The organism is Phycisphaerae bacterium, from assembly GCA_035275405.1.
In the GTDB taxonomy this organism is placed as follows: domain Bacteria; phylum Planctomycetota; class Phycisphaerae; order UBA1845; family UTPLA1; genus DATEMU01.
In genome coordinates this window covers 115343-311380 of the sequence record DATEMU010000005.1, presented here as the reverse complement: position 1 = coordinate 311380, position 196038 = coordinate 115343, and the positions used below count along the sequence as shown (strand labels likewise).

Here is a 196038-nt window from a genome sequence, read left to right as displayed (position 1 = left end):
GCTACGGCTCAACCGAGTATAACCAATGGCGGCGAATAACGACAAGTCAGAATAGTGGATATACGAACGGCATGGCGGCGCTTCCGCCGACATAGACCAGTGCCCCGATGAGTGCGACAACTACCAGAATGGGCAGGAGCCACCATTTCTTGTTGTGCTTGAGAAAATCCCAGAACTCGGCGACCAGACCGACGCGCTCGGCGCCGGCTTCGCGGGTGAAGTCGTTGGGATCGCGGGTATCGTTGGCGCTCATGGGTTCCTCATTTTATCGACGGCGGGCCCGGCCCGCACTCCAGTCTCATTTCAGTTCAACGGCGGGTAGAACCCGCCCTACCTAAAACTGGCGGAAGTAGCGCTTCACGTCGGCGACCGGACGCCGCGGTATCCAATAGCTCGGCGCGGCGTCGTCGAACCGGCGGGTCATCGTGTCGCGCCCGATCAGTTTGAAGATTATCGCGACCGGCAAGAAGATCACAAAAAACATCACGGCCATGATGATCGGGCCGACGACGAGTCCGATGGGAAACGTCGCGACGAGCGCTATCGAATAGACCGGTCGGATCAGTTCGAACCCACCGGCCACTCCGATGACGAAAAAAGCGGCGAGGGCGACGAAGACCCACCGATGAGGACCGGCGACCTGCGCGTAAAAGAGGGCGGCCAGGGCCGCGAAGAGGAGGGCCCCGATTATCCCGTACTTCTTTTGTCGCTGGGGGACGCTCTTTAGCGTCGTGCCGATGACGCTCAGGACGGCGCCGGCGGCCAGGAGCTGCCAGGAGAGCAGGCGATCCGCAAACCGAACGATCGCGCCGACCTCGGCGATTTTTCCGACCGCCAGGATACCGAACACGATCGCGCCGATGGCGGCGAAGACCCGCAGGTCTTTCCTTTGGATGTCCCAATTGGTTTCGATGATTGCCATGGCCGTCTAATCCAGCTCGAATTCCTTCAGGTAATCGTCAAAGTCCACTTCCCGGGCTCCCGGCTGTTCTTCCTTGAGCAGCACGATGTTCTCCATCACCAGCACGTCCATGTTGGTGAACTTGAAGCAGCGGTAGGCATTCTCCGGATAGCACACGATCGGCTCGCTGCGGACATTGAAGCTGGTGTTGATAATTACGGGGCAGCCGGTCTTGTCCTTGAACCGCTTCATGATGTGGTAAAGCCGCCCGTGCCGCTCTTCGTCCACCGTCTGCACGCGGGCGGAATAGTCCACGTGGGTGATGGCCGGGACCACCGAACGAATCTGGTGGAGCTTGTCGATGCCGAAGAGACCGTTGTCCTTGTGCGGGGTGCGCTTGTCCTCGCGGACGGGGGCGACGAGGAGCATGTAGGGACTGTCCTCATTCGGTCGCATCTCAAAGTACTCGTGGACATCCTCACGGAGCACGCAGGGGGCGAAGGGGCGGAAGCTCTCGCGGAACTTGATCTTGAGGTTCATGATCGACTGCATCTTCGTCGAGCGGGCGTCGCCGACGATGCTGCGGCAGCCCAGCGCGCGCGGGCCGAATTCCATGCGCCCCTGGAAAAGGCCAATGACTTTTTCCTGCGCCATCAGTTCGGCCACTTTGTCGATCAACGCCTTCTCGTCGGTGTAGTGGTGATACTTGGCGCCGATGGAATCGAGGTACTTCTTGATCTCGCCGTCAGTGAATCGGGGGCCGAGCAGGCTGGCCGACTGTTTGTCGCGGCGGTTGTCGCTCTCGCGCTTGTTTCCGAGGAGCTGGTACCAGACGAAGAGGGCCGCACCGAGCGCTCCGCCCGCGTCACCGGCCGCCGGTTGAATGAAAATCTGGTCGAAATGCCCGTCGCGGAGGATCTCGCCGTTGCCCACGCAGTTGAGGGCGACGCCTCCGGCGAGGCAGAGATTTTTCATGCCCGTGACTTTTTGCACGTGCCGGGAGATCTTGAGCATGATCTCCTCGGTCACGACCTGCACGCTGCGGGCCAGGTCCATCTCGCGCTGGGTGATCTTGCCTTTTTCCGATTCCCGGGGGGGTCCGCCGAAGAGCTGCGCGAACTTGTCGTTCGTCATGGTCAGCCCTTCGCAGTAGTTGAAGTAGTCCATGTTCATCCGGAACGAACCGTCATCCTTGATGTGAACGAGGTGCTTGCGGATGAGGTCGACGTACTTCGGCTCTCCGTAGGGCGCGAGGCCCATGAGCTTGTATTCGCCGGAGTTGACCTTGAAGCCGGTGAAATAAGTGAAGGCCGAGTAGAGCATTCCCAGCGAGTGGGGAAAGTGCAGTTCGTGGGTCAGTTCGATCTTGTTGCCGCGGCCGGACCCGAAACTGGCCGTGGCCCATTCCCCGACGCCGTCGAGCGTAATGATCGCGGCCTCCTCGAAGGGCGAGGGGAAGAACGCGCTGGCCGCGTGGGACTCGTGATGCTCGGTGAAGATGTAACGGCCCTTGTAGGTCCCCTTGAGCGCTTTATCCATTTCGCGCGGCAGGTGCAGCTTCTGCTTGATCCACAGGGGCATGGCCTCGCGAAACGACGCGAATCCCCGCGGGGCATACGCCAGATAGGTCTCCAACAGCCGCTCGAACTTGAGCAGCGGTTTGTCATAAAAGGCGACATGGTCAAGCTGGTCGGGCGTGATCCCGCCTTCCTTCAGGCAGTACTCCACCGCGTTGACGGGAAACCGGTAGTCGTGCTTCTTTCGGGTGAACCGCTCCTCCTGCGCAGCGCCGACGATGCGGCCGTCCTGCACGAGACAGGCGGCGCTGTCGTGATAAAAGGCGGAGATCCCCAGGATGTTCATTCGGCAGCACCCACTCCGGAGCAGCTTGTGATATTAGGTCGGGCGACAGGTCGCCAGGGTGAACAAAATGATAGTATATCACAGGTCCCTCAAAAAGGGAGATACGGCCGGTAATGGAGGGCTGGAAAAGCCCTCCGTTTGAGAGGGGAACGAACCGGGAATGGTCCGTATTAGTGAATGGCGGCAGGGCCGTTATTCTTGCGGGTTTCGATTGATCTCGGCATGATGGCGGCAATGAACCTACCCACCGCTCGGAACGGGCCTGCCGAGTCATCCTATCGCAAATTGCACTTCCGCGTTCCCGGCAATTTGATCGTCCTATTGGGGCTGATGGGTGTCACGAACGCGGCGGCGGCCTATCCCCTGCAGGCGCCGCAAACGAGCCAGCGGCGTCTGCCCAACGGTTTCGTTTCTAAAACCTTGAAAATCAAGGATCAGCGGGACCGGAAGTATGCCGTATTTGTGCCACCGCAATACGGCGCGAGCCAAACGCATCGCTGGCCGCTCATCCTCTTCCTCCATGGAAGCGGCGAATGTGGGATGGACGGCATCAAACACACGACGCAGGGCCTTCCGGTCTACATCTCCAAACGCGCCACGCGCTTTCCCTTCCTGGTCGTCATGCCCCAGGCACAGCAGAATGCGTTTCGGGGTCCGGAGGCGGCGGCCGTCTGGGCCATCCTCGACGAAGTGGATCGGAGCTACCGCGTCGATCACGACCGCATCTTTCTGACCGGCCTGTCCATGGGCGGTATCGCCACGTGGGAGCTGGCGGTGCTGCGGCCGGACGTCTTCGCGGCGATCGTGCCGGTCTGCGGTTTTGCGCCGAACGAATACCTGTCCAACATCAAAGACCTTCCGGTCTGGGCATTTCATGGGGCGCTGGATCAAAACGTTTCGGTGTCGGGGTCGCGCGACGCGATCGGGGCGCTTCGGAAACTGGGCGCAACTCCGAAATATACGGAGTATCCGGATCTCGCGCATGTTTGCTGGGACCGCGCCTACGCGGAGCCGGAGCTTTACAAGTGGTTGCTGAAGCAACGTCGAGGGCCTCCGCCGAAGGTCATCGACTATTTGTTTCCGGGCGGAATGTCACGCGTATGGTGGCTGGCGGCGGAGGCGGAGCCCGGCGGAAAACGCCCGGCACGGATACATGCGGAGATCCGCGAAGGCGGGCATGTCGTATTAACGTCGGAAAACGTTGCGGGATGGGGGCTGGTGTCGAACGGCCCGCCGCTGCCGCCGGAATCCGACATCCGCGTCGAGTGGAACGGCAATGAGGTTTACCAGGGGAAGTTTGAGGGCTTGTTGAAGATGGAGCCGACGAAACCGACGACGCAGCCGTCCGCGAAGCCCGCCCAAGCGGCACCGTAAAAAACACACCGACGACCTTTGGGGCCGCCGGTGTGGGAGAGGAGGAGATGAAGTTGCCAGAGATTCGCCGGGCTACGGCCCCATCAGCAGACCGTCGGTGAACGGCTGCATGTCCATACCGTTGGCGTAGCCGTCGTTGTTCAGGTCGCCGACGAAGACATCGAAGAAACTCGACGTGCCCTCGCCGTTTTGGATCATCAACATCGTCTTGGGCCGCACCATGCCCATTCCGATGAACGTGACTTCATAATCGCCGTCGGGAAGTTCGGTCTCGATGTGACCCTGGCCTTCTTCGTCGAACTGCACGCACTCGACCATGAGCGGCGGGCTATTCGGCAGTCCGGGCGCCCGGAACTCGAGCAGACCGGTAATGGGGGGAAGAATGACCGGAGGAAGGAGAACGCCGTAGCACGATGTATAGAGCACGTACGAGAGGTCGGTCTCCACCGGCGGGCTGCAATCGTCGAATATCGTGCAGAAGATGGCGCCGCCGGCGTCGCGCTGTTGGGCGTCACAAAGACGGGTGTGATCGGCCTCCTGCGGGTCGCGATAGCCCGACCACCGGAAGTCCTCCACGCCCGAGCGGGGACTGTCGGTGTCAATTTCCGAAATTTGGAGCCAATATTTGAAGGCGGTGAGCGCCGCGAAGCCGCCGCCGGGCAGGCAGACGGTAAAGCGATAGACCTTGCGGCCCTGGCAGTCCAGGCCGGCGTAGGCATAGGAGGGTTTGAGGCACCAGAAGGCCTGGACCGTGGAAGGATTGCACCCCGCCGGGCAAGGCCCCGCCGTGTTGTTTCCCCAAATGGCGATGTAGAAAGTCCGCGTGAGCTGGTTCTGATTGGGATCCAGGACGACGCCCCACCAGCGGATCTTCTTGATGACCGTGGTAGCGGAGAACTGAAAATCGTCCATGGCGATCCTTTGCAACGGCTGAGGAGAAGTGCAGGTGATGACGGTCGATGAGAGCGCGCCGTTCGGCGCCCTCCACGGTTGATTCTGGGCCAATAGCGGCGACGTCAATAGGAGAAGGGCACTTGTCCAACCCCAACCGGTTGTGATTCGCATCATTGATATTGCCTCCTCGGGCATGTTGAGGTTCCGGTCGATCGGCACACGCCGGTTCGCCACGGAACGCGACCACTTTCCTGTTGGAGCCGCCCATCCCGAATCACCGATTGACTGACGATCCGGAAGGGGCGGCTCCAAAAATAGACGCGAAAACAGCGAGAGAACGGGCTCAAAAAAGATGGAAATGCCGACGAGGCAGTGCGAACGGGAGCGTCCGCGTCAGGCGGCGCTACAAATACGAATGCGCCGGCAGTCGTATGAAAACCGCCGGCGCGTTCGATGGACAGGAGGAGAAGTCAGCCAGGGACTCTACGGGGCCAAAAGGCCGCCCACAATGATGGGAATATCCGTGCCGTCGACGAGCTCGTCGTTATTGAGATCGCCAAACCGGTCGATGACAAAATCCGCGCCCATCGCCACGCCACCGCCGATCGCGATGGGGCGAGTCTGGGCGCCCATGCCCATGCCCCGCAGGGTCATCAAATAGCTTCCATCTTCCAGCCCCGGATCAATGGCGTACATCCCGTCATCCGCCGGTTCCACGAGGTCCGTGTAGAGGACCTCGCCTCCCGTCGTTGCTCGAAACTCGGCCAGGAAGACGGTCGGCGGAGGCAGCGGCAGGGTCGGCGCGAGGATCGCGCCCGCGACCAGCGTCGTTCCCAGCTTAAAGGCCAAGTCCGGCCCATTGGCGAAGCCTGCGGGATTGAGATGCGGCGCGCAGATGGCGCCCAGATCGCAACTCGCCACGGGAACGCCGGGATTGGGGGGTACCAGGAACATTGCCGGACACAGCGGATCGGCGTCGAACGCGCTGTCGAACGGGTGATAGGTGCTCCATCGGAAATCGACCAGACCGGGATTGATGCTTCCTGCCGACGGTGGCGCCGCCGTGGGCAGATCGATCTCGGAGATTTGCAGCCAGTAATGCGTTCCCGCCGTCTGGGTAAACGCCGGGCTCAACGGTGTCCAAAAGCCCCAGACGGTTTTCCCGTCACAGTTGATGCCGATCTTCTTGGAATGCGGGACGACACACCACGACATCAGCGGCATGCCCGGGTTTCCGCAAGGCGTGCAGGGGGTGTTAATGTGGTTCCAAATCCTGATGAAAAACGGCCGGAAGCGCTGCGCTGGGCCCTCGGGTAGATCACCCGACCAAGTCACCCACGTAATGGGCCCGGTCTGCGTACACATGAAGTCGTCCAGCGCGATCACGGTCACGATGTCCGGCGTCCCGCAGGTCTGCACCCGGGTATCGGGCACCGGCCCATCGGGATGGTGCCAAGGCTGGGCCCACTTGATCTGCCCCCAGGCCGGCGACACGACCATCAAAAGCGTACTCGCGACATACCATCTCAAGCGGTTTCGCGACATGAGAATTACCTCCGGGGGTACGGAACGATTCCGGTCGGTCGCCACCCCCTGGCGGCGTACGGAAGGAGAAGGCATTTCCTGTGTTAGCCGCCTCGCCGAATTGTGGCTCTCTCCGCATTTCGGAGGGGCGGCTCATCCATAAACGCGGGAAAGGGTCGGGTATCAGCTCAGGAGCGAGCTGAGTAAACGAGTAATGGGAGACCTGAGGTCGTAGGGATACTCAAGCCGCGGAACAAGTCGAGCGCCGCGCGCCCCTCGATTCTCAATAATCGAAATTCGCCCAGGTGTTTGCGACCGTGAACGGGCCTCCGCCGCCGAGGCTGATGATTGCCCCGAAATCGTTGCCCGCGACGATGTTGTAGCCCGTGCCGGGGCCGGCGGAGCTGTTCTTGACGATGAAATTCGCCGGCGAGGCGATGTCGAAGTTGAAGGTCGTGTTGAAGGCGGCATTGTTGGACTCCACGCGCGTTCCGCCCGTGGAAGAGCTGAACACGCGGATGCCCGTGGCGTTGGCCGTGGCGTTGTTCTCCAGCACGAGGCACTGACCCGCCGCCTCAATGCCGTGCGCGGTGTTGGACCGGACGTTGCAATTCGTGACGCTGCATCCGACCGCGGCGCTGATGCCGTTGGCGTCGTTGGACTGCGTGTCGCAGATCGTCACGATGCTTCCCGCTCCCGCGTTGATCCCGTTGCCGCCGTTGGACGACGCAACGCAGTCCTCGATCTTGCAGCCGCTGCCGGTGCGGATGCCGTCCTGTCCATTGCCGCAGCACTCCGCGTCCTTGCAGATGCACTTGTCGCCAATCGAGAGGCCGGGGCCCGTGTTGTTGTTGCAGCTCATGTACAGGACCGTCGTTCCGCCGTTGGTATTGACTCCCGATCCGCCGTTGCCCTGGGACATGAACATGATGACCTGCGTCTTGTCCGAGGTCAGTGTGTTGATCCCGTCGCCGCCCCAGCCGGTCGCGTTGCCGTTTTCGATTCTGATCCTGCTGCGGGCGCCGGAGACGTGGACGCCGTTGAGCGAACCGGGGATGCCGCGAATCGTGAAGCCGCGAAAGTCCAGACTGACATCGCTGGAGGCGATGATGATGCCGTGCGCGCCGGCGGTGCCCGTGAGGTCCCGGGTGAGGTAGTAGGAGCCGGGCCCGCTGATCGTAAGAGGAATGAAGGAGATGGGGGTGCGGGGCTCGACCGTTGCCAGATCCTTCATGGTTGGAGCGACGGGGCCGGCAGGCGGCGTCAAGCTGCCCGCGTTGACCCAGACGACCATGGCCAGTACCAGCGCGGACAGAAAGGCCGATTTGATTCGTACGTTCGCTCGCTTCATTTTCATACCCTCACTTTCCCGCCATGGCGGGGGCGGGTTCCAGCAGGGCCCGGTAGTCGCGGGCCTGTTCTGCCGAACCGCATTTTTCGTGATATTCAGCCAGCCGCAGGATGGCCTTTTGCGTGGCGGGGTGCGATGGCCCAACTTTGTTCGCAACCACCTTGTAGGACGCATCAAGATGGCCCTGTGCATCGCGACAATGCCCCAGCTTCGTGAGGCATTCGCCATAGTTGCCGCGGAAGAGCGCGACGTCGAAATCGTCCTTGGACAGGACGATGTCCGCCTGTCCGACGACGAAATCGAGAATCGTCTCTGCCTCCTGGAGGCGATCCAATTTGATCAGGCAATGGGCGAGATTGTTGCCCACCTTGAGCGTGAGCGGATCGTCGTTGTCCAGCGCGCGCTGACAGCCCTCGAACACCTCACGGAACAGGTCGGTCGCCTCTGCAAGTTTGTTCTCCCGGTAGTAGAGCCCCGCCAGGTTGTTGATGACTTCCAACGTCGCCTGATGATCCGCCCCGCGCTGGGGATAGTCCTTGCTGATCGCGATGGTCCGTTCGAGCATGGTCCGAGCCTCATCGAATGCGCCGCGATCCGCCAGCAGCTTGCCTAACAAGTTCATGACCCGCAGGGTAGGCTCGTTTTCTTCGCCGAACTGCGCGCGGTATTCTTCCAGGACTTTGCGGAAATGGGTCTCGGCCTTCCGGCCCTCGCCTAGATTGGACTCCGCAACGCCCAAGTTCATCATGGCGGCGAGCGTGTTTGTGTTCGTCGGTCCCCAAACCCGCCCGCCGACTTCGACGGCCTCGGTGAGGAGGGGCCGGGCCTCTTTCCAATTGTTCAACATCATCAGGGCGAAGCCGACATTGGCCATCGACTCCAAAGTCGTGGCGTCGTCGTTGCCCAGTTCCCTTTGGCGAATCTTCCACGCCTGCTCGTGCAGCGAACGAGCATCTTCGAAACGGTGCACGTCGGCACAGATGCTCGCCATCTGCTCGCGCATCTCGGCTTCGGTCAGCGGATCGTCCTTGATTTGTGGAATACTCTCGATTCCCGCGGTGATGAAACTGTCGAGCGTAGCACCTTTCATATCGCCACGTCGAGACCAGTTCACTCCGGCGTCCATCGCAAACTCGTCGCTCAAACGGTCCGGTCGAAAGAGATGTTTCCAATGGTCGATCGTCTTCCCCTTCACTCGCGCCTGTCGCCGCGCCTCCTCCGTCTGGTGTTGCGCGATCAGCGTCTGTCGCTGTGCCTCTCGCAATTGCCAAAAGGCGACGGCCAGACCGCCTGACAAGGAAAGAAGGACAAGGGCGGCTGCGATGACACCGGCTCGATGCCGGCGAACGAACTTTGTCGTGTGATAGGTCCAGGTTCCCGGCCGGGCCAGGATCGGCTCGCCGCGCAGGTGACGGCGGATGTCCTCGGCAAATTGCTCGACGGACGCGTACCGCCGGGCCGGTTCCTTGCGCAGCGCCTTGAGCACGATGGTGTCGATATCGCCCGCCAGGCGGCGGCGAAGGCGCTCGGGGCGGCCGTCGCGCGTCTGGCTGATTGATTCCGGCGTGACCGCGGGATGATGATCATCAGTTTTCTCGACGCGGGTCACCGCCTGACTGGGCCGGTCCGGCTCCTGCTCGCAAATCAGCCGCGCGAGATCGTGCATCGCCACCGTGGAGCCGCGATATGGCCGGTGGCCGGTGAGGAGTTCAAAGAGGATGACGCCGAGCGAATACACATCCGTAGAAGTCGTAACGGGTTCGCCGCGGATTTGCTCCGGGCTGGCGTAGGCGGGCGTCAGGGGTTGCAGTCCGGTGCGCGTCAACGTCGCTGCGAGGGCGGAGGAATCTGGATCGAGCAGCTTCGCCAGCCCGAAGTCCAGCAACTTGGGCTCTCCGTCAGCGGTCACGAGGATGTTGCTGGGTTTGAGATCGCGATGGATGACGAGACTGCGGTGCGCATAGCTCACGGCCTGGCATACTTTGCTGAATAGTTCCAGGCGGTCCGTGGTGGAAAGCCGCTGATCGTCGCAAAACTGATCGATCGATCGACCCTCAATGTATTCCATGACCAGAAAAGGAAGACCGTCGTCCGTGGCGCCGCCGTCCAAGAGCCGGGCGATATTGGAGTGGTCGAGATTAGCGAGCGTCTGGCGTTCCGTGCGAAAGCGCCGCTGAAGTTCGTCCCGATGTCGGGAATCTCCCAAGGAATCGGTGCGGATGACCTTGATGGCAACCTGTTTGCGATAGGCGTCGTCGGCCCGCACGGCGAGATAGACGGCGCCCATGCCGCCGCTGGCAATGGGCCGAACGACCTGGTACGCACCGAGCGCGCGGCCCGGCTCGATCGGCAATGGGGTCTTTCCACCCCGCGCGGCGATGGCCTTCCATAATCCTTCGGCCGAGTCCTCCAAAAAACTGGGGTCGTCATCGTGGGCGGCGACGAAAGACTCGGCCTCGGCGCGCAGCGTCGCGTCCTGGCCGCACGCCTCCAACAGGAACGCACCGCGGGCGGCGGGCTCCCGTTCAAGGGCCGATTCGATGACGTTCTTCAGGCGCTGCCAGCGTTCCGGCGTCATGCGTTATCCCCACCCTGTAAACGCGTCAGCCGTCGGTCCAACGGCTCATGCGTCTATTGCATTCGACGCTTCATCCACGCTTTTGCCGAGTTCCACTCACGCTTGACGGTCGCCGGGGAGATGTCCAATAGCCCGGCGGTCTCCTCGACGGACAGGCCGCCGAAGTAGCGCATTTCGACGATTCGCCCCTGCCGCTCGTCGAGGCGGGAGAGTTCGGCCAGGGCTTCGTCGAGGGCTTCCAAGTCGATGGACTTTGTCTCGCCGGCGGCGACGGCTTCATTCAGTTCAATGCGGGTCTGCCCGCCGCCGCGCTTTTGGGCGATATGCGCGCGGGCATGATCGACGAGGATGCGGCGCATCATCGTCGCCGCGACGGCGACAAAGTGCGACCGGCTCTGCCACTTTACGCCGGACTGATCCGCGAGGCGCAGATACGCCTCGTTTATAAGCGCGGTCGGCTGCAGCGTGTGATCGGGGCGTTCCCCGCGCAGGGCCCGCTCGGCGAGGGTATGCAATTCGTCGTAGACGAGGGGCAACACCTTCGCCAGGGCATCGTGGCTCCCTCCCTTGATGCTGGCCAACAGACGCGTGACATCGCCAGACGTGTCGGGGTCCATAATTTCGCCCGAACCGGGTGCGCCGTATCGCCCCCCCTCACAGGGCGCATCGATCATTATGGCTGTCGTTACCATCAATCGCAAGGCGTCCGGGGGTAACCAGGCATCAGCTTGCAGCGGCGGATCGGTGCTTGCGACCGGGCCGGGCCTTCGATGTGGCCTCGCGGTCGGGAGGCAAAAAGAGAAGCGGCTGATCGGGAATTGTCGGGGCGGAACGGCGGGTCCGCTTTGGGGATGTTGAGGAGGTTTGCGGGGCGCTGCGCAATGGGTCGGCGACGCCATCCAGCGGGGCGCCGGCGACCGCGGCATCGAGACGCTTCGTGGCCTGGTTGAAATATTGTTTTGACAGCTCGAACCCGATAGGGATGCGGCGGAGTTTTTTCGCCACGGCGAGGGTCGTGCCGCTGCCGGCGAAGGGGTCGAGGACGAGGTCGCCTTCGTTGGAGGAGGCGCGGATGATGCGGCCGAGGAGCTGCTCGGGCATCTGGCAACCGTGCCAGCCTTCGCGCTCCTTGAAGGTGCCGGCGACGCGGGAGAAATACCACGTGTCGGAGTCGGGGCGAAAGCCTTTGGGCAGGTCCTGCGGGCGCAAAGCGAAACCTCCGACCGTCGGCGCGCCAGCGGCCATCAGCCAGGTGTCGTCGGGCATGCGACCGTCGGGATTGGCCCGCGTGTCGGCATAGACCAATTGTCGGGCCGAGGGAACGCGGACGGATTTGACGTTGAACGTGAAGTTCTTTGGGTCCTTCACGAATTGGAACAGGTGCGCGTGGCTGCGGGTGAATTTTTTTTTGCAATGGACGCCGAACGTGTAATACCAGATGACCCAGCTTCGGCAGGCGAAGCCGCCGGTGGCCAGGGACTTGGATTTCGACTTGTGGCCGCGCTTCTTTGCTTTGGGAGAGGACGCGGTCTCTTCAGGGGCCGGTTCGTTTAACCACAGGCCGGGGTAGGCATTCTCGGCGATCAGTTTCAGTTCGGCCGCGTATTCATCGCCGATGGCCAACCAGAAGGTGCCGTTGGCCTTGAGGGCGCGATAGGCCGCGGCGATCCAACGGCGCGACCAGTCGAGGTAGGCGGCATGCTCCTGGCGGTCGTCGTAGGCGTCGTAATCGTAGCCAATGTTAAAAGGGGGATCGGCGAAGACGAGGTCGACGCTGCCGGCGTCCATTGCGGCCATGCCGGTAATGCAGTCCCCGTGGTTGACCTGGTTGAGTTGGGGTTTCATGGGCGACTCCGTTCGCGACGCGGGGTTCTTCGCAGGGCGTATCTTAGGGGAATCACGGTCATTTGTTCCACGGGCTGTGATTTGTGCGGCTTCATTTTCCGTCGGCCGTCGTTATCATGGAATTCCAAGCATTAGGAGGTATCGGGATGGCTACATTCCGCCGGGCCCTCATGGCACTCTTGGTGGTGACCGGGCCGTCCGCGGCGGTTGGCCAGAATCGCGGCGTTTCGCGGCCAACGAATTTGTTGAAGAAGCTGAGCCTTTCCGAGGCGAGCATCAGCGGAACCTGGACGCGTACGGCGGACGGCGGGATTCGCTGCGACTCGGAAGCACCGGCGCGATTGCGGTTGGCGAAGGCGCCGAAGGGCGAATACGACTTATCTGTCGTGGTCACTCGGCAGGAAGCCAAGGGCCGACTGGGCATTTTGTTCTCGTACGACGGGATCGATTTTGGCTGGTTCATGAGCGAAGGCGTGGACACGGCGGGCCGCGGATTTGCGATGGTGGACGAGTACGATCGCTCCGAATCGGTGGATCAGCCCCTTCAAACAATGCCCGTGGATGCGAAGAAGCGGACGGTGCGGTTTAAGGTGCGCCGGGAGGGTGTTTCGGCCTGGGTGGGCAAAAAGAAGATTGCCGACGTCACGGACTATTACGATCTGGCTCCGGTCGATGACAAAGACTCCGTCGGCGAGGGCTTTCTTGGCATCCTCTGCGACCGGCCGTCCGTTGTGATTCACTCGATCACGCTTACGCCCGTCGTCGAGTCGGCCGGTGATGACACCAAGCCGGCGTCTTTGCGAGAGTCAGCAGAGGAGCCGGGCGGCGACGAGTCGGGGTGGTCGAACGACGTCCTGCCGATCACCAGCACCTGGAATGGCGTCCGGAAAACGCTGAATCGCCACGGCGATATTCATTGCCACATGAAAGTGATCGAGCGGAGCGGCTCCCTCGTGGTGATGCGCCTGAGCGAGAGAGGCCTGGTCACGCGCTGGACGTTCGCCGTGAACCGGGGAAACCTGATCCTTCAGAAGTTTACGCAGGAGAGTGGATCGGGAAGCGTTTCAGAGATACAGGGCTCCGGGGCGGTCAGCGGGGGTCGGGTGCAGATCAACTATCAATGGGTCTATTCGGGGCCGCGGGCGGCGAGGGCCATTATCGTGGGGACCATTTACCTTGAAGAGGACTAGGAATCGGCGCGTGCTTCATTCGCCTGGTAGCGCGGGGAGACGGCGACGTATGGCCTGCCGAGGATTTTCTTGAGGAGGATCACTTCGCCCATGTCGTTGCCTTCGATCCTGTGACCGACCCATTGGAGGAGGTAGCCCCCGACGAGGAGGACGACCGGGCGCCACCACAGGTCCCAGCGGGAGTTGGCGAGCTGGACGAGGGCGAGGGGGATGGCGGCGATGGTGAGGGGGATCCCGATGATGTGGAGCCAGAAGGAGACCGGGTGTTGGTGGCGGAGGAGCCAGTTGGCGAGCCAGGGGGGCAAGGGGAATCTCCTGCGGCGCAAAGCCGGCGAGCGAACTTATCGTTCCCTTACCAACATCCGCCGATCCACGCCGAGTGATTGCACGTGCGGGGCGATGTCTTTTAGGAAGCGATGACCGTCGAGGTAATAGCCGGCGGTCGGCTTCACTGTTGGGGCGTGGCGGGACCAGTAGTCGTTGAAGGACTCCATGAACAGTTCGCGGAGGTATTTGCTTAACATGCTGGCGAGCGCGGTCGGGAGGTGCAGGGATTCGCCGCCTTCGTCGAAACGGACGCACCACTTTCCGCGGGCGTCGGTCATTTCGTAGGCGCTGTGACGCTCGTTCTCCTCCAGAATCCGAAGGCGGCGGGTGTCGAAGCCCTGGAGCAACATGCGACCGTAATGATCGCGGCCGCCCTGCTTGTCGATGCAGAAGCGGATTTCGTGGTCGGGGTAGGCGTCGGCGACGCGTTGCATGAGGCGGAGGATGAGACCGCCGGAGACGATGGCCTTGTTTTGGGTACTGTTGACGAGGCGGTTATAGTGGCCTTCGGGGAGGACCTCGGCGAAGCAGGCGGCGATGCTGACGCCGGCCTCGGCCAGGGTGCGGCGGAGCAGGCTTGTGGCGATGAGAAGTCCACCGGCGTCGGCTTTGCGCGGCAGTTCGGGGTTGGCCTCCCGATACCATGGATACTCGGCGAGCTTGGCGGGGAGTTCTGGACAGGTCATTCCCAAGAGGCCGCGGAGATGGGGCGGCATACCGCGCCAGACGGTGATGGCGGAGAGTACGGATTTCTCCAGCCGCGAGAGGCCTTCCTTAGGCTTGTAGAGGAGTTTGCTGTCGGCAATAGGGACCCGGCCCCGGCGGGGGTTGACCGTCTTGCCGACGCCATCCTTGAGCTGCGACCAGAGGCACTCGTCGGCCCGTTCGGCGGGGACTTCGAGGGCGGCGGCGCTGACTACGAGCGGCCCCAAGACCGGCCCATAGCCGGCCTCGTCAATCCCCACCATGATGATCTTTGACGGCATGATTGGGAGGGGATCATGGCACAAGGGGGAGGATGTTACCAGCGGCGGGAGGCCGGCTGTGCAAAAACCGGCAAGAAATGCAGGACTCGAGGTGGTGGTTATAGGGTTTTCCCTGATAGGTACACCGGGGCTTCGATCCCAAGGACTTCCAAGGATGACCCACCCACTGCTTCGAAAGTCAGGGGCATGGCTAGGCGAGCGGGGGATGGATTGACTACAATTCAGCCGCATGAAACCCGACGGAGCGATGTCCCCCAAGGCCGCCGATTGGCCACACTGGATACCGGTGTTCCCGCTGCCCAATGCGGTACTCATGCCGATGTCCGTTCTCCCGCTGAACGTTTTTGAGAAGCGCTATCGGATCATGACGCGGGACGCCCTGGCGAGTCATCGGATGATCGCCATCGCCCTGTTGGAGACTGGTTTTGAGTCGAAGTATGACACGTTAGAGGCGCCGATCCATCCGGTGGTGTGCGTCGGGCGAATTCTTCGAGAGGAGCGGCTGGAGGACGGGCGGTACAATTTTCTTTTGCAGGGCTTGAATCGGGCTCAAATCGTCGAGGAAAACAGGGAACTTTCCTATCGCCGGGCGCATTTGCGAGTGTTGCATCCCCAGCCGTTGCAGCCGGAGGTCGAGCGGACCTATCGCAGCGAACTGTTGCGGATGTTGAGCGAGGAGCCGCTGGTGCAGCTCGCGCGGCGTGGCGGGTGGATGGAATTATTCCGCTGCCACGATCTGGCGTTTTCGGATTTGGTCGATGTCCTCGCGGCGACGGTGCTGCGATGTTGCGAGGACAAGCAGCAGTTCCTTTCAGAGCCGCGGGTATTCGAGCGTGTACGCTGCCTTTGCGATTTGCTCGAAGAGCTGTCGATGGAGCTGCGGGAGTTGCGAGAAAGGCCGGCGCGGGTTCGAGCCTGGCCGCCGGTATTATCTGAGAATTAGACCTTTCTCTTCGATCGTGCTTCTACGCTACACCTATTCCACCCCGTTCGCTTTCGAGTCACCCATTCAAAATTTTGTAGCCGCCGCTGCTCTTGAGAGGGCCTCGCCTTCATCTATGTGGTGTCGCAGCATGACGTTATGCCGTCTATTGCGTTGACTTCGCGAAGGTCGTCCGATATTATTCAGGCGATCGACGACCGGCTCACCAAGAGGAATGCCAACGCGGCGCAGCAGTCGGGCCGATCAATTCATACAGGGCTGCTCCAGCCGGGCAGTCGGGACAACTCGCGACCCACGCAGCGACTCGGGAGGCGACCATGACCGTAAGCAAGAAGTCCATTGTGGAACTCGTCTCGAAACGCCAGGACCCCCAGGGCTTCCGCGACGAGCACTGGGAAGGGACGTTCGACGATTACCTCGACATCGTGACGCGAAACCCGAAGGTGGCGCGCAACGCCTTCCAGCGGATTTACGACATGATCCTGCATTTCGGAACGGAGCGTTACACGAAGATGCGGCAGGACTATGTCCGCCACAAGTTTTTTACCGATCCGATCGGCAACGGCGAGGACGCGATCTACGGCCTTGAACACTCGTTGATGCAGCTCGTGGATTTCTTCAAGTCCGCCGCCCAGGGCTACGGCACCGAGCGGCGCATCCTCCTTCTCCACGGCCCGGTCGGCTCGGCAAAGTCGACGATCTGCCGCCTCATCAAGAAGGGCCTGGAGTACTATTCGCGGCTGGAGCAAGGGGCGATGTACACCTTCGCCTGGCGGATTCCGCGGCCGAACGGGGAATTCGAGCTGGTCGATTGCCCCATGCACGAAGAGCCGCTGAAACTCATTCCCAAAGAATCGCGGCGCGAAGTGCTGGCGATGCTCAACGAGAGCCTGCCGTCCGAGCAACGGGTCAGCGTGGAGGGCGATTTGGACCCGTTCTGCCGGAAGACGTTTGCCGATTTTCTCAAGCAATACGATGGCGACTGGAAGAAGGTGATGGACCATGTCGTCGTGCGGCGGCTCATCCTCAGCGAAAAGGACCGCCGCGGCATCGGCACGTTCCAACCGAAGGATGAAAAAAACCAGGACTCGACGGAGCTGACGGGGGACATCAACTATCGCAAGATCGCTGAATACGGGACGGACTCCGACCCGCGGGCGTTCAATTTCGACGGCGAATTGAATATCGCCAATCGCGGGCTGATCGAGTTCATCGAAGTGCTCAAGCTGGACGTAGCGTTCCTCTATGACCTGCTGGGGGCCTCGCAGGAGCATGTCATCAAGCCGAAGAAGTTCGCCCAGACGAACATCGACGAAGTGATCATCGGACACACCAACGAACCCGAATACAAGAAGCTCCAGAACAATGAGCTGATGGAGGCGTTTCGCGATCGCACGATCAAGATCGACGTGCCGTACAACGTGATCCTCGATCAGGAGATCAAGATCTACGAGAAGGACTTCAACAAGGAGCGAATCCGGGGGATGCACATCGCGCCGCACACGGTCGAGACGGCGGCGATGTGGGCAGTCTTAACGCGGCTGGAGGACCCGAAGAAGGCGGGGCTGACGCGGTTGCAAAAGCTGAAGCTGTACAACGGCAAGTCGATTCCGGGTTATACGGAGGATTCGGTCAAGGAACTATTCGAGGAAGCCCGGCGCGAGGGCATGCAGGGCATCAGCCCGCGTTATATCCAGGACAAGATTTCGAACTCGCTGGTCAGCGACCAGGCGATTCAGGAGAAAGGGATCAACCCGTTCATGGTCATGAACGAGCTGGAATCAGGATTGTCGCACCACTCGCTGATCGCGGATGAGGAGCTGAAGAAGCAGTATCGGGAGCTGCTCAGCGTGGTTCGCGAGGAATACGAAGATATTCTCAAGGCCGAGGTCCAGCGGGCCATCAGCGCCGACGAGGATGCGATCAAGCGGCTGGCGACCAACTATATTGAGAACGTCCGGGCCTACACCCAGCGTGAAAAAGTGAGAAACAAATACACGGGCAAGGATGAGGAGCCGGACGAGCGGCTGATGCGGTCGATCGAAGAGAAGATCGACATCCCCGACAGCCGGAAGGACGATTTCCGCCAGGAGATCATGAACTACATCGGGGCGTTGTCCCTGGACGGCAAGAAGTTCGAGTACCACACCAACGCCCGGCTGCAAAAGGCGCTGGAGCTCAAGCTCTTCGAGGATCAGCGGGACACGATCAAACTCAAGAACGTCGTTTCCGGCGTGATCGACGACGAGACGCAGGCGAAGATCGACGTCGTCAAGCAGCGGCTCATCAAATACTTCGGGTACAACGAGCAGAGCGCGACGGACGTGCTGAACTACGTGGCGAGCATCTTTGCCCGTGGTGATGCGAAGAGCGAGGAATAGGTCTCTTTTTTCCATCGGCCGTACATGGACCCGCGCCAAACCGGCGTGATGGCCGTGCTTTTCCTGCGTTCTAGGGGATGAGCCGACGGGAGATTCCCTATGAAAGCAGGACGATTTGCAAGTACGGCATTGGCCGTCGCGGGCGGCGGATTGATTTGCCTTACGCTGGCGGGGCGCGCGCGGAGCGACGACCCGGTTAAGAAGGGAGAGCCGGCGGCAGAATTGACGCCGGCCAGGGCGGCGTTTGAGCGGATCAAGACGCTCTCCGGCGATTGGAACAGCAAGAGCACCAAGGGCTGGACGGAGAAGGAGAGTTACCAGGTCATCGCGGGCGGGTCGGTGGTCATGCACCTTTCGTACGGCGCGCACCCGGGCGAATGGATGGCGACCATGTTCCACATGGATGGCGAGCATCTGATGCTCACGCACTATTGCGTGGCCAGGAACCAACCCAGGCTGCGGGCGACGGATTTCTCCGATGAAGGATCGAAAATCACCTTTACGTTTCACGACGCGACGAACCTGCCCAGCCGCGATAAGGGCCACATGGACAAGCACGTCATGATGTTCGACGCGCCGGATCGGATGAAAACCCGCTGGACGTGGTACCAGGACGGCAAAGAGTCCTGGATGGAGGAAATTGAGCATCGGCGGGCCGAAGCCGGCCCCGGCGCCGCCTCCAAATAGGCCGCTGCGGCCCTACGTCCGGGGCCGGGTTCGTGTTACAATCAGTCCGTTGTTCAGGGATCTATACCGGTTCAAACAAACCCCGAGGAGATTCGCCATGCCTCCGTTTCGCACGATCGTCCTTTCTGCACTCATGGTCGGCACATTGGGCTCCGCCGTAGCGGCGGCCGATTCGGTTCGCCTCGCGCCGCGGATCGATGCGCCGACGGAATCGTACGTCGAAGTATCCAGCGACTCGGTCGTGAAAATGACCGGTCCCGACGGCAAGCCGATGGAGATGAGCTCGCGTTCGATCATCGGCCTGCTTCAAAAGGAGACCAAAAAGGGCGACGAGATAGCCATCGAAGCGACGATCGATCGGATGCTTGGCTTCATGGCCTTCACCAAGACCATGCAGACCCTCTACGACACTGATGATCCCGACTATGAGGAAGCGTCTCCCATGCATCGCGACGCATTCACGCCGATCATGAACATGCCGCTCAAGTTCAGCGTGGACTTGGGGCCTGCCGGGCCGAAGGGTCGGAATTTGAACGGCGCGGAGGCGATTCGCAAGAAATTGACCGATCTGGGCGAGCAGAACTTTGTCGCCAAGACCCTCGCGGAGGAGGCGTTTGGCGACCGGCAGGTTCTGTCGCTCTTCGCTGAGACGCCGATGGTTCTCTACCCGAATCGCGAGGTGAAGGTGGGAGAGTCGTGGAAGAAGACGCAAAGAGACGAGATTCCGAGCGTCGGCCAAGTCATCTTTACCTACGACTGCAAACTCGATCAGATCGAAAAGGCCAAGGGCCGCGAGGTCGCACTCGTCCGCTTCACCGGCGTCATCGAAAAGGACGCCGACGAGAAGCCTGCCAAGGACAAACGCCTGGGCAAGATCGACGGCACGTTCACCGGCACGGCCAAGTTTGACGTTGAACAGGGCCGGTTCGTTGAAATACAAAGCGATACCAAGTCCAAGATGGAAGTCCCGCCGTGGTGGGACAAGGAACCGACTGCTGCGCTGATGAAGCTCGACGCCGAATCCAAGCACTTTTACTCCGTTACCTCGCTCAGCGAACGCGAGCAACGCAAGACCGATATCGCCCGTCGCGCCGAGGAAGCCAAGGCCAAGCGCGAGGCCGAAGAGGCCGCGGCCATGGCGGGGCCGGTCGAACCAGTTTCGCCGGAGAACGAGCCGGTCGCCTGGTTGCAATGGGGCGGACCCAATCGCGACTTTAACAGCAATGCGACGGGCCTTGCTAATCGCTGGCCCAAGGACGGCCCGCCGAAGTTGTGGGAGCAATCTCTCGGCGACGGCTACTCGGCGCTGCTTTGCGACGGCGACACGGTTTATTCGACGTATTCCATTCGGGACAAGAATGACCCGCTCAAGGGCGACGAGTTCGTCGTGGCCTTCGATGCCCAGACCGGCAAGCGCCGTTGGGAGCACAAATACGACGCCCCGCGGCCCAAGGAGCTCAACAACGATTTCGGTCCCGGTCCGCACAGCACGCCGCTCATCGTCGGCGACAAGATCTACACGGTCAGTTGCACGGCGAAGTTCCTCTGTCTGGATACGAAGACCGGCAGCGAGATCTGGTCGAAGGATCTGCACAAGGAGCACAAGGCCGTCCTGCAAATGCATGGTTACGGTTCCAGCCCGGTGGCCTACAAAGGAAACATCCTCCTGCCCGTCAGCAAAGAAAAGGGAAGCGCCATCATGGCGTTCAACGAGTCCGATGGCTCAGTGGCCTGGAAGGGCGGCGACTTCGAGCCGGGCTATGCGACGCTGCTACCGCTAACCGCGCTCGGTATCGAGCAGCTCATTGCATTTTCCGGCAAGGCAGTTCTGGGCCTTGATGCCACCAATGGCAAGACGCTGTGGAGCGTCGACCATCCCACGCAATGGGGCGCGAACATCACGACGCCGGTATGGTGCGGAAAGAGCGACCTCCTCTTCATTTCCTCAGCCTATGGCATGGGCTCGCGCGGCGTGAAGCTCGAAAAGGCGGGCAGCCAGATTGCCGCCAAAGAGGCCTGGTTCAACCCGAAGATGAAGATCCAACATGCCGATGCGATCTGTTTGGATGACTGGGTCTTCGGCAGCAGCGGCGATTTCGGCCCGGCGTTCCTGGCATGTGTCAACGTGAAGACCGGTGAATTCGGCTGGCGCCAGCGCGGTATCGCCAAGGCCAACGTTGTCCATGCGGACGGCAAGCTCATCGTGCTCGACGAGGATGGGACCCTGTATCTGGTGAAGGCCGATCCTGAGAAGTACCGACTGCTCGGCAAGGCGACGGACGTGTGCAAGAAGACGGCCTGGACCGTGCCGACGCTGTGCGGTCGAACGCTGTACCTCCGGGATCGCGAGAAGATCGTCGCGCTGGACCTCGGCGCTCCGAAAGACAAGACCTGAAGGTTATCGAACCTGCGCAGGCTGGACAGGGCCCCCCTCGATTTGGTAGTCTGGTTGACCGGAGGGGAAGAGTGCAGCCCGCCTTGCCGACGAAAGGGTGGAGGGGCGCACGCAAGACGGGAACCCGTGCGAAAGCCGGGTTCCCGATTGCTTTTGGGGGCGGGGATCAAGGGACCAAAAGGACAAAAGGGACTGAAAGGACCTAAGGGGACTTCCTAGTATTGGCTCTGGTGGCGCGGCGCGCGCGGCTCATACGTTCGCGGAGACCGCCCTCAGCAAGGAAGACTTTTTCCAACTTACGGATTTGCTGGTCGAGCAAATAATTTGTCAGTTTGATCAGCCCGATCATAACATTGGCCGAGATCGCCGGATCAGGATTCTCAATGGCCTTCCTGAAAGTATCGTAATTTGCGTCGGCTTGACGATTAAGTTCTCGCAGCCGCCGAGTATGCCGGTCGTCCGGCGTCTACTCGTCGATCCTGCGCACGCGCGGATAATCTCGGTAGTCTTCCAGCAGTTCTTCGAGGCTGGCTCGCGCCACATTGGTGAGCTTGATTTCTGCTTCCTTGGAAGTCCCTGATGCCTGACTGCCCTCGACGATGTTCTGTTTTCCGGACCGCGCCGCCTGGGTCATCTGGTCGTACGTCCGGTCGCGCTTGTCCAGGAACTGTTTGCAAAACCAGACGGTGCCGTCATAGACGATCTGGGCCTTCTGATAAGAGAGCAGACTCTGGTAGCCGCCGTGCGGTGGAATGAACTTTTCGCTCACAGGCCAACCCTCGATCTCGTAGTTTACGTCCTTTCGGTCCCTTTTGTCCCTTATGTCCTTTTCTTCTCATTCGTGCCGCAGTGCGTCGATCGGGTGCAGGATCGCCGCTTTGAAGGCCGGGATGATGCCGAAGACGATGCCCACGCCCGCCGAGAAGGATAGGCCCAGGGCGACGGCCCAGAGGGGGACCGTTACTTTCACCATCGAGGGGTGCAGCGAGGCGACGTAGCAGATCGAGTAGCCGAGGGCGATGCCGATGGCGCCGCCGACGGTGGCGAGGACGACGGCCTCGGTGAGGAACTGCATGAGGATGTCGCGGCGGCGGCCGCCGACGCTTTTACGGAGGCCGATCTCGCGGGTGCGCTCGGTGACGGAGACGAGCATGACGTTCATGACGCCGATGCCGCCGACGATGAGGGAGATGCCGACGACGCCGGCGAGGCTGCTGGTGGCGATCATCTTGACGCGGTCGAAGTCGCGGAGGAATTCGTCCTGGCGGAGGACCTTGAAGTCGTTGGGATCGCCGGGCTGGATGCGGTGGCGCTCCCGGAGGACGCGGGTCACTTCGAGGCTGCACTCCTCAATGTCTTTTTCGCCGGTGGCTTCGATCATGAAGGGGAGGAAGTACTGCGCCATCGGGTTGAGCTTGATGGCTGTGGTGTAGGGAATGAGGATCAGCTTGTCCTGGTTCTCGCCCATCATGTTGCCCTTGGCCTCGAGCAGACCGATGACGCGGAAGCGCTGGGCGTTGAGGTAGATGTGATCGCCGACGATGCGCTCGTCGCATTGGAGGAGGCGGAGCATCTCCCGGCCGAGGACGCAGACGTAGGCGGCGTTATCCACTTCGATCGGTGAGAAGAAGCGGCCGCTGTCGACGAAAAAGCGACGGATGGGCTGGAACTCCTCGGTCGCGCCCTGCATCTCGATGTCGGTGAGCTTCTGCCGGCCGTATTCGACGGTGGCGCTGTTGAAGACGAGGGGGGAGATGCGGCGGATTTTCTCGCAACGGGCGCCGACCGTGCGGACGTCTTGCAAGTCGAGGACGACGCGGCCGAGCATCATGCCGTGCTCGTCGTTTGGGGAATAGGGGAAGACGAAGAGCATGTTGGTGCCGAAGCCGCGGAGCATGTCGGTCACGTAATTGCCGAAGCCCTGCACCATCGAGACGACGGTGATGGTGGAGGTGACGCCGATGATGATGCCGAGCGTGGTGAGCAAGGCGCGGCCCTTGTTGGCCCAGATCTGTACGAAGGCGGTGCCGATGTTCTGTGCTTGGCGACCGGTAAAACCGCTGAGCCAGTCGAGGGGGCGGACAAAGACACCGCCAAGCAGGGTTGGCAGGCGGCGGGCCGGAAGCGTTACGGCGGCGGTATTCATCTCGTCACTCGTGCCTCAAAGCGTCGATTGGGTGCAAGATCGCCGCTTTGAACGCGGGGATGATGCCGAAAAGAATGCCCGATCCGGCTGAAAAACCCAGGGCCAGGGCCACGGACCACAACGGTACTTCTATGGACACCATTGCGGGATGAAGCGAGGCGATGTGGGTGATTCCGTAGCCGAGGGCGACGCCGATCGCCCCGCCGGTCGTGCTGAGGACGACGGCTTCGGTGAGAAACTGGAGCAGGATATCGCGGCGCCGCCCGCCCACGCTCTTGCGCAGGCCGATCTCGCGTGTTCGCTCGCTGACGGAGACGAACATCACGTTCATGATGCCGATGCCGCCGACGATCAGGGATATGCTGACGATTCCGGCGAGGACACTGGTGGCGATCATCCGCACCTTGCCGAACTCGCGAAGCATCTGATCCTGCCGATCGATTTCGAAGTCGTCAGGCTGGCCGGCGGCGAGACCGTGGCGCTGGCGGAGGACGCGGCGAACCTGGCCGCAGGCGTCGTCGATCTTTTCTTCGCCGGCCGCCTCGGCGAGGAAGCGCATCTGTTCGCGGAACTGCGGGAACATCTGCAGCATCGTCGTCGACGGGATCATGATCGTCTGATCCTGATCGTCGCCCATGAAGCTGCCCTTGGGTTCGAGGATGCCGATCACTTTGAAGCGCTGATCGACGATGTTGAGATAGTCGCCGAGGATCGATTCGTCGCACTCCAGAGATTTGAGGGTGCTTCGGCCGACGACGCAGACGTTGGCCGAGCCCTGCACGTCGAGCGGGCCGAAGAAGCGGCCGCGGTCTACGTAGTAATTGCGGATCGTCTGATACTCGGCGGTGACGCCGCGGAGTGGAATATCCGTCGCGGTCGCGCGGCCGTAGGACACGGTCGTCATCTCCGAATAGACAAAAGGCGTCAGGCGGCGGATGTCGGGGCATTCGACGCGGACGGCCTCGATGTCAGCGGCGTCGAGCGTGATGGTGCCCAGGCCCAAGGCCTGGTCCTCCCAGCGGATGTCGGGGCGGACGATCATATATTGCGTGCCGTAGCCGCGAAGCATGTTGGTCATGTACTGGCCGAAGCCCTGTACGAAGGCGACGACGCTGATAATGGCGGTGACGGCGATGATGACCCCCAATGTGGTCAGCAGCGAACGGCCACGATTGGCCCAGATCTGACCGAAGGCGGTCGCGACATTCTGGCCCGTGCGGCCGAGCCAACCAGCCAGCCACGCCGACACGCGACGGAGGCGATCGATCGTTTTTCGAATCATGGCGCGGCCCCGACCGCGGCGGGCAACTGGACGGCGATGGCCGGGCTCTTCACGCCGAAGCCGGGCGCGGCCGGTTGGTGGCGGAAATCGGAGGAAACGAGACCGTCGCGCAGAACGACGACGCGATGACAGCGGGCGGCGATGTCGGGTTCGTGGGTGACGATGATGATCGTCTGGCCCTGGGCGTGGAGCATGTCGAAGATGCCCATGATCTCGTCACCGGTCGCCGAGTCGAGGTTTCCCGTGGGTTCGTCAGCGAGGATGATGTCGGGCTGCTGGGCGAGGGCGCGGGCGATGGCGACGCGCTGCTTCTGACCGCCGGAGAGCTGGTTGGGACGATGCTTGGCGCGATCGGTCAGTCCGACCATTTTGAGGGCGTCCATCGCACGGCGGCGGCGGTGTGGGACCTGAGCGTACATGAGGGGAAGCTGGACATTCTTCAGCGCGGTCGTGCGCGGGAGCAGCTCGAAGTTCTGAAAGACGAAGCCGATCTGCCGGCCGCGAATCCGGGCCAGACCCGATTGGGAGAGTTTGGACACATCCTTGTCGCGCAAGAGATAGCTGCCGCGGGTGGGGATGTCGAGGCAGCCGAGGATGTTCATGAGCGTGCTCTTGCCGGAGCCGGACGGACCCATGATGGCCAGGTATTCATTTTCGTGGATTTCGAGCGTGACGCCGCGGAGGGCGTGGACGAGTTCCGTGCCGACGCGGTAGATTTTTTCGAGATTGCGGAGTTCGATCAGAGATTGCGAGGGCGTAGTCATGGTCGTCGTGAAATCGGCGGGCAGAGCCCGCCCTACCTAGCCGGCCTTCTTGGCGACTAGTTCGTCTTCCTTCTTGTTCTCGGCGAGGTCCGGCGTCTCCTCCTTCAATTTGGGACGCGTCGCGAGCTTCTTTTTCTCGTCCTCGGAGAGCGAGACCTTGCGGCCGTCCTTGAGTTGATCGAGGCTGCGATAGGGCCCCACGATGACAACGTCGTCAATGCCGACGCCTGTCTTGGCCTCGACGCGGCGACTGTCGGCAATGCCGGGCTCGACGAGGCGGACCCGCGAGACTTCGTTGTCCAGCACGTACACGACCTTGATGTACTGCGCCGCCTTGGCGCGATCCGACAGATCGAGCCCCGACTGCCGCTCGTCAAATTGCTTGACGATCTCCTCGGGAAGCTCCTTACGCATCCGATGAACGATCGCCTCGACCGGCACCGTGATCACCCCGTCCTGCTGGGCGACTTCGATTTCGACGTTGGCGGTCATGCCGGGCCGGATGCGTTCGTCCGGCGACAAGACCTCGAGCAGCGTCTCGAAGTTCACCACGTCGCGGCCGACCTGCTTGGTGCTTTTGGAAGCGACGCGTACGACCCGCGCCGGGACCGGCGTCTGCTGATCGGCCTGGAGGTAGATGCGGGCCTTTTGCTCGGGTTTGACCAACGGGACATCGACCTCATCGACGCGGGCGCGGACCTGCATCCGCGAGAGGTCGCTGATGGTCATGATCGACGTGCCCGGATTGTTCATGGTTCCGGTGATGACGACTTCGCCGATCTTGGCGTCGAGCTTGGCGACGATGCCGTCGATGGGCGAGATGATTCGCGTGCGGCGGAGGTCCTCTTTGACCCGCCGGAGGAAGGCCTCGGCCTCGACGAGTTCCTGCTTGCGCATGTCGAGCACGGCCTTCGCCTTCTTCAGCCCGGTGATGTAGTCCAGGCGCTCCTGATCGCTCGTCGCATTCACCTCGGCGAGCCGAAGCTGGCGGCGATAGTCACGGTCGGCCTTTTCCAGATCCGCTTCGGCGTCGATCGTGCCCGATTTCAGGCGGGACACGCGGGCTTCGCCGGATTCCACGTCGGCCTGAATGTCCCGGTCGTTCAGGCGGCAAAGCAGGTCGCCCTTCTTGACGACGCTGCCCTCCTCCACGGGCATTTCATCAATCTTGGCGACGATCTCGGAACGAATCATCACTTCGAGCGTCGCCTCGACGTCGCCGGGCGCCTGGACGAGCCGGATGATCTCCTGCCGTTCGGGCCAGGCGATGTGGACCGTCAGAGGGACGTCCTCCGCCACGTGGAGAATCGGCTTATCGTCCGCGCCACGGCGCAGGCTGCCGATGGCGAAGAGACCGCCGGCGACGGCGAGGATGATGATGAGGGTGATGATACGCTTCATGAGTATTCCCTATGAGGGCGACTTCCTAGATATTTCCTGCGTAGGCCATCCCCACGCGCGCGGCCGAGGCGATCGCGAACATCAAGACACACCAGACAGCGGCGCCGCGGCGTCCGAGCTGCTGCGTGACGATGAGTCCGATCGCCACCAACAGCCAGAACCAAATGCGAAACGGGTCCACGGCCGTCAGCCAGGAAGCCTTTCCGATCGGCGCGAGCATTCCAAGGGATGTATCCACCATCGTGGTTCGATAACTGATCATCATGCCCAGGCGCAAGAGCGCTCCCGCCAAATCTACGAAGCTCGCGTAGACACAGATCGCCATCAACGTGTGGTATTCCGGTTTCCGACCGGTCAGGGCCACGGCGGCATAGAGAATCGACGAGATCAGCAAGCACGACGTCAGGAGGTAGATCGGCGAGACGACAATCGCCCCGAGCCGCTGCAGGAGTTTCATAAAATCGCCGGACTTGCGGACGGCGTCCATGGCGTCCTTGAGCTGCACGCGGTCGACCAGATTGCCCTGATTCTTCTCCAGCTCACCCAGTTGCCGCTCTGTCTGCTGATCGACGACGCGGTCAATCAAACCGGTCTGCACCTGGACATAGCCGGTGAGGGTGACGAGGGCGAGGAGCACGACGAGGGCCCAGCCGTAGGCCCCGGTGTCCTCCACGCGGCGAAAGAGCCCGGCCGGCGCAGTGAAGACCTGCCAGACATCGCTCAGGCCGGGCGCACCGGCCTCCACTTCTTTTGAAAGGCTCGCCACTACACGTTCCCAACTGAACCGCCGACCCCGGCGCGCCGGGGTCCCCTAGGACAACGGAATCCATCGGAGGGGGATTCGCCTGAGGAGGACTTTTATTCTCGCGTTTCTCCCCCCATCGCCGCGCTCAACCCCTCCGGGCGCCCATCGGCTCTTCGATCCCGCTGGATGGAAACACGAAGGGCCGCCCCTGCCGGCGATGGACGAGGTAGCATATCACGATCGCCAGGGCCACGGTCAGTACGAACAGAGGCGGGGCGATATTCCGGGGCTCGATGCTCTTTATCAGGACGACCGTTCCGACCGTATAGCCCCAGGGTATCACGAGCCACGCGATCCGGCGCCAATCCCGTCGGAAGATGACGATCGTCGCCAGGAGCGCGAGGGTCAGCAGGGCGGAAACGGCGCTCATGGCCAACTGGGGACCCATGTATCTTACCACTTTCCCGGGATACTTGCGGATGACACCCCAGCGTGTCAGGCCTTCTTCAACATGGTACTTCGTGAAGGAGAATTCGTCGCTGGTAGTTCGGTTAGAGGTGAGGTGCGGCGTGGCCAAGGCCAGCGGCAGCCGGTGAACGAGGATGCACCGCGCATAACGCCAGGGATACTGCCGGACATATTGCCAGCAGAGTTTTTTGTATTCCTGGTTGGCTTCATGGGAGATGTGCGATTCGAAACCGCGGTTGATGGCGTCCTGTGTGAGCCAGGGTTCGTTCATCACGATCCCCCACGGGTTTTGTGGATCCTCGCCGATCCCGACGTACATCCCGCTCCAGGCGCCGACGCCGCCGAATTGCGCGTGGCCGGACACTTTCTTCGTCCAGAGCGCCCAAGGCGCAAGCACGATGAGCATGACGGCGGCCATGCCCGCGGACCAGACCACGCTCGGCACGAAGCGCCGCCAATTCAAGAGGACGATCAGGAAGATGACCAGCGGCATCAACTGATATTCCGAACGGAAATGACAAGCCAGTCCCGCCGCGGCGCCGGCGGCGAGCAGCCAGGCGCCGCGCCGCGGCGTGGCAAAGCTGGCCAGGCACAAGATGGAGCCGGCGAAAAACCCATGGTACGCGTCCGGCAAAATCGCCTGGCAAAGGTAAATCATCGCCGGACAGAAGGCGTACAACCATGCGGCCAGTCGGCCGACCGACGCGCCAAAGACGTTGCGCGCGAACAGAAAGGCCAGGACGCAGACCAGCGAATCCGTGACGATCTGCAGCAGCCGCGCTGAGGCGATCATGCCGCTGAAGTTACCGAGGCGATAGAGCGGGTACAGGAGCCACGAGTATCCGGCGGGGTGGACGACGGCGGGAATCCAGCCGATCGGGCTCTTCGGATACGGATGTTCGCGGTCCACGCGGCCCCCCTCGGCCTCGCGTTGCCGCATGTAGTCGATGGACGTGAGCATCGTCGGAAAGCCGTGCTTGTTTTCCAGGGCCTTCGTCGTGCGCATCTGGTAGCCGTAGCCGGAGACCAGCGTGGCCGTGGAGGCGATGTAGCTTTCTTCGATCGTGACGATCGGCTGGTTTCGATTGGCGAAGAAGACGAGAAGTCGCAGCACCAGGGCAGTCAGTACAGCGTACCACACCCACCGTTCGTGACGGAGCGGTGCCGGTCTCGGTGGCATGGGATCGGAAAGGCCGCTCATCCAGGCGCGAGTGTAAGAACCCGCCGAACCGACGTCAATTCCGCATCCGTTCCGCCTTACAGGAGGAGCGGCTAGTCGGAGAGCAGTGCATTCACAAAACCCGTCCGGTCGTTGAGGCTCAGGACGCCGTCGCAGTTGAAATCGCCCTGCGCGTCCGGATCGACCGACGGAAATTGCGCCGCGTAGGCCGCGGGGTTCACCAGGGCGAGCGTAAACGCGCTGACATCGCGCCCGTCGAAGCTCCCGTTTCCGTTCATGTCACCGAGGGCAATACCCGCCGGGACGATCCTGAACACCTGACCGTTGGGATTACCGTCGCCGCGCGTGACGATGTAGATTTCGCCGTCCGCGTCTTCTCCGAAGGAGGTGATCGAACTGATGATAAAGTTCGGCGGATCGAGTTCCGCCGTCCGTTCCTGAAATTCCGTGACCGTGCCGCCGACATAACGGAACGACCAGATCTTATTCGTGCAATAATCAGCAAAGAAATAGGTGCCGCGAAGGTCGGGGATTTTGCAGCCTCGGTAGACATATCCGCCCGTGACGGAGCAACTGCCGTCGCTGTGATCGTAGTCGTAAATGGGCGGCGTGAGCGCGGGCGAAAAGCAGGTGCATCCCCCCAGACCGGAGCAGATGGAGCCCTCCATGCACCTCCAGCCATAGTTGAGCCCGCCGGGGCTGTTGCCCGGCTCGAAGTCGATCTCTTCCCGCGCCGCTTGTCCGACGTCGGCGAGGTACATGTCCGAGGTCAGTCGATCGAAGCTGAATCGCCAGGGATTGCGAAGCCCGAGCGCCCAGATTTCGTCGAGGACCATGGGGTCGCCGACAAACGGATTGTCCGGCGGGATGTCATAGAGGTTGCCGGGGCTGGAATTGCTGACGTCGAGCCGCAGCACTTTTCCGAACAACAGGCTGCCGTCCTGAGCGCGGTTGAACGGATCCTGTTGATTGCCCCCGTCGCCGAACGATGTGTACAGCATTCCGTCGTCGGGTCCGAAGGCGATCATGTTGTTGTCGTGGCTGGGTGTGGGCTGAGCCAGCGTCAGAAGCGTCAGTCCTGAGTTGGGATCGGCCACATCGGGGTTGCCGGTTACGGAGTAACGCTCCAAAACCGAGGTCAGCGTCGCGTTGATGACTCTCATGGCGTTGATATAAAAGTATCCGTTCGTGGCGTAGTTCGGATCAAAGGCGAAACCGAGCAGGCCCGAGTCGCCGCAGCATTGGACGTTGATGGTGATAAACGGTTGCGGCAAAAGGGCGCCGTTCTTGAATATCTTCACCTCGCCGGTCTGCTGAACGATAAACAAGCGGCTGCTGTCGCCGGGCGGGGCCGTCACAAAGAGCGGATACACCAGTCCGGTCGTTACGCGTTCGGTCGTCAGCGGCGTATCCGCCCGGATCCCGGGTTCGCCCACAAACGCGAAACTGAAGAGTGTCGCCAATCCCCAGACCACCGGTTTTGAAAATGAGTGTCGTTGTCGATGCATTGTCTTCCTCGCGCCAGGCGCAGGTCCATCCCGACGAATCGGGAAGTCGACGGGGGCCAGACTGCTATCTGATATATGCTCGCGAGGATGCCACCACGCCATGATTAGGTATTCATTCTAGCGCGCTCATCCGCAATTAGAGAGATAACGCGCGATTCAGGGCCTGGTGCGGGTGATCGAGGCGCGGTCCCAGTTCGCCTACCAGTTGGGCAGCGCTGCCGCTTCGACGGAGGTCTTGGCGGCGATTCCATCCGCATTGAACCAGTCAATAAAGCGTTGCAACCCTGTGCGGATATCCACAGCCGGGGAATATCCCAACAGACGCTTGGCCTTGGCAGTGTCCGCGAAGTGGCGCATGACGTCGCCGGGTCGCGGCTCGGCGTGCTTTATGCCGACGTGCTTAGTGCCCGTCAGTTCCATCAACATTTCCGCAATACGGAGGATCGAAACTTCGCGGCCGTAGGCGATATTGATCACGTCGCCGACGAGTTCGTCGCATTCCCCGGCAAGTTTCAGCCCCAGCACCGTCTCTTCGACATAGGTGAAATCCCGCGTCTGGCTGCCGTCGCCGTAGACGACCGGCTGCCGCTCGGCTTGAAGCTGAAGCATGAAGCGGGGAATGACCTCCGCGCGGGCGCCCTCATAGGGTTCGCGTGGGCCGTAGGAATTAAAGGGCCGCACAATGATGGCGGGCATGCCGTAGGTCCGCCAGTACGCGAGGGCGTACAGCTCCCCGGCGAGCTTGCTTGCGCCATAGACGGTGATGGGATTGCAGGGATGCGTCTCGGACATCGGCGCGGTCAGGGCGGTGCCGTAAACCTCGGACGAGGAACAATAGATGAAACGCTTCACGCCATGATGATGCGCCGCCATACAGACATTGAGCGTTCCGCCGGAGTTGATGTCGTGGCTCATTTCCGGCTTGTTGATCGACGTGCGCAGGCAGGAGATGGCGAGGTGGTAGACCACGTCGATGCCCCTGGCCAGCTCAAACATCCGGTCGCGATCGGTGATGTCGGCCTTGACGATGCGGACATTCGGCTTGTCCTTGACGTTGGCCAGATTTTCCATGCGCCCGATGGAGAAATCATCCACGACGAGGACGTCGTTATCCTTTGCGAGCAGATCGGCCAGATGGCTGCCGATGAAACCGGCCGCGCCGGTGATCATGATCTTTTGATTGCTGAACTTCATTTCACCCTCATGATTGCCGCCAATTACGCCAGGCGGTCTCCAACTTTGATGCCGGTCGTCAAATCTGAAAATGTCCTGGACGGCGATTGAGAATCGAGCAGGCCGCACAGTTGAATCACGCCACCGCCGACGGCCACGTCAAGGGATTGAGTCGTCAGCGCCATAACGCGTCCGGGCTCGGCTTGATTCGCCGGCTTTATCTCGCCGCCCATGCGCGTGATGGCGATCTCGCCTCCGTTCACTTCGATCAGCGGATACTGAAATGGAGGGAAGATCATGGAGCGAATCCAGCGGTGGAGTTCCATCGCCGGGCGATTCCAATTCACGCGCCGCGTGGAAAAGTCAAACTCGCCATTCTTGTGATAGGAGGCGACGGCGCGATCCTGAGGCAGGCGCACCGATAACTGCTTTTGCGAAAAGGGATACAGGCGTTTGAAGACGACGACGGCGGCGGCGGAGACGTTGTCGTACACCTGCCGGGCCGTGTCTTCCATGGAGATTGGCACGGCTTCCTGGTCGATCAAGTCGCCGGCGTCGATGTCCTCGATCATGTGGTGCATGGTCGCGCCGGTCTCGCGGTCGCCGTTGAGGACGGCCCAGGCAATGGGGGCCACGCCGCGGTTGCGGGGCAGGAGGGCGAAGTGCAGGTTGATGCAGGGACAGCCGATCGCGTTGAAGAGCGGATCTTTGAGGATCTGGTCGTACTGGATCGACACCAGAACCGCCGCACGATAATCCGTCAGTCGCTTGATGAAGGAGGGGTCGTTGATCTTCGGCGGCTGCTCGAAGGGAACTTTCAGTCGCAGCGCCGCACCTTTGAACGACTTCTGCCAGCCGTCCTTGCCATCGTCGCCTTTTGTACCGATGGCCCAAACCTCGTCGCCGCGAGCAACCAGGAACTCCAGACATTCCACAGCCGAATCGTTCTTTCCGCAGAGGATGATCTTCACGGGGCCGCCCTCCCCGCCGAACTCCGGCCGCCCATTACGCGGCCCAGGGCCGCTCCAATCTGCTCGATGACAAACATCTGGTCCTCATGCGACAGGTCGGTGTACATCGGCAGGACGACCGTCTGGTCCGTCGCCGCTTCCGTGTGTTGGAGCGATCCGCTGATTCGGCCGTTTGCGTGACACGGCTCCCGATGGATGGCCATCAGACCGCGCCGCGTGGCGATGCAGTGATGGTGCAGCTCGTCCAGAAAAGCATTTCGAGTCCGGGCATCCGCCCCGCGCAGCCGCACGATGTATGACTGATACGTCGTCGTGGCGTCCTTCGGCACGAAGGGAATCTCGATTTGCGGAAACTGGCTTAGCTCGCGGTCGTACACGCGGGCAATCGCCTGCCGCTTTTCGAGAAAGGCGTTGAGCTTGGCCATTTGCGCGATCCCCAGGCTGGCCTGGATGTCGCACATTCGGAAGTTGTAGCCGACTTCCGGATAGGTCTCGATGATGACCCGGTCGGCCGCGTGGCGCTCCAGGTCCGAAACGGACATGCCCTGATGCCGCAGGAGCCGCAGGTGATCGGCGAGTTTCTTGTCATTCGTCGTGATCATCCCGCCTTCGCCGGTGACGATCACTTTTCGCGGATGAAAGCTGAAACAAACCAGATCGCCGTCGCCACCGACCGGCCGGCCTTTGTAGCGCGAGCCGATCGCGCAGGCGGCGTCTTCGATGACGCGCAGCTTGCGTCGGCGGGCGATCTCGTTGATGCGATCCATGTCGGCGGGCATGCCCAATTGATCGACGGGCATGATTGCCCTGGTGCGGGGGGTGATCGCGGGTTCGATAAGATCCGGGTCGATGTTATAGGTCTTCGGATCGACGTCGACGAAGACGGGCGTCGCGCCCGCATGGACGACGCTGTTGGCCGTGGCGATAAAGGAGAGCGAAGGGACGATGACCTCGTCGCCGGGGCCGATGTCCAGGACGCGGAGGGCCAGGAACAGGGCGGTGGTCGCGGAGGTGACGGCCACGGCCTCCTTGGCGCCGACGAATTCGGCGACGAGGCGCTCGAACTCGGCGACGCGCGGGCCCTGCGTGACCCAGCCGGAGCGGAGGGACTCGATCACCAGGCGCTCTTCGGCGTCGTCAAACGACGGTTTGGCCACGGGGATGTTTCGTCGGGTCACTTCCATCACCATCCATGCCGCCAGGCGGCGAGGCGAAAGCGCAACATATCCTTCAGGGTCCACATGATATCATGCAGCTTGCCAAAATGGGCCTTTCCGCCGGTGCGTCTGCGGAATTCAATCGTTACTTCCCGGACGCGTCGTCCGGAGCGCTCCGCGCGGATGATGAGTTCCGGCGTCACGAAGGCGGGACTGGTGGAAACGAGCTGGACGGACTGCGCGTAGGAGCGACGGTAGAACTGTACGAAGTTCAGGTCCGCTGTCTTCGGGGCGAACAGAATCCGCAGGAGCATGTTGTTGGTCCAGGAGGTGACTTTACGCCAGGGCGAGTGGGCCGCCCGGTTGATCCGGCGCGCCACGAGCACATCCGACTCGTGAAAATATGGCGTAAATTGATCAATGTCCTCGGGAGCCAGCGGAAGGTCCATTCCGTCGTGCAGGATCCACTCGCATCGGGCCGCCTGTATCCCCCGGGCCAGGGAGATGCCGTAATTGACGTTTCGCTCGTTGTGTACGACGCGAATTCGGGCGTCCTTCCCGGCCATCTCGTCCGCAATCTGGGGCGTGCGGTCCGTGCTGCCGTCGTTGATGATGATGACCTCGAATTCGTCGGTGAAGCGCTCCAGCGACTGCACCATCCGGCCGACGGCGCGCTCGACGTTCATCTCCTCGTTGAGGCCGGCCATGATGACGGACAGACTGATCTGCCGTCGGGCGGTCGGGTCGGCGGAGGAGTCAGCCGGTGGGGTTTCGGTAGACGTAGGTCGTGTATTCATATAACCGATAATCGTGGCGAACGGTCACGTAGCGACTCAGTTCCCGGCGGCAGAACTCCAGCATCTCTCCGGGATTCGAGTAATAGAGCTTGTCATTCTTGAAATCGACCTGGTCGGTCATCAGATTGAACGCGATACCGACGCGGCAAAGGTCGTACATCTTGCGGATCATGTTTCGGACGAAGATTCCCCACTCGTTCTCGCTGTTGTTGACCCGCACATGAAACAGACCGGAGCAGACCAGGACGTCGTAGGTCGGGAGATTGGGCTCCGCCAGGAGGTCCCGGCGATCGAACCGGATTTTGGGATGACGCCCTCGCGCGGCGTTCACCATTTCGGCCGAAAGATCGCTTCCGCTGTACTCGGCGGTTCCTCCGCGTTCGCAGAGAAAGTCGCATAAATGGCCGGCCCCCGCGCCAACTTCATGGATGGACTTGCCGTTGAGGTCGCAGATTTCGCAGAGTAACTTGAAACGCAGCCGTTGCGACGCCTCATCCTTCCAGTCCATTCCCTGGGCGGTTGGCCCGTGAGTTTGCAGGGCGGCTTCGTAGTGGCTGACGACGGTTCGCTTGAGGTCCGCGAAATCTTCGGTGGGATTCTCCGGCGCGGCGGTTTTGGGTTTCATGATTCGGCCCCCGCCAACGCCTGCCACGCGCCTTCCCGCGAACTTTCCGCAGGGCCGCCGCCGGGCGCCACGCCGATCCTGTCGAACGGCATGACGTAGTGCCATCGATAGGCCTCGCGGACGAACGCAACCGTCGTTGAGGTGAAGGGGGAGATATCGCCGGTGACTTTCGTGCAGATGTAATAGGTCGCGTCGCGGCTGCCCCACTGTTTCTTGAAGCGGTAGACGCCGCTGCCGGGCGGCGAGGCCTGCCAGTTGTAGTAGCGCAGGCCGCGGGCCTTCGCCCAACGGATCGTGTGCGCGGCCATCAGGAAATTCGGCGAGAGTTTGGAAAACTCGGTGCGAATCGAGGGCATCAGGGCATCGATCACCTGGCCGTGGTAGACGTAAAACCCGCCCGCCACCATGGTGTGAGGGGCTTCCTTCAAACGAACGAAAAAAAACCGGGCCTTGTCGCGCGGGACCATCTCGCGGAGGGCGCCCATGAACATCTCGCGCGGCAGCGGCGTCGCGCCGATTTCCGTATGCCGCGCGGCGTGGATCTCGTACCACTCGGCGACGTTCGGTTCCGATTGCCCCTCGTCCATGACCAGTTCGCCGCCCTGGGCCTTTTTCAGGTTGCGCAAGACGTTGGTGTCGGCCTGGGGAAACTCGCCGGTCGCCGTCACGCCCGTTTCCAAGTCGAGCACCTGGCAACTATTCTGCAGCGAAAAATCCGCGGCGAAGAAGCGCTGGTAAAGTTCGTGGTCCGGCCAGAAGGGATTGGTGATGACCGTCGCCGTCGCGCAACCCTTTTCTTTTGCCAGTTCGACAAAGGCCCCGAGCAAGGCCTGATAGATCGCCGGCGCGTTTTCATTCGGGAGGCACGCCACGCCGCCCAACGCTCCGGCCTGCGGGCAGGTCGTCAGGATGCTGCCCAGCGGTCCGTCGTATTTGTAGGCCGGCAGCACGCCGAGCAACCTGTTATTCCGCCGACTGCCGAGAAAGAGCGGCACATCCGGTCCGATCGGCGCGATGACATTTCTCCAGCCGATCGTCTGTTGCGCAAAGCTCGCAGGGCACGCTTCGAAGAAAGCAGCGACTTCCTCGTCGGCGGCGGGCGAAATCAAAGAGACGTCGTTGGATGCTCCCATGGCCGCCTCACCGCGCGCCGACCCTGGACGTGGGGGCGCGCTCCCGCAGGAATTCGCAAACGTGGTCCGCCACGTAATCGACTTGTTCGTCGGTCAGTTCGGGATACATGGGAATGGATAGCAGCCCCCGACACGTCTGCTCGGTGACCGACATGTCGCCGAAGCGATGGGAATGGGTTTTGAGCGCGGGTTGCAGATGGCCGGGGATCTTGTAATGGATGCCGGTGCCGATGCCCCGGCCGTTCAAGTACTCGATCAAGCCGTCGCGATGTTCGGTCTGAATCGGGTACAGGTGATAGACCGGCTCGGAATCGCCCCTCGGCTTGAGCAGCTTCAGGCCGGTCTTGGCCAGTCGCTCGTCGTACTGGCGGGCGATCGCAACGCGGCGGCCGTTGTTGGCCTCCAGGAGTCGCAATTTCAATCGCAGGACCGCGGCCTGAAGTTCATCGAGCCGGAAATTGTACCCGACGTGGGCGTGCTCGAACTTACTGACGTGGCCGTGATGACGGTATTGCTTCATCAACTCCGCCAAGTCGTCGTGGGGCGTGGTGACGAACCCGGCCTCGCCGAAAGCGCCGAGATTCTTCGTGAAATAGAAGCTGAACCCCGCCGCATCGCCCATGCTTCCGCAGCGGCGGCCCTTATAACGGGCGCCGTGGGCCTGGGCGCAATCCTCAATCACCTTGAGCTTGTGTTCCCTGGCGATCGCCAGGATCGGGTCCATGTCCGCAGGGTGACCGTACAAATGGACCGGCATGATGGCCCTGGTCTTGGGGGACAACATGGGTCCGATTTTTTTCGGATCGATCGTCATCGTGCCGGGTTCGATGTCGACCATGACCGGCGTCGCGCCGGCGTGGACGATGGCCTCGATGCTGGCGAAAAAGGTGTGCGCGGGGACAATGACTTCGTCGCCAGCCCCGATGCCCAGGGCCTTGAGGGCGAGGATCAGCGCGTCGGTTCCGTTGGAGACGCCGAGACCGTGTTTGACCTCGCAGAACGCCGTGAAGTCTTTCTCGAAGGCCTGCACGTTGGGGCCGAGGAAGAGCTGCATCCCATCGAGGATCGCTTCAAATTCCTTGCGCAGGGCCTCGCGAATGGGCGTCAAAGAGGCCTTGAGATCGACCAGCGGTACGTTCATGGTTCGCGTCTTCCTTTCGAGCTAGTCCTCGTCCGCCACGGCGAGCCGTGTGGCGAACGGTCAAAACAGGAGTATGGTACTGCCCCCGACCGCGAGATGCCAAAGTGCGCTCCCTCGACTCCGGCATGGGCGTCGACGATGTCGCCGGCAGCGCAGTGCTACAAGTTGACCCGCTCCCCGCTTCGCTCAATCGACCGCTGCGCGGCCTCGAGTATCCGCACGACGCGCAGGCCGGACTCGCCGTCGGTGAGCGGCGTTGTCCCGTTCTGAATGCTCTCCACGAAATGCCGGCAGACGGCCTCCAGCGGTTCGGTCTTGTCGATCTTGGGGGCGAACATGTCGCCGGTTCGATAGTCGATCAGGACCTTGTCGCGCTCGGACTTGTCGCCGTTGATCGTTACGCCCTTGTCGTACACTTTGATCTTCTCGCTGGGGGCGAGATCGTCATAGACAATCATTCGCTTGGAGCCGCCGATGACGGTCGAACGAAGCTTGACCGGGGCGAGCCAGTTCACGTGGAAGTGGGCGATCAGGGAATCGTCGAACTTCATGCTCATGTAGGCGAGGTTTTCGAGCTTGCCGAAGTGCTTGCTGCCGATCGCAGAGACCCAGATGGGGGCGCGGCCGAGCAGATAATCCATGATCGACAAATCGTGGGGGGCGAGGTCCCAGATGACATTGATGTCGTGCTGAAACAAGCCGAGGTTGATGCGGACCGAATCGAAATAGAGGATGTCCCCGATCTCGCCGCTATCAATGATCGACTTGATCTTCTGGACGGCCCCGCTGTAGATGAAGGTGTGATCGACCATGATGGTCAGCCCGCGCTGCCTGGCCATGTTGACCAGCGTCTGGGCCGACTCGGAGCTGTGGGTCAGGGGTTTTTCCATCAGGACGTGCTTGCCGGCCTCGAGCGCGGCCTTGGCCAGCGGATAGTGCGTGTGGACCGGGGTGCAGATGGCGACGGCGTCGAGGTCGGGATCGGCGATCATGGCCGCAAAGTCGCCCTCGGTGCGGGCCGAGGGATAACGGCGTCCGAAGGGTTCCAGACGACCGGCGTTGGAATCGCAAATGACCCGCAAATCGCAGTCGCGCAGGGCGCTGAAGTTACGGATGATATTGGGGCCCCAATAACCACAACCCACGACGCCGACACGTACGACGGCCGGGGTTTTGGCGATTTTTTTCATCGACGGCTCCGCGAGCGTACCCGCTGCGGCTGGTGGCATTGACACGATCGTCCTCCCTCCCCGCGTCCTTGCGAGCGGCCGGCTTCCCTTCCTGAATGTAAAGCGCATTCATCGGCGAACCGTTGATTCGATGGTTCGCCGGCTTCTTAGTTCTTGCTCATGACCCTGGCGATCGCCTTTTCGAAGCCGTGGTCCCACTCCATATGCTGCCAATCCATGCAATGCTCGCACATGCCCATGTCGCGCCAGCGGCCGGTCATGTGCAGGTCGCGCATTTTTTCGTAGATTTCGCTCTTCCAGATTTCCTGGATGGTCTGGTCCCGCACGTTTCCGACGACGCCGTGATTCTGCCAGTCCTCCACGCAGAAGCGGACTTCGCCGTGCATGTTGATCGTCACGCGCTTCCAAAACTGCGGGCAGGGCCAGCGCTTGATGCCTTCGTCGAAGTACGTTTCCTCGACTTTGACCAGGCCCAGATCGTTGTTCAGGCCGCGGACGAGCACCTCGTCGACCATCGGACCCCAATAGTTCTTGAACAACTCGACTTCGTTCTTGGCCTGCTTTTGGTCGATGATGCTGACCATGATCTTGGTGGGCGATTTCAACTCGTTGCGCAGCTCGATCAGCCGTTTGGTGTTGGCGGTCACCAGGTCGAACTTGCCTTTAATGCGAATCTTCTCGTAGGTCTCTTTCGAATAGGCATCGGTGCTGACGTCAATCACGTCGATCGGCGCCAGGAGCAACCGCCGCATCTTTTCCTCGGTCAGGGCCATGGCGTTGGTGGTCAGATCGACCGGGCCGATGCCGGCGCGCTTCGTCTCCTCCACCATGTCGATGAAGTGGGGGTGGAGGATGGACTCGCCGTCGGCGGCGTAGCGGAAGACCCAGAGCTTGTCCTTGAACTGCCTGGTCTCCTCCACGATTTTGGTATGGATCGCCGGGTCCATGAACGCCGCCTTGTATTCGGGCAGCTTCTTAATGACCGGGTGCGCGCAATGGATGCACGCCATATCGCAGACGTTGGTGACCGCGATAACGATGATCGGCGGGAACTCTTCGTGATCCCGCTCGACGAAGCCGAAGCGGCCCTGCGCTACCGGCTCGGCCTCCTGGGCGGGCCCGAAGATGCCCGGGGAGACCACATTCAGTGGAACGGTCGCCATGATTGAATCGCCTTTCATCCCCCCCGACATCGACGCGATGGACCGAAAGGAGAATGCTTCCTTCGAAGACTCCAGACCGGAACACGCCAATGATATCACAGGAGGCGTGGGATTGGCAATGTCCGTGCCGTGCGAAAAACGCCGGGTTTCCGGTCCACAAAGCGGCCCAACGGGCGGTGCGATAAGGACTTAATCAGCGTACCGGCGATGTCGCGAATGATCTCGGTGGGGCTGATAGCCCATCTCGGCGAATGTCCCCTGGATTTGGGACGCATCGGCACGCGCTCATGATCGGCAGGGCCGCAGGCCGCAACCCTGGTTGGAGCACGATTACTGGGCGTTGCAGGACTCGAACCTGCGACCTCGCGGGTGTGATCCGCGCGCTCTAACCAACTGAGCTAAACGCCCGCTATTTCATCAGCGGCGGGACTATTGTAGCCCGGAGGCCGGGGTCAGCAAACTTCGAACGGCCCGGAGGCTCCAAGGATCCCGGCCATCCGTTCTTGGCCGCCCGGAGGCTCGCCTTCTTGCATCGCATCCCCTGAATCGAGACGATTCCGCCATGGATCCCGCCATTCAATCCGCCGTCGATCGCTGGCTTGCGGACCCCGCGATCGCGCCGATCGATCAACAAGAGGTGCGCGACCTGTTGGCGCGCGGCGATGCCGGGGAATTGGCGGATCGGTTTTACCGTGATCTGGAGTTCGGAACGGGCGGGTTGCGCGGGATTATGGGAGCGGGCTTGAACCGAATGAACCCGTACACCGTGGGGGCGGCCGCACAGGGGTTGGCAAACTACATCGCAAAGGGAGGGGAAGCGGCCAGGCGGGGCGGCGTGGCGATTGCGTACGACTGCCGGCGGATGAGCGACGCCTTTGCGCGGCGCGTGGCCGAGGTGATGGCGGGCAACGGGATTCGTGCGTACCTCTTCGAGGCGCTGCGACCGACGCCGGAGTTGTCGTTCGCCGTGCGACATCTGAAATGCACGTCGGGCGTGGTGGTGACGGCGAGCCACAACCCGCCGGCGTACAACGGGTTCAAGGCGTATTGGAGTGATGGGGGGCAGGTCGTCCCGCCGCACGATGCGGCGATCATTGAGGAAGTGCGGCGGGTCGGTGGATTCTCGAATGTCCGGGCGATGCCGCTGGCCGAGGCGAAGTCGCAAGGGCTCGTCAATCTGATTGGCCACGAGATCGACGAGGCGTTTCTGGAAAAGGTCCAGCAATCCACGCTGGCCCCCGACCTATGCCAGACGCAGGGCAAACAGCTCAAGATCGTCTTCAGCGCGCTGCACGGGACGGGCTCGACACTGGTCCCCGAGGCCCTCCGCAGACGCGGATTCGTCAATGTCAGCGAAGTCGCCGAGCAAGCCCGGCCCGATGGCGAGTTCCCCACGGTGAAATCGCCGAACCCGGAGGAGGGGGCGGCGCTGGCCATGGCGATCGATCTGGCGCGGCGGGAGTCGGCGGATCTGGTCATCGCGAGCGACCCAGACGCCGACCGCGTGGGGATCGCGGTGCGCGACGCGACGGGAAATTATCCGCTGGTGACCGGAAACCAGATTGCGGCGATTTTGACGTACTACCTGTGCGAGCAGCTCACGCGGAGCGGCCGGTTTCCCAATCGCGGTGTCGTGCTCAGCACTATCGTGAGCAGCGACTTGATGAAGACGATCGCGCGATCGTACGGGGCGGAAGTGGTCGAGACGCTGACGGGGTTCAAGTGGATCGCGGCGAAGATTGGCGAGTTTGAGCGTGACGGGTCGGGGCGACGGTTCATCTTCGGAGCGGAGGAGAGCTACGGGTACATGCCGTGCGACTACGTCCGCGACAAGGACGCGGTGACGAGCGCGGCATTTCTGGCGGAGGCGGCGGCGTTTGCGGCCAGCCAGGGGCAGACTCTGCTTACGCTATTGGATTCGCTCTTCGCGAAATTCGGCTTCCACCAGGAAGGGGCCAAGAGTTTCACGATGCCGGGCCAGGACGGCGCGACGCGGATCGCGGCGCTGATGGATGGTCTGCGCCGCTCGCCCCCGCGGACGATGGGCGGCCGGCCCGTCCAGACGTGGGCGGATATCCAGACGGGTGAGGTGCGCGAACTGGCGACCGGCATAGTCGTCGGACGATACGAGTTGCCGGCGAGCGATGTCATCATGCTGACGCTCGACGATAAGACGAAGGTGATCGCTCGGCCGAGCGGGACGGAGCCCAAGATCAAATTCTACATCTTGGCGAAAGAGCCGGGGGATGATCTGGCGACGGCTCGAATGGGGGCTTCGATAAAAATCGAGGCGATCTCCCACGAGTTGTCAATGATCGCGGGCGAGGCCTGAGCCGGCGCAGACTCGTCGCGCGATGGGCCCTGCAACGAGTTTTTCGCGCCTCGAAAGGTTCTTACCTTGACTTTTCGTGGAAGTAAGGCTATTGTTAGGTCGAAATAAAGGAAGCGTCGAATGGGTGGTCCGGTGCTATTTTGTGCTTGGCGAATGTAGAACGAAAGGCTGTCCCAGCTAATCTCTGCTAATCTCGCCACAAGAAAATAAAAAATAGCGGCAACGACGGAGGTGCGGATGCATCGACGTTTCAGGGAACCCGGATATAATCCAAGACTACGCCGAGGACGGAGTAGAAGTCCATGAGCCGTCTAATTCACCTCGAACTCGAACTCCCGTCGGACCTGGACCGGCTGCGTCTCCCTTTGGCCGTCGATGAGCGATTGCACGAGTTGCTAGATCGCCAGGACCGCGGGGAGAAGTTGTCCGTCCGCGAGCGTTCCGAGGCTGAAGGGCTGGTCAATTTGGCCGATCTTCTGTCACTGCTCCGGCTTCGCTCGGAACAGGGCAACGGTCACTAAGCGATGTCGCATGTTCCTGCGGACTTGCACAGGGCTGTGATAGAGCGATCCGCCGGTCGATGCGAGTATTGTCGACTCGCTCAGCTCGGACAAGAAGCTACGTTTCACGTCGACCATGTGATACCGATTTCCGCGGGGGGACGGACCCAACTTGATAATCTTGCCTGGGCGTGCGTTTCCTGTTCATTGCGGAAAGCTGCACGTCAAAGCGCGATGGACCCCCAAACCGGTGAAGCGGCGCCGCTCTTCAACCCTCGCGTTGACGAATGGTCGGATCACTTTCGCTGGGATGGGCCGCGAGCCATTGGCCTGACACCGATAGGGCGCGCGACGATCGTTGCCCTGCAAATGAATAGACCGTTGATCTTGGCGATTCGTGCTGAGGAAACGAAGCTCGGCCGCCATCCAACGGATTGACGTACCGTGTTGGGGCCGGGTCTGCCGATTTCGTCGGCCACAAGGATCGACGCTACAGCCCGCCGCGGAGCTTCCACCACCACACGAAGAGGCCCGCCGACACGATAAGTAGCGCGCCAAGTACGACCCACGTCACGATCGGCGACACGGGCTTGGCCAGCCGCGCGTGCGGCGGGGTGAGCATAAGCGTGGCATCCTTCTCGTCGGGCGACAACGCGCGTAGAAGATCTCCCGCGAGCATGTCGGCGGATTGGTAGCGGTCTTTGGGGTCGGCCTGCAGGCATTGCAAGACGATGTCCGCCAGGCGCGGCGGCCAGTTGGAGGGGAGCTGCTCGCGCTGGATGCTTCTGGCCTCTTGTTGCGCGCGGATCATGCCGCTTTTTGTCTTCGCCTGCACAAGCCGCGACCGCGTGATCGCGAAGTGCAGCGTCAGGCCAAGGCTGTAGATGTCGCTGGCGGGCGTTGGGCGGCTGCCGCGGGCGACCTCGGGCGAAATCCAACCCGGAGTCCCCAGCGTCCGCTCGGAGAGTTCCTTGATGCCCGCGATGCCCGTGACATCCGCGAGTCCGAAGTCCGTAACTTTCACGTGGCCGGCCGTGTCGATCATGATGTTGCCGGGTTTGACGTCGCGATGGATGACGCCGAGGGCGTGACCGGCGGCGAGGCCCTTGGCGGCCTGGGCGATGACGTAGCACGCCTGCTGGACCAGCATCGGGCCGTTTTGGTCGACGAGCGCGGCGAGGGTGATGCCGTCCACCCGCTCCATGGCGAAGTAATACATCCCTTCTTCCTGGCCGACCTCATAGACCGTGACGACGTTGGGATGCTGAATCTGCGCGGCGACGCGGGCCTCCTGCAGGAACATCTTGAGGCCGAGCGGCTGATGAGCGGGGTCGATCCGCCGCGGGAGCATTTTCAGTGCGACCGGTCGTTCCAGGTCCTTGTCGTAGGCTTCGAAGACATTGCCCATCGCGCCGAGGCCGAGGATCGCGCGGATTTCGTAGCGGCCCAGCGTACGGCCGACCCATTCGGCTGCGGCGGGCTGCGGCGGGCGGACGAACTTGGCGGCGAGATGGCCCATCGTCGAGCCGTGATCGGCCGAGGCGATCAGCGTCGAGCCCATCTGGGCCCACGCCGACGCGGCCGATCCAATCGCCCCTGCTATCTGACCGGCGGCGGTCGATTGGTCGCGCCAGACGTGGCCGCAGTGGCGGCAACGGACGCGCCGGCCGAGGGTGGGGCGCATGGGGACGTATTGGGAGCGGCATTGCGGGCAGACGAGCGGTGTGGGCTTGAATTCGGGTTGGTCCATGGGCTCGGGAGAGGCAGTATAGATGGCGGGGCGGGGAATTGATAACCTCCACGGAATAGCGAATAGCGAATGGCGAATAGCGAAAGTGAAGCGACGCCGTTGAATCCGACGACGCCGCCCGATCCGATGAATTTGAGTCCTTGGCGCGAATATGCGCTGGGCTACCTCCGCGCGCAGTTGCGCGAGGATGCGCCCGGGGAGTTGGGGGTGGCGCGGGTCTTCGAGCGATCACCGTTGGAGGGCGACGGTGCGGTTGTGGTGTTTGAGTTTCGCGCGCGGCGCGGGGCGGCGGAATCGGACCAGTATTACGTCGTCGTGGGTCAGACGGAGCCGAACTACTACCCCGCGTACGGGCTCGACGCGGATGAAGCGTACAGCCTGCACCTGGGGACGCGGTTCATGCTGGTGATGGGTGTAGCGCAGTGCGTTGCGCCCGAGGGAATCGATGTGATGGCCGCCGCGAGGGTGGTCGTCGATCGCGTGGCTCCGTCCGCGCCGATCGAGGGGCTGACGGTCGCGGCCTGCTTCGATGTCGAAGGGCAGCACCATGTGGTTTTGCGCGGTCGCGTAGCGGGGCAAGACGTTTACATCATGGCGGGCGAGGCTCCGGCGGGGTTCTCGCGGCGCGTTGAACTTCCTCCGCAGGTCGCGTACCGACTGCATGTGGGGGCGGTGCTGCGTGTTGAGGCCCATCGGGCCGAGTGACGAGTTTTGGGTCCGCGGACGCACCGAATTCGCCGGGATGCAACCGATACTAGAATTAAGCGTAATACTCAGATGGTCATCGCCGATTGGGGTCACCTGTGGTGAAGTCGATTCGTCCTATTCTCATCGGGGCCGCCGCACTGGTCGCGGCAGGCTATGGCATTTCCAGTTACTCCGGTCGCGAGGTCCGAGAATTGCAGGGCCGCGTGCAGGAATTGGAAAAGGAGCGGACTCAGCTCGTGGAGTTCGCCGAGCGGCTGACGGCCTCGCGGCGGGTGGCGCAGGTTGATGTGCTTGACCGGCGGACGGACGAGGCGGGCCGGTCTATGACGACGCTGCGCTGGCAGGAGATCGGCGCGGACGGGGCGCTGGCCGTGCCGCAGACGATCGAGGTGCTGGGCGAGTCGGCGTATTTCGAGGCGATGGTGATCAAATTCGAATTTCGACGCGTCCGCGAGGCCGAGGCGGGACGCGCGGCGAGCCTGGCGGTATTTCGGCGGATTTTTGGCGAGATGGAACCGCCGGAGGAGGGCGATCCGCTCCCGGCGCCCAGCGGCCTGAGCGCGGCGGATGCGGAGATGTGGCGGCGGTTTTGGGAGATCGTGAACGATCCGAAGCTCGCGGCGAAGTACGGCATCCGTACGGCGCAGTGCGAAGCGCCGAGCGTGCCGCTCGCACCGGGGCAGACGTGGGAAGTGTCGCTGGATGCGGCCGGGGGGTTGAACGTCAGGAAGATTGGCGGGCGGGCAATCGAGACCGTCCCATCTACTACCACGAACGATAGCCTTTGAGGCCGGAGCAGACGGCGTTATTCCCGCAGGTCAATGCAGACTACTTTTTCCAGGTTCCGCGCGTACATCCGGCCGTTCGCGATGACCGGCACCGTCCAGCAGCGACCATCGAGGATCTTCGCCTCTGCCGTCGGCTTGAAGCCGCTCGGATCGGGCGGGCCGACGCGCAGTTCGCCGCTCTCGGTCAGCAGGAAGAGCTTGCTGTCCGCCAGGACCAGTGTGCCATTCATCGTCCGCGGTTGCTTCCAGCGCTCGGAGCCGGTCATGAAGTCTACGCACTTCAATGCCTTCTCATCGCTGGAATAGAGGTTTCCGCCCGTCAGAATCGCCGACTGGAACTTGTTGAGCAGCACTTTGCTTTTCCAAACCTCCCTGGCGGTGATTTTTCCCTTTGCGGCGGAGAGTTTGAAAAGTCCGCAGCCGGTCTGGTAGCCGGAATTCAGGAATAAATGACCTTCGTGGTAGATCGGGGCGGCGGCGTTGACCTTCCAATCCGTCTTCCAGGGAATCTTACCGACTATCTTGCCGGCTTCGAGGTCGATGATCGACGCTCGATTGGCGGTAAAGGCGCAAATGAACTTCCTTCCGCCGAATTCGAAGGGCAGCGGCGTCGCATAGCCGGGGTCATCGTTGTCGCACTTCCAAACCTTCTTGCCGGTTTTCTTGTCCGCGGCGCGGAGGGCGCCATCCGATCCGCCCGCCTGAAAAATCGCAAGGTTACCCTCGATGAGGACCGAGCCGGAGTAGCCCCACTGCGGCACGTGCTTGTACCGCTGGCTCCAGATCTCGGAGCCGTTGTCCGCGTCGCAGCAGACGACGGTCCCATGGCCGCCGACGACGTAGACGCGGCCGTCGCTCACCGTCGGCGTCGCCCGCGTGCCGTCGCCGAACTGGTCGCGATACTCTTTTTCGAAGGGTCGCTTCCAGATTTCCTTGCCGGTGGCCGCGTCGAGGCAGATCAGCACCTGCTGTGCGTCCGTAGTGCCGCAGGTGTAGACGCGATCGCCGACACAGGCGAAGGAACTGAACGCCGAGCCGATCTGGCGCTCCCAGAGCACTTTCGGGTTGCCATCCCAATCCGTCTTGAGCCCCTTTTCGGGGCTGATGCCGTCGTGATTCGGCCCGCGGAAATTGGGCCAATCCCCAGCGGTCGCCGCGTTGGCTGATAGGACGATCGCGCCGACGAAGAATGGAAGATTCAATATCCGCATAGCACCACTCCGATGTAAGCGGCGACAAACGACCCTCGCCGCATTAATAAACGATCCCGCCTGCTTATCTTCACGACTCCGTCACGAGGACTTCCACCGCAGCGCCTTCCGCCAACGGCTTTGTCGGATCATCGCGGACCAGAAGCGCGTTGGCCAGAGCCAGTCCGAAGGGATCAGCGGACCCACTCCAAAGACAAGGCTCTGTCATGAGACCCCGGCCTGGGTCGTTCCACACCCGCGCCGGTACATATGCCGGACGCGCATCGCGATGCGGAGCGAGCGCGGTCGACAGAATCGCGCGAATGCGGGGTGGCGGTTCCGGCTTGAAGCCCTGCAGCCCGCGAATTGCCATGCGCGCGAACAACCACGAACAGACATACGCGCTGACCGGATTGCCGGGCAGGCCGAACACGTGCTGGCCGTTTGCGCCGCGGCCGTACGCAATGGGTTTTCCCGGTCGGACTTCGACGCCGTGGAACAACCAGCGTACGCCGAGCGATTCAAAGACCCTGGGGACCAGATCAAGCGTGCCCATCGACATGCCGCCGACCGTGAGTACGACGGGCTCGCACAGTGCCTCGCGTAGCCGCGCGGTGAGTTCGCCCTCGTCGTCGTGGACGATGCCCATGTATCGCGGCGTCGCGCCGAATTGTCGCACGAGCGCGGCGAGCATCGGCCCGTTGCTGTCGAAGATCTGACCGGCCTTTCGCGCCGAGCCCGGCGTCACCAGTTCATCGCCGGTCGAGACGATGGCGACGCCGACCTCGCGGGCGACTTCCAGCATCGCCGCTCCCGCCGTCGCCGCGGCGGCGATGTGCGCCGGGCCGATGGTCAGCGGCGGTGTCAGGATCGTCTGGCCCTTTTTACGGTCGCTTCCACGCAGCGCGACAGCCTGTTGCGGCTTGACGGTCGTTGCAATGGTGACTTCGCTTCCTGCAATGTTCGTGTCCTCGATCCTCACCACGGCATCCGCTCCCACGGGAACCGGCGCTCCGGTATTGATCTGCACTGCCTGACCGGCGCCGAGCGTCGCCGTCCATTCGCCGCCGGCGGGGACGAGTCCGACCACCTTGAGCCGCGCGCCTGCGGTCGCACAATCGGCCGCGCGGACCGCGAATCCGTCCATCATCGCCTTGTTAAATGCGGGGTAATCGTCCTGCGCGACGACCGGCGCGGCCAGGATTCGGCCCTTGGCCGCTTCCAGCGCGATGGGTTCGTGACCAATCGGCTCGATGCCCTCGGCGACGGCCGCCTGCGCCTCCTCCACGCTGACGAGCCGATGCTGATCTTTTCCCCAGGTTCGTGCCATGGGCGGGACTTTCTCGCAGGCCTTTCGCTATTCGCCAGCCGGCTACCCGCGGCGGCGGCCATTCGCTGTTATCCTACCGCAAAACTCCGTGAATCCCGACGCCACCAAACCGCCCTCGATGATCCTGCTTCTCGGCTGCACCGCTTCCGGGAAGTCCGCCGCCGCGCTGGAACTGGCCTCGCGCCTGGATGCCGAGATTCTCAGTATCGACTCCATGCAGGTCTATCGCCGCATGGACATCGGCACGGCCAAGCCGACGCCCGCGGAGCGCGCCGCCGTCCCGCATCATCTCATCGACGTGGCCGAGCCGGGCGAGTTGTTCAGTGTCTCGCGCTTTGTGGAACTGGCCGATGCCGCCATTGCCGATATCCACGCGCGGGGACGGCGGGTTCTGGCCGTCGCCGGGACGCCGCTGTACCTGATGGGCCTGATGTACGGTCTGTTCGACGGCCCATCGGCCGACGAGGCGTTTCGCGCGCACCTCCGCGCCCGCGCCAGTCGCGAAGGCACGCCCGCCCTGCACGCTGAGCTAAGCAAATTCGACTCCAAGGCCGCCGAGCGCATCCATCCCAACGACCTCAAGCGGATCGAGCGGGCGCTGGAGGTGTTTCACTTGACGGGGCGGCCGCTGTCGGAGCAGCAGGTGCAGTGGGAGGCCGGCGCGCTGCGTTATCCCGCCATCGTCGTCGGCATCCGCCGGTCGCGCGAGGACGTCTCGCGGCGAATCCGGCTGCGGGTCGAGGCGATGATCGCAGCCGGACTCGTCGAGGAGGTACGATCGCTCGCCAATGAACTGGGCGAACAATCGCGGCAGGCGGTCGGTTACGCCGAAATCCTCACGCACCTGCGCGGGGCGTGCTCACTGGGGGACGCCGTGGAGCGGATCAAGATCAATACCCGCCAGTTCGCCAAGCACCAGCGGACGTGGTTCCGGAAGTTCGCGATGACACGGTGGATTGACGTGGAACCCGATGAAACCACAGCGTCCATCACCGAGAGACTGTGGCAAGCAATCACGGAATGTCGAATAGCGAATAGCGAATAGCGAAACCAGACAGAGCCGCCATTCGCAATTCTCAGACCATCACGCGCTTGTTATAGACCCACCACTCCAGCATCAGGATCGCCAGCGCCGCGGCCACCGCCCACGGCCACAGCGGCTCGTTTACTTTGGTCTCCCCTGCCACGGCTGCGACTTTTTCCGAGCCGACTGTGAACTCCGGATTGGGTGTGATCCGCGACTCACCGGCGTCCAGCAGATTTACAGCATACATCTCCTTCGCCTCACCCGCGTCGAACGTTGCCTCATACACGCCGACCTCGCGGGTCTTAGCGTACGTGAGCCGCGACTGACCGCCGACATCGATCTCGTCGGTGTAGCCGTCGGGTCGGCGAATCCGTGCCTCCGTCGCGCCGGGCGGCACGGGGATCGTCAGTGTCTGGCCCGGCCGCACGAGCCGATGGGTATCGACCAGCCCGCCGGACGCGAGGTAGCCGAGCGCATTTTGTACGAAGATGGGAAACGCCTCCTTCAACGGGAAGTTCGACTCCAAGAGATCAAACGCCGCGATCACATAGCGATGTCCGGGATCGGTCAGCATCGCCATGACCGTCGAATCCTGCCCGTCGAGCAGGCTCGTGGCGTGGCGGGGCAGTATCAGCCGGCGCCACTTGGCGATGTACAGGTCGTCGTAGTTGACGTTGCGCAGCAGCGGATGATCCTGCCGGCCGTATACGACCAGCTGTCCCTCAATCTCCTCGTCGGAGCTGACGCCCTCGATTTTGGGCAGGCCGCCGAAAAAAAGGTAGTTGCCCGGCGGGAGCCGCTGCGTGTCGTGGAGATCCATTACGACGAGATCAAAGGCCGAGCGGCCCGCACTGGCGAGCTTGTCCTCGGCGGCCGATTCGTATTCCGCAGGCGTCATCATTTCGAATGCGCTGATCGACAATGCGTCGGCCAGCTTCTTGAACATGGCCCGGACCTGCCAGCGATCGGATACGGCGAGCACCCGCGTGGGCTTGGGCGGCTCGATCGGCGCGAAGACGGTGTTGTCCACCGCCAGCGCGTCCTTGTGGTGCAGCCGGACTTCGACCACGCCGCCGGCCTCATGTTGAATCTCGAATACCACGTTTTGCCCGCTGGACATTCCGGCGCCCCCAGCCGGTCCGGTCGTGGCCTGCGTCGTCGAGCTTCGCGCCGGCCCCAATACGACTTCGCGGATCGCGCCGGGGCCCGACAGCGTTTTTCCATCCAGCAGCAGCGAGATGTCCGTCTTGACCGGCGCGGCCCCGAAGTTCTCCACTTGCACGAAGATAGAGAGCATCCCCGGCCGCTCGAAGTCCCGCCGCACATCAAACGCCGTGATCCCGACGTTGTCCGTCGCCGCGCCGATGCGATAGTAGCGCATCTGCCCGCGCGTCACGTACTGGCGGTCGGCGTCGGCGATGCGACCGTCGCTGAAGAGTTCGATATCCGCCGCCCCTTCCAATGCGGCATCCGGCACTCCGGCCGCCCCTGCCACCTCGACCAGGTTGCTGGAGTAGGCGATCGCGAGCGGCAGGGCCTCGCCCAGCAGGCTCGGGCTGTCCGTCGGCTCGATTTCGCGGATCAGCCGCGCGAGCCGCCGCTTGTCGTCGGTGAAGGTGCAGACCACGCTGGGCGAGTCCGCGAAGCTCACCACCATCGCCCGCGAATTGTCGGGCAGGTCGGTGACGAATTGCGCCGCCACGTCCTGGGCATGCTCCAACCGTGTGCGGCCGTCGGCTTCGACGGTCCGCATCGATCCGCTGCGATCGACAAGGAGGATGATGTTCCGCTCCGGCCGGCGCATGAGGTTGGCGATGGGGTTGGCGATGCCGAAGAGGACCGCCGCAAGAATGAGCAGTTGCAGGAATAGGAGGAGGTTCCGTCGCAGTTTTTGGAAGGGGGCGTTGACCTGCAAGTCCTGGATCGCCTTTTTCCACAAGAGCGTGGAGGAGACCTTGCGCTCCTGCCGCCGAAGTTTGAGAAAGTAGAGAAGTAGCAGGAGCGGGATGGCGATGGCCGCAATGATCCCCGCCGTCCACAGCGAGAGAAGTTTCATCGGACCAGCCCCCGACCGCGCAGGTAGTTGAGGACGAGCCCCTCAAAGGGGTGCGTCGTTGGCGTCATCAGATAGGTGACGCCGCGCTGCATGCAGTAATCCCGCAGCGATCCGCAATAGGCCTCCAAGTTCGCCTTGTACCGGTCGAGGAGCATCTTGCTGACGGTGATCTCGGCGACATCCTCGTCCTCGCAATCGACGAGCTTCAGGTCGCCCGTCAGGTCCGGCGACAATTCCTGGGGGCTGAGGACCTGCAGCACGTAGATATCGAGCTGTCGACCGATGAGATAGCGCAGCCCCTCGGCATAGCCCCCCTTGTCGAGAAAATCCGACAGGACCAGCACGACGCCTTTCGACGTGTGCCGCAGGGCGATCGCCTTCGCCGCGACGGCCAGATGGCTGCGGCCCTCGACCGGCAGCTTTTCCAGAAAACTCAGGAGTTGCGGCAGCATGCGGCGGCCGCGTATGCCCAACTGCCGCCCGACGAGCCGGTCGTTGTACGCATAGACGCCCACGCGGTCATAGTTGCACAGCCCGATGTACGCCATCGCCGCGGCGACGCGCTTGGCGTAGAGCGCCTTAGCCGGGTCGCCGTACTCCATGGACTTCGACACGTCCAGCAGGATGCTGACGTTCAGTTCCTCCTCTTCGAGAAAGAGCTTCAGGAACAATCGGTCCAGCCGGGCGTAGATGTTCCAGTCGATGTGCCGCAGGTCGTCGCCGACGACGTAGTTGCGATAGTCGGCGAATTCGGCGGACTCGCCCTTGCGCCGGCTCCGCCGCTCGCCTTTCTGTCGCGAGGCGTGGATCTTCCGCGAGACGATTTCGAGCTGCTCCAGCCGCGTGATGAAATCCGCGTCGAGGAGCGGCGCGGTCGAGGCGGCGATCGGTGTGGCGGCGGGCGTGGCGGTCATGGAGGAGGCTCCCGAAGTCTATCAGTATAGATGCTTCGGCGGGTGTACGCACCGTCGCAACGGCCTTTTGCACGTTGGCTTGCATTGCTCGATCCCCATTGACTATACTGAAGTAACGCCGGATTTCAGGGAGGTTGTATAGAGCCATGTCATCGCAGGTTTCGAAGGAACAGGGGACCATGACCCAGGAGCAAACGTCCACGACGGTTCGACCCGGCAAAGCCAAACCGCGGTTGCTGCCGCCCTTCAAGGTGATCCTGCACAACGACGATCAGAACTCGATGGAAGACGTGGCGGCGGCGATCCTCGAACTCACCCCTCTCAAAAAAGAAGAGGCCATCCTGCGGATGCTCGAAGCGCATGAGACGGGCTGCGCGCTGCTCCTCGTGACGCACAAGGAGCGGGCCGAACTCTACGCCGAGCAGTTCCACTCCAAGAGCCTGACGGTCACGATCGAACCCGCCGAGTAGGGCGGGTTTCACCCGCCGCGAATACCCTGTGGCCGCTAGGCCGCGCGTCAACTCGGCGGGCAGAGCCCGCCCTACGAGTATCCCGCCGCGTCCGCCAGCGCCTTCCCCGCCACACACCCACTCGACCACGCCCATTGGAAATTGAATCCCCCGATCCGCCCATCCACGTCCAGGATTTCGCCGACGAGATATAGCCCCGGGCACTTCCGCGACTCCATGGTCGCCGGATCGATTTCCGTGAGCGGCACGCCGCCCGCCGTGACTTCGGCGACGCCGTAGCCGCGGCTGTCCACGACGGGCAGCGGCCATTCCAGCAGCGACCGCACCAGGCGGCGCCGGTCCTCGCGCGCGAGGTGGGCCATTGCGACTTGGTCGGCGATCTGGAGATGTTGCAGGACGACCTTCGCGACGCGATTGGGCAGTCTCTCGGACAGGACGCCGCGAAGTTGCGCCTTCGGATTCGACGTGGCCAGGTCCATGAACCGCTGTTCGAGCGATTCGAACGTGTCTCCGGGACAAAACGACGCGCTGACGGCGACGCGGTGTAATTCCAACCTCGCCCGTAGCCAATGCCGCGACGCGTCCAGCGCGACCGGCCCGCTCACGCCAAAGTGCGTCCACAGCATCGAGCCGGTCATGCGCACGGGCTTTTGGCCTTCGATGCGAATGGTGAGTTCGACGACATGGCTGATACCGGAGAGTGCCGGATGAAAATCGCCGTCGAGCACCAGCGGCGCCAGCCCCGGCGTCGTCGGCGTCAGGGCGTGCCCCAGAGATTCCGCCAGGTGATACCCGCCGCCATCGCTTCCGGTCTTGGGCAATGACAACCCGCCGGTTGCAAGGACGACGCTTCGCGCCGCAATGAGCCCACTGGTCGTCGCCAACTCAAAACACACTTCCTCGCGCCGGATGCCCGTCACACGATGATCCGTCAGCAAACGCACGTCGCGCCGCTGGGCCTCGGCGATCAACGCGCTGAGCACGGTCTTGGCGCTGTTGGAGTCCGGAAAGAGCTTGCCGTTCTCCTCCTCGTGCAGATGGACGCCGATCTCGTTGAAGAAGGCGATCGTCTCCTCGACGGACAGGCTGTTGAGAATCCGTTGAACGACATGCCGGCTCCCGCCCCAGAAATCGCCGACGGTCACGGTGCGATTGGTGACATTGCACCGCCCGCCGCCGCTGACCAGGATCTTCGCCCCCAGTTTCTTCGCCCCATCGAGGGCGACGATGGAAAGCCCCGGCCGCGCCCGCGCCGCGAAGATCGCGGCGGCCAACCCCGCCGCGCCGGCGCCGACCACGGCGACCTCCACCATCTTGGAATCGGATGGCATGTGCTCATCCTACGTCACTTTGGGGCCCGGGTGGTTCATGGCCATCCGGCTTATTTCACCCTCCATTCGATCGTTTGCGGACGCGGGGGGCAATGATCGCGTTCTCATGGTACGCCGGATTGAACCCGCGGACCTGGAAGCGAGGGACGACCCATGGAATTGCGACGTGTTGAAACCGTGGAGCAGATCGCGACCGATTTGGAAGCCATCAAAAGGCTGCAGGACACGTTCCTGAACGACCTGCGCCGCCAGGGATACGATGCGGACACCACGTCCGCCCTGGCCCTGGGCTTTTCCGAGGCCGTGGCGAACGCCTACCACCACGGGAATCGAGGCGACCCGTCGAAGCGAATTACCGTGTGTTATCGATTTGACCGCTGCCGCGCCGAACTGGAGGTCAGCGACCAGGGAGAGGGCTTCGATCCGAACGACCTTCCCGATGCGACGTCGGATGACGCCCTCGCGCGACCGAGCGGACGGGGCGTGCTGCTGATGCGCTCCCTGTTTGACGAGGTGCGCTACTTAAGGGGCGGTCGCGCGGTTTATCTTGCCAAGCAGGTACCAACCGTGCAGGCTTGTGCGGCCTGATCAATGGACGCCTGACTTTTGGATTTGCTCGGTACTTGAGATTCCACCGAGTTCACACAGGTGCTGGATTCGCCCTAACGAATTCTTCTAGCCTTTTCTGATCCCCTGGATTGATTAGCCGGTCATCATCGCGAATCGGAAGATTGGAAACATCCCAGCATTCACGAGCCTCGGATTTGTAATCGCTGTTCAGGTACAATTGGACGTTGCCATCTGGACGCAGTGACTTGATATCAATGCTGCCATGGTATCCTGGAATAAAGACATAAAAGTGTATTTCCTCATGCGGGTAAATCAGAAAGAAGGGTAGTGTTGGACGTAACCACAACCAGAGAGCTCCTAAAACGAGCCGTCCGGGTAACTGCGTTCTGCCCTGTTTGATTTCAACCAAGACAAATTCGGAAGGCGACGGACCAAGCGGCCCAGAAACCTTTCGTTCAACCAAGAGGAGTCCATCCTTTTTAATCAACGAGTCCGTCCAGTCCACAAATGCTAACTGTCGCTCGCTCGTCTTGGACGGGGCGGGAAAAAGGAAGAGCGGCATTGCGCATCCCGTGCATGATCCGCTGCAAGCGAGAAAAGCGATGATCTTTGCCAGCCTTCGCATGTTGAACAAACGTCGCCTCGTGTCCGAACTTGGTTCGTTACGCCTCCCTACCGAACTGCGCGATTAGCATCTTCTTGGCGACAGTAAACTCGCGCCAGTGTAAGCGGATGCGCTCGATTTCGTGAAGCGTCTCTGCCGTAAAGTAGCTTTCACCGCACGGCGAGCATGTCACGAGGGGAACGTTCTCGATAAAGAACGTGGACCGGCCGCGCCCGCAAGAGCGCGTTACCCGGTGAATACGAGCGCCCTTTTTTCCGCATATATCGCAGGTCAGCATCGACGATTGACCGCGCATCGTTTTGCGGTGCTCGGTGTTCTGCATCCGGCACGGGGGCCGGGCGCTACGGCGGGTGAAACCACCCGCCCTACTTCAGCTCCACCGACCAGTACGCGTTGTCGAGGAACGCCTTCCAACTGGCATAGCGGCCGTCGGCGAGCTTGACGGTGATGACGGGGTTGCGGCGCGGCTTCTTCGGGGCCGTGATCAGGTGCATGTGGGCCATTTCCGGTGTGCGGCCGCCCTTCTTGATGTTACACTTCAGACAGGCGCAGACAATATTCTCCCACGTCGTCTTCCCGCCCAGGCTGCGTGGGATGACGTGGTCCAGCGACAACTCGCTCGTTGAGTACTTCTTACCGCAGTACTGGCACTTGTTGCCGTCGCGGGCGTACAGGTTGCGCCGGTTGAACTTCACGGCCTGCTTGGGCAGCCGGTCGTAGAAGGCCAGGCGGATGATCCGCGGCACGGCGATGTCGAAGCGGACGGTGCGGATCCAGTCGTGGGCGTCCGGCTCGAACTCGCGGGCCAGCTCGGACAGCTCGCACCACTCCGAGAAGTCGTACGACGTGTACTGGCCCTGGTCGATGTGCACGACCTCGGCCAGTTCGCGGAACAGCAGGCTGAAGGCCCGCTTCACGTTCACGACGCGGATGGCCAGGTAGTTCTGGTTCAGCACCAGGACATTGCAGGCTAGACCGGGAGATGTGCTTGGCGCGATCATCGACGGCGTCCCAACTTCGGCGACCCGGATGACACCGTAAAGTGTATCGGGCAAGGGCGACCGCGATGTCGACAAATGAAGGGCCTTGATCCGCCCGGGTACCTATTCGCCCGGGCTCAGGGCCGCCATCCATCCCGCGCCCCTCGCGAGCAATTGTATCTGATTTATCTTAGGAAGCTGCCGGGGATTTCGCAAGGGCGCGGCGCTGCTGAAGCCCACGCTGCCAGGTCGGATGGTGTACCCCGTCGTCATTATCGGGTGCTCGGATTAGTCATTACGGCCTCGGCGGTCAGTTCGCCGTCGCGGATCGTCACCCGCACGCAGCCGTCGTCGGCCGTGCAAAAGTACGACCGGTCGCCGACGAGGGCTTCGATCCCACTGGTCGTGAGGCCGCGGCGCTGGCCGCTGGAGCGGACGGCGACCCGCGAATTGGCAGCGGCAATAAAGGCGGCCGTGTTGTGGACAACGGCGCCATGATGGGGAAGGGCCAGGACATCAGCCTTGAGCAACGCCGGATTCGCGAGGAGAGTTCCCATCGCCGCCTCGGCGATATCGCCGGTCAGGAGGATCGAACGTCCCTGATGGGTGACCCGCAGGACGGTGGATGTTTCGTTCGCGTCGACCAACGGGCGATCGTTCGCCGGCGGGGGCCAGATCGACATGATTTGAACCTCTCCGGTGTCGGCCAACGTCTGCGGGCCGCTCCAGGTCTCGATTGGCACGCCTGATTTCCTCAGCGCGTCGAGGAAATGACCGGGCCCGGAGTTCGCCCCGGCGAACCGCGCGAAGTGATCGTTCACGATGACGCGGCGAATCGGGATGTGCCGGGCGATCGTCGCGATGGCGCTGTAATGATCGAAGTCCGTGTGGGAGATGAAAGCGGCGTCGATTTGGTTGATGCCGCGGTGTTTTAGAAAGTTTACGGCGGGCGGTCCGGCGTCGAAGGACGAGCGCGTGCCGAAGTCGTAGAGCAGCGTCCCGCCGTTGGGCAGTTCAATGACGGTGCCGGTGCCGTCGCCGACCGCGAGCATCCAGACCTTGAGGGCGTCACGGTCAATCGTCGCCCAGCGCGGGGGAATCAGCCACCACAGGAAAAGTACCATCGCCGCCACTTTGAACGAATGCCGTCGGAGGAAAGAGAAACGCGTTGAGGTCTTGCGATCAGGAGACTCTGGCGATTCGGGCTCGGGTCGGCCGGTCATCCACTGCGGTTGATAAACGCGCAGCCCGAGCACCGCGTAGAAGGCCAGCAACCATCCGATGGAGGGCTGCCGGCCATCGACGGCCATGCCCGGCAGAGTAGCGAGCCATTCGACGAGGCCGAGCATGGCGTGCGCCGTGGCGGCCAGAACAGGACCGATGACGGGACCGGTGAAGGGAAAGAGCGCGCCGACCAGCGTCGCGATGTAGCCGATGCAGGTGACCGGCAGGGCGAGGAAGGAGACGAGGAACGTGCAAGGTGCGCCCCAGGGATTGAGGGTGTTGAAGATGTAGCAGGAGAGTGGGGCGGTGACGAACCATGCTGTGATCGACATGGCGAGGAGCATGAGAAGCCACACCGCGATCCACTCCATCAAGGAAGAAGTCGCGCTGGGCGGGGGGCCGATCGGCATCACCAGGTTCGCCGCATAGAGCCGGTGATCGACGGCGTGGGCCACGCGGGGAAGGCCAAGCCGAAGACAGACGGAGGCCATCGCACTGGCAACCAACGGTAGAAGGTAGAGCAGCCCCAGTACGGCGATGAAACTGAATTGGAAGCCGGGGCGGAAGACGTCCATCGGGTCGATCATGAGGATGACGACGGCCGAGCAAGCCAGCCAATTCAAGGCGTGGGTCCGGCCGCGGAGGAAAATGGAGACGCACCACAATAGGCCGACGATGCCGGCCCGGAGGATCGACGGTTCAGGTTCGGCGAGAAGGACGTAGGAGACGATCAGCGCCGCGACGACGATTGCGGCGATGCGATAGTGAGTGCCCATGACGCGCATCACGGTCCAGCCGACGGCGACCAACCAGGCGATGTTCATGCCGCTGGCAGCGAGGAAGTGCGCGTTTCCGGTGCGAATGAAGGCTTCGTTGATTTCGCGGGAGACGGCGCTCCTCTGCGCCAGGACCATCGCCGCGACCACGCCGGAAGCGGGGTCTTCATCTTCAAAGGCCGAATCGAGGAGGTAGCCGCGCATGCGAGCCCGGGCGCCGGCGATCCACGTCGGCCAACCCCGACCATCGCTTGGGGCGACGACTTGCACGGATTCGCCGTGATCGCAGACGAAGGCGGCGCGGATGCCGTTGCGCTTCTGGTGCAGCGCCCAATTGTATTCGCCGGGATTCCGCGGCCCGCGCGGTCGATAGAGCCAGCCCGTCATCTCGACCGTGTCGCCGAGTCGAGATGTCTCGATCGGGGCCTTGACCGTGACGGCGACGCGGCCGCTGACGCCGATCGGACCGCCCGCGCCATCGAGTGATTTCGCCTCGATGACTAATCGCGTCTTGGGGCCGATCTTATAGGCGAGAACCGCGTCCGGTTTGGGCTCGACGATTTCCGGCGGCGTCAGGACCTCGCCGCGGATATGCACGAGGATCGGCTCGTCCTGCGTGAATCGGACGATGTGATCTTCGGCGATCCAGCGATCGGCGACGGCGTGTCGAAGGGTCCCCAGCCCGGCCGCCGCAACGACGACGGCGGCGAACGCGATACGCTCGCTTCGCGGTCGTGCATAGTACAGGCCGCATCCGAGGGCGAAGAGTCCGAGCGATGCGAGTGTCGGTAGTTGAAAAAAGTTGTCTGCGGCGATTCCGCCGATGAGACCCACGGCGATGGGCAACAGCGGCGCGGCGGGCTTGGGAGACGACGGCGGGGGACTGGCCGCTTGAAGCTCGTCGAACCTCATCCGTTACTCGATCGATCGGGCCCCGCCGCGACAGGCGGCGTGCGCGTATCTTGCCCGTGATCGATCGCTACTGCAATTGTTGGCGTGTCCGACGGCTACCGCACCGCGCTTAGCGCTGTCGCCGGCTTGGTGGCCGGCGTGTCGGCCGGCTGCGACTTTATGGTGACATCGCCCACATCGGTGAAGATATCGATCGAGGGCGTCGCCGACTCGCCGAGTTGCGCTACGGCAAAATGGTCGCGATGGCGGAATTCCCGCATGGTCACGCCATCCAGGGCGACGCGCACCGATCCGACGTCCGTTGTGGCGGTCAGCTTGCCCTGCTGGCCGGGGTCCAGATAGAGGCACACGTCGCCGACGTCGCTCTCGATCCGCACGCGCTCGCTGGTCGCGGGCTTCAGGTGCAGTACGACATCGCCGACATCGCTGTCGAGCTGGATCGGGCCGCCGGCCGAGGCGTGAATGTCGCCTACATCGGTCTTGGCCGTGAGCCCGCGGGCATCCGACACGTGCACATCGCCCACGCCCGTGGAGATCGTGACGGCGCTCGATGCGGCCGGGTCGCAGGATACCCGCGCGTCGCCGATATCGGTCTTGATGGCGACATCCTTGTGAATGCCATTCACGGTCGCATCGCCGATGTCTGTCGTTACGCGGACCTCGGTGGTCGGAGGAGTCGTGATCGCCCAGACGACTTCGTGCTGGCGGAAGCTCGTCGCGCGGGGATGATCGACCGTGGCCCGCAGCGCCCCGGTGTCGTCCATCGCCAGGGTGACCTCCAATTCCGCGAGGGCCTTCTCCGCCTCCTTCAACGTTGCGCCGCGACCGATCTTGGTGATGACCGCGGAGACTTCCTTGGCCTGCGCGTCGGCCCGAATCGTCACGTCGCCGATGTTGTTCTCGACGATGAGCTTCTCCGCGCTGGCCGGGGCGGTGAGCGTGAGTTGCTCCTGGGTCTTGAACGGCGTCCCGCAACCGGTCGCGACGAGTGCGACCGATCCCAGGGCTAGTACGACCGCGATCGACCGGACTACCGGAGAACTTGCCCGACGAGAAATCGAAAACATGGCTTGGTTCCTTTTTTTACCTGCCTGGAAAACCGATCCCGGCGTGCCGGGACCGCCCGCTCACGGCTTGAACTACCACTCTACCCAATGTGTTGGCCCAATTCGACGTAATATTCCGTGCCCAGGCCGGTATCGGTCGGGCCGTGGCCGATTGGTGAGCGCCCCGGCATCGTGCTAAACTTCGGGATAGGCGGGCCTTGTGTCGGACGGAGAGATGCTGGAATTACCCCAAATCAAAACCCCTGAGCCGACTGAGGTCGGCAGCTACTTCGTCGCCAACTACCCGCCCTTTTCGGTCTGGCAGCCGGAGCACATCCCGTCGGCCCTCGCCGCCCTGGATGCCGCTTCGCACGGCGAGGCCGTGGGTCGGCCGGTCGGGCTGTACCTGCACATCCCCTTCTGCCGCAAGCGCTGCAAGTTCTGCTATTTTCGCGTCTATACCGACAAGAACGCCGACGAGGTGGACGTTTACACCGATGCGCTCGGCAAAGAGATCGGTTTGTACGCCGAGCGGCAGGCCCTCGCCGGTCGGCAATTCGAATTCGTCTATTTCGGCGGCGGCACTCCGTCGTTCCTGAGCAACGAGCAACTCCTCCGGTTGATTGACCGGATTCGCCAACATTGGAACTGGGACGCGGCCCGCGAGGTGACGTTTGAGTGCGAGCCGGGCACGCTCAAGGAGAGCAAGCTGGCGACGATCAAGGAGATCGGTGTCACGCGGCTGTCGCTGGGCATCGAGCACTTTGACGATGAGGTCCTCTCCATCAACGGCCGCGCCCACAAGTCGCCGGAGGTCTTTCGCTCTTACGAGTGGGCGCGAGCGGTTTGTTTCGACCAGATCAACATCGACCTCATCGCCGGGATGGTCGGCGACACGGAGGACAAATGGCGCGCGACCGTTGAAAAGGCCCTCATCCTGTCGCCAGACAGTCTGACCATTTATCAGATGGAGCTGCCGTTCAACGCGGTCTTCTCGCGCGAGGCGGTGGAGGCCGGGACCGCGCCGCCGGTCGCCGGCTGGGCGACCAAGCGGGCGTGGGTGAATTACGCGTTCGATCAATTTTTGGCGGCCGGATATGTCGTCTCCAGCGCCTACACGCTCATCAAGCCGTCCACCCACGCGGGCTTCGTCTATCGCGACTCTCTGTGGCACGGGGCGGACATGATCGGAACGGGGGTCGCTTCGTTTTCGCATTTTGGCGGCGTGCACTACCAGAACGCCGACCAGTGGCACGACTATATCGCGACGGTCGAGCGCAGCGAGCTGCCAATCGGCCGGGCGCTGGCGGTGCCGCCGCGCTCGCTGGCGATCCGCGAGATGATCCTGCAACTCAAGACGGGGCGAATCGACGCGGGCTATTTCCGCGACAAGTTCGATCTCGATATCCTCGAGGAGTTCGGCGGCGAGTGGGCCGCTATCGAACGAGAAGGCTACGCGACGCACGCCGGCGACGAGATCCGCCTGACCCGCGAGGGCCTGCTTCGCGCCGATGCCCTCCTGCCCCGCTTTTTTGAAAGACCCTACCGGAACATTCGTTACACGTAATATTGTGTCCATCCACTTGAACGGCCTCGATGATCCCCGGCAGGCACTGACGACGTTCTGTCGCGCGCTAATGGGGCGCGATGCGCTCGGCGGGTATTTCGAGCCGATCGCGCCGGACCGTCTCCCCGATGCTTACCGCCGCCTCCTCGCGCATGACCAGCACATGACGCTCCGCCTGCGCGAGCACTTCGGCCAGGATGTCGTTCTGCGCGTTCTCGCCAGCCAAGTCGACGGCGACCTGTACCAGCGGCGAATTGTGCTGAGCCTGGCCGAATCCGAGCGCATCGTGGAGGTCGGCCTCGTACGGATCGATCTGGGCTATACTTCGGGCGCGGTTCGCGCGGCGATACAGGAAAAGCGGACGCCGCTGGGCGATGTGCTGATTCAGGCGAATGTCCTTCGACGAATTGAGCCGAAATGGTACTATCGCTTTGACACTGGATGTCCGCTGCTCGCGGATTTTGGCGCGGCGCGGCCGCCGAAGGCGTATGGACGGCTGGGCGTGATTTACTGTGACGAGCAGCCGGCGATCGAACTGTTGGAGATCGTGTACGACGAGCGGGTGACGGACGAATGAAGGAGAGCTACGACTGCGTGATCATCGGCGGTGGGCCGTCCGGCTCGACCGCCGCGACGCTGCTCGCCGACCATGGGCACTCCGTGCTCGTGCTGGAGCGTTCGAAATTCCCCCGCCATCACATCGGCGAATCGCTGATGCCCAATACGTATTGGACCTTCAAGCGGCTCGGATTGCTGGAGCGCATGAAGTCCTCGGATTTCGTCGTGAAGGAGAGCGTCCAGTTTGTCACGGCCAGCGGCAGGGAGTCCGCCCCGTTTTTCTTTCCCGATCGCGATCCGGGCGAGTGGTCGTTTACGTGGCAGGTCGAGCGGTCGCGCTTTGACAAAATGCTAATGGAAAACGCCCGCGAACATGGAGCTGAAGTCGTCGAGCAGGCGACGGTCCGGGAGGTGCTTTTCGACGGAGATCGTGCGGCCGGCGTGCGGGCGGTCATCGGCGGTGAAACGCGAGACATCCGATCCAAGGTCGTCCTGGACGCTTCCGGTCAGGCCGGACTTATCTCCCGACAGCTCAAGCTGCGCTACGGCGATACGAAGCTCAAGAACGCGGTCATCTATTCGTACTATAAGGGGGCCCTGCGCGATCCCGGCCGCAACGCCGGTGCAACGCTGGTCATCGCCACACCGCAGGGCGGCGGGTGGTTCTGGTTCATCCCGTTGTCCAACGACATCACCAGCTTCGGTGTCGTGGCGCCGCCGGACTATCTCTACAACGGGCGCGGCGATGACCCTGGCGCGATTCTCGACGAGGAAATCGCCAACTGTCCCGGTGCCGCGCGGAGGATGGCGAATGCCACGCGCGTCGCGCAGATCTACACCACGGCGGATTTTTCGTATCGCTCGTCGCGCTTTGCCGGTCACGGTTGGGTGCTGATCGGCGATGCGTTCGGTTTTCTCGATCCGCTCTATTCCTCCGGCGTGATGCTGGCCTTTAAGAGCGCGGAGTACGCCGCCGACGCGGTCCACGATGCGCTCGTAGCGGGCGATGTCTCTGCCGACCGGCTGGGCCGCGAAGGCGAGCGGCTGGCCGAAGGAATGCAGCGAATCCGGATGCTGGTGTATGCGTATTACGATCCGAAATTCAGCATGGGCCGGTTTATTCGTGAATACCCACAGTTCAAGGACCACGTCACGCGCATCCTCATCGGCGACGTCTTCAAGGACGATCTCCACGAGGTCTTTGACGCGCTCGCCAAACAGGTTACGCTGCCCGATCCTATTCGCTTGGAGGAAGGCGCGGCCGCTCAATGAAACGACTTGTCATCGCCCTCGTGATACTGCTCATCATCCTGCACCAGGATTTCTGGTGGTGGGATACCGTCGATCCCCTGGTGTTCGGCTTCATGCCTATTGGCCTGGCGTGGCACGTCCTGATCTCGATCGCCGCCTCGTTCGTCTGGTTTCTGGCCGCGAAGTATTGCTGGCCACTGGGCGTGGATGTTGCCGACCATGAAGCCGCCGCCCCGCGGCAGCAGCGGGGGGAGCTATGATCGCCCTCTGGATCATCATCGGCTACCTCGTGGTGTTGCTGGCGCTGGGCTTCGCCAGCAATTACTTTTCGCGCGGAACGGCCGTCGATTACTTTCTCGCCTCGCGCGGCGTCGGCCCCTTCATGCTGCTGATGTCGCTCTTCGGCACGACGATGACGGCCTTCGCCATGGTCGGCAGCTCCGGCGAGGCGTCTCAGAAGGGGATCGGCGTGTATGGGCTGATGGCCTCCTCCTCCGCCATTATTCACGCCCTGTGCTTTTTCTTCGTCGGCGTCAAGCTCTGGTCCTACGGCAAACGCTTCGGGTACCTGACGCAGATCGAGTTCTTCCGGGATCGATTCGAATCCTCACAGATCGGTCTGGTGCTGTTTCCCATCCTGGTGGCGATGCTCTTTCCGTACTTGCTGACCGGCGTACTCGGCCTGGGCTCCTGCATTACGGGTGTGACCATCGGCGCGTTTCCGGAGACGTTTGCGTCCACTAAAGGCGCGGTACCGGCCTGGTTGTCCCAGGGAATCATCGTCGGCGTCGTGCTCGTTTATGTTTTCGTGGGCGGCGTCCGCAGCACGATGTGGGTCAATACGTTTCAGAACGTGCTCTTCATCACGCTGGGCATTGTGGCCATGTTTGTCATCTCCAACAAACTCGGTGGGCTGGACGGCGCCACGAAAATGGTCGCCGAGCAGAACCCGAGTCTGCTCAAGCGGACGTTCGACCCCAAAGACGTGCCGAAATACGAGGCCGCGGAGGCCCGCTTCAAGGCCAAAATGGCCGAGTGGAAGACGAACAAGATCGGACCGCCGCCCAAGCACCCTGTAGCGCCGGGCATTGGACAGCTCGAATTCCTCTCCTACATGCTCATCCCATTCTCCGTGGCGACGTTTCCACACCTGTTCCAATACTATCTCACGGCGAAGTCGGCAAAATCGTTCAAACTCTCCGTGGTCGGCCATCCGCTTTGCATTATGGTGACCTGGCTACCGTGCGTCCTGCTTGGAGTCTGGGCGACGTCGGCCATTGTCAATGGAAAACCGCTGCTTCCCCCTGATGTCGACCCCAATAAGGTCCTGGCGATGTCGGTTAAGAATCTGACCGGCCCGATTCTCGGCGGGTTCATGGCCGCCAGCGTCCTGGCGACCAACTCGCTCGACGCGCAATTCCTCGTTCTGGGCAACATGTTCACCAACGACGTCGTTCGCCATTACCTCGGCGAAAGGCGCTTTACCGATCGTCAACTGATCACGATGGGCCGGGCCTTTGTCGTCGGCACGGTCATCGTAACTTATGTGATCTCGCTCATGGAGCCGCGGGCCGTTTTCCGGCTCGGCGTGTGGTGTTTCGCGGGCTTTGCCAGCCTCGCGCCGCTGACCTTCGCCGCCCTATATTGGCGGAGAACGACGAAGTGGGGGGCCTACGCGTCCATTGTGGCCGCCGGGGTGAGTTGGTTTTATCTCTTCCGACTGTCCAATTACGGGCAGGCGGAGGACTTCCATATCTATGGGATGCTCCCGGTCGCCCCGATTACGCTGGCTTCGACGCTGGCCCTCGTACTGGTGTCGTTCGTGACGAAACCACCGTCGCGCACGACGATCGATAAGTTTTTTGGGGCCTCCTGACATGCCCGCGGAATTCAAGATGCTCCGCCTCGTCACCTTTGCCGAGACCGACATGGCCGGCGTCATGCACTTCTCCAACTACTTCCGCTGGATGGAGGAGATCGAACACGCTTTCTTCCGCTCCGTGGGAATGTCGGTCGTGCAGAATCATGCCGAAGACACAATCAGTTGGCCGCGTGTGCATGTGTCGTGCGAATACTTCGCCCCGGCGAGGTTTGAAGACGAGATCGAGATGAAGTTCGAGATCGTCAGCCTGAGCGACAAGTCGATGACCTACGAAGTGACGTTCTGGAACAAGGGACAGCGCATTGCCCGCGGTCGCACTAAAGCCGTGTGTTGCCGGATGAGCGCGGGCGGGGTGTTTGAGTCGACGATGATTCCCCCCAAAATTCGTGAAAAATTGGAAGTCAAAAAATGAAACAGTTTCTACCTTACCTGTTCGTCGTCATTGCGTTTCTTTCATGGGGCGCCTATGTCCCGACCATTCACCATGGGCAGCTTGGCTTCGGGGAGCCCAAAGGACCCCTCCGCGCGTTTCTCTTTGTCGGTTTGGCCTACTTTCTCGTCGCCGTGCTCGTCCCGGGGCTTTTGATCGCCGGAAAGGCGGAGCCGGCGGTCTTTCCGATGAAGGGCGTCTCGATGTCCACGTTTGCCGGCATTCTCGGCGCGCTCGGGGCTCTTGGCGTGATCTTCGCCCTGCGGACCGGCGGCAAGCCGATCTACGTCGCGCCGCTGGTCTTCGCCGGGGCGCCGATCGTCAACGTCATCGTGACGATGATCTGGGACAAACCGAAAAATCCGCCGTCCATCCCGTTCTATATTGGTATCGGCTTGGCCGCGGTCGGCGCGGCGATGGTGCTTCGCTTCAAACCGGCGTAACCGATGCTCCCCACGATCCTGGCCGCGGTTCTGCTCGTCCAGACCAGTGAGCCGGCGTCGCGCGCCGGCGACTGGCCCATCTTTCGCGGCAACGCGCGGCTGACAGGCGTTGCGACTTCCGATCTGCCCCCCAAGCCGGTCGTCCGTTGGCGCTTTGAGGCGGGCGATGTGATTGAATCGTCCGCGGCCATCGCCGACGGCGTCGCCTACGTCGGCTGCGACAACGGCATCCTCTTCGCCCTCGATCTCGCGAAGGGTAAACCGCGATGGAAATACGAGTCCAAAAGCGCGATCAAATCGGCGGTGTCGGTTTATGGCGATCTCATCTACTTTGGCGACGAGGATGGAGTCTTTCACGCCCTCGATCGCCGATCCGGCAGTGAAAAATGGAGCTTCAAAACCGGCGGCGAGATTGTTTCCGCGGCGAATTGCGTCGGCGACCGGCTCGTCTTCGGCTCCTATGACGGATCGCTTTACTGCCTCTCCACGAAAGACGGCCGCCAGCTCTGGAAGGCCGACACCGAAGACAAGCTGCACGGCACGCCCGCCATTGCCGACGACGTCGTCCTGGCGTCCGGCTGTGATGCCCGGATGCACATCGTCCGTCTCTCCGACGGAACGAACGTTAAGTCGGTCCCGCTGGCGTCACCGTGCGCCGCGTCCGCCGCCACGCTCGGCGAGCGTGTCTTTGTCGGTACGATGGGCAACCAGGTCCTGGGCTTGGACTGGAAGTCCGGCAAACGACTCTGGTTGTATGAGAACCCCGACCGCCAGTTTCCGTTTTTTTCCTCCGCCGCCGTAACTGAGAAATTCGTCGTCATCGGCGGGCGTGACAAATCCGTCCATGCCCTGGACCCCTCGACGGGCAAGGCCCTCTGGACCTTTCCTACGCAAGGCAAGGTCGATGCCTCGCCGGTCATCGTCGGGGATCGGGTTTTCGTCGCTTCGACCGACGGGCGGCTTTACGCCGTGAGCCTGGAGAGCGGTAAGGAACGCTGGCGCTTCGACGCCGGTTCGGGGTTCTATGCCACGCCCGCCATAGGGGAAAGCTGCCTGGTCGTGGGGACCGAGGACGGCGCGATCTATTGTCTCGGGGAGGCCGCCGGGAATTGACCCTTTCGTGAGGCGTGAAATCCGGCCGCGCGCCCCGTTTGCAAACGATAGGAAGTTCCCTGTTCGGGAGGAAATCCGACCTTTTGCACCGAGATGCCGAGGCGCCCTCTGGCGTTTCCGGCCCCTCCCCTTTATGCTTTCGCCACTGTGAGGGCGATGTGGGTGAGCCAAGTTCCTTTTTTGTGAGGAGAATGTCAACATGACCCTGGCACGACGGTTAGCGATCTTCGGCGCGGTAGCGGTTTGTGGAATCATCGGGGCGGCCCCGTTGGCGAGCGCGGCGACGACAACGCTCAGTGCGTACGAAGACGTGGAAGCCGAGAATCACTTTACCCTGACGTTCTTCGGCGACACGCCTGCGGACAATCTCGTCACGTCGTCAAATGTCGTGGCCACGCGGTTGAGCCTCGAAGTCGACGAAGCGCTCGGCACCGCCCGCTTCTCGGAATACTACCAAATCGTCGAACCACTCACGCTTCCGCTGGGCATCAGCACGGGCAACATCATCGTCCAGATCAAGACGTCGTCCGGCACATACGACCGGGACACCGGCGATTTCACGACGCACGACGAGTACGAGATCAGCTTCACGAACGACCTCTCCTTCTTCGGCTTCTCCTCGCCCGTGATCATCCCGAGCGAATCGCACGGCAATCTGAACGGCGGCCCGTCCAGCGCGCGGACGATCGGCATGACCTGGGAAGGCCAGGGTGAGTTGGAGAATTCGGACGACCCGTCCAATCCCTTCAAGTACACCTACGTTTGTACCTCCACCACGAAAATCGCCGATCCGTCCACGTTTCCGCCGCTGCCGCAGGTCGGCGCTTCGGCATGTGGAGCGGGCGCTTGCGGCGCCACCGGACTCGCACCGATGCTCGCCTTTGCGGTCGGTCTGGCGCTGATGAAGGTCAACGTCGCCCGACGTCGGACGCGTCGCTAATTGCCGTTGAAAGTTCCATGAAAGTCGCGTACCTCACCGCCGGAGCGGGGGGGATGTACTGCGGAAGTTGCCTGCGCGACAACGCCCTGGCCGCGGCCTTGATCCAACAGGGCCGTGACGTCGTCCTGATTCCTGTCTTTACGCCGATTCGCACAGACGAGGCTGATGTCAGCACGGCGGAAGTTTACTACGGCGGCATCAACGTATTTCTCCAGCAGAAGTCCGCGTTTTTTCGACATGCCCATCGCCTGCTCGATAAGGTGCTGGATTCGCCGTCCCTGCTCCGGTTGGCGATGCGCCGCGCCGGCTCTTCCAAGCCGGATGAACTGGGCGAACTGACCGCATCGATTCTGCGCGGCCCCCGGGGCGCGCAGGGCCGCGAATTGGAAAAACTGATTGACGGGCTCAAGCCTCTGCGGCCTGATGTCGTCCATCTGCCGGACGCCTTCTTCGTCGGCGCGGCCCGGACGATCAAGGAAAAGCTGGGGGCGACGGTCGTGTGCACGCTGACCGGCGAGGACATCTTCATCGACAAGCTCGCCGGGCCGCATCGATCGGAGGTGCTTCGGTTGATTCGTGAGGCGGGCCGCGACGTGGACGGCTATCTTGTCGTCAGTCGCTATTATGCCGACTACGCGGCGGAGCACTTCGGCATCGCCCGCGAGCGAACGACGTACGTGCCCTTGGGTATTCACCTTAACGATGCGGCGACTCGCGACGAGCGAGTGCGAAACGCGGACGATCTCTTCACGATCGGCTACCTGGCCCGCATCTGCCACGACAAGGGGCTTCACGTGCTCTGCGACGCGCTCGAGGTCCTGCGCGGACAAGGCCGCGCCTGCCGCGTGGTGGCGGCGGGATATCTCGGCGCCTCCGATCGACCGTACTTCGAGGCGCTACGGCGCGACATCGAGCGACGGGGATTGCAGGATTATTTTCAATACCTCGGTGAGGTCGATCGCACCGCCAAGTTTGACTTCCTGCGCTCGTGCGACGTTTTCTCGGTGCCGAGCGTGTACCGTGAGGCCAAAGGCCTTTACCTGTTGGAGGCCCTTTCGCAGGGCGTTCCGGCCGTGCAGCCGCGCCATGGCTCCTTTCCGGAGATCATCGAGGCGACCGGCGGCGGGCTGCTATTTGAACCGGGCAATGTCGCGGAGCTGGCGGCGTCGATCGCGCGATTGATGGACGAGCCGGCCTTGCGGAAAATACTCGGTGGGGAAGGCCGCCGACGCGTCCAGGAACTTCATACCGCCGAGATCATGGCGGACGCGGCGTGGAAGGCGATGGCCCGATTCGCCGGTCGCGGGTAGCAATTGGCGCAGGGGCGGAGACCTCATCCCGACGATGCCCAAGCCGTTACTCTTTAGGTGAATTCCGCAGGTCGAGGCATACCACCGTCGTATGATCGCGGACATAGAGCCGGCCGTCGGAGAGAACCGGCACGGTCCAGCAGCGCTCACCCTGGTCGCGGCTGAGCGCGTTGTAGCTGGAGCCCTCGAAGAGCTTCGCGCTGGCCGTGGGTTTGAAGTCCTCGGTCGAAGCGTCGGCCAGATAGAGACCGCCTTTTTCCGTGAAGAGCAGCAGCCGGCCGTCCGCAAGAATCATCGTGCCGTGCATGAAGCCCTTCTTGCGCCAGCGCAGTTCGCCGGTCATGAAGTCGATGCACTTCAGGCCGGTTTCGTCGCTGCCGTAGAGATGGCCGTCGAAGAGTATCGGCGTTTGCAACTTGTTGCGGAAGCGGGTGGTTTTCCAGACCTCGGTGGCGACGAGCTGGTCCTTGTCCGACTTCAACTTGAACAAGGCTGAGCCGTATCCGTAGCCGGTGCTGACGAACAGGTGACCGTCGTGGAAGAGGGGCGTGGAGACGTTGACGCCGGAGTGCGATGGCCACGGCACCCGCAAGACCTGCTGGCCGCTGTCGATTTCCGCGACGATGAAGCTCTCCGCTTGGAAGCCGCAAACGTAACGGCGACCTTCAAAGGTAAACGCCCGCGGTGTCGCGTATGCGGCTGGATCATCCCCACAGGTCCATATGAACTTGCCGGTCGCCTTGTCCATGGCGCAAAGCGAACCTTCTTTGCCTCCCGCGCCGATCATCGCCAGATTGCCCTCGATCAGAACCGATCCGCTGTAGCCCCAATGCGGCCTTGACGTGAACGTATGCGACCAGATCTCCCGGCCGTCTTTCGCGTCGCAACACAGGAGACGACCGTGACCTCCGAGGACAAAAACGCGGCCGTCATCGATTGTGGGCGTAGCGCGAGTTCCGTACACGTGCTTATCAGGATCGGTGAACTGTTCTTCGAACGCCTTTTTCCATATCACCCGCCCCGTTTCCGCGTCGAGGCAAAATAGCACCTGTTTCGCTTCTTCCTGGCCGCAGGTGTAAACACGCCCGGCCACGACGGCGAAGGAACTGAACGCGGGGCCGACTTCGCATTGCCAAAGACGAGCCGGCCCGTCCTTCGGCCATGGCTCCCGTGGAAGGGACTCGCGGCTGATGCCGTCGTGGCGCGGTCCGAACAAATTGGGCCACTCTTCCGCCGAGGCGGCAAGTGCGAGGCTCAGCACGACGATGATCAACAACCCAAATATCTTTGGCATGACTTCGCCCGCCCGTCTGGCCGTAAGTATGACACATCCGCCATGTCCTGCCTAGCGATCTGGCCGTTATGATGTCCTCTCATGGGCAACGGATTGATGGCTGAAAACCTGACCAAGGATTACCCGACGCGGAGCGGCGTGCTGAATGTGCTGGACGGCGTCTCGCTGCGACTGGCGCCGGGAGAATCCGTCGCCATTGTCGGCCCGTCCGGTTGCGGCAAGAGCACGCTCCTGAATATCCTTGGCACGCTCGAAACACCGGGCGGCGGACGGATGACCCTCGACGGTGTCGATCCTTTCGCGCTATCCGAGCCGGAACTGGCGAAGTTTCGCAATCGCCGGATTGGCTTCGTTTTTCAGGACCACCATTTGCTGCCGCATTTGTCCGTCCTCGAAAACGTGCTGGTGCCGACATTGGTGGATGGCGGTGGCGCCGCTTCCGTCGAGCGGGCGCGGCGATTGCTCGATCGCGTCGGTCTCACGGCGCGGCTCGATCATCGGCCGGCGGAACTGTCCGGCGGGGAGCGTCAGCGCGCGGCTGTCGCGCGGGCGCTGGTCAATCAGCCGCTCTTGATCCTCGCGGATGAGCCCACGGGCAATCTCGATCGCCGCTCTGCCGAAGCCGTTGCCGATCTACTCCTGGAGCTGCACCGCGATGAAAGGACGATCCTCATTGTCGTGACGCACAGTCAGTCCCTGGCCGAGCGGGTCCCGCAACGATTTCAGTTGACCGACGGCCGTTTGGAATCGCTTTCGTGACGACCTGGACATTGCAACTCCGCGGGCTCGTTTTTCACCGCCGGATGCACCTCGCCACGCTGGCCGGCGTTGTCGCGGCGGCGGCGGCGCTGACCGGCGCGCTTCTCGTCGGCGACTCCATGCGCGGCAGCCTGCGCGATCAGGCGCTGGCCAGACTCGGGCCGGTCGAATACGCGATGGCCGGCCCGCGCCTCGTCGGGGAATCGCTGGCTGATCGGATCGCTGAATCAACGCCCGACTGGCGGATCAGTCCGCTGCTTCAGGCTGAGGCCTCGATGACCAACGCCCGCTCGCAGGCGCGGGCGCATCGTGTCAGCCTGATGGGTGTCGATCTGAGGTTCAGCAAGCTGGGGTTTGTTGGAGAACTTCCGTCCTTTGAAGGCGGGCGATCAGTTGCGCTCAATCAATCGCTGGCCGCTGAACTGGACGCCATCGTGGGGGACGACGTGCTGGTGCGAATGGAGTCGCGCGGTCTCGTGCCGACGGAGACGCTGCTGGGACGACGCGATGAAAACGCCGTCTCTCTCCGGCTGACCGTCGGGCATATCCTCCCGGACGATGGTCCTGCCGGATTCTCACTGGGGCGAAGTCAGCGCACTCCGCGAAACGCATTCGTCCCACTCTCAACGCTTCAGCGGGCCCTCAAACAGCCCGGCCGAGTCAATACAATTCTCTTCGCCCCTGTCAACGGCGAGGGCGGCGATTCGTTGCAGGGCATGGCCGTTGCGCTCGACCGCCGCATTGCGCTTGCAGATTACGATCTCTCGCTCCGCGCCAGCGATTTGGGCTACGCCTCTCTCGAATCGCGAAAGCTCCTCCTCGAACCGCCGGTCGAATCCGCGGCCTTGGCGGCAGTCCAAGCCATCGGCGCAACGTCTTCGCGAGTCATTACGTATCTGGCGAATGAAATCGCCGTCGAGTCCGCGGACAAGTCCATCCCGTATTCCGTTGTCTCGGCCGTTGAACCCAATTCGGCGTCGATTCCCGACGGACTGCCGCTCATCGATGGCCCTTTGTCCGGCGAACTCGGCCCCCGGGATATTCTGCTCAACGAATGGGCCGTCGCCGATCTCGACGCAAAGGTCGGCGACCGCATTCGTCTTGCCTATTATGTCTCCCGGCCGATGGGACGGTTGGAGACCGTTGAGACGACGTTTACGCTGCGCGGCGTCGTGCGGATGAGCGGTTTGGGCGCGGATCGCGGTTACGCTCCGACCTACGAAGGCATCACCGACGCCAAGCGGCTGTCGGACTGGAAGCCGCCGTTTCCGATGGACCTCAAGAAGATCCGCCCGAAGGATGAGGAATATTGGGATACGTACAACGCCACGCCCAAGGCGTTTGTCTCCCTCGCCGCCGGTCAGGAACTGTGGGCCGAATCTGAAGGCCGCTTCGGACGCTACACCTCGATACGCATCCTGCCTACGGCAGGGAAAAATCTGGAGGAGACGAGCGACCTCTTCACGCGAGAATTGCTCAAGACGCTCCGCCCTGACGAAATGGGGCTGGCGATCCGGCCGGTCCGCGCGGAGGCGCTGGAAGCCGCGGAAGGCAGCACCGATTTCGGAATGCTCTTCATCGGTTTCAGCTCCTTCCTTATCCTCGCGGCGACCCTGCTCGTGGCGATGCTCTTCCGCTTCGGCGTGGAGCGCCGCGCGGGTGACGTGGGGATACTTTTGGCAACGGGCTATCGCGTGCGACGAGTTTCCCGGCTTCTGGTGGGGGAGGGCTCGCTGCTGGCGGTCGCAGGGGCCGTCGTCGGCCTCGCGGCGGCGCTCGGCTACGCATGGCTGATGCTCGCGGGGCTGCGCTCATGGTGGTCCGCCGCCGTGAATGCGCCGTTCCTTCGGCTCCATGTAACACCCCACGCGCTGGTCATAGGGTTCGCGGCCAGTGTTCTCGTCTGCATCGCCGCCATCGTTTGGGCGGTGCGCGGCCTGGCCAGGACTTCGCCACGCGCCCTGTTGGCCGGGGCATTGGAATCCGGCCGCGCGGCGGTGAGCCCGGGGAAGCGACGGACGATCGTGATCCTCGCGGCCGCCGGCCTTCTTGCGGCGGTGGGGCTGGTCGTCCTTCCGAAGTTCACGCATGCGATCCCTCTTGTCGGCGCGTTTTTTGGAAGCGGGGCGGCGCTACTCCTCTCGTTCCTCGCCGGGCTCTGGCTCTGGTTCACCCGCGAGCCACCTCCGCACCACGGCAGCGCCGACTTCACCCGTCTGACCCTCGCGGCGCGCAGCGCAAGCCGTCGCCCCGGTCGCAGTCTGCTCGCCGCCGGGCTCGTCGCCTGCGCCACGTTCGTCATCGTCGCCGTGGGGGCCAGCCGCAGTGTGCCCGGTGAGTCCGAATCGGCGAAAGAGAGCGGCACCGGCGGATTCAGCCTTGTCGCCGAGTCGGTCGTTCCCCTGCCGTACGACCTGGGCAGCGCCGACGGGCGCGCGACGCTGGGCTTGAGCGAGGAAACCAACCGCGTATTGTCCAACGCCCCGATCGTGGCTTTTCGCGCCGCGTCCGGTGATGACACCAGTTGCCTCAATCTCTATAAGGCTCGCCAGCCGCGGATTCTCGGCGCTACTCCGGCGATGATCGAACGTGACGGCTTTGCCTTTTCCTCGACGCTCGCCGAATCACCCGAGGAAAAATCCAATCCTTGGCGTTTACTTGGTCGCCGATTCGATGACGGCGCCATTCCGACGATTGGAGACGAATCCGCTGTCCGCTGGCTGTTGCACCTCGGATTGGGTGACGACCTTATCGTGCAGGACGAGCGGGGCCGGGATGTCCGCCTGCGGATCGTCGCGATGCTCTCCGGTAGCATCCTTCAAGGGGAACTCATCGTCGCGGAAAACGCATTCCTGCGGATGTTCCCATCTGCGTCCAACTATCCGTTCTTTCTCGTCGAATCGCCCCCGGATCGCAGCCCGGCCCTCGCACAATTCCTGGAGCGGGACCTCGAACGCTACGGTCTCGACGTCGAGCCGACGGCCCGCCGCCTGGCTGCGTATGTGGCGGTGGAAAATACCTACCTGTCCACCTTTCAAACGCTCGGCGGGCTGGGGCTGCTACTCGGCACGCTGGGTCTTGCCGCCGTCGCCGTCCGCAACATGCTTGAACGCCGCGGCGAACTCGCCCTGCTCCGGGCCCTGGGCTATCGGGTGACAGTGCTTTTCTGGATGGCCCTCGCCGAACATGCGACCGTGCTGGTCGCCGGGTTGCTGAGCGGGACCGTCGCCGCGCTCGTCGCCGTCGCCCCCAACCTCCGCGCCACCTTCGTCCACGCCCCGTGGGTCTCGCTCGGCGTTTCTCTCGCGGCCGTCTTTGGCGTTGGTCTGGCCACCGGCGCTGCCGCTTTGACACCGCTCCTCCGCACCCCGCTCCTCCCGGCGCTTCGCACCGAATGAGGGCTGCCCGAACGGGTTGAGCGAGCGACGATCACGAATGAGTTCGGGGGCGCCCGACTTTTTAATCAATGACGATCTTGTCGGGGTCAAACGTCGGTGCGGGAAACTTCGGGTCCATGGATTCCAGCGTCTCCACCAGCACACGGGCCACGAGCAGGTCGCGATACCAGCGCGTCTCGGCCGGAATCACGTACCACGGCGCGTGTTTGGTCGAGCAACGCTCCAAAGCATCCTTGTACGCCTGCTGATAATCGTCCCAGAGCTTTCGATCCGCCAGATCGGCGGGATTGAACTTCCAGTGCTTGGCGGGGTTCTTTAGTCGCTTGAGCAGCCGCTCCTTTTGATATTCCTTGGAAATGTGCAGGAAAAACTTGACGACGCGCGTCCCATCGTCGTGCAACAATTCTTCGAATTGATTGATGTGCTCGTATCGCGACCTCCAGCGCTTTTCCGGCGCAAGTCGTTTCACCCGGACTACCAGCACGTCTTCGTAATGCGACCGGTTGAACACGTGAATGTGCCCGAGTTGCGGCGTGTTTTCGTGAACGCGCCAGAGAAAATCGTGGTGCCGCTCGGTCTCGTTCGGCGCCTTGAAGCTCACGACGCGAACGCCCGTGGGGTGCAAGGGCGTGAGGACGGATCGGATCGTGCTGTCCTTTCCGCCCGTGTCCATGGCCTGAAACACCACGAGCAACGCCTGCTTCGCCTCGGCATAGAGTCGTTCCTGAAGGTTTGTCATCCGCTCCTGCAAGTCAGCAAATTCCTTCTTGCCCTCGCCTTCCTCCAACCGGCCGTGATCCCGGCTGGGAAAATCCTTCAGTCTCACCTTTGAGCCGGGCCGGACGAGATAATCCTTCAGTTTACTCATCATTCAATGTCCATAAGCGCAGCGCGAATTTCGAACGCAGTTTGGGCCTGCGTTGGGCTATCGCAATACTACAAGATCGTATCGTAGCTTATCGAACGAGATTTGGAATCACGGATCACGGATCGCATTGGGAATCTGCGCATCCGGGAGCCGAATGTAGCTGATCGCCTGGCCCTGCAGCACCCCGGAAAGCGTATTCAGGTCCGCCGACAGCGTCGCCGTTTCGAAGCCGGTCAGGACGCCCTGCGTGACGGTCTTGAAGTTGAACACGTCGCCCGTACGGACCGGGTCCGTCGCCGTCGCCGGAGTGATCGGCTGACCGGCAACGCCGCGGATCAGGTGGCCGTTGTACTCGATGTACCAGTTCCCATCCCCTCCGGCGCGCTGGTCGAAAAAGATCGCCCCGACGATCTCGCCATTCGGGCCGAACCGCAGGAGATTCTGGCCGGCAAACGTCTGCGTGCTCCATACTCCAAAAAGGACTCCGACCGTGGTGTCCTCCTGCATCACGATCGTCACATTCTGCGTGACCGGGTGGCAACTGTCCTCCTGCGCCGGGACGTTCACCGTTCTCGTGGCGGTCGCGTATCCGATGGCCGCTACTTGAATGTCAAAACGGCCGACTACTCCCTGCGCCAGCAGGACTTCGTCGCAGTTGGTCTCGCAGCTTCCAACAAAACTCGCGCCACCATTGACGGTAAAGACAATCGTCGCCGCCGGTATCGTCTGGCCGTTGGTATTCACAATGTTGAGGATGACCGAGGCGACGGGCGTGCCGGGGCATGCCGATCCGTCGTCCACTGGACCACACTCGCCGGTGGTGCCGAGGGCCGAAAATAGAAGCATAGTGATGAACAGGGCCTTGGCGGCCATACGGTGGGTCACAGACAACCTTAGGCGCGCTGCGGCGTCGAATCAACGGCCGCTTTTCGCGCCGTAACTGCTTACCCAGAACCGAGTTCCTCCTCCGTACGCTTTCCACGCCGCGCCGGCCATTTTTTAGAGGGAGCGCTGGGCAAGTATGGGGGTTGCGGTGCGAGGGAGGCGAGGGGTATCGCCGACACGCCTGCACGGAGGATCTTGCGATGAAGCGTTTGATTTTGTTGGCGCCGATGGTGTTATCGGCGGGCTGCGGCAGTTTGTTCAACCAGCACGCGCAAATGATGGACGCCATGCGCGGCGTCATGAGCGACACGGCCGCGCGGCTCGGCGAGTCCGGAACGGGCCAGATCCAGGCGGGCGGGCACGTCATCAACCCCGGCCTGCGCGTGACTGGCGGGGTCGAGTACTACGCGACGGCGAGCTACGTGGGCCTGGCAGGCCAGGTGCAGGCGGCGATGTCCGGCGGTCTGAATCGGGCGGTCTCGCCGGAGATGGAGGCGCGGGCGTCGGCGATCTGGCGGGATGCGAGTCTTTCAGACGCCGAGAAACTGAGGCTGATCGGGGAGCTGTTGAAGCAATGGACCGCTAAGCCTGCTTCGGCCGACGACGCGACGAAGGAGGAGTAGGAATGATCCGTAGATGGCGCAGATGGACGCAGATGAGGAAAATTCAAGAGGCGACTGGCCTCCGGCGCTTCCCTTATCTGTGTTCATCTGTGTCAACTGCAGATTTCTTTCTTCTCTTCATTGCTGCATTAACCCTCGGCTCGTCCGGCTGCGTGGCGCATGGCACGAGTGCCGGTCGCGACGCCGACGCGAGCATCTCCGGCCTGCGCGCAGACGTACGGGAAATAAATGCGGCGATGGTCCAGCTAAAGTCGGACGTCCGCGCGGGCCGCGACGTGAATACCAACGACAAGTGGACGCTTCGACTCCTCGGCCTCGGCGTGATGCTATTGGGTCTGTCCTACCCCATCGGAAAAATGCTCTGGCTCGCCACAGGAGCCATTCAACGGAAAGCACGCTGGATGGTCCTCGCCGCCTCGCGCGCACGAACCGATCGAATACACACAACCTGATCGGCCCGGACTCCCGTCTCCGGTCAGCCGATAAACGTTGCGTCGGCTGCTTATGGACCGCACGTCGTGCCGGCCATAAGCAAGTCAGTGAATCGCCGAATATCCTGGCCATTCACGAAACCGTCAAAATTAACGTCCGCGCAGGGCGAAGGGACGATCCCCAATACCGCGTCGGTCAGGCTCGGTATGTCCAACGTCGAGATAAACCCCCCACCATTCGTATCGCCGAGGCAGAGGCAATCACAGGCGTCGTCAACGGTGTTGCCGCTCAGATCGCCGAGGCAAGGCAAACCTGAGTCATTAGGCTGACCACCGGGAAGCATGGCACAACAAACCGGATCGGTGTTTTGGCAATTGGCGCCGCCGCCGGTGCAGCACGCGGTGATGTTCGAACAAGCCGATCCCGCGCCGCCCGCCGTACCGCCGGCCTGGGCGCAGCAAACGGGGTCCAGGTTGGAACAGCCGCCGCCAGGCAGACAACATCGGCGTGTCGCCGTGCAACTCGTGCCGCCGCCGCCTGCCGTCCCCCCGGCGTTGGCACAGCAGACCGGGTCGAGATTCAGACATCCGCCCGATGGGAAGCAACACGCCTGGGTCGCGCCGCATGCCGTACCCGCGCCTCCGGCCGCACCGCCGACCGCGCCGCACGCGATCGGATCGGTGTTGAGGCAATTCCCCTCGGGGAGGCAACAGCGCTCGTTGGCGGCGCACGCCGACCCCGCTCCACCCGCGGCGCCGCCCGCCGCCGCGCAACAAATGGGATCGGTGTTGAGGCAGGAGCCGTCCGGCAAGACGCACAGTTGATTGCCCCCGCAGGCCGAGCCGGCGCCGCCCGGGGTTCCACCCGCCTGCCAACAGGCGGTAGGATCGGCGTTTGCACACGTGCCGTTGGGCAGGCAGCATCGTTCGTTGGCAGCACACGCGCTACCAGGCCCTTGGGGCACACCACCCTGCGAATTGCAGCAAACCGGCGACAGCATGAGGCATGTGCCATTGGGGAGATAGCAGGCCTCTGCGGCGGCGCATGCACTACCCGTTCCCTGAAACGCGCCGCCCGCCGCCACACAGTTCGCCCTCGTCTGAATATTGCAGACTCCGCCGCCCAGGCAACACGCGCCGGCGGCGCCGCACTGAGTACCGACGCAGGCTGTACCCACGCCTTGAGGAACCCCATTGATCGATTGACAACTGGCGGGCGGAAGGTCCCGGCAAAGGCCGCTTGGAAGACAACAGGCCTGATTCGCCTGGGGGGCGTCGCCGTCGGCGCGGACAAAATAGGGAACGACGCTCTGCGAGTTCAGGCCTCCGGCCCCGCGTGCCGCAAACGTGCCGTAATAGCGATTTCCGTTGGCCTTGAGTTGCTGGTAGTCACCGAGGATTCGCTGCCGATCATTGACCGCGCCGCTCGGAGCCATCGGCGAGGGCGCAACGAAATTGTTGAAGTTCACGAGAGAAGTCAGCGTCGTACTGGTGGCGAAAGCCGTGCTCGACTGGTGCAATCGAACGTCGTACGAATCCGTCGGTGGATGGTAGCGCGTAAACAGCAAACCGACTTCCCCGGAATTGAGCACGGCGAGGCAGGGCAGGGCATGGTCCTGATTGGCCGTCGACACGATAAACGCCGGTCCGATTGTATAAGCGCCTCCGCCTGCCGGAATGAGTCGTCGTACCACGAGCCAATTCAGATTATTCACCGGGTCCAACAGGCCGTAAGATGTATAAACCACTTGCGTGTTCGGATCGACCGCTATAGCGGTGATATTGCCGAGAAGCGTATTGTTCCCATTGGCGCCACCCGTGGGATCGCCCATCTTGAAGCCCGTGCCCTGCCGACTCGGCGCCATGGCGACGACGATGCCGCCGCCGGGCGCCCCTCCGCCTGGAATCGTCCAAGTGGCCCCCGCATTGGTGGATCGATTGACAATATACGTCACGAGCTTTACGGCTCCCGCTCCGGGTGAAACGGATTTGCCGTGGATGTTGTAAACAGTTCCTAAGCTGTCAACCGTGATCCGGTTGCCTGGATTAGTACCCTGCATCGGTTGATTGAGCAGATTGACGGGCAGATCCTGGGCGCCCGGGAAGTTCGGCGGCGAGGCTCCCAGCGACGCCGTGTTGCGAATCACGAAACGGCCCGGCACGACAAAGGGGGCCACGGCGGAAAAGGCCGAAAAATCGTCGTAGGCGACATACACATTGGTTTGCCCGGCGTTTGTCGGATCGCGGCCGGTCCAGAGCCAGGGCTGATCGGCCTGGCCGGCGCCGAAGCTGTTCGTAGGGACGGACGGAAGCGCGACATTCGCGGGGTTCCACGACCAACTAGCGGGATTCGTCGGGTTCGTGGATTGCCCCGTGTAGATGGCGTTTCCGCCGCCGACGCGGAGAAACGTCGCGTAGAAGACTCCGTTCTGACCGAAATCAGGCGTTTGATCGCAGGGGCAATTGTCCCCGACGGGCGAGCGCGGCTCAGGGATACTGAGATACTGGCCCCAGCCCAAGCCTCCATTGTTCGATACCCACATGGGCGCTTCACGACCCCCATCCCAAAAGCTGCCCGCGAACGAGAGAATGACGATCTGCTGTGGATTCACCGGATTGACAGCGATGCTGGGTTCCCCTCCAAGATTGCGATTGGCGAGGTTGAAGCCCGACGCGCCGGCGACATCGACCACCAGGACATTGGCTCGCGGCGTGAGCATGTACTGATCGGGAGGGAGCGGCTCGCGGGCCTTTTCCGGAGGGGGGCCTTGCTCGGGCCAGTCGGAACGGACGGCATCCTGTGCCTGTGCCATCAACGTATCGGCGAGTCCATTGAGCGCGAGGACACAGCACGCAACGGCGATTCGCTTCATTTCCACTCCTCCATTCGGCCCGGTCTTGAAATAGAGCGACCATTGATATGGAAAGGGGCAGCCGACTTCGCGATCAGCATATCACAAACGCACGCGCCGATTCAAGCGTCGTCAGATGGCGAACGACTGTTAGAGATGACAAGGTAGAAATGACACGAATCTAGTTTTGCTTTTTCTTGCGCGAATAGGGGTTTTCCCTAATCGCCACTTGCGCCGCGGCCAGCCGGGCGATGGGCACGCGATACGGCGAACAACTGACGTAGTCCATGCCTGCTTCGTGGCAGAAGTACACCGACGCCGGATCGCCGCCGTGTTCGCCGCAGATGCCGATCTTCAGGCCCCGCTTTGTCGAACGGCCCTTCTGGATGGCGTGCTCGACGAGTTGGCCGACGCCGTCGCGATCGATCGTCTGGAAGGGATCGGCCGCGAAGATCGCCGCCTTTTCCTGGTTCACATAGTCCGGCAGGAATCGCCCGGCGTCATCGCGCGACAGGGCCATGACCGTCTGCGTCAGGTCGTTTGTCCCGAACGAGAAGAAGTCGGCGACTTCGGCGATCTTGTCCGCTGTCAACGCAGCGCGGGGCGTCTCGATCATCGTCCCAACGAGATAGGGAACCTTGACGCCGGCGACGCGCAGGACTTCTTCGGCGACCTGTCGCGTCTGGTCTGTCAGGATTTTCAGTTCCTTGGCATCAATGCACAGGGGGATCATGATCTCCGGGGTGACCTTTACGCCGCGTCGGCGGCACTCGACGGCGGCCTCCATGATCGCCCGCACCTGCATCTCCAGGATTTCGGGATAGGTAATCGCCAATCGGCAGCCGCGATGGCCGAGCATGGGATTGGCCTCGTGCAATTGCTCGACACGGCGGCGGATTTTTTCGTATTCCACGTTGAGGCGATTCGCCAAATCCCGCTGCTTGTCCTCGTCGTGCGGAACGAACTCATGCAGCGGCGGATCGACGAGGCGGATCGTGACCGGCCGGCCGGCCATCGCCTCGAAGATGCCGATGAAGTCCTGCCGCTGGAAGGGCAGCAATCGATCGAGCGCGGCCCGCCGCTCATCCTGCGTCTCGGCGACGATCATCTGCTGGATGGCCAGCCGCCGCTCCTCGGTATCGAAGAACATGTGCTCCGTGCGGCAGAGGCCGATCCCCTCGGCGCCCATCTTCACGCCGTTCTCCGCGTCGTAGGGCGTGTCGGCGTTGGTCCGCACTTTCAATTGCCGCCGGGTGTCGCACCATTTCATCAATGTGTAGTACTCATTGGGCAACGTCGGCGTGACCAGCGGGATCTCGCCTTCGTAGATGGCCCCGGCAGAACCGTCGAGCGTCATGAACTCGCCGGCCTTCATCGTCTTGCCGTTGATGGAGAGCGACTGCTCGTCGTCGCTGATCTGAAGCTGATCGCAACCGACGATGCAGCACTTGCCCCAGCCGCGTGCGACGACCGCCGCGTGCGACGTCTTGCCGCCCGTCGCCGTCAGGATGCCCTGCGCCGCGTGCATGCCGCCCACGTCCTCCGGGCTCGTCTCGCGCCGTACCAGGATCACGCGCTTGCCCTCAGCGCTCCAGCGCTCGGCCTGCGGAGCCGTAAACGCGATCTGGCCGGTCGCCGCGCCGGGCACGGCATTGATGCCGATTCCCAGGTGCCGCGTGGAGAGGCTTTTGGCGTCAAAGGCCGGATCGATAATCGGGTAGAACAGTCGTTCGATATCCGTTCCGCTGATGCGCATCAGCGCTTGTTCGGGCGTGATGACGGGCTTAATCGCGGCGGCCGCATAGCGCTTGGGCAAATAGCCTTTTTTCACCAATCGGTTCGCCTCCGCCTTGGAAAGCAGCGGCTTGGTCGCCTGATCGACGGCGATCTTGAAAATGGCCGACGGCGTGCGCTTGCCACTGCGGCATTGGAGCATGTAGAGCTTGCCGCGCTCGACGGTAAACTCCAGGTCCTGCATGTCCTTGTAGTGCGTCTCCAGCATCACGCGGACGCCGCAGAGCTGCTCATAGACTTCCGGGTTTTCTTTGCCGAGCTGCGCCAGCGGGATCGGCGTGCGAATGCCCGCGACGACATCCTCGCCCTGCGCATTCATGAGCAGATCGCCGTAGAAAATGTTCTCGCCGCTGTTCGGATCGCGCGTAAAGCAGACGCCCGTGCCGCAGTCGTCGCCCATGTTGCCGAAGACCATCTGGCAGATGGTCACGGCCGTGCCCGGCAGGCCGTGGAACTTCTCGACCTCGCGGTACTTGACGGCCTTTTCGGCCATCCACGAATTGAAGACCGCCGAAATCGCGCCACGGAGTTGGTCGGCGGGGTCCTGCGGGAAATCCTCTCCCGTCTGCTCGCGGAAGAAGGCCTTGAACTCGTCGCACAGCTCGCGGAGATTTTCGGCCGTCAGGTCTGTATCAGCCTTGACGCCAAGCCGGGACTTCATCGCGTGCAGCTTGTGTTCGAGCGTCTCCTTGGACAGCCCCACCACGACCGTCGAGTACATCTGGATGAAGCGGCGATAGGAATCCCACGCGAAGCGAGAGTTGTTCGCGCACTGCGCCAGCCCCTCGACCGATCGATCGTTGAGCCCCAGATTCAGCACGGTCTCCATCATGCCGGGCATGGAGACCGGCGCGCCGGAACGCACCGAGACGAGCAGCGGATCGCGCGGATCGCCGAGCTTCTTCTTGCAAGCCTTCTCGAGCTTGGCGAGATTTTGCTGGACTTCCTTGTCCAGCCCCTTGGGCCACTTCTTGCCGCCGTCGTAATAGAGCTTGCAGGCCTGGGTGGTAATCGTGAATCCGCCCGGCACGGGCAGGCCGATGTGGGTCATCTCCGCGAGACCGGCGCCCTTGCCGCCGAGCAGCGCTTTTTGAGACCCTTTGCCCTCCGCCTTGCGATTGCCGAAAAAGAAAACGTATTTGGTAGGCACGTGCGTAGATTCCTCAGAAAAAGTGTGAAAGATCGCCCCGCCGCCGTACGGTGCGGTCGCTCTGGGGGGCCGATACTCGTCGTTGGATCAGGCTCACGCCCTCTGGCGTGGGATGATCGTGCGTTGGGGCATTACTTAACCGCTAAAACCCTCATTGTCAACGATTTAACCCCGGCCAAGGCTTGATCTCTCCTACGCGATTTAGTTACAATGACGGCAGTTTCGGTGTGGTTCTTCAGCGCGGATCCGCTGACGGATCTGAGGAGAGGAGTAGAGGCCATGCGTAACTCCATCTCTATTGCACTGGTTGCATTCGCATTGACACTTTGCGAGAAGGCCGCGACCGCCGGCACGCCCTACAGCATCGATTGGTCGCGACAGTTTGGGACGAACTTTACCGAGTTCGGACTCGACGTCGCAGTCGACCTTTCGGGTAATGTTTTTGCCACCGGATATTCCTCGGGCAATCTGAACGGTCAGCCTAACAGCGGATCCGGAACCTACGATGCCTATTTGACAAAGCACGATTCATCCGGATCGCTCCTTTGGACGCGCTTGATCGGAACATCGAGCGAAGACAGGGGCCATGAAGTCAGGGTTGATGCGGCAGGGAACGCCTTCGTCGCAGGACGAACGACGGGAAACCTCGCCGGCCTCGCCGGCGGGGAGGACGGCTTTGTTCGCAAGATTGATCCGAATGGAACAACGCTCTGGACAAGGCAATTCGGCACGTCGGCAGCCGACAGCGCCGAAGGCCTGTCGCTCGACAGCACGGGCAACGTCTATGTGTCGGGTTACACCCGCGGCAACTTGGACGGGCAGTTCAACTCCGGCGACACCGACGCATTTCTCCGCAAGTTCGATTCAAACGGTAATTTCCAATGGACCCGGCTTTTTGGGACGAACGTGCACGACGACTCAGTAAGCGTGTCGGTCGATCCCAGCGGCAACAGCTATTTCACGGGCATTACCAACGCAGGCCTCGGATCATGTGACATGTACCTCGCAAAATATGACTCTTCGGGTAATTCGCAATGGACGAACTTCCTTGGCTCTTCAAGCTGTGACGTTGCAACATCCGTGAAGGCGGACGCCTCCGGCAACATCTATCTTACCGGTCATACCACTGCCGCCTTCTTCGACGGACAGCCGAGCCACGGTAGCAGCGACGTCGTCCTCGTCAAATATAACAGCGCCGGATCGCGGCTCTGGACACGCCTTTTGGGCACCTCAAACATAGATCAGGCGTACGGTCTCGCGATCGACGACATATCCGGCGCCGTCTTTGTGACAGGAGAAACAAGGGGCAGCCTTGGAGGCCCAAATCAGGGCGACTACGACTATTTCCTCACCAAATGGGACCCCTCGGGCGTTCCACTGTGGACGCAGCAATTGGGGACAAACAGCGCTGACCTGGGAATGGGCCTCACCACTGATCCTTTCGGCCGCGTTTATGCAACAGGCTACAGTTCTGGCAGCCTTTTTGGTCCAAGCGCAGGTAATTCCGACGCTATACTAATTAAGTACACCCCCGAACCCGCAGCCTTCCTCATGATCGTCGGCCTGGCGATGCTACATCGTCGCCGTCGTTAAGCACCTGTCCTCGATTTCAGGTTTTTCCCCTGTCAAACCAGCGACATGTTGTTCAAGGCTTTCGTGACGCGGCTTGAGGCGCCGAGCGCGTCTCGTTAGACTGATTGCCTCGCAACTTGGGGGGCTCTGCTGGAGACAATCATGTTCGTTTTGAATCGCTGTTCGATCGTTGCCGCCCTGGCCCTCGTCACTCTCATCGGCTGCGAAACACCCCCGGTGCCTCCGCCACCGGACGACATGGACGAAGGAGTAGGGCCGCTGGTGCGGGTCATCGACTCGATGACTGAGCAGACCCACATGAGCTTTCTGGCCTTCGACAGTTCATTCCGGGGAGGCGTCCGCGTCGCCGCGGGGGATGTGAATGGCGATGGCACAGTGGACATCATCGTCGCCGCGGGCCCGGGCGCGGGGCCGCACGTCAAGGTGTTCAGCGGCGTGGACCAATCCCTCCTCCATAGCTTCAATGCCTACGGGCCGGAGTTCGGCGGAGGCGTCTATGTCGCGGCAGGCGATGTGAACGGCGACGGCCGAGCCGACATCATCACGGGAGCGGGCGCCGGCGGCGGGCCGCACGTAAAGGTCTTTGATGGAGCGAATGGCAGCCTGCTGGCCAGCTTCTTCGCCTTCGCGCCTAGTTTTGTTGGCGGCGTTCGCGTCGCGGCGGGGGATGTCGACGACGATGGGATGGCGGACATCATCACCGGCGCGGGGCCCGGCGCCGGGCCGCACGTGAGGGTCTTCGCCGGATCGGATCTGGCCATCCTGCACAGCTTTTTCGCATTCGGGCAGAGTTTTACCGGCGGCGTGTTCGTGGCCGCGGGCGATCTGAACGGGGACGGGGGGGCGGACCTGATCGTGGGCGCGGATGCCGGGGGCGGACCGCAGGTCAAGGTCTTCGACGGTCTGAGGGGCAGCCTACTGACGAGCTTTTTCGCCTTTGACACGGCGTTTGGCGGGGGCGTGCGCGTCGCGGCGGGGGACGTGAACGGCGATGGCACTGCCGACATCGTCGTGGGCGCGGGAGCGGGCGGGACCGGCGGGCATGTGCGGGTCTTCGGAGGGACCGATCAGATGATCCTGCAGGACTTCTTCGCGTTCGATCCGATGTTCGCCGGGGGCGTGTTCGTGGCCGCCGGGGATGTGAACGGTGACGGCCGGGCGGACGTGATCGTGGGCGCGGATGCCGAGGCGGATGGCATGTAAAGGCCTTCGGTGACTCAGGCCGCGTGACGTGCACACCGGCTCAAAGCAACACTTGCTAATCTCCTGAGAGAGGTTCAAGGTCCGTCGATCGGGGCGCTACGTCGGCCTCCACATCCTCCGCGCGCGGCATGAGCGGCGGCGGGCTGGGGGAGCGAGCGGATGCGCGAGCAGGATCGTTGGCGGAGTCCTGCGAATCTTCGGAGCAAGCGAGACGGAGGGGCTGGGCCGCGTCCGGGCGGGTGCGGAGTTTTTGCATCCACTCCAGGGCCTCTCGCTTGAGGCGGAAGTGGTCGCGGTCGAGGTCGAGGCGCTCGCGGACGACGCGGGCATCTTCGACGCGCCGGCACTCATCGAGGGCTACGCGGCGGAGGTCGACGGCGGTCTTGGCGCCCCGGCGATGCGCGGAGGTAAGGGCGGCGATTTCTTTCGTGCAATCGGCGCCACCGGTGTTGAGGAGGAGTTCGAGGAGGCGGCGGGAGAGGAGTTTCTGAATGGTCTCGTGGGTGTCGCCGTCATTCTCGGCGACAAGGTCAGCGGCCTCGGCGAGGTTGACGCGGTCGCGGAGGCGACGGGCGTAGCGGTAGAGGGCGGAGAAGGAGACGCCGTATTGGGCGAGTTCGAACTGCATCCAGACACTTTGGAAGGTGGGCGGGGTGCGATGGATGATGGCGAGGTCGAGCTGGCGGCGGACATCCGGGGGGATTTTTTCGAAGACGGAAGACTTGTTGTTTTCATGCGTTTTCTGAGGCGTGGCCATTGGTTCGATCCTCCCAGAGAGCGATTTGCCCGAAAGATAGTGAAAGATAGCGAAAAAACGGCTCGCGGGCGACCTTTCGAACTCAGCGCGGAATCGGCGCGGCGCCGGCAGCCAGTGATCAATAGTCAGCGGCCAGCGACCGGAGCGCGGCTTCACCGCTTCTTTTTTTGTCCTCAACCCATACTCTTGCCCAGCGCTCCCTCAATAACCGTGGTTCGTGGCCAGTGATTAGTTGTAGTGGGCGACGGGTGGATTTCGGCGTCGCAAGTCGCGATTGGAACGAGACTTCCATTGCAGGCACCCAGACCCTCGTCTTGGCTAGCATGCAAATTGCTGGGACTATTCTCGAGGCCGGTCCGCGGGCCGATCGGGCGCGCGGGGGCCGACGCGGATGGCATGTAGAGGCCGTCGGCGACTCGAGCGGCGGAAAACGGCAGGGAGCTTGTCGACGAGGGGGGAGTGGTTCTTGTCGTCGCCAAGAGCGACGGAAAATGGGAATGGATGATTTGCCCTGAACCGCAATCAGTGGCGTTTAAGGGCTTAAGCACTCCTCGCGGATTAGACTCACACCTCGCGACGTGGGATGACGGTATGGTGGCCCGAATCTAAGGGGGAGTCAACGATGTGTCAGCCAAAGCAGAGGGGTGTGGTCGGTTATACGTGGTCGGACACTTGGCTTGGTGATAAAATGAGATTGTTCGTCACGGCATTGGTACCGATTGGACATGATTCCGGTTCCATACACTCCTTCTGGCGCCCCATCTCGCCAGCCATTGGGTTTTCGCAGGTATCAGCGTTGGCGCGTTCGCGACCCTTTCGGAGGAGACAACATGAAAAACATCAACATTCTTGCAGCTGTTCTAGCGAGCTTTGGTGGCAATCCTGTGGCGCTAGCCGAGGAGCCATACAGTATTGAATGGGCCAGACAATTTGGAACCAACGCTTATGAAGCCGGGAACGCCGTAGCTACTGATCCATGGGGAAATATCTTCGTAACTGGTAATACGAACGGAAATCTAAATGGTCAGCCGTCTGCCGGTGGCACAGATGCGTTCCTGGCGAAGTTCAATGCCGCTGGCTCGGTGCTTTGGACGCGTCTGATCGGTACTTCAAACGGCGAGTCAGGTCTGGATGTAGCGATAGATCAGGCTGGCAATGCGATCGTGGCGGGCAGAACGCGACTTCCCGGTGGCAATGGCGACTTCGGAGCATTCGTAACCAAATTCGATACGACCGGTTCAACGATTTGGATAAATCAGTTTGGCACTTCAGCGCATGATCAGGCCCTCAGTCTTTCGGTCGATCCGGGAGGGAGCCTTTATTTGGCCGGCTACACGTCTGGGGATTTGGACGGGCAGACTAATTCTGGCGAGAAAGATGCATTTGTGCGGAAGCTTGATTCGGACGGAGTCTTTCAATGGGGTCGCCTCCTTGGAACAGCCTCCGACGAGGAAGCACAAAGCATCGCAGTTGATGCATTCGGTAACGCTTACGTCGCGGGCTTTACGGACGGCAGCTTAGGAGGAACGCAAAACAACGGGGGTCGCGACGCCTTCCTTGCGAAATATGACAACTCAGGAACCAGACAGTGGGTGACGTTATTGGGATCCCCGGCAACAGAGGGCGCGACCGCAGTGAGTGTTAATAACAGCGGCAATGTGTATTTGACTGGACACGCTGACGGCGATTTAGATGGGCAAACTGGCAGCGGCTTTGCCGATACTTTTTTGGCGAAATATGACGCAAATGGCTCGGGCCTTTGGACTAGACTTTTCGGATCAACTTTGAGCGACGATGCCTACGATTTAGCCGTTGATAACACAACTGGATCCGTTTTTGTCACGGGGTGGACGTATGGAGACCTAAGTTCAGTGAACCAAGGCACCTTGGACATGTTCATGACAAAGTGGAATTCAGAGGGCAGTCCAAGTTGGACGATACAGCTCGGGACCGATGGCTGGGATGAAGGAAAGGGTATAGCGGTTGATGGTTCAGGAAGTGTTTATTTGACCGGCAGCACGTCCAAGAGTCTGTTTGGACCCGACGCAGGTAACAATTTGGATGACGATGTTTTTCTGGTCAAGTTTACGCCAGAGCCTTTCGGCGCGGTCTTGTTGTTGCTTGGTTGGTTGACTGTTCCGAAACAGCGTTACGTTCGATAATAGATTTGCTGTCGGCAACGCGTCTTCTATACATTTGGACCGAGATCGAATCCCACATTATTTCAATGGCCGGAGACCGATTCAGGGGCTGTCGATCGGGGGGCTATGTCGGCCTCTGTTTCCTCCACGCGTGGGGTGAGCGGGGCGAGGCTGGGAGTGAGGAAGGCGTCGACAAAGGGGTGGATGTCGAGGCCGTTTTCGGCGCCGTCGCAATTCAGATCGCAGCGCGGGGTGTGATTGACATCCTGCGGCGAGCCGAGCAGTACGGCGACGAAGGCGGCGACATCGGTGAAATCCTCGTCGCCGTCGCTGTCGATGTCCACGCTGGGATCGCCCGGCACGCTGGCCGCATTGGCGGGGTCGCTGCACGCGTCCAGCTCTTCGCGATCGTAGAAGCCGTCGTCGTCGCGATCGATTCCGATCCGCGTCTCGGAGCCCTTGGGGACGATCGTGTAGGTCAGCTCGCTGCCCGGCGCAGCCGCGGCCTGTAAGGCCCCGCTTGTGATTGTCTCCGCGAAGCGATCGGACTGAAAATTGCCGCCGCCGTTGTAGCGATAGCCGCGGGCGATTCCGCCCTGCACTCCCTTGACGATGAGACCGACCTTGTTGGTGTTGGCCAGGCCGATCATGTCACTGATGAGCAGGATTTGTCCCGGCGCGGGACTGGTGTCGTCGATCAGCGTCGTCTGCCAGCCGACGGCGGCGTGCGTGTCCTTTCCGGCGACGCCCGGCGGCTCCAGCGGATTCGTCGGCGAGCCCTGCGGCAGGTCGGAACCGGCGAACGACAGCATGAACGCCACGAGGTCGGCGGTCTGCTGGTCCGACGTGACGTTGAAGACCGGCTCGTTGAGGAAGCGGGCCAGCGAATCGACGCTGCCGTCGTGCAGGAAGCCGAAGCCGGACCGGTTGGAAGTCTGGGTCATCTCGAAGCCGACCTTCTCGTGCATGTTGCGGAGGTGCGGGATCTTGATGCTCACGTTGGTCGAGCCATCCTGCGAGACCAGGGCCAAGTGATGCTCGCCGTTGGGACCCGGGGGCAGCGGTTGAAACGTTGGCGGGAAACCGGTGAATGCTCCGTCAAGCCCCATGCCGGTCGGCAGCGTATGGCAGGTCACGCACTGCACGGTATCCAGTCCGCCGGTTCGATACGCGGTCAGGCCGGTGACCGCGTTGCCATTCGGAAGCGGCTGACCGGCGGGCGCGAACCGGCCGGTCGTGAAGTGGCCCGGCAGGGGCAGATTCGAGGGCAGGCCGTTGTCCAGCGGCGTCACCGGATAGCGACCGGCGTTGCGAGACGGATTCGGCGGGAAATGTATTGTGGCCAGGAAGCTCTCGAACTCCTGCATGTCGGGGGATGGCAGGGGTAGATCGTCGCCTTGAAGGCCCGTGAAGGCGCCGGCGAATTCTTCGAGGCCGTTGCGATCGCCGCGCCAATGGTGCGGCTCCCTTCCGATGATGTCCTGCAGGGTCTGCGTCGTCATCGGTCCTTTCATGGGGTGCCAGTCCTGACAGCCGCCCAGCGGGCAGTTCTGGTTGAACGTCTTGACCGTCCCGTCGGGGTTGCCAAGATCCCAGGCCAGCCGGTCATTCCGCGCATCGACGTGGCACGACGCGCAGGCGATCTGCCCCAGGCCGGAGTTGCGGTGCGTGTCGTACAGATGCTTGCGGCCGATCTTGATCGCGATGGGCGAGGGGTCGTAGAAGCCCACATCGGTCAGGACCGTCTCCGTTGCGGTGTCGACGACCGACACTCGCGCCGCGAACTTGCTCAGGACGTACAGACGCCCGCGCGTCTCATCGAGCGCCAGGCCGGTCGGACCCTCGGCGACGTCAATGGTGACATCGAGGGGATTGCTCAAGAGCGGCTGTCGAGTCCCCGCCGCGTCGATGATGACCACGTTGTTCGAGCCCATGCCGGCGACGTAGCCGCGCGTGCCCGCGGCGTTCCAGACGATGGCCCGCGGATCGCCGAGTGACTTGTCGCGCTCGCCCTGCGGAATGGCGACGAACGGGACCGTCGTGCCATACGACAGGTGCTGATTCAGATCGCTGATTCCTACCGTCGCGGGGGTGGGCGTTACGCGGGCGAGATTGACGCGGAGGAAGCGGCCCTCCAGCACCGGTTCGAAGCGAACCTCGTTTGTCGCATCCGTCCCGACGAGCGTAATTTGTTCGTTCGCCGGGTTGACGGCCAGGGCCATGCCGATGTTCATCAGCCCGTTGGCGTAGCGGAGTGCGTGCGTCGTCGCGTCGATGATGGCGATGTCGTGGTCGAACAGGTCCCAGTCCGCCGGTCGGCCGCTGAGCGCGTGATTGGCCCCACTGACCATCGACGTCCAGTCGTGGGCATTGTCGTCCATCCATAGCCCTGCGCCATTCTTCTTGACGATGAGCCCGACGCCGGGCGGGGCGGGGTTGCCGGCGCGCTGCGGCGGCTTGAAGTTCGTGCCGTCGTTGGGCGGTGGGTTCACGCCTCCGTAGGGCCCGGCTGGATCGTTGACCACGTTCGGCGGAAAGCCGGTGCCCCCCATCGCGAGACCGCCGCCGAGGATGGTCGAGCGATTGCCCGACTCGAAGACGGCGACATAGACCTCTCCGCGCGCGACGTTGACGGCCATGGACCGCGGGTCTTCGCCGTCGATGGCGAGGGTCGCGAGGCGCGTGGCCGGGGCGGCGGTATCGAAGACGACGACGGTGTTGGCCTGCGAGCAGGAGACGAAGGCTTTTTGGGGCGACGAGCCAACGAACACCACGTCTGCGGGCTCATCGTCGGTGCGGATCGTGAATACCACGCGCATCGTTGCGAGATCGACGATGCTGATGCTGTCGGAGATGTGATTGACGACCCAGGCTTCGGTGCTGGTTCGTGCGCGGACGCTGACCGGGTCGAGTCCGACGGGGATCGCGCCGAGGTGCAGGGCTGCGCCGCTGGTGATGTCGAAGACTTCGAGGCGATTGTCGGCGGTGTTCACTGCGAGGAGCGTGTCGCCGTCGGGGGTGATGTCCAGCGGGTGGACATGCGGGTTTTCCCAGTTGACGAAAGGCTGGGCGAGAGCCGGCGGGACGGACAAACACAATACAACAACACACAGACCGATTCGTGGCATGGGAGGACCCCCTCAGCCTTCCATCATACCACGAAAACAATGGGGCAATGGGAATTCGGAATGCGGAAGTCGGAATGCCAATGGCACCGATAATTTCGCACTGAAGCTACTTGCTGATTCCGCCGCCGCCGAAGGTGTTCATGAGGTGGATCGCCGCCGGGCCGGCGAGGACGACGAAGATGGCGGGGAAGATGAAGAGGATGAGCGGGATGAGGAGCTTGACCGCCGTTTTCTGAGCGCGCTCCTCGGCCTTCTGGCGGCGCTTGGTGCGGAGGCTGTCGGCCTGATTGCGGAGGGCCTTGGCGACGCTGGTGCCGAGCTTTTCGGCCTGGGTGATGACGGCGATGAGGGCCCGCATCTCCGGCACGGCGGTGCGGTCGGCCATTTTCGTGAGCGCCTCGGCGCGCTTGATGCCCATCTGCGTTTCGATCGTGGCGATCTGCAATTCCTCGGCCAGCGCGGGATGGACGCTGCCCATTTCGTCGGCGACACGGAGGATTGTGGCGTCCAGCCCCAGACCGCTCTCCACGGCGACGACCATCAGGTCGAGCGAGTCGGGCAGACCGTTGCGGATGGCCTCGATGCGTTTGCGGATGCACTGGCTGAGCCACATGTTGGGGAGGAGGAATCCGGCGCCGACGCCGCCGATGACGAAGTACATGATTTCCTGCGTTTCCTTGTCGGCCGCGAAGGCATAGCCGAAGGTCGCCAGCGCGCACAGCGCCGCGCCCAATGTCTTGCTCGCCAGGAAGAGCACCGGCGCGGACTCGCGGCGATAGCCGGCGCTGGCCAGTTTCGCCTTCAACGTCGACTGCTCCTCGGCGTTTTTCGGCATGACCGGCCGGGAGAAGATGGGGGCGGCCTTTTCCAGGATCGACGGGCCGGCGGCGCGGAGGCGGGCCTTGGTCTGCAGGGTGGCCTTGTCGTCGTCCGGGCTGATGCCCGCCGTTCGCCGCAGGACGGTCTCGATCTTTTCGCGGCGCGCGGGCAGGAAGGAATAGGCCACCAGCCCGGCGGCGGCGAGTAACAGCGCGATGAGGATGAGCCATTCCATAGGAAAACCAGTTACGAATAGCGAATAGCGAATAGCGAAATACGGAGCGCGCGGTCCGCGTTAATTCGTAATCCACACTTCGAGATTCGCCATTTGCTCGTCGACATTTTTTCTAAACCTTGATATTCACGATTTTCTGGATCATGGCGAGACCCAGGAGCTGCGCCACGCCCGCGCCGATCAGCATGTAATTGCCGATGGGCTCGTCGAGCATGACGTTCGCGTAGTCCGGGTTGATGAACAGTTCGATGACAAACACGACGACGGGGAGCGCCAGGAGCACATAACCGGAGAGCCGGCCCTCCGCCGTCAGCGCCTTCACGGAGCCGAAGAGCTTGATGCGATCGCGGATGACGCTGCTGATGTTGTCGAGGACTTCGGCGAGGTCGCCGCCGGTCTGGCGCTGGATCAGGACGGCGGTGACAAAGAAGCGGACGTCGAGCAGGCCGACGCGCTTGGACATGTCCTTCATGGCATCCTCGATCTTGATGCCGAGGTTCTGCTCGTGAAAGACGCGGAGGAACTCCGTCCCCACAGGGTCGGGGAGCTGCTGGCCGATCAGGAGGATGGCGTTGGCGAGCGAATGGCCGGCGCGGAGGGCCTGGCTCATGAGCTCGAAGACGTCGGGCAACTGGTTGAGGAACTTGTTCATGCGAATGCGTTGTTTGATGACGAGCGCGATCAGCGGCAGCAGGAGACAGGCGCCCCCGATGGAAAGGCATTGCCACTGCGGGAGCTGAAACGTAAAGCAGATGATGTAGGCAACGGCCGAGGCCCCGATGATGTTGAGCAGCGCCGTCGTCGCCCGCCACGGCAGATTGGCCTGGTCGAGGACGCGTTGGAGCCACGGCATGAACGAGATTTGCAGCATCGCGGCGCCGATGGCCGTGGGTTGATCCTTTTGTCGCCGAAGGATCGATTCCTTGACCGCGCGGTCCTTGTCGGTCTCCGCCTCGGCGCCGACTTTTTCCTTGAGGCGATCGCTGACCCGCCGCACCTCGGGCTTGCGCAGATCGTGAATGAGGTTGTAGATCGCGTAGGCGAGGAGGACCGATCCGAAGATCGGCAGCACGTAGAGGCCGATCTTCTCCACGGTCTCGAGGTCGGCCGCCAGAATGTATATTTGCGTTGCCGCGATCACGCGTCACCTTTGTTCGACGCCGCTGCTCACCGTCCATCGGCGGCGGCGGTCACCTAACCTCGATGATCCTCCGCGAGGACCTGTCGTTCGAAGAGGGCCGTGTCCAGGTCGGCGCCGGCTGCCTTGAGCCGGTCGAGGAAACTGGGCCGCAGGCCTGTCGCCGTGAAACGACCGTACGCCTTGCCGGTGTTATCCAGGCCGATCTGCTCAAACTTGAAAATCTCCTGCATAGTGACGGCCTCGCCCTCCATGCCCTGAACCTCGGCGATGGACATGACTTTTCGCGGGCCGCCGGTCAGGCGCGCCGCGTTGATGATCAGGTGCACCGCGCTGGAGAACTGCTGGCGAATCGCCTTCACGGGGAGATCGAAGCCCGCCATCATGACCATGGTCTCGATGCGCTGGACGGCGTCGCGGACGCTGTTGGCGTGGATGGTCGTGAGTGAGCCGTCGTGACCGGTGTTCATGGCCTGGAGCATGTCCAGCGTCTCGGACCCGCGGCACTCGCCGACGACGATGCGATCGGGCCGCATGCGCAGGGCGTTGATGAGCAGTTCGCGGATGGCGATGCGGCCCTTGCCTTCGATGTTCGCGGGGCGCGATTCGAGGCGGACGACGTGGGGCTGGCGGAGGCGGAGTTCCGCCGCGTCCTCAATGGTGACGATTCGCTCGGTGTCCGGGATGAAAGACGAGAGGTTGTTGAGCAGCGTCGTTTTACCAGAGCCGGTACCGCCGGCCACGATGATATTCAGGTGCGCGACAACGCAGGCCCGGAGGAACTCGACCATGTGCGGCGTCAGGGAGTTGAAGCGAACGTAGTCTTCCCAGGTGATCGGATCAGTGCCGAAGCGGCGAATGGACATCGAGGGGCCGTCGATCGCCAGGGGCGGGATGACCGCATTGACGCGCGAGCCGTCCTTGAGCCGGGCATCGACCATCGGCGAGACTTCGTCGCAGCGCCGGCCGACGGAGGAGACGATCTTGTCGATGACGTGCATCAGGTGGGCGTTGTCCTTGAAGACGACGCTGGTCAACTGGAGCCGGCCTTTGCGCTCGACGTAGACCTGCTTGGGGCCGTTGATGAGGATGTCGCTGATGAGCGCGTCCTTGAGCAGCGTTTCCAGCGGCCCGAGGCCGAACGTTTCGTCGAGGATCTCAGTGACCAGGCGCTGGCGGTCGTTGAAGTTCAGCAAAGCGTCCTGTTGATCGCACAGGCCGGTGATGACCTGCTTGACCTCTTCGCGGACGTCGTCACCGCTGCGCTTGGACAGCGCGGCCAGGTCGAGCATTTCGACGAGCTGTTTGTGAACGCGTGATTTGAGTTCGGAGAATTCGTCATTGCGATCGGGCGCCGCCGGCGCGGCGGTGGGAGGAGGCGTGGCGGCGGTGGACGTTGGCGCGCCGCCCGACGACGCCGGAGATCCTTGTCCCGCGGCGGGGGCTTTGGGCATCTTGAGAACCGCGACTTTGGATCGACCGAACATAATGGCTCTCCCGATGTCAGGGCGATGCATCCGCCCGATATTGACGTCTTCGCGATGAGCGCGGATTGCGCCCACCTCGCCTCACATCGGCTGTTGGGCGGCGACCCTCGCGTTTGTTATTGGATGGGAATCAGACGTAAAAGAGAGGAGACTTAGCGGGCGTGCGGCAACAGCGGGCGCTTGCTCACCCCTGGTGCCGATAACCGGGCACACGTCCCAGTCGGCGACCGCGGCGATGGATGGAGGGACATCTTCCGCCGGGCCCGGCACCTCCGCGTTAGCCGAGGAGTAGAGCAACTAACCCAAAGATGGCGGCCAGCAGCGGGTTGATCAGAATAAGTATGAACCAGGCAGGATCCATCGTACACCTCAAATTCCGGCTTCGACTGGGTTCCGCGGCGCTCGCGGCCCCCTAATAAATCTTTGGCCCGCCACGCGAGAATTCAACGAAAATCGAAACTGGAGAATGTACGTAGTCGATGCGGGAATGAGCCGCATTGGTGCGTTAACATTAATTTTGTCTTAGGTGGGTTCGTATTGTGCTTTTCGCGCGGATGTCCGATAGTTTCCTTCGATGACGCGGAATTATCACGAATTGGCGGAGCGTTTGGCCGGCGTCCGCGGGGATCGCGACGAACGGATGCAGTCGTTCGTCGACATCGGTTGGGACGCGCTGCACCCGTCGGGCGTTTCGTGGATCGGTTTCTATTTGCATAAGGGCCAAAACGAATTGGTCCTGGGACCGCGCCGAGACAAGCCCGCCTGCTCGCCGATCGGCCTGCACGGGGCGTGCGGGCAGGCGTTGGTCAGCGGCCGACCGCTGGTCGTCCGTGATGTCGCGGAACTCGGCGCCAACTACATCGCCTGCGATCCGCGCGACCGGTCGGAAGTTGTCATTCCCTTGTTCGATGAAGGCGGCGAATGCTGGGGGGTGTTGGACCTCGACAGTTACGACGTGGGCGCGTTCACCGATTACGATGTGACCGGTCTGACGCTTCTGCTCCGCAATGCGGGACTAACAAAGTGATTGGCGTGTCACGGCACTGGATCGAACCCGCCGGCGCAACCCGGCCGGCAGCGGAGGATTCGGCGCAGCGCCATGCGGCCGCCGCGCCAGGGGCCGTGGCGCTCGATGGCTTCGACCGCGTACTCGCTGCACGTCGGCACGAACCGGCAGCCGCCGGCCAACAGTGGACGTACCGCGAATTGATAGGCGCGGATCAGGGTCACGAAGAGGCCGATCACGAGCTTGTTCACGAGGGCGCCCGACAAAACGCGAGGCGGAAGATTTTCCGACCCTCGCGCAGGTATTTCACTTCATAGTTCGTTTCCGTCCGCTCGCCGGCTGCGCCGAATTCGGCGTCGTCAAACGGAGTGGGGGCTAGTTCCCGCCGACCGGAGAGCACCGAGTGAATCTGCTCGAAATACTCGGCGTGGTCGGTCTGCACGGCCAATCGACCGCCGGGTTGGAGGACGCGAATCGCCGCTTCGACGAAGTCGGGCGTAAATACGCGCCGTTTGTGGTGCCGTTTCTTGGGCCAGGGATCGGGATGGTAGACATGCAATGCCGCGAGACACGCCGGCGGCAGGCGATGGATGACAAAGTGCTTGGCGTCGGTCCGCATGATCCGCACATTGGCCATGCCCCAGCGAGCCATGCGATCGGCCGTATATTGATAGAACTTGTTGGCCCACTCGATGCCGATGTAATTCCGCTCGGGGTGCGCCTTGGCCTGCCGCAGCAGGAAGCCTCCCTTGCCGCAGCCGATCTCCAGTTCGACGGGATGGTCGTTTCCGAAGAGCGCGGTCAGATCGACCGGTTGTGGAAGGGACTCGGCCACGACGGCGATGGAGTCAATGGCAATCATGCAATTAATTATAACGATCCGGGAAAACTAAGAGTGGCGGTCCACCGGCGCCGACGGTTTGTCAGTACGTTTCGAGGGGCACTTCCAATGTTCGCTCCGGTGGTTCGCCGGAGGAGAGGATAGACTCGACGCGCTTCAGAACCGGCGCGGCGTAATAGTGGGCCCCGCACCGATCGCAGACGCCGATCGGCACTCCTTCGAGGATCACGATGCCCCGATGGTGCGAGATCGGCTCGCGGTCGACGACCTGTTCGCGAACGGTGCCCTCGCAGTATTCACATCGAAAATCGTACAGGTTCATGGTTTGATCGCATAGACCGTGATGATAAGCATCGGTCCCTCGAATCGAGCGACCACACCCACGTCGGTCGTCAGGTCGCAGGCCTTGCCCACGATCTCATATCGACGGCCCCGGGGATCGTCATCAAAGGTCTGTGTTATTGTACCCGTCAGTACCGCTGATTCCACGTCGACAATGTCCAGGCGGTCGACTCGCATTTCCAGAACGGCATGTGAGGTCAAGACGTAGGTTTGGTCATGAACGGCCCGCCTCATGGCTGCCAATATGTCATGAGTCTTTCGGTCAGTCACGTGTTGGCGCCTCCAGAGCTTGAATGTCTTTGTGGCGACCCAAGATCCACGAGAGTTCGTCTGATTGCGTTACCTTCGCGGCCATGAGATAAACCAGCCCCGCCCCGACGAGCGGCACGAACACTTCCACCGCCCGGGCTCCGGAGCGGCCCAGTCCGGCGAGGTCCATCGCCGTCGTCAGTCGCAACAGCCACCATGCCGCGATTCCCGCCAGCGCACCGCCCACGATCATCTTGACCGATGACTTCGCAATGGCCCTTGCGCCGATGCGGCCTTGCATCCGTCGGCGCAAAAGCCAAACAGAGACCAAGACGTGCAGCGTCGAGGTTACGGATGTGCTGATTCCGAATGCCGCTTCGCGTATCGCGGGGTGCCAAAGGAGCGCGAGGCTCAACGCCATATTGACGGCGACGAGGCTGCAACCGATCCACATGGGCGTCAGCGTGTCTTTCAAACTATAGAACCCGCGGAGGAGGATGTGCTGCGCGCAGAACGCGGGCATTCCCAAGCCGTACCACTTGAGCACCCACGCCGCCCGCGCCGTCGCCTCGGGTCCGAAGCGGCCGTGCTCGAAGAGCAGCGCAACAATCGGCTCGGCCAGGAGTATGATCATGATTCCGGATGGCAGCCCCTCGAAAATCGCCACGCGGATGGACTGACCGAGCGTGTCACGGAGACCGGCGTAGTCCTCGCGGCTGGCGTAGAGGCTGAAGAGTGGGAAGACCGCCGTGGCCAGGGAGATGGCCAGTACGCCGAGCGGGAATTGATAGAGCCGTTGGGCATTGTTGACGGCAGAGAGGGCGCCTTCCGTTAGTGGATAGCTGATTGCATACCCGAAGAACGAGAAATTAGGCCCCTGCTCCGGGCCGCGCGTCAGAAAGGTGCAGATTTGCGCATCAAAAAAGACATTGAATAAGAGTACACCCTGTCCCAGCACGACGGGGAGAAACATGCGGGCAATCCGACGCACGTCCGGATGCCGATGATCCAGCGACCATAGAATTCGCACACCGTGCGCGCGGAGTACGGGCATGATCAGGACGATCTGCAGCACGCTTGCGGCAAGAACCGACAGCGCCACGCCATAGATCTGCTTCTCCAGGGCGTCGCCCATCATCGGCCCGATCACGAGCACACCGACGATGTTCATGAGATTGAGTACGATCGGGAGCAGCGCCGGAACGGTGAAGTGGTGCACGCAGTTCAGGATGCTCGAAAGAAGCGCGAGCATGCAGATCGAGATCATGAACGGAAGCATGACCGCGGTCAGTCCGAGTTGCAGCGTGCGCATCGGCCCACCGGGGGCGAATTGCCAGATCGCCAGGATGCCGAGTTCCAACAGGATCGTCGCGGCGCACAGGAGCAGCACCATCAACCCGGCCACGCGGCCGAGCAGCACCCAGGCGGCGGGCCGCCCTTCTTTGTCCAACGTTTCGGTGAAAACGGGAATAAAGATCGCCGAGAGGGCCCCTTCTCCAAAGAGTCGTCGAAAGAGATTGGGTACCAGGAAGCCGTAGTTGAAGGCGTCCTGTACCCACTTCTGACCGTATACATGATTAAGGGTGATGTCGCGGGCCAGTCCGGTGATCCGCGACAACAGCGTGCAGATTGCGATCAGTTTGGCGGACCAGAGGTACCGCGAGTCCCGCGCCATAGGCTGCGACTATATCGACGCCGGGCAGTGGCCTCCAACAGCGCGAATCATCACAGCCGAACGGCGGATCGTCCTATCCGCCGTCTGGTTGCGGCACAATCGCCAGGAGCCGCTGACCTGTCACGAGCGGCGCATCCAGATCCGGCGGACACTGGATCGAACCGTCCGGCTTCTCAATGGCAATGACCTGCGCTCCGTACTTCCGGCGAAAGTCCGACTGGCGGAGGGACTGGCCGACGGCGTCGACGGGGACAATGAGCCGCTGAATCACGTCTTTTTTCATCGGCGCGACGCCCATCACCAGTTGCTGGAGCCGGCCCTCGCTCTCGATCGCCTTCAGGCCGTCGTGCTCTTCGAGCATCAGGGTTTGCATCCGCGCGACTCCCTCGCGGACGCGCTCGAAGATCCGCTCGCGCGTGAGCATCCCCAGCCATCGCCCGCGGCTGCCGCGCTGAACGACGGGCAGGACGTCGTGGTGGGTCCGCGCGAGTTGCGCGAGCGCCGTGTAGGCGTCCTCATCCGGTAGCACGGCTTCCAACTGTGTGGTCATGATGTCGGACGCGATAACCACCTCGGCCAGGCCGGGCTCCGCCATGATGCGGCGGAGATCGGTGACCGAAATGAGACCTCGCAGGCGTTGGCCTTCCGCGACGGCGAAGACCGGCCGCGTGCCGGGACGAAGCTGGGCGACGAGTTCGCGGAGCGGAGTATCGGGCGTCACCATCGGTGACCAATTCGGTTCCATCACGTCGCCCACCCGCCACGATTCCAGCAAGTGGATCATCATGTCGCCGGCGTGGGCGGGCGACTCGGCGATACCGCGGACCTGCTGTCGGTTCAACCCCCATCGGCCTCCCACGACGTAGGCGCAGACGCAGACGAGCATGAGCGGGACGATGAGCCCATAGCTGCCGGTCATCTCCATCACCATGACCATGGCGGCGAGCGGCGTGCGCATGGTGGTCGCGAGGACGCCGCCCATGCCGACGGGGATCAGCGCGCGGCGCAAGTCGGGATTAGCGGCGAAGGTTTCGGGCATGAAGGCCTGGAGGCTGGCGCCGAGAAATGCGCCGACGACGCCGCCCAGGAAGACAGACGGCCCGAGCGCGCCGCCGGAGGCGCCGCTGCCGACGGTGCAGGCCGTGGCGATGCACTTGGCCACGACCACGCCGGCAAACAAGAGCGCCCATCCGCCTATGCCGAATCCGACGTCGGGAAACCCATTCATGGCGTTTTGGATGAACAGGTAGCGGCCGTCCATGACTTGCGGAAGCACGCACGCCAATGCCCCGGTCGCGAGTCCGCCGACCGCGGGGGTGAACCATCGGGGCAACCGCGTCCACGGAACGACGCGTTCCTCGACGAAGCGGAGTGAAGTCGTGAAGAGGATCGCGGCCAGGCCGCACAACGGGCCGAGCAAGGCATAGGGAACGAGTTCGACCATGGAGCGAAAGCCGAGCGCGCCGGCGCCAGAGAGCAGGTAGGTGTAATGGCCGAGGCCGCCCCACAGCGTCATGAAAGTCGAGTAGGCAATGACGGAGGAGACGAAGCTGGGGACGATCGCTTCCGATTCGAATTCCGGCTCGCGGTAGAGGACGCTGACGGCGAAGAGCGCGCCGCCGAGCGGGCAGCGGAAAATCGCTCCGACCCCCGCGGCGCATCCGGCGACGAGCAGGATTCGCCGTTCGCGCGGAGTGAGGTGGAAGAGCCCGCCGACGGTGGAACCGATCGCCGAACCCAGGGCGGCGGTGGGACCTTCGGGGCCGGCCGATCCTCCGCAGGAGATGACGCCAGCCGCGCCAACCGCCTTGACCAGCGGGCCTCGCAGTTGCAAGCGACCCATCCCGCGATGGAACGCGCGAATGAAAACGTCGGTACCGTGACCCTTCGCGTCTAGCGGACAAAGCCATCGGATTAAGAGTCCGGAAAGGAGCCCGCCGAGCGCCGGCAGCAGCAGGACGCCCCACTCGAAGCGAAGGACCTCCGGACTGCCCAGGTGCGCGAAGCGGCCGACGAGCAGCGCGGTTCCGTGATGCAGCGCCCATTCGAGGCCGGCGGCGGCGAGTCCGCCGAGTACGCCCACGAGGATTCCGAGACCAAAGAGCCGGCTCCACCGGGCGGCGGGCTTGGGGAGGCGATGGAGTATGGAGCCGAAACCGGCCATGTCGGGATTTTACCGGATCGAGCGGACCGTGCGCGAGAAAATGATCGCTGTTACGCCACGGCCGACTCGGGCCGGTCTTCCTCGAAGCGGACACTGACACGCTTGGAGACGCCGGCTTCCTGCATGGTGATGCCGTAGAGCACGTCGCCGATGCTCATCGTCCGCTTGGAGTGCGTGATGACGATGAATTGCGAGTGGCGCACGAATTCCTGAATGACGTGGTTGAAGCGGACGTTGTTGGCCTCGTCCAGCGCGGCGTCCACTTCGTCGAGCAGGACAAACGGCGATGGGCGACTCTTGAAGACCGCGAGCAGCAGCGCGATCGCGGTCATCGTCTTCTCGCCACCGGAGAGCAGGCTGATGGACTGCGGCTCCTTGCCCGGCGGCCGGGCCATGATCTCGATGCCGCACTCGAGGACGTCGCTCTCGTCCATGAGCGTCAACTCGGCGCGACCGCCGCCGAAGAGCTTCTTGAACAGCGCGGAAAAGTGCTCGGCGACGGCCTTAAAGGTCTCCAGGAAGCGCTGCTGCGACTCGCTGTTGAGCTTTTCAATCAGGGCCAGCAATTGCCGCTCGCTCGTGCGCAGGTCGTCGGACTGCGTCGTGAGGAAGGTGAGCCGATTTTCCAGGTCCTCCTGCTCATTGATGGCGTCGAGATTGACGTTCCCCAACCGCTCGATTTTCTGGCGAAGCTCCTCGATCTGCGCCTCGACCGCCGGCCAATCCTGCTCTTGATCGGGCTGGTAATTCACGTATTGGGCGGCGAGGTCCACCGTCAGCTCCTCGGCCACGCGGGCGGTCAGGTCCTCCCGCCGCACGCGAACTTCCTGCAACTTGATCTGCCGCTCGTGGAGCTGCGCTTCGATCTTCTCCTGCTCGCCGCGGAGCCGCCGGGCCTCGCTGGCGTGTTCATCCACGGCGGATCGCAAGGTATCGCGTTCGTCGCGAAGGGCCCTGGCGCGGGCGGTCAGTTCATGATGTTCCTGCGTCAGCGCGGCCAGCGCGGCCTGAGCCTCGGCCATCTGCGACTGCGATTGGGTGATGCGATCCTGGGCGAGCGCCACGTCGCGCTCGGCCTGATCGCGGTCGGCCTGCAGTTGGCCCCGTGTCGCCTCAATTTCGGCGATGGTCGTGGCAATGGAGGAACGCTGCTGTGCCAGTTCGCCGGCGCGGACCCGCGCGGCCGTGATCGACTCGGCGAGTTGCTGCCGTTCGGCGGTCAAGGCGTCGATTTTTGACTGCAAATCCGCGACGGCCCGCTCGCCCTCGGTATTGGCAGTCTCCAGTTGCGACAGGTTGGCCCGGCTCGCTTTCTCCTTTTCCTGCATCTCCGTCAGGCGGTTGAGCAGGACGGAAACTTCGGATGCGATCACGGGACGTTCGGCGGAAAGATTGGCAACGACTTCGTCCACCGCGGTCAGTTGCGCAGAAACTTCCACTCGCTGCGTGTTGGCTTCGAAGATTGCGTTGCGCAGGTCCTGCAAGACGTTTTCGAGGTGGCTCGCCTCGGACTCGCTTTGGGCGAGACCGTCCGCCAGCGTGGTGATGCGCTGCTCAACCTCGGCGAGTTGTGACGCGAGTTCGCGAAGTTCGCTGCGGCGGCTGATCAGGCCGGTGCCGACGCCGAGCGGGCCGAGACCGACGCGGCCGCCGTCGTCCCAGATGAGCCCATCCATCGTGATGAAGCGGGCGCCGGCGGGATCGAGCGCCGCCATGCGCCGCGCGTCGTCCACCGACTCGACCACATAGGTGCGGCCGAGGAGGTAACGGGCGAGCTGCGAACAATCTTCGGGGTAGCGCACCCAGTCAATGAGGCGTGCGATGAAGCCGTCTTGCGCCGTCAAATCGGGGCCCGCGATCGGGGCCGGGATCGCGTCGAGGCAAAACGCACGGACCGGTCCCGAAAGATCCGCAAGCTGATCGCGATCGGCCAGGAGCAGGTCGCGTTTCGTGACGACGAGATACTTCTCGAAGTTGCCGAGGACGGCTTCGACGATGCCGGCGTGGGCGACGTCGGCTTCGAAGAGTTCGCCGACGGCGCCGCGGACGTAGGAGAACGAGGGATTAAGGGATTGAGGGATTGAGGGATTGAGGGCGGCGTCGCGGCGGTCGAGGATTTCTTTTGCTCCGGCGAGGAGGCCCTCGTGGCGGCGGTCCTGTTCGGCGAGGAGTTGGCGGCGGCTTTCGAGACCGCTGCGGTATTCTTTGGCGGCGGCGTGCTGGTCGACGAGCGTCGCGCGGTGCTGGGCGACGGCGGTCAGTCGATCGCGCGTCTCCTCCAGCTTCTTGCTCTGGTCCTCGATCAGGTCGAGGACTTCGTCCCGACGGGACGATAGTTGCTGCTGCTTCGACATCGCCTCGGTCAGTTCGCCGGCGATGGCCGCGTCACGCTCGTCCAGCCGGGCCTTCTGATCGGCGAGCGACTCGTGCTGAAGATTGAGGCCCTGGATTTCGTTATTGAGCTGGCTGGTGCGGCGAAGCAGGTCGATGATGCCCGCCTTTTCGTCTTCCAAATTGCGCTGCGTCTGGAGGAGGTCACCCGCCGAGGCGTGATCGCGCTGCTGCAGGCCGGACAATTCCTGTTGCACGCTCCGCAGTTCCGCCTCGACTGTCTCCGCAAGCTGCCGCTGATCTGTCAGCTTGGCCACGAGCGCGGCGACCTGCCCCTCGAACCCGGCCAACCGGTCGCGCGAACGACCGAGCAGATCGGTCTGGTCCGCAATGCGGCGCTGCGCGGCGGCGATCCGCTCCTCCTGGCCGGTCATCTGCGACTGGACGGTCAGCAGGCGACCTTCGGCCTCCGATGTCTCGTGTTCCAATTCAATGATGCGGACGTTCGCCTGGCTGGCCCTAGTCTCGTGGTCGGAGATGTCCGTGCGGATGCGCGTTGCCTCGTCAGAAAGCGCGGTTGCCTCGCGGGACAGGTCATCCTCCGTCGTCCGCAGCCGGTGGTACTCCGCCAACGCGTAGGTGCTGCGCAGCTCGCGGAGCTGCTGGCTATAGGTCTGGTAGTTGCGTGCTTTGCCGGCCGCGAGCTTGACGCTCCGCAGGCGCTTCTCGTTTTCTTCGATGATGTCCTGCACGCGGAGGAGGTTCTGGTTGACGCGCTCCAGCCGCCGCTGGGCTTCTTTCTTGCGGACCTTGTACTTGCTGATGCCCGCGGCCTCTTCAAAGATCAGCCGTCGGTCGGCCGGGTTGGCCTGGAGCAGCACGTCCACGCGGCCCTGCTCGATGACGCTATAGGCGTCGATGCCGACGCCGGTGTCCATGAACAGTTCCTTGACGTCCTTGAGGCGGCAGACCTGCTTGTTCAGGAGGTACTCGCTCTCACCGGAGCGGTAGAGCCGCCGGGAGACGACGACCTCGGTTTGGTCCGTCGGGAGCAGGTGGTCGGAGTTGTCGAAGGTCAGGTCGACCTGGGCGAGCCCGAGACTCTTGCGTGTTCCCGAGCCGTTGAAGATGACGTCCATCATCTGCTTGCCGCGGAGACTTTTGGCGGACTGCTCCCCGAGGACCCACTTGATGGCATCGACGACGTTGGATTTGCCGCAGCCGTTCGGCCCGACGATGCACGTAATCCCCGGGCCGAAGTCCAACTCGGTCTTGTCGGCGAAGCTCTTGAAACCGGTGGCGGTGAGACGCTTGAGGATCATCTGTCTTGCAAGCCTCCATGCTGCAACGACATCGCAACCCCCCGCATTGGGGATGGACGGCGATGTGGGTCTTTCAGACCAGCCGGGCCTCCTGCCCAGCGGACGGCGATTTCGATCGGCCGGCCCTTACCGACCGAGTCTAAGTATTGTATCGACTGTGGATTGCCTACGCCACCAGCGGTTTCAGAGGATCACCACAGAGGCACGGAGACACAGAGATGACCCTTGGAAATGGGTCCAGAACCCTTGCACAAAAACGCCGTAATCCAACGAACCCTTGCCTCCTGTCGTCTCGGTGCCTCTGAGCCTCTGTGGTTCAATCTGTTACTCCGGTTCGATGCGAAAGCTGATCGTCACCACGGCCTGCACATCCTTTTCGATCGTCTCTGTGTCGTAGGTCCCCTCGTCGCTTACGTCGGTCGAGAACGGCTGCGTCACCTGCAGGACGCCCATGTGCGCCGAGCGGACCTCGGCTACCCGGCAACCGGCCGAGCCGGCGATCTTGTCCGCCCGGTCGCGGGCATCCTTGGCGGCCTCGGCCATGAGATCGACCTTGAGGGCGGGCAGGCCGGTGTAGTAGTAGGCGGGCTGGCAGGAGATGACGAGCACCCCCTCCTGGATGAATTGCGTGACCTCCCCGGCGGCGCGGGCGATGCGCTGCACGTCGCGCGAGGTCACGTTGAAGCCGCGCGAGAGGTGGTACGCCGTGATCTCGCGGGTCTCGTTGCCCTTGGCGTCGCGGGCGTGGAACTCGGTCGTATTGATAGCTTCGAGGGAGATTTCGGCGTCCTTGAAACCCTGGTCGGTGAGGAACTTCTTGATCCGGGCGATTCCGACGTCGAGGATGGCGTAGGCCTCCTTCAATTCCTTGTGCTCGCCGCGGACGCCGATGTGCCAGACGGCCTGGTTGGAGGCGATCCGCTTGCGGGTCGAGCCTTTGACGTAGATCGTTTGGTCTGCCCGCACGGCCTGTTCCCCGCGGGTGACATAGGCCCGCGAGGCGACGACGGCGCTGGTGGCGACGCTGACAACGGCCGCGGCGAAGACGATGGCGGCGGTTCTGGCAAAGTTGAAGCGAATGTTGTAGTCCATGGTGATCCTCCTTGATCGCGGCTCCGAAATGCGAGGCGATCCATCGCCCAGGACATCCCTACGCAGAACCCCCATTCTGGGTTCGAAGATTTGGTTAGAATATGTGGTGCTCATGGAGCGATGGGTGTCGCCCTTAACAGGAGATCGCTATGACCCCCGACCTTTCCATCACCTTCTGCGGCGTGAAGGCCCCCAACCCCTTCTGGTTGGCGTCCGCGCCGCCGACCAACAGTGCGTACCAGGTTCGCCGGGCCTTTGAGGCCGGGTGGGGCGGGGCGGTGTGGAAGACGATCAACCACGAGCCGATCGTCAATGTCTCTAGCCGCTACGGCGCGATCGATTACGACGGTCGCAAGGTCGTCGGGCTCAATAACATCGAGCTGATTACTGACCGACCGCTGGAGGTGAACCTGCGGGAGATTCGCGAGGTCAAGCGGGACTTCCCGAACCACGCCCTTTTCGTCTCGCTCATGGTCGAGTCGAAGCAGGAGACGTGGCATGACATCGTCAAGCGGACGCAGGACACCGGCTGCGACGGGATCGAGCTGAACTTCGGCTGCCCGCACGGCATGAGCGAGCGCGGCATGGGCGCGGCGGTCGGGCAGGTGCCCGAGTACACGGAGATGATCACGCGCTGGTGCAAGGAGGTGGCGAAGATCCCCGTGATGGTGAAGCTCACGCCGAACATCACGGACGTTCGCGGGATCGCCCGCGCGGCGCAGAAGGGCGGGGCCGACGCGGTCAGCCTGATCAACACGATCAACTCAATCATGGGGATCGACCTCAACACGTTTGCGCCGAAGCCGGCCGTCGCGGGGAAGGGCTCGCACGGCGGCTACTGCGGCCCGGCAGTCAAGCCCATCGCGCTGAACATGGTGTCGAGCATTTACAACGATCCCGGCTGGCGGACTCCCATTAGCGGCATCGGCGGGATTCAGGCGTGGCAGGATGCGGTCGAATTTCTGCTCGTCGGGGCGTCGAGCGTGCAGGTCTGCACGGCGGTCATGCACTACGGCTTCCGCATCGTCGAGCACATGGAGAGCGGTCTGAAGAACTGGATGCGGGAGAAGGGATTCCGGCGGATCAGCGATTTCGCGGGCAAGGCGGGGCCGAATATCTGCGACTGGGGCGATCTGGACCTGGGCAATAAGGTCGTCGCGGAGATTGCGCAGGAGAAATGCATCCACTGCGGCCTGTGCTACATCGCCTGCGAAGACGGCTGCCATCAGTCGATCAAGTGGGAAAAGGTTCCGGAGGAGGAGTTCGTGCGGCGCTACGGAGCCGCCGCCGCTTCCCCTCAAGCCTCAGGTCTCAAGCCTCAAGCCTCCAATGGCAACGGCAACGGCACCAAGCTCGTCAACCCCAACATGTCCTTCGTCAGAAGCGGCGACGTCGAGGTCCTGCCCGGCATGGGCGAGGGCTACGTCGGTGTCTTCACGATCAAGCAGGATATGTGCGTCGGCTGCAACATGTGCTCGCTGGTCTGCCCGGTCGAGGGGTGCATCACGATGAAGAATGTGCCCGGCGGCATGCCGAGTATGACGTGGAAGGAATACCAGCAGAAGCTTGCGGCGGGAGAGGTGGCGAAGATCGAACCGCCACAGCATGTGTGAAACACACGCCTTGCGTTACGATGACCGAGGTATTCAAAATCCGCCCGTCAGTTCTAACCTTAGGAGGCCCGGAGACGTGTCCGACGACGAGAAGGTGGTTCTCATTGGGGCCTCCGTCGGCTCCATACTGACATGGGGCTTTTGGTACGCTCGCCTTTTCACTCCAAAGATCTTGGGAAAGCCGGCCAAAGTATCGTCTTATCTTGGGGTGATTCCTGTCGCGGCGCTCTTCGCGCTCTTTTTCCTGCTAAGGCTATATTCCGCTTCAGATGTCAGATCTTCCGGCGTTTACACTTTTTTCTACATGGTTTTGGGAGCTGCATGGATCGGGTTGTTCGTTCACGTTAGTCGGTGGTGCGGCATTGGCGTTCGTGAGGATGTCGCCGAGAGAAGGAACTCGGCGGCAGCCTGGGTGATTGGGGGCGCGATCATCGGCCTGAGTTTTTGCTACGCAGGCGGGAATTTCGGCGATGGTCCCGGTTGGTGGGTCGTCCTTTTCTGTGCCGGACTGGCTACGGGGGCGTTCTTCCTGGAATGGAGTATGGTACAACTCGCCGCGGGAATTGCCGATCAGGTCACAATTGATCGGTCCATCGCAACAGGGATTCGCTTCGCCGCGTTTTTATGCGCCATTGGCGCGGTACTCGGCCGTGCGGTTTCCGGCGATTGGCATTCAACGGAAGCCACGCTCATTGATTTCTTGAGAAATGGTTGGCACTCGTTCGCACTGGTCGCCTTGGAGTGCGTCATTGGCAAGAGTGCCGCGCCTTCGCCTGAAAGACCCGGCCCGAATATTTTGCTCTGCGGTGTTATTCCCGCGTTCCTATACCTCGCAGTGTCTGCCGTTTCCCTCTACTGGCTTGGGGACTGGCGGTGAACGCCCCGTATCGACTACTGCACGAGATCAGTCCTGCGGAGTTTTCCAGAATTCGCCGGCGGATGATCTTCGAGTTTTGTAAATGGGATCCCCAGGTCGGTGACGTCGCCGTCTTATCTAACCGACCGCTTCTGCTGGCAGGGAACGAATGGAACTTGTTAACTCGACATGCGGAGAATCTCTATTGTGAAACCCTAGCCGCCGAGGCAGAAATCGTACAATCTCCACGTCTCCATCAATCTCTCGGCCTGTCGCGCTTCATTAGGAACGCATTGGCAGAAACATGCTCGGACGCGACGCAGCACCCGCCTCGTCTAATGCGATTCGACTTTCATCACACCCCCCTGGGTTGGATGATTTCAGAGGTGAATTCGGATGTCCCGGGCGGATTTATTGAATCGTCCGCATTTCCGTCCCTTGTCGCTGAACACTTCCCCGGTAAGACGACGCTCGGCGATCCTGCGCGCTACCTCGCTCAAGTAATCCGGGCCAACGACGCGCCCTTCGAAGCGATCGCTATGGTCCACGCGACCGCGTACACGGATGATCGGCAGGTCATGGTGTATCTGAGTCGATGTTTTGAAGCGGAGGGTATGCGGCCGATGCTGGCAAGCCCAGCGGACATTCGATGGGAATTAGGTGCTGCGTATGTGCGGAGCCGGAATCGAGAACACCGAGTCGATCTCATGGTACGGTTTTTTCCGTCGGAGTGGCTCCCCAACTTGCCGAGAACTTGCAAGCCGCGACGGTTTTTCTCGAACGAATCTCCTTCAATCGTCAATCCGGCGAGTGCAATCGTGACGCAAACCAAACGGTTTCCGCTTGTTTGGAAAGACTTGAAGACGAAGCTGTCCCTCTGGAGTAAACTTCTACCCGAAACCCGCGTTGTAGACCGCGAGAGGATGGCAGATGAGTCATGGATTGTGAAACCGGCGCTCGGACGTGTGGGCGCTTTGATTGGGATACATGGTGTTACACCACCGCAAGAGCTGGCGAAGATACATGCCACGTGCAAAAGGCATCCGGCTCATTGGGTCGCCCAGAAACGATTCTGCATTACCCCCGTCGAAACGTTGAACGGATTGGAGTACCCTTCGATCGGAGTGTTTGTCATTGATGGTCGCGTCGCGGGTTGCTACGGACGCATTTCGTCTCGTCCTATTATTGACGACCGGGCAAAAGACATTGTTGTTCTAATTGAAACGAATAATCGCGATCAATAGGAACCCCGAAAATGGTTGCTTATGCTTCCTGACGAGTTATTTGCGGTCTGGGCTCCCGAAACAAGCCCTTGGTCGGCATGGGCCAAGCCGGCGTTATTCATTCACATCCCGTCGTTCATCGAAGAGATTCCTCTCGGCTCTCAAATCGAGCTTCCGGAACTATCCTGGGCGCCCAGCGCCTCCGATCGGTATGCGATAATATTGGAGCTCCCGGGCGCGTCGTCCATTTTTACGGGCCTTGCCTTTGCAGCGAGGGGATTTCGACCCATCCCGTTATTCAATACCACGCCTGGAAAGAACGCGGTGGTTTCTGTTGATGAGATCGTTCGCGGGCTCATCCTTGGAGCGTCGCAACTTTACGGGTCAGCACTGGCAGCCGACGCCCCGCCGGTGTTCCTGTTGGACAGCCTCCGGCTATCGGCAGGCACTCCCCTCCAGCCGGGCGTGTACGACAATCGTTGGATGGTCTTTCCGCAGGATTTTCCGTCGGCGAACATTCTGCTGTCCAAAGGGATATCCAAGGTCCTTGTTGTGCGCCACGAAAGAACCGAACTGCCCTCCGACCTACCACACGTTCTACTTCGCTGGCAGGAAGCGGGGCTGATTGTGTATTCGAAGGACGCGATGACGTCGGGGCCACCCACTCCGTTGAGCATCGCGAGACCGAAATGGTATCGAGCTGCATGGCAACGCGCGCTGGTGATGCTGCGTCTTCGCCCAAACAGCGCCGGTGGATTCGGCGCCGTTGTTCCTGACCCCTCAAGCGGCTATGGGATTGGATAAATGGAAGCGCCGTCAGGGGAAGTTCGGGCCTGACCTGCATGGAACAATGGTGGACGTGTGGCGGGCGGGCGGAGCTTAAATTGCCACAACATTCGTGAGTTGGCGAGACGCACGTCGAATTCTTGTGACCCTACGGCACCAGCGCGTCGGTGAATCCCTGCACGTCCAGGCCGTCCTCCTTCCGGTCGCAGTTCATGTCGGCCCGGCGGATGTCACACGTTGCGTAGGCCGCCATGTACGCCGGGGCGTTGATGAGCGCGAGGACGAACGGCTCGACGTCTTCGATTTCCAACAGGCCGTTGCAGTCCATATCGCCCCGGAGCACGGCGACCGGCTCGCTGAATGTGAAATTGTCGATGCCCTGCAGGATGCACTGCATCTCCAAGCGGGCGATAACGGGTTGCGGAGTGCTGAGGGCCACGAAGTTGCCGCCGCCGGAGTTGAATTGATGGTCCAGCAGATTCCCGTTGGCGTCATACCAATACATGTCGATCCCCTCGCCCGGAGCCCAGCAGGAATCCTGCTGCGTCCCGGCGTAGTCGGTGGCCGACTGGATGCCGGTGCAGGGGTCGACGAAATAGGCGACGATCGTCGTGGCGTATGCGTGATTGGGCGGTGAGATCGAACACGGGTTTCCCGACGGCGCCGGGCCGGTCGCGCCGCCATCGGTGAACTCGACGCCGACGGTGGAATACTGCGTCGTGAAGCGATCGCTGGGCTGGACCATCGAGCCGTCGGGGTAGGTGTCGAAATCGATCACGGTCGGCGGCCACGCACCCGCCGAAGCCGTGGAGACCAGCACAGCCATTAACGTGACAGGGGACCTGCCGCTTCTTGACATCGATTCTCTCCCTCGCATCCGGCGATGTGCGCGATCATCTTAGCATTCTGCGCAGGCCGTTACAAGCGATTTACGCCGTCTGGGGGAGCGGAGACGCATCGACCTAATTGGGCGACATGGTAGAGGCGCCCGTTGACGGACCCCGCGCCTCGCGTCTCACCGGACTATTGCCCTGACACCCTCATTGCATAAAATAACTTCTCGTTCGAGGATTGCGGATTCGGAATTGGCATCGGACAAAGTCTTCGTTCAGCGAAGAATCGCTGCATGGAATCGCTCGCCTATAGCTCTGTCCCATCGCTCCTGGCCCAGGAGGGCGGTGGGTTCTTTTCCAACTTCTTCGAGGTCTTCATGCCGCGGCGGCTGTGCATGCGACAAGAGGCCGATGTCGTCTGGTTGCATGTCATTTCCGACGCGCTGATCGCCGTCGCCTATTACTCAATTCCCATCGCGCTGGTGTACTTCGTTCGAAGGCGGCGCGACCTTGAATTCAACTGGATGTTCCTCATGTTCGCGGCGTTCATCCTGGCCTGCGGGACGACGCACATCTTCGGGGTCTGGGACATGTGGCAGCCCGTTTACCGCCTGGACGGCGTGGTCAAGCTCGCGACGGCGATCGTGTCGATCCTGACCGCGATACTTCTGTGGCGGCTCATTCCCAAGGCGCTCCTGCTGCCCAGCCCGGCGCAGTTGCGCCTCGCAAACGAGGAGTTGGCCAAGCAGGTTCGCGTGCGGGAGGCGGCGGAAGCGGAGCTGCAACTCTCGAGAAACGATCTCGCGCGGCGGGTAGAGGCGCGGACATCGGAGCTGGCGGAGATCAACCGCGCCCTGGAAATGGAGATTCACGAACGCCGGCGGGCCGAGGAGGAGCGCCAGCAACTCCTGGCCAGCGAGCAATTCGCCCGCGGGGAGGCGGAACGCGCTAATCGAATGAAGGACGAGTTTCTCGCCACTCTCTCGCACGAGCTGCGCACGCCGCTCAACGCGATCCTCGGATGGGCCCAGGTTCTGCGCAAGGCGGGCGGGACGGACGAAGAACAGCGGCGCGGCCTGGAGACAATCGAGCGCAATGCCCGGGCGCAAACGAAGATCATTGATGACCTCCTGGACATGAGCCGGATTATCGCGGGCAAGGTGCGCCTGGACGTCCAGTCGGTGGACCTCATCCCGGTCATCGAAGCGGCGATCGATTCGGTCGCCCCGGCGATCGAAGCCAAGGGGCTTCGCCTGCAAAAGGTGCTGGACTCAGGGGTGGGCGCGATCAGCGGCGATCCCAACCGCTTGCAACAGATTGTCTGGAACCTGCTGACAAACGCGATCAAATTCACACCGGCGCGCGGGCAGATCCAGGTGACGCTGGAGCGAGTCAATTCTCATCTCGAACTGAGCGTGGCCGACACCGGGCAAGGCATCAAGACAGAATTTCTCCCTTACGTCTTCGACCGGTTTCGACAACAAGACCCCTCGCCGGCGCGCCCCCAGGGCGGACTCGGTCTGGGGTTGTCCATCGTGCGGCACCTGGTGGAACTGCACGGCGGAACGGTCCGGGTGAAGAGCCCCGGTGACGGACTGGGCGCGACGTTTATCGTCACTTTACCGTTGTCGCCGGTTCGGAGGGACGGAGCTGCCGAAGGGTTCTTTCATCCGGTGGCGGGCATGTCGCGGCCCATTCAACTGCACGGGGATTCGCTCAAGGGAATCAGGATACTCGTGGTGGATGATGAGGCGGATGCGAGAGAGTTGATCAAACGGCTCCTGGAGCAACACGGAGCCGAGGTGCTCCTGGCGGAATCGGGCCCCGTTGCGCTAGGTATACTCGACCAAGTCGTTCCCCATCTGGTGATCAGCGATCTGGGGATGCCCAATCAGGACGGCTTTGCGTTCATGCGCGCGGTTCGCGGCCGACCCCGGGAGCGCGGGGGCCAGGTTCCGTCCATTTCGCTGACGGCCTTTGCACGATTAGAAGATCGGGTCCGGACGTTGCAGGCGGGCTACCAGATGCACGTCGCCAAACCGGTGGATGCCGTCGAGTTGATCGCCGTCGCCACCAGCCTGGTGGGGCGGCGCGTCATGGAGGAGTGACGAAATATCCCGCGATCCACGATGGCCAAACGCACAAAAAAGTCCGAAAGCAAGACGCCTCGAAAACCCGCTCTTCGCCTGCGGAAAATCACTCGGCCGGCGAAGCTGCCCCCTCGAAAAAAAGACGCCCATAAAGGCGACTTTGGTCGTGTCCTGATTATCGGCGGTTCGCGGGGAATGATTGGGGCGCCCGCCCTTGCCGCCAATGCCGCCCTGCGCGCCGGCGCGGGGCTCGTTGTCGTTGCCGTTCCGCGCTCGGTCCAACTCGCCGTCGCCACACTCTGTCCTTGTGCGACCTCGATCGCGCTGCCCGAAGGGCCCGAGGGTCTGCTCGTCCCGCATCTGACGCTCGAAACGCTCCGGGCCCATCGTGTCTTCGATCGCGGCGGGGCGCCTTCGGTCGTGGCCGTCGGTCCCGGCCTCGGCCGTAGCGACCGCCGCTTTGACGCCCAAGTGGTCAGCCTGGTCAGTTCCTTTGGCACGGCGAATGTGCCGGCTGTTCTCGATGCCGACGCGCTGCACGCCATTCGCCTGGCCGGCGAAGACCGACGCGCGGGCTGGGATAACACGCGGCATTATCGCACCATCCTCACGCCGCACGCCGGCGAGATGGCCCGGCTACACAGCGTCTCCACCTCAGCGGTCCAGCAGGACCGCCTCGGCTTCGCTGCCCGCACCGCCCGCGAGATGTTCGGCGGTTCGGGGTTTCCCCAGCACCAGATTGTCGTCGTCCTCAAGGGGGCGGGGACGATTGTTACGGATGGGGCCTCGCTCTATGTCAACCGTACCGGCAACCCCGGCATGGCCACGGGCGGTACCGGTGACGTGCTGACCGGCGTCATCGCGGCATTCGTCGCCCAGGGCCTTTCAACCCTTGATGCTGCCGCACTTGGCGTCCATGTTCATGGTTTGGCGGGCGATTTGGCGGCCCGCGAACGGGGCCGCGTCTCGCTCATGGCCACCGACCTGATCGACTTCCTGCCCGCGGCACTCAGAAAGTCCGGAATGAAATGAGTCCTAAATCACAGGCGTAGCCCGTCCCTATCCGCCCCCGGGCCCGACATAGACATTCCTCAAGGAACTCTGCTAAAATCGCCTGGTAAGGGAACATACCTGCACCCAGCGCGCATGATTTCCCCCAGGATGACCGCGGCCGACTGCTGAGCGAAATCGGACCTCCTACCCCGAGGGCGAGCGGCCCGGGTGGTTTGTCGCGAGCGCGGAATGCGTCGCGGATGAATCACAGCCGAGAGGGGCTGTGCCACACACGACTATGGCTCGTAAACGACAAAAACTCGGCGAGATCCTGCAGGAGAAGGGGCTGGTCTCCAAGGCCGATGCCGATCGCGCCGCGGAGTTCGGTCTGAACAATCGGAAGCGCATTGGAGAGGCCCTGGTCGAATTGGAATTGGCATCCGAAGAAGCGGTCGCTCAGGCGCTGGCCGAGCAGCATGGCCTGGCCTACGTGGAAGTTTCGCGGCAGACGATCAGCGCCGACGCCCTCGCGCTGGTCCCCGAAAAACTCATCAAAGCAAACTTGATTCTCCCCATGAGCAGCGACAACGGTCGGCTCAAGGTCATCATCCACGACCCGCTGGACCTGGATACGCTGGACATGCTTCGCTTCCGCCTCGGTGTAAGCGATGTTGAACCGGTCCTCGCCCCCAAGGGGCGGATCAAGGCGTATATCGAAAAGTATCTTTCCGGCGCGGATCGCTCGCTCGACGAATTGTCCAAGAGCCTGGATGCCTCGGTGGACGCATCGCTCGACCAGGAAGCCAAGGAGGCGGCGAAGAAGGCCGGCGTGGACGAGGCTGACGCCCCTATTATCAAGCTCATCAACATGATGATCAGCGAGGCGGTGCGGACGCGGGCGAGCGACATCCACGTGGAGCCGATGACCGACCGCGTGCGCGTGCGCTATCGTACCGACGGCGTCTGCGTGGAGCGGGAGAATGTCCCCAAGCGCCTGCAGAACGCGGTCACGACCCGCATGAAAATCATGGCGGGCGTGGATATTTCCGAGCGCCGCGTGCCCCAGGACGGCCGCATTAAGATGCGGATCAGCGGCAAGGACATCGACTTCCGCGTCTCGTGCTGCCCGGGCGTACACGGCGAATCGATCGTCCTTCGTATCTTGCGGCCCGACTCGGCCAACATCGGCATCCAAGCGCTTGGGTTTGAGTCCGAAGACTACGAGCGTTTTCAGAAAATCATCTCGCGGCCCAACGGCATCTTCCTCGTAACGGGCCCGACCGGCTCCGGCAAGACGACGACGTTGTACGCGGCGTTGCAGGAGTTGAATCGACCGGACAAGAAGATCATCACGGCGGAAGACCCCGTCGAATACGTGTTTCCCGGCATGAACCAATGCCAGGTCCGCGATGACATCGGCCTGGGCTTTGACAAGATCCTTCGGTCGATGCTTCGCCAGGCGCCGAACATCATCCTGGTCGGTGAAATTCGCGACCTCGTCGTCGGCGAAATCGCCATTCAGGCGGCGCTGACCGGTCACCTCGTCTTTTCCACGTTGCACACGAATGACGCGCCGAGCGCGATCACACGGTTGATCGACATGGGTATCAAGCCGTTCCTCATCGCCAGCAGCATCCAGGCGATCATGGCCCAGCGGCTGGTTCGCATATTGTGCAAGGAGTGCAAGCAGCCCGACGAGCACCCCGACGTGGGGCTGCTGCGCGTCTGCGGCATGACGGAGGAGATGATCGCAGGCAAGACGCTGTACAAGGCGGTCGGCTGCTCGCACTGCAACAACAGCGGCTATCGCGGCCGACAGGGCATTTTTGAAATGCTCACGATGAACCACGAACTGCGCGAGCTGGCGTTCAATCGCGCGGGCGCGCAGGAGATCCGCAAGGCGGCCAAGGCCGCGGGTATGACGTCGCTCCTTCAGGACGGTCATCGTAAGATTCTGCGGGGCGTCACGACGACGGAAGAGATATCGCGCATCACCCAGGCGGAGATCCTGGCAGAGTAGTTGGGGGTAGGGCGGGTTCCACCCGCCGATGGAGCAAGGACGATTAAACACGGCGGGCAGCGCCCGCCCTACAACTATGGCAACGATTCACATTGATCGAATTCTCGAAACGTGCATCAAGAAGGGTGCGTCGGATATCCATTTGTCCGTCGGCCGTCCGCCCGTGCTTCGGCTCCATGGCCGCCTCCGGCAACTGGAGACGAAGGTGCTCGAGCCGGAGGACAGCGTCGCGCTGATGAAGTCCATCACGCCGGACCGCAACCAGCAGGAGCTGCAGGAAGAGGGCGGCACGGACTTTGGTTTCGCCTTCGGCGATGCGGGCCGCTTCCGCGTTTCCATCTTTCGCCAGAAGGGCAACGTCTCGATTGTCTTGCGATTGATTCCCAGCAAGTTCCTCACCTTCGAGGAAATCGGCCTGCCGCCCATCTGCCGGGCCCTGTGCCGCCGGCCTCGCGGTCTTTTCCTCGTGACCGGACCGACCGGCTCCGGCAAGACGACGACGCTGGCGTCGATGCTCAATTACATCAATAACGAGATGGATCGCCACATCGTGACCGTCGAGGATCCGATCGAATACTACCATTCGCACAAGAAAAGCCTGATCAATCAGCGCGAAGTGGGCAACGACGTGCCGAGCTTCGCCGAGGCCCTGCGCCGCGTGCTTCGGTCCGATCCGGACGTGATTCTCGTCGGTGAAATGCGCGATTTGGAGACGATCTCCAACGCCATTCTCGCCGCCGAAACGGGCCACTTGGTCTTCTCGACGCTGCACACCACCGGTTGCCAGGGTACCGTGAACCGAATTATCGACGCCTTTCCGCACGAGCAGCAGGACCAGATTCGCGTGCAGCTTTCCACGTCGCTGATCGCGATCCTTTCGCAGGCGCTCATGCCGCGAAAGCCCTCGGGCATGGTCGCCGCCTACGAGTTTCTCGTGGTGACGCCGGCGATTGCCAACCTGATCCGCGAGAACAAGACCTTCCGCATCGACTCGGCCATCCAGACCGGGAAGAAGTACGGGATGCAGCTTCTCGATGAGCACCTCTGGTCGCTGTATGAGAAGGGCATGATCGACGCCGCGGAAATGCTCGATAAGGCCCGGCAGCCGGGCGAGTTACAGGAGAAGCTGGAGAAGGCCGGCAAACTGCACGAGGCCGGCGAGGCGATCATCACCATCAAGGACGAGGTGCCGCCCGAAGAGGAGAAGAAATAGGCTGTATGGGTCCTATTGGACCTATGCTCCCTGGAGTCTGCAATGTCCGCCGTCGCCCCCGCATCCTCATCGACCCGCGAATACAAGGGTCGTCTCATCGGCCGCATCTTGAGCAAGATGGGCAAGGTGAACCGCAAGCAGGTTCACGAGGCCCTCGCCGTTCAAAAGACCAATCGCGGTCCGCTCGGGCGGATTCTCGTCGACATGGGCTACATCAAGGAGTCCGACCTCCAGGTCGCCCTTGCCGCACAGATCGGCATGGAGCCGGTCAACCTCGACACGATTGACGTCAACCCCGAGACGGTCAAGCTCGTGCCGAACCAGATGGCCAACACCTACCGGATCGTACCGGTCGATTTCGACGCGGCGACGAAGACGCTCAGCATCGCCATCGCCTCGCCGGACAATTTTCAGGCGACGGACGACCTGCGCAAGCTGCTGGGCTACAGCATCAAGGCGCTGATCGCGACCGACGAACAGATCACGGCGTCGCTGGCCCGCTATTACCCCGAGGGGACCGGCGAATCGATCAACGATCTGCTGGACGACTTGGGCAATAGCCCCGATCTGGCCAAGTTCGAGGGACGCGGCGAATCGATCGACCTGGAAGACTTGAACGAACTGATCCAGTCCAACCCGGTCAAGCAGCTTCTGAACTTCATTCTGCTCAAGGCCATCCGGGACCACTCCAGCGACATTCACTTCGAGCCGTTTGAGAACGAATACAAGCTGCGCTATCGCATCGACGGCGTGCTCTACGACATGATTCCGCCGCCGCGCTTCCTCGCCATGGCCATCGCCAGCCGTATCAAAGTTATGGCCAATCTCGACATCGCCGAGCGGCGCATGCCTCAGGACGGCCGCATCAGCCTCACCGTCGCCGGCAACTCCGTCGACCTTCGCGTCGCCGTCCTGCCGACGATGTTCGGCGAGTCGGTGGTGTTGCGTATTCTCGACCGGTCAAACGTCCAGCTCGAACTGGACAAGATCGGCCTGCGCGAGGACGACCTCGATCTCATGAAGAAGCTGATCGACCGGCCGCACGGCGTCATTATCAACACCGGCCCCACCGGTTCCGGCAAGACCACGACGCTCTACGCCTGCCTCAGCGCCCTGAACGACCCGACGATCAAAATCCTCACCGCCGAGGACCCCGTCGAATATGACATCGATGGGCTTATCCAGTGCCAGGTCAACACCGACATCGGAATGACCTTCGCCCGCTGCCTGCGCAGCTTTCTGCGACAGGACCCGGACGTCATCCTCGTCGGTGAAATTCGCGACCTGGAGACGGCGCAGATCGCCATCCAGGCGTCGCTGACCGGTCACCTGGTTTTGACGACGCTGCACACCAACGACGCCGCCAGCTCCGTGGCCCGCTTGCTCGACCTCGGCGTTGAGCCGTTTTTGATTACCGCGACGTTCGAGGCGGTCGTGGCCCAGCGCCTTTGCCGCCGCGTCTGTAAGAACTGCAAGCAGGCTTACACGCCGACCGAAGAACAGCTCTACGAATTGCAGCTCAAGCCCGAGGACGTCCAGGGCCGCTCGTTCTATTTCGGCAAGGGTTGCGATTTCTGCAATGGCACCGGCTACCGCGGGCGGGTTGGTCTCTTCGAAATCATGGTCTTTACCGACGAAATCCGCACGCTGGTCATGAACGGCGCCTCCACCGGCATCCTCCACGAAGCCGCCCTGCGCAACGGGATGCGTACCCTTCGCGAAAGCGGCCTCCTCGCCATCTACGACGGCGTCACGACGATTGAGGAGGTCGTGAAAGAGACGGTCATCTCCGCGTAATGGGCGCTCTAGACGTGCCGCCCCTGTTTCGGATAGAATCACCGGCGGCAGCCATCCCTTGGGAACCTTGCCCGGAGTCCCAAGCTCATGAAACTTAGAATCAGCATTCTCGTCGTGGTCGCTTGCGGCGTGGGGCTGGCCCTCTTCCTGCAGGGCGGCCAGGCCGATCCACTTTCGGCCGGCGACGACTCGCACACGCAGTGGCTTTGCAAGTCCTGCGCTCACGATTTCCTCCTGACCGCCCGCCAGGTTGCACAGCAAGCCGACCGTGATCCGCAACATTGGGCCCCGCTGAAGTGTCCGCAATGCCGTCAGAAGCAGGCGTATCTGGCGATGGTCTGCCCCCAATGCCGGACGATCTACTTCGGTCGCGACGTGCCCGGCGAGAGCGGGCAATGTCCAAAGTGTTCTCCCGGGAGTCCCACGGTCGTGGCGGACAGCGATCGGTCCAGGGAGGAATTGCCTCGTCCGCCGGACAAATCGGCGGCGGCCAAACCGGCGGCCAAGGTTCGATGATTAAAGGCGAACGGCTCGTATGAACCTGAGTCGGAAAAACTCGCAACCGCCCGGGGGACGGCGCTCGGCGTTTACCCTGATCGAATTGCTCGTCGTGCTGGCGATCATCGCCCTGCTCGTGGCCCTGCTCATGACGTACCTGCGCGCCTCGCGCGAGGAGGCCAAGGCGATCAAGTGCCTGGCCAACCTGCGCACCATCGGCACCGCGACGATCATGTATTTCGAGGACAACGACGGAACCCCGCTGGTGCCGTGGTATCAGATCCCCCCGCACAGAATGTACCAGCCGACGGTCGTCACGCCGTGGGCGTTCGGCGGTTTCCGCGCGCCCAAGCCCGATCCCATGGACCTTGGCGTGGACTCCAGCCAGTACCCCGCGCAGATACGCCCGCTCAACAAGTACATTGACCGCACGGCGCAGGCGGCGCCTTTCGACTTCGACCAGCGCGGCTTCGACATCATCAAGACCTTCATCTGCCAGGGCGACCGGTCGAACTCGACGGCGATCATCGGCGAGCCGGGTGAGTGGGTGGAGGAGGAGATGCGGTCGAGCTGGGAGGCCAACGGCAGCAGTTACACGCTCAATACCCGCTGGCTGCAGGGCTATGTCGGTCAGGATTTCTCGTCGGCGATCCATAACCCGCCGCAAAACGCGGAATTGTCCGCCCGGCTGGGCAAACATTTGAATGGCGGGACGGCCTCGCGGTTTGTCATGTGGGTGGAGCAGGGCTTTTACAGCGCGACCTACAACGCCGCGCCGTACAGCGGCTACAAGGACCTTCCCCCGGCGCTGCCCCAGCGACAAGGCTGGCATCGCAAGTTCTCATCGTGGTCGGTGGGCTTCGCCGACGGGCATGCCTCGCACGGGTACTTCGACACGCGGCAAATCTACGGCCTGGGCGGCTCTATCTGGCAGCCGAATTTTGTGGAGTAGTGTTTTTCTTTGCCCCGCTAGGGGCAGCCGACAGTAGCCAGGGGCGCGAGCCCCTGGTCAGCGGCGTTAACAAAAAACAAAGCCTCGAAGGGGCGACAGAACGTGTCCCAACAGAATAATCGCGAAGAATCCTCTTTCGACGACGTTCGCCGCGTTCGTGAACGGCTCAGCGCCGAGTTTGGTAGCGATGTACTTCATCTCGCCGAGTAAGCCCGCACGGTTGCGGACAAATACCGCGAGAAGCTAGGCCTCAAACCGATGCCGCCGCCGAATAAGAGTCGCTAGCCGGCGTGACGGGTTCGCATGCCGTCGGAGATTCGCCTTATCAAAGCCGCCATTCCTTTCGGCATCGTCAGTCGGGCGTAATGGGTCAGTAACCCCGCTCTTCTGAGTTTTTCCGCGCGCACCGGATGAGTAAGCTTGCGGATGGCCTTGGCCTCGATTTGGTGGATGCGCGCGTGAGAGAGCTTGAATATCCTCCCGACCTGTCTGAGCGTGTAGATGTACCCATCTCCAATGCCGTAGCGGAGCTTGATCACTTCCCGCTCGCGATAAGTTAGAGACGTTAGGACCGACTCCAAGCGATCCCAGTACATTCTCCTGCGAATGCCCTCGCCGCTCACTCTCGCTATTTGAGCCTCAGTGCAAACGGGGCACTGCTTGGGGCGACGGGCGTCAAAGGAAAACCAAGTATGGTTACAGTTGCGGCACTTGAACTGCGCTTTCATGAGGGCCTTTTGAAAATCCGGCTGTTTCATCGGTAGCTCCTTTTGTTTTTGAGAGTGGTTGAAGACCGTTAGGCGGCGCGGCGTATGGCTGCAATTCGGCGGAGAGCGAAAACAAGCTTCCGCGGCGCATCCTTTCTGCGCTTGTTCACCGTGATGGGGCGCTCGATAAACCGATGCGAATATCTCTCTTCACCCGTCGCTCGGACGGCCTCAACACGGCCACCGAAGTTCAGCCATTCTGTTCGTATATCTCGCAGACTGATTCCAAGCTGGATGTTTCGAGCGCGCATGTTGAAATACTCCTTTCGAAAAAAAGAACTTGAGACGGGGACACCCCGCCTCGATTTGGAACCGACTTACTTAAGGGAAATTCGGCGCGAACCAACACAGTCTCTGGAGCATTAGGTCCATTGCAAACCGGCTTTGGACAGCCCCGAGCTAGCGTCGTGCTCGATCGCCTAGTCGCAACACCGGCGATCGCTTAATTGAGTCGTTGCTTGGGTTCCGGAGGTTTGCACGGGGCAAACCAACGAACCTATATTTCGAAAGATCGAGCGGCGAATACTAACTAACGACGTTCTGGACTCGACAAAGTTTACCTCAAGTAAACCGCCAGCGATATCCAACACCGTAGCCTTCTCGACCATCGAAGTCGTCGCAACGACACCGAGCAATTAGGAAGAACCGATTCTTCCTGCTTGCGGGGCCCATTATAACACATCGTGAATTACTGTCAAGAAGTGCCGCGTTCATGGCAGTTGAAACTTGTTCCTCGCCGGCGCGCACGCCCGGTCTCGATGTTAATTCAACACCGTGTTAACGCCGTACTTCGTGCTTCGCTTCGGGTAGAGAAAATGTGCGGTAATTATCTGTCCTTTTTTTGAATTGGAGATTTACACGCTTCATTCATCATGTTGTAACACGAATCCTGCTCATTAGGCCAGACGAGTAGAGAGTTAGCCCAAGAGCGCCATTACTGATGATAAGCTATATATAAAGTGGAGTCGGTTTGGTTTACACGGTGTTAACCAGGCTACGCTACACAATATAACCACGGCTAAACACTATGGCCCAAAGTTGCTCGCGAGGATTCACAAGTGATCCCGATTCGCTTTTGAAGCAATCTGCGTTGCGGGCGTTCCGGAAAGCAGCCTCTCCGAATGGCCGCACGCTCGCGGCCGAAAACTTCGCGTAGGTGGGCCTATGTTGAAGCCAGGTTTTTCGAATCTTCGTACAGCGTATCCGGGCAAATATCCTGCTCGTTCGGCCAGACTACGGTGCCGCTCTCCGCGATGGCCCGTTTGAAATAATCAACGTCGCGCAGCTCTGTGAAGACCCCGAAATCGAGTAACGGCGTGCAATCGTAAACTCCAACTTCACCGTTCGAAAAGGTGAGTTCGAGTTTGTAGCCGTTTCTTGCTACGACCGATTGAACTCGCGGATTCAAGATGATTCGCACGGGCCGGAGGCCCATGCTCCACTAATGCTCTTCCGGCTGTGTCACCGCCGGCGGTTCATGGTGCTCTTCGTCGGTGTGGTCACGCCGATCGACGGGGTGGACATGCGGCGGCTCGCGCGTGGCGGAGTCGGCGCGCTGGGCGTCGTGGTCATAACCGAGCAGGCCCTTGCTCAAGCGGCCGTCGCTTTCCATCAGCGTGCCCGGCGGCGTCACGGCGGCGCTGGCGGGGTAGCCGGCAATGTTCACCAGCTCGCGGCCGGGGCCGTAGCCGATGTGCAGATAATCCACCCAGTTCCAGCAGAAGACGTTATCCGGCGCGTCGCGGTCCGCGACCGGCTGGTAGCCGTTGCCCTTGTCCTCGAACGGGTCCTCAAACCAGAGCGGCCAGTGTGTGACGGCACCGTTCGTGTACAGCACCTGCGAGCTGGACCAGGTGCGGCCGAACGGCCGGCCTGTGGGCGCGCCGCCGGCCAGGTAGGTTTGCGTGCTGGGTGTCGTCATCTCCTCGTCAATCATGGCGCTGGAGTCTTCGTAGGGGTTGTTGAGATGCGCGCAGCCGGTGGCAAAGAGGAAAACGCTCACCACAGAGGCACAGAGACGCCGAGCTGAACTTGGAGTTATCAATGAAAGGGTTCTCTGCGCCTCGGTGCCTCGGTGGTGAATTCCCAGTTTCGACGTTTCGACGTTTCGACGGTTCATCGTTCTCTATACCTCAACGACGTGTTCGACGGCGTAGTTCGGGGCTTCCTCGGTGATCACCAGATTGTGCGGATGCGACTCGGCCATACCCGCGGACGAGACGCGCATAAACCGCGCGGTCCGCCGCAAATCCTCGACACTGGCCGCGCCGCAGTAGCCCATCCCGGCCCGCAGGCCGCCGACGAGCTGGTACGTCAGTTCCGCCAGCCGGCCGCGATAGGGCACGCGGCCCTCGACGCCCTCGGGGACGAGCTTGTCGCGACCGCTCTCGCCCTTCTGAGAATATCGGTCAGCACTGCCCGACACCATCGCCCCGAGCGAGCCCATGCCGCGATATTCCTTGAAACGGCGGCCCCGCCAGAAGACGGTACTGCCGGGAGACTCCTCCAGTCCGGCAAAAAGCGACCCCATCATGACGCTATGGGCCCCGGCGGCGAGGGCCTTGGTGATGTCGCCGGAGAAGCGGATTCCGCCGTCGGCGATCACGGGGATGCCTGCGTCGGTGGCGACGTCGGCGACGGCAAAGATCGCCGTGATCTGGGGCATACCGACTCCGGAAACGACGCGCGTCGTGCAGATGGAGCCGGGACCGATGCCGACCTTGAGGGCGTCCGCCCCGGCGTCGATCAAGTCCGTCGCGGCTTCGCCCGTGGCGATGTTGCCTGCGATGATGTCGATGTCGTAGCGCTTGCGGACCGCGCGGACTGTCTGGATGACGTTTTCGCTGTGGCCGTGGGCGCTGTCGATGGCGATGACATCGACGCCGTTTTCGATCAGGGCGGCGACGCGATCGAGATCGTTGACGCCGACGGCCGCTCCGACACGGAGTCGTCCGCGCTCGTCCCGGCAACTTTCGGGATACTGCCGGTTCTTGTCGATGTCCTTGATCGTGATGAGCCCGACCAGGCGGTTGTCGTCATCGACGAGGAGCAGCTTTTCGACCTTGTGGCGCTGGAGGATATTGTTCGCCTCATCGAGCGACGTATTCGGTGGTGCGGTGACGAGGTTCTCCTTGGTCATCACATCGTCGATGCGAAGCTCCGCATATTTTGACTTCTTGATGCTCTGACTTTTTTGCGTTTCCCGCGGCCCATGCTCCATGAACTTCATGTCCCGCCGCGTTAGGATGCCGGCCAGCGTGCCATCCTCCTGCGTGATCGGCACGCCGGAAACGTTATGCAACCGCATCACCTCGGCCGCCTGGTCCACTGTGTCCGTCGGTCGGAGCGTGACCGGATCGAGAATCACGCCATGTGCGCTGCGCTTGACCTTGTCCACCTCGCGGCACTGTGCCTCGATGGACAGATTCTTGTGGATGATGCCGATGCCGCCCTCCTGCGCCAGCGCGATCGCCAGGCTCGCCTCGGTGACTGTGTCCATCGGCGCGGAGACCAGGGGGATGTTGACGGTGATGTTGCGGGTCAGTTGTGTGCGGACGTCGGCGTCGCGGGGGACGACCGCGCTGCGGGCGGGCACGAGCAAGACATCATCGAAGGTGACCGCATCGCCGATGATTTTGGGATGCATAGGAAGGGCCCCAAAAGTGGGATTGTACGCATCGGCGGGCAGCAAACAAGTCCCAAGGGGAATCACGGCTGTGACGTGGTCGGCTTGGAGGTCACCGGGGAGAAAAGCCCGGGATAACTCTTCGCCAAGTCCGCCCAAAGTGCGAGGCCGGGGTACCGCTGCCGCAGGCCCGTGAGATATTCAGCAGCCTTTAACCGATCAGGCTCCAAATCCAGTATTTTCCGGGCGGCGGACTGGGCCGTGGATTCGTCCCCGGCGCGGAGCGCCGCGCGGATCAGAACGGCGTGGGGATCGGGAATCGTCGGGGCCAATTCCTCCGCTCGGCGGCACCATCGCTGGACATTGGGATAACGACCGGGCTCCTCGGCGAACGAACTCGCCAGCCGGACATAGGCCTGGGCCAGTTGTGTCGGCAGTGGCGCATCGGGAGAGGTCGATTCGAGTCGGGGTATCTGTGCCTCTGCGTCCTTTTCCCGTCCCGCGGCGAGCAGGAGGTGAAGCCTGGTTTCGCCGAGGGAACCGGCGAGAGTCGACTCGCGGGTCGCCGGGGAGCCCAACAGCGTATGCGCGCGGGCCAGTCGATCGAGATTTTCCTCCGTCAAAGTCGTCGGGTCGGCGGCAAAGCGATAATGAACGGACTCGTGCAACGCGGCGGCGGTTCCACCGAAGAGGCGAGGCCCCGCCTTTTCATACAGCGACACGGCCCGGTCGGCGAGCCGAGCTGCGTCGGCCGGACTGCCGGACAGGGCCTTGGCGAGGGCGGCCAGCCGCAAAGTTTCCGGAGAAAGTCGGTCTTCCCAATCGTCCGGCGTCCGGTTTTCGTCCCGCGCGGCGATCTGGTAAAGATCTTCCAAGGCCTGGGCAAAGCCCGGGGCCCGATCCAGGCTGCTGAAGAGTTGCAGGACCTGAGGGTCCATCTCCCCGACCCGAATGAGCGCACGGAGCCAGTTCAAGCGATCCATTACCGTCGCCGTCGGCTTGGCCCGCCACAACGCCGCGACGCGATCTGCGAGAAACGGCTCATCGGCCCGGCTCGCTTCCAGCGCGGCAATGAACTTCTCCTGATATTCATCTCGACTCGCCCGCTCGCCGCGCCGCTCATAGGCTCGGGCCAGGTTGAGGCAGAGCGCGGATTCGATCCGTGATACGCGCAGGAATCGAGGGGTATCCTGTTTGAGCTGGTTCAGTCGGGTGAGGGCCTCGTGGGCGACGTCGAGTTCGTCGTCGCCGGGCGCGGCGGCTGAATGGGCCAGGCGCCGATCGAATTCCAGCGACCGGGCCCAGGTCGCGATCATGCGGGCGAGGTTTTTTTGGAAGGGATCAAGAAGATGCGCGGCGGCGAAGTCGGCCTGTTGGGCGGAACGAACAAACTGCATCTCATTCAACGCGGCTTCGGACTCGAAGCGGGCGCGGGCGGCGCGCCAGTCCTGGATACCGTGCCAGCCCAAAGCGGCTGCGCCCAGGACCGCGACCAGGCCCGTCAGACGCAGCGCCGCTTCGCTGAAGGGTTTGTCCCGCTCGTCGGTCGGCACGGCCGGGCGGCTTCGCCGGACGAGCGCCCAGAGACATGCCCAGACCGTCAGAACGATCGGCGTCGCGCCGGGCTCGCGGATGGCCGGAGTTCCACAGGCCTCGACGGTCGAGGCGGCGAGCGCGCCGATCAGGCCGATGACAAGCCACCGGTTGCCGGGGGATTCGCCGGGCAGAGAGGACGCGGTCACGGTACGGAAAGCGTGGTAGAGCGTGGTGCCGATGGCCGCGGCGAAGGCCAGCGTGCCCAGGATGCCGAGGTCGCAAAGCAGTTGCAGGAATTCGTTGTGGGCGTGGCCGCTCCAGACGTTTTCATCGCTGCGCATGATGCCGGGATCGTCGAGCTGATCCATGCGGGCGAACTGTCCGGCCAGGAGGGAATACGCGCCGTCGCCGTGACCGGCGATCGGCTTCAGCGAAAAGAGGTGCAGGGCGTAGGGCCACTCGTAGCCGATTCGCGAGCGAAAGGAGTGGGAGCGAAGTCCGCCGGAGAATTGCTTCTGAAAATAGAGCGCGCCGGCGATTCCGAGGAGGCAAATCGTCAGAATGGCGGGCTTGCGCCATTTCGGTGGTGCGAGACACAGTCCCGCCGCCACGAACCCCGCAACGAGACCGGCGGCGGCGGAGCGCGAGCGCGTCAAGGCCAATGCGGCGGCCATTACCAGCAAGGCGAGGACCGCCGCACCCAGCCAGACCGTCCGCGGCCTCGCCGCGACCAGTCCCAGTGCGACAAACACACCGGGCAAGAGGCATGCCGCCAGCCACAATTCGTTACCCATCGGGTATTGAAGCCGCGCAGCGGGTAGGTTGGGCATGACGCGGGCGAGTTGATACCAGATTCCGATGGCCGCGGTGGTCGCCAACGCGGCGACGAGCGTGATGGCGACCATGCGGACATGTTTGGAGACCAGTAGCGCCGCAAGCGGAAACCACCAGGCGGCCTGGAGAAGCCGGGCAATCGTCTGGCCTTTGCATACGGCAGGGGCGTGGGCATACCAGGAACTCAGGGCGCTGACGATCAAGAGCAGAAACCACCAGAAATAAGGGCTGGACGCGCGGCGGCGAAAGTCCCACAGGTCATCTTCCGACATGCGCGGGCGAACTCCAGACAGGGCGAGCCGCGCGCCGGCGAGAATCGCCAGGATCGCGGCGGCGGAGTAGAAGATCAGATTGCGGATTTCCACGCCGCGGGCAGTCGGGAATTGCCCACCCAGCGCGAGGAGCCACACGACCCAATGCAGCGGGGACGCGTCGTGCAGTTGCTGTTCGGAAAAGCGGGATGGCGAGTTGAGCAGGCAGTTGCCGATGAGGGCGGCGCCGGCCACGATCGCCAGCAACGCGCTGGTGCGGCGCGCGGGGAGCGAGTCATCGACCAGCAGGTCAGGCGAGCTGTCGAAGGGCATGGCTCAGGCTTTCGCAGGCGAGGAGTTCGATGGCGGCGTCCTTCGTCGCCGGGGCGGGTTTCTGCTCGCCCCTGGGAAGGATGAATTGTTTGAAGCCGACGCGCGCGGCCTCGGTGATGCGCTGCCGCAGATGATGCACGGGGCGAAGCTCCGCGCCCAGTCCCAGCTCTCCACACACGACGGTCGTGGCCGGCAGGCTTCGATTCGTCATGGCCCCAACCACCGCAAGCGCGATGGCCAGATCGGCGGCGGGCTCGTTCACGCGGACGCCGCCCACCACATTGACGAAGACGTCCTGATCGCCCACCACGCAGTCCGCGTGTTTCTCGATGACCGCGAGGATCATGGAAACGCGCCCGGCGTCCACGCCCGTGGCCTTGCGCTTGGCCGAGCCAAAGACGGATTGCGCGCAGAGCGCCTGCACTTCGACCAGAAGCGTTCGCGTACCCTCGCACGCCGCCAACACGACCGAGCCGGGCCGCGCCTGGCGACCGGATTGCAGAAAGAGCTTCGACGGATCGGCGATGGGGATCAGTCCCGCGTCGGTCATCTCGAAGATGCCCAGTTCGTCCGTCGAGCCGAAGCGATTCTTGACGGCCCGGATCAGCCGGTGGGAATGGAATCGGTCGCCCTCGAAGTACGCCACGCAATCGACGAGGTGCTCCAGGATCATCGGCCCGGCGATGGCGCCCTCCTTCGTGACATGCCCTACGAGCACGAGCGCGAAGCCCATCTGCTTGGCCAGCCAGATCAGCCGCGCCGCGGCGTCGCGAAGTTGCGTGACCGATCCGGGGGCGGCCGTCATGTCGGGGCGATAGACCATCTGCACGGAGTCTACTACGACGAGGTCGGGCTTTTGTTGCTGGATCAGGTTGGAAATGATGTCGAGGTTGGCCTGCGCGGCGGTAAGCATGGGCGAATCGGCGAAGTTGAGCCGCGCGGCCCGCAGGCGAATCTGCCCCAGTGATTCCTCGCTGCTGACGTAGATCGCCTTCTTGCCGGCCGTGGCGAGCGCGTGGCCGACTTGCAGAAGCAGCGTGGACTTGCCGATGCCCGGATCGCCGCCGATCAGGATCGCCGAGCCCGGCACAATCCCACCGCCGAGCACGCGGTCGAACTCGGCGATGCCGGACGGGTATCGCCGTGTCGCATCCGGCTGAACGTCTTTGATCGCCGCCAGGATCGGCTGCTCGGCCGAGACAACGGGTCGATGCTTATCCTCGGCAGTGCCCTCAACGACCTGCTCGACAAGCGTGTTCCACTCGCCGCAGTCCGGGCACTTGCCCATCCACTGCGCATGGACGCGGCCACAGGATTCGCAGATGAAGTTGGAATGCTTGCGCGCCACGACGCGGATGTTATCCGCGATCTATAGATTGGGGGAGACCGTAGTGCACCGGTCAATCGCGGTTGTCTGTGTCCTTCGGCTCTTTGTCGGGTGTATCTTCTTTAGGTTCCTCTTCCGAACCCTCGTCTTCTGATTCTTCTTCGTCCGAGTCGGCCTCCTCGTCCTCCGCAGGTTCTTCTTCGTCGGCGTCAGCCTCTTCTTCCTCGGTCGCGTCCTCGTTGTCTGCGGCCTCTTCCTCAGCGGCCGGCTCGTCTTCCTTCGGCGCGGGTTGACCCGGGCTGGCGGGGGGCGGACCGGGCGGCGCGGCGCCGCCGCCCATGAGCGCCTTCATGCCGACGCGGCTCCAGAAGTTACCACCGCCGGCTGATGGAGGGGCGCTGGGCGTGCCGCGCGGCCCCGGCGCGGCGCGGGCCGTCGACTTCGCGGGTTCTGCGTCAGCGGGCGCATCGGCCTTGGCCGCAGGTTCCGCCTTGCCCCGGAATGTATCGAGCGGTTCGTAGGAAACTGTCCGCGGGGCGACGAGCTTGACCTGGCTCTGATCCGCGACGTATTCGGCCTCGAACTTCGGATCCGTGTCGGGCATCAGCCCGCCCGCCGCGCGCTGGGCGGGACGAAGATCGTCCTCGGATTTCGTGCAGGCGAACGGCGCGGCGGCGAACAGACAAATTGCGTAAAGAGGCAGTTTTCTCAGCATGGCGGCACCAAGGGGCAGGGTAGGCCACGGGCCGGATCGGCTTGCGACCGACCGATGGACCGTTACTCAATAGTTTAATCCTTTGGACCGTCAGGGTCAATCGCGGGGCGTTATCGGGCGGATCGAAATCCCCGCCGGCGCTACCAGAATTGCCAATCGCCCGCGCGGACCACGTAGATATAGAGCGCGAGATTGGTCACGGCGTGGGTGATCATCAGGCACAGCAAGCTTTTCTTCCAATAGAACAGAGCGTTGAAGAGCAGCCAGCAGCCGATGCTGACGATCCAGTTGGCGGGATGCTGGATCACTGAAATCAGCGCGGAGCCGATCATCGCCCGCCAGGCGAATTGCCCCCACGGGACCTTTTCAAAGCGGTCCCAGTTCACGAAGGCGCGGAGGATGAAGCCGCGCCAGAAGATCTCCTCGACGATCGGGACGATCGTGCAGGCGCGGGTGATCTTCGCGGAGACGTACACCCAGAACGCCGCGCCGTCGCCGTAATCGACATGCGGGTTATAGGGTTTGGCCGAGCCGGGATAGAAGGGGAGCCAACCTCCGAGGTCGTGACCGGCGATGACGACGCCGTTGACGGCGTGCTGACCGGCGACCCAGCCCCAGGCGGCGATGAGACCGACGACGATGGCGAGGATCCAATGCGGCCGGCCCAGGGGCGGGAGGTGATGGCGAAAGAGCCAGGTAACGTAGCTCGCCAGGGCGATGTGGAGGAGGATCGCCAGCCAGCGCAGCGACGTGGGAAAGACGTCGTTGAGCATTAAGAGCAGCAGGTAGGCCATGTAGGGCGCCATGTAGGGCGCCTTGGGCTCATGGGCGACAAGGCTGGTCAGCCAAGGAGGCTCGCGTTGGTCGGACATGCGGGCATGGAAGAGTCAAAGGGCCGAAAAGTCAAAGCAGTATCTCTCGCAGAGGCGCAGGGGCGCGGAGGAGGAGTTAAGGTGAGAGGCTGCCACTGGCTGGGATTTGCTGGGACGGCGGCGGCGGTTTTTTTGTTGGTGGAACAAGATGGAACAGGGCGGAACGGGCTGCAGAGCAGGCGAGCAGGTGACAGGTGAGCAGGGGAGAGCGCAGAAATAAATCTTTTTTTGAGCCGAAAACGAGCGAGAACGAGCGAAAATTGGGCCGAGATTTTCACTTGATGGACGGGATTGCTGTTTAGCGAACACGGCGCGAAATCCCTCCGGTCGGCGGCCGTTGTTGGCAGGCGCGCCGCGATCTTCGATATACCGAACTATTACCTAACATAGCGCTGGATTTGGAAAAAGGCAAGTCGGGAGGGGCGGGTTTTTTTTGGCACGACCACGCCACGGCGTGGGATTCCCGGCATTTTTATTAGTGCCTGTCCCGAATCATCACAGAGCAATCCTGATACGTTTTCTTCATCTTTGTGCTTCCCAATCGTCTACCCTGTCCTCGACCGCTCAACGAGCACGTCCAAGTCACGAAAAAGTCTCGATCCAAATATTATTTCGCTAGTTTCACCATTACGATAGAGGAAACAACCCAGTTTTTCGTGCTGAGGCAATATCAATTCTAAGCTCGATGGCTGAGCTAATTCGCTCCAATTGGCAATGCGATTGGGCAACTTGAGATTGTCGTTACAACCAGCGAATATCCATTCTCCATAAGTCTGATATTTTTGTTGAAGGTCAAAAAACAATTGAATCCTCTCTATAGACGGTTCGGAATAGACCAACAGCGATACGTCCGTGGAAAGTAATTTGAGTCCAGACACAGCGGGGTCAGATTGAATTGCCGACTCTCGTCGATCGACGATTAGTAAGAGAAGTCGACTTGTCTCTTGAACCGCTCGCACAAACAATTCCCAATAGCTCGGCGCGCGGGTGACATGTGAATCTAATTTGGAACTCCAGATCCTAGTGTCCGGCCAGCTATTCAAAACGAAGAATCCAGAGGCATGGCTGTGGAAGTACTCGTGCCGAGAAATACGATAATCAAAAGAATCGCCTTTCCTCGGATCAAAAACTCGTAATTGATATTTGGACATGTTGTTAAGATATTAGGGACAGCGGGGCTGTTGAAAAACTCGTTGGGTGCCCAAAGGACAGCGGCTCTTGTATGCGCCGCGAGGGGTTCGAGCGGCGAAACCCGACTTTCTCAACAGCCCCACAGCCACCGATTTCTAAGCGTTGAAAACGCCTAGTGACCTTCGTTCGCCCTCCGGCGGAGAATCACCGGCTTATAGCCGGTGCCACACAATAGCCAGTGCCACGCCACAAAAAAAGACGCCCCGGCGAAAGTGCCGGGGCGTCGGGAGGGACATGTAAGCGCTGGCATGCGGCACTTCGACCGTTTCCTGCCACGGCGGGCAGGCTCCAGCACGGATGCTACTGCAGCAGGCTGTCCGCGCCGATCGCGCGGCGGAGCTTGCTGATGGCGGAGAGCTGAATCTGCCGCACGCGCTCCTTGCTGACGCGCATCTGGCGGCCGATGTCCTCCAGCGTCTGCCGCTCGCGGCCCTCCTGGGCCGGGAAGCGACGGGACAGGACGGACTTCTCCACTTCGGTCAGCGCCGCATGATCCAAGTCGAGGATCCGCTGCAGGCGCTCTTCGAACAGAGCGCGCTGATCGTCGTGCCGGCTCTCGGGAGCGTCGCTCTCCTCGAACTCCGGATCCCACGGACCGGCGACCTTGCTGCGCCGCTTGGAATCCTGCATCGCGGCCCGCGCAAAAGCGCGGAGGATCGCGTTGCAGGCATAGGTGCTGAACCGGAAGCCCCGCCACGGATCGAACGTATCGACCGCCCGCAGGAGGGCCATCATGCCTTCGCTGGTCATTTCCTCGCGATCGAGGTTTTCAAACCGGCTGCGGCCGATCAGATCGTAGACCAGACCCAAGTTGCCCTCGGTCAGGCGCGTGCGGATCTGGTGATAGCGCTGCACCCAGAATCCATACTGCCGGCGAATCGCCGCGCTCGGGGCGCGGTTCGCGGACTTGTACAGCTTGCTCAGACGGTAACCGCAGAAGTGAAGCTGCTTGAACAGCAACGTCTCTTCATCGTGGCGCACGCGACCGGACCCCGCCGCGGGGCCAGGCCAGTTCGCAAACAGCCGCTCTTCGATGCCGCGCTGCCGCAGCTCTACATTGGTGATGTAGGGCGGCGGAGACATCCAGCTCTTCAGAGCGCGCCGGTCGGATCGCTTTGTCGTGACTCGCAACATCAAACTCATCCCATCCCGGCTCGCCCGGGATCTACTTCCAGCCAACTGGGCCCCATTGCCCATTTCTAATTGCCCCTATCTGGTATACCGGTGGGGCGGACTTTTGTTCTCTCATCAATGCCCATACCAAAGCGTGGCGAATTCGCGGATTTCACGTTTTTTTTTAGCGTATCCGGATACTTCTGCACGCAACTACCGATGGATGCCAGTCAGCGAAAACACCATAACATTATTTATTATACGGAGTTACGTTAAAAACTCCAATACTGTGTTCCCTCAAGGCTAAATAATGCCCTCTATTATCTTGGACACCTGAAGTACCGGTATGGTTACGGTCAATCCTGTCCTTTTGGCAGTGACAGGAGGGCCGACAATTGCGAACGGATTTATTTAGTTATCGGACGTCAATTGGAATCAGCGGCCGACGATCCGGTTCGAGGTTGGAGGATGGCGCCGATGCCTTCGAACAGGGCGGCTCCAGTTTGTTGGAGACCGGCTTCGGCGTTCGCCGGGTCGGTGATGAAGGTGCTGAGGCCCTCGACCAGGCCCGGCGCGTAGCCTTCGCGGAAGCGCTTGGCAATGTCGCTGTCCATGCAGGCCGGGCCGCTCAGGAGGAATCCTGATGCGGCGATTCCCAGGGACTTTCGAAGTCGACGTACCCACCGACAATTCTGTGTCATCCGAATTGCTCCGCGCGGGCGCCGGCAAGAGCGAATCGCCGCGCCCCGTCGGTTATCGGCGCATCTCCCGTCGTTTATCCACCTTGCGGGTTTCCCATCATTCGCTCCGCAGAATATCGGGCCTTGCGATTTCGACGCCGGCAGATGAATCGAACTGCGCTTCGTCCCGATAAACGATCTGTACCGCGCTCTCTCCGCGCATGCGGCGGGAATTCTGCGCGGGATACGGAGCGAACGCCGTGCAATACTTCGGGTTCATCCTTGCCATCGGGCTGACCGGGCCGATCGCGCCGTCTTCCCCCTCATTGGTTTCGTCGCGGATTGAAGATCGTGTGGTGAAGCGCTTCGACTTCGATGAGCGGAAGCTCGGCAATTTCGAGCGGACACCGATGAACTGGCGGCAATTGGCGGGACCGGGCTATCCGCGATTTCTTGAACCGCGGTTTGACGCAGACGTTGGGCATCAGGCGCCGCCCTCCATGCGGTTGGGCCTGCAGGGAGGGAGTCTTGCGTGCCGCTACCTCGCCCGGGACATTCCCGTCCACCCCAACAGCGACTATCGCATCTCGGTCTGGATACGGGCGGAGGGCGTTGTCCACAGCGAGGCGTATCTTAGCGCCTGTTTTCTCGACCACGCGCTGCAGCGGATCGAGACGAGCGGCGTGCGCAGCGCTTCCGCGCGGGGCAGGACCGGGGACGGCGCCTGGCAGAGAATCTCGCTGCTCCTGCCGGGCGGGTTTGAGAGGGCCCGGTGGATCGCGATCTCCTGCCATCTGGAGCAGCCGAACGGGGATGCGGCCCCGCTTCGTCCGATTGAGAACCGCGATCCCCAGGCGACGGCGTGGTTTGACGACATCGAGGTCGTGCGTCTGCCGGCCGTGTCGCTGCGGTTGGATGCGCCCGGTGGTGTGTTTGCCGCCGATGACATCGCGGCGTGCGAGGTTCGCGTGGCTGATATTGACGGCGGCCACCTGGAGGCCACGCTGGAACTTCGGGATGGCGAGGGCGGTTCGCTCACACAGCAGTCCATTCCCGTCGTGGACCCGCAGGGAGAATCCTGCGTTTCGGAGTTCGGCGACCTGCCGCCCGGCCGCTACGTTGTCCGGCTGACGGTCTCGGATCAGGGCGACGAAATTGTGACGCTGGACCGGCCGTTTGCGCGCCTAGAGCAGGCGCTGAGTACAACCCGGCGTACCGGCGGGGTAAGCTTCGGACTCGTTCTTGAACCCGAGTGCGGCGGGAATTCTCGCATCATCCAACGGCTGGTCGGACTGTTGGCCCCCGACTATGTCCGGTTGCCGTTGTGGCGGGCGGACATGGACGATTCGGCCGTGGTGATGGCCGATCGGGAAGTCGATGAGTTCATCCGCGACCTGGGCCCGCGCACGCGAGTGGTCGGGGTGCTCGCCGCACCGCCCGCGAGCCTCGCGGAGAAACTCGGGCATCGCGGGATGAGCGTGGTCGACGTCCTGCGCGGCCCGGCGAATATCTGGCGGCCGTACTTGGGGTTTCTCTTTAGTCGCTACGGCGGGCGCGTCGACGCATGGCAGGTGGGAACGGAGAGCGAAACCGTTTTGGAAGATCCGCCGTCATTGGGGGACGCGCTCACTCGACTGCGCGAGGAGATGCGACCTCTGGTTGGGACGCTGCAAATTGCCCTGCCGAAGGATGCGAGGGCCGGGACGACGGTCGATCCGGCGGCCGGGGACATCGCGTCGATTCTCGTAGACGCCCATCTTCAGGCGGATCAACTCCTCGAACAGCTTGCGGCGTCGCCCGACGGCGCACCTCTGCGACGCTGGGCTACGCTGGCCGCGCCGGACGCGGCCGTTTATCCGCGATCCATCCGGCTTCGCGAATATGCCCGCCGGATTGTCATGACGCTGCAAGCCGGCGTGGAGGCGGTCTTCGTGCCGCAGCCGTGGACGATCGGACGGGGCGGCGGCGAAACGATCGTCTCGCCAAGCGAGGAATATGTCGTCTTTCGCACCTTGCGACAGACGCTGGGCGGATTGGACCCGCTCGGCCGCGTGTGGCTGGACGAAGGCGTGTCGGCGTGGCTCTTTGGGAATGAAGAGACCGACACGGGAGCGCTCGTGGTCTGGACGGACGGCGATGAGCCGTCGCCCCGGACAATCGTGACGGACCTCGGGCCGTCGGCACGGGTCATCGACCTCGACGGCCGAATCGGGGAGCCGGCGATGGCTGCCGGCGGAAGGCGGTTTGAGATGGGCGCGCTGCCGATCGTGTTCGCGCCGGTCTCGCCAGAGCGGGTGCGGACCATGGCCAGTTTTGCGGTCAGCCCGGCGACGATCGCGCCGACGGTCGACGCCCCCGCGATCACGCTCAAGCTTCGCAATCACGGCCGCGCGCGGCTCATCGGGCGATTGCGGGTGGTGCCGCCGCCGTCGTGGCAGGCGATGCCCGCGTTTGTCAGCGTCGATCTCGCGCCGGGCGGCGAGTTGGCGACGCCGCTTTCGCTGCGGATTCCAAGCAATCAGGCGGCGGGAGCGTATGTGCTGACGGGCGTGTTCACCGGTTCGGGCGCGGGTGAGGCGGCCATGACGCTCCGCGCGCCGATCGCCGTCGGCTCGAGCGCGGTGGATGTCAACGTGATGACACGGGCGGAAGGGCGCGGCCTGCGGATCGTGCAGCGCGTGACGAACCGCGGCGACAACACGCTCAACCTGCGCGGTCTGGTCATCGCGCCGAACCGCCCGCGCCAGGCCTCGACGATCCGGCACTTGCCACCGGGGCAGTCCGCCGTTCGGGAATTTGAGATTCCCGACGCGGCGTCGCTGACGAATCGATGGATACGGGTATCGCTGGAAGAGGTCGACGGCCCGCTTCGGCACAACGACGTTATCAAGGTTGAATAAGCCCCTGCGATGGCGGATGGGTTCACCACAGGGGCACAGAGACTCCGAGGCGCGAAGTAAGAGTTTTTTTTCCCGGGGTGGAACCGGCTCGGATATTGTGGGATGAGCCAATGGGGAATTCGGGATTAGGAATTAGGAATTCCGACCCTCCACATTTGCTAATCGCCATTCATACTTCGTTACAATCGCTCCGCGCCCGACCCGCTTCCCATCACCCGCCTCACCATCCGCCCACTCGCCATCCCCCTACGCGTTCGCTTTCGCCACGCTGCCTCGCGCGCGATTGTCCAGATTGAAATCGGCTCCCACCCGCCATTACAATCCAACGGACGCCGAGGAAAGCACGTCCCGGAGAAACGCGAATGACCAACGGTCGATTCGACAGAATTACCTGTGAGCCCGCCAAGATGAACGGCCAGCCTTGCATTCGCGGTCTGCGCCTGACCGTGCGGCGTGTCGTGGAGGCCGTGGCCGCGTATCCGGATCGGGCCGAGCTCTATCGAGAGTACCCGGAACTCGAAGAAGAAGATGTCCGCCAGGCGCTGGAGTTTGCCGCCGCAAATCTGGATGATCAGGTCGTCGACGTGGCCGGAATTTCGTGAAGCTGCTTCTGGATCAAGGATTGCCGCGCGGGGCCGTTGCCCTCCTTCGCCGGGAGTCGCACGATGCCGTTCACGCGGGCGACGTGGGTCTTGCCGAGGCGAATGACGCGGCGATACTCGAGCGGGCATGCACCGAAGAGCGGATTGTTGTTACGCTTGATGCCGACTTTCACGCTCTCTTGGCCGTCTCGGCGGCCGCGCAGCCATCCGTCATCCGAATCCGTATCGAGGGGCTTCAAGCGGAGAAACTGACAACGATACTTTGCGGCATCTTGCGATCCTTCGAGGCCGAGTTGCACGCGGGTGCCGCTCTCACGGTTCGTCCGGCGCGTGTTCGAATACGGAAGCTTCCGCTCGTGAGACGATAAGCAGTCCCGTCGTTGCCTTTCTGCACTTTCGCTATTCGCTATCAGCTATTCGCAATTACAATCGCCCCGTGCCCGACGCCCTCCCCATCGCCCGCCTCACCATCCACCAACTTGCCATCCCGCTGCGCGTTCGCTTTCGCCACGCCGCCGCCGAGCGGAATGCCGCCAACCCGCTTGTCGTCGCCATCGAACTGGCTGACCGCACGATCGGTTACGGCGAGACGCATCCGCGCGAGTATGTGACCGGTGAGTCGACCGAAAGCGTTATCGCCGCGATTCAGGACGTCTTTCTGCCCATCCTCGTCGATACGCGCCCCAGGAACTTCGGCGAGGCGATCGAGGCTGCCGCGAATCTGCCCTACACCACCGACGCCGACGAGGTCATCACCGCCGCTCGCGCCGCCGTCGAGCTGGCCCTCCTTGATGCCTATAGCCGAGCCTTTGACCGTTCACTCGCGCACGTCGCCGGCTATGTAGACGAAACGCTTCTCGGTCCGCCCGGCAGCAGCGCCACCGTCCGCTTCAGCGGCGTGGTGTCCGCGGGCGAGCCTGACCGCGCCGCCCGCACGATCCGACGGATGCGATGGGCCCGGCTTTGCGATTTCAAGATCAAGGTCGGCGACGACGAGGACGACGCCCGCGTCCGCGCCTGCGTCCGCGCCCTAGGCCGCAGCCTCACCCGCGAGCGCACGACCCTCCGCCTCGACGCCAATGGCGGTTGGTCGCTCGACGAAGCGACGCGCCGACTCCTTGCCTGGGAATCGCTTCCCATCGCCTGTGTCGAACAGCCGCTGCCCAAAGGCAATCTGCAAGACTGGGCGGACCTCGCCAAATGCACCGTCCTCCCCTTAATGGCCGACGAATCCCTCGTCACCCCTGACGACGCCGAGGCCCTCATCGTCCATCGCGCCGCCTCCTGGTTCAACATCCGCATCAGCAAGAATGGCGGTCTCATCCCCGCGCTCCGTCTCGCCGTCCTCGCCCGCCGGCACCACCTCGACCTCCAGCTCGGCTGCATGGTCGGCGAGACCAGCGTCCTCTCCGCCGCCGGTCGCTGGTTCCTTCAACTCGTCCCCCACGTCCGCTTTGCAGAGGGGAGTTTCGGACGCTTCCTTCTCGCCGAGGACATCACTCGCCGCTCCCTTCGCTTCGGTCTCGGCGGTTGCTGGAAACCGATGACCGGCCCGGGTCTTGGAGTCGAAGTGGACCCTGCCCGACTGGAACGCCTCGCCGCCCAGCCATCCATCGAACTCCCATTCTGACGGCGAGAACTTGCCATCGGGGTGGCACGGTCTGGCGAAGTCAGGCCCTGGCTTTAGGGTGCGGCTGCAAACACGGCCTCGCTGCTGCGAGACCGTGCCACCCAAACTCTCAAATGATGCGGGCTATTTGGTCGATGGTCGCGGCAACACTACGCCAACCGCGCCCGACCCAGCGGGGCCTCTCGCACACTCGGCGTTTTGAGCATCAACCCGATCATCGCCGCGACCAGGCACGCCACTCCGGCAATCACGAACGCCGGGTACCACGAGTTCATCGCCGCATTCAGCGCCGCCGCCGAATCCGCCGCGCCCTCGACGGCCGCCCGGCCCGCCGTCTTGAACACGCCCGCCATGATCGGCCCGGCGATTCCCGCGACGCCGTACGCAGTGAACATCCAACCATAATTCCGACCGACGTTCCTGCTGCCGAAGAGGTCCGCCGTGACCACCGGAAAGAGCGCCAGCGCTCCGCCGAAATTGAAGCCGACGCTGGCCGTTCCGATGAACAGCAGCGCCGTCGTCCCGCCCATGTAGAAAAATGCGAGCTGTGTCCCGCCTTGCAGCAGGAACATGAGCACCATCGCCGCCTTGCGCCCGATAGCGTCGGAGATATAGCCCCACGCGATGCGCCCGAGACCGTTCAGGATGGGCAGGAATACGCCCGCCGCCGTGGCTGCCGTGGCCGCGGCCAATTCCACGCTCACGCCCGACCGCGCCTGCAGCGCGTCGCTTGCGAAAAGCTGGATGATCCCGATGACCATCAGCCCCGGCAGCGCCGCGCACACGTACATCACCCACAGCATCCAAAATTGCGGAGTGGCCAGCATCTGTCCGGTCTCAAAGTCCGGCGTGGCACGTTGCGCGGCCATCGCCGGCGTCGCGCACCAGCCCTCCGGCGCCCAGCCAGCCGGTGGGTTCTTCACCCACACCGAACCGATCATCACCAGCAGGAAGTAGATCAGGCCATAAACAATGAGAACGTTCGACACGCCTCCCAGCCGTACCAGGAGCGATCCTACCCCCGGCGCGGCCAGCTTGATCCAGATCAGCGCGCCGAAACCAAACCCCGCGACCGCCAACCCGGTCACAAGCCCCTTCTTGTCCGGGAACCATTTCACGCCGCAGGCGATGGGCACGACGTAGGCCATGCCGATTCCCGCGCCGCCTATCAGCCCGATGGTTACCAGCATCCCGGCAAAAAGGTGGCCGGGCAGGACTCGCTCGACGAGCCCGGCGGCGACGTAACCGACGGCCAGAAGCGCCCCGCCCCAGCGGACCACGCACGTCGGTCCGTATCGGACCTGCCAACGGCCCGCGAGGATGGTGAACAAGGCAAACGTCGCCAGCGCGAACGAGAAAATGACCTGGGTGCGGGTCTCGGAGAAGTTGAAGGGCGGCTTCATCAAGGCCTTGGTGAAGACCGACCATGCGTAGATCGCCCCGAGGCTGAGTTGGATGAGAACAGCCCCGACCACCACCCACCAGCGATTCATGATGTCTCGGCCACGTCTCGGGCTCCTCGTGTCCATTGTTGGTGTCTCCTCATAGTTGCAGCGTCAGGAATGGACCGGTGGCGACGAATGCCGGGCATCGATGCCATCAATCGAAGTAGCAAGGTGTTGATGCCCCCGTCGTGCGGCCTTGATGCGTCCACGCAGGAGCGGAAGTGCAATTCCCATGCCAGGGGACTCGGCCGGTCAGATTTTCACAGCCCCGCCGTAACGCGATTGACTTAACCCCTTGGCGGATATAGAGTAAGATAGGATCGCAGAGCGGGCCGTTGTATTCCTCGGCTCGTCCCGACTATAGGGTGCGAGATGGCCACTGAACCCATTGCCGTGGGGCAAAAGACCGGCACGGGCAGCGACAGTTACCTGTCGCGCGCCGTCGTGGATGCGCGTCTGGCCACGGCGGAGGAAATCAAAGCGGCCCTGGCCAAGCAGCAGAAGCTCAACGCCGCCGGCACGCCGATGCAGCTTGCCGAGGTCCTCGTCCGTCACGGGATCGTGACTGCGAGCCAGCTCAAGCGTCTCGCCAACCCCGCGGATGATTCGATGTCCGCCGGGATTCAGCAGATTCCCGGGTTTCAGATCATGCAGAAGGTCGGCGCGGGGGCGATGGCCAGCGTCTACAAGGCCAAACAGCTTTCCCTCGACCGCATCGTGGCCATCAAGATCCTCCCCAAGCGGCTCAGCGAGGATCCGGAGTTCGTTAAGCGCTTTTATGCTGAGGGCCGCGCCGCCGCCAAGCTGAACCACAACAACATCGTGCAGGCCATCGACGTCGGAGAGTTCGCCGGCTACCACTATTTCGTGATGGAATACATCGACGGCAAGACCGTGTACGACGAGCTCATCGCCCAGCGCGTCTATAACGAAAAGGCCGCCCTTAGCATCGTCACCCAGGTCGCCCAGGCCCTTGAACACGCCCACGCCAAGGGCTTTATCCACCGCGACGTTAAGCCCAAGAACATCATGATCACCAAGGATGGCACGGCCAAGCTCGCCGACATGGGTCTCGCCCGGCAGGCGAGCGACGTCGAAGCCGCCGAGGCCGAAAAGGGGCGCGCCTACGGGACCCCGTATTACATCTCCCCCGAGCAGATTCGCGGCGTCGTGGATGTGGACTTCCGGGCGGATATCTACTCCCTCGGGGCCACTTTCTATCACATGATCACGGGCAAGGTCCCGTTCGAAGGGGCCACGCCCTCGGCGATCATGCATAAGCACCTTAAGGAGCCGCTGATCCCCCCGGACCACCTCAACACCAGCCTTTCCACCGGTCTGGCGGAGATTGTCGAGCGGGCCATGGCCAAGGACCGCGACCAGCGGTACCTCAGCACGACCGACCTGCTCGTCGATCTGGAACGGGTCTCCCGCGGGGAGGCCCCGTTACAGGCCCGCAGCGGCTACAACGACAAGATGCTGGAGACGCTTGCCGACCGCGGCGGGGCGGCGGCGCAAAGCTATCCGGACGAGGCGCAAGAGCTGCCGCTTTCCGCCCCGCGAGCCGCCAACCTCCCGCTCATCCTGGCCGTCATCGGTGAGCTCGTCGTCATTCTGATCCTCCTCATAGTATTGATAATCAAGTAGGCCCCGGAAGCATCGATCGCGCGGAGCGCCGGCGGATCGAAAAGGGGTCCCGCATCGGCGGCAATCTCGGCGCGTCGAGGTCGCGCTTACGACTCCTATTCCGGCGAGTTCAAAAATTTTTTCCAAATCTTAAAAAAAAGTCTGGCAATCGCCCCGCGACCTCGGTAGCATTCCTCACGCCGCATTTAGCTTACAGGGAGGTAAGGTCAACTTCGCTTCTCTTTGATCGGCATGGATGCCGAACTCGAAACTACTGATCGCTCTCGACTCGCCTGGTCGGAACAAGGACGGTCTCGGGCTTCAACGCTTGCGCGAGCGTCGAGCCCGGCGTGAACAAAGGAATGTTCCCATGAAGACGGCTGCCCGGCGCGAGATAGATTCCCTTTGGAAGAAATACCTCACGGCTCGCTCTATCAAGCTACGTAACAAGCTCGTGGAGCATTACCGGCCCCTCGTTCACATGCAGGCGGCCCGGCTCTCGCAGAAACTCCCGGCCCAGATCAGCTACGACGAGATCTGCTCCGCCGGTTACGACGGCCTGCTCGAAGCCGTCCAGGCCTACGACCCCTGCCACAAGGCCAAGTTCGAGACCTTCTGCCAGCAGCGCATCCACGGCGCGGTCATGGACTGGCTCCGCTCGCTCGACGGTCAGTCGCGGACCGTCCGCAGCTTTGAAAAGGTCCGCATGCAGAACCGCGATGTGCTCGACTCCGACCTTGGCCGGCCGCCGACCGACGAGGAACTCGCCTCAAAGATGGGCATGAGCCGAGATCGCTACTCGGAACTCGCCCGCCTCTCGCGCCTGGGTCACGAGGTCCACCTTTCCGCCGTCCAGGGTGACGACGATGGCTTCCATCGCGGTTCCCCCAGCGGCTGGGATGTCGCGGACACTCAGGCCGTCGATCCGTCGGAACGTGTTTCCAGGCAACTACTTACGGACTACATCACCAAAGGGCTCAATCGCGAGGAGCGACTGGTTCTCGTGCTTTATTACACCGAGGGCCTCACCATGGCCGAGATCGGCCTGGTCCTCGACCTTTCCGAGTCTCGCGTCAGCCAGATTCATAAGGACGTGATCCACCGCCTCCGCCGCCGCTTCAAGACCGAGGCGACGGAACTGGTGGCGTAGAAAGTGCCCACGAGAAACCCCAAGCGTCCGGCGGTGTCGTTCGCGTTACCCAATTAGAGATTCGCCGGGATCTTCTGATCCTTTGGCGAATTCGGCGGTGACCGATACGCTTGAGCGACTTGATGGTCGCTGCGCTGATGTTCCTCCGCCAATTTGCGATTCTCCGCCCATCCTGATCGCTCCAACGATCACGGATATTTATCCCAAGCGAACCCTTCCTTGTTCGCCAACGGCCTACTTCCTAGCATTTTTGCACGAAACGTCGATTCAACGACATCGAGACGTCTATGAAGGGAGTAACCGCCATGGAGCGACTTAGAAAGGTCTGGCAGGAGTTCAAGGGCTTCGCCTTCAAAGGCAATGTGATCGACCTCGCCGTCGCCGTCGTCATCGGCACCGCGTTCAACAACGTCGTCAACGCCCTCGTCAAAAATGTCATCATGCCGCTCATCAGCTACGTCGGGCCGGTCACGGAAAGCTACCGCGGCTGGAAGATCGGCCGCATCGAGGCGGGTCTCTTCATCGGCGAGATCGTCAACTTCCTGCTGATCGCCGCTGCCCTCTTCTTCGTGATCGCCAAGCTGATCAAGTCAATCCTCCTGCGCGCCGGCCCCGCCCCCGCGCCCGGTCAGCCGACGTCGAAAGAATGTCCCTTCTGCCTCTCCGCGATCCACGTCAACGCCCGCAAGTGCCCGATGTGTACGGCTGACCTCGCGCCCGGGAAGCCACCGGCGCCCAGCCCCGCATAACGTGACTCACAAAATGCACGGGTATATCGTGCACGAATGTATGGCTGGTGATGCGGGTTCGAGATATACTTTGATGCTGAGTATCCGAGATATGCCACCAACGTGGGACCGGAGCCTGACGACATGCACCCGTTTGACCGAATAACGATTGATCCCCAGCTCATGCAGGGCAAGCCCTGCGTGCGCGGCATGCGAATTACGGTTGCGCTCGTGGTGAACCTGGTCGCGGCCGGGATGACCAAGGAGGAGATCATCCGCAGTTATCCCTATCTGGAGCCGGAGGACATCGCGCAGTGTCTTTCCTATGCCTCCTGTGCGGTGAACGAGGAGATCATGCCGTTTGACGAGACTGCCGATGCGGTTTCTGGCTGATATGGGCATTTCGGTGGACGTCATCGTCTCGCTTCGCGCCGACGGCCATGACGCGGTCCATCTTTTCGAGCAAGGATTCCATCGGATGGAGGACAACGCTGTTTTGCAAAAAGCAGCGGCCGAAAAAAGGGTATTGCTAGCGCATGATCTGGATTTCAGCAGATTACTCGCACTCCTTCATGGGAAAGGCCCCAGCATTATTTCGTTTCGGTTGCGCCGAATGACGCCGGCCAATGTCCTGGGCCACCTTCGTGCGGTGATGGAGCGATGGCCGGCGGAGTTGACTGCCGGTGCGGTCATCAGCGTTCGCGAAAACGCGGCGAGGTGCCGTCTCTTGCCGCTCGTGCCAGATGTCCCGAATCGACCAGAATGACTCGCTCAGGATTCCCACCGTCATTCGTCAGATTCGTCGAGACCTTCTGCTAACTTGTCCTTGCAGATTTCACGCAGGATCATCGTCGCGTAGCAACCCGCCGCGAGCGTGAACGCCAGCTCCACATAGGGCCCGTGATCGTCGGTCCCGGAGTCGACGCCCAGTTCGTCCAACGCAAAGCGCACCGGTCGCCGCGCCCCATGAACCTTCATGCCTTTGATAAAGCGGAACTCGTCGAGCGAAAGACCCTCCGCCGCGAGGATCGACTGCTCCACGCGGCCTGGCTCGCCCGACGCTTCGGTCATGCGATAGCCGAAGATCGGCCCCGTCGCCGAGATCTCGAACGCCGCCGCCCGCGGTGACTCCGCCGCCGCATCCTCGACGTGAAAGACCGCGCCGTTCTCATGCTTGTAGGCGAGGTCGCCCTCGATCACCTTGTCGATCTCTCCGATCCGCTCGGCCAGAAACCGATTGAACAGATGCGACTGGTACGCGCTGACGAAGAACTTCTTCAGCCGCAGGTCAACGGCAAACATCGCCCGCCGATGATTGCCATGCGTCTTCTCCATCACCCGGCAAGCCCGCGCGTTATCGCGAAAGCCATACGGCCACGCCTTCGCCGACGCGGCGAACTTGCCCTCTTCATAGAGCTGCCGCGCCTTGAGCACTTCGCCCGTATCGTGAGCCGTCGGGCGGCCCAACATCAGATCAATGACCGTCTGGGGATCATTCCGCAAGACCCCGCGCCCCAACTGCCACGTATCCCCGCGCGAGCCGAACCGCTGCGATCCGAAATAATTCGGCACCCCGCGGTGATGCAGGACGTCCAACACCGCACGGATATCCCCCAGGCGCCCCGCATCACTTTCGCGCAACTTGATCCGGAACCGGTTGCCCCGCAAATGGCCGATCTTCAACTTGTTTCGGTGCCGCGAGACTGACAGCACTTTGATCCGCGGAATCTCCAGTGCCGCCACCTTCGCCGGATCGACGTGCTCGACGCTCAGCATCTGCCGCGTCACGGCCCGTGCATCTTTCAGCCCCGCCAGCCCGATATCGCGCGACAGCACCCCCAGCGCCCGGGCAATGTCATTGACCGCGCGCATCGTTGCCAGACCCGCTTTTTCAATGACGAAATAACAATGATCGCCGCTGCCGCAGGGCTCATAGGCGGGAATCTCCTCAACGCGAAAGTCCTCATAGCGCCGCTTGATGGAGCCGGGGACGGCCGCGATGTCCCGCGTCAAAAAGGGGAGTGTTTCCGTCGCTATTTCCTGAGTCGTCGTCATGAAATGAGTGTAAATGGAGTTGACGCCGAAGGCTACCGATTGTTATAGTAATGTTTAGGTTGGCCGGGCGGCGTCGTCGTGTTCGCGTCGAGGTCCGCTCGTCCTTCTAGGCTTATGACGAAAATCGCCCACGGCCTCTCGCCCGCGCGGTTTTCGCCATCGGCCTGGAGCAAATCGTGCGACAGGTCGAATCATGAATCCGGAAGTATTGGATCGCTGCCAGGCGGCGATCGGTTATCGTTTCAAAGACCCCGCCATCCTCGCGTGCGCGCTGACGCACGCCTCCATTGCCCCGACGCGCCTGCAAAGTAACGAGCGTCTCGAATTCCTGGGTGACGCGATCCTCGGCATGGTCGTTTGCCGCTATCTCTTTGATCATTACCAGGAATATCTCGAGGGCGAGCTGACCAAGATCAAGTCGGCGGTCGTCTCCCGAAAGACGTGCGCGGAGATCTCCGAGAAGCTCGGTCTGCCGCAGTTTATGTTCCTCGGAAACGGAATCGCCGCCCGCAACAAGCTGCCCCTCTCCCTCTCCGCCGCCGTTTATGAATCCCTCATCGCGGCCATCGCCCTCGACGGCGGGTTGGAGCCCGTCACCGACTTCATCCTCCGGCACATGGTCTCGGCGATCGAGGACTCCGTGGCCAGCGAGCATCAGTACAATTACAAGTCGCAGCTTCAGCAATACGCGCAGCGGATCAGCGGCGCGACGCCTTCCTATGAGATGCTCGACGAGAAGGGCCCCGATCACAGCAAGTGCTTCGAAATCGCCGTCAACATCGCCGGACGGCGTTACACCAGTGCCTGGGGGCCCAGCAAAAAAGACGCCGAACAACGCGCCGCTTTCAACGCTCTGGTGGATTTGAAGCTACTTCCCGCGGCGGACCCGACGGGATGACTTGCCGGTTATTTTTCACTTTTCGGGTGGAACAAGCCGGTTTGCTTCCTCGATCAGCTTGTCAATACCCAAGTGCGGGATCATTTTTTGTCGTTCGCGAGTGTAATCGCCGACACCGGATTCATATTGAAGCATGAACCGCATGGCGTTAACAAATCCCAGCTCGCGAACCAACACTTCGAGTCCACGGCGACGGAGTTCAACTGGATTGGAGATGGTGGTCATGGGTTCAACTCTCTGAAAAGCGAAATCGGATCCATCACCCTGACCTTTATTGTATCACCCAGCCGCCCTGCTCGCTTAATAAAGTTATCATCCGTAGTGACTAAAACACTCGCTTGGTGGTACTCGGCCCAGGCGAGATGAAACGCGTCAAATTCTCCCAGTTCGTGCGACATGAATACTTCAGTCTGCTGGCGGACCGACGACGGAGTCTTGATTATCGGATTCTGTTGGATTAGCCATTCCTGTACCGCGGCCGCCCTCTTGGCATCCGGATTCCACGAATTCTCCAGATCATGCGCGACCGACCGAATCGGCTGAATTTTCCCTTCAGATGCAGCTTCAAGAAGCGAAAGGACCGCTGCCGTCTCGACAACAATGCGCGGTTGGACCTGTTCGTCAAATGGCCGCTTGAGACAACAAATGTCGAAGTAGACCTTCAAGAAGATCCTCAGTTCCTCTGCGCCTTAAGGACCTTTCGGAACCGCATCGCCTTGCGTTCGAATGATCCGCGGAAGATGCGCCGTCAGACGCTGCTTCGCCTCCAAATACATCGGCAGGTCGTCTTCATCCACATCTTCCATCGCCACCAGCTTGCGATAGCACTCGAGTGCCCGGGGAAAATCTCCGGCCAATTCGTTCGTGACCCCCAGCGCAAAGACCGTGTCGCATTCTTCCGGTTCGTCCTGATGCGCCGCTTCGAAAAGCCGGACCGCCGACGCATAATCGTCCGACCGGATTGCGCGCACCGCCGACTCGCCCTCTTTGCCGCGACCGACGATTTCATAGGTATACGCCACGCGCGTCGGCGCCATCATTCCCACGAACTCGCGGCAGGCCCGCTCCACCAGTTCCCCGATGAAATGATCCACCGGATCCAGATCGCCCTGGTCGATCATCCCGCCAAACAAAAAATCCGGGCTCTTCTTGTCCGTCTTCTGAAAGACCGGCGGAGAAAATTGCACGACGGTCGCCCCGGTCGTTGCATCAATCAACCGAAACGAACATTGCACGGTCAGATTCCGGCTGATTTCCTCGACCTCCCGGCTCGGAATGCCGAACCCGCCGCCTCCCGGCGATCGCTCGACTCTACGGCGCCGATACGGATTCTCATACGGGCCGCGCGGCCCGCCGGGTCCCGGACGATAATGAACCTCGCGCCTCGGCGGCGGCGCGCCTCCGAGCGGTCCTCCCAGTATTCCTGTCCAATCGATCGTCGATTTTGCCGTCCGCCTTGTCTCGATCTGAATGCGGATCGTGCTGGCAATCAGCCCCTGCACGGCGAGAAGCTTGCCGGCCCGCATGGCCGCGTCGCCCTCGACGATCCCCGCCAGTTGCAAGTCCTGTTCGTCGAGGATCTGTTTCGTTGCCCGGCGCTGCACGACCGTCAAGACGGATGGACCGCCCTCGGATTCTCCCTGCAGCATGGCTTCGATGATGTCCGCCGCGATCAGCGACCATTTCTTTTCCCGCGAGTTGCCCTTGATCCCGTCGATGCTCTCAACGCCCGAATCGATGACCGCTACGGCCTTGATATCGGGGGGCAGCGACCGGCCCGGCGACAGCATGTACGACACGGTGACGACTTGCTTTTCTTTCGAGGCGGCCGGCTGCACCGCCACCAAGACTCCGAGGCATGCGCTCAGGGCCGCAACACCGCCCAATCTCAACGTGCCACCTAGCCGATTCATGTCGGACTCCTTCCCCGAATTAAACCCTGGGATATTAGACCCCGATCCTCGCCACCATGTTAGCCCGACTCGCCGCCTCGGCCAATTGCATGGGAAGCGGCCTTCCTCAGCTATTGAGGATGCCGTTCGCACCGTTCTATCAGGCCCCAGAGCGCGTCAGGGCCGCACAGGCCGTTTTGCCGCGCTGACATTTCTACGGTACGATCTCACCCATGGAGCGAAGGACCCTAATCGCAGGACTTGTAATGGTCTGCCTCGTGAGCGGTTGCGTCAGTAGCCGCCCCTATCGCGCGAATCTCTCGTCGGACAACGCCACGGAGCGCATCATGGCCGTCAAGGCCGCAGGCGAAGCCAAGGACGCCGGCGCCGTCCCGCTGTTGGTCGATCGCCTGGAGGACGAGGATGCCGGCGTCCGTTTCTTCAGCATCATCGCCCTGGAGAAAATCACCGGCCGCCGCTTCGGCTACGACTACTCCCAGCCGAGCCGCGAGCGCGCCGCCGCCATCGTTCGCTGGCGCGACTTCGTACGCAAAGGCGAGTTCACCGCGGCAACGGAGCCTCCTGCGCCGCGATCCAGCGGCAACAGCCTGGGGAATCAAACGGGCATTGCCGCCCGACCGTAACGCCTACCGATAAATACTCCATGGATGAATCCCGCACCGTCGAGCTGAACATCACGTCCAACGCCCGCAGTCTGCCCATCGTGCGCGGTGCCGTCGAGAAGATGGCTCGCCTGGAAGGCTTCGGCGAAAACGACGCCCACGCGCTTATGCTGGCCATTGACGAGGCCCTGGCCAACGTCATCAAGCACGGCTACGATGGCGATCCGAATCAGCCCATCGCCATCACGCTCGAGCCCGTCCGGTCGTCGGACGGTCGGGCGGGAATCGCCGTTCAAGTGCGCGATCGGGGCCGGCAGGTCGATCCGAGCACGATTCGCAGCCGTGATTTGTCGGATATCCGCCCCGGCGGCCTCGGCGTGCATATTATCCAGTCGGTGATGGACGAGTACGACTACAGTTGTCCGCCGGATGGCGGAATGCTCCTGCGGATGGTCAAATACATCGGCCCCGGCACGCTCGCCGCGGCCGGCCATTAGCACGCGGGATTTTGTGGCAACATAAAGGCGGACTCGTTGTAGAAGAAAGACCGTAGACGACTGTTCCGCAGGGCAATGGGAGCGGCAAGAGGTTCTTCGATGGCCGACAGCAACAGCAGCCTCGTTAAAGATGTTCGCAAGGTGGAGGATGCGACGGTCGTGTCGCTCTCCGGCGATGTCGATCTGCATCAATCCCCCGCGCTGCATGCGGCCCTGGTGCAAGTGGCCGGCGACCGACCCAAGCGGCTCGTCCTCGATCTTTCCGCCGTGCCTTACATCGACTCTTCGGGCATCGGCACGTTTGTGGAGGTCTTCCGCCGCGTAAACGGCTACAAGGGCAAGATGATCTTCTTCGGCCTGTCCGACCGCGTCCGCAGCGTCTTCGAGATCACCAAGCTCGACAAGTTTTTCATCATCTGCCAGAACGAGGCGGACGCCGTCCGCGCGTAGCGGGGTGGCACGGCCTGCCAGCAGGCAGGCCGTGAACTTGTAACGGCAGGTCGAGTCCCCGAGGCCTGCCGCCTCACCCGCAGATCCGTACGATCTCGCAAATCCTGTCCATTCCCGCGTTCCGCATTACAATCGTCGCCATGGCGGACGCACCCCCATCCAGCCCAACCCCCGTCCAGGACGTTCTCGTCCGTGCCGTCGAGGTGGTCGGCGAAGGCGCGCAGAACCAGGTCAAGAAAACCCGCGGACTCGTGGAGTTCATCGGGGGCCTCGGCTATCTCCTCGGCGATACGGCGACCTGGCTGTTCCGCGCCGGCGTCAAGCGCGAAGTCCCCCTCGGCGGGCGCAACGTCCTCGCCCAGATGGTCCGCGTCGGCATCCGCAGCATCCCCATCGTCGCCCTTGTGCAACTCTTCATCGGGATGATCCTCGCCCTGCAGATGGCCCCGACGATGGAGAAGTATGGCCAGATTCAGCAGATCGCCACGATCGTCGCGATCGCCATGGCCCGCGAACTCGGGCCGCTCATCTCGGGAATCGTCCTTTCCGGCTTTGCCGGCGCCAGCATCGCCGCCGAACTCGGCACCATGGTCGAGGGTGAGGAGATCAAGGCCCTTCGCGCCAGCGCGCTGAATCCCATCCGCTTTCTCGTCCTGCCCCGCGTTATTGCGACCGTGCTGATGCTCACCATGCTCACGGTCATCGCGGACATCGTCGGCGTGGCGGGCGGGATGCTCGTGGGCACGCAGATCCTCGACATCGACGCGGGCGTGTACCTGACGACGACGCAAGTGGCGATCCTGCCGCGCGACTTCCTCTCCGGCATCATCAAGGGCCCGCTCTTCGGCCTCCTTATCGCGATCATCGCCTGCTACGAAGGCCTCAATGTCTCCGGCGGCGCCGAAGGCGTCGGCCGCGCGACGACGAACACGGTTGTGAAGTGCATCGTCGCCCTGATCACGGCGGATGTGATCGCGACGAGTTTGCTTTATGCTTTTGGACTTTGATAGGCTCAAGGCAACTCGATCGCCATGATCGATTTGCGATCCCGCAAGAATAGCCGCCCGCCAACAAGCGTCGGAATCGTCCACGCCGGTTCCTCAAGCAACTTCGTGCGGGCATGAAGGGCGAGCCCCTTCTCTCCGGGCGTCGCCAAGAGTAAGTGGCCCGACTCTTCAAGCATGAGCAACTTCCCGCCTACGCGAAGCAGTCCCGCGCGGCCGACGTCGCGGGTCTGCCAGACAATGTTCCCGCTCTTGACGTCGATTGCACGATCTTAAGGAGGCGTGTTCCCGCCACGCCCTCCGATGACACAAGAAGCGTTTGGTCCGTTCCCCAGATCGGATTGGGTACATTGTTCCGCCATTGCCCTTCGTGGTGGTGGCGCCAGAGGAGGTCTCCGGACTTCGGGCTCAGGCCGACAACTTCTTTGGCCATCAGACAAACGAGTTGAGCCTGCCCATCGACGTCGATGAGAATGGGCGAGCCGTAGCTGTTCTCGAAATCGTGCCGCCTCCAACGCGTGCGGCCGGTAGCTTGATCAAATGCGACGAAGGCCGCGCCCGGTCCCCCGACGGGAAGGATAATGGTCTCTTCATGGGCGATCGGACTGTTCGCATAACCCCAACGCGGTAGCTGGCCTTTGAATTGCTTCACAAGTTCGACCGACCATTTGAGAACTCCGGTACTCTTTTCCAGGCACGAAAGTCGCCCGTTGAAGCTGACCGCATATACTTGGGTTCCAACAATTAACGGCGTAGAACGCGGGCCATAACCGTAACGCGACGCGAATTGGGCTTTGTCGATCGGGTCTGTATAGCGGCATTCCCATATCTTGTCGCCACTCTCCGTGTCGAGGGACACGATGAACTCCTCGTCACCTTCGCGGTACATGGAAATGAGTCTTCCCCCGTCGACGACGATGCCGGAATATCCGTCGCCGAAGGCCCGTGACCAAATCCGCTTGGGCCCGTCCTTGGGCCATTCGAGTGCGAGTTCGACGGAATCACACCTAAAGTCGCGCCGCGGCCCGCCGAATTGAAGCCACTGACCTGACGCCGGCGAAACAGCCGAACTCAAAATTGAAATGAAAAGGGAAAGGTAATGGCAAACGCGTGACATCCAAAATGCAATGCTATGCTGACAGTCGCAGTGTACCGGCCTCGGTCGTGGGAGCGGGAACACGCTCTCCATGAAACCGCATACTCTCGATGTGTAACGCCACGGCCTCCTTGATTCGTTTTTCAACGATGGCCCTTGTCTTGCCGGTGGCGACACAGCCCGGAAGGTCGGGGAGATACGCCGACCAGTTACGCTTTCCGCGTTCATAGATGACGGTGTATTTTTTCATCGCCGTTCCTCCAATTGGGCTTGGCGCCAGATGCTCTTCAGCGTCTTGGGGTTAATATCTTCGTTCATATGACCCGCAACTGTTACCGTTCCTTTTTTCGTCGGGTGCCGAAATTGCCGATGGCTTCCACGAATACGGTCGATGCCCCAGCCATCCTTCCGTAGAATCTTTAGCACCTCCCTGACCTTCATCTGCTCTACCTTAGCACTCGGTCTACAGCTTCACAATCTCCCCATAACTCTCCGGTCGGCGATCGCGGAAGAACTGCCACGTATTCCGCACCTCGCGGATCAGGTCGAGATTCAAATCCGCCACCACGATGTCATCCTCCAACCGCTTGCCCTGTGCGACGATCTGGCCGCGCGGGTCGCAGAAGTAACTCTGACCGTAGAACTCCCCGATCCGCCACGGTTCCTCGACGCCGGGGCGATTAATTGCACCGACGTAATACTGATTTGCCACGGCGTGCGCCGGCTGTTCCAGCTTCCACAGATACTCGGAGAGTCCCGCGACCGTCGCCGACGGGTTGAAGACGATCTCCGCCCCGTTCAGCCCCAGGCACCGCGCCCCATCCGGAAAATGCCGGTCATAACAGATATAGACGCCGACCTTGCCGACGGCCGTGTCGAAGACGGGATAGCCGAGATTGCCCGGCCGGAAGAAAAACTTCTCCCAGAAGCCCGGCGCGACGTGCGGGATGTGCATCTTGCGATACTTGCCGAGATACTTGCCGTCGGCGTCAATGACCGCAGCGGAGTTGTAATAGACGCCCGGCAGGTCCTCCTCGTACATGGGGACGACGAGTACGATCTTGAGCCGCCTGGCCAGATCGCACATCAGCTTGACCGTCGGCCCCTCGGGGATCTTTTCGACGAGGCTGTACCACTTGGTGTCCTGGTCGCAGCAGAAGTAGGGGCCGTAGAACAGTTCCTGGAGGCAGACGACCTGCGCCCCCTTCTTCGCCGCCTGTTCGATCAGGCCGACGTGCTTATCGACCATCGACTTCTTGATCTTCTCAATCGGCGCCGTACCCGGCTCGGACAACGTCGCCTGAATCAGACCGCCTCGGACAATGCGTGGCATGGGGATTCCTCCGAATGAGCAAAGCCCCATTCTATAGGCGAGACGTTTCGATGGCACGTGGCGAGATCTGGCCGAAAACACAGGGACCGCACAGGCAAACTCGCGTTCACCCGGCGGTCCCCAGTCGGACGGCTATGTGAGCCGTTGGACCCTGGACGCGCCGCATCGCCGCCGTCATCTTCCACTCGCGGCGAAGCGGCGGCGCGTCAGGGGTTAGCTCTTTTCCTGAACCGTGATCTTGAACTGTTCCGTCGCGCTCATTCCATCCGGGCCGGTCACCGTCACCATGGCCGTATGCTCCTTGACCAGATCGGCGGTGTCCGTCGCGGTCAGCACGAACGTGCGCTCGTTGCCTTCGATCTCATTAGCGCCCTCGGCGACTTTCACGCCATTGGGCAGGTCGCTGAAGCGCACCGTCACGGGCGCGTCGAAGTTCTGCCGCGTCACCACGACAGATACTTTTTCCGTGCTGCCCCGGACGATCTTCGAATCCATCGGCTTGACCAACGTCAGCTTCTTGCCGGCCGGACCCTCGACGGTCGTTTTCTCGCATCCCGCCGCCAGGAAACACACGCTTACGCAACACAATGCCAGGTTTCTCAACATAATGACCTCCCTACGGCCTAATGCCGTATGAGAACCACATCACTCGCCGGGACGCTCGCGACACGCGAGCCCGACTCACACCGTTAGTCCTTCTCCTTCACCGTCAACCGGAAGGATTCGGTCGCGCGGATGCCGTCGGGGCCTTCGGCCGAGACGAGCACGACGTGGTTGGACACCAGGTCCGCGTCATCCCGCGCTCGCAGAACGATCTCCACCTCGTCCCCGCTCGTGGAGCGCGGCGCATCCACGGCCTCGACGCCGGAAGGCAGATCGGAAATACTCACGTTGACGGGGTCACTGAAATTGTCCCGCCGGAGATTGATCGTCACGGTCTCCGTGCCGCCCCGGGTGATGTCCTGGATCTTCGGCTGGGCGATGGTCAGTTTTTCGCCATCATCGCCATGCACCGTGGTCTCACCCGTTCGTCGAGTGCTCGATTCGTATCCACAGCCCGCCGCGAAAAGGGCTGTGCCGCACGCTACCACCAAGATGGATCGCAACGCGTTCATCGTCCTTCTCCTTTCATCCTGTTGCGGATCGGCGCCCCGAACCAATGTCCGGGGCGCCGATCGCGCGAAGATCAGAATCGGTACCCCAACAGATAGAAAATCAGCAATACCAGCAGGATCGTTCCGACCAGCCCGCCGGGGGCGTAACCCCATTGGCGGCTGTAGGGGTAAACCGGCAACGAGCCGATCACCATAATCAGCAGAATGACCAAAAGGATGGTAATCATGGTCGTACTCCCCGCGAGCCGGCCGTCCGCAGCACGGCATTCGCGACATAACAAGTATTGCGGGCCATCCTGTATTCACGATGAAACCGGACTGAATTCGATGTAATATGGCGTCGGCGCGTATCCAACGCGGGAAATTATGCGCACGGCCGTATTAATTCATTGGAAAACGGGCGAGATGGCCGAGCGCGCCGCGCGCCTGCGCAGCGCAGGTTATCGGGTCAAGCCCTGCGCCGTACTGGATGGCGACTCCATGCGCGCGCTGCGCGACACTCCACCGGCGGCGTTTGTGATCGACCTGTCGCGATTGCCGTCACACGGTCGTGCCGTCGCGATGGCACTCCGCCAGCAGAAGAACACGCGCCGCGTCCCGCTCGTCTTTGTCGACGGCGCGCCCGACAAGATCGCACGTGTACGTGGGGATCTGCCCGACGCCGTCTATACGACCTGGAGCAGGGTCGCGACCGCGGTCCGCCGGGCCATCGATGAAAAACCGGAAAAGCTCGTCGTGCCGCGGAGTACCAGCGGATACTCGGGCACTCCGCTGCCGAAAAAACTCGGCGTGGACGGCGATCGCTCGGTCATCCTGCTGCATGCGCCCAAGGGATTCGAGGCCCTCATCCGCTCCAAGGACGGCACGTCCCGCATCCGCCGCGGCGATCGCGGCCTCGCCGACGTCGTCATCTGGTTCGTCAAGAAACGCAACGAGTTGGAGAGTCGAATTGGGGCGGCGAAAAAGGCTATCGCGGAGGGCGGCGCGATCTGGATCGTCTGGCCCAAGAAAACCTCGGGCGTCGCGTCCGACCTCAGCGAATCCATCGTCCGCACGACGGGCCTCAAAGCCGGGCTCGTGGACTACAAGATCTGCGCCATCGATGACACCTGGTCCGGCCTGAAGTTCGCTCGGCGGAAGAAAAAACCCGGTTAGAGATTCGTGTCCACAGCGCAATATCGACGATTGAGAATGAGTCGAATTCGATGAAGCTTACGCTGCCCCGCATCCTGCTGCTCACCTTCGCGGCCATGTTCGTGTGGTCGGGCATCGGCCCTGCCGACCGCTTCACGTGGTGGCTGGAAGTGGTGCCGGCCCTCATCGGCGTACCCATCCTCGTTTTCACCTATCGCAGATTCCCGTTTACCTCGCTTTCCTATTGTCTCTTATGGGTGGTCGCCGTTGGCACGCTCATCGGCGGGCATTACACCTATTCCGAGGTACCCGCGTTCAACTGGTTGAAAGATTGGTATGGCTTGGAACGAAATTACTATGATCGCGTGGGACATTTCGCTCAGGGCTTCTGCCCGGCCATTCCCATGAGAGAGATCCTGCTCCGCCGCACCCCGCTCAAGTCCGGCGGATGGGTGTTTTTCCTGGTAACGTGCTTTTGCCTGGCGCAGGCCGCTTTGTACGAACTCATCGAATGGATCGCCGCCGTCTCCTTCGGCTCCGGCTCGACTGCCTTCCTCGGCACCCAGGGCGACCAGTGGGACGCCCAATGGGACATGGCCCTGGCCTTCGTCGGCGCCATGATCTCGATGGTGATGCTCACCAAGCTGCACGATCGCCAAATTCGCCGCCTGTCGCGATCACACTAACTTTGTGGGGCCCGCTGCGGCGCGTGCAGAATCGCCGTGGCGATCATGCGCATCTGCGACGAGCAGGCGAAACCCCAGAGCGGCCGTCATTCGTTCGGCAAGACTAACGATTCTTCCAGGTCTCAAAGCGCAGCCAGGCGGTCTGGAATACCTCGCTTCGATTCAATCCTCTCAGGCCAGCGTCATCAACGACCGGCGTCCAAACCATCGGCAACGAGTCACGAATCGCTTTTCGTATCGACTTCCAAGTTCGCTGCAGCTTCTTGTACTCGGCCGTTGGCCGTATGTTCGCGCCATAATTGGGATTCTTGACTTCGTCCCATCCCACGAAGTTCATGCGGCCACCATAGCGCGCGCCAATTTCCCAATATCCGGCATCAGGCGGCGTCCAGATTTTGGCCTGGAGATCAAAAAAGCCCGCTGTTTCGACACGCTCCATGAGTTCGGCTATCATGCCTTTGTTCGCCACCGCCGATTCGACGCTGAGAACTGAAAAATCGCGACATCTCCAGCGAAGCACGTAGCCGTCCTGCCAGAACGCAAGATCGTATTCTTGTGTCTGAGACCCCCTCGCGTTTCCAAACGTTTCGTGAAGTATTAGGACGGGAGTCCCGGTACTGGGGCTCGCCTCAGGGTTGACCAACGATTGAGTCGCGCTGTCGCGATTCTCTAAATCGGCTTTTGGCATCGTGGACGGTATCGCTTCCGGAGTCGCGTCGCGATTTGAGCAGCTTGCGAGCACGAGAAACAGCGATGCAATACATACCGAGTATCTTACTTTCATTACGCGGCCTTGGTGCAATCCTGCGCCGGGCATTCCGGTAGCAACCAGTCGCCCCTTTTTCGTCGCTGACATTCCGCGTATGATAATGCGTCCGAAACGAAGATACTACTTTGGGAGCGACACGATGCCCGCCACCGCTGCTCTTCCACGAATCCAAAGCGTCCGCGTTTTCGCAAGCGGCGAATACATGGAGTCTAGGTCCACCCGCCGCGGGCCCGTCTTCAACCCTTCGACCGGCGAACAGATCGCCGAGGTCCCGTTCTGCACCGCCGCCGAGGTCGACGCCGTCGTCCGCGCCGCGCACGACGCCTTCCCGAAGTGGCGTGACACGCCCGTCGTCGAGCGGGCCCGCGTCATGTTCCGCCTCGTCGCGCTTCTCGAGAAAAACGCCGACAACCTCGCCCGCACGATTTCGCTCGAACATGGTAAGACTCATGCCGAGTCCGTCGGCTCCGTCCGCCGCGGTATTGAGATGGTCGAGTTCGCGTGCAGCATCCCCACGCTCTCCATGGGCGACACCGTCCACAACCTGGCGCAGGACGTGGACTGCGAGACTTTTCACTACCCCCTTGGCGTTTGTGCCGGCATCACGCCCTTCAACTTCCCCTTCATGGTCCCGCTGTGGATGTTCCCCATCGCCATCACCTGCGGCAACACCTTTGTCCTCAAGCCCAGTGAAAAAGTTCCACACTCCGCGATGCGCCTCGCCGAGCTGCTCGTCGAGGCCGGTCTGCCCCCGGGCGTCTTCAACGTCGTCCATGGCGACAAGGAGGCGGTCGATGCGCTGCTGACTCACCCGCTCGTGCAGGCCGTCAGCTTCGTCGGTTCCACGCCGATCGCCAAATACATCTGGGAGACCGGCACGAAGCACGGCAAGCGCGTCCAGGCCAACGGCGGCGCGAAGAACCATATCCTCATCATGCCCGACGCCGACATCGAAAAATCCGTCGCCGCCCTGCAATCCAGCGCCTTCGGCTGCTCCGGTCAGCGCTGCATGGCGGGCAGCCTCGCCATCGCCGTCGGCAAGGCCGCCGACCCCGTGGTGAAGACGCTTGTCGCGAACGCCGATCGCATGACAGTCGGCCGCACCGATCGGCCGCATGAAGTGGACATGGGCCCCGTCGTCACGCGCCAGCACCTCGACGGGATTCTCGCCAACATCGAAAAAGGCGCGAAAGAAGGCGCGAAGCTCGCCCGCGACGGTCGCTCGATCAAAGTCGCCGACGCCCCCAACGGTTTCTACCTCGGCCCCACGATCTTCGACCATGTCTCCCCGGAGATGCACGCCGCGAAATGCGAACTCTTCGGCCCGGTACTCAGCGTCTCGCGCGTCGCCACGCTCGACGAAGCCATCGAGCAGACGAACAAGAGCCCGTTCGGCAACGGGGCGGTCATCTACACCCGCGACGGTCACGCCGCCCGAGAGTTCAAGCACCGCGCCGGCGCCGGCATGATCGGCATCAACGTCGGCGTCCCCGCCCCGATGGCCATGTTCCCCTTCACCGGCGCGAAGGCCAGCTTCTTCGGCGACCTGCACATGCAGGGCAAGGAAGGCATCGCCTTCTACACGCAGCAGCGGATGATCATGTCCCGCTGGCAACCCGGCGGAGCGGGGGGGGAGTTCGTGACGACGCGGGGATGATGTCATTCGCTAATGTTGTCTGTGATATAATGGGTTGGGTAGTTTTGAAGGGCCTGGGTTGGGAGTTGAGCGTATGCACGAGATTCATCCGAAAATCCTGACCGACGATAAGATGCAGCCCGTGGCCGTACAGATCGACTACGCCGATTGGCTTGAAATCGAAAAGCTCCTGAATCTCGACCGGGCGAATGGTAAGCCTGTTGACCTGTCGCGATTCACCGGCACGTTGAAATGGGGCGAGGACGCGGTTGCCTATCAACGGCGCGTGCGAGAATGCGACCTTTTCCCCAATTAATTCCGAGAAAGATGGTCTTTGCAATCCTCGCGACACAAAAAGGTAAGAAGTAAGAAACGCACTCATGGGGCAAAGCTACCGGGCAGGGCTCTTGAAGAAGCCGTTTACAAGTTCGCAGCCGCTCTTGACCCGGGATGCAAAGTTTTTTTCGATCACAAAGTTCCTGACAGGGATACCGGCCAACTGCGACAAGTCGATGTTTGGATGGAAGCCGAGATAGGTGGTCACTATCCAATATCAGTCTTAGTCAGTTGTAAGGATCATGGGCGTCCCATTAGTGTTACTCACATTGAAACGCTTCAAGGAGAAATCCGCTCTACAGCAGCTACTTGCGGCGTTATTTATTCTCGATATGGGTACACAAAATCTGCACAGTTGAAAGCTTTAGCCAACAACATTGTTTGTTGTCGCTTGTTTCAGAGTCAACCAGCAGACTTGCCGGAGATCATTCCATTTCCAACATACGCTTGCAAACCCAGATTTTGCTTTCAAATCATCTCTATTGCAGATTCATTCACATGCGAAACCTGGAACGCACTTTTTGATCTAAAGACCCTTCCTGATTCTGACCTCAATATGCTAGAGGTCATCTGCGACGACTTCAGGAAGCGAGAAAAGGAAGAGGTTAAGAAGACACCTAAAAGAAAGTTTCCAGCTGACTGGTTTCAAGATTACTCAATTTTCCGAAGAGAACAAGACGAATTATTGTGCAGTTTTCGAGTACATGGAATATGGGGAAAACACCGTGGACGCACACAAGCTTATCTGCTAAACGGATCGTATTGTTTGACATCGTCTCAGTTCTTAGGCTCTCAAGCGGGTCCTATCCTTGACACAAAGGGAAAAGATCCCGGTGAAGACTGGGAAGAGATTATTGCAATTCCGGACACACTTCCCAATCAATGCATACTCGCAATTCTGACCGGCGGGGATGTCGCTGGCGCAGCCCGAGAGAATCTGGGGCCGCAGCCCCTTCGCGTTAAGCTGAATGACTCAGCGCGTGAAAAATCTGTTTCGTAACTTTCAAAAAAATCAGTGTTGCGAAAAACATCCACCCCGCCAAGCTCCGCAATAACGGTCTCCGCCGTCGTATAGTCGATCCAGCCCCTCGCTCGTGCGAGAATCCTTTCTCGCACGCCCTCCCTTGAAAACCCTGTCTAGTTTACAATTTTGATTCGATGTCTACCTTAGAAGAGCAAATCTGCTCCCTCGATCTTCCATGCGTAGGGTCCAACGTTTACGCCGGGCGCTTTCGCGACTTTTCCATCGCTGTATCCCAGAAGGAAAGCCCGCCACAAAAGCTCGACCACGGCGAAGTCGTAACATCTCCGGCGGTCCTGACTCTTCAAATCAAGTATCCCTCTTGTCCTCATGCAGCGCCGAATGGAAACGCTGGCTCTTGGGGCGAGACCATCGACGCGCTGGTCGCCAGCCGCGATGCTCGAATTGTCGTGGATCAACGCAGGACCATCCTCTTTCTCTATGATGCTGACAAGGTGTTGGGTACGATCGAGCTTCGCAATATTGTCGAACGAATCATCGACCGGCTCCTACAACTGCGCGTGGTCCCCGGCGGCAACCGCTGCCACGAATGCCTCAACAACCCGGTTGATGGGCCGACCCTCATGGAAGACCGTCTGACTCAGATCTGCGAGGACTGCCTCGCGCGACGCATGGCGCTCCGCGACGAGCAAACGCAGCTTACGTCCGCCGGGGTAGCCGGTCTCCTCCTGATCGCACTTCCCTGCGTTGTAATCGGTGCCCTGATTTGGGCCGGAATCTGGATCGCCTGGGATTCCCTGCTCGGCCTTTTCGTCGATCCAGGAAAGAAACTCCGGGTCTTCGTGCCCCACATTGTCGAGATAGTGGTCGTTGCCCTGGCCGGGGCCGCCGTGGCCTGGCCCGTCGCCTGGCTCATCCGCCGCATCCCCAGTCGAGGCGATCTCTTTGCAGGCGGCGTCGGCCTGGTTTACTGCCTCGCGGCGATCTTGTTGGGAGAGCTGGCCTACTGGACTTGGACCGTTCGTCGTGAAGTCGGTGGCGTGGAATTGGTATCCATCATTCGCGCCCTGCCGGCGATCTGGTGGGACAACGGCATCCACACGTTTATCCGCGCGGGCGTTGCATTTCTCGCCGCCTACCTTACCTTTGTCTTCTCGCGGCCCAAGGTAACGCCGCTCGTAGACTGACCCCGACGAACCACGATGTACGCAACCGAGAATATCTTTCCGGATTCCCCTTGCCTTTCCCCAGCCTCGCGCCTATGATGTTAGGGTATTGTTAGGACGGGCGTCGAGGAAAAAGGTCCTCGATCGCCGCGCGGAGTCCTCGCATTGCGTGAGGAATTTCAACTTTATCAGGCAAATTCAACATGTTTTTTTCTTTGAATCGATGGGCTCGACCTCGCTACCCCGCCTCACCGCGCCTTTGGCCGCGATCGGTGTTCAGATGCGCCGTCGGTGGAGATTTTGCGCTCGTTTGCGGTCAATTGCGCGTCCAAACTATTCGCAGGCGCGCCCGTGCCTTCCCTTAATCCCTAGAATAGATTCATGCCCCCGCTCTCCCGCATCCATGAAACCTGCCTCTACGCGATCGACCTCGCCGCGATGGAGCGCTTCTATACAGCCGTCCTCGGCCTGCGAAAGGTCTCCGAAATGTCCCCGCGCGGTCTAACGTTCCGCGTCAATGCCCAAAGCGTCTTGCTGGTCTTCAATCCCGCACTGACGAAGGAGCCCCAGCCGCAAGTCCCCACGCACGGCGCGACCGGCCCCGGTCACTGCGCCTTTTCCATCGACCCCCTCGACGTGGACGCCTGGCGCCAACACCTGGCCGCCTACCACGTGCCCATCGAAAGGGAAACGACTTGGGAGAACGGCGCGATCTCGCTCTACTTTCGCGACCCTGCCAACAACTCCATCGAACTCATCGCCGGCCAACTCTGGCCGCCGTAAGATCATGGCCATGAAAGCCAACCCTATCCTCCCCCGGCTCCGCAAGCTCTGTCTCTCACTGCCCGCCACGACGGAAGTCAAAGCGTGGGGTCATCCCACCTTTCGCGTGAACGGCAAGATTTTTGTCGGTTACGGGGACAAGACGACACAGAAGTTGGGCGGTCTCACGAACCGCGTGGAGACCCTGCCGACGATCGGCGTCAAGGTCGGCAAGGCGCGGCAGAAGGAGCTGCTCCGCGACCCGCGATTTGCCTACGCCGATTACGTCGGCCGCTTCGGATGGGTCACGATGACGCTCAAAGGCCGCATCGACTGGAACGAAATCGCCGGCCTGGTCCTGACCAGCTACCGTCTGATCGCGCCGAAGAAGTTGCTCTTGAGGATGGATCGCAAGCCTTCTGGCCCACGTAAGAAACGGAAACCTGCCGCCACTTGACAGTCCGCGCAACCCCGGCCAAGGTGCGCCGCACGCTGGCCCAACGCGGCCGGTCAGGAGGATCGAAAAGCATGACCAACGCATCCGTCATCCGCGAGACGAACGTCCCGGGCCGTGCCGTTCGCCGTGGAAAGGTCCGCGACATCTACGACCTGGGCGAGCGCTTGTTGATCGTCACGACCGACCGGCTCAGTGCCTTCGACTGCGTCCTGCCTGATCCGATTCCCTATAAAGGACGCGTCCTGACCAGCCTGAGCCGCTTCTGGTTTGAACGGTTCGCCCCCATCTGCCGCCACCATCTCATCGAAGTCGTTGACCGTCAGGCCCCGCCGGGGTTCGAGGCGCTGGCGACAGACCTGCGCGGCCGAGCAATGTTATGCAAAAAGGCCCAGGTCGTGCCGATCGAATGCGTCGCCCGCGGTTACCTCGCGGGCAGCGGATGGAAGGAGTACCAGTCGAGCGGAATGGTCTGCGGTGTCCAGTTACCCCCCGGCCTGAAGCAGTGCGATCGGCTGCCGGAGCCGATCTTCACGCCCGCGACCAAGGAGGAGAACGGCCACGACATCAATATTTCCTTTGAACAGGCCTGCGAGATGGTCGGCGTGGCCGTCATGAAGGAGCTGCGCGACAAGACGCTCTCGCTCTACACGCAGGCGGCGAACTACGCGCAATCGCGCGGGATCATCCTCGCGGACACGAAGTTCGAATTCGGCCGCACGACGGACGGCCTCATCCTCATCGACGAGGCCTGCACTCCGGATTCCAGCCGCTTCTGGCCTGCGGACAAATATCAACCCGGCCGCGATCAGGAGAGCTTCGACAAACAGTTCGTCCGCAATTATCTCGAAGGTCTGTGCGCCAAGGGCGAGTGGGACAAGACCGATCCCGCGCCGCGACTCCCGCCCGACGTGATCGAAGCGACCAGCGCCCGGTACATCGAAGCGTACGAACGGCTGACGGGCGAGAAGTTTATTTGTTGACGTTTCCGCCGCCTGGCCTGCGATCGCGTATGGCCTCAAGTTCAATGGCGGCCTGCAGATCTTTGGGGCGGCCCAGCGCACGCTTGGAGCGAATGAGACCATCAACGCTCAGGATACGGCACGACACTCCCCCAACATCCGCGAGTTCCGAGTTGCCTTTGACCGCTTCAAAGCCGCCGATTCCGCTGATCTCGCTGAGGATGTCAATCTGTCCTAGTCGGGTCACGAGATACAGATTCCTGTAGCCCGCGAGTTGGCGCGCATCCAAGGGAATGGGGCGGCGATCGGGCGTCATTCGCCAACGCGGTTCGAGATCGCCCAGTGCCTCAAGAATCCGCTGTAGATTGAGCGGATCGAGCGGAGCGCATAAGTCGATGTCCTCGGTAACGAGCGAGACGCCGTGAACGACAGCCGCCGAGCCGCCGACCAGGACGAAATCAACGCGCTGGCGGTGGAGGCGGTTCAGGAAGTCGAGGATCATATCCGTAGTGGTCAATAGCGGCCTGTCGAAGGACGCGGACAAATTCCAAGGCCTGATCGTGTCGTTGTACACGCTCCAACAGGCTCAGCGATAGCAGGTACTCCGTCTGGCTTACGTCGATGCCATAATCGATGGCGGCCTGCCATGCAGGGCCGTACTCCGCAATCCCATCGGAGATTTCAGTTTCGTCGCTCATTATCCTCATGATAGGGCCGCTTTGTGCGGGTATAAAGCGCGGGATGGATTCGCGTTTGCCTGATCGACCTGAGGCGCTGGACTACGCCACCCTTCCGCGGTCGCCCGCGCTTCGCCGCATACTTGGGCCGATCAGCGTGGTCGCCATCGGCGTGGGCCTGGGTCGGTTTGGCCAGTCCGTTCCAGTTGTCGCATGTGTTCGGCGAGCCGTCATTATCGCCGTCGGGCGCCGCTCGTTCCGCGGCGGTCAAGCGCTCAGGGGCAGCCGCCGTTCAGAACACACGACACAAACTGCTCCGTGTCGGCTGGGTCTGTCAGGCTGTCCAGATTGATGTCGCCGTTGAGGGCATTGCAGCTTGGATGCTCAGCGGCGTAGCCCGACGGATCCAGCATTGCTTGCGCAAAGCCGTCAACATCCAGGCCGTCCACTTTTCCGTCGCAGTTCATGTCGCCTGTCTTCGGCTGTACGGGAACATTCGCGGTGAAGACGCCCGTCGTGCCGCCCTCGAAAGTCAACCCGATTACCATCTGCCGGTTCGAGTTATAGCAGCGTCCCTGACCGCCGTTGAGGGATGCATGGATGTAGCCGCCGCTGATGGCCCTCATATCGCCACCACCGACATCGAAAAGATCGCCTTCGCGCACGATCAGGAGCGGGCTGCTTCCCGCATCTTTGAGCCAGAGACTCTCATCGTTCCCGCCATTCACACCCGTACCGCTCAAATATGTCATGAATGGCATGCTCGCCGACGGGTGAGGACCGAAGAATGAAACACTGCCTATGGTCGCTCCGGAAAGGCCGGTAGCAGGCGTCTCTGGAATGACCATGGCACTTCCGCCCCCTCCGCCTCCGTATCGCCAGAGACCGGTGCCGGGAGCGATCGAGCCGTCGCTGTACATCAGCCCGGAAATAAGAGTGATGGCGCCATCGTCTTGTATCGAAATAAGGCCGACGTTGGTGCCGTTCAGCGTCAAGTACCGCCCGACGGCGCCAGGCGCCGCGCTGCCCTTGCGAACCACCAGTTCCACCGCTCCCGGCGCCCCCGACCAGACGCCTCTGTTATTCATGAAATCGACGCCATCCCCCATCAGCGAAGCCCCGAACGCCACCTGGCCCGACGCATTCATCCACGGATCGTATAGGTATTCAAACAAGACGCCTGTTCCCGGAGCAGCGGTATTGGTGAGCGCGAGGAGTTCAAGTACGCCTCCACTCCAGCGCCAGATTCCACGGCCGCTGGTGCAATGCCCCGCAAAGACTACTTCTCCGGCCGCGTTCATCACGGGAAGGGGGTAAGCCTCAAACTGGTAGTTAAACAGATCGAACACGCCACCGGTGCCGGGGGCGGTATCCCCCTCGCGGGCGACGAGCTGTAACGCGCCTGGCGCGCCGGCCCAGATTCCTGCGTCGTTCGAGCTGTCCACCCCGGGGCCGGTCAGATTGGCGCGGAAAACGATCTGGCCCGCGTCGTTGAGCATCAGCCAGTTTTGCATGCCACCTGAGAAAACGACTCCTGCCGGTGTGCCCGGCGCGCCATTGCCTGCCCGTGCCGCCGGGGCAATGGCGCCTGGCGCCCCCACCCAGATCCCCGTGTTGTTCGTTGAGTCAATCCCCGCTCCGGTGAGCGCTGCGGAAAAAGCGACTATGCCGGATGAATTCACCCATGGGAAGAGCCACCCGTTTCCGGTGAAGACGCCGGTTGTTCCGGGCGCCGCGCTTCCTTCTCTCGCTACGAGCTGAATCGACCCCGGCAGCCCGGACCAGAGACCCTGGTCGTTCGAGGTGACGCCGGTCAGCCAGCCGGCAAATGCGACTCGCCCGCTGTTACTGATCACGGGTGGGTAATAATAGGAAAAAAAACGGCCGGGGATCCCGGGCGCCGCTTGGCCGGACAAGCTAACCGCCTGAAACGACAATCCGCCGCCCGCCAGGGCAGTATTCATGACGCACGTCGTGACACCCGCCAAGGCTACGATGATTGGTCTGATGATTCGCATGTGATTTCTCCGGGCGGAGTTCTCAATTCGAACGGGCTCGTCGGCGCCACCCTGGGGTTGCTTCCACCGTCGCCCACGAATTAGTAAAGGACATACCCCTTCGGCGCGCTCCAACGCCTTGTATTCTGCCGCCCCCGTCGGGCTGCCGGGAATTGCCGCAAGTGCTTATGAGAAAATGGATTCAGCGAGGAGTTCGTGGGAATAGCGGGATGGTATAATCCCATGTGTTCCGGTCGCAGACATAGCGGCGACCGGTCATTCTTGTAGAACGGTACGCCGCTCATGGACCCCAGCGATCCTGCAACCGATGCTGTCCAGCGCGCGATCGCGGGTGACGCGGTGGCATTGACGCTTCTTTTGACCACACACCGTCGCAGCGTCCGCGACTACCTCGCCGGGCGCATTCCCTCGAATCTGCGCGGCGGAATCGATGCCGACGACCTCGTTCAGGACGCCTATGCCGAAGTCTTCCGCCACATCGGCGATTTCGTCCCGCAAGGGGCCGATTCGTTCGGCCGCTGGGTCCGCACCATCGCTCTCCGCAAGCTTCGCGACGCCATTAAGATCCGCGGGGCCGACAAGCACGGCGGCGAAAAAGTGCAGGTCCATGCCATCTCGCCGGGCATCGGCGAATCCATGGTGATGTTGCTCGATCTCATGTCGGGCGACGAGAAAAGCCCCAGCCGCTGCGCCGCCGGCGCCGAGGCCGTCGTGGCCGTGCGCGAGGCCCTGTCCCTGCTCCCGGACGACTATCAACACGCGGTCTCGCTGGTCTATTTGCAGGGGCTCTCCGTGAAAGACGCCGCGGCGAACATGAATCGCACCGAGCGGGCCGTGCATAACCTCTGCCACAAAGCCAAGTCGCGCCTGCGCGAGCTCTTGGGCACCCAATCCCGTTTCCTGAGCACGGGCTAGTCTCCCTCTCCCTTTAGGCGAGGGCCGGGGCGCAGCTGGTCAATGCGATGCCGTGGAGCGCGCGGCGCCTCTTCGGCGTTTATGATAGCAGGAGGCATCTTTCGCTCATCGGAGATCGTCCGCCATGCCGCGCAGATCATCATCCATCGATACCACTGTAGACGCGCGCCAGGCCCGGCTCCTTCCGGTGATTGAAGATGTCATTGCCCGACGCCTCTCCGGCGAAGACCTCTCCGACGAGGCCATCCTCGCGGCCCATCCTGAACTGATGCCCGATCTGAACGAACTGCTCTCCGAACTCCGCAACGTCGAAGCGGCCCGCGGCCGCGCCACCGGATCGAGCGGAATCCTCAACCTGCAAAAGCTCGGTGGTCGCGCAGCAGACAGAGCAGTGGCGCCCCAACCGTTTCCTGTTGCACTGCCCGGCTACGATCTGGGAGAGGAAATCCACCGCGGCGGCCAGGGTGTCGTCTATCGTGCAGTCCAGAAATTCACCCACCGCGAGGTTGCCATCAAAGTCTTGCGCGAAGGCCCCTTCTCGGGCGAATCCGAGCGGTCACGCTTCCAGCGCGAAGTCGAAATCCTCGCCAGCTTGAATCACCCCGACATCGTGACCATCCACGAAAGCGGCATCGTTGACGGCCGCCATTACTTTGTGATGGACTACGTCGCCGGCTCTGCGCTGGACACGTTCATGGATCATCTGCCCGTCTCCTCCCGCACGGGCATCACCCGGGTCCTTCAGCTCTTCATCTCGATGTGCCAGGCCGTCAACGCTGCACACCTTCGCGGCGTAATCCACCGCGACCTGAAGCCCTCCAACATTCGCGTGGATAGATCGGGCCGCCCGCGCGTCCTCGACTTCGGATTGGCCAAGCTCTCCGACGGCGTATCAGGCCGGCCGTCGAGCGACGTGACCATCGCCGGGCAGTTCATCGGTTCGCTCCCGTGGTGCAGCCCCGAGCAGGCTGAAGGCCGCCCCGATAAGATCGACATGCGCTCCGACGTCTATTCGCTCGGAGTCGTCCTCTATCGCGGGGTGACCGGCCGCCTGCCCCACGACATCACGGGCACGACCCGCGAGATTCTTGACCGCATCCTCCGCGAATCGCCGGTTTCTCCGCGCCGCTACAACCCGGCCGTCGATGACGAGCTGGAAACCATCATCCTTAAGTGCATCGCCAAGGAGCCGGAACGGCGCTACCAGACCGCCGGGCATCTCGCCGGCGACCTCGAGCATTATCTCCGCGGCGAGGCCATCGAAGCCAAACGCGACAGCGGCTGGTATGTCCTCCGCAAGACCCTTCGGCGTTATCGCGTACAGACCGCGGTCGCAGCGGGATTCGTGCTGCTCGTCGCGGCGTCGGCAGTTGCCCTGGGCGTCCTCTACGGCCGGGAAAAGAGCGCGCTGAATAAAGCCAACGTCGAGACCCGCAAGGCCGAGATCACCACAGACTTCCTGCAGGACATGCTCGCCGCCGCCGACCCGAACACGGCCCAGGGCCGCGAACTCACCGTTCGTGAATTGCTCGACGCCGCTTCCGCCCGTGCCGCTACGGAGCTGAATCAGGATCCGCAGGTTGCCATCACCATCCACTCTACCATCGGCCAAACCTATCTCTCGCTGGGCCTCGCCGAACAAGCGGAGCGGGAGTATCGCGCCGCTCTGGACCGTTCCGCGCTCGCACTCCCGACTCATCACCCCGACGTTTTGGTTGCGGAAAACGGCCTGGCCACCGCCCTGGAAGATCAAAGCCGCTACGACGAAGCCGAGACCCTCTTCCGCAAATGCCTCGACTCCACCCGAGCATCGCAAGGCGCCGAACATCCCTTCACCATCGATGTCCTGCACAACCTGGCCAATCTCCTGCGCAAGCGCGGCAAGTCCGGCGAGGCGCAGATGTTCCTGCAAGAGGCATTGGAACGCTCTCGGCGCGTTTTCGGCGAAGAAGACCCCGCCACCCTCACCACACGAAAAATCCTCGCCGCCATCTCGCAGGACATGGGCAATTTCGACGCCGCCGAGACGGAATTCCGCGACATCCTCGCCATACAGCGCCGCACCCTCGGCGACCGCGCCCCGCTGACCATTGGCACGATGAACTACCTCGCCATGCTGCTCAAGGCCCGTGGCAAGCTTGACGAAGCCACGCCGTTCTACGAAGAATTGCTCCGCCTCACCCGCGAGGTACTCGGCCCCGACCACCCCGACACCCTCCGCAACCTTAACAGCTACGGTCGTCTTCTCCATGACCAGGGCAAACTCACCGAAGCGGAGACAGTCTTTCGCGAAGCGCTCGACGGCCTGACCCGCAAACTCGGCGAAAACCACTTCGACACTCTCGTCACCACCAACAACCTCTCGCTCCTTCTCTCCGAGCAAGGTCGATTCGCCGAGGCCGAGCCGCTCGCACAGAGCGTCCTGCGGCGCGGCCGCGCCCTTCTTGGTGATGAACACCCCAGCGTACTGGTCTGGATGAACAACCTGGCAAATCTCTATGCGCGCAAAGGCGATCCGCAGGCCGAGGCTCTTTATCGCCAAGTGCTCGAGGTGCGCCGCCGAGTTCTCGGCGCCGAACACGCCCAAACGCTCACCACCCTGAGCAGCCTCGCTAACCTGTATGTCGAGGAACCGGGGGCCCGGCGACTCGACGAGGCCGAATCCACACAGCGCCAAGTTCTTGAAATCCGGAGACGTATTTTTGGAGAAGCGCACCCCGACACACTCTTGTCGATGAACAATCTTCTCAAAGTCCTTCTTGCCCGGGGACCAGGCCCTGCACTTGAGGAAGCGTCGATACTGGCGAATCATGCGTTGGAAACCGCCCGCGAGGCGCTGGGACCCGCGCACCCGTTGTCTCTGCTCATCGCCAATAACGCCGGGGCGACCTTCGCCGCGCGGGATCAATTGCCGGAGGCCCTTTCACTCCTGACTGACGCCTTGGCGCTGGCGGAAGAGAAACTCCCGGCGGGGCACATAGTCGGAACGAGCCTCCGGGCAACTTTGGGCCGCACACTGCTACAGGCCATGAAGCTGGATGAAGCGGAGCGACACTTGAAAATTGCCCTCGAGGTATCGGAGCGTACGCTGGGTCCGAGTCATGCCACAACCCGGCGGATAGCCGACGATCTCAATAAAATTCCTGCTTCCATGCCGTCGTCGGAAACGGCCGACCCCGCGGGACCCTAAGGGCCCGCCGCCTATCCGTTCATCGCCGCCATGTTTCAACGGTCGTGTGCGGTTATAAAACGACGCATGCCACACCCTGCGCTGCCTCCTGATGTCCATACACCCGGAGGACTGCGCCGCATCCTCGGCCCGATCAGCATCATCGCCGTCGGCGTCGGCGGGGCCATTGGCTCGGGTATCTTCGCCGCGCCGGGTGAAGTCGCCCGGACCCTGCATTCCCCGTGGACGATCCTGGCGGTGTGGCTGCTTGCCGGGGCAATCACACTCCTTCAGACATTGGTGACCGCCGAATTGGCCACGCGCCTGCCGCGGGCTGGCGGCGAATACCAATACCTCCGCGCGGCCTACGGCGAATTCGCGGCGTTCTTCTTCGGCTGGTCGTTCACCGTCTTTATCGTCGGCGGGGGCGCGGGGACCATCGCCGCGCTCTTCGGCGACTTTGCCGCGGAACTGCTCGGCATGAAAGGACGCTGGGCCTCGCCCGTGCTGGGTTGTACGGCCATCGCCGCCGTCGCCATCGTGAACGCGTCGGGACTCCGGACGGGGGCCGTCACGCAGAACATCCTCACCACGCTCAAGGCGCTCGCGCTCGTGGCGATCGCCGTCGGCGCGTGCATCGTCGCAGGCCGCGCGACACCGATGGCGCCTTCACCAATGCCCGACGGGCAATCTGTGTCGCTGGAGCCCTTCCTGCTCGCACTCATGCCCGCCTTTTGGTCCTACACCGGCGCGACGGATTCCGCCAAGCTCGCCGAGGAGGTTAAGGACGTCCGCCGGGCATTGCCCCGCGCCCTGTGCGGCTCGGCGCTCCTCCTGACGGCGATCTATCTCCTCTACAACTACGCGCTGCTCTGCGCGGTTGCGCCGCAGCAGATGGCGGGGGTCCGCAGCGTCCCCGCCGTCGTTTATGCCGGGCATCCGTTGATCTCGCGGCTGATTCTCCTGGCCAGCGCGCTGATCTGTCTCGGCGCCATCAGCGCCGTCCTGCTCGCCAATGTCCGCGTGACTTACGCGCTGGCCCGCGACGGGCTGACGTTCGCCGCGCTCGGCAGGATGTCGCGACATCAGGCTCCGGTCGCAGCCATCGCGGTCGGCGCGGCCCTGGCGGCGACGTTTGTCTGGTACCGCTCGTTCGAACAAATCCTGCGGATTTACTTTCTCGCCAGCACCGTGTTGTTTGGGATGACCTACCTGAGTCTGATCGTCTTCCGCCTGCGCGATCGGCGCATGGGTCGCGAGTTCCCCGCGAATGTCTATCAGACTCCGCTGGGCATCCCGGTCGCCCTTTTTCTTATCGCGATCGAGATCCTGATCGGCGTGAGTATCATCCACTCGGATTGGGAGAAGGACGGCCGCGACAGCCTGTGGACGCTCGCATTCCTGGCGGCGATGGCGGTTTTGTACGCGGTGTGGAAAAAGTACTATCGCCCCGTCCTGTCGTGATCAGGACTTGCCGATCTTGCTGTGCGTCCCGTCGCACCACGGTTTGTTGCCGCTTTGATGGCACTGGCAGACCGCCTTCGTGCCGGCGTCCGGAATGTCCAGCACGATCGGCTTGAGGCCGGTTCCCAGTCGGGAGTGCGCGCCGTCGCAGTAAGGCAGCTTCTCGCTGTGGCCGCACTGGCAGTAGGCCTTCTTGCCGGGGATCTCCTCGACGACCATCGGGCGGGTTCCGTGCTTCGCATCCATGGACGGGCTCCTTCATTCGGCATTCGGCGTTTCATCGGCCGAGGGCGCATTATATCCGGATCGTGCCTTCCAGATAGGTGACGGCGTGACCGCCGATCTTGACGCGCTCTCCGGCATCCTCACAAAAAAGTTCGCCGCCGCGCTTTGAGACTTGCAGAGCGTGCAGCGACTTCTTGCCGAGCCGCCGCGACCAGTACGGGATGAGCGTGCAGTGCGCCGAGCCGGTCACGGGGTCTTCGGGTACTCCGGCGCCCGGCGCAAAGAATCGCGAGACAAAATCGGAGTTCTTGCCGGGGGCAGTGACGATGACGGCGAAGGCGCCGAGGGCGCTGACTTTGGCGAAGTCGGGCCGGAGCGATCGCACCTCTTCCTCGGTGCCATAGACCGCCAACCAATCACGCGCTAAGTGCAGTTCTTTCGGCCGCGCCCCGAGCGCTTCGGAAAACGCCGGCGTCACTTCGCGCGGCTCGGGCACTCGCGAGGGGAAGTCCAACACCAGTCGATCTCCGTCGCGCTCGACCGCGAGCGACCCGCTTTGCGAGCCGAAACGCACCTGCTTCTTTTCATAACCCAGGTGTCGCATGAGGACATGGGCCGCCGCCAGCGTGGCATGACCGCACAGGTCCATCTCGACTTCGGGCGTGAACCAGCGGAGGTGAAAGTCCACCGATTCGGTCGCCGCGGCCGGGATGAAATAGGCCGTCTCCGGCAGATTGTTCTCCAGGGCGATCGCCTGAAGCGTCGCATCCGGCAGCCATTGTTCGAGCGGGATCACCGCGGCGGGATTGCCGCCGAAGACTTTGGACGTAAACGCGTCGACCTGGAAGAGTTGGTGTTCCATTTCAATCACCTCGCTGGCCCGCACTCGTCGCTCGCCTATGTTACACTACGCCCGCTATCCTGCGGTGTTCGGACCCTGTCGCATTGCCGTCCAACCCCTTAAGATTCGGGCTATGTCTCCACGTCGATTTTTGGTGACCGCCGCCCTGCCGTATTCGAACGGCCGCCTGCACGTCGGTCATGTGGCCGGGGCCTACCTGCCCGCGGACATTTACGTCCGCTACCTCCGCTCGCGCGGGGAGGACGTGCGGTTTATCTGCGGCAGCGATGACAATGGCGTGGCCATCGAGGTCGCCGCGGGCAAGGAGAACACGACGCCGGCCGAGCTTTCCGCGCGGTACAACAAGCAACAGGCGGCGGATTTCGAAGGGCTCGGAATCCACTTCGACATCTACGGCGGGACGCACCAGCCCGAATTCGTCGAGACGCACAACCGGCTCAGCCAGGAGTTCTTTCGCAAGATTCACGACAACGGCCACTTCGTCAAAAAGACGACCGAGCAGCTCTACGACGCAAAGGCGGGAAAGTTCCTGCCCGATCGCTACGTCACGGGCAAGTGCTACCACAAGCTGCCCGACGGCAAGCCCTGCGGCAACCCGGCGGCGCTGGGCGATCAGTGCGAGCAGTGCGGCAATGGCATCGACCCCCTCTGTTTGATCGATCCCAAGAGTACGATCACCGGTACGACGCCCGAGCGGCGGCAGACGACGCATTGGTATCTCCAGCTCGACAAGTTCCAGGGGATGCTCGCCGACTGGTTCAGCCTGACCTCGCTGGACTGGCGGCCGATCGTGACGAACTTCGCCCTCGGGTCGATCAAGACGGGCCTGCCGGAGCGGGCGATGACGCGCGACCTGACGTGGGGCGTGCCGGTGCCGCTGGATGACCCGGACGCGAAGGGCAAGGTCCTCTACGTCTGGTTCGATGCGCCGATCGGGTACGTCAGCTTTACGGCGGCGCTGTGCGGGCAGCGCGACGGCGCCTGGCAGAAGTACGCAGACTGGTGGCAGGACCCGGACTGCAGGATCGTCCACTTCATCGGCGAGGACAACATCGTCTTCCACGCCCTGATCTGGCCGGCGATGCTGCTGGGCACGCAATTCACGGCGCAGGAGGTTTCGCAGCGGGGCAGTGTGTACACCGGCCCCAAGGGCCACGGTCACTACCAGCTACCTGCCAATGTCGTGGCCAACGCGTTTCTCAACATCAAATTCCCCGGCAAGGAGGAGGAGAAGATCAGCAAGTCGCGCGGCACGGCGGTCTGGATCCAGGACTATCTCCAGTCCTTCGACGCCGATCCCTTGCGGTATTACCTGACCATCAACGCCCCGGAGAATCAGCGGACGGCGTGGAGCCTTGACGAGTTCATCGAGCGCAACAACTCGGAGCTGATTGCGACGCTGGGCAACTTCATCAACCGCTGGCAGAAGATTGTCACGGACGATTTTGGGCGCAGGGTCCCTCCGGCGGACAAGGCGGAGGAGCTGGAAACGACTCTGATGGCGACCGTGAAGGCGTTGCCGGACCAGGTCGCCGGGCATCTCGAATCGGCCCGCTTCAAGGCGGGGCTGTCGCGGATCATGGAGGTCTTTCGCGACTGCAACCGGTACATCGACACGCGGGCCCCCTGGACCAGCCGCAAGACGGACCAGGAGCGCACGGCGACGACGATCCACACGTGCATCCAGGCGGTGCGGACGCTGGGGGTGCTGCTGGAGCCGTTCCTGCCGTTCGCGGCGGAGAAGATTCGCGTCTCGCTGAACGTCCCGCGCGAGCAATGGACCTGGGCGCATGCGGCCGAGCCGCTCCCGGTCGGCCATACTCTGGGGCCGGCGCCGGAGGTGCTGTTCAAGAAGCTCGATCCGGCGCAGTTCGCGGCGACGACGTAGGCGCGATCAAGTTCAACTCTCGACGACCGGGTGGGCCGGGGGTTTGGGGCGGACTACGCCGCTCGACTTAGACTCGGCGGGCTTTTCCACTTCCGCCGTGGTCAGGAGCGCTTGCGTGATCTGGTCGCCGACCTGGGTCATGCCAGTCGGGGTGTAGGGGATCATCATGATCGTCGCCTTGCTCCGCGCGCCGACGGCTGAAACGGTGTCGTAGTGCTGCGTGAGGAGGACCATCTTCGTGGCCTCTTCGGGCGAGATGCCCGCCTCGGCGCAGGCGTCGACGGATTCCTTCAGACCGCGGGCGATGGCCAGCCGCTGGCGGGCGATGCCCACGCCCTGCAACTCCTTGGCCCGGGCTTCGGCTTCGGCCTCGGCGATGGTGCGAATCTTCTTGGCCTCGGCCTCGTTTTTGGCGGCCTCCTTGAGGCGGGCCGTCGCGTTGACCTGGTTCATCGCCGTCTTGACGGCCTCGTCGGGCTGGATGTCGTTGACCAAGCTTTGCAGCATGGTGAACCCGAAATCCTGCATGACTTGGGCCAGGCGATCCTTCACGGCGGCCGCGATCTTCTCCTTCTCGGCGAAGACGTTATCGACCGGCATTTCGGGAACGAGCGCCCGGACGGTGTCGAAGACGTAGGAGCTGATCTGCCGCTCGGGGTTCGTCAGCTTGTAATGCGCGGCGATCACTGCTTCGTCATCTTCGCGGACGAAGAACTGTACGGCGATGAGGAGGTCCACGAAGACGTCATCCTTGGTCTTGGACTCGACCTTGACCTCCAGCTCGCGGACGCGGTGGGAGACGCGGCCGGCGACCTTGTCGATCAGGGGAATCTTGAGATTGAGCCCGGGATGCGCGACCTTGACGAACTTGCCGAACCGCTCGATGACGGCGCGGGTCTGCTGCTCCACGGTGTAACAGCCGGAGAGGATGAGGATCAGAACGAAAAAGAACGGCAAACCGATGATGAGCAGGGGTGTCATGAGGACCATCCTTTCTCCCGCGACAACTCGCGGGGTAGAGCCCTTTTCGCGCGACGGTAGCGCCACCCCTTGTGGGTGACGGCGAGGTCTGCTTATCCATTCGTCGTCAGGCACAAGGCCTGACGCTACGGCCGATCTCCGACTTGCGCGGCCGGCTGATTTCGGGCCAGCGCGACCGTCAACGTGTGAACCTCGTCGGGTAGTTCATACGAGGGAACTTCCAGGCGGACGGTCTCGCCGCGGGGCAATTGGGCTACCGATTGACGAAGGGTCGCGATCGACTGCCCTTTTGTGTTGAGAGCGACGATTTCCAGGTTCACGTCTGTCCTCGGTAGGCCGGCGTTAAACAGCAGGACCACCTGCGTTTCCGTGGCCAGTAGTTTCGTCCCACCCCAGCCGGCCTCCCATTTGCAATACAGATCCCTTGAGCCATCACACGGTAGAAAACCAGGAGGCGATGCCAGTAATGGCGTATCGCGATCTCCGTGAAGCGGACGATCGGCCACCTTGAATTCCAGTCGCGACCCGCAGCGGGCGCAATATCGGGCGAGTTCGTGAACCGGCTGGCGGCATTGGGGACATTCCTGAATCACGGGATTCCCACTCATCTTTCGCTTAAAGTGTACCTTGTGACAGGAATCCGGCCACTATAAAGCGGGACGATGCCTATAAGGCCGCTTGCGAACCCCTCGCAATTTCCGGCCTTTTCGGCCTATACTAGAGAGGGTGCAGCGAGGCGGCGGGCCGGACCGTCGGGGTTGGAGGAGAAGAGGCCCATGGCGAACTACAGATTTTTTGCCTTCGTCCTGGTGTGCGCGGTTTGGGCGTTTCCCCGCGCGGCCGTGGCGGATATCTGCATGCAGGATGTGTGCGTTCGATTCGACCCCGCCCTTTCCGAGATTATCCTCGGCCACGATTTTGAAATCGATATTGTCGCGGACATCAATAACCCGGTCGTGGGTTGGGGGTTGGACGTCACCGTGGCCACGGGGGGCGTCATCTCTTCCGCGGGTGACCCGGACATCGGCCCGTCGTGGTTCGCGGTCAACGCCCCGGATGGCGACAAACTCGCGGGCATTGCTTTTCCGAACGGCATCGTCGGAACCGACGTGCTGTTGGCGACACTGCATTTCACGGCCGACGCGGACGGCGAGACGGATCTGCTTTTGAGTGTGACGCCGGGCGACAACACGGAGGGTTTCGCCCTGGACCCGAGCGGGTTCGGCAGCTATCTGTTTGAGACCGGGCATGTTTCCGTGCCGGAGCCGGCCGGCATCCTGGTCATGATGTTGTCGCTGGCGTGCGCGTGTCGGCGTCGCACCGCTCGACGATCCAGTCGCACAAATCCTTGAAATACCGGGACGGGTCCGTCTCAAACTCCAGCGTGTGCTGCGCGTCGGGGTATTGCGTGATTTGCCGATCGGGCGACGGCAGCGCGCGGAGCCACGCGGCGGTCAGCTCGTTGTCGATGATGCGATCGCGACCGGCCAGTAAAAGGTGGACCGGCCCGCGCCAGGGCGACTCGGCCAACTGGCGGGCCTTGCGGTCCAGTTGACGAGAGGCGACGAGGAATACGGCGGAGACCTGCGTCAGCTTGAGCGCGTCCCCTTCGACGTAACGGATGCGCTCGGGATCGCCGGTAAAGAGCCGCGGATCGTTGAGCGGGATATCGAACAATCGCTTGCGGTGGTTGACCAGCGAAAAGGCGACGCGGAATTTCTCCATGGTGGGCAGATCGACGCGAGGGAAGATGCCGGGGGCGATGAGGGATAGACTCCGCACTTGCTGTGGCATCGTCGGCGTCGCGGCGGCGGCCAACTTGCCGCCCCAGCTCACTCCCGCGACGTGAGCGGCATCGCGGCCCGTTTCCTGCAGCAGGGCATCGAGCAGTTCACGCACGTCGGCGATGCTCCGCTCCGCGGACGCGCAGTGGCCGCGCTCCTGTTGATTGAGCCCACTGCCGCGCCGGTCCGGCATGAGCACGGTCAGACCACGCTCGGCGAGCAGCGAGCCGGATGTTTCATACCAGCCGCCGTGGGATTGGATGCCGTGCAGGTAGAGCACGGCGCCGCGCGGATTTGCGGACCGCCACCAGCGGACGCTTGCAGGATAGCCGTCGGAGTGGCGGAAGTTTTCAATAGAGAATTTGGCCATCAAAAAGACTTTTCCGATAGCGAAGGCACCGAACGTCAAAGCAAACCGAGCGTCATCTGACATAATCGCGCAAAGCGCGGAATCGTCTCGTTCAACCCCAAGGCCGCAATCGTCGCACGGCCAGATGAACTCAAGCCGACCAACGTCGCGTCGGCGGACAGCTTGAAATGTTCATCCCATCGATCGAGCAACGGGCTAAATAATGGAACGAGATCGCTCGTTTGCGGGTCGGTCGCTTCCGTGCGGTTCGCCTTTCGCAAACTACAATGGGGACACTGTAGGGCAAGGTTCTCCATATGCGTCGCCCCGCCCTTACTTCTCGGAATTATATGATCGATGTGGAACGTGGCGCCGTGTCCGAATTGCGCGAGCCGGCAATACCGACAACGCCCGCCATCCCGCTCAACCACCGCGTCACGCAAAAAACGGGGAATCGAGGAACGGCTCAATTTGAATCAGTTTCCTGAACGGTCATGGCCAGTACGTGCGCGAATTGGGCCATCTTGACAAGGGTCTCGAGTTCGCTCTGCTCAGTAATCGAAAGCAATGCATCAGCATTTCGCTCCAAAAGCTCATGCATGCGATCATTCAATTCGCGCGATAGCGTAGGAACGTCACCGGCCATTGCACGCGGAATCGTAACAGTTAGCGCCTCGGAGGCCATAATTCACAGTATATGTCCATCTCCAAAAATGGTCAAACGTCGGATTACCGGTCGTGAGGCGTTGGTGCCAGCAATACCTTCGCCTCGTCAAGTTCCTTGTGCCCGCCTACGAGGACCAGCACGTCGGCGGGTTGGAATTGGAAATCCGGGGCGGGGTTGGTGAGCGGTTTGCCGCTGCGGACGACGGCGATGATCATCGCGCCGCACTTTGCGCGGAGATCGATATCGCGAATGGTCTGGCCGCAAGCAGGGCTGCCCGACTCCAGGAGATACGTCTGCGTCGCCGTCGCTTCCAATAGGCCGATGAGATCGGCGGGCCGGACGGCGGCGGGCCGGCCGCGCAGCATCCCATACCGTCCCGAGCGAATCATGGTGACCTGCGCTTGTATGACGTTGTCGGGGATGCCCAGGTGCTTCAAAACGTGCGAGAAGATCTCGATGGAGGTCTCGAATTCCTCGGGGATGACTTCCTGCGCGCCGAGGGAATACAGCGCGTCCAACTCCGTCGTGTAGCGCGTCCGTGCAAGGATATACAGATCCTGCCGGGCCGCGCGGGCCTGTGCAACGATTCGCCGCGTCGCCTGCTGATCGTTGATGGCAATGACCAGTGCGCGGGCCGAATCCACACCGGCATACTGGAGAATCTGAATTCGCGCGGCGTCGCCCACCAGGACTCGATCACCCTCCTGGCGGGCCAGCGATGCCAGGCTGTGGTTCATTTCGATGACACAGTAGGGGATCTTTGTGGCCCGCAGGACCCGGGCGAGGTTCTGGCCATTGAGACCGTAGCCGACGATGATCACATGCTCCGTTACGACGGCCAGCAACTCGTCGCCCGGCGCCGTGGGCGGGAGCACCTGTCGCGGCCTCCACCATCGGGACAGCCCATCCGCGATCCGATCGGCCAAAGGGAAGATCATGGCTCCGAGCATCATCGTCCCCACCATGTAGGCCACGACGTGGGCCATGACACCCTCCGGGAGAATGCCCAATCGATCCGCCTCGCGCGCCAACACGTAGCCGAACTCGCTGACCGTGCACAGTCCCAGTCCCACATACAGCCCGAACCTCACCGGCCATCCGGCGGCGACGACGGCGCTCCCCGCGACCAGACTCTTAAGAACCAGGGTAATCACGATCGCGAGGGCAATGAATGGCAGATGATCGGCCACGACGGGGAGATCGACGAGCATTCCCATCGACATGAAGAAGATCGCGTTGAAGACGTCGCGGAAGGGGACGATCTCCGCGAAGAGTTGATGAGAAAGGGGCGTCTGCGAGAGCAGCAAACCGGCGATGCACGCACCGAAGGGCGGAGACCAGCCGGCCAGACTGGCCAGCCATGCCCCCGCAGCGGCCATCACGACGGCGAAAAGGGTGATAAGCTCCCGACCTCCCCACCGAAGGACCAGTTGCAACGCGAATGGGAGGATGTACCTTGCGCCGAACACCGCGACCGCAAAGCCGCCGACGGAAAGCACGCCGCGAACGGCCGAGGACCGCCAATCGGCCCCGGCGGTCGCCCTCAACACGGGCACAAAGAACATGAGGAGTATGACAAAGACATCCTGAAGGAGGAGGATGCCGGTGATAATCGCGCCGCCGGTGGACTCCGTCTGCCGGCGTTCGCTGAGTTGGTTAAGCACGATGGCGGTGCTGGACAGGGCGACGGCCACGCCCAGAACGAGGCACGCGATCGTCGGAATGTCGGACCACGCGCGGATCGCCCCGGCGGCAAGTGCAATCGTCGCGCCGATCTGGAGAAGCGAGGCGAGCACGAGCCGCCGACCGTTGCGGATCAGGGGCGTCGGCGAGAGTTCCAGTCCGACGGTAAAGAGCAGGAGGATGAGGCCGATCTCGGCGAATTGGCTGACGGCATCCGAAGTGATGAGCCCCAGTCCGGACGGGCCAATGGTTACGCCGGCGACGAGAAAACCAATGACGGCGGGGGCCCGCACGACGCGAAAGAGCCAGGCGACGACGAGGGCCGCGCCGAATAGCAGGACCGTTTGGTTAAGAAGACCTGTATCGTGCATGAGTATGCGGCACGTTGCGAGCGACCATCGGCTCAGACGGAGACGCCGTAGTATGTCTCGACGGACGCTGAAACGCGAGCGCGGACCATACCGGCGATCGAATCAAGTTCGGCGTCGGATAGCGGCGTGGCAAACGGCTCCGTCGTGCGGCGGGCGATGGTATAAAGCTGGATGAGTTTCAGGCGCCCTCCAGCGGCGACCATCTCATTAAGCCGGTCGCAATACGCGCTGATCTCGGTCAAGGCAGGCGGCTCACCGCGAACCTTCATCCACAGCGACTGTATGACGACGGGGCGCACGCGCGCGGCGTCCGTAATGTTGGCCAACACGTGAGCCAGCGGGTAGTTCGGGCGGTTGACGAGTTCGTAGTATTCCTGGGTGCCGGCGTCGAGCTTGGCCCAGATCTCCCCGTTGTTTTGATCGAGAATATTCAGGCCCGCCCGGACGTTGGGCTTGGTGAGATAGCAGGCGTCCGTGATGAGGACGAGCTTGGTGTCCACCAGCCCGCGCGACCGCCGCGCCTCCGCTGCGATTCGGACTGCCTCCTCGAATAGCGGACAGGTTGTCGGTTCGCCGTCGCCGCTGAAGGCGATATCGCGGATGCGTCGCTGATCGGGCCGAATGGCATCAAACGGCGCCTCGGCGTAGAGGTCGCTGCTGCCGGCCAGGTCCAGGAGCCGTTCTAGTTCGGATCGCAGGTCGTCAAGATCGACTTTTTTCACCAGGCCGGGCGTCGAGCGGTCCACCTGACAGTAGATGCAATCAAAGTTGCAGGCCTTGTCCGGGTTCAGATTGATGCCGAGGGAAAGCCCGCCGCTCCGCCTCGACACGACCGGGTAGCAGTAAGCGAAATCCCGCCAACCGCGCTCATGTCGTTGGTAGGCGACCTCCAAGGGGGTTGATTTGGGTGAATTCTCCATGCCCATGTGCAAAAATATCCAAGTACCGGCAGCAACCAAAATTATAGCCGAATCATAAGCCTCGCCTCGATGGGAATTTGATCGACTGGCACGCAAATTGCTAGGGACTAATTACGCGAGGAAATCGTGGCTGGACAGCGCTTCAAAATCGTGTTAGGTAAGGGCTTGGAAATGCTCGGTCTGAAGAAGACATCGCCATCCCCGCAAGCTGCAGGCCGCCGCCGCTCTTATTGGCGGTTGTTCTGGGCGGTGGTCTTCCTTTTGCATGCCCCCATCACCTTCAAGGCGTTCGCCACCCTCCTGGGGCCGGAGGATGCTCGAACGGCCTGGTCTTCGATTCTCCTCTTGTCGCTGACCAACGCCTTTTTCATTCTCGAAATCGCCTTCGCCTATTCGATCAGGCTCCTTGCGGATCGCCGGTCTATTCTCGTCTTCATGCTGGTCGTCGCTTTCATTCACGCCGGCGTCATCGACCGCAACGTCCCCGACGCCATGCGCGATTGGAGCATAACCGCCAACGTGATGCCGATGGCGATTGCGGCCATGGCGCTGGCGATCCTCCTGGTCGCCGCGCGGCGCGGTGCTTCGAGCGATGAAGAAGATGCCGCGGAACAGCGCCGGCAGTTCATCCTGCGAATCTACGGATCCATTTTCAAACCGATCTTCTCTCTCCATCCGCAAGCGTCGGCCTGTCGCTACGCCGCGCGCCGCGGTCCGCCTCCAACTCACATCTAACGTTGATTCTCGAAGCCTCGCGGGCCCGGGAAACACCGACCGGCGATTTCTGATCGCCATCGGTACCGGCAGCGCGGTGAAGCTTTCGGAATCACCCCGGATATCGTACGTCCGTCGTCTGTCCCCGAGATTTTGACCGGCGTGGCAACACGACTTTTTTGAAATTGGAGAACCGCACGGATCGCCAGTCGATTCGAGTGAACATGTTGGAGGAAAGATACGTGAAGATTCGAGTATTAAATGTCTTGACCGTACTCGCGGCAGCGAGCATTTTTGGAGCGTCGCCGGTTCAGGCGACCCTTGTCCCGTTTACCGAAGAATTCAGCGCCACCTCGTCAAACTGGCGGGAAACCGGCGGCGTGAATCCGTTGGCCTGGAACGCCGCGGGCGGACCGGACGGCAGCAGCTACGCCTCCGGGCCGTTCAACTTCCTTTCGTCGGCACCGAACGCGACGCCGGCCATCCTTCGCGCCCACGATGCGTACAACTCCAGCGGTGACGCCTTTGTCGGCGACTGGATCACGGAAGGCGTCGACCAGTTCAGCGTGTCCGTGCGCCACAACGCCCCGACGGCCCTGACCTTTTTCACCCGCTTCGCGGGCTCGGCCAATTTTCCCGGAGTGGCGGCCGTCAACTTCGTCCCGGTTGCGCCGAATACGTGGACTTCGTTGACTTTCGCCATCATGCCCGGCAATCCCCAATTCGTCTTTGAAGGTCCGGGCGCCACGTTTAATACCGTGTTTTCGAGCGTCGGCAATGTCCAGATCGGCGTCTCGGTGCCGGCTTCGCTGGCGGGCACGAATCAGAGCTACACGTTTGACGTTGACAAAGCGTCCATTACGCCGGAACCGGCTTCGTTGCTTTTGCTCGCGCCGGCCCTGCTTCTGTTCAAGCGGCGGAGGTCGTAGTTCATGAGAGTCCGCCTCGACATCGCGGTACTCACGCTTTTGGTCTTCGCTGGGGCGGTGGGTCGACTGGCTGCCCAACAGTTCGACTTCGCTGTCCCCAGCGACGATCAATGGCAGTATCCCTATAACCCCGATCCCCCGAACCGTTCACCCGGCTCCTGCTTTGGGACCGTCGGCTACGACCTGCCCCCGTTCAATTACAAGTTCAACAATCGGGACGGGATCGTGGTCGTCGCCTGGGACACTTCGGGAACGATCCCCACCGGTCAGGGTCCGGCGTCTTATGCCATCTCCGCCATACGCGTGACGCTCACCAGTGTGCCCAATGCGCAGTGGCCCGCCGATCACAGCGTGGACGAGTGGTACACTTACGACATCAGCGGCGACCAACTCATCAACGCAGACGGTATTCCCCGCGGGCAGCCCGGCGACACCGATGGCGAGAGCAGCGACACGGATGCGGGTCGACCGATCGAGCTGTTCGGGTCGGGCTTCGGCCCGGTGCACGCGTACTCGACGTGGTCGGAGTTTTCCTTTTATGTGGGAAGCGATCAGTTCTTCGCCGCCCCGCGCGATCCTTTTCCCTTTGTTTATCGCGATGGCACGGAGGAATTGCTGCATGTCGAAGACAGTGTGCGAGGCTATTACAACTCGGGCCTGACGCCGCCTTTCTGCGGCCCGCCCGATTCGCAATGTCCGTTCACGCCGGCGCCGTGGGCCATCGGCGCGCCGGTCAATTACACGCCCGGTTCGCAGCCGACGCCGTTCGACGTGACCTTTGATGTCGATTTGGGGCTGTCCGACGGCCGCGTGCTGCAATATTTCCAGGAGCAGCTCGATGCCGGTCGCGTCATCGTCAGTGTCACTTCGCTCCGCGAGACGACCCAGCAGGCCGGTCAGGCCGGATATCCGTCCTTCTTCATGAAAGAGGCGACCGATCCGGGCGCTCTCGCGCCGCGGCTGACGATTGTCCTGTCGGCGTGCGCGCTAGGCGACGGCGACATTAACTGCGACGGGTCGGTGAACGACACGGACGCGGCGCTTTTCGTTGGCGTCCTGCTCGGTACGGAGACGGACTCGAGTTATGTCACACGCAGCGATCTGAACAACAGCAACACGCGGGACGGCCTGGACATTGCGCCGTTCACGCAGGCTTATTTGATGGGACCTTAGGAAGGTAAGTCCTATGAAGACGAAATACAGTCATCGCCCCCGCGGCTTCACGTTGATCGAAGTGCTGATCGTCATCGGGATTATCGGCGTCCTGATCTCAATCATGGCGCCGGCCCTCTCGGCGGCCCGCGAACGCGGCCGCCAGGCCGTTTGCATGAACAACCTTCGCAGCATCTGGACCGGGATCCTGTCGTACGCCACGGTGCATGACGAGCGCGTCCCGTACCTGGAAGACATCAACCTGACCGATCCCAACGCCGACCCCTTCGACAAGTCCTACCCGACTACGGTCGGCGTCGTATTGGAGTCGTTCGTGACGGAAGGAAGTTGGCGGTGTCCATCGGCGGTAGACGGCTTCCCACGATCAGGCGGGAGCGGGCGCTGGAAGATGACCTATTACTTCAGCACCGCCGGACCCGTCGGTCAGGGGATGCCTTTCGACCGCTATCCCGAGGCCGGCACCCGGGGGCCGCTCGATCCGGCGGTTTCCAATTACGTTCAATTCGACGGTCGGCCGCTCAAGGTCCTCGACGGCCGGCGCTATATCCAAAACTCCAGCGCGAACGCGAATTTCTCGCGCACGCACAATCTCTGGTGGAACATTCGCTGGCCGCTGATCCGAGATTCGTTCAAGGAGCGCGAGCAACCCTCCTACTTTTCGCCCCGCTATCCGCATCGTGCGGCGCTGGAGGGCCGCACCGATCTGGGCGGGTACCGCTCCACCTTTGAACAGCTCACGAACAGCCGAGCCGCACGAACCGGCTTTTTGGGACTCTTCGCGGATGGCGAGCAAGTGGACCTGCTGATGACGCGTGAGCCCGCAAGACAACACCCGCCGGGTTATTAGATCGCAGACTGCCACAATCGAAACGGCGAAGGGCTCCGGGTGGGAGCACTTTGAATTGTGGGGAGCAATAAACCCCTGGGGCCGGAAACGAACGGAATAAGGGGGGCGATTTTTAGTATCGAGGTTCGTCGCGCTTACTCGCCCGACCCCTGCAGTGCCACCGCCGGTGTCGAGGCCAGACCCAGCACGGTCAGCGTGCCCTTTTGAGCCGCGACGAGTGCGCCGAGCCCGTCGTCGTTCGTACCCGTCGCCGTCTGCACGATGTCCACGGAGATGGGCGTGCCCTTGACCCGCTTAGCAAAGCCCGATAGCTCGCGCGGGTCCAGAGCGCCCGCAGCGAAGATGCGGATGGAATTGGGCTGGAACTCCAGCGCTGCGGCCAGGGCCTGGCCGATCGCCCCGCGACCGGACGGCCGGATGGCGCGGACCTTGTCGTAAGCCCGGATCTTCTGATCGCTGGTCGCCGCCGCGGTCTCCGAGCCGCCCGGCCAATTGTCCAGGCCGTCCGACGTGCAGGTCAGGACGGCGAACTGCTGAAGGTCTTTCAGGTTGTGAATCTGATCGACGATCTGTTCGAGCAGGATCGTGTGGTCCGCACCCGCGCCGGTTGGAGGGAGCAGGAGAAACACGATTCGCGGTCCGGTTGGTGTCGCCGGCGCGGCCTGTTCCGGGTCCGCCTGTGCAGCCCGCGGCGCCGCCTCATTCGCCACTGTCGAGACCACCGCAGCCGGCGGGGGCGCAGGCGACTGCGCGACGACTGGGGCGGGCGTCAGCGGCAGGTCCAACTCCAGCCGATCGCCCTGTTCGGGCGGGGCCAGTTCCCGCGCGACCTCCTGGTAGCCCGCGTGCTTGATCGCCAGCCGGGAACGTTCCCAGGGCAGCAGCGAAAGCGTGAGCGGGCTGTATCCCTTGAGTTCATCGTTGATCCAGATTTCGGCCTTGTTGGGAATCGTGCGGATGGCCACGTCGTAGGGCTTGGGCACGAGTTCCACGGCGAATTCGTTCACCCCGCTGTAAATCGAGAGCGGGCGGCGAATCGAGTGATAACCGCTCGCCGCCACTTCCAGCCAATGGGCTTCGTCGCTGCTGCCGGACAGCGACAATGTCAACCGTCCCGATTCGTCCGCCGGTCCGATTTCGGCGCCGTCCAGCGTCACCTTCGCGTTGGGCGGGCGAATCGTGACGCGCACGGGATAGTTGGCGACGTTCTTCGTTGCCGTGATGGGAAGGCTGGGCGATTCGTTCCGCGTCAACAGGAAATAGCCGGTAGTGGCGAGCGTGAGAACGAGACCGGTAGAGGCGCCGATGGCCAGATCGCGCCGGCGGCGCCGTACGCGCACGGTCGAACCGAGTTCTTCGGTCGGAGGGGACGACACGACGGTCGAGCGGACCGGAACGCCGCCGGCTCTCAGGGTGCGTGGCACCGTCGGCCGCGGCATCGGAGGCGGGATGACCGCGATCGGTCGAGGAGGCTGCGGACCGCGCGCTCGTGTCGCGGCGCGGTTTATCTGGCGGGCCGCCGCTTTACGGCGACAGACACAGCAGACACCTTCAATGATCGAGATCGCGTCGTCGGACTCCAGTTCGCCGCCGCATCGATCACATATAAGTGGACTCGACATGAATTCCCGACCCTCGACGGATCCCTCGTCGAAAACGGACGCGGACGGCACTCTCCCGCACGGCTCCATGCTGCGCAGGAGTGACTCACCGCGGCCTTCTTTCCATAATCATCGACGGGCGGCGTCCCATAACTGTAGTCGAGCCCGATCTTTAGAATCCGGCAAGGTTTAGGCGGTGCAGGCGTTGTCGCTGCGGCCGAAGGGGCGGTCGCGTTGACAGTCGCGACGCGTCAACCGACCATGAATGCCGGCTCGGCTTGTGAGTTTTGCAGGTCAGAATCGACCCGGTCGGGTAGAGGGTTCCACCGCGCAACTTGGCCGAGTGCCCGGCGGGCGAGAGATGGCGCAGCTTCAGATTCAAATCGCCGATGGGCGAATGACCACCCAGCCGCTCAGCGGCACGCAGTGGGTGATCGGCCGCGATGCGGCGTGCGACGTCGTGCTGGATGACACCTCGGCGTCGCGCCGCCATGCGCGGCTTTATTGCGACGAGGGCGGGCAATACTGGATTCAGGACCTGCAAAGCAAGAACGGCACGACACTGAACGGCGCTCCCGTCTCGAATGCGCTGGTGAAGAGCGGCGATCGGATCGGGATCGGCGGCTCCCTGGTGGCGCTGGCGGCGACGGTGCAGCCCACCATCGTGATGAGCGATACGGGGACGCAGGCCGGCGGGACGAACGCGTGGGGCCGGCAGCACCAACTCTCGCTCGCCGAACGTCGACTGAAGAGCCTGTACGAACTCAACGAGCGCCTGACCGGCCGGTTTAATCGCGACGACCTGCTCAACGAGCTGCTGGATATCTGTCAGGAAGCGCTGCGGTTCGAGCGCGCGGGCATCGCGGTGTGGCCGGGGGACCCTCATCCGCCGCAATGGGTGCGGATCAAGAACATGCGCGGGGGCAGCTCCGAGGACATTCACATCAGCCGCAGCCTCGTGGATCAGGCCCTGCACCAGGGCGAGCGCATCCTGATCAACGACACGGCGGGGGGCGGATTCGACCCGACGGCGAGCATGATTTCCAACAACATCTGCTCGGCGATGTGCGTGCCGATGGAATACCATCAGCAGGTGCGCGGCGTGATCTACGGGGACCGCGTCACGTCGGCGGGGGGTTATACGCGCGAGGATATTGATTATTTCGCCGCGCTCGGGCGGCTGGGGGCGATGGGCCTGGCGAACGTGCAGCTTCTCGAAGAAATGCGCGCCCGGCAACAAGTGGACTTGCAGCTTCAGTGGGCCCGCGAAATCCAATCACAGCTTTTTCCGGCCGAGCCTCTGGTCCGGGGCGGATTATCGATCGACGCGCTGAACGATCCGGGCCAGAAGGTCTCGGGAGACTACTTCGATTACTTTGAGCGACCGGACGGTCTGATCACGATTGTGGTCGCTGACGTCTCGGGGAAGGGGGCGCCGGCGTCGCTCTTAATGGCCAATCTTCAGGCGGCGGTCCACGTCACGCTCGCGGAGGAAAAAGACCTGGTCCGCGCGGCGGGTATCTTGAACAAGCTCATCTGCCATAACGTCCGCGATTCACGATTCATCACCGGCGTCTTCGGTCTGCTCGATCCGGCGTCCAAGTCGTTCTCTTATGTCAACGCGGGGCACATGGGTCCGTACCTGATCAAACCCGACGGGACGGTGGACAAGATCGACCCGGAGCCCAACCTCCCCCTGGGGATCGAAGGTGACGAACACTACGCCATCGAGACGATCGACCTGGGGGCCACGCCGACAACGCTTCTGCTGTACACCGACGGGGTGCCGGATGCGGAAAACCCCCAGGGCGAGCACTTCGGCGAGGCGCGCTTCGCGGACCTCTTGACCTCCAACGCCACACAGCCTCCCGGTGAACTCACCACCCGCGTTCGCCGCTCGATCAAACAGTTCGCGCGCAACCATCCGCAGACGGACGACATTACGCTGCTGGCGATTCGAATGGAATGAACGACGTGTCCGCCCTCGTGCGACCGTATATACTTTTCCACTATGCGCAACCAGGAACTCGCCGCCATCTTTTCCGAGATTGGGGACCTGCTCGAGATCATGGGGGAGCAGTCGTTCCGCATTAACTCCTATCGCCGCGCGGCGCGGACCATCGGCGAACTGACCGAGGACATTGCGAAACTCGCGGAAGAGGGCCGGCTGGCCGAGCTTCCGGGCATCGGCAAGGGCAGCGTCGGCCGGATTGAGGAGTTCCTGGCCAAAGGGCACATCGACGACCATAAGGGGCTGCTGGATGCAGTGCCGAAAGGGTTGCCGGCGCTGCTCAAAATACCGGGCATGGGGCCGAAGAAGGTGGCCCTGGCGTGGAAACAGCTCGGCGTCGTCGATCTGGAGAGCCTGCAGCGCGTCATTGCGTCGGGGGAACTGGCCAAGCTCAAGGGCCTCGGCGAAAAAAGCGTCAAGCAGATCGCCGACGGGATTGCGTTTTTGTCTCAGGGGTCCGAACGAACGCCGCTGGGGCTGGCGTGGCCGCTGGCGGAGGAACTGGCTGCGGCGATGCGGAAGATCAAGGGCGTCAAACGCGTGGAGATCGGAGGAAGCCTGCGGCGCGGCTGCGAGACGATCGGCGACATCGATCTACTCTGCGAATCCGACGACGGCGCGGCCGTGGTCAAGGCGTTTACGACGCTGCCGCAGGTAAAGAAGGTGCTGGCGTCGGGTGATACCAAGGGCTCGGTGCTGGTCGACCGGCGCGACGGCGTGGCGATGCAGGCGGACTGCCGCGTGGTGCCGAAGGCGTCGTTCGGCGCGGCGTTGCAATACTTCACGGGCAACAAGGATCACAATGTGCGCCTGCGCGAAATGGCGGGGAAGAAGAAGTGGAAGCTGAATGAGTGGGGGCTTTTCGATGGGGAGAAGCAGATCGCCGGGGCCGATGAGGCGTCGATCTACAAAAAGCTCGATCTGGAAATCATGCCGCCCGAGCAGCGCGAGGACCGCGGCGAGTTCGACGCTGGGGCGCTGGAGCCGCTCATCGAGCTGGCCGACATCCGCGGCGATCTGCACATGCACACCGACGCCAGCGACGGCACCGTTGATGCCGCCGGAATGGCCCAGGGCGCCAGCGACCTCGGCTATGAGTACATCGCGATCACGGATCACTCCAAGTCCAGTGCGATCGCCAACGGTCTGACGATCGATCGGATGTGGCGGCAGATTGAGAAGCTCCGCGAACTCAACAAGAAGCATGAGAGCGTCTCGATTCTCGTCGGCTGCGAGTGCGACATCCTCGCGGATGGCCGGCTCGACTACCCCGACCAATTGCTTGCGGCGTGCGATCTTGTCGTTGCCAGCGTCCACGCGGGACAGCGGCAGGAAAACAAGAAGATCACGGCGCGCGTGCTGAAGGCGATGGACAATCCCTATGTGACGATCCTCGGCCACCCCACGGGCCGGCTCATCAACCGCCGCGCGCCGATGGACCTCGATATGGCGGCGGTCATCGCCCACGCGGCAAAGACGCACACGATCCTGGAGATCAACGCGTCGTGGCAGCGGTTGGACCTGTGCGACCGGCATGTGCGGATGGCGCGCGACGCGGGGGTGATGGTCAGCATCGACACGGACGCGCACTCGGTGGCGCAGCTTGCGCAGATGCGCTACGGCGTGGCGACGGCGCGGCGCGGGTGGTTGCGGGCGAAGGATGTGCTCAACACGCTGCCGCTACCCAGCGTGCGGAAGCGGATTGCGAAGAAGCGGGGGCGGGCGTAACGCGGAGTATTCACCACAGAGGCTCAGAGGCGCAGAGACCTGAGATGTTGCGCTTTTTGGTTGCGTATCCTTTTGATATCTCCGACCCCTTCGACTTTCCGGAATCGGAATTCCTTACGGTCGATGCGACGCCTACGCAGATCTAATTGCCTGGAGAAACACGGGCGGCGTGGTAATGGCCAGATCAGGGTACCGTGCGAGAAAATCGATCGATTCGGGTGTTTTGCCTTCCATGAGGTAGGTGAGATGCTTCTCGTTCCACGTCACGAGATAACGGGCATTGACGGCGATCGCAAGATTGACGTACGGTTCATCCTTAGGGTCACGAGGCAGGGAAAACTTCTGCGGAATTTCTTCGACGAACCGGCTCTTACTCGCCAACAGCTCAAGATAGGCGGCCACGCGCTCGGGTGTCACCTGAGGATTCTTCTGGAGGATCCTCGGGCGGGAGAGTACATCGCGAATCTCTTCGGCGATAAAAGTGCTGACGACGAGCTGGACTCGGTCCTTTTCGGCGAGGAGAAGGCACGCAAAGGAGGGACCGGCATCGCTCAGCGCCGCTTGAAGCAAGACGTTGCAGTCGTAAACAACGACAGGGCGCTGGCCGCTCATGGTCGCCGCTGGGCTTGGCGTTCCGCAAAGGCCTCGTCGCGGGAAGCTCCGACCAGATCCGCAACCTGATCCTCCGTCAAGCCGCTCTTTCGCGTGGCCTCATGAATCGGAGCGAGGAGTTCCGAGAAGGATTGCGGCAGACGCATCTTTTCCTCGACGGCCTCACGGACGAGCGTGGGGACGTCTTTTCCGGAGGCCGCGGCACGTTCGTGGAGTTTGGCCTCGATTTCGGGTGACAAGTCAATGAGGAGCGTCATGGTTAAATACTAGCACGGACGAGCCGCGGAGTCGACTCCGCCGGGCATTCCAGGCTCTCTAACATCCGTTCGGGGCCAATCGCGTCGTGCCGGTGTCTCGGACCCTGGCCAATAACGCAGATTGGAATTCTGTTGTCGTCCAGTGGTTGAAGGTTGACCTATGTTTTGGATCGATCGCGATCGCAAAGCCGCCGGGAGGCGCGGCTGGCTGCGGGCGAAGGACGTGCTCAACACACTGCCGCTGCCGAGCGTGCGGAAGCGGATTGCGAAGAAGCGGGCGCGGGCTTAGGGTGGGATTATTCACCACAAAGGCACAGAGGCGGCGAAAAGTGACCCGGCGCACTGTCTGAGGCAGGTGTTCCTGCTTGACCCGCGCAGTCCTGTTTTGCTACAATGCATTCGAGGGTAGCTTTGTTATCACTTCCGAGGGTCTGCCCTTAGAGGAGAAAGTACATGTCATCGATCGTCCTGCGCCGTGCCATTGGCGGGAATTCGCCACCCCGCGCTAAGGGTACTCGGCGTTTGGGTGTGCGGTCCAAGGCCCTCACCGCCGCGATGGTGCTGGCCATCGGCGCGCTGGCGTCCACCGCGAGCGCCGATGTGTGGACCGTGACCAACCTCCACCCCGCCGGTTCTACCGAGTCAGGGGGGACGGGCGTAGGTAGTCTCCAACAGGTCGGTTATGCCCTCGCGAACGGCCAATATCGCGCTAGCTTATGGAGCGGCACAAGCGGGTCTTGGGTGAACCTCGACCCCGCTGGGTCGACGCATTCGGGGGCTTGGGGTGTAGGCGACGGCCAGCAGGTGGGCCATGCTGTTATCGGGGGAGACGTTCATGCCAGCTTGTGGAGCGGCACCGCCGCCTCTTGGGTTGACCTCAATCCCGCGGGGTCGACGGAATCGCAGGCGCGCTCTGTAAGCGCCGGTCAGCAGGTGGGCTTTGCCGAGGTGAATAACCAGCGTCACGCTGGCATATGGAGCGGTAGCAGTGCTTCGTGGGTGGACCTCAACCCAGCGGGATCGACATACTCGGAGGCGTTTGGCGTAAATGGTGGCCAGCAGGTTGGCGACGCCTATGTGGACGGAATTTTTCGCGCTAGCCTATGGAGTGGTACCGCTGCCTCGTGGGTTGACCTCAATCCCGCCGAGGCGATCGAGTCATATGCCTACGCTGTGGGCGATGGACAACAGGTGGGCTGGATATCGGATTCGGAAAGCGTTTACCGCGCCAGCCTTTGGAGCGGCAGCGCCGCTTCTTGGATAGATCTCAATCCCGCCGGGTCATTTGGATCGTATGCCTATGGCGTCAGTGGCGGCCAACAAGTGGGCTCTGCCGGATTCGATGATGGTGCACATGCGAGTTTATGGAGCGGCACCGCCGCCTCCTGGGTGGACCTTGGACAGTTTCTCCCCGCTGGTTATTCTGAATCAAATGCCGTGGGGATATGGAGCGATACCGAATTCATCTATGTAGCTGGGGTCGCCCACAACGACGTAGCAGGCCGCTACGAAGCGATGCTGTGGTCGCAGGCGATCCCCGAGCCTGGCGCTGCGGCGCTGTTTGGCTTGGGCGGCTTAATTGTTGCGATGAAGCGGCGGCGCATTCGCTGACCGCACGCCATGCACCCCTCGCGCCAACCTTCAACCGCAAGCCTCCAACGCCACGTTACGGACAAAATCCAAGAGGCCCTTGGGCAATTCCGCTGCCCCTCCGGGGCAGAAAGAACTTGGGGGGGTTCTCTAACCACGGGTTTCGCTTCGCTTTACCCGTGGCTACGGTCCTAAGCCCCTCCGGGGCAGGCCAAGGCGGATGCGACAATTTTTCTACGGAGTCGGGCTCTCGTTCGATGGAGTCGAGTTCGTCGCCTGCGCCTGCGTCATTTCCGGCAGGTAGCTGCGGGCGAGGGTGCGGACGGCTTGGCTGGGGTCGGTGCGGCTGATGTGGTCGAGGACGTCCTTGAACTTGTCGCCCTGCTGGAGGGCGAAGAGGCGGACGGCGAAGAGGCGGACGATGGCGTTGTCGTCGCGGACGGCGGGGGCGGCGGCCTTCGTCAGACTTTCCTCCAGCGGTGCCCAAGCGGCCGCGCACATCGCCCGGGCGCGGACGCGCCAATCTTTGTCGGTCAGCAACTTCGCATAGGCGGCACGTAGCTGGATGTACGGGATCGCCGTCGGCTGATTGAGGGCCGCGACCGCGAAGTGTGCGCCAATGGACTCGGCCGCGATGGCGCGGGCGGCATCCTCACCGGCCGTGGCCTGCTCCACCAGCGACGAGAACGCCGACGGCGAGGTGTCCAGCGGTATTCGCTCACCTTTGATCGGGCCGACGACCATGCTGCCCAGACCGGCGGCGAGGGCGCCGTCCTGATAGACGGGATCAAACATGGCCGTCACTTCGATCGTCGTCGGGTCGGTGGACAGGGCGATCCATTTTTCGCGCAAGGGGCCGACATCGATGGCG

Annotated in this window: 176 protein-coding genes, 1 tRNA gene and 1 pseudogene (1 of these 178 running past the window's edge); 79 read left to right on the top strand and 99 right to left on the bottom strand. The window is 62.2% G+C overall.

All coding sequences use genetic code 11. From position 1 onward, the window contains the following. Nucleotides 1–46: 46 nt before the first annotated feature. The 3 genes from VJZ71_09180 to VJZ71_09170 form a co-directional block, all read right to left on the bottom strand. On the bottom strand, nucleotides 47–253 hold the full coding sequence (locus VJZ71_09180; protein HKQ48227.1) for a DUF5989 family protein: 207 nt from the start codon (nucleotides 251–253) through the stop codon (nucleotides 47–49). Between the two features lie 81 nt (nucleotides 254–334). Beyond that, a complete protein-coding gene (locus VJZ71_09175) occupies nucleotides 335–922 on the bottom strand; it encodes a hypothetical protein (protein HKQ48226.1) in 588 nt (195 codons plus the stop codon). Between the two features lie 6 nt (nucleotides 923–928). Then, entirely contained in the window at nucleotides 929–2764 is a 1836-nt protein-coding gene (locus tag VJZ71_09170; protein ID HKQ48225.1) for a carbamoyltransferase, read from the bottom strand. Between the two features lie 234 nt (nucleotides 2765–2998). Here VJZ71_09170 and VJZ71_09165 point away from each other — a divergent pair, with 234 nt between their 5' ends. After that, on the top strand, nucleotides 2999–4138 hold the full coding sequence (locus VJZ71_09165) for a PHB depolymerase family esterase (protein ID HKQ48224.1): 1140 nt from the start codon (nucleotides 2999–3001) through the stop codon (nucleotides 4136–4138). Nucleotides 4139–4210: 72 nt separating this feature from the next. Here VJZ71_09165 and VJZ71_09160 read toward each other — a convergent pair whose 3' ends face one another. From VJZ71_09160 to VJZ71_09135, 6 genes are all read right to left on the bottom strand, one after another. Further along, complete coding sequence (locus tag VJZ71_09160; GenBank protein ID HKQ48223.1) at nucleotides 4211–5206, bottom strand: hypothetical protein; 996 nt, start codon at nucleotides 5204–5206, stop codon at nucleotides 4211–4213. Nucleotides 5207–5515: 309 nt separating this feature from the next. Continuing rightward, the gene (locus VJZ71_09155) at nucleotides 5516–6577 is read right to left on the bottom strand and encodes a hypothetical protein (GenBank protein HKQ48222.1); all 1062 of its coding nucleotides are present in this window, start codon (nucleotides 6575–6577) and stop codon (nucleotides 5516–5518) included. A 262-nt stretch (nucleotides 6578–6839) separates the two neighbouring features. Beyond that, nucleotides 6840–7907 (bottom strand): hypothetical protein, encoded by a 1068-nt coding sequence (locus VJZ71_09150; protein ID HKQ48221.1) that lies wholly within the window; start codon nucleotides 7905–7907, stop codon nucleotides 6840–6842. 10 nt (nucleotides 7908–7917) lie between these two features. Beyond that, nucleotides 7918–10485: a serine/threonine-protein kinase gene (locus tag VJZ71_09145; protein ID HKQ48220.1), complete on the bottom strand. Its 2568-nt coding sequence runs from the start codon at nucleotides 10483–10485 to the stop codon at nucleotides 7918–7920. Between the two features lie 53 nt (nucleotides 10486–10538). After that, nucleotides 10539–11102 carry a sigma-70 family RNA polymerase sigma factor gene (locus VJZ71_09140; protein ID HKQ48219.1) on the bottom strand — a complete coding sequence of 188 codons (564 nt, stop codon included), beginning with the start codon at nucleotides 11100–11102 and terminating at the stop codon, nucleotides 10539–10541. A 106-nt stretch (nucleotides 11103–11208) separates the two neighbouring features. Then, nucleotides 11209–12330: a site-specific DNA-methyltransferase gene (locus tag VJZ71_09135; GenBank protein ID HKQ48218.1), complete on the bottom strand. Its 1122-nt coding sequence runs from the start codon at nucleotides 12328–12330 to the stop codon at nucleotides 11209–11211. Nucleotides 12331–12476: 146 nt separating this feature from the next. On the opposite strand from VJZ71_09135, the gene VJZ71_09130 reads away from it, so the two are divergent. Continuing rightward, the gene (locus VJZ71_09130) at nucleotides 12477–13520 is read left to right on the top strand and encodes a hypothetical protein (GenBank protein HKQ48217.1); all 1044 of its coding nucleotides are present in this window, start codon (nucleotides 12477–12479) and stop codon (nucleotides 13518–13520) included. Here the strand turns inward: VJZ71_09130 and VJZ71_09125 are convergent. Together VJZ71_09125 and VJZ71_09120 are read right to left on the bottom strand one after the other, a co-directional pair. Beyond that, nucleotides 13517–13825 (bottom strand): Mpo1-like protein, encoded by a 309-nt coding sequence (locus VJZ71_09125; protein HKQ48216.1) that lies wholly within the window; start codon nucleotides 13823–13825, stop codon nucleotides 13517–13519. The genes VJZ71_09130 and VJZ71_09125 overlap by 4 nt on opposite strands. A 36-nt stretch (nucleotides 13826–13861) precedes the next feature. After that, nucleotides 13862–14833: a hypothetical protein gene (locus tag VJZ71_09120; GenBank protein HKQ48215.1), complete on the bottom strand. Its 972-nt coding sequence runs from the start codon at nucleotides 14831–14833 to the stop codon at nucleotides 13862–13864. Between the two features lie 229 nt (nucleotides 14834–15062). On the opposite strand from VJZ71_09120, the gene VJZ71_09115 reads away from it, so the two are divergent. The 4 genes from VJZ71_09115 (at nucleotide 15063) to VJZ71_09100 (ending at nucleotide 21239) form a co-directional block, all read left to right on the top strand. Continuing rightward, entirely contained in the window at nucleotides 15063–15776 is a 714-nt protein-coding gene (locus VJZ71_09115) for an LON peptidase substrate-binding domain-containing protein (protein HKQ48214.1), read from the top strand. A gap of 317 nt (nucleotides 15777–16093) precedes the next feature. Beyond that, nucleotides 16094–18157: a serine protein kinase gene (locus VJZ71_09110; GenBank protein HKQ48213.1), complete on the top strand. Its 2064-nt coding sequence runs from the start codon at nucleotides 16094–16096 to the stop codon at nucleotides 18155–18157. 99 nt (nucleotides 18158–18256) lie between these two features. Continuing rightward, nucleotides 18257–18844, top strand: coding sequence for a hypothetical protein (locus tag VJZ71_09105; protein ID HKQ48212.1), 588 nt, complete (start codon nucleotides 18257–18259; stop codon nucleotides 18842–18844). A 97-nt stretch (nucleotides 18845–18941) separates the two neighbouring features. Further along, the gene (locus VJZ71_09100) at nucleotides 18942–21239 is read left to right on the top strand and encodes a DUF6263 family protein (GenBank protein ID HKQ48211.1); all 2298 of its coding nucleotides are present in this window, start codon (nucleotides 18942–18944) and stop codon (nucleotides 21237–21239) included. Nucleotides 21240–21441: 202 nt separating this feature from the next. Here the strand turns inward: VJZ71_09100 and VJZ71_09095 are convergent, their stop codons facing one another. The 19 genes from VJZ71_09095 to VJZ71_09005 form a co-directional block, all read right to left on the bottom strand. Then, a complete protein-coding gene (locus tag VJZ71_09095; GenBank protein HKQ48210.1) occupies nucleotides 21442–21603 on the bottom strand; it encodes a four helix bundle suffix domain-containing protein in 162 nt (53 codons plus the stop codon). Nucleotides 21604–21705: 102 nt separating this feature from the next. Then, nucleotides 21706–22008, bottom strand: coding sequence for a four helix bundle protein (locus VJZ71_09090; GenBank protein ID HKQ48209.1), 303 nt, complete (start codon nucleotides 22006–22008; stop codon nucleotides 21706–21708). 66 nt (nucleotides 22009–22074) lie between these two features. After that, nucleotides 22075–23385: an ABC transporter permease gene (locus tag VJZ71_09085; protein HKQ48208.1), complete on the bottom strand. Its 1311-nt coding sequence runs from the start codon at nucleotides 23383–23385 to the stop codon at nucleotides 22075–22077. A 4-nt stretch (nucleotides 23386–23389) separates the two neighbouring features. Continuing rightward, nucleotides 23390–24667, bottom strand: coding sequence for an ABC transporter permease (locus tag VJZ71_09080; protein HKQ48207.1), 1278 nt, complete (start codon nucleotides 24665–24667; stop codon nucleotides 23390–23392). Beyond that, the gene (locus VJZ71_09075) at nucleotides 24664–25431 is read right to left on the bottom strand and encodes an ABC transporter ATP-binding protein (protein ID HKQ48206.1); all 768 of its coding nucleotides are present in this window, start codon (nucleotides 25429–25431) and stop codon (nucleotides 24664–24666) included. Before VJZ71_09075 ends, VJZ71_09080 begins: the two co-directional genes overlap by 4 nt. Before the next feature lie 36 nt (nucleotides 25432–25467). Continuing rightward, a complete protein-coding gene (locus VJZ71_09070) occupies nucleotides 25468–26832 on the bottom strand; it encodes an efflux RND transporter periplasmic adaptor subunit (protein HKQ48205.1) in 1365 nt (454 codons plus the stop codon). Between the two features lie 25 nt (nucleotides 26833–26857). Next, on the bottom strand, nucleotides 26858–27598 hold the full coding sequence (locus VJZ71_09065; protein HKQ48204.1) for a YIP1 family protein: 741 nt from the start codon (nucleotides 27596–27598) through the stop codon (nucleotides 26858–26860). Between the two features lie 124 nt (nucleotides 27599–27722). Further along, on the bottom strand, nucleotides 27723–29186 hold the full coding sequence (locus tag VJZ71_09060) for a glycosyltransferase family 39 protein (GenBank protein HKQ48203.1): 1464 nt from the start codon (nucleotides 29184–29186) through the stop codon (nucleotides 27723–27725). A gap of 131 nt (nucleotides 29187–29317) precedes the next feature. After that, complete coding sequence (locus VJZ71_09055; GenBank protein HKQ48202.1) at nucleotides 29318–30733, bottom strand: PQQ-dependent sugar dehydrogenase; 1416 nt, start codon at nucleotides 30731–30733, stop codon at nucleotides 29318–29320. 198 nt (nucleotides 30734–30931) lie between these two features. Beyond that, nucleotides 30932–31927: a GDP-mannose 4,6-dehydratase gene (locus VJZ71_09050; GenBank protein HKQ48201.1), complete on the bottom strand. Its 996-nt coding sequence runs from the start codon at nucleotides 31925–31927 to the stop codon at nucleotides 30932–30934. A gap of 23 nt (nucleotides 31928–31950) precedes the next feature. Beyond that, nucleotides 31951–32877, bottom strand: coding sequence for a formyltransferase family protein (locus tag VJZ71_09045; protein HKQ48200.1), 927 nt, complete (start codon nucleotides 32875–32877; stop codon nucleotides 31951–31953). Next, nucleotides 32874–34061 carry a DegT/DnrJ/EryC1/StrS family aminotransferase gene (locus tag VJZ71_09040; protein ID HKQ48199.1) on the bottom strand — a complete coding sequence of 396 codons (1188 nt, stop codon included), beginning with the start codon at nucleotides 34059–34061 and terminating at the stop codon, nucleotides 32874–32876. Before VJZ71_09040 ends, VJZ71_09045 begins: the two co-directional genes overlap by 4 nt. After that, nucleotides 34061–34831, bottom strand: coding sequence for a glycosyltransferase family 2 protein (locus VJZ71_09035; protein ID HKQ48198.1), 771 nt, complete (start codon nucleotides 34829–34831; stop codon nucleotides 34061–34063). Before VJZ71_09035 ends, VJZ71_09040 begins: the two co-directional genes overlap by 1 nt. Continuing rightward, nucleotides 34791–35456, bottom strand: a complete 666-nt coding sequence (locus VJZ71_09030; protein ID HKQ48197.1) for a class I SAM-dependent methyltransferase — start codon at nucleotides 35454–35456, stop codon at nucleotides 34791–34793. The genes VJZ71_09035 and VJZ71_09030 overlap by 41 nt, the downstream gene beginning before the upstream one ends. Further along, entirely contained in the window at nucleotides 35453–36589 is a 1137-nt protein-coding gene (locus VJZ71_09025) for a GNAT family N-acetyltransferase (protein HKQ48196.1), read from the bottom strand. The genes VJZ71_09030 and VJZ71_09025 overlap by 4 nt, the downstream gene beginning before the upstream one ends. A gap of 7 nt (nucleotides 36590–36596) precedes the next feature. Continuing rightward, nucleotides 36597–37730 (bottom strand): DegT/DnrJ/EryC1/StrS family aminotransferase, encoded by a 1134-nt coding sequence (locus tag VJZ71_09020; GenBank protein ID HKQ48195.1) that lies wholly within the window; start codon nucleotides 37728–37730, stop codon nucleotides 36597–36599. A gap of 158 nt (nucleotides 37731–37888) precedes the next feature. After that, a complete protein-coding gene (locus VJZ71_09015) occupies nucleotides 37889–38959 on the bottom strand; it encodes a Gfo/Idh/MocA family oxidoreductase (GenBank protein HKQ48194.1) in 1071 nt (356 codons plus the stop codon). A gap of 107 nt (nucleotides 38960–39066) precedes the next feature. Further along, complete coding sequence (locus tag VJZ71_09010; GenBank protein HKQ48193.1) at nucleotides 39067–40083, bottom strand: radical SAM protein; 1017 nt, start codon at nucleotides 40081–40083, stop codon at nucleotides 39067–39069. Nucleotides 40084–40417: 334 nt separating this feature from the next. Further along, nucleotides 40418–40491: transfer RNA gene (locus tag VJZ71_09005), tRNA-Val, on the bottom strand. Nucleotides 40492–40645: 154 nt separating this feature from the next. Here VJZ71_09005 and VJZ71_09000 point away from each other — a divergent pair. From VJZ71_09000 to VJZ71_08990, 3 genes are all read left to right on the top strand, one after another. Then, nucleotides 40646–42415, top strand: coding sequence for a phospho-sugar mutase (locus VJZ71_09000; protein HKQ48192.1), 1770 nt, complete (start codon nucleotides 40646–40648; stop codon nucleotides 42413–42415). 302 nt (nucleotides 42416–42717) lie between these two features. Next, nucleotides 42718–42936 carry a hypothetical protein gene (locus VJZ71_08995; protein HKQ48191.1) on the top strand — a complete coding sequence of 73 codons (219 nt, stop codon included), beginning with the start codon at nucleotides 42718–42720 and terminating at the stop codon, nucleotides 42934–42936. A 3-nt stretch (nucleotides 42937–42939) separates the two neighbouring features. Continuing rightward, entirely contained in the window at nucleotides 42940–43353 is a 414-nt protein-coding gene (locus VJZ71_08990) for an HNH endonuclease signature motif containing protein (protein HKQ48190.1), read from the top strand. A gap of 52 nt (nucleotides 43354–43405) precedes the next feature. Here the strand turns inward: VJZ71_08990 and VJZ71_08985 are convergent, their stop codons facing one another. Then, nucleotides 43406–44665 (bottom strand): protein kinase, encoded by a 1260-nt coding sequence (locus VJZ71_08985; protein ID HKQ48189.1) that lies wholly within the window; start codon nucleotides 44663–44665, stop codon nucleotides 43406–43408. Nucleotides 44666–44734: 69 nt separating this feature from the next. Here VJZ71_08985 and VJZ71_08980 point away from each other — a divergent pair, with 69 nt between their 5' ends. After that, the gene (locus tag VJZ71_08980) at nucleotides 44735–45370 is read left to right on the top strand and encodes a hypothetical protein (GenBank protein HKQ48188.1); all 636 of its coding nucleotides are present in this window, start codon (nucleotides 44735–44737) and stop codon (nucleotides 45368–45370) included. 101 nt (nucleotides 45371–45471) lie between these two features. Next, complete coding sequence (locus VJZ71_08975; GenBank protein HKQ48187.1) at nucleotides 45472–46161, top strand: hypothetical protein; 690 nt, start codon at nucleotides 45472–45474, stop codon at nucleotides 46159–46161. A gap of 17 nt (nucleotides 46162–46178) precedes the next feature. On the opposite strand, the gene VJZ71_08970 is transcribed toward VJZ71_08975, so the two are convergent. Together VJZ71_08970 and glp are read right to left on the bottom strand one after the other, a co-directional pair. Further along, nucleotides 46179–47372, bottom strand: coding sequence for a PQQ-binding-like beta-propeller repeat protein (locus VJZ71_08970; protein HKQ48186.1), 1194 nt, complete (start codon nucleotides 47370–47372; stop codon nucleotides 46179–46181). 70 nt (nucleotides 47373–47442) lie between these two features. Next, nucleotides 47443–48681, bottom strand: a complete 1239-nt coding sequence (gene glp, locus VJZ71_08965) for a gephyrin-like molybdotransferase Glp (GenBank protein ID HKQ48185.1) — start codon at nucleotides 48679–48681, stop codon at nucleotides 47443–47445. Here glp and miaA point away from each other — a divergent pair. Next, on the top strand, nucleotides 48680–49726 hold the full coding sequence (miaA, locus tag VJZ71_08960) for a tRNA (adenosine(37)-N6)-dimethylallyltransferase MiaA (protein HKQ48184.1): 1047 nt from the start codon (nucleotides 48680–48682) through the stop codon (nucleotides 49724–49726). The genes glp and miaA overlap by 2 nt on opposite strands. Before the next feature lie 31 nt (nucleotides 49727–49757). On the opposite strand, the gene VJZ71_08955 is transcribed toward miaA, so the two are convergent. Together VJZ71_08955 and VJZ71_08950 are read right to left on the bottom strand one after the other, a co-directional pair. Further along, nucleotides 49758–51764, bottom strand: a complete 2007-nt coding sequence (locus VJZ71_08955; protein HKQ48183.1) for a VWA domain-containing protein — start codon at nucleotides 51762–51764, stop codon at nucleotides 49758–49760. Then, complete coding sequence (locus VJZ71_08950; protein HKQ48182.1) at nucleotides 51761–52678, bottom strand: DUF58 domain-containing protein; 918 nt, start codon at nucleotides 52676–52678, stop codon at nucleotides 51761–51763. Before VJZ71_08950 ends, VJZ71_08955 begins: the two co-directional genes overlap by 4 nt. Before the next feature lie 146 nt (nucleotides 52679–52824). Here VJZ71_08950 and VJZ71_08945 point away from each other — a divergent pair, with 146 nt between their 5' ends. After that, a complete protein-coding gene (locus tag VJZ71_08945; GenBank protein ID HKQ48181.1) occupies nucleotides 52825–53148 on the top strand; it encodes an ATP-dependent Clp protease adaptor ClpS in 324 nt (107 codons plus the stop codon). A 71-nt stretch (nucleotides 53149–53219) separates the two neighbouring features. Here VJZ71_08945 and VJZ71_08940 read toward each other — a convergent pair whose 3' ends face one another. Beyond that, entirely contained in the window at nucleotides 53220–54479 is a 1260-nt protein-coding gene (locus VJZ71_08940) for an NAD(P)/FAD-dependent oxidoreductase (GenBank protein HKQ48180.1), read from the bottom strand. Nucleotides 54480–54632: 153 nt separating this feature from the next. Here VJZ71_08940 and VJZ71_08935 point away from each other — a divergent pair, with 153 nt between their 5' ends. Beyond that, complete coding sequence (locus VJZ71_08935) at nucleotides 54633–55067, top strand: ATP-binding protein (GenBank protein HKQ48179.1); 435 nt, start codon at nucleotides 54633–54635, stop codon at nucleotides 55065–55067. Between the two features lie 52 nt (nucleotides 55068–55119). Here VJZ71_08935 and VJZ71_08930 read toward each other — a convergent pair whose 3' ends face one another. From VJZ71_08930 to VJZ71_08910, 5 genes are all read right to left on the bottom strand, one after another. After that, complete coding sequence (locus tag VJZ71_08930) at nucleotides 55120–55611, bottom strand: hypothetical protein (protein ID HKQ48178.1); 492 nt, start codon at nucleotides 55609–55611, stop codon at nucleotides 55120–55122. A gap of 100 nt (nucleotides 55612–55711) precedes the next feature. Further along, nucleotides 55712–55951, bottom strand: a complete 240-nt coding sequence (locus VJZ71_08925) for a YgiT-type zinc finger protein (protein ID HKQ48177.1) — start codon at nucleotides 55949–55951, stop codon at nucleotides 55712–55714. A gap of 88 nt (nucleotides 55952–56039) precedes the next feature. Beyond that, entirely contained in the window at nucleotides 56040–56675 is a 636-nt protein-coding gene (locus VJZ71_08920; protein HKQ48176.1) for an HNH endonuclease, read from the bottom strand. Between the two features lie 251 nt (nucleotides 56676–56926). After that, nucleotides 56927–59566, bottom strand: coding sequence for a ComEC/Rec2 family competence protein (locus tag VJZ71_08915; protein HKQ48175.1), 2640 nt, complete (start codon nucleotides 59564–59566; stop codon nucleotides 56927–56929). Nucleotides 59567–59661: 95 nt separating this feature from the next. Then, the gene (locus VJZ71_08910; protein HKQ48174.1) at nucleotides 59662–60633 is read right to left on the bottom strand and encodes a DUF4097 family beta strand repeat-containing protein; all 972 of its coding nucleotides are present in this window, start codon (nucleotides 60631–60633) and stop codon (nucleotides 59662–59664) included. A gap of 199 nt (nucleotides 60634–60832) precedes the next feature. Between VJZ71_08910 and VJZ71_08905 the strand changes: the two genes are divergently transcribed. The 10 genes from VJZ71_08905 to VJZ71_08860 all read left to right on the top strand — a co-directional run bounded on the left by VJZ71_08905 (nucleotide 60833) and on the right by VJZ71_08860 (nucleotide 70106). After that, nucleotides 60833–62179, top strand: a complete 1347-nt coding sequence (locus VJZ71_08905) for a coproporphyrinogen-III oxidase family protein (protein HKQ48173.1) — start codon at nucleotides 60833–60835, stop codon at nucleotides 62177–62179. A 4-nt stretch (nucleotides 62180–62183) separates the two neighbouring features. Beyond that, the gene (locus tag VJZ71_08900; protein ID HKQ48172.1) at nucleotides 62184–62756 is read left to right on the top strand and encodes a hypothetical protein; all 573 of its coding nucleotides are present in this window, start codon (nucleotides 62184–62186) and stop codon (nucleotides 62754–62756) included. Next, on the top strand, nucleotides 62753–64009 hold the full coding sequence (locus VJZ71_08895) for an NAD(P)/FAD-dependent oxidoreductase (protein ID HKQ48171.1): 1257 nt from the start codon (nucleotides 62753–62755) through the stop codon (nucleotides 64007–64009). The genes VJZ71_08900 and VJZ71_08895 overlap by 4 nt, the downstream gene beginning before the upstream one ends. Continuing rightward, on the top strand, nucleotides 64006–64248 hold the full coding sequence (locus tag VJZ71_08890; GenBank protein HKQ48170.1) for a DUF3311 domain-containing protein: 243 nt from the start codon (nucleotides 64006–64008) through the stop codon (nucleotides 64246–64248). Before VJZ71_08895 ends, VJZ71_08890 begins: the two co-directional genes overlap by 4 nt. Next, nucleotides 64245–65864 (top strand): sodium:solute symporter family protein, encoded by a 1620-nt coding sequence (locus tag VJZ71_08885; protein ID HKQ48169.1) that lies wholly within the window; start codon nucleotides 64245–64247, stop codon nucleotides 65862–65864. Before VJZ71_08890 ends, VJZ71_08885 begins: the two co-directional genes overlap by 4 nt. Nucleotide 65865: 1 nt before the next feature. Then, nucleotides 65866–66282, top strand: coding sequence for a thioesterase family protein (locus VJZ71_08880; GenBank protein HKQ48168.1), 417 nt, complete (start codon nucleotides 65866–65868; stop codon nucleotides 66280–66282). Next, entirely contained in the window at nucleotides 66279–66743 is a 465-nt protein-coding gene (locus tag VJZ71_08875) for a hypothetical protein (protein HKQ48167.1), read from the top strand. The genes VJZ71_08880 and VJZ71_08875 overlap by 4 nt, the downstream gene beginning before the upstream one ends. Nucleotides 66744–66746: 3 nt before the next feature. Next, nucleotides 66747–67856 carry a PQQ-binding-like beta-propeller repeat protein gene (locus tag VJZ71_08870; GenBank protein HKQ48166.1) on the top strand — a complete coding sequence of 370 codons (1110 nt, stop codon included), beginning with the start codon at nucleotides 66747–66749 and terminating at the stop codon, nucleotides 67854–67856. Between the two features lie 199 nt (nucleotides 67857–68055). Next, nucleotides 68056–68796, top strand: a complete 741-nt coding sequence (locus tag VJZ71_08865; protein HKQ48165.1) for a hypothetical protein — start codon at nucleotides 68056–68058, stop codon at nucleotides 68794–68796. A 17-nt stretch (nucleotides 68797–68813) separates the two neighbouring features. Continuing rightward, nucleotides 68814–70106: a glycosyltransferase family 4 protein gene (locus VJZ71_08860; protein HKQ48164.1), complete on the top strand. Its 1293-nt coding sequence runs from the start codon at nucleotides 68814–68816 to the stop codon at nucleotides 70104–70106. 46 nt (nucleotides 70107–70152) lie between these two features. Here VJZ71_08860 and VJZ71_08855 read toward each other — a convergent pair whose 3' ends face one another. Then, a complete protein-coding gene (locus tag VJZ71_08855; protein HKQ48163.1) occupies nucleotides 70153–71400 on the bottom strand; it encodes a PQQ-binding-like beta-propeller repeat protein in 1248 nt (415 codons plus the stop codon). An 81-nt stretch (nucleotides 71401–71481) separates the two neighbouring features. Here VJZ71_08855 and VJZ71_08850 point away from each other — a divergent pair, with 81 nt between their 5' ends. Both VJZ71_08850 and VJZ71_08845 read left to right on the top strand, forming a co-directional pair. Next, on the top strand, nucleotides 71482–72159 hold the full coding sequence (locus VJZ71_08850; protein ID HKQ48162.1) for an ABC transporter ATP-binding protein: 678 nt from the start codon (nucleotides 71482–71484) through the stop codon (nucleotides 72157–72159). Beyond that, nucleotides 72156–75557 carry an FtsX-like permease family protein gene (locus VJZ71_08845; GenBank protein ID HKQ48161.1) on the top strand — a complete coding sequence of 1134 codons (3402 nt, stop codon included), beginning with the start codon at nucleotides 72156–72158 and terminating at the stop codon, nucleotides 75555–75557. The genes VJZ71_08850 and VJZ71_08845 overlap by 4 nt, the downstream gene beginning before the upstream one ends. Before the next feature lie 61 nt (nucleotides 75558–75618). On the opposite strand, the gene VJZ71_08840 is transcribed toward VJZ71_08845, so the two are convergent. After that, the gene (locus VJZ71_08840) at nucleotides 75619–76428 is read right to left on the bottom strand and encodes a polyphosphate kinase 2 family protein (protein ID HKQ48160.1); all 810 of its coding nucleotides are present in this window, start codon (nucleotides 76426–76428) and stop codon (nucleotides 75619–75621) included. A 105-nt stretch (nucleotides 76429–76533) separates the two neighbouring features. Continuing rightward, entirely contained in the window at nucleotides 76534–77310 is a 777-nt protein-coding gene (locus VJZ71_08835) for a hypothetical protein (GenBank protein ID HKQ48159.1), read from the bottom strand. A gap of 200 nt (nucleotides 77311–77510) precedes the next feature. On the opposite strand from VJZ71_08835, the gene VJZ71_08830 reads away from it, so the two are divergent. Next, nucleotides 77511–77933, top strand: coding sequence for a hypothetical protein (locus VJZ71_08830; protein HKQ48158.1), 423 nt, complete (start codon nucleotides 77511–77513; stop codon nucleotides 77931–77933). A gap of 89 nt (nucleotides 77934–78022) precedes the next feature. Next, entirely contained in the window at nucleotides 78023–78385 is a 363-nt protein-coding gene (locus VJZ71_08825; protein ID HKQ48157.1) for a hypothetical protein, read from the top strand. Between the two features lie 50 nt (nucleotides 78386–78435). Here the strand turns inward: VJZ71_08825 and VJZ71_08820 are convergent, their stop codons facing one another. Continuing rightward, a complete protein-coding gene (locus VJZ71_08820) occupies nucleotides 78436–81237 on the bottom strand; it encodes a hypothetical protein (protein ID HKQ48156.1) in 2802 nt (933 codons plus the stop codon). A gap of 160 nt (nucleotides 81238–81397) precedes the next feature. Then, complete coding sequence (gene ppdK, locus VJZ71_08815) at nucleotides 81398–84160, bottom strand: pyruvate, phosphate dikinase (protein ID HKQ48155.1); 2763 nt, start codon at nucleotides 84158–84160, stop codon at nucleotides 81398–81400. 279 nt (nucleotides 84161–84439) lie between these two features. Between ppdK and VJZ71_08810 the strand changes: the two genes are divergently transcribed. Together VJZ71_08810 and VJZ71_08805 are read left to right on the top strand one after the other, a co-directional pair. After that, nucleotides 84440–85753, top strand: coding sequence for an SBBP repeat-containing protein (locus VJZ71_08810; GenBank protein HKQ48154.1), 1314 nt, complete (start codon nucleotides 84440–84442; stop codon nucleotides 85751–85753). 141 nt (nucleotides 85754–85894) lie between these two features. After that, nucleotides 85895–86956 (top strand): VCBS repeat-containing protein, encoded by a 1062-nt coding sequence (locus tag VJZ71_08805; GenBank protein ID HKQ48153.1) that lies wholly within the window; start codon nucleotides 85895–85897, stop codon nucleotides 86954–86956. A 55-nt stretch (nucleotides 86957–87011) separates the two neighbouring features. On the opposite strand, the gene VJZ71_08800 is transcribed toward VJZ71_08805, so the two are convergent. After that, on the bottom strand, nucleotides 87012–87713 hold the full coding sequence (locus tag VJZ71_08800; protein ID HKQ48152.1) for a hypothetical protein: 702 nt from the start codon (nucleotides 87711–87713) through the stop codon (nucleotides 87012–87014). Between the two features lie 830 nt (nucleotides 87714–88543). On the opposite strand from VJZ71_08800, the gene VJZ71_08795 reads away from it, so the two are divergent. Next, on the top strand, nucleotides 88544–89875 hold the full coding sequence (locus tag VJZ71_08795) for an SBBP repeat-containing protein (GenBank protein ID HKQ48151.1): 1332 nt from the start codon (nucleotides 88544–88546) through the stop codon (nucleotides 89873–89875). 62 nt (nucleotides 89876–89937) lie between these two features. Here the strand turns inward: VJZ71_08795 and VJZ71_08790 are convergent, their stop codons facing one another. The 4 genes from VJZ71_08790 to VJZ71_08775 form a co-directional block, all read right to left on the bottom strand. Then, nucleotides 89938–92982, bottom strand: coding sequence for a hypothetical protein (locus VJZ71_08790; GenBank protein HKQ48150.1), 3045 nt, complete (start codon nucleotides 92980–92982; stop codon nucleotides 89938–89940). Nucleotides 92983–93088: 106 nt separating this feature from the next. Then, nucleotides 93089–94036, bottom strand: a complete 948-nt coding sequence (locus VJZ71_08785) for a type II secretion system F family protein (GenBank protein ID HKQ48149.1) — start codon at nucleotides 94034–94036, stop codon at nucleotides 93089–93091. A 112-nt stretch (nucleotides 94037–94148) separates the two neighbouring features. Beyond that, nucleotides 94149–95177, bottom strand: coding sequence for a type II secretion system F family protein (locus tag VJZ71_08780; GenBank protein HKQ48148.1), 1029 nt, complete (start codon nucleotides 95175–95177; stop codon nucleotides 94149–94151). Nucleotides 95178–95230: 53 nt separating this feature from the next. Continuing rightward, complete coding sequence (locus VJZ71_08775) at nucleotides 95231–96661, bottom strand: CpaF family protein (GenBank protein ID HKQ48147.1); 1431 nt, start codon at nucleotides 96659–96661, stop codon at nucleotides 95231–95233. A gap of 574 nt (nucleotides 96662–97235) precedes the next feature. Between VJZ71_08775 and VJZ71_08770 the strand changes: the two genes are divergently transcribed. Next, complete coding sequence (locus tag VJZ71_08770) at nucleotides 97236–97688, top strand: GAF domain-containing protein (protein ID HKQ48146.1); 453 nt, start codon at nucleotides 97236–97238, stop codon at nucleotides 97686–97688. A gap of 8 nt (nucleotides 97689–97696) precedes the next feature. On the opposite strand, the gene yidD is transcribed toward VJZ71_08770, so the two are convergent. From yidD to VJZ71_08730, 8 genes are all read right to left on the bottom strand, one after another. After that, on the bottom strand, nucleotides 97697–97918 hold the full coding sequence (gene yidD / locus VJZ71_08765; GenBank protein HKQ48145.1) for a membrane protein insertion efficiency factor YidD: 222 nt from the start codon (nucleotides 97916–97918) through the stop codon (nucleotides 97697–97699). After that, nucleotides 97915–98529, bottom strand: coding sequence for a tRNA (guanosine(46)-N7)-methyltransferase TrmB (trmB, locus tag VJZ71_08760; GenBank protein HKQ48144.1), 615 nt, complete (start codon nucleotides 98527–98529; stop codon nucleotides 97915–97917). The genes yidD and trmB overlap by 4 nt, the downstream gene beginning before the upstream one ends. Before the next feature lie 61 nt (nucleotides 98530–98590). Further along, a complete protein-coding gene (locus VJZ71_08755) occupies nucleotides 98591–98830 on the bottom strand; it encodes a YgiT-type zinc finger protein (protein ID HKQ48143.1) in 240 nt (79 codons plus the stop codon). Beyond that, nucleotides 98827–99084, bottom strand: a complete 258-nt coding sequence (locus VJZ71_08750; protein ID HKQ48142.1) for a DUF4258 domain-containing protein — start codon at nucleotides 99082–99084, stop codon at nucleotides 98827–98829. Before VJZ71_08750 ends, VJZ71_08755 begins: the two co-directional genes overlap by 4 nt. A gap of 28 nt (nucleotides 99085–99112) precedes the next feature. Then, entirely contained in the window at nucleotides 99113–100774 is a 1662-nt protein-coding gene (murJ, locus tag VJZ71_08745) for a murein biosynthesis integral membrane protein MurJ (GenBank protein HKQ48141.1), read from the bottom strand. Between the two features lie 73 nt (nucleotides 100775–100847). After that, complete coding sequence (locus VJZ71_08740; GenBank protein ID HKQ48140.1) at nucleotides 100848–102938, bottom strand: chloride channel protein; 2091 nt, start codon at nucleotides 102936–102938, stop codon at nucleotides 100848–100850. A 50-nt stretch (nucleotides 102939–102988) separates the two neighbouring features. Next, a complete protein-coding gene (gene smc, locus VJZ71_08735) occupies nucleotides 102989–106591 on the bottom strand; it encodes a chromosome segregation protein SMC (GenBank protein HKQ48139.1) in 3603 nt (1200 codons plus the stop codon). Between the two features lie 324 nt (nucleotides 106592–106915). Then, on the bottom strand, nucleotides 106916–107683 hold the full coding sequence (locus VJZ71_08730; protein HKQ48138.1) for an SIMPL domain-containing protein: 768 nt from the start codon (nucleotides 107681–107683) through the stop codon (nucleotides 106916–106918). A gap of 149 nt (nucleotides 107684–107832) precedes the next feature. On the opposite strand from VJZ71_08730, the gene preA reads away from it, so the two are divergent. From preA to VJZ71_08710, 4 genes are all read left to right on the top strand, one after another. Further along, nucleotides 107833–109296, top strand: a complete 1464-nt coding sequence (gene preA, locus VJZ71_08725) for an NAD-dependent dihydropyrimidine dehydrogenase subunit PreA (protein HKQ48137.1) — start codon at nucleotides 107833–107835, stop codon at nucleotides 109294–109296. 76 nt (nucleotides 109297–109372) lie between these two features. Then, a complete protein-coding gene (locus tag VJZ71_08720) occupies nucleotides 109373–110173 on the top strand; it encodes a hypothetical protein (GenBank protein ID HKQ48136.1) in 801 nt (266 codons plus the stop codon). A 62-nt stretch (nucleotides 110174–110235) separates the two neighbouring features. After that, complete coding sequence (locus VJZ71_08715) at nucleotides 110236–111396, top strand: glutathionylspermidine synthase family protein (protein ID HKQ48135.1); 1161 nt, start codon at nucleotides 110236–110238, stop codon at nucleotides 111394–111396. A gap of 303 nt (nucleotides 111397–111699) precedes the next feature. Next, nucleotides 111700–112179, top strand: coding sequence for a hypothetical protein (locus VJZ71_08710; GenBank protein HKQ48134.1), 480 nt, complete (start codon nucleotides 111700–111702; stop codon nucleotides 112177–112179). Between the two features lie 130 nt (nucleotides 112180–112309). Here VJZ71_08710 and VJZ71_08705 read toward each other — a convergent pair whose 3' ends face one another. Continuing rightward, nucleotides 112310–113020 (bottom strand): hypothetical protein, encoded by a 711-nt coding sequence (locus VJZ71_08705; protein HKQ48133.1) that lies wholly within the window; start codon nucleotides 113018–113020, stop codon nucleotides 112310–112312. Between the two features lie 267 nt (nucleotides 113021–113287). Here VJZ71_08705 and VJZ71_08700 point away from each other — a divergent pair, with 267 nt between their 5' ends. The 7 genes from VJZ71_08700 (at nucleotide 113288) to VJZ71_08670 (ending at nucleotide 122557) form a co-directional block, all read left to right on the top strand. Next, nucleotides 113288–115102, top strand: coding sequence for an ATP-binding protein (locus VJZ71_08700; protein HKQ48132.1), 1815 nt, complete (start codon nucleotides 113288–113290; stop codon nucleotides 115100–115102). Nucleotides 115103–115123: 21 nt separating this feature from the next. Continuing rightward, on the top strand, nucleotides 115124–116116 hold the full coding sequence (locus VJZ71_08695) for an NAD(P)H-hydrate dehydratase (protein ID HKQ48131.1): 993 nt from the start codon (nucleotides 115124–115126) through the stop codon (nucleotides 116114–116116). A gap of 244 nt (nucleotides 116117–116360) precedes the next feature. Next, entirely contained in the window at nucleotides 116361–118097 is a 1737-nt protein-coding gene (locus VJZ71_08690; protein ID HKQ48130.1) for an ATPase, T2SS/T4P/T4SS family, read from the top strand. 76 nt (nucleotides 118098–118173) lie between these two features. Next, entirely contained in the window at nucleotides 118174–119310 is a 1137-nt protein-coding gene (locus tag VJZ71_08685; GenBank protein ID HKQ48129.1) for a type IV pilus twitching motility protein PilT, read from the top strand. A 42-nt stretch (nucleotides 119311–119352) separates the two neighbouring features. Next, on the top strand, nucleotides 119353–121107 hold the full coding sequence (locus VJZ71_08680) for an ATPase, T2SS/T4P/T4SS family (GenBank protein HKQ48128.1): 1755 nt from the start codon (nucleotides 119353–119355) through the stop codon (nucleotides 121105–121107). A gap of 87 nt (nucleotides 121108–121194) precedes the next feature. Next, a complete protein-coding gene (locus VJZ71_08675; protein HKQ48127.1) occupies nucleotides 121195–121623 on the top strand; it encodes a hypothetical protein in 429 nt (142 codons plus the stop codon). Nucleotides 121624–121642: 19 nt separating this feature from the next. Further along, entirely contained in the window at nucleotides 121643–122557 is a 915-nt protein-coding gene (locus VJZ71_08670) for a type II secretion system protein (GenBank protein ID HKQ48126.1), read from the top strand. A gap of 281 nt (nucleotides 122558–122838) precedes the next feature. On the opposite strand, the pseudogene VJZ71_08665 reads toward VJZ71_08670, so the two are convergent. The 10 genes and pseudogenes from VJZ71_08665 to VJZ71_08620 form a co-directional block, all read right to left on the bottom strand. Next, a pseudogene (locus VJZ71_08665) lies at nucleotides 122839–123144 on the bottom strand (sigma factor-like helix-turn-helix DNA-binding protein). 1342 nt (nucleotides 123145–124486) lie between these two features. Then, nucleotides 124487–124732 carry a DUF2442 domain-containing protein gene (locus VJZ71_08660; protein HKQ48125.1) on the bottom strand — a complete coding sequence of 82 codons (246 nt, stop codon included), beginning with the start codon at nucleotides 124730–124732 and terminating at the stop codon, nucleotides 124487–124489. Nucleotides 124733–124765: 33 nt separating this feature from the next. Continuing rightward, nucleotides 124766–125443, bottom strand: coding sequence for a hypothetical protein (locus tag VJZ71_08655; GenBank protein HKQ48124.1), 678 nt, complete (start codon nucleotides 125441–125443; stop codon nucleotides 124766–124768). Between the two features lie 6 nt (nucleotides 125444–125449). Beyond that, a complete protein-coding gene (guaB, locus tag VJZ71_08650) occupies nucleotides 125450–126970 on the bottom strand; it encodes an IMP dehydrogenase (GenBank protein HKQ48123.1) in 1521 nt (506 codons plus the stop codon). A gap of 62 nt (nucleotides 126971–127032) precedes the next feature. Further along, entirely contained in the window at nucleotides 127033–129903 is a 2871-nt protein-coding gene (locus tag VJZ71_08645; protein HKQ48122.1) for an O-antigen ligase family protein, read from the bottom strand. Next, on the bottom strand, nucleotides 129881–131251 hold the full coding sequence (gene radA / locus VJZ71_08640) for a DNA repair protein RadA (protein ID HKQ48121.1): 1371 nt from the start codon (nucleotides 131249–131251) through the stop codon (nucleotides 129881–129883). Before radA ends, VJZ71_08645 begins: the two co-directional genes overlap by 23 nt. A gap of 52 nt (nucleotides 131252–131303) precedes the next feature. Then, entirely contained in the window at nucleotides 131304–131945 is a 642-nt protein-coding gene (locus VJZ71_08635) for a hypothetical protein (GenBank protein ID HKQ48120.1), read from the bottom strand. Between the two features lie 140 nt (nucleotides 131946–132085). Continuing rightward, nucleotides 132086–132817 (bottom strand): CAAX prenyl protease-related protein, encoded by a 732-nt coding sequence (locus VJZ71_08630; protein HKQ48119.1) that lies wholly within the window; start codon nucleotides 132815–132817, stop codon nucleotides 132086–132088. Between the two features lie 1491 nt (nucleotides 132818–134308). Beyond that, nucleotides 134309–135142, bottom strand: a complete 834-nt coding sequence (locus tag VJZ71_08625; GenBank protein HKQ48118.1) for a sigma-70 family RNA polymerase sigma factor — start codon at nucleotides 135140–135142, stop codon at nucleotides 134309–134311. A 404-nt stretch (nucleotides 135143–135546) separates the two neighbouring features. Beyond that, nucleotides 135547–135822: a hypothetical protein gene (locus VJZ71_08620; protein ID HKQ48117.1), complete on the bottom strand. Its 276-nt coding sequence runs from the start codon at nucleotides 135820–135822 to the stop codon at nucleotides 135547–135549. Nucleotides 135823–136061: 239 nt separating this feature from the next. Between VJZ71_08620 and VJZ71_08615 the strand changes: the two genes are divergently transcribed. From VJZ71_08615 to VJZ71_08600, 4 genes are all read left to right on the top strand, one after another. Next, on the top strand, nucleotides 136062–138701 hold the full coding sequence (locus tag VJZ71_08615; protein ID HKQ48116.1) for an NEW3 domain-containing protein: 2640 nt from the start codon (nucleotides 136062–136064) through the stop codon (nucleotides 138699–138701). A 362-nt stretch (nucleotides 138702–139063) separates the two neighbouring features. Beyond that, complete coding sequence (locus VJZ71_08610) at nucleotides 139064–139303, top strand: DUF433 domain-containing protein (protein ID HKQ48115.1); 240 nt, start codon at nucleotides 139064–139066, stop codon at nucleotides 139301–139303. Further along, nucleotides 139300–139671: a DUF5615 family PIN-like protein gene (locus VJZ71_08605; protein ID HKQ48114.1), complete on the top strand. Its 372-nt coding sequence runs from the start codon at nucleotides 139300–139302 to the stop codon at nucleotides 139669–139671. The genes VJZ71_08610 and VJZ71_08605 overlap by 4 nt, the downstream gene beginning before the upstream one ends. A 68-nt stretch (nucleotides 139672–139739) precedes the next feature. Then, on the top strand, nucleotides 139740–140933 hold the full coding sequence (locus VJZ71_08600) for an enolase C-terminal domain-like protein (GenBank protein HKQ48113.1): 1194 nt from the start codon (nucleotides 139740–139742) through the stop codon (nucleotides 140931–140933). 149 nt (nucleotides 140934–141082) lie between these two features. On the opposite strand, the gene VJZ71_08595 is transcribed toward VJZ71_08600, so the two are convergent. Then, entirely contained in the window at nucleotides 141083–142426 is a 1344-nt protein-coding gene (locus VJZ71_08595; protein ID HKQ48112.1) for an OFA family MFS transporter, read from the bottom strand. Between the two features lie 324 nt (nucleotides 142427–142750). On the opposite strand from VJZ71_08595, the gene VJZ71_08590 reads away from it, so the two are divergent. The 5 genes from VJZ71_08590 to VJZ71_08570 all read left to right on the top strand — a co-directional run bounded on the left by VJZ71_08590 (nucleotide 142751) and on the right by VJZ71_08570 (nucleotide 146648). Next, nucleotides 142751–144025, top strand: a complete 1275-nt coding sequence (locus VJZ71_08590; GenBank protein HKQ48111.1) for a serine/threonine-protein kinase — start codon at nucleotides 142751–142753, stop codon at nucleotides 144023–144025. A 349-nt stretch (nucleotides 144026–144374) separates the two neighbouring features. Beyond that, nucleotides 144375–145154: a sigma-70 family RNA polymerase sigma factor gene (locus tag VJZ71_08585; GenBank protein HKQ48110.1), complete on the top strand. Its 780-nt coding sequence runs from the start codon at nucleotides 144375–144377 to the stop codon at nucleotides 145152–145154. A 305-nt stretch (nucleotides 145155–145459) separates the two neighbouring features. Next, entirely contained in the window at nucleotides 145460–145903 is a 444-nt protein-coding gene (locus VJZ71_08580) for an MscL family protein (protein HKQ48109.1), read from the top strand. Between the two features lie 123 nt (nucleotides 145904–146026). Beyond that, nucleotides 146027–146275 (top strand): DUF433 domain-containing protein, encoded by a 249-nt coding sequence (locus VJZ71_08575; protein HKQ48108.1) that lies wholly within the window; start codon nucleotides 146027–146029, stop codon nucleotides 146273–146275. Continuing rightward, nucleotides 146259–146648 (top strand): DUF5615 family PIN-like protein, encoded by a 390-nt coding sequence (locus VJZ71_08570; GenBank protein HKQ48107.1) that lies wholly within the window; start codon nucleotides 146259–146261, stop codon nucleotides 146646–146648. Before VJZ71_08575 ends, VJZ71_08570 begins: the two co-directional genes overlap by 17 nt. A gap of 20 nt (nucleotides 146649–146668) precedes the next feature. On the opposite strand, the gene truD is transcribed toward VJZ71_08570, so the two are convergent. Further along, entirely contained in the window at nucleotides 146669–147937 is a 1269-nt protein-coding gene (gene truD / locus VJZ71_08565) for a tRNA pseudouridine(13) synthase TruD (protein ID HKQ48106.1), read from the bottom strand. Nucleotides 147938–148130: 193 nt separating this feature from the next. Here truD and rnc point away from each other — a divergent pair, with 193 nt between their 5' ends. Continuing rightward, nucleotides 148131–148835 carry a ribonuclease III gene (gene rnc, locus VJZ71_08560; GenBank protein HKQ48105.1) on the top strand — a complete coding sequence of 235 codons (705 nt, stop codon included), beginning with the start codon at nucleotides 148131–148133 and terminating at the stop codon, nucleotides 148833–148835. A 15-nt stretch (nucleotides 148836–148850) separates the two neighbouring features. Here rnc and VJZ71_08555 read toward each other — a convergent pair whose 3' ends face one another. Genes VJZ71_08555 through VJZ71_08545 form a run of 3 tightly spaced genes read right to left on the bottom strand, consistent with a single transcriptional unit; the run spans nucleotide 148851 to nucleotide 150748 of the window. Beyond that, nucleotides 148851–149060, bottom strand: coding sequence for a hypothetical protein (locus tag VJZ71_08555; protein HKQ48104.1), 210 nt, complete (start codon nucleotides 149058–149060; stop codon nucleotides 148851–148853). Next, on the bottom strand, nucleotides 149057–149500 hold the full coding sequence (locus VJZ71_08550; GenBank protein HKQ48103.1) for a PIN domain-containing protein: 444 nt from the start codon (nucleotides 149498–149500) through the stop codon (nucleotides 149057–149059). The genes VJZ71_08555 and VJZ71_08550 overlap by 4 nt, the downstream gene beginning before the upstream one ends. A gap of 24 nt (nucleotides 149501–149524) precedes the next feature. Continuing rightward, entirely contained in the window at nucleotides 149525–150748 is a 1224-nt protein-coding gene (locus tag VJZ71_08545; protein ID HKQ48102.1) for a hypothetical protein, read from the bottom strand. Nucleotides 150749–150960: 212 nt separating this feature from the next. Between VJZ71_08545 and VJZ71_08540 the strand changes: the two genes are divergently transcribed. From VJZ71_08540 to VJZ71_08525, 4 genes are all read left to right on the top strand, one after another. Further along, a complete protein-coding gene (locus VJZ71_08540) occupies nucleotides 150961–151371 on the top strand; it encodes a HEAT repeat domain-containing protein (GenBank protein ID HKQ48101.1) in 411 nt (136 codons plus the stop codon). Between the two features lie 20 nt (nucleotides 151372–151391). Beyond that, a complete protein-coding gene (locus VJZ71_08535; GenBank protein ID HKQ48100.1) occupies nucleotides 151392–151847 on the top strand; it encodes an ATP-binding protein in 456 nt (151 codons plus the stop codon). A 99-nt stretch (nucleotides 151848–151946) separates the two neighbouring features. Further along, the gene (locus VJZ71_08530) at nucleotides 151947–152297 is read left to right on the top strand and encodes an STAS domain-containing protein (GenBank protein ID HKQ48099.1); all 351 of its coding nucleotides are present in this window, start codon (nucleotides 151947–151949) and stop codon (nucleotides 152295–152297) included. Nucleotides 152298–152437: 140 nt separating this feature from the next. Then, nucleotides 152438–153304, top strand: coding sequence for an ABC transporter permease (locus tag VJZ71_08525; protein HKQ48098.1), 867 nt, complete (start codon nucleotides 152438–152440; stop codon nucleotides 153302–153304). Nucleotides 153305–153309: 5 nt separating this feature from the next. Here VJZ71_08525 and VJZ71_08520 read toward each other — a convergent pair whose 3' ends face one another. The 8 genes from VJZ71_08520 to VJZ71_08485 form a co-directional block, all read right to left on the bottom strand. Next, entirely contained in the window at nucleotides 153310–153480 is a 171-nt protein-coding gene (locus tag VJZ71_08520; protein HKQ48097.1) for a hypothetical protein, read from the bottom strand. 14 nt (nucleotides 153481–153494) lie between these two features. After that, nucleotides 153495–154376, bottom strand: a complete 882-nt coding sequence (locus tag VJZ71_08515; GenBank protein ID HKQ48096.1) for a PQQ-binding-like beta-propeller repeat protein — start codon at nucleotides 154374–154376, stop codon at nucleotides 153495–153497. 55 nt (nucleotides 154377–154431) lie between these two features. Further along, on the bottom strand, nucleotides 154432–154647 hold the full coding sequence (locus tag VJZ71_08510; protein ID HKQ48095.1) for a type II toxin-antitoxin system HicB family antitoxin: 216 nt from the start codon (nucleotides 154645–154647) through the stop codon (nucleotides 154432–154434). Next, nucleotides 154644–154838 (bottom strand): type II toxin-antitoxin system HicA family toxin, encoded by a 195-nt coding sequence (locus tag VJZ71_08505; protein ID HKQ48094.1) that lies wholly within the window; start codon nucleotides 154836–154838, stop codon nucleotides 154644–154646. Before VJZ71_08505 ends, VJZ71_08510 begins: the two co-directional genes overlap by 4 nt. A gap of 22 nt (nucleotides 154839–154860) precedes the next feature. Beyond that, nucleotides 154861–155730, bottom strand: a complete 870-nt coding sequence (locus VJZ71_08500) for a nitrilase-related carbon-nitrogen hydrolase (protein ID HKQ48093.1) — start codon at nucleotides 155728–155730, stop codon at nucleotides 154861–154863. 213 nt (nucleotides 155731–155943) lie between these two features. Further along, nucleotides 155944–156336, bottom strand: a complete 393-nt coding sequence (locus VJZ71_08495; protein ID HKQ48092.1) for a hypothetical protein — start codon at nucleotides 156334–156336, stop codon at nucleotides 155944–155946. An 83-nt stretch (nucleotides 156337–156419) separates the two neighbouring features. Continuing rightward, nucleotides 156420–156845 carry a hypothetical protein gene (locus tag VJZ71_08490; protein ID HKQ48091.1) on the bottom strand — a complete coding sequence of 142 codons (426 nt, stop codon included), beginning with the start codon at nucleotides 156843–156845 and terminating at the stop codon, nucleotides 156420–156422. Nucleotides 156846–156916: 71 nt separating this feature from the next. After that, nucleotides 156917–157072, bottom strand: a complete 156-nt coding sequence (locus VJZ71_08485) for a DUF3309 family protein (protein HKQ48090.1) — start codon at nucleotides 157070–157072, stop codon at nucleotides 156917–156919. Nucleotides 157073–157211: 139 nt separating this feature from the next. On the opposite strand from VJZ71_08485, the gene VJZ71_08480 reads away from it, so the two are divergent. Continuing rightward, nucleotides 157212–158000, top strand: coding sequence for a DUF3052 family protein (locus tag VJZ71_08480; protein HKQ48089.1), 789 nt, complete (start codon nucleotides 157212–157214; stop codon nucleotides 157998–158000). A gap of 50 nt (nucleotides 158001–158050) precedes the next feature. After that, on the top strand, nucleotides 158051–158665 hold the full coding sequence (locus VJZ71_08475) for a DUF2238 domain-containing protein (protein ID HKQ48088.1): 615 nt from the start codon (nucleotides 158051–158053) through the stop codon (nucleotides 158663–158665). A gap of 103 nt (nucleotides 158666–158768) precedes the next feature. On the opposite strand, the gene VJZ71_08470 is transcribed toward VJZ71_08475, so the two are convergent. Beyond that, nucleotides 158769–159449, bottom strand: coding sequence for a hypothetical protein (locus tag VJZ71_08470; protein HKQ48087.1), 681 nt, complete (start codon nucleotides 159447–159449; stop codon nucleotides 158769–158771). A 124-nt stretch (nucleotides 159450–159573) separates the two neighbouring features. On the opposite strand from VJZ71_08470, the gene VJZ71_08465 reads away from it, so the two are divergent. The 7 genes from VJZ71_08465 to VJZ71_08435 all read left to right on the top strand — a co-directional run bounded on the left by VJZ71_08465 (nucleotide 159574) and on the right by VJZ71_08435 (nucleotide 165753). After that, nucleotides 159574–161091, top strand: a complete 1518-nt coding sequence (locus VJZ71_08465) for a CoA-acylating methylmalonate-semialdehyde dehydrogenase (GenBank protein ID HKQ48086.1) — start codon at nucleotides 159574–159576, stop codon at nucleotides 161089–161091. 73 nt (nucleotides 161092–161164) lie between these two features. After that, nucleotides 161165–161386, top strand: a complete 222-nt coding sequence (locus tag VJZ71_08460; GenBank protein ID HKQ48085.1) for a hypothetical protein — start codon at nucleotides 161165–161167, stop codon at nucleotides 161384–161386. 18 nt (nucleotides 161387–161404) lie between these two features. Beyond that, nucleotides 161405–162406, top strand: a complete 1002-nt coding sequence (locus tag VJZ71_08455) for a restriction endonuclease (protein HKQ48084.1) — start codon at nucleotides 161405–161407, stop codon at nucleotides 162404–162406. Nucleotides 162407–162564: 158 nt separating this feature from the next. Beyond that, nucleotides 162565–163575 (top strand): hypothetical protein, encoded by a 1011-nt coding sequence (locus VJZ71_08450; protein ID HKQ48083.1) that lies wholly within the window; start codon nucleotides 162565–162567, stop codon nucleotides 163573–163575. 360 nt (nucleotides 163576–163935) lie between these two features. After that, on the top strand, nucleotides 163936–164337 hold the full coding sequence (locus tag VJZ71_08445) for a VOC family protein (protein HKQ48082.1): 402 nt from the start codon (nucleotides 163936–163938) through the stop codon (nucleotides 164335–164337). 10 nt (nucleotides 164338–164347) lie between these two features. After that, the gene (locus VJZ71_08440) at nucleotides 164348–164773 is read left to right on the top strand and encodes an MmcQ/YjbR family DNA-binding protein (protein HKQ48081.1); all 426 of its coding nucleotides are present in this window, start codon (nucleotides 164348–164350) and stop codon (nucleotides 164771–164773) included. A gap of 71 nt (nucleotides 164774–164844) precedes the next feature. Then, a complete protein-coding gene (locus tag VJZ71_08435; protein HKQ48080.1) occupies nucleotides 164845–165753 on the top strand; it encodes a phosphoribosylaminoimidazolesuccinocarboxamide synthase in 909 nt (302 codons plus the stop codon). Here VJZ71_08435 and VJZ71_08430 read toward each other — a convergent pair. Continuing rightward, nucleotides 165743–166249 (bottom strand): nucleotidyltransferase, encoded by a 507-nt coding sequence (locus VJZ71_08430; protein HKQ48079.1) that lies wholly within the window; start codon nucleotides 166247–166249, stop codon nucleotides 165743–165745. The genes VJZ71_08435 and VJZ71_08430 overlap by 11 nt on opposite strands. Nucleotides 166250–166684: 435 nt before the next feature. Continuing rightward, nucleotides 166685–168427, bottom strand: coding sequence for a choice-of-anchor tandem repeat NxxGxxAF-containing protein (locus tag VJZ71_08425; protein HKQ48078.1), 1743 nt, complete (start codon nucleotides 168425–168427; stop codon nucleotides 166685–166687). Nucleotides 168428–168709: 282 nt separating this feature from the next. Here VJZ71_08425 and VJZ71_08420 point away from each other — a divergent pair, with 282 nt between their 5' ends. The 3 genes from VJZ71_08420 to VJZ71_08410 all read left to right on the top strand — a co-directional run bounded on the left by VJZ71_08420 (nucleotide 168710) and on the right by VJZ71_08410 (nucleotide 173975). Next, the gene (locus tag VJZ71_08420; protein ID HKQ48077.1) at nucleotides 168710–169342 is read left to right on the top strand and encodes an RNA polymerase sigma factor; all 633 of its coding nucleotides are present in this window, start codon (nucleotides 168710–168712) and stop codon (nucleotides 169340–169342) included. Between the two features lie 124 nt (nucleotides 169343–169466). Then, nucleotides 169467–172532, top strand: a complete 3066-nt coding sequence (locus VJZ71_08415) for a tetratricopeptide repeat protein (protein ID HKQ48076.1) — start codon at nucleotides 169467–169469, stop codon at nucleotides 172530–172532. 66 nt (nucleotides 172533–172598) lie between these two features. After that, nucleotides 172599–173975, top strand: coding sequence for an amino acid permease (locus tag VJZ71_08410; protein HKQ48075.1), 1377 nt, complete (start codon nucleotides 172599–172601; stop codon nucleotides 173973–173975). On the opposite strand, the gene VJZ71_08405 is transcribed toward VJZ71_08410, so the two are convergent. After that, entirely contained in the window at nucleotides 173976–174221 is a 246-nt protein-coding gene (locus VJZ71_08405; protein ID HKQ48074.1) for a CDGSH iron-sulfur domain-containing protein, read from the bottom strand. A 49-nt stretch (nucleotides 174222–174270) separates the two neighbouring features. Further along, nucleotides 174271–175062, bottom strand: coding sequence for a PhzF family phenazine biosynthesis protein (locus VJZ71_08400; protein HKQ48073.1), 792 nt, complete (start codon nucleotides 175060–175062; stop codon nucleotides 174271–174273). Nucleotides 175063–175174: 112 nt separating this feature from the next. Between VJZ71_08400 and VJZ71_08395 the strand changes: the two genes are divergently transcribed. Then, nucleotides 175175–176950 carry a class I tRNA ligase family protein gene (locus VJZ71_08395; GenBank protein HKQ48072.1) on the top strand — a complete coding sequence of 592 codons (1776 nt, stop codon included), beginning with the start codon at nucleotides 175175–175177 and terminating at the stop codon, nucleotides 176948–176950. Between the two features lie 12 nt (nucleotides 176951–176962). Here VJZ71_08395 and VJZ71_08390 read toward each other — a convergent pair whose 3' ends face one another. After that, on the bottom strand, nucleotides 176963–177931 hold the full coding sequence (locus VJZ71_08390; GenBank protein HKQ48071.1) for an SPFH domain-containing protein: 969 nt from the start codon (nucleotides 177929–177931) through the stop codon (nucleotides 176963–176965). A 125-nt stretch (nucleotides 177932–178056) separates the two neighbouring features. After that, the gene (locus VJZ71_08385; protein ID HKQ48070.1) at nucleotides 178057–178539 is read right to left on the bottom strand and encodes a zinc ribbon domain-containing protein; all 483 of its coding nucleotides are present in this window, start codon (nucleotides 178537–178539) and stop codon (nucleotides 178057–178059) included. 168 nt (nucleotides 178540–178707) lie between these two features. On the opposite strand from VJZ71_08385, the gene VJZ71_08380 reads away from it, so the two are divergent. Continuing rightward, on the top strand, nucleotides 178708–179283 hold the full coding sequence (locus VJZ71_08380; GenBank protein ID HKQ48069.1) for a hypothetical protein: 576 nt from the start codon (nucleotides 178708–178710) through the stop codon (nucleotides 179281–179283). On the opposite strand, the gene VJZ71_08375 is transcribed toward VJZ71_08380, so the two are convergent. The 5 genes from VJZ71_08375 to VJZ71_08355 form a co-directional block, all read right to left on the bottom strand. Continuing rightward, on the bottom strand, nucleotides 179213–180085 hold the full coding sequence (locus tag VJZ71_08375) for an alpha/beta fold hydrolase (GenBank protein HKQ48068.1): 873 nt from the start codon (nucleotides 180083–180085) through the stop codon (nucleotides 179213–179215). The genes VJZ71_08380 and VJZ71_08375 overlap by 71 nt on opposite strands. Nucleotides 180086–180120: 35 nt before the next feature. Beyond that, entirely contained in the window at nucleotides 180121–180495 is a 375-nt protein-coding gene (locus VJZ71_08370) for an HNH endonuclease signature motif containing protein (GenBank protein HKQ48067.1), read from the bottom strand. A gap of 35 nt (nucleotides 180496–180530) precedes the next feature. Continuing rightward, nucleotides 180531–180710 (bottom strand): hypothetical protein, encoded by a 180-nt coding sequence (locus VJZ71_08365; protein ID HKQ48066.1) that lies wholly within the window; start codon nucleotides 180708–180710, stop codon nucleotides 180531–180533. Nucleotides 180711–180793: 83 nt separating this feature from the next. After that, on the bottom strand, nucleotides 180794–182785 hold the full coding sequence (locus VJZ71_08360; protein HKQ48065.1) for a cation:proton antiporter: 1992 nt from the start codon (nucleotides 182783–182785) through the stop codon (nucleotides 180794–180796). Between the two features lie 32 nt (nucleotides 182786–182817). Next, nucleotides 182818–183711 (bottom strand): radical SAM protein, encoded by an 894-nt coding sequence (locus VJZ71_08355; protein ID HKQ48064.1) that lies wholly within the window; start codon nucleotides 183709–183711, stop codon nucleotides 182818–182820. Between the two features lie 120 nt (nucleotides 183712–183831). Between VJZ71_08355 and VJZ71_08350 the strand changes: the two genes are divergently transcribed. The 4 genes from VJZ71_08350 (at nucleotide 183832) to VJZ71_08335 (ending at nucleotide 187368) form a co-directional block, all read left to right on the top strand. Further along, nucleotides 183832–184440 carry a hypothetical protein gene (locus VJZ71_08350; GenBank protein ID HKQ48063.1) on the top strand — a complete coding sequence of 203 codons (609 nt, stop codon included), beginning with the start codon at nucleotides 183832–183834 and terminating at the stop codon, nucleotides 184438–184440. 203 nt (nucleotides 184441–184643) lie between these two features. Further along, nucleotides 184644–185348: a hypothetical protein gene (locus VJZ71_08345; GenBank protein HKQ48062.1), complete on the top strand. Its 705-nt coding sequence runs from the start codon at nucleotides 184644–184646 to the stop codon at nucleotides 185346–185348. A 3-nt stretch (nucleotides 185349–185351) separates the two neighbouring features. Beyond that, the gene (locus VJZ71_08340) at nucleotides 185352–186521 is read left to right on the top strand and encodes a dockerin type I domain-containing protein (protein ID HKQ48061.1); all 1170 of its coding nucleotides are present in this window, start codon (nucleotides 185352–185354) and stop codon (nucleotides 186519–186521) included. Between the two features lie 13 nt (nucleotides 186522–186534). Next, the gene (locus VJZ71_08335) at nucleotides 186535–187368 is read left to right on the top strand and encodes a prepilin-type N-terminal cleavage/methylation domain-containing protein (protein HKQ48060.1); all 834 of its coding nucleotides are present in this window, start codon (nucleotides 186535–186537) and stop codon (nucleotides 187366–187368) included. A 134-nt stretch (nucleotides 187369–187502) separates the two neighbouring features. Here the strand turns inward: VJZ71_08335 and VJZ71_08330 are convergent, their stop codons facing one another. Next, nucleotides 187503–188990, bottom strand: a complete 1488-nt coding sequence (locus VJZ71_08330) for a PEGA domain-containing protein (GenBank protein ID HKQ48059.1) — start codon at nucleotides 188988–188990, stop codon at nucleotides 187503–187505. A gap of 340 nt (nucleotides 188991–189330) precedes the next feature. Here VJZ71_08330 and VJZ71_08325 point away from each other — a divergent pair, with 340 nt between their 5' ends. Both VJZ71_08325 and polX read left to right on the top strand, forming a co-directional pair. Beyond that, nucleotides 189331–190938 (top strand): SpoIIE family protein phosphatase, encoded by a 1608-nt coding sequence (locus tag VJZ71_08325; GenBank protein ID HKQ48058.1) that lies wholly within the window; start codon nucleotides 189331–189333, stop codon nucleotides 190936–190938. 42 nt (nucleotides 190939–190980) lie between these two features. Continuing rightward, nucleotides 190981–192708, top strand: coding sequence for a DNA polymerase/3'-5' exonuclease PolX (gene polX, locus VJZ71_08320; protein HKQ48057.1), 1728 nt, complete (start codon nucleotides 190981–190983; stop codon nucleotides 192706–192708). A 132-nt stretch (nucleotides 192709–192840) separates the two neighbouring features. On the opposite strand, the gene VJZ71_08315 is transcribed toward polX, so the two are convergent. Together VJZ71_08315 and VJZ71_08310 are read right to left on the bottom strand one after the other, a co-directional pair. Beyond that, nucleotides 192841–193320 (bottom strand): putative toxin-antitoxin system toxin component, PIN family, encoded by a 480-nt coding sequence (locus VJZ71_08315; protein ID HKQ48056.1) that lies wholly within the window; start codon nucleotides 193318–193320, stop codon nucleotides 192841–192843. Further along, the gene (locus tag VJZ71_08310; protein HKQ48055.1) at nucleotides 193317–193577 is read right to left on the bottom strand and encodes a hypothetical protein; all 261 of its coding nucleotides are present in this window, start codon (nucleotides 193575–193577) and stop codon (nucleotides 193317–193319) included. The genes VJZ71_08315 and VJZ71_08310 overlap by 4 nt, the downstream gene beginning before the upstream one ends. 160 nt (nucleotides 193578–193737) lie before the next feature. Between VJZ71_08310 and VJZ71_08305 the strand changes: the two genes are divergently transcribed. Both VJZ71_08305 and VJZ71_08300 read left to right on the top strand, forming a co-directional pair. Further along, nucleotides 193738–193866, top strand: a complete 129-nt coding sequence (locus tag VJZ71_08305; protein HKQ48054.1) for a hypothetical protein — start codon at nucleotides 193738–193740, stop codon at nucleotides 193864–193866. Between the two features lie 164 nt (nucleotides 193867–194030). Beyond that, complete coding sequence (locus tag VJZ71_08300; protein HKQ48053.1) at nucleotides 194031–195188, top strand: PEP-CTERM sorting domain-containing protein; 1158 nt, start codon at nucleotides 194031–194033, stop codon at nucleotides 195186–195188. Nucleotides 195189–195401: 213 nt separating this feature from the next. Here the strand turns inward: VJZ71_08300 and VJZ71_08295 are convergent, their stop codons facing one another. Beyond that, on the bottom strand, nucleotides 195402–196038 hold the final stretch of the coding sequence (locus VJZ71_08295; GenBank protein ID HKQ48052.1) for a tetratricopeptide repeat protein. It continues 1736 nt past the right edge of the window; the window shows 637 of its 2373 coding nt (coding positions 1737–2373); the start codon falls outside the window, past its right edge; it ends in the stop codon at nucleotides 195402–195404.

Excerpts from the sequence above, each read along its gene's own strand:
- VJZ71_09180 (HKQ48227.1), bottom strand. The coding sequence starts at position 253 with ATGAGCGCCAACGATACCCGCGATCCCAACGACTTCACCCGCGAAGCC.
- VJZ71_09175 (HKQ48226.1), bottom strand. The coding sequence starts at position 922 with ATGGCAATCATCGAAACCAATTGGGACATCCAAAGGAAAGACCTGCGG.
- VJZ71_09170 (HKQ48225.1), bottom strand. The coding sequence starts at position 2,764 with ATGAACATCCTGGGGATCTCCGCCTTTTATCACGACAGCGCCGCCTGT.
- VJZ71_09165 (HKQ48224.1), top strand. The coding sequence starts at position 2,999 with ATGAACCTACCCACCGCTCGGAACGGGCCTGCCGAGTCATCCTATCGC.
- VJZ71_09160 (HKQ48223.1), bottom strand. The coding sequence starts at position 5,206 with ATGATGCGAATCACAACCGGTTGGGGTTGGACAAGTGCCCTTCTCCTA.
- VJZ71_09155 (HKQ48222.1), bottom strand. The coding sequence starts at position 6,577 with ATGTCGCGAAACCGCTTGAGATGGTATGTCGCGAGTACGCTTTTGATG.
- VJZ71_09150 (HKQ48221.1), bottom strand. The coding sequence starts at position 7,907 with ATGAAGCGAGCGAACGTACGAATCAAATCGGCCTTTCTGTCCGCGCTG.
- VJZ71_09145 (HKQ48220.1), bottom strand. The coding sequence starts at position 10,485 with ATGACGCCGGAACGCTGGCAGCGCCTGAAGAACGTCATCGAATCGGCC.
- VJZ71_09140 (HKQ48219.1), bottom strand. The coding sequence starts at position 11,102 with ATGGACCCCGACACGTCTGGCGATGTCACGCGTCTGTTGGCCAGCATC.
- VJZ71_09135 (HKQ48218.1), bottom strand. The coding sequence starts at position 12,330 with ATGAAACCCCAACTCAACCAGGTCAACCACGGGGACTGCATTACCGGC.
- VJZ71_09130 (HKQ48217.1), top strand. The coding sequence starts at position 12,477 with ATGGCTACATTCCGCCGGGCCCTCATGGCACTCTTGGTGGTGACCGGG.
- VJZ71_09120 (HKQ48215.1), bottom strand. The coding sequence starts at position 14,833 with ATGCCGTCAAAGATCATCATGGTGGGGATTGACGAGGCCGGCTATGGG.
- VJZ71_09115 (HKQ48214.1), top strand. The coding sequence starts at position 15,063 with ATGAAACCCGACGGAGCGATGTCCCCCAAGGCCGCCGATTGGCCACAC.
- VJZ71_09110 (HKQ48213.1), top strand. The coding sequence starts at position 16,094 with ATGACCGTAAGCAAGAAGTCCATTGTGGAACTCGTCTCGAAACGCCAG.
- VJZ71_09105 (HKQ48212.1), top strand. The coding sequence starts at position 18,257 with ATGAAAGCAGGACGATTTGCAAGTACGGCATTGGCCGTCGCGGGCGGC.
- VJZ71_09100 (HKQ48211.1), top strand. The coding sequence starts at position 18,942 with ATGCCTCCGTTTCGCACGATCGTCCTTTCTGCACTCATGGTCGGCACA.
- VJZ71_09085 (HKQ48208.1), bottom strand. The coding sequence starts at position 23,385 with ATGAATACCGCCGCCGTAACGCTTCCGGCCCGCCGCCTGCCAACCCTG.
- VJZ71_09080 (HKQ48207.1), bottom strand. The coding sequence starts at position 24,667 with ATGATTCGAAAAACGATCGATCGCCTCCGTCGCGTGTCGGCGTGGCTG.
- VJZ71_09075 (HKQ48206.1), bottom strand. The coding sequence starts at position 25,431 with ATGACTACGCCCTCGCAATCTCTGATCGAACTCCGCAATCTCGAAAAA.
- VJZ71_09070 (HKQ48205.1), bottom strand. The coding sequence starts at position 26,832 with ATGAAGCGTATCATCACCCTCATCATCATCCTCGCCGTCGCCGGCGGT.
- VJZ71_09055 (HKQ48202.1), bottom strand. The coding sequence starts at position 30,733 with ATGCATCGACAACGACACTCATTTTCAAAACCGGTGGTCTGGGGATTG.
- VJZ71_09050 (HKQ48201.1), bottom strand. The coding sequence starts at position 31,927 with ATGAAGTTCAGCAATCAAAAGATCATGATCACCGGCGCGGCCGGTTTC.
- VJZ71_09040 (HKQ48199.1), bottom strand. The coding sequence starts at position 34,061 with ATGGAAGTGACCCGACGAAACATCCCCGTGGCCAAACCGTCGTTTGAC.
- VJZ71_09035 (HKQ48198.1), bottom strand. The coding sequence starts at position 34,831 with ATGAATACACGACCTACGTCTACCGAAACCCCACCGGCTGACTCCTCC.
- VJZ71_09030 (HKQ48197.1), bottom strand. The coding sequence starts at position 35,456 with ATGAAACCCAAAACCGCCGCGCCGGAGAATCCCACCGAAGATTTCGCG.
- VJZ71_09025 (HKQ48196.1), bottom strand. The coding sequence starts at position 36,589 with ATGGGAGCATCCAACGACGTCTCTTTGATTTCGCCCGCCGCCGACGAG.
- VJZ71_09020 (HKQ48195.1), bottom strand. The coding sequence starts at position 37,730 with ATGAACGTACCGCTGGTCGATCTCAAGGCCTCTTTGACGCCCATTCGC.
- VJZ71_09015 (HKQ48194.1), bottom strand. The coding sequence starts at position 38,959 with ATGCCACCAGCCGCAGCGGGTACGCTCGCGGAGCCGTCGATGAAAAAA.
- VJZ71_09010 (HKQ48193.1), bottom strand. The coding sequence starts at position 40,083 with ATGGCGACCGTTCCACTGAATGTGGTCTCCCCGGGCATCTTCGGGCCC.
- VJZ71_09000 (HKQ48192.1), top strand. The coding sequence starts at position 40,646 with ATGGATCCCGCCATTCAATCCGCCGTCGATCGCTGGCTTGCGGACCCC.
- VJZ71_08995 (HKQ48191.1), top strand. The coding sequence starts at position 42,718 with ATGAGCCGTCTAATTCACCTCGAACTCGAACTCCCGTCGGACCTGGAC.
- VJZ71_08990 (HKQ48190.1), top strand. The coding sequence starts at position 42,940 with ATGTCGCATGTTCCTGCGGACTTGCACAGGGCTGTGATAGAGCGATCC.
- VJZ71_08985 (HKQ48189.1), bottom strand. The coding sequence starts at position 44,665 with ATGGACCAACCCGAATTCAAGCCCACACCGCTCGTCTGCCCGCAATGC.
- VJZ71_08980 (HKQ48188.1), top strand. The coding sequence starts at position 44,735 with ATGGCGAATAGCGAAAGTGAAGCGACGCCGTTGAATCCGACGACGCCG.
- VJZ71_08970 (HKQ48186.1), bottom strand. The coding sequence starts at position 47,372 with ATGCGGATATTGAATCTTCCATTCTTCGTCGGCGCGATCGTCCTATCA.
- miaA (HKQ48184.1), top strand. The coding sequence starts at position 48,680 with ATGGGCGGGACTTTCTCGCAGGCCTTTCGCTATTCGCCAGCCGGCTAC.
- glp (HKQ48185.1), bottom strand. The coding sequence starts at position 48,681 with ATGGCACGAACCTGGGGAAAAGATCAGCATCGGCTCGTCAGCGTGGAG.
- VJZ71_08955 (HKQ48183.1), bottom strand. The coding sequence starts at position 51,764 with ATGAAACTTCTCTCGCTGTGGACGGCGGGGATCATTGCGGCCATCGCC.
- VJZ71_08950 (HKQ48182.1), bottom strand. The coding sequence starts at position 52,678 with ATGACCGCCACGCCCGCCGCCACACCGATCGCCGCCTCGACCGCGCCG.
- VJZ71_08945 (HKQ48181.1), top strand. The coding sequence starts at position 52,825 with ATGTCATCGCAGGTTTCGAAGGAACAGGGGACCATGACCCAGGAGCAA.
- VJZ71_08940 (HKQ48180.1), bottom strand. The coding sequence starts at position 54,479 with ATGCCATCCGATTCCAAGATGGTGGAGGTCGCCGTGGTCGGCGCCGGC.
- VJZ71_08935 (HKQ48179.1), top strand. The coding sequence starts at position 54,633 with ATGGAATTGCGACGTGTTGAAACCGTGGAGCAGATCGCGACCGATTTG.
- VJZ71_08930 (HKQ48178.1), bottom strand. The coding sequence starts at position 55,611 with ATGCCGCTCTTCCTTTTTCCCGCCCCGTCCAAGACGAGCGAGCGACAG.
- VJZ71_08925 (HKQ48177.1), bottom strand. The coding sequence starts at position 55,951 with ATGCTGACCTGCGATATATGCGGAAAAAAGGGCGCTCGTATTCACCGG.
- VJZ71_08920 (HKQ48176.1), bottom strand. The coding sequence starts at position 56,675 with ATGATCGCGCCAAGCACATCTCCCGGTCTAGCCTGCAATGTCCTGGTG.
- VJZ71_08915 (HKQ48175.1), bottom strand. The coding sequence starts at position 59,566 with ATGAGGTTCGACGAGCTTCAAGCGGCCAGTCCCCCGCCGTCGTCTCCC.
- VJZ71_08910 (HKQ48174.1), bottom strand. The coding sequence starts at position 60,633 with ATGTTTTCGATTTCTCGTCGGGCAAGTTCTCCGGTAGTCCGGTCGATC.
- VJZ71_08895 (HKQ48171.1), top strand. The coding sequence starts at position 62,753 with ATGAAGGAGAGCTACGACTGCGTGATCATCGGCGGTGGGCCGTCCGGC.
- VJZ71_08890 (HKQ48170.1), top strand. The coding sequence starts at position 64,006 with ATGAAACGACTTGTCATCGCCCTCGTGATACTGCTCATCATCCTGCAC.
- VJZ71_08885 (HKQ48169.1), top strand. The coding sequence starts at position 64,245 with ATGATCGCCCTCTGGATCATCATCGGCTACCTCGTGGTGTTGCTGGCG.
- VJZ71_08880 (HKQ48168.1), top strand. The coding sequence starts at position 65,866 with ATGCCCGCGGAATTCAAGATGCTCCGCCTCGTCACCTTTGCCGAGACC.
- VJZ71_08875 (HKQ48167.1), top strand. The coding sequence starts at position 66,279 with ATGAAACAGTTTCTACCTTACCTGTTCGTCGTCATTGCGTTTCTTTCA.
- VJZ71_08870 (HKQ48166.1), top strand. The coding sequence starts at position 66,747 with ATGCTCCCCACGATCCTGGCCGCGGTTCTGCTCGTCCAGACCAGTGAG.
- VJZ71_08865 (HKQ48165.1), top strand. The coding sequence starts at position 68,056 with ATGACCCTGGCACGACGGTTAGCGATCTTCGGCGCGGTAGCGGTTTGT.
- VJZ71_08860 (HKQ48164.1), top strand. The coding sequence starts at position 68,814 with ATGAAAGTCGCGTACCTCACCGCCGGAGCGGGGGGGATGTACTGCGGA.
- VJZ71_08855 (HKQ48163.1), bottom strand. The coding sequence starts at position 71,400 with ATGCCAAAGATATTTGGGTTGTTGATCATCGTCGTGCTGAGCCTCGCA.
- VJZ71_08850 (HKQ48162.1), top strand. The coding sequence starts at position 71,482 with ATGGGCAACGGATTGATGGCTGAAAACCTGACCAAGGATTACCCGACG.
- VJZ71_08840 (HKQ48160.1), bottom strand. The coding sequence starts at position 76,428 with ATGATGAGTAAACTGAAGGATTATCTCGTCCGGCCCGGCTCAAAGGTG.
- VJZ71_08830 (HKQ48158.1), top strand. The coding sequence starts at position 77,511 with ATGAAGCGTTTGATTTTGTTGGCGCCGATGGTGTTATCGGCGGGCTGC.
- VJZ71_08820 (HKQ48156.1), bottom strand. The coding sequence starts at position 81,237 with ATGAAGCGAATCGCCGTTGCGTGCTGTGTCCTCGCGCTCAATGGACTC.
- VJZ71_08810 (HKQ48154.1), top strand. The coding sequence starts at position 84,440 with ATGCGTAACTCCATCTCTATTGCACTGGTTGCATTCGCATTGACACTT.
- VJZ71_08805 (HKQ48153.1), top strand. The coding sequence starts at position 85,895 with ATGTTCGTTTTGAATCGCTGTTCGATCGTTGCCGCCCTGGCCCTCGTC.
- VJZ71_08800 (HKQ48152.1), bottom strand. The coding sequence starts at position 87,713 with ATGGCCACGCCTCAGAAAACGCATGAAAACAACAAGTCTTCCGTCTTC.
- VJZ71_08795 (HKQ48151.1), top strand. The coding sequence starts at position 88,544 with ATGAAAAACATCAACATTCTTGCAGCTGTTCTAGCGAGCTTTGGTGGC.
- VJZ71_08790 (HKQ48150.1), bottom strand. The coding sequence starts at position 92,982 with ATGCCACGAATCGGTCTGTGTGTTGTTGTATTGTGTTTGTCCGTCCCG.
- VJZ71_08785 (HKQ48149.1), bottom strand. The coding sequence starts at position 94,036 with ATGGAATGGCTCATCCTCATCGCGCTGTTACTCGCCGCCGCCGGGCTG.
- VJZ71_08775 (HKQ48147.1), bottom strand. The coding sequence starts at position 96,661 with ATGTTCGGTCGATCCAAAGTCGCGGTTCTCAAGATGCCCAAAGCCCCC.
- VJZ71_08770 (HKQ48146.1), top strand. The coding sequence starts at position 97,236 with ATGACGCGGAATTATCACGAATTGGCGGAGCGTTTGGCCGGCGTCCGC.
- trmB (HKQ48144.1), bottom strand. The coding sequence starts at position 98,529 with ATGATTGCCATTGACTCCATCGCCGTCGTGGCCGAGTCCCTTCCACAA.
- VJZ71_08755 (HKQ48143.1), bottom strand. The coding sequence starts at position 98,830 with ATGAACCTGTACGATTTTCGATGTGAATACTGCGAGGGCACCGTTCGC.
- VJZ71_08750 (HKQ48142.1), bottom strand. The coding sequence starts at position 99,084 with ATGAGGCGGGCCGTTCATGACCAAACCTACGTCTTGACCTCACATGCC.
- murJ (HKQ48141.1), bottom strand. The coding sequence starts at position 100,774 with ATGGCGCGGGACTCGCGGTACCTCTGGTCCGCCAAACTGATCGCAATC.
- VJZ71_08740 (HKQ48140.1), bottom strand. The coding sequence starts at position 102,938 with ATGGCCGGTTTCGGCTCCATACTCCATCGCCTCCCCAAGCCCGCCGCC.
- smc (HKQ48139.1), bottom strand. The coding sequence starts at position 106,591 with ATGATCCTCAAGCGTCTCACCGCCACCGGTTTCAAGAGCTTCGCCGAC.
- VJZ71_08730 (HKQ48138.1), bottom strand. The coding sequence starts at position 107,683 with ATGGACTACAACATTCGCTTCAACTTTGCCAGAACCGCCGCCATCGTC.
- preA (HKQ48137.1), top strand. The coding sequence starts at position 107,833 with ATGACCCCCGACCTTTCCATCACCTTCTGCGGCGTGAAGGCCCCCAAC.
- VJZ71_08715 (HKQ48135.1), top strand. The coding sequence starts at position 110,236 with ATGATCTTCGAGTTTTGTAAATGGGATCCCCAGGTCGGTGACGTCGCC.
- VJZ71_08705 (HKQ48133.1), bottom strand. The coding sequence starts at position 113,020 with ATGTCAAGAAGCGGCAGGTCCCCTGTCACGTTAATGGCTGTGCTGGTC.
- VJZ71_08700 (HKQ48132.1), top strand. The coding sequence starts at position 113,288 with ATGGAATCGCTCGCCTATAGCTCTGTCCCATCGCTCCTGGCCCAGGAG.
- VJZ71_08695 (HKQ48131.1), top strand. The coding sequence starts at position 115,124 with ATGGCCAAACGCACAAAAAAGTCCGAAAGCAAGACGCCTCGAAAACCC.
- VJZ71_08685 (HKQ48129.1), top strand. The coding sequence starts at position 118,174 with ATGGCAACGATTCACATTGATCGAATTCTCGAAACGTGCATCAAGAAG.
- VJZ71_08680 (HKQ48128.1), top strand. The coding sequence starts at position 119,353 with ATGTCCGCCGTCGCCCCCGCATCCTCATCGACCCGCGAATACAAGGGT.
- VJZ71_08675 (HKQ48127.1), top strand. The coding sequence starts at position 121,195 with ATGAAACTTAGAATCAGCATTCTCGTCGTGGTCGCTTGCGGCGTGGGG.
- VJZ71_08670 (HKQ48126.1), top strand. The coding sequence starts at position 121,643 with ATGAACCTGAGTCGGAAAAACTCGCAACCGCCCGGGGGACGGCGCTCG.
- VJZ71_08655 (HKQ48124.1), bottom strand. The coding sequence starts at position 125,443 with ATGAACCGTCGAAACGTCGAAACGTCGAAACTGGGAATTCACCACCGA.
- guaB (HKQ48123.1), bottom strand. The coding sequence starts at position 126,970 with ATGCATCCCAAAATCATCGGCGATGCGGTCACCTTCGATGATGTCTTG.
- VJZ71_08645 (HKQ48122.1), bottom strand. The coding sequence starts at position 129,903 with ATGCCCTTCGACAGCTCGCCTGACCTGCTGGTCGATGACTCGCTCCCC.
- VJZ71_08635 (HKQ48120.1), bottom strand. The coding sequence starts at position 131,945 with ATGCTGAGAAAACTGCCTCTTTACGCAATTTGTCTGTTCGCCGCCGCG.
- VJZ71_08630 (HKQ48119.1), bottom strand. The coding sequence starts at position 132,817 with ATGTCCGACCAACGCGAGCCTCCTTGGCTGACCAGCCTTGTCGCCCAT.
- VJZ71_08625 (HKQ48118.1), bottom strand. The coding sequence starts at position 135,142 with ATGTTGCGAGTCACGACAAAGCGATCCGACCGGCGCGCTCTGAAGAGC.
- VJZ71_08620 (HKQ48117.1), bottom strand. The coding sequence starts at position 135,822 with ATGACACAGAATTGTCGGTGGGTACGTCGACTTCGAAAGTCCCTGGGA.
- VJZ71_08610 (HKQ48115.1), top strand. The coding sequence starts at position 139,064 with ATGACCAACGGTCGATTCGACAGAATTACCTGTGAGCCCGCCAAGATG.
- VJZ71_08595 (HKQ48112.1), bottom strand. The coding sequence starts at position 142,426 with ATGAATCGCTGGTGGGTGGTGGTCGGGGCTGTTCTCATCCAACTCAGC.
- VJZ71_08590 (HKQ48111.1), top strand. The coding sequence starts at position 142,751 with ATGGCCACTGAACCCATTGCCGTGGGGCAAAAGACCGGCACGGGCAGC.
- VJZ71_08585 (HKQ48110.1), top strand. The coding sequence starts at position 144,375 with ATGAAGACGGCTGCCCGGCGCGAGATAGATTCCCTTTGGAAGAAATAC.
- VJZ71_08580 (HKQ48109.1), top strand. The coding sequence starts at position 145,460 with ATGGAGCGACTTAGAAAGGTCTGGCAGGAGTTCAAGGGCTTCGCCTTC.
- VJZ71_08575 (HKQ48108.1), top strand. The coding sequence starts at position 146,027 with ATGCACCCGTTTGACCGAATAACGATTGATCCCCAGCTCATGCAGGGC.
- VJZ71_08570 (HKQ48107.1), top strand. The coding sequence starts at position 146,259 with ATGCGGTTTCTGGCTGATATGGGCATTTCGGTGGACGTCATCGTCTCG.
- truD (HKQ48106.1), bottom strand. The coding sequence starts at position 147,937 with ATGACGACGACTCAGGAAATAGCGACGGAAACACTCCCCTTTTTGACG.
- rnc (HKQ48105.1), top strand. The coding sequence starts at position 148,131 with ATGAATCCGGAAGTATTGGATCGCTGCCAGGCGGCGATCGGTTATCGT.
- VJZ71_08555 (HKQ48104.1), bottom strand. The coding sequence starts at position 149,060 with ATGACCACCATCTCCAATCCAGTTGAACTCCGTCGCCGTGGACTCGAA.
- VJZ71_08545 (HKQ48102.1), bottom strand. The coding sequence starts at position 150,748 with ATGAATCGGCTAGGTGGCACGTTGAGATTGGGCGGTGTTGCGGCCCTG.
- VJZ71_08540 (HKQ48101.1), top strand. The coding sequence starts at position 150,961 with ATGGAGCGAAGGACCCTAATCGCAGGACTTGTAATGGTCTGCCTCGTG.
- VJZ71_08535 (HKQ48100.1), top strand. The coding sequence starts at position 151,392 with ATGGATGAATCCCGCACCGTCGAGCTGAACATCACGTCCAACGCCCGC.
- VJZ71_08530 (HKQ48099.1), top strand. The coding sequence starts at position 151,947 with ATGGCCGACAGCAACAGCAGCCTCGTTAAAGATGTTCGCAAGGTGGAG.
- VJZ71_08525 (HKQ48098.1), top strand. The coding sequence starts at position 152,438 with ATGGCGGACGCACCCCCATCCAGCCCAACCCCCGTCCAGGACGTTCTC.
- VJZ71_08520 (HKQ48097.1), bottom strand. The coding sequence starts at position 153,480 with ATGCTTGAAGAGTCGGGCCACTTACTCTTGGCGACGCCCGGAGAGAAG.
- VJZ71_08510 (HKQ48095.1), bottom strand. The coding sequence starts at position 154,647 with ATGAAAAAATACACCGTCATCTATGAACGCGGAAAGCGTAACTGGTCG.
- VJZ71_08505 (HKQ48094.1), bottom strand. The coding sequence starts at position 154,838 with ATGAAGGTCAGGGAGGTGCTAAAGATTCTACGGAAGGATGGCTGGGGC.
- VJZ71_08500 (HKQ48093.1), bottom strand. The coding sequence starts at position 155,730 with ATGCCACGCATTGTCCGAGGCGGTCTGATTCAGGCGACGTTGTCCGAG.
- VJZ71_08495 (HKQ48092.1), bottom strand. The coding sequence starts at position 156,336 with ATGTTGAGAAACCTGGCATTGTGTTGCGTAAGCGTGTGTTTCCTGGCG.
- VJZ71_08490 (HKQ48091.1), bottom strand. The coding sequence starts at position 156,845 with ATGAACGCGTTGCGATCCATCTTGGTGGTAGCGTGCGGCACAGCCCTT.
- VJZ71_08485 (HKQ48090.1), bottom strand. The coding sequence starts at position 157,072 with ATGATTACCATCCTTTTGGTCATTCTGCTGATTATGGTGATCGGCTCG.
- VJZ71_08480 (HKQ48089.1), top strand. The coding sequence starts at position 157,212 with ATGCGCACGGCCGTATTAATTCATTGGAAAACGGGCGAGATGGCCGAG.
- VJZ71_08475 (HKQ48088.1), top strand. The coding sequence starts at position 158,051 with ATGAAGCTTACGCTGCCCCGCATCCTGCTGCTCACCTTCGCGGCCATG.
- VJZ71_08470 (HKQ48087.1), bottom strand. The coding sequence starts at position 159,449 with ATGAAAGTAAGATACTCGGTATGTATTGCATCGCTGTTTCTCGTGCTC.
- VJZ71_08465 (HKQ48086.1), top strand. The coding sequence starts at position 159,574 with ATGCCCGCCACCGCTGCTCTTCCACGAATCCAAAGCGTCCGCGTTTTC.
- VJZ71_08460 (HKQ48085.1), top strand. The coding sequence starts at position 161,165 with ATGCACGAGATTCATCCGAAAATCCTGACCGACGATAAGATGCAGCCC.
- VJZ71_08450 (HKQ48083.1), top strand. The coding sequence starts at position 162,565 with ATGTCTACCTTAGAAGAGCAAATCTGCTCCCTCGATCTTCCATGCGTA.
- VJZ71_08445 (HKQ48082.1), top strand. The coding sequence starts at position 163,936 with ATGCCCCCGCTCTCCCGCATCCATGAAACCTGCCTCTACGCGATCGAC.
- VJZ71_08440 (HKQ48081.1), top strand. The coding sequence starts at position 164,348 with ATGAAAGCCAACCCTATCCTCCCCCGGCTCCGCAAGCTCTGTCTCTCA.
- VJZ71_08435 (HKQ48080.1), top strand. The coding sequence starts at position 164,845 with ATGACCAACGCATCCGTCATCCGCGAGACGAACGTCCCGGGCCGTGCC.
- VJZ71_08425 (HKQ48078.1), bottom strand. The coding sequence starts at position 168,427 with ATGCGAATCATCAGACCAATCATCGTAGCCTTGGCGGGTGTCACGACG.
- VJZ71_08420 (HKQ48077.1), top strand. The coding sequence starts at position 168,710 with ATGGACCCCAGCGATCCTGCAACCGATGCTGTCCAGCGCGCGATCGCG.
- VJZ71_08415 (HKQ48076.1), top strand. The coding sequence starts at position 169,467 with ATGCCGCGCAGATCATCATCCATCGATACCACTGTAGACGCGCGCCAG.
- VJZ71_08410 (HKQ48075.1), top strand. The coding sequence starts at position 172,599 with ATGCCACACCCTGCGCTGCCTCCTGATGTCCATACACCCGGAGGACTG.
- VJZ71_08405 (HKQ48074.1), bottom strand. The coding sequence starts at position 174,221 with ATGGATGCGAAGCACGGAACCCGCCCGATGGTCGTCGAGGAGATCCCC.
- VJZ71_08400 (HKQ48073.1), bottom strand. The coding sequence starts at position 175,062 with ATGGAACACCAACTCTTCCAGGTCGACGCGTTTACGTCCAAAGTCTTC.
- VJZ71_08395 (HKQ48072.1), top strand. The coding sequence starts at position 175,175 with ATGTCTCCACGTCGATTTTTGGTGACCGCCGCCCTGCCGTATTCGAAC.
- VJZ71_08390 (HKQ48071.1), bottom strand. The coding sequence starts at position 177,931 with ATGACACCCCTGCTCATCATCGGTTTGCCGTTCTTTTTCGTTCTGATC.
- VJZ71_08385 (HKQ48070.1), bottom strand. The coding sequence starts at position 178,539 with ATGAGTGGGAATCCCGTGATTCAGGAATGTCCCCAATGCCGCCAGCCG.
- VJZ71_08380 (HKQ48069.1), top strand. The coding sequence starts at position 178,708 with ATGGCGAACTACAGATTTTTTGCCTTCGTCCTGGTGTGCGCGGTTTGG.
- VJZ71_08375 (HKQ48068.1), bottom strand. The coding sequence starts at position 180,085 with ATGGCCAAATTCTCTATTGAAAACTTCCGCCACTCCGACGGCTATCCT.
- VJZ71_08365 (HKQ48066.1), bottom strand. The coding sequence starts at position 180,710 with ATGGCCGGTGACGTTCCTACGCTATCGCGCGAATTGAATGATCGCATG.
- VJZ71_08360 (HKQ48065.1), bottom strand. The coding sequence starts at position 182,785 with ATGCACGATACAGGTCTTCTTAACCAAACGGTCCTGCTATTCGGCGCG.
- VJZ71_08355 (HKQ48064.1), bottom strand. The coding sequence starts at position 183,711 with ATGGGCATGGAGAATTCACCCAAATCAACCCCCTTGGAGGTCGCCTAC.
- VJZ71_08345 (HKQ48062.1), top strand. The coding sequence starts at position 184,644 with ATGTTGGAGGAAAGATACGTGAAGATTCGAGTATTAAATGTCTTGACC.
- VJZ71_08340 (HKQ48061.1), top strand. The coding sequence starts at position 185,352 with ATGAGAGTCCGCCTCGACATCGCGGTACTCACGCTTTTGGTCTTCGCT.
- VJZ71_08335 (HKQ48060.1), top strand. The coding sequence starts at position 186,535 with ATGAAGACGAAATACAGTCATCGCCCCCGCGGCTTCACGTTGATCGAA.
- VJZ71_08330 (HKQ48059.1), bottom strand. The coding sequence starts at position 188,990 with ATGTCGAGTCCACTTATATGTGATCGATGCGGCGGCGAACTGGAGTCC.
- VJZ71_08325 (HKQ48058.1), top strand. The coding sequence starts at position 189,331 with ATGGCGCAGCTTCAGATTCAAATCGCCGATGGGCGAATGACCACCCAG.
- polX (HKQ48057.1), top strand. The coding sequence starts at position 190,981 with ATGCGCAACCAGGAACTCGCCGCCATCTTTTCCGAGATTGGGGACCTG.
- VJZ71_08315 (HKQ48056.1), bottom strand. The coding sequence starts at position 193,320 with ATGAGCGGCCAGCGCCCTGTCGTTGTTTACGACTGCAACGTCTTGCTT.
- VJZ71_08310 (HKQ48055.1), bottom strand. The coding sequence starts at position 193,577 with ATGACGCTCCTCATTGACTTGTCACCCGAAATCGAGGCCAAACTCCAC.
- VJZ71_08305 (HKQ48054.1), top strand. The coding sequence starts at position 193,738 with ATGTTTTGGATCGATCGCGATCGCAAAGCCGCCGGGAGGCGCGGCTGG.
- VJZ71_08300 (HKQ48053.1), top strand. The coding sequence starts at position 194,031 with ATGTCATCGATCGTCCTGCGCCGTGCCATTGGCGGGAATTCGCCACCC.